This is a genomic window from Sulfurimonas sp. (assembly GCF_029027585.1).
GTDB lineage: Bacteria > Campylobacterota > Campylobacteria > Campylobacterales > Sulfurimonadaceae > Sulfurimonas.
This window is the reverse complement of sequence record NZ_CP093397.1, coordinates 1,672,476-1,903,161: the sequence shown is the minus strand read 5'-3', so window position 1 is coordinate 1,903,161 and position 230,686 is coordinate 1,672,476. Positions and strand designations below refer to the sequence as shown.

Annotated in this window: 208 protein-coding genes, 1 tRNA gene and 4 pseudogenes (2 of these 213 only partly in view); 73 read left to right on the top strand and 140 right to left on the bottom strand. The window is 31.6% G+C overall.

Features of this window, described 5'->3' with window-relative positions; genetic code table 11:
- From MOV50_RS09830 to MOV50_RS09655, 36 genes are all read right to left on the bottom strand, one after another.
- Positions 1 to 12: the 5' portion of a GNAT family protein gene (locus tag MOV50_RS09830; protein WP_321777734.1), read on the bottom strand. It extends 510 nt beyond the left edge of the window; 12 of the gene's 522 nt are visible here — the first part of the coding sequence; the start codon lies at positions 10 to 12; its stop codon lies off the left edge, out of view.
- Positions 13 to 14: 2 nt separating this feature from the next.
- Positions 15 to 1,709, bottom strand: coding sequence for an ABC transporter ATP-binding protein (locus MOV50_RS09825; RefSeq protein WP_321777733.1), 1,695 nt, complete (start codon positions 1,707 to 1,709; stop codon positions 15 to 17).
- A gap of 56 nt (positions 1,710 to 1,765) precedes the next feature.
- Complete coding sequence (locus MOV50_RS09820; RefSeq protein WP_321777732.1) at positions 1,766 to 2,611, bottom strand: glycosyltransferase family 2 protein; 846 nt, start codon at positions 2,609 to 2,611, stop codon at positions 1,766 to 1,768.
- Between the two features lie 3 nt (positions 2,612 to 2,614).
- Positions 2,615 to 3,586 carry a GDP-mannose 4,6-dehydratase gene (locus tag MOV50_RS09815; protein ID WP_321779659.1) on the bottom strand — a complete coding sequence of 324 codons (972 nt, stop codon included), beginning with the start codon at positions 3,584 to 3,586 and terminating at the stop codon, positions 2,615 to 2,617.
- Between the two features lie 23 nt (positions 3,587 to 3,609).
- Positions 3,610 to 4,839, bottom strand: a complete 1,230-nt coding sequence (locus MOV50_RS09810) for a class I SAM-dependent methyltransferase (protein ID WP_321777731.1) — start codon at positions 4,837 to 4,839, stop codon at positions 3,610 to 3,612.
- A 364-nt stretch (positions 4,840 to 5,203) separates the two neighbouring features.
- Positions 5,204 to 6,148 (bottom strand): hypothetical protein, encoded by a 945-nt coding sequence (locus MOV50_RS09805; RefSeq protein ID WP_321777730.1) that lies wholly within the window; start codon positions 6,146 to 6,148, stop codon positions 5,204 to 5,206.
- Positions 6,135 to 7,421 (bottom strand): DegT/DnrJ/EryC1/StrS family aminotransferase, encoded by a 1,287-nt coding sequence (locus MOV50_RS09800; protein WP_321777729.1) that lies wholly within the window; start codon positions 7,419 to 7,421, stop codon positions 6,135 to 6,137. Before MOV50_RS09800 ends, MOV50_RS09805 begins: the two co-directional genes overlap by 14 nt.
- Entirely contained in the window at positions 7,409 to 8,386 is a 978-nt protein-coding gene (locus MOV50_RS09795; RefSeq protein ID WP_321777728.1) for a Gfo/Idh/MocA family protein, read from the bottom strand. The genes MOV50_RS09800 and MOV50_RS09795 overlap by 13 nt, the downstream gene beginning before the upstream one ends.
- Positions 8,383 to 9,111, bottom strand: a complete 729-nt coding sequence (locus tag MOV50_RS09790) for a glycosyltransferase family protein (RefSeq protein ID WP_321777727.1) — start codon at positions 9,109 to 9,111, stop codon at positions 8,383 to 8,385. The genes MOV50_RS09795 and MOV50_RS09790 overlap by 4 nt, the downstream gene beginning before the upstream one ends.
- 10 nt (positions 9,112 to 9,121) lie before the next feature.
- The gene (locus MOV50_RS09785) at positions 9,122 to 10,432 is read right to left on the bottom strand and encodes an aminotransferase class III-fold pyridoxal phosphate-dependent enzyme (protein WP_321777726.1); all 1,311 of its coding nucleotides are present in this window, start codon (positions 10,430 to 10,432) and stop codon (positions 9,122 to 9,124) included.
- The gene (locus MOV50_RS09780; RefSeq protein ID WP_321777725.1) at positions 10,433 to 11,119 is read right to left on the bottom strand and encodes a class I SAM-dependent methyltransferase; all 687 of its coding nucleotides are present in this window, start codon (positions 11,117 to 11,119) and stop codon (positions 10,433 to 10,435) included. It abuts the gene before it with no gap.
- Entirely contained in the window at positions 11,119 to 11,889 is a 771-nt protein-coding gene (locus tag MOV50_RS09775) for a glycosyltransferase family protein (RefSeq protein WP_321777724.1), read from the bottom strand. Before MOV50_RS09775 ends, MOV50_RS09780 begins: the two co-directional genes overlap by 1 nt.
- Positions 11,889 to 12,809 carry an aldo/keto reductase gene (locus MOV50_RS09770; RefSeq protein WP_321777723.1) on the bottom strand — a complete coding sequence of 307 codons (921 nt, stop codon included), beginning with the start codon at positions 12,807 to 12,809 and terminating at the stop codon, positions 11,889 to 11,891. Before MOV50_RS09770 ends, MOV50_RS09775 begins: the two co-directional genes overlap by 1 nt.
- The gene (locus tag MOV50_RS09765; RefSeq protein WP_321777722.1) at positions 12,796 to 13,326 is read right to left on the bottom strand and encodes a GNAT family protein; all 531 of its coding nucleotides are present in this window, start codon (positions 13,324 to 13,326) and stop codon (positions 12,796 to 12,798) included. The genes MOV50_RS09770 and MOV50_RS09765 overlap by 14 nt, the downstream gene beginning before the upstream one ends.
- Positions 13,319 to 14,398 (bottom strand): N-acetylneuraminate synthase family protein, encoded by a 1,080-nt coding sequence (locus tag MOV50_RS09760; RefSeq protein WP_321777721.1) that lies wholly within the window; start codon positions 14,396 to 14,398, stop codon positions 13,319 to 13,321. The genes MOV50_RS09765 and MOV50_RS09760 overlap by 8 nt, the downstream gene beginning before the upstream one ends.
- A complete protein-coding gene (locus MOV50_RS09755; protein ID WP_321777720.1) occupies positions 14,398 to 15,291 on the bottom strand; it encodes an SDR family oxidoreductase in 894 nt (297 codons plus the stop codon). The genes MOV50_RS09760 and MOV50_RS09755 overlap by 1 nt, the downstream gene beginning before the upstream one ends.
- Positions 15,281 to 16,285, bottom strand: a complete 1,005-nt coding sequence (gene pseB / locus MOV50_RS09750; protein ID WP_321777719.1) for a UDP-N-acetylglucosamine 4,6-dehydratase (inverting) — start codon at positions 16,283 to 16,285, stop codon at positions 15,281 to 15,283. Before pseB ends, MOV50_RS09755 begins: the two co-directional genes overlap by 11 nt.
- Positions 16,286 to 16,332: 47 nt before the next feature.
- On the bottom strand, positions 16,333 to 17,280 hold the full coding sequence (locus tag MOV50_RS09745) for a GDP-L-fucose synthase (RefSeq protein ID WP_321779658.1): 948 nt from the start codon (positions 17,278 to 17,280) through the stop codon (positions 16,333 to 16,335).
- A gap of 29 nt (positions 17,281 to 17,309) precedes the next feature.
- On the bottom strand, positions 17,310 to 18,428 hold the full coding sequence (gene gmd, locus MOV50_RS09740) for a GDP-mannose 4,6-dehydratase (RefSeq protein WP_321777718.1): 1,119 nt from the start codon (positions 18,426 to 18,428) through the stop codon (positions 17,310 to 17,312).
- A gap of 4 nt (positions 18,429 to 18,432) precedes the next feature.
- Positions 18,433 to 19,872: a mannose-1-phosphate guanylyltransferase/mannose-6-phosphate isomerase gene (locus MOV50_RS09735; RefSeq protein WP_321777717.1), complete on the bottom strand. Its 1,440-nt coding sequence runs from the start codon at positions 19,870 to 19,872 to the stop codon at positions 18,433 to 18,435.
- A gap of 3 nt (positions 19,873 to 19,875) precedes the next feature.
- Positions 19,876 to 21,123, bottom strand: coding sequence for a nucleotide sugar dehydrogenase (locus MOV50_RS09730; RefSeq protein WP_321777716.1), 1,248 nt, complete (start codon positions 21,121 to 21,123; stop codon positions 19,876 to 19,878).
- The gene (locus MOV50_RS09725; protein WP_321777715.1) at positions 21,123 to 22,205 is read right to left on the bottom strand and encodes an NAD-dependent epimerase; all 1,083 of its coding nucleotides are present in this window, start codon (positions 22,203 to 22,205) and stop codon (positions 21,123 to 21,125) included. The genes MOV50_RS09730 and MOV50_RS09725 overlap by 1 nt, the downstream gene beginning before the upstream one ends.
- A 122-nt stretch (positions 22,206 to 22,327) precedes the next feature.
- Entirely contained in the window at positions 22,328 to 22,573 is a 246-nt protein-coding gene (locus tag MOV50_RS09720; protein WP_321777714.1) for a helix-hairpin-helix domain-containing protein, read from the bottom strand.
- Positions 22,574 to 22,636: 63 nt separating this feature from the next.
- Complete coding sequence (locus tag MOV50_RS09715) at positions 22,637 to 23,839, bottom strand: glucose-6-phosphate isomerase (RefSeq protein WP_321777713.1); 1,203 nt, start codon at positions 23,837 to 23,839, stop codon at positions 22,637 to 22,639.
- An 11-nt stretch (positions 23,840 to 23,850) separates the two neighbouring features.
- Entirely contained in the window at positions 23,851 to 24,645 is a 795-nt protein-coding gene (locus MOV50_RS09710) for a DNA ligase (RefSeq protein WP_321777712.1), read from the bottom strand.
- Between the two features lie 6 nt (positions 24,646 to 24,651).
- The gene (locus MOV50_RS09705; RefSeq protein ID WP_321777711.1) at positions 24,652 to 26,781 is read right to left on the bottom strand and encodes an STT3 domain-containing protein; all 2,130 of its coding nucleotides are present in this window, start codon (positions 26,779 to 26,781) and stop codon (positions 24,652 to 24,654) included.
- On the bottom strand, positions 26,778 to 27,587 hold the full coding sequence (locus MOV50_RS09700; RefSeq protein WP_321777710.1) for a glycosyltransferase family A protein: 810 nt from the start codon (positions 27,585 to 27,587) through the stop codon (positions 26,778 to 26,780). Before MOV50_RS09700 ends, MOV50_RS09705 begins: the two co-directional genes overlap by 4 nt.
- Positions 27,588 to 28,622, bottom strand: coding sequence for an aminofutalosine synthase MqnE (gene mqnE, locus MOV50_RS09695; RefSeq protein ID WP_321777709.1), 1,035 nt, complete (start codon positions 28,620 to 28,622; stop codon positions 27,588 to 27,590).
- Positions 28,622 to 30,583, bottom strand: a complete 1,962-nt coding sequence (locus tag MOV50_RS09690) for a bifunctional aldolase/short-chain dehydrogenase (protein WP_321777708.1) — start codon at positions 30,581 to 30,583, stop codon at positions 28,622 to 28,624. The genes mqnE and MOV50_RS09690 overlap by 1 nt, the downstream gene beginning before the upstream one ends.
- 20 nt (positions 30,584 to 30,603) lie before the next feature.
- Positions 30,604 to 31,137 (bottom strand): DUF3226 domain-containing protein, encoded by a 534-nt coding sequence (locus tag MOV50_RS09685; protein WP_321777707.1) that lies wholly within the window; start codon positions 31,135 to 31,137, stop codon positions 30,604 to 30,606.
- Positions 31,131 to 32,087, bottom strand: a complete 957-nt coding sequence (locus tag MOV50_RS09680; RefSeq protein WP_321777706.1) for an AAA family ATPase — start codon at positions 32,085 to 32,087, stop codon at positions 31,131 to 31,133. The genes MOV50_RS09685 and MOV50_RS09680 overlap by 7 nt, the downstream gene beginning before the upstream one ends.
- A 21-nt stretch (positions 32,088 to 32,108) precedes the next feature.
- Positions 32,109 to 33,176, bottom strand: a complete 1,068-nt coding sequence (mtnA, locus tag MOV50_RS09675; protein WP_321777705.1) for an S-methyl-5-thioribose-1-phosphate isomerase — start codon at positions 33,174 to 33,176, stop codon at positions 32,109 to 32,111.
- Positions 33,166 to 34,389: an S-methyl-5-thioribose kinase gene (gene mtnK / locus MOV50_RS09670; RefSeq protein ID WP_321777704.1), complete on the bottom strand. Its 1,224-nt coding sequence runs from the start codon at positions 34,387 to 34,389 to the stop codon at positions 33,166 to 33,168. Before mtnK ends, mtnA begins: the two co-directional genes overlap by 11 nt.
- Before the next feature lie 16 nt (positions 34,390 to 34,405).
- A complete protein-coding gene (gene metK / locus MOV50_RS09665) occupies positions 34,406 to 35,605 on the bottom strand; it encodes a methionine adenosyltransferase (protein WP_321777703.1) in 1,200 nt (399 codons plus the stop codon).
- 96 nt (positions 35,606 to 35,701) lie between these two features.
- Positions 35,702 to 37,264: an autoinducer-2 kinase gene (lsrK, locus tag MOV50_RS09660; RefSeq protein ID WP_321777702.1), complete on the bottom strand. Its 1,563-nt coding sequence runs from the start codon at positions 37,262 to 37,264 to the stop codon at positions 35,702 to 35,704.
- A 3-nt stretch (positions 37,265 to 37,267) separates the two neighbouring features.
- Positions 37,268 to 37,555, bottom strand: coding sequence for a putative quinol monooxygenase (locus tag MOV50_RS09655; protein ID WP_321777701.1), 288 nt, complete (start codon positions 37,553 to 37,555; stop codon positions 37,268 to 37,270).
- Between the two features lie 69 nt (positions 37,556 to 37,624).
- Here MOV50_RS09655 and MOV50_RS09650 point away from each other — a divergent pair, with 69 nt between their 5' ends.
- The 4 genes from MOV50_RS09650 (at position 37,625) to MOV50_RS09635 (ending at position 43,889) form a co-directional block, all read left to right on the top strand.
- Complete coding sequence (locus MOV50_RS09650) at positions 37,625 to 38,926, top strand: DUF294 nucleotidyltransferase-like domain-containing protein (protein ID WP_321777700.1); 1,302 nt, start codon at positions 37,625 to 37,627, stop codon at positions 38,924 to 38,926.
- Positions 38,927 to 39,005: 79 nt separating this feature from the next.
- Complete coding sequence (locus MOV50_RS09645) at positions 39,006 to 40,139, top strand: HD domain-containing protein (protein ID WP_321777699.1); 1,134 nt, start codon at positions 39,006 to 39,008, stop codon at positions 40,137 to 40,139.
- Complete coding sequence (gene glmS, locus MOV50_RS09640) at positions 40,139 to 41,953, top strand: glutamine--fructose-6-phosphate transaminase (isomerizing) (RefSeq protein WP_321777698.1); 1,815 nt, start codon at positions 40,139 to 40,141, stop codon at positions 41,951 to 41,953. The genes MOV50_RS09645 and glmS overlap by 1 nt, the downstream gene beginning before the upstream one ends.
- Positions 41,954 to 42,038: 85 nt before the next feature.
- On the top strand, positions 42,039 to 43,889 hold the full coding sequence (locus MOV50_RS09635) for a GGDEF domain-containing protein (RefSeq protein ID WP_321777697.1): 1,851 nt from the start codon (positions 42,039 to 42,041) through the stop codon (positions 43,887 to 43,889).
- A gap of 34 nt (positions 43,890 to 43,923) precedes the next feature.
- Here the strand turns inward: MOV50_RS09635 and MOV50_RS09630 are convergent, their stop codons facing one another.
- Positions 43,924 to 45,033, bottom strand: coding sequence for an Mrp/NBP35 family ATP-binding protein (locus tag MOV50_RS09630; RefSeq protein ID WP_321777696.1), 1,110 nt, complete (start codon positions 45,031 to 45,033; stop codon positions 43,924 to 43,926).
- 78 nt (positions 45,034 to 45,111) lie between these two features.
- Positions 45,112 to 46,488 carry a phosphomethylpyrimidine synthase ThiC gene (gene thiC, locus MOV50_RS09625; protein WP_321777695.1) on the bottom strand — a complete coding sequence of 459 codons (1,377 nt, stop codon included), beginning with the start codon at positions 46,486 to 46,488 and terminating at the stop codon, positions 45,112 to 45,114.
- Positions 46,489 to 46,659: 171 nt separating this feature from the next.
- Between thiC and MOV50_RS09620 the strand changes: the two genes are divergently transcribed.
- From MOV50_RS09620 to MOV50_RS09590, 7 genes are all read left to right on the top strand, one after another.
- Positions 46,660 to 47,781: a bifunctional 2-C-methyl-D-erythritol 4-phosphate cytidylyltransferase/2-C-methyl-D-erythritol 2,4-cyclodiphosphate synthase gene (locus MOV50_RS09620; protein WP_321777694.1), complete on the top strand. Its 1,122-nt coding sequence runs from the start codon at positions 46,660 to 46,662 to the stop codon at positions 47,779 to 47,781.
- Entirely contained in the window at positions 47,778 to 48,665 is an 888-nt protein-coding gene (locus MOV50_RS09615) for a response regulator (protein WP_321777693.1), read from the top strand. The genes MOV50_RS09620 and MOV50_RS09615 overlap by 4 nt, the downstream gene beginning before the upstream one ends.
- Positions 48,643 to 49,833 (top strand): sulfate adenylyltransferase, encoded by a 1,191-nt coding sequence (locus MOV50_RS09610; protein WP_321777692.1) that lies wholly within the window; start codon positions 48,643 to 48,645, stop codon positions 49,831 to 49,833. Before MOV50_RS09615 ends, MOV50_RS09610 begins: the two co-directional genes overlap by 23 nt.
- Before the next feature lie 8 nt (positions 49,834 to 49,841).
- Entirely contained in the window at positions 49,842 to 50,348 is a 507-nt protein-coding gene (locus tag MOV50_RS09605) for a phosphatidylglycerophosphatase A (protein WP_321777691.1), read from the top strand.
- 8 nt (positions 50,349 to 50,356) lie between these two features.
- Positions 50,357 to 51,751 (top strand): phospholipase D-like domain-containing protein, encoded by a 1,395-nt coding sequence (locus MOV50_RS09600; RefSeq protein WP_321777690.1) that lies wholly within the window; start codon positions 50,357 to 50,359, stop codon positions 51,749 to 51,751.
- An 8-nt stretch (positions 51,752 to 51,759) separates the two neighbouring features.
- A complete protein-coding gene (locus MOV50_RS09595) occupies positions 51,760 to 52,491 on the top strand; it encodes an endonuclease/exonuclease/phosphatase family protein (protein WP_321777689.1) in 732 nt (243 codons plus the stop codon).
- 385 nt (positions 52,492 to 52,876) lie between these two features.
- The gene (locus tag MOV50_RS09590) at positions 52,877 to 58,294 is read left to right on the top strand and encodes a hypothetical protein (protein ID WP_321777688.1); all 5,418 of its coding nucleotides are present in this window, start codon (positions 52,877 to 52,879) and stop codon (positions 58,292 to 58,294) included.
- A 12-nt stretch (positions 58,295 to 58,306) separates the two neighbouring features.
- Here the strand turns inward: MOV50_RS09590 and MOV50_RS09585 are convergent, their stop codons facing one another.
- From MOV50_RS09585 to MOV50_RS09555, 7 genes are all read right to left on the bottom strand, one after another.
- On the bottom strand, positions 58,307 to 58,813 hold the full coding sequence (locus MOV50_RS09585; RefSeq protein WP_321777687.1) for a hypothetical protein: 507 nt from the start codon (positions 58,811 to 58,813) through the stop codon (positions 58,307 to 58,309).
- Positions 58,814 to 59,575: a hypothetical protein gene (locus MOV50_RS09580; RefSeq protein WP_321777686.1), complete on the bottom strand. Its 762-nt coding sequence runs from the start codon at positions 59,573 to 59,575 to the stop codon at positions 58,814 to 58,816.
- Positions 59,568 to 60,668, bottom strand: a complete 1,101-nt coding sequence (locus MOV50_RS09575; RefSeq protein ID WP_321777685.1) for a 4Fe-4S binding protein — start codon at positions 60,666 to 60,668, stop codon at positions 59,568 to 59,570. The genes MOV50_RS09580 and MOV50_RS09575 overlap by 8 nt, the downstream gene beginning before the upstream one ends.
- Before the next feature lie 3 nt (positions 60,669 to 60,671).
- Positions 60,672 to 61,286, bottom strand: coding sequence for a molecular chaperone TorD family protein (locus MOV50_RS09570; protein ID WP_321777684.1), 615 nt, complete (start codon positions 61,284 to 61,286; stop codon positions 60,672 to 60,674).
- Positions 61,287 to 61,358: 72 nt separating this feature from the next.
- Entirely contained in the window at positions 61,359 to 63,185 is a 1,827-nt protein-coding gene (locus tag MOV50_RS09565) for a mechanosensitive ion channel family protein (protein WP_321777683.1), read from the bottom strand.
- A gap of 2 nt (positions 63,186 to 63,187) precedes the next feature.
- Positions 63,188 to 64,543, bottom strand: a complete 1,356-nt coding sequence (gene gdhA / locus MOV50_RS09560) for an NADP-specific glutamate dehydrogenase (protein ID WP_321777682.1) — start codon at positions 64,541 to 64,543, stop codon at positions 63,188 to 63,190.
- A gap of 75 nt (positions 64,544 to 64,618) precedes the next feature.
- Complete coding sequence (locus MOV50_RS09555; RefSeq protein WP_321777681.1) at positions 64,619 to 66,100, bottom strand: NAD(P)/FAD-dependent oxidoreductase; 1,482 nt, start codon at positions 66,098 to 66,100, stop codon at positions 64,619 to 64,621.
- Between the two features lie 155 nt (positions 66,101 to 66,255).
- Between MOV50_RS09555 and MOV50_RS09550 the strand changes: the two genes are divergently transcribed.
- Together MOV50_RS09550 and MOV50_RS09545 are read left to right on the top strand one after the other, a co-directional pair.
- On the top strand, positions 66,256 to 66,633 hold the full coding sequence (locus MOV50_RS09550) for a hypothetical protein (RefSeq protein ID WP_321777680.1): 378 nt from the start codon (positions 66,256 to 66,258) through the stop codon (positions 66,631 to 66,633).
- Positions 66,634 to 66,645: 12 nt separating this feature from the next.
- Positions 66,646 to 67,671 (top strand): NAD(P)-binding domain-containing protein, encoded by a 1,026-nt coding sequence (locus MOV50_RS09545; protein ID WP_321777679.1) that lies wholly within the window; start codon positions 66,646 to 66,648, stop codon positions 67,669 to 67,671.
- Here MOV50_RS09545 and MOV50_RS09540 read toward each other — a convergent pair whose 3' ends face one another.
- Positions 67,672 to 68,043, bottom strand: coding sequence for a hypothetical protein (locus tag MOV50_RS09540; protein WP_321777678.1), 372 nt, complete (start codon positions 68,041 to 68,043; stop codon positions 67,672 to 67,674). It abuts the gene before it with no gap.
- A gap of 63 nt (positions 68,044 to 68,106) precedes the next feature.
- Here MOV50_RS09540 and MOV50_RS09535 point away from each other — a divergent pair, with 63 nt between their 5' ends.
- The gene (locus MOV50_RS09535) at positions 68,107 to 68,502 is read left to right on the top strand and encodes a rhodanese-like domain-containing protein (RefSeq protein ID WP_321777677.1); all 396 of its coding nucleotides are present in this window, start codon (positions 68,107 to 68,109) and stop codon (positions 68,500 to 68,502) included.
- Between the two features lie 104 nt (positions 68,503 to 68,606).
- Here MOV50_RS09535 and MOV50_RS09530 read toward each other — a convergent pair whose 3' ends face one another.
- From MOV50_RS09530 to MOV50_RS09515, 4 genes are read right to left on the bottom strand one after another with little or no spacing between them, the layout of a single operon-like run.
- Positions 68,607 to 71,699 (bottom strand): efflux RND transporter permease subunit, encoded by a 3,093-nt coding sequence (locus MOV50_RS09530; protein ID WP_321777676.1) that lies wholly within the window; start codon positions 71,697 to 71,699, stop codon positions 68,607 to 68,609.
- A 30-nt stretch (positions 71,700 to 71,729) separates the two neighbouring features.
- Positions 71,730 to 72,149, bottom strand: a complete 420-nt coding sequence (locus MOV50_RS09525; protein ID WP_321777675.1) for a hypothetical protein — start codon at positions 72,147 to 72,149, stop codon at positions 71,730 to 71,732.
- Positions 72,146 to 72,649 (bottom strand): hypothetical protein, encoded by a 504-nt coding sequence (locus tag MOV50_RS09520; RefSeq protein WP_321777674.1) that lies wholly within the window; start codon positions 72,647 to 72,649, stop codon positions 72,146 to 72,148. Before MOV50_RS09520 ends, MOV50_RS09525 begins: the two co-directional genes overlap by 4 nt.
- The gene (locus tag MOV50_RS09515) at positions 72,646 to 73,434 is read right to left on the bottom strand and encodes a replication initiation protein (protein WP_321777673.1); all 789 of its coding nucleotides are present in this window, start codon (positions 73,432 to 73,434) and stop codon (positions 72,646 to 72,648) included. The genes MOV50_RS09520 and MOV50_RS09515 overlap by 4 nt, the downstream gene beginning before the upstream one ends.
- A 65-nt stretch (positions 73,435 to 73,499) precedes the next feature.
- Here MOV50_RS09515 and MOV50_RS09510 point away from each other — a divergent pair, with 65 nt between their 5' ends.
- Positions 73,500 to 74,210, top strand: coding sequence for a DUF445 domain-containing protein (locus MOV50_RS09510; protein ID WP_321777672.1), 711 nt, complete (start codon positions 73,500 to 73,502; stop codon positions 74,208 to 74,210).
- On the opposite strand, the gene MOV50_RS09505 is transcribed toward MOV50_RS09510, so the two are convergent.
- Together MOV50_RS09505 and MOV50_RS09500 are read right to left on the bottom strand one after the other, a co-directional pair.
- Positions 74,148 to 74,474, bottom strand: a complete 327-nt coding sequence (locus tag MOV50_RS09505; protein WP_321777671.1) for a hypothetical protein — start codon at positions 74,472 to 74,474, stop codon at positions 74,148 to 74,150. The genes MOV50_RS09510 and MOV50_RS09505 overlap by 63 nt on opposite strands.
- A 1-nt stretch (position 74,475) precedes the next feature.
- Positions 74,476 to 74,679, bottom strand: coding sequence for an RNA-binding S4 domain-containing protein (locus tag MOV50_RS09500; RefSeq protein WP_321777670.1), 204 nt, complete (start codon positions 74,677 to 74,679; stop codon positions 74,476 to 74,478).
- Between the two features lie 69 nt (positions 74,680 to 74,748).
- Here MOV50_RS09500 and MOV50_RS09495 point away from each other — a divergent pair, with 69 nt between their 5' ends.
- Positions 74,749 to 75,333, top strand: coding sequence for a putative metalloprotease CJM1_0395 family protein (locus MOV50_RS09495; protein WP_321777669.1), 585 nt, complete (start codon positions 74,749 to 74,751; stop codon positions 75,331 to 75,333).
- Between the two features lie 6 nt (positions 75,334 to 75,339).
- Here MOV50_RS09495 and thiI read toward each other — a convergent pair whose 3' ends face one another.
- Positions 75,340 to 76,806, bottom strand: coding sequence for a tRNA uracil 4-sulfurtransferase ThiI (gene thiI, locus MOV50_RS09490; RefSeq protein WP_321777668.1), 1,467 nt, complete (start codon positions 76,804 to 76,806; stop codon positions 75,340 to 75,342).
- Positions 76,807 to 76,983: 177 nt separating this feature from the next.
- Positions 76,984 to 77,526, bottom strand: a complete 543-nt coding sequence (locus tag MOV50_RS09485) for a hypothetical protein (RefSeq protein ID WP_321777667.1) — start codon at positions 77,524 to 77,526, stop codon at positions 76,984 to 76,986.
- Between the two features lie 237 nt (positions 77,527 to 77,763).
- Here MOV50_RS09485 and MOV50_RS09480 point away from each other — a divergent pair, with 237 nt between their 5' ends.
- A complete protein-coding gene (locus tag MOV50_RS09480) occupies positions 77,764 to 77,982 on the top strand; it encodes a cold-shock protein (protein ID WP_321777666.1) in 219 nt (72 codons plus the stop codon).
- A gap of 109 nt (positions 77,983 to 78,091) precedes the next feature.
- Positions 78,092 to 78,535, top strand: coding sequence for a hypothetical protein (locus MOV50_RS09475; RefSeq protein ID WP_321777665.1), 444 nt, complete (start codon positions 78,092 to 78,094; stop codon positions 78,533 to 78,535).
- Here the strand turns inward: MOV50_RS09475 and MOV50_RS09470 are convergent.
- From MOV50_RS09470 to pta, 3 genes are read right to left on the bottom strand one after another with little or no spacing between them, the layout of a single operon-like run.
- A complete protein-coding gene (locus tag MOV50_RS09470; RefSeq protein ID WP_321777664.1) occupies positions 78,532 to 79,557 on the bottom strand; it encodes an acetate kinase in 1,026 nt (341 codons plus the stop codon). The genes MOV50_RS09475 and MOV50_RS09470 overlap by 4 nt on opposite strands.
- Positions 79,554 to 80,069 carry a phosphate acyltransferase gene (locus tag MOV50_RS09465; protein ID WP_321777663.1) on the bottom strand — a complete coding sequence of 172 codons (516 nt, stop codon included), beginning with the start codon at positions 80,067 to 80,069 and terminating at the stop codon, positions 79,554 to 79,556. The genes MOV50_RS09470 and MOV50_RS09465 overlap by 4 nt, the downstream gene beginning before the upstream one ends.
- A complete protein-coding gene (gene pta / locus MOV50_RS09460) occupies positions 80,059 to 81,636 on the bottom strand; it encodes a phosphate acetyltransferase (RefSeq protein ID WP_321777662.1) in 1,578 nt (525 codons plus the stop codon). Before pta ends, MOV50_RS09465 begins: the two co-directional genes overlap by 11 nt.
- A gap of 40 nt (positions 81,637 to 81,676) precedes the next feature.
- On the opposite strand from pta, the gene MOV50_RS09455 reads away from it, so the two are divergent.
- Positions 81,677 to 82,036 (top strand): YchJ family protein, encoded by a 360-nt coding sequence (locus MOV50_RS09455; protein WP_321777661.1) that lies wholly within the window; start codon positions 81,677 to 81,679, stop codon positions 82,034 to 82,036.
- Here the strand turns inward: MOV50_RS09455 and MOV50_RS09450 are convergent.
- The gene (locus tag MOV50_RS09450; RefSeq protein ID WP_321777660.1) at positions 82,033 to 82,449 is read right to left on the bottom strand and encodes a GNAT family N-acetyltransferase; all 417 of its coding nucleotides are present in this window, start codon (positions 82,447 to 82,449) and stop codon (positions 82,033 to 82,035) included. The genes MOV50_RS09455 and MOV50_RS09450 overlap by 4 nt on opposite strands.
- A gap of 11 nt (positions 82,450 to 82,460) precedes the next feature.
- The gene (locus MOV50_RS09445; RefSeq protein ID WP_321777659.1) at positions 82,461 to 83,828 is read right to left on the bottom strand and encodes a diguanylate cyclase domain-containing protein; all 1,368 of its coding nucleotides are present in this window, start codon (positions 83,826 to 83,828) and stop codon (positions 82,461 to 82,463) included.
- A 117-nt stretch (positions 83,829 to 83,945) separates the two neighbouring features.
- On the opposite strand from MOV50_RS09445, the gene MOV50_RS09440 reads away from it, so the two are divergent.
- Genes MOV50_RS09440 through MOV50_RS09430 form a run of 3 tightly spaced genes read left to right on the top strand, consistent with a single transcriptional unit; the run spans position 83,946 to position 86,726 of the window.
- Positions 83,946 to 85,550: an ABC-F family ATP-binding cassette domain-containing protein gene (locus tag MOV50_RS09440; protein ID WP_321777658.1), complete on the top strand. Its 1,605-nt coding sequence runs from the start codon at positions 83,946 to 83,948 to the stop codon at positions 85,548 to 85,550.
- Complete coding sequence (locus tag MOV50_RS09435; protein WP_321777657.1) at positions 85,551 to 86,378, top strand: DUF5718 family protein; 828 nt, start codon at positions 85,551 to 85,553, stop codon at positions 86,376 to 86,378. It begins immediately after the preceding gene.
- Between the two features lie 3 nt (positions 86,379 to 86,381).
- Complete coding sequence (locus MOV50_RS09430; protein WP_321777656.1) at positions 86,382 to 86,726, top strand: translation initiation factor; 345 nt, start codon at positions 86,382 to 86,384, stop codon at positions 86,724 to 86,726.
- Here MOV50_RS09430 and MOV50_RS09425 read toward each other — a convergent pair.
- The gene (locus tag MOV50_RS09425; RefSeq protein WP_321777655.1) at positions 86,723 to 87,979 is read right to left on the bottom strand and encodes a diguanylate cyclase; all 1,257 of its coding nucleotides are present in this window, start codon (positions 87,977 to 87,979) and stop codon (positions 86,723 to 86,725) included. The two genes, MOV50_RS09430 and MOV50_RS09425, sit on opposite strands and share 4 nt — an antisense overlap.
- Positions 87,980 to 88,047: 68 nt before the next feature.
- Between MOV50_RS09425 and MOV50_RS09420 the strand changes: the two genes are divergently transcribed.
- The 11 genes from MOV50_RS09420 (at position 88,048) to MOV50_RS09370 (ending at position 97,622) form a co-directional block, all read left to right on the top strand.
- Positions 88,048 to 88,719, top strand: coding sequence for a Crp/Fnr family transcriptional regulator (locus MOV50_RS09420; protein WP_321777654.1), 672 nt, complete (start codon positions 88,048 to 88,050; stop codon positions 88,717 to 88,719).
- Positions 88,716 to 89,726: a type IV pili methyl-accepting chemotaxis transducer N-terminal domain-containing protein gene (locus MOV50_RS09415; RefSeq protein ID WP_321777653.1), complete on the top strand. Its 1,011-nt coding sequence runs from the start codon at positions 88,716 to 88,718 to the stop codon at positions 89,724 to 89,726. Before MOV50_RS09420 ends, MOV50_RS09415 begins: the two co-directional genes overlap by 4 nt.
- 164 nt (positions 89,727 to 89,890) lie before the next feature.
- On the top strand, positions 89,891 to 92,710 hold the full coding sequence (napA, locus tag MOV50_RS09410) for a nitrate reductase catalytic subunit NapA (RefSeq protein ID WP_321777652.1): 2,820 nt from the start codon (positions 89,891 to 89,893) through the stop codon (positions 92,708 to 92,710).
- Between the two features lie 33 nt (positions 92,711 to 92,743).
- Positions 92,744 to 93,556 carry a ferredoxin-type protein NapG gene (napG, locus tag MOV50_RS09405; protein WP_321777651.1) on the top strand — a complete coding sequence of 271 codons (813 nt, stop codon included), beginning with the start codon at positions 92,744 to 92,746 and terminating at the stop codon, positions 93,554 to 93,556.
- Complete coding sequence (gene napH, locus MOV50_RS09400; protein ID WP_321777650.1) at positions 93,556 to 94,401, top strand: quinol dehydrogenase ferredoxin subunit NapH; 846 nt, start codon at positions 93,556 to 93,558, stop codon at positions 94,399 to 94,401. Before napG ends, napH begins: the two co-directional genes overlap by 1 nt.
- The gene (locus MOV50_RS09395) at positions 94,385 to 95,041 is read left to right on the top strand and encodes a nitrate reductase cytochrome c-type subunit (protein WP_321777649.1); all 657 of its coding nucleotides are present in this window, start codon (positions 94,385 to 94,387) and stop codon (positions 95,039 to 95,041) included. Before napH ends, MOV50_RS09395 begins: the two co-directional genes overlap by 17 nt.
- On the top strand, positions 95,041 to 95,541 hold the full coding sequence (locus tag MOV50_RS09390) for a ferredoxin-type protein NapF (protein ID WP_321777648.1): 501 nt from the start codon (positions 95,041 to 95,043) through the stop codon (positions 95,539 to 95,541). Before MOV50_RS09395 ends, MOV50_RS09390 begins: the two co-directional genes overlap by 1 nt.
- Positions 95,534 to 96,484, top strand: a complete 951-nt coding sequence (locus MOV50_RS09385; RefSeq protein ID WP_321777647.1) for a WD40 repeat domain-containing protein — start codon at positions 95,534 to 95,536, stop codon at positions 96,482 to 96,484. The genes MOV50_RS09390 and MOV50_RS09385 overlap by 8 nt, the downstream gene beginning before the upstream one ends.
- 24 nt (positions 96,485 to 96,508) lie before the next feature.
- Entirely contained in the window at positions 96,509 to 96,898 is a 390-nt protein-coding gene (locus MOV50_RS09380; RefSeq protein ID WP_321777646.1) for a chaperone NapD, read from the top strand.
- Positions 96,899 to 96,900: 2 nt separating this feature from the next.
- Positions 96,901 to 97,191, top strand: a complete 291-nt coding sequence (locus MOV50_RS09375; protein WP_321777645.1) for a hypothetical protein — start codon at positions 96,901 to 96,903, stop codon at positions 97,189 to 97,191.
- Positions 97,191 to 97,622: a hypothetical protein gene (locus MOV50_RS09370; RefSeq protein WP_321777644.1), complete on the top strand. Its 432-nt coding sequence runs from the start codon at positions 97,191 to 97,193 to the stop codon at positions 97,620 to 97,622. Before MOV50_RS09375 ends, MOV50_RS09370 begins: the two co-directional genes overlap by 1 nt.
- On the opposite strand, the gene MOV50_RS09365 is transcribed toward MOV50_RS09370, so the two are convergent.
- The 16 genes from MOV50_RS09365 to surE are packed head-to-tail and all read right to left on the bottom strand — an operon-like array spanning position 97,591 to position 111,251.
- Positions 97,591 to 98,814: an aminopeptidase P N-terminal domain-containing protein gene (locus MOV50_RS09365; RefSeq protein WP_321777643.1), complete on the bottom strand. Its 1,224-nt coding sequence runs from the start codon at positions 98,812 to 98,814 to the stop codon at positions 97,591 to 97,593. The genes MOV50_RS09370 and MOV50_RS09365 overlap by 32 nt on opposite strands.
- Entirely contained in the window at positions 98,811 to 99,413 is a 603-nt protein-coding gene (locus MOV50_RS09360; RefSeq protein WP_321777642.1) for an ABC-type transport auxiliary lipoprotein family protein, read from the bottom strand. The genes MOV50_RS09365 and MOV50_RS09360 overlap by 4 nt, the downstream gene beginning before the upstream one ends.
- Positions 99,413 to 100,375, bottom strand: coding sequence for an MlaD family protein (locus MOV50_RS09355; RefSeq protein ID WP_321777641.1), 963 nt, complete (start codon positions 100,373 to 100,375; stop codon positions 99,413 to 99,415). Before MOV50_RS09355 ends, MOV50_RS09360 begins: the two co-directional genes overlap by 1 nt.
- On the bottom strand, positions 100,372 to 101,115 hold the full coding sequence (locus MOV50_RS09350) for an ABC transporter ATP-binding protein (RefSeq protein ID WP_321777640.1): 744 nt from the start codon (positions 101,113 to 101,115) through the stop codon (positions 100,372 to 100,374). Before MOV50_RS09350 ends, MOV50_RS09355 begins: the two co-directional genes overlap by 4 nt.
- A complete protein-coding gene (locus MOV50_RS09345; protein WP_415846382.1) occupies positions 101,115 to 102,209 on the bottom strand; it encodes an MlaE family lipid ABC transporter permease subunit in 1,095 nt (364 codons plus the stop codon). The genes MOV50_RS09350 and MOV50_RS09345 overlap by 1 nt, the downstream gene beginning before the upstream one ends.
- An 11-nt stretch (positions 102,210 to 102,220) precedes the next feature.
- Positions 102,221 to 102,715: a chemotaxis protein CheW gene (locus MOV50_RS09340; protein ID WP_321777638.1), complete on the bottom strand. Its 495-nt coding sequence runs from the start codon at positions 102,713 to 102,715 to the stop codon at positions 102,221 to 102,223.
- Positions 102,712 to 105,078 carry a chemotaxis protein CheW gene (locus tag MOV50_RS09335; RefSeq protein WP_321777637.1) on the bottom strand — a complete coding sequence of 789 codons (2,367 nt, stop codon included), beginning with the start codon at positions 105,076 to 105,078 and terminating at the stop codon, positions 102,712 to 102,714. The genes MOV50_RS09340 and MOV50_RS09335 overlap by 4 nt, the downstream gene beginning before the upstream one ends.
- Positions 105,079 to 105,080: 2 nt before the next feature.
- On the bottom strand, positions 105,081 to 106,025 hold the full coding sequence (locus MOV50_RS09330) for a chemotaxis protein CheV (protein WP_321777636.1): 945 nt from the start codon (positions 106,023 to 106,025) through the stop codon (positions 105,081 to 105,083).
- A gap of 12 nt (positions 106,026 to 106,037) precedes the next feature.
- On the bottom strand, positions 106,038 to 106,769 hold the full coding sequence (locus MOV50_RS09325; protein WP_321777635.1) for a UDP-2,3-diacylglucosamine diphosphatase: 732 nt from the start codon (positions 106,767 to 106,769) through the stop codon (positions 106,038 to 106,040).
- Positions 106,759 to 107,763 carry an N-acetyl-gamma-glutamyl-phosphate reductase gene (gene argC / locus MOV50_RS09320; RefSeq protein WP_321777634.1) on the bottom strand — a complete coding sequence of 335 codons (1,005 nt, stop codon included), beginning with the start codon at positions 107,761 to 107,763 and terminating at the stop codon, positions 106,759 to 106,761. The genes MOV50_RS09325 and argC overlap by 11 nt, the downstream gene beginning before the upstream one ends.
- On the bottom strand, positions 107,750 to 108,247 hold the full coding sequence (gene greA / locus MOV50_RS09315; protein WP_321777633.1) for a transcription elongation factor GreA: 498 nt from the start codon (positions 108,245 to 108,247) through the stop codon (positions 107,750 to 107,752). Before greA ends, argC begins: the two co-directional genes overlap by 14 nt.
- A gap of 59 nt (positions 108,248 to 108,306) precedes the next feature.
- On the bottom strand, positions 108,307 to 108,546 hold the full coding sequence (locus MOV50_RS09310) for a thiamine biosynthesis protein ThiF (protein WP_321777632.1): 240 nt from the start codon (positions 108,544 to 108,546) through the stop codon (positions 108,307 to 108,309).
- Complete coding sequence (locus tag MOV50_RS09305) at positions 108,530 to 108,910, bottom strand: hypothetical protein (protein ID WP_321777631.1); 381 nt, start codon at positions 108,908 to 108,910, stop codon at positions 108,530 to 108,532. The genes MOV50_RS09310 and MOV50_RS09305 overlap by 17 nt, the downstream gene beginning before the upstream one ends.
- A 9-nt stretch (positions 108,911 to 108,919) precedes the next feature.
- On the bottom strand, positions 108,920 to 109,819 hold the full coding sequence (locus MOV50_RS09300; protein WP_321777630.1) for a hypothetical protein: 900 nt from the start codon (positions 109,817 to 109,819) through the stop codon (positions 108,920 to 108,922).
- A gap of 3 nt (positions 109,820 to 109,822) precedes the next feature.
- Entirely contained in the window at positions 109,823 to 110,464 is a 642-nt protein-coding gene (locus tag MOV50_RS09295; RefSeq protein ID WP_321777629.1) for a ThiF family adenylyltransferase, read from the bottom strand.
- Between the two features lies 1 nt (position 110,465).
- Positions 110,466 to 111,251 carry a 5'/3'-nucleotidase SurE gene (gene surE, locus MOV50_RS09290; protein WP_321777628.1) on the bottom strand — a complete coding sequence of 262 codons (786 nt, stop codon included), beginning with the start codon at positions 111,249 to 111,251 and terminating at the stop codon, positions 110,466 to 110,468.
- A 92-nt stretch (positions 111,252 to 111,343) separates the two neighbouring features.
- Here surE and MOV50_RS09285 point away from each other — a divergent pair, with 92 nt between their 5' ends.
- A complete protein-coding gene (locus MOV50_RS09285; RefSeq protein ID WP_321777627.1) occupies positions 111,344 to 111,892 on the top strand; it encodes a hypothetical protein in 549 nt (182 codons plus the stop codon).
- 24 nt (positions 111,893 to 111,916) lie between these two features.
- A pseudogene (locus MOV50_RS09280) lies at positions 111,917 to 112,946 on the top strand (methyl-accepting chemotaxis protein); the annotation flags it as partial.
- 72 nt (positions 112,947 to 113,018) lie between these two features.
- Here MOV50_RS09280 and MOV50_RS09275 read toward each other — a convergent pair.
- Genes MOV50_RS09275 through MOV50_RS09265 form a run of 3 tightly spaced genes read right to left on the bottom strand, consistent with a single transcriptional unit; the run spans position 113,019 to position 118,446 of the window.
- Positions 113,019 to 114,260, bottom strand: a complete 1,242-nt coding sequence (locus tag MOV50_RS09275) for a TolC family protein (protein ID WP_321777625.1) — start codon at positions 114,258 to 114,260, stop codon at positions 113,019 to 113,021.
- Complete coding sequence (locus MOV50_RS09270) at positions 114,257 to 117,403, bottom strand: efflux RND transporter permease subunit (protein ID WP_321777624.1); 3,147 nt, start codon at positions 117,401 to 117,403, stop codon at positions 114,257 to 114,259. The genes MOV50_RS09275 and MOV50_RS09270 overlap by 4 nt, the downstream gene beginning before the upstream one ends.
- Complete coding sequence (locus MOV50_RS09265; protein WP_321777623.1) at positions 117,403 to 118,446, bottom strand: efflux RND transporter periplasmic adaptor subunit; 1,044 nt, start codon at positions 118,444 to 118,446, stop codon at positions 117,403 to 117,405. Before MOV50_RS09265 ends, MOV50_RS09270 begins: the two co-directional genes overlap by 1 nt.
- Positions 118,447 to 118,558: 112 nt before the next feature.
- Here MOV50_RS09265 and MOV50_RS09260 point away from each other — a divergent pair, with 112 nt between their 5' ends.
- The 4 genes from MOV50_RS09260 to MOV50_RS09245 all read left to right on the top strand — a co-directional run bounded on the left by MOV50_RS09260 (position 118,559) and on the right by MOV50_RS09245 (position 122,929).
- The gene (locus MOV50_RS09260) at positions 118,559 to 119,053 is read left to right on the top strand and encodes a MarR family transcriptional regulator (protein WP_321777622.1); all 495 of its coding nucleotides are present in this window, start codon (positions 118,559 to 118,561) and stop codon (positions 119,051 to 119,053) included.
- 111 nt (positions 119,054 to 119,164) lie between these two features.
- The gene (gene rho / locus MOV50_RS09255; RefSeq protein ID WP_321777621.1) at positions 119,165 to 120,523 is read left to right on the top strand and encodes a transcription termination factor Rho; all 1,359 of its coding nucleotides are present in this window, start codon (positions 119,165 to 119,167) and stop codon (positions 120,521 to 120,523) included.
- Positions 120,520 to 121,263 carry a glutamate racemase gene (gene murI / locus MOV50_RS09250; RefSeq protein WP_321777620.1) on the top strand — a complete coding sequence of 248 codons (744 nt, stop codon included), beginning with the start codon at positions 120,520 to 120,522 and terminating at the stop codon, positions 121,261 to 121,263. The genes rho and murI overlap by 4 nt, the downstream gene beginning before the upstream one ends.
- Positions 121,264 to 121,315: 52 nt before the next feature.
- On the top strand, positions 121,316 to 122,929 hold the full coding sequence (locus MOV50_RS09245; RefSeq protein ID WP_321777619.1) for a DNA polymerase III subunit gamma/tau: 1,614 nt from the start codon (positions 121,316 to 121,318) through the stop codon (positions 122,927 to 122,929).
- A 12-nt stretch (positions 122,930 to 122,941) separates the two neighbouring features.
- Here MOV50_RS09245 and MOV50_RS09240 read toward each other — a convergent pair whose 3' ends face one another.
- From MOV50_RS09240 to MOV50_RS09210, 7 genes are all read right to left on the bottom strand, one after another.
- A complete protein-coding gene (locus tag MOV50_RS09240; protein WP_321777618.1) occupies positions 122,942 to 129,751 on the bottom strand; it encodes an immunoglobulin-like domain-containing protein in 6,810 nt (2,269 codons plus the stop codon).
- A gap of 86 nt (positions 129,752 to 129,837) precedes the next feature.
- A complete protein-coding gene (locus MOV50_RS09235; protein WP_321777617.1) occupies positions 129,838 to 130,056 on the bottom strand; it encodes a hypothetical protein in 219 nt (72 codons plus the stop codon).
- Between the two features lie 71 nt (positions 130,057 to 130,127).
- On the bottom strand, positions 130,128 to 131,522 hold the full coding sequence (locus MOV50_RS09230) for a HAMP domain-containing sensor histidine kinase (protein ID WP_321777616.1): 1,395 nt from the start codon (positions 131,520 to 131,522) through the stop codon (positions 130,128 to 130,130).
- On the bottom strand, positions 131,516 to 132,190 hold the full coding sequence (locus MOV50_RS09225; protein WP_321777615.1) for a response regulator transcription factor: 675 nt from the start codon (positions 132,188 to 132,190) through the stop codon (positions 131,516 to 131,518). Before MOV50_RS09225 ends, MOV50_RS09230 begins: the two co-directional genes overlap by 7 nt.
- Positions 132,191 to 132,253: 63 nt before the next feature.
- The gene (locus MOV50_RS09220; protein ID WP_321777614.1) at positions 132,254 to 147,610 is read right to left on the bottom strand and encodes a hypothetical protein; all 15,357 of its coding nucleotides are present in this window, start codon (positions 147,608 to 147,610) and stop codon (positions 132,254 to 132,256) included.
- A 130-nt stretch (positions 147,611 to 147,740) separates the two neighbouring features.
- Complete coding sequence (locus MOV50_RS09215; RefSeq protein ID WP_321777613.1) at positions 147,741 to 148,784, bottom strand: phosphagen kinase; 1,044 nt, start codon at positions 148,782 to 148,784, stop codon at positions 147,741 to 147,743.
- A 39-nt stretch (positions 148,785 to 148,823) separates the two neighbouring features.
- The gene (locus MOV50_RS09210) at positions 148,824 to 149,267 is read right to left on the bottom strand and encodes a CZB domain-containing protein (protein ID WP_321777612.1); all 444 of its coding nucleotides are present in this window, start codon (positions 149,265 to 149,267) and stop codon (positions 148,824 to 148,826) included.
- A 92-nt stretch (positions 149,268 to 149,359) separates the two neighbouring features.
- On the opposite strand from MOV50_RS09210, the gene MOV50_RS09205 reads away from it, so the two are divergent.
- Complete coding sequence (locus MOV50_RS09205; protein WP_321777611.1) at positions 149,360 to 149,923, top strand: PAS domain-containing protein; 564 nt, start codon at positions 149,360 to 149,362, stop codon at positions 149,921 to 149,923.
- On the opposite strand, the gene MOV50_RS09200 is transcribed toward MOV50_RS09205, so the two are convergent.
- The gene (locus MOV50_RS09200) at positions 149,918 to 152,017 is read right to left on the bottom strand and encodes a helix-hairpin-helix domain-containing protein (RefSeq protein ID WP_321777610.1); all 2,100 of its coding nucleotides are present in this window, start codon (positions 152,015 to 152,017) and stop codon (positions 149,918 to 149,920) included. The two genes, MOV50_RS09205 and MOV50_RS09200, sit on opposite strands and share 6 nt — an antisense overlap.
- A gap of 225 nt (positions 152,018 to 152,242) precedes the next feature.
- On the opposite strand from MOV50_RS09200, the pseudogene MOV50_RS09195 reads away from it, so the two are divergent.
- The 5 genes and pseudogenes from MOV50_RS09195 to MOV50_RS09175 form a co-directional block, all read left to right on the top strand.
- Positions 152,243 to 152,554: pseudogene (locus tag MOV50_RS09195) on the top strand (DEAD/DEAH box helicase family protein); the annotation flags it as partial.
- 101 nt (positions 152,555 to 152,655) lie between these two features.
- Positions 152,656 to 152,889: a hypothetical protein gene (locus tag MOV50_RS09190; RefSeq protein WP_321777609.1), complete on the top strand. Its 234-nt coding sequence runs from the start codon at positions 152,656 to 152,658 to the stop codon at positions 152,887 to 152,889.
- 1 nt (position 152,890) lies between these two features.
- Entirely contained in the window at positions 152,891 to 153,163 is a 273-nt protein-coding gene (locus tag MOV50_RS09185; protein WP_321777608.1) for a type II toxin-antitoxin system RelE/ParE family toxin, read from the top strand.
- Positions 153,164 to 153,437: 274 nt separating this feature from the next.
- Positions 153,438 to 155,420: an excinuclease ABC subunit UvrB gene (gene uvrB, locus MOV50_RS09180; RefSeq protein ID WP_321777607.1), complete on the top strand. Its 1,983-nt coding sequence runs from the start codon at positions 153,438 to 153,440 to the stop codon at positions 155,418 to 155,420.
- A 15-nt stretch (positions 155,421 to 155,435) separates the two neighbouring features.
- Positions 155,436 to 155,999 carry a DedA family protein gene (locus tag MOV50_RS09175; protein ID WP_321777606.1) on the top strand — a complete coding sequence of 188 codons (564 nt, stop codon included), beginning with the start codon at positions 155,436 to 155,438 and terminating at the stop codon, positions 155,997 to 155,999.
- A gap of 124 nt (positions 156,000 to 156,123) precedes the next feature.
- Here the strand turns inward: MOV50_RS09175 and pckA are convergent, their stop codons facing one another.
- On the bottom strand, positions 156,124 to 157,707 hold the full coding sequence (gene pckA, locus MOV50_RS09170; protein WP_321777605.1) for a phosphoenolpyruvate carboxykinase (ATP): 1,584 nt from the start codon (positions 157,705 to 157,707) through the stop codon (positions 156,124 to 156,126).
- Positions 157,708 to 157,850: 143 nt separating this feature from the next.
- Here pckA and MOV50_RS09165 point away from each other — a divergent pair.
- Positions 157,851 to 157,925 (top strand) — tRNA-Val (locus MOV50_RS09165).
- A gap of 309 nt (positions 157,926 to 158,234) precedes the next feature.
- Positions 158,235 to 158,666: a hypothetical protein gene (locus tag MOV50_RS09160; protein WP_321777604.1), complete on the top strand. Its 432-nt coding sequence runs from the start codon at positions 158,235 to 158,237 to the stop codon at positions 158,664 to 158,666.
- Positions 158,667 to 158,799: 133 nt separating this feature from the next.
- On the opposite strand, the gene MOV50_RS09155 is transcribed toward MOV50_RS09160, so the two are convergent.
- On the bottom strand, positions 158,800 to 159,132 hold the full coding sequence (locus MOV50_RS09155; RefSeq protein ID WP_321777603.1) for a hypothetical protein: 333 nt from the start codon (positions 159,130 to 159,132) through the stop codon (positions 158,800 to 158,802).
- 231 nt (positions 159,133 to 159,363) lie between these two features.
- Between MOV50_RS09155 and MOV50_RS09150 the strand changes: the two genes are divergently transcribed.
- On the top strand, positions 159,364 to 160,557 hold the full coding sequence (locus tag MOV50_RS09150) for a Fic family protein (RefSeq protein ID WP_321777602.1): 1,194 nt from the start codon (positions 159,364 to 159,366) through the stop codon (positions 160,555 to 160,557).
- 199 nt (positions 160,558 to 160,756) lie between these two features.
- On the opposite strand, the gene MOV50_RS09145 is transcribed toward MOV50_RS09150, so the two are convergent.
- The 7 genes from MOV50_RS09145 to MOV50_RS09115 all read right to left on the bottom strand — a co-directional run bounded on the left by MOV50_RS09145 (position 160,757) and on the right by MOV50_RS09115 (position 164,777).
- Positions 160,757 to 161,290 carry a hypothetical protein gene (locus tag MOV50_RS09145; RefSeq protein WP_321777601.1) on the bottom strand — a complete coding sequence of 178 codons (534 nt, stop codon included), beginning with the start codon at positions 161,288 to 161,290 and terminating at the stop codon, positions 160,757 to 160,759.
- Entirely contained in the window at positions 161,287 to 161,616 is a 330-nt protein-coding gene (locus tag MOV50_RS09140) for a winged helix-turn-helix domain-containing protein (protein WP_321777600.1), read from the bottom strand. The genes MOV50_RS09145 and MOV50_RS09140 overlap by 4 nt, the downstream gene beginning before the upstream one ends.
- A gap of 108 nt (positions 161,617 to 161,724) precedes the next feature.
- A complete protein-coding gene (locus MOV50_RS09135; RefSeq protein ID WP_321777599.1) occupies positions 161,725 to 161,994 on the bottom strand; it encodes a helix-turn-helix transcriptional regulator in 270 nt (89 codons plus the stop codon).
- Positions 161,991 to 162,239, bottom strand: coding sequence for an Arm DNA-binding domain-containing protein (locus MOV50_RS09130; protein WP_321777598.1), 249 nt, complete (start codon positions 162,237 to 162,239; stop codon positions 161,991 to 161,993). Before MOV50_RS09130 ends, MOV50_RS09135 begins: the two co-directional genes overlap by 4 nt.
- 427 nt (positions 162,240 to 162,666) lie before the next feature.
- Positions 162,667 to 162,999 carry a hypothetical protein gene (locus tag MOV50_RS09125; RefSeq protein ID WP_321777597.1) on the bottom strand — a complete coding sequence of 111 codons (333 nt, stop codon included), beginning with the start codon at positions 162,997 to 162,999 and terminating at the stop codon, positions 162,667 to 162,669.
- Between the two features lie 3 nt (positions 163,000 to 163,002).
- Positions 163,003 to 163,605 carry an outer membrane beta-barrel protein gene (locus tag MOV50_RS09120; protein WP_321777596.1) on the bottom strand — a complete coding sequence of 201 codons (603 nt, stop codon included), beginning with the start codon at positions 163,603 to 163,605 and terminating at the stop codon, positions 163,003 to 163,005.
- Positions 163,606 to 163,631: 26 nt separating this feature from the next.
- The gene (locus MOV50_RS09115) at positions 163,632 to 164,777 is read right to left on the bottom strand and encodes an aminoacetone oxidase family FAD-binding enzyme (RefSeq protein ID WP_321777595.1); all 1,146 of its coding nucleotides are present in this window, start codon (positions 164,775 to 164,777) and stop codon (positions 163,632 to 163,634) included.
- Between the two features lie 45 nt (positions 164,778 to 164,822).
- Between MOV50_RS09115 and rimO the strand changes: the two genes are divergently transcribed.
- The 3 genes from rimO to MOV50_RS09100 all read left to right on the top strand — a co-directional run bounded on the left by rimO (position 164,823) and on the right by MOV50_RS09100 (position 167,092).
- Positions 164,823 to 166,136 carry a 30S ribosomal protein S12 methylthiotransferase RimO gene (gene rimO, locus MOV50_RS09110; RefSeq protein WP_321777594.1) on the top strand — a complete coding sequence of 438 codons (1,314 nt, stop codon included), beginning with the start codon at positions 164,823 to 164,825 and terminating at the stop codon, positions 166,134 to 166,136.
- A complete protein-coding gene (tilS, locus tag MOV50_RS09105; protein WP_321777593.1) occupies positions 166,129 to 166,803 on the top strand; it encodes a tRNA lysidine(34) synthetase TilS in 675 nt (224 codons plus the stop codon). Before rimO ends, tilS begins: the two co-directional genes overlap by 8 nt.
- Before the next feature lie 82 nt (positions 166,804 to 166,885).
- The gene (locus MOV50_RS09100) at positions 166,886 to 167,092 is read left to right on the top strand and encodes a hypothetical protein (protein ID WP_321777592.1); all 207 of its coding nucleotides are present in this window, start codon (positions 166,886 to 166,888) and stop codon (positions 167,090 to 167,092) included.
- Between the two features lie 20 nt (positions 167,093 to 167,112).
- Here the strand turns inward: MOV50_RS09100 and MOV50_RS09095 are convergent, their stop codons facing one another.
- From MOV50_RS09095 to MOV50_RS09060, 8 genes are read right to left on the bottom strand one after another with little or no spacing between them, the layout of a single operon-like run.
- Positions 167,113 to 167,661 carry a hypothetical protein gene (locus MOV50_RS09095; RefSeq protein WP_321777591.1) on the bottom strand — a complete coding sequence of 183 codons (549 nt, stop codon included), beginning with the start codon at positions 167,659 to 167,661 and terminating at the stop codon, positions 167,113 to 167,115.
- The gene (locus MOV50_RS09090) at positions 167,651 to 168,190 is read right to left on the bottom strand and encodes a hypothetical protein (RefSeq protein WP_321777590.1); all 540 of its coding nucleotides are present in this window, start codon (positions 168,188 to 168,190) and stop codon (positions 167,651 to 167,653) included. Before MOV50_RS09090 ends, MOV50_RS09095 begins: the two co-directional genes overlap by 11 nt.
- Positions 168,187 to 169,206 carry a hypothetical protein gene (locus tag MOV50_RS09085; RefSeq protein ID WP_321777589.1) on the bottom strand — a complete coding sequence of 340 codons (1,020 nt, stop codon included), beginning with the start codon at positions 169,204 to 169,206 and terminating at the stop codon, positions 168,187 to 168,189. The genes MOV50_RS09090 and MOV50_RS09085 overlap by 4 nt, the downstream gene beginning before the upstream one ends.
- Positions 169,200 to 170,039, bottom strand: coding sequence for a tyrosine-type recombinase/integrase (locus MOV50_RS09080; RefSeq protein WP_321777588.1), 840 nt, complete (start codon positions 170,037 to 170,039; stop codon positions 169,200 to 169,202). Before MOV50_RS09080 ends, MOV50_RS09085 begins: the two co-directional genes overlap by 7 nt.
- Positions 170,020 to 170,475 (bottom strand): hypothetical protein, encoded by a 456-nt coding sequence (locus MOV50_RS09075; RefSeq protein WP_321777587.1) that lies wholly within the window; start codon positions 170,473 to 170,475, stop codon positions 170,020 to 170,022. Before MOV50_RS09075 ends, MOV50_RS09080 begins: the two co-directional genes overlap by 20 nt.
- A complete protein-coding gene (locus MOV50_RS09070) occupies positions 170,465 to 171,088 on the bottom strand; it encodes a lysophospholipid acyltransferase family protein (RefSeq protein ID WP_321777586.1) in 624 nt (207 codons plus the stop codon). Before MOV50_RS09070 ends, MOV50_RS09075 begins: the two co-directional genes overlap by 11 nt.
- Positions 171,081 to 172,382 (bottom strand): tRNA (N6-isopentenyl adenosine(37)-C2)-methylthiotransferase MiaB, encoded by a 1,302-nt coding sequence (gene miaB, locus MOV50_RS09065; RefSeq protein WP_321779657.1) that lies wholly within the window; start codon positions 172,380 to 172,382, stop codon positions 171,081 to 171,083. The genes MOV50_RS09070 and miaB overlap by 8 nt, the downstream gene beginning before the upstream one ends.
- A gap of 9 nt (positions 172,383 to 172,391) precedes the next feature.
- Entirely contained in the window at positions 172,392 to 172,637 is a 246-nt protein-coding gene (locus MOV50_RS09060; protein ID WP_321777585.1) for an HP0268 family nuclease, read from the bottom strand.
- Between the two features lie 159 nt (positions 172,638 to 172,796).
- Here MOV50_RS09060 and nusA point away from each other — a divergent pair, with 159 nt between their 5' ends.
- The gene (gene nusA / locus MOV50_RS09055) at positions 172,797 to 173,930 is read left to right on the top strand and encodes a transcription termination factor NusA (protein ID WP_321777584.1); all 1,134 of its coding nucleotides are present in this window, start codon (positions 172,797 to 172,799) and stop codon (positions 173,928 to 173,930) included.
- A 17-nt stretch (positions 173,931 to 173,947) separates the two neighbouring features.
- Here the strand turns inward: nusA and MOV50_RS09050 are convergent, their stop codons facing one another.
- Entirely contained in the window at positions 173,948 to 174,907 is a 960-nt protein-coding gene (locus tag MOV50_RS09050) for an ABC transporter permease (RefSeq protein WP_321777583.1), read from the bottom strand.
- Between the two features lie 83 nt (positions 174,908 to 174,990).
- Positions 174,991 to 176,253 carry a hypothetical protein gene (locus MOV50_RS09045; RefSeq protein ID WP_321777582.1) on the bottom strand — a complete coding sequence of 421 codons (1,263 nt, stop codon included), beginning with the start codon at positions 176,251 to 176,253 and terminating at the stop codon, positions 174,991 to 174,993.
- Between the two features lie 112 nt (positions 176,254 to 176,365).
- Here MOV50_RS09045 and MOV50_RS09040 point away from each other — a divergent pair, with 112 nt between their 5' ends.
- Positions 176,366 to 176,731 (top strand): hypothetical protein, encoded by a 366-nt coding sequence (locus MOV50_RS09040; RefSeq protein WP_321777581.1) that lies wholly within the window; start codon positions 176,366 to 176,368, stop codon positions 176,729 to 176,731.
- A 6-nt stretch (positions 176,732 to 176,737) separates the two neighbouring features.
- Here MOV50_RS09040 and fabI read toward each other — a convergent pair whose 3' ends face one another.
- The 4 genes from fabI to gap all read right to left on the bottom strand — a co-directional run bounded on the left by fabI (position 176,738) and on the right by gap (position 180,490).
- A complete protein-coding gene (gene fabI / locus MOV50_RS09035) occupies positions 176,738 to 177,559 on the bottom strand; it encodes an enoyl-ACP reductase FabI (protein ID WP_321777580.1) in 822 nt (273 codons plus the stop codon).
- Positions 177,560 to 177,565: 6 nt separating this feature from the next.
- The gene (locus tag MOV50_RS09030) at positions 177,566 to 178,186 is read right to left on the bottom strand and encodes a triose-phosphate isomerase (protein WP_321779656.1); all 621 of its coding nucleotides are present in this window, start codon (positions 178,184 to 178,186) and stop codon (positions 177,566 to 177,568) included.
- 98 nt (positions 178,187 to 178,284) lie between these two features.
- A complete protein-coding gene (locus MOV50_RS09025; protein ID WP_321777579.1) occupies positions 178,285 to 179,484 on the bottom strand; it encodes a phosphoglycerate kinase in 1,200 nt (399 codons plus the stop codon).
- A gap of 4 nt (positions 179,485 to 179,488) precedes the next feature.
- A complete protein-coding gene (gene gap, locus MOV50_RS09020) occupies positions 179,489 to 180,490 on the bottom strand; it encodes a type I glyceraldehyde-3-phosphate dehydrogenase (RefSeq protein ID WP_321777578.1) in 1,002 nt (333 codons plus the stop codon).
- 78 nt (positions 180,491 to 180,568) lie between these two features.
- On the opposite strand from gap, the gene nadD reads away from it, so the two are divergent.
- Complete coding sequence (gene nadD, locus MOV50_RS09015) at positions 180,569 to 181,387, top strand: nicotinate (nicotinamide) nucleotide adenylyltransferase (protein ID WP_321777577.1); 819 nt, start codon at positions 180,569 to 180,571, stop codon at positions 181,385 to 181,387.
- Here the strand turns inward: nadD and mltF are convergent.
- The 7 genes and pseudogenes from mltF to MOV50_RS08980 all read right to left on the bottom strand — a co-directional run bounded on the left by mltF (position 181,384) and on the right by MOV50_RS08980 (position 189,929).
- Positions 181,384 to 182,802 carry a membrane-bound lytic murein transglycosylase MltF gene (gene mltF, locus MOV50_RS09010; RefSeq protein ID WP_321777576.1) on the bottom strand — a complete coding sequence of 473 codons (1,419 nt, stop codon included), beginning with the start codon at positions 182,800 to 182,802 and terminating at the stop codon, positions 181,384 to 181,386. The genes nadD and mltF overlap by 4 nt on opposite strands.
- Positions 182,803 to 182,826: 24 nt before the next feature.
- Positions 182,827 to 184,101 (bottom strand): ArsS family sensor histidine kinase, encoded by a 1,275-nt coding sequence (locus MOV50_RS09005; protein ID WP_321777575.1) that lies wholly within the window; start codon positions 184,099 to 184,101, stop codon positions 182,827 to 182,829.
- Between the two features lie 21 nt (positions 184,102 to 184,122).
- Positions 184,123 to 184,785, bottom strand: coding sequence for a response regulator transcription factor (locus MOV50_RS09000; protein ID WP_321777574.1), 663 nt, complete (start codon positions 184,783 to 184,785; stop codon positions 184,123 to 184,125).
- 41 nt (positions 184,786 to 184,826) lie between these two features.
- Positions 184,827 to 186,212, bottom strand: a complete 1,386-nt coding sequence (locus MOV50_RS08995) for a response regulator (protein ID WP_321777573.1) — start codon at positions 186,210 to 186,212, stop codon at positions 184,827 to 184,829.
- A gap of 60 nt (positions 186,213 to 186,272) precedes the next feature.
- A pseudogene (gene feoB / locus MOV50_RS08990) lies at positions 186,273 to 188,412 on the bottom strand (ferrous iron transport protein B).
- A complete protein-coding gene (locus MOV50_RS08985; RefSeq protein ID WP_321777572.1) occupies positions 188,409 to 188,636 on the bottom strand; it encodes a FeoA family protein in 228 nt (75 codons plus the stop codon). Before MOV50_RS08985 ends, feoB begins: the two are co-directional and overlap by 4 nt.
- Positions 188,637 to 188,645: 9 nt before the next feature.
- On the bottom strand, positions 188,646 to 189,929 hold the full coding sequence (locus MOV50_RS08980) for a hypothetical protein (protein ID WP_321777571.1): 1,284 nt from the start codon (positions 189,927 to 189,929) through the stop codon (positions 188,646 to 188,648).
- Between the two features lie 162 nt (positions 189,930 to 190,091).
- On the opposite strand from MOV50_RS08980, the gene MOV50_RS08975 reads away from it, so the two are divergent.
- On the top strand, positions 190,092 to 190,649 hold the full coding sequence (locus MOV50_RS08975; RefSeq protein WP_321777570.1) for a CDP-alcohol phosphatidyltransferase family protein: 558 nt from the start codon (positions 190,092 to 190,094) through the stop codon (positions 190,647 to 190,649).
- 8 nt (positions 190,650 to 190,657) lie between these two features.
- Here the strand turns inward: MOV50_RS08975 and MOV50_RS08970 are convergent, their stop codons facing one another.
- Together MOV50_RS08970 and MOV50_RS08965 are read right to left on the bottom strand one after the other, a co-directional pair.
- Complete coding sequence (locus MOV50_RS08970; protein WP_321777569.1) at positions 190,658 to 191,041, bottom strand: DoxX family protein; 384 nt, start codon at positions 191,039 to 191,041, stop codon at positions 190,658 to 190,660.
- A gap of 9 nt (positions 191,042 to 191,050) precedes the next feature.
- The gene (locus MOV50_RS08965) at positions 191,051 to 191,239 is read right to left on the bottom strand and encodes a hypothetical protein (protein ID WP_321777568.1); all 189 of its coding nucleotides are present in this window, start codon (positions 191,237 to 191,239) and stop codon (positions 191,051 to 191,053) included.
- 32 nt (positions 191,240 to 191,271) lie between these two features.
- Between MOV50_RS08965 and MOV50_RS08960 the strand changes: the two genes are divergently transcribed.
- A complete protein-coding gene (locus MOV50_RS08960; RefSeq protein ID WP_321777567.1) occupies positions 191,272 to 191,952 on the top strand; it encodes a response regulator transcription factor in 681 nt (226 codons plus the stop codon).
- Here MOV50_RS08960 and MOV50_RS08955 read toward each other — a convergent pair.
- Together MOV50_RS08955 and MOV50_RS08950 are read right to left on the bottom strand one after the other, a co-directional pair.
- Positions 191,947 to 193,794, bottom strand: coding sequence for a cache domain-containing protein (locus MOV50_RS08955; protein WP_321777566.1), 1,848 nt, complete (start codon positions 193,792 to 193,794; stop codon positions 191,947 to 191,949). The two genes, MOV50_RS08960 and MOV50_RS08955, sit on opposite strands and share 6 nt — an antisense overlap.
- A complete protein-coding gene (locus tag MOV50_RS08950) occupies positions 193,784 to 194,983 on the bottom strand; it encodes a DNA recombination protein RmuC (protein WP_321777565.1) in 1,200 nt (399 codons plus the stop codon). The genes MOV50_RS08955 and MOV50_RS08950 overlap by 11 nt, the downstream gene beginning before the upstream one ends.
- Before the next feature lie 279 nt (positions 194,984 to 195,262).
- Here MOV50_RS08950 and MOV50_RS08945 point away from each other — a divergent pair, with 279 nt between their 5' ends.
- From MOV50_RS08945 to MOV50_RS08915, 7 genes are all read left to right on the top strand, one after another.
- Positions 195,263 to 196,855: a DEAD/DEAH box helicase gene (locus MOV50_RS08945; protein ID WP_321777564.1), complete on the top strand. Its 1,593-nt coding sequence runs from the start codon at positions 195,263 to 195,265 to the stop codon at positions 196,853 to 196,855.
- A gap of 34 nt (positions 196,856 to 196,889) precedes the next feature.
- On the top strand, positions 196,890 to 197,945 hold the full coding sequence (locus MOV50_RS08940; protein ID WP_321777563.1) for an ABC transporter substrate-binding protein: 1,056 nt from the start codon (positions 196,890 to 196,892) through the stop codon (positions 197,943 to 197,945).
- Entirely contained in the window at positions 197,918 to 199,084 is a 1,167-nt protein-coding gene (locus MOV50_RS08935; protein ID WP_321777562.1) for an ATP-binding protein, read from the top strand. Before MOV50_RS08940 ends, MOV50_RS08935 begins: the two co-directional genes overlap by 28 nt.
- A complete protein-coding gene (locus tag MOV50_RS08930) occupies positions 199,081 to 199,728 on the top strand; it encodes a response regulator transcription factor (protein WP_321777561.1) in 648 nt (215 codons plus the stop codon). Before MOV50_RS08935 ends, MOV50_RS08930 begins: the two co-directional genes overlap by 4 nt.
- Positions 199,729 to 199,800: 72 nt before the next feature.
- Positions 199,801 to 200,865 (top strand): TRAP transporter substrate-binding protein, encoded by a 1,065-nt coding sequence (locus MOV50_RS08925; protein ID WP_321777560.1) that lies wholly within the window; start codon positions 199,801 to 199,803, stop codon positions 200,863 to 200,865.
- An 8-nt stretch (positions 200,866 to 200,873) separates the two neighbouring features.
- On the top strand, positions 200,874 to 201,380 hold the full coding sequence (locus MOV50_RS08920) for a TRAP transporter small permease subunit (protein WP_321777559.1): 507 nt from the start codon (positions 200,874 to 200,876) through the stop codon (positions 201,378 to 201,380).
- The gene (locus MOV50_RS08915; protein WP_321777558.1) at positions 201,377 to 202,726 is read left to right on the top strand and encodes a TRAP transporter large permease subunit; all 1,350 of its coding nucleotides are present in this window, start codon (positions 201,377 to 201,379) and stop codon (positions 202,724 to 202,726) included. Before MOV50_RS08920 ends, MOV50_RS08915 begins: the two co-directional genes overlap by 4 nt.
- Positions 202,727 to 202,762: 36 nt before the next feature.
- On the opposite strand, the gene MOV50_RS08910 is transcribed toward MOV50_RS08915, so the two are convergent.
- Positions 202,763 to 203,572: a hypothetical protein gene (locus MOV50_RS08910; protein WP_321777557.1), complete on the bottom strand. Its 810-nt coding sequence runs from the start codon at positions 203,570 to 203,572 to the stop codon at positions 202,763 to 202,765.
- Between the two features lie 78 nt (positions 203,573 to 203,650).
- Here MOV50_RS08910 and MOV50_RS08905 point away from each other — a divergent pair, with 78 nt between their 5' ends.
- The gene (locus tag MOV50_RS08905) at positions 203,651 to 204,031 is read left to right on the top strand and encodes an HIT family protein (protein WP_321779655.1); all 381 of its coding nucleotides are present in this window, start codon (positions 203,651 to 203,653) and stop codon (positions 204,029 to 204,031) included.
- A gap of 88 nt (positions 204,032 to 204,119) precedes the next feature.
- Here MOV50_RS08905 and MOV50_RS08900 read toward each other — a convergent pair whose 3' ends face one another.
- The 8 genes from MOV50_RS08900 to MOV50_RS08865 form a co-directional block, all read right to left on the bottom strand.
- Entirely contained in the window at positions 204,120 to 205,115 is a 996-nt protein-coding gene (locus MOV50_RS08900) for a beta-ketoacyl-ACP synthase III (protein ID WP_321777556.1), read from the bottom strand.
- Positions 205,115 to 206,113 (bottom strand): phosphate acyltransferase PlsX, encoded by a 999-nt coding sequence (gene plsX / locus MOV50_RS08895; RefSeq protein ID WP_321777555.1) that lies wholly within the window; start codon positions 206,111 to 206,113, stop codon positions 205,115 to 205,117. Before plsX ends, MOV50_RS08900 begins: the two co-directional genes overlap by 1 nt.
- A 3-nt stretch (positions 206,114 to 206,116) precedes the next feature.
- Positions 206,117 to 206,266: a 50S ribosomal protein L32 gene (gene rpmF / locus MOV50_RS08890; protein ID WP_294963024.1), complete on the bottom strand. Its 150-nt coding sequence runs from the start codon at positions 206,264 to 206,266 to the stop codon at positions 206,117 to 206,119.
- A gap of 27 nt (positions 206,267 to 206,293) precedes the next feature.
- Entirely contained in the window at positions 206,294 to 206,644 is a 351-nt protein-coding gene (locus MOV50_RS08885) for a hypothetical protein (RefSeq protein WP_321777554.1), read from the bottom strand.
- Between the two features lie 6 nt (positions 206,645 to 206,650).
- A complete protein-coding gene (gene ndk, locus MOV50_RS08880; RefSeq protein ID WP_321777553.1) occupies positions 206,651 to 207,064 on the bottom strand; it encodes a nucleoside-diphosphate kinase in 414 nt (137 codons plus the stop codon).
- 138 nt (positions 207,065 to 207,202) lie between these two features.
- Complete coding sequence (locus tag MOV50_RS08875; RefSeq protein WP_321777552.1) at positions 207,203 to 207,487, bottom strand: 4Fe-4S dicluster domain-containing protein; 285 nt, start codon at positions 207,485 to 207,487, stop codon at positions 207,203 to 207,205.
- 104 nt (positions 207,488 to 207,591) lie between these two features.
- Positions 207,592 to 208,764, bottom strand: a complete 1,173-nt coding sequence (metK, locus tag MOV50_RS08870; protein ID WP_321777551.1) for a methionine adenosyltransferase — start codon at positions 208,762 to 208,764, stop codon at positions 207,592 to 207,594.
- A 30-nt stretch (positions 208,765 to 208,794) separates the two neighbouring features.
- Positions 208,795 to 209,664 (bottom strand): DUF4105 domain-containing protein, encoded by an 870-nt coding sequence (locus MOV50_RS08865; RefSeq protein WP_321777550.1) that lies wholly within the window; start codon positions 209,662 to 209,664, stop codon positions 208,795 to 208,797.
- Positions 209,665 to 209,935: 271 nt separating this feature from the next.
- Between MOV50_RS08865 and MOV50_RS08860 the strand changes: the two genes are divergently transcribed.
- Positions 209,936 to 210,532, top strand: a complete 597-nt coding sequence (locus tag MOV50_RS08860; RefSeq protein WP_321777549.1) for a peroxiredoxin — start codon at positions 209,936 to 209,938, stop codon at positions 210,530 to 210,532.
- 43 nt (positions 210,533 to 210,575) lie between these two features.
- Here MOV50_RS08860 and MOV50_RS08855 read toward each other — a convergent pair whose 3' ends face one another.
- The 3 genes from MOV50_RS08855 to MOV50_RS08845 are packed head-to-tail and all read right to left on the bottom strand — an operon-like array spanning position 210,576 to position 212,466.
- Positions 210,576 to 210,914, bottom strand: coding sequence for a type II toxin-antitoxin system PemK/MazF family toxin (locus MOV50_RS08855; protein ID WP_321777548.1), 339 nt, complete (start codon positions 210,912 to 210,914; stop codon positions 210,576 to 210,578).
- On the bottom strand, positions 210,908 to 211,153 hold the full coding sequence (locus MOV50_RS08850; protein WP_321777547.1) for an AbrB/MazE/SpoVT family DNA-binding domain-containing protein: 246 nt from the start codon (positions 211,151 to 211,153) through the stop codon (positions 210,908 to 210,910). Before MOV50_RS08850 ends, MOV50_RS08855 begins: the two co-directional genes overlap by 7 nt.
- A 50-nt stretch (positions 211,154 to 211,203) precedes the next feature.
- Positions 211,204 to 212,466: an ATP-dependent DNA helicase gene (locus tag MOV50_RS08845; RefSeq protein ID WP_321777546.1), complete on the bottom strand. Its 1,263-nt coding sequence runs from the start codon at positions 212,464 to 212,466 to the stop codon at positions 211,204 to 211,206.
- Between the two features lie 25 nt (positions 212,467 to 212,491).
- Here MOV50_RS08845 and MOV50_RS08840 point away from each other — a divergent pair, with 25 nt between their 5' ends.
- The gene (locus MOV50_RS08840) at positions 212,492 to 213,736 is read left to right on the top strand and encodes a diguanylate cyclase (RefSeq protein ID WP_321777545.1); all 1,245 of its coding nucleotides are present in this window, start codon (positions 212,492 to 212,494) and stop codon (positions 213,734 to 213,736) included.
- Here MOV50_RS08840 and MOV50_RS08835 read toward each other — a convergent pair.
- Genes MOV50_RS08835 through MOV50_RS08820 form a run of 4 tightly spaced genes read right to left on the bottom strand, consistent with a single transcriptional unit; the run spans position 213,733 to position 218,062 of the window.
- Entirely contained in the window at positions 213,733 to 214,818 is a 1,086-nt protein-coding gene (locus MOV50_RS08835) for a DUF2201 family putative metallopeptidase (RefSeq protein ID WP_321777544.1), read from the bottom strand. The two genes, MOV50_RS08840 and MOV50_RS08835, sit on opposite strands and share 4 nt — an antisense overlap.
- On the bottom strand, positions 214,815 to 215,840 hold the full coding sequence (locus MOV50_RS08830) for a virulence RhuM family protein (protein WP_321777543.1): 1,026 nt from the start codon (positions 215,838 to 215,840) through the stop codon (positions 214,815 to 214,817). The genes MOV50_RS08835 and MOV50_RS08830 overlap by 4 nt, the downstream gene beginning before the upstream one ends.
- 60 nt (positions 215,841 to 215,900) lie before the next feature.
- The gene (locus MOV50_RS08825) at positions 215,901 to 216,896 is read right to left on the bottom strand and encodes a MoxR family ATPase (RefSeq protein WP_321777542.1); all 996 of its coding nucleotides are present in this window, start codon (positions 216,894 to 216,896) and stop codon (positions 215,901 to 215,903) included.
- A complete protein-coding gene (locus tag MOV50_RS08820; RefSeq protein ID WP_321777541.1) occupies positions 216,896 to 218,062 on the bottom strand; it encodes a hypothetical protein in 1,167 nt (388 codons plus the stop codon). The genes MOV50_RS08825 and MOV50_RS08820 overlap by 1 nt, the downstream gene beginning before the upstream one ends.
- Before the next feature lie 72 nt (positions 218,063 to 218,134).
- Between MOV50_RS08820 and nhaA the strand changes: the two genes are divergently transcribed.
- Both nhaA and MOV50_RS08810 read left to right on the top strand, forming a co-directional pair.
- The gene (gene nhaA, locus MOV50_RS08815; RefSeq protein ID WP_321777540.1) at positions 218,135 to 219,469 is read left to right on the top strand and encodes a Na+/H+ antiporter NhaA; all 1,335 of its coding nucleotides are present in this window, start codon (positions 218,135 to 218,137) and stop codon (positions 219,467 to 219,469) included.
- Positions 219,470 to 219,510: 41 nt separating this feature from the next.
- Entirely contained in the window at positions 219,511 to 221,871 is a 2,361-nt protein-coding gene (locus MOV50_RS08810) for an HD domain-containing phosphohydrolase (RefSeq protein WP_321777539.1), read from the top strand.
- A gap of 1 nt (position 221,872) precedes the next feature.
- On the opposite strand, the gene MOV50_RS08805 is transcribed toward MOV50_RS08810, so the two are convergent.
- Together MOV50_RS08805 and MOV50_RS08800 are read right to left on the bottom strand one after the other, a co-directional pair.
- A complete protein-coding gene (locus MOV50_RS08805; RefSeq protein WP_321777538.1) occupies positions 221,873 to 222,754 on the bottom strand; it encodes a diguanylate cyclase in 882 nt (293 codons plus the stop codon).
- Positions 222,741 to 225,689, bottom strand: a complete 2,949-nt coding sequence (locus tag MOV50_RS08800) for a hybrid sensor histidine kinase/response regulator (RefSeq protein ID WP_321777537.1) — start codon at positions 225,687 to 225,689, stop codon at positions 222,741 to 222,743. The genes MOV50_RS08805 and MOV50_RS08800 overlap by 14 nt, the downstream gene beginning before the upstream one ends.
- Before the next feature lie 87 nt (positions 225,690 to 225,776).
- Between MOV50_RS08800 and MOV50_RS08795 the strand changes: the two genes are divergently transcribed.
- The 5 genes and pseudogenes from MOV50_RS08795 (at position 225,777) to MOV50_RS08780 (ending at position 230,298) form a co-directional block, all read left to right on the top strand.
- Positions 225,777 to 226,373, top strand: a complete 597-nt coding sequence (locus MOV50_RS08795; RefSeq protein ID WP_321777536.1) for an ABC transporter substrate-binding protein — start codon at positions 225,777 to 225,779, stop codon at positions 226,371 to 226,373.
- Positions 226,336 to 226,416, top strand: a pseudogene (locus tag MOV50_RS13520) (hypothetical protein); the annotation flags it as partial. The gene MOV50_RS08795 and the pseudogene MOV50_RS13520, both read left to right, overlap by 38 nt.
- A 78-nt stretch (positions 226,417 to 226,494) precedes the next feature.
- Positions 226,495 to 228,531: an ATP-binding protein gene (locus MOV50_RS08790; protein WP_321777535.1), complete on the top strand. Its 2,037-nt coding sequence runs from the start codon at positions 226,495 to 226,497 to the stop codon at positions 228,529 to 228,531.
- The gene (locus tag MOV50_RS08785) at positions 228,521 to 229,636 is read left to right on the top strand and encodes a hybrid sensor histidine kinase/response regulator (protein ID WP_321777534.1); all 1,116 of its coding nucleotides are present in this window, start codon (positions 228,521 to 228,523) and stop codon (positions 229,634 to 229,636) included. The genes MOV50_RS08790 and MOV50_RS08785 overlap by 11 nt, the downstream gene beginning before the upstream one ends.
- Positions 229,624 to 230,298: a response regulator transcription factor gene (locus MOV50_RS08780; RefSeq protein WP_321777533.1), complete on the top strand. Its 675-nt coding sequence runs from the start codon at positions 229,624 to 229,626 to the stop codon at positions 230,296 to 230,298. The genes MOV50_RS08785 and MOV50_RS08780 overlap by 13 nt, the downstream gene beginning before the upstream one ends.
- On the opposite strand, the gene MOV50_RS08775 is transcribed toward MOV50_RS08780, so the two are convergent.
- On the bottom strand, positions 230,261 to 230,686 hold the final stretch of the coding sequence (locus tag MOV50_RS08775) for a dipeptide epimerase (RefSeq protein WP_321777532.1). The gene runs 573 nt beyond the window's last position; the window shows 426 of its 999 coding nt (coding positions 574-999); its start codon lies off the right edge, out of view; the stop codon is at positions 230,261 to 230,263. The genes MOV50_RS08780 and MOV50_RS08775 overlap by 38 nt on opposite strands.

Below are 230,686 nucleotides of genomic sequence, written 5' to 3'. Positions count from 1 at the left end.
CTCTAGTTTCATGCTTAATTCTCTCTATCTAATTTTTCTAGATCTATCACCCTTTCACAGCCTTCTATAGTAGAAAGTCTATGTGCAATAATCAGTAATGTTTTATCTGAACTTAATTTATATATTTCTTTCATAATTTTTTCTTCCGTATCAATATCTAAAGCCGAAGTTGCTTCATCTAAAACAAGAATATCTGGCTCATTATATAAAGCTCTTGCTATTCCTATACGCTGTTTCTGACCACCACTTAACTTAATACCACCTTCCCCAACTTTTGTTTCTATGCCTTCAGCCTGTTGTTCTAAATAGTCATAAATATTAGCTTTCTTTAATGCATCAATAACTTTTGACTGATCTAGTTTATCACCAAATGATATATTTTCAGATACTGTTCCATCAAAGAGATATATTGATTGGGGGATATATCCAACTTTCTTTCTCCATGATCGAATGTTGTCTGGAGTTAGAATCATACCATCAATCAACACTTCACCTAATCGTGGTTTATATATACCGATAAGAACATCTACCAATGTACTTTTTCCACTACCACTTGCTCCAATAAAAGCTACTTTTTCACCTTTGTTAATTGTTAAATTCAAATTTTTAAGAATATCATTTTCATCATCATAAGAAAAACAAATGTTTCTGGCTTCAATCTTCTCATTAAAATTCAACTGGGTATTGCCCTCTGTATCAACAGGAACAACTAAATCATCATAAACTATATCTAAAGCAGTTGAAAGATACATCATTTGGTTATAACTATTTAATATTTTTGTTAATGCTGGCAACATTCTATAAAGAGCTAATGCATATATAGAAACAATTGGTATTATTTGTGTGGCATCTTTAGTAGTTACTAATACATACATCACAATTGAAATCAACATCCCAAAACCTATTACTTCTAAAATTATTCGTGGCATAACTTGTAAAGTACTATTTAATACATTTGTTTTAGAGAAACCTTCACTTTTATTGGAAAATTCTCTTAAAATTGTTGCTTCATTTCCTCTCAACTTTGTAAACTTAAAATTACCAAATGCTTTTCCTAGTATCCTGTAAAAACCATCTTGAAACTCACTTCTTCTAAGACCTTCTTTTTTAATTTTTTTAGAAATAGTTTTCATAATAAATAAAACTTTAATAACAAGTATTAATGTCAAGATTAGTGTCATTTTATAATCAACAAAAAGTAAGATTATATATAGAAAAGAAATTGTAAATATTTCTGAAAACAGTATCAAAAGATTTTGAAGATAATATGTAATATTCATAGCTTCATTAACAATTGTTTTGGTTAATGTGGAACTATTCTTATTTATAAATTCCTTATAAGAAATACTGGTATAACCCTGAAGAAGTTCGAATGCAAATTTATGATATCTACCGAAAGCAAATCTATTCAAAGTATATGTGTAAAAAATAGTGTATATACCTCTTAATATATAGAAAACTATTAATAAGGCTCCAAACCATATAACAAACTGCATTGTGCTGTTAAAATCAAAGAAATCATAAATTAATTTATAATATTCATTTTCTAAAATTATATTTGGATTTGAGGCTGTTGTTATGAATGGCATAATAGCTGTAATACCAACCGTTTCTATTATAGATAATATAATACTCATAAAAATAAGTATTATTAAAAACCACTTATCTTTTTTACTAATTATAGCTTTAACTTTATTTAACTGTGTCATATTTCTTTTTCTTTTTCTTTTTCTTTAGGCAATTATAAATCATAAAAAGATATTTTTTACTTTTTAAATAATATTTGCATATAATTTTTTATAATAGTAGATAATGCAAAATACAATCTAACATTACCTTGTAAAATGAAAAAAGGTATTGTTAAGAATTTAAATTTTATTGCCGATTTAACTGAGTAAACAACTGGATATCTTATCGCTAAATGAAAAATCATCGAGAACATTCTTCTAGGGTTTTTAATACAAAATTCCCCATCTCCTATACCATACCATTTGAACTTTTTCATATAACTTTTTAAAGAAGGATCATGTAATTGAGAAACCTTCGTATCTAAAATTCCATATTTGAATTCTGGATGCAAAGATAAACGATAACTAAAGTCAGTATCGTCTATTGTTTTAGTAATATAATCATCAAACTTAACTTTATCAAAAATACTTTTTTTGTATATTGCTGGTGCAACACCAATCATTTTTCTTGTTTCTGAAATATTATGTGTTAAATTCCATTGTTCTTCTTCTGCTCTATTTAACCAACTCAAATTTTCATATGATTTAAGTTGAGACTGTCCAATATCAAAAGAATATTTATTTAATTCATTTAATAAACTTTCAAGCGTATTTTTTTCTAGGCGATGATCTGCATCGATCATAGCAATATATTGATTTTTTGCTGCATTTATACCTTTTTGTCTATCGCGTGTTAAATTGGAGTTTTTGCTTTCAATTATATTATTAGTATACTTTTTTGCTATTTCTACACTTTTATCTGACGAACCACCATCAACTACTATTATTTCATCTGGTTTATTCTTTAAAAGTAAAAGCAAACAATCTTCGAGTCTCTTTTCTTCATTTAATATACAAACAACAGCAGAAATTTTTTCTTTCATTTATTACTCCAAATTTTCATTGAGTTCATTTTTAATCATTAATTCAATTAATTTTTCTAACTTTAGCATACTTTTCCATTTAAGTTCACTGCTCGCAAGTGATGAATCACCTTTAAGTTCTGTACTGAACTTTCTTGTTAGGAACTTTCTATCAATTTCTATATGTTTTTCCCAATTTTTAATCTCTAATATTTTTGCAGCTATTTCAATAAAATTTCTTATGCTACGACTAGTTCCTGACGCTAAAATATAATCCTTTGGACTACTACTTTGGCACATTAGAAACATACCATATGTATAATCCCTAGCATAGCCCCAATCTTTAGTTATGTTAATATTTCCCAAACTAAATTTTTCAATTTCTCCATTTTGAACAGCAACTAAATTTTTTATTATTTTTTTTGTTACAAAATTATCTTTTCTTCTTGATGATTCATGATTATATAAAATTGCAGTTGATGCATGGAGCCCTTTATCTCTATAATATTTAACCAAATTTGCTTCTGTAATTTTAGCCAATCCATATAAACTTGATGAAGAAAAAGGTGTTTTCTCATTCTGTTTAATTGTCTTACTACTATCAAACATTAAACATGATCCAGCAGTTACAATCCTAGTATTTTTTAAATACTCACTGCAAATACTAAGTATATTTAATGTTGAGGCTACATTATGTTCAAATAATAACTTCTCATGGTAGTCATTATTTAATGAACTCTCTGAACTATAATGATAAGCTGAAAGATGGTAAATCTCATCAGGGCATAGCTCTAACAATAAATTTTTTAAATCATTGTAGTTACATAAATCAACATTAAATACTATTGGCACCACACCTATACTCGTCAAATATGCTTTTATACTCTCAGAATTAGATGATAATGTTTTTTTTACTATTCCATAAACTACATAGTCTTTATCTTTTAAAATCTCAGCCATGTAACTTCCATCTTGTCCATAAATACCAGTTATCAATGCTTTTTTATGCAAGTAAAACTCTAAACAATTTCGATTTCAGGTAAAGGGAAAATAAATTTACCTCCATCAGATATAAATTGTTTTTCTTTAGATAAGATTGAATCTCTAAAATGCCAAGGTAATACTAAGAAGTAATCAGGTTTCAGCTTTCTAGCTTCTTCTTCTGAAATAATTGGTATTTTAGTTCCAGGTGTATATTTACCAAATTTTTCAGGATTAACTTCAGCTATATATGGTATTTCTTTAGAAGTAAGATTACAAAATTGCAAAAGTACATTGCCTTTTGTACTAGCACCATATCCTAATACTGTTTTACCATCCTCAACTAAAGATAAAATAAGATCTCTTAAATTATTTCTATGTCTAAAAACTCTTTCTTCAAAATCTCTATAAGGCTTTGGAGTATCAAGTCTTAAATCATCCTCTTGTTTTAACATCCAATTTATAACAGGTGTATTTGATTTAAAACTTGCATCTTTTTTAGATGCAGTTATTGAAAAACTCCCACCATTAATAGAATTTAGCTGAACATCAACAACCTTCATACCTTTTTCTTCTAGCATGTTTTTAACAACTCTAAATGAGTAAAATTCAAGGTGTTCATGACAAATAGTATCATAAGCATTAGTACGTAACATAGATGGCATATAACTTTGTTCAAAATGCCATACTCCATCAATTGTCAATATTTTTTCGATATCAAAAATAAAATCTAAAGGACTTTCCAAATCATAAAACATTGCTATTGAAGTAATAATTTTGGCTTTTTTCTCACCAAAAATTTTTATAAATTTATCAGCTGTAAAAAAATCTGGTATCAACTCAATATCATCCGTATAATACTGCTTAAACTTGTTTCCAGTTGGATCAATACCAACTTTTTTACAAGATGCTTTATAAGACTTTAATGATGTCGCGTCATTACTACCAATGTCAATAACAATATCACTGCTTGTAAGGCCTACAAATTTTTCAAGCGTATTTATTTTATGTGATAAATGATCAACCATAGATTGATTTAACCCCGAACGATAACCATAGTTATCACCATACATTTCACTTGAGTCGTATGATTGTTTTAATTGTAACAATCCACTATCAGGACACCATACTAAGTCTAAAGGTCCTTTTGTAATTTCCTGATCTTTAGTTTCAGGAAAAACACCAGTTAAATGCTGCTCTCCTAATGATAAAACATTTATTAAATTTTTACTACCACTAATACGACATTTATCTATCTCTGTGTACATTATGTTCCTTTATATTTTCTTACTTTATTTTTACATATCAATTAAATTATCTTTTTCTGATAGACTACAATTTCTAATTTTATGTTTAGTAATAGTTTTTTACTCTAGTAAATATTTTTACTAAAGTAAGCTTATCAACTTTAAAGATTTTATAAAACTCTCTTGTAGCCTCTAAGTTCCATAAAATATAGTCGGTATTTATTAATAACTTAACTAATCCAACATGTTATTATATAATATTTTTTTATCTGTTATCAAATTTAAAATACTCATTATTAACATCGTATTCCTACATATGCTGTTTATCTAGATAATAATACCCTTTTTTAGCTAAAATTATCTTTTATATACATGGTAAATATTTTCATTGTAAACATTCAGTCAATTGTTTTTTCGTTTCAACTCTAGTTATTTTATTTTCTAATGTTAATTCAAAAATATCTTTTTTATAATTTAATTGCAAACTAAAACATTGTTTATGTAATAACAATGCCTCATAAAACACTGATGTCATACATCCAAATACAACTTTTGCATAATATAATATTTCCTGTGTTGATATTTCATCTTTAATTACATATATCTTACTATCATTAGGAATATATTTATCATATTTATTTTTTTCTTCACTAGGATGTAGTTTTATATAAATAGAAATATTTGTATTTCTAAACACATCAATAAAATCACTCATAATTGTGAATTCATCATAGCCTAAAGTATCGCCAAATTGTTCTTTTATATACTCTGTAAAAAAAACTATATAATTTCCTATACTCTTTTGTATTAAGTCATTTGTAATTGGTGGTGGTATTTTGTAATACTTTTCGTAAACATACTTCCAATAAGGGTTTTCATACTCTTCCAGAAGATTATTTATCTTTTTATCTTTTGATACCTGCAGATTATCAGTTGGGATTAAAATCCTATAAGGTAAAAATTCTTCTATATTCTCTATATTTAATAAAAATCTATCATCAATACTTCTTGCAACATCTAATAAAGAAATTATTTGAGAGACTTTATTTTTTTTAGCTATTCTAATAACTTCCAACTCATAATTACTTGATATCCCTGATAGTCCAGTAATAACAATATCGTCCATCTTAAAAGCATAGTGATCATCATCTTTAATTTTAGCTGTATTTATCATCTCTTTTTGCAATATGTTTACAGCTGGCCCTTTGGGATAGGCCGTAACATTATAATTTTCGTTATTAAAATTAAAATAGACAAATGCCAGCACAACATTTGCAGATGCAGCATCATAAGCGAATACTTTAACCTCTTGTATACTATTTGAGTTCATTAATATTATCACATACTTTTTGATAGGCTTTAACTAAATCGAAAACATCTTCTTCTTTGAGTGATGATTTTACAAAATCATGAGTCCATAATTTTTTATCATGCATATCTTCTACTACTGGACAAATACCTCGATCATAACTTACATTTTTATTAAATGGAAAACTACCATTTGAATATACTTTTCTTTTTTGAAACATAGGAATTAAATGTAGTGGCTTTACATAGCCTCCATATACTGGTACACCTTCATCTTCTCTTGTCCTAACGGGCTGTAGCTCCGCACGTACTGCAGCAAGAAATATTTCACGACTAACCCCCACTTTTTCTTCATGAAATTGAAAAGCTTGCACATAATACGAATGAGTTCTATCCTCTAGCTTCGTTATATCAATAAATTCATACTTATTTAATGCCTTATTAAATATTTCTGCATATTGCTGTCTTATTTTTACCTCGGATCTTAATTTCTTAATTTGTACTCTTCCAATGGCTGCTTGAATTTCTGTTAGTCTAAAATTAAACCCTAACATGTTTACTAAATCTATTTCACCTTTTGCTTCTACAATTGATTCTGCATGATTTCTGATCATTTGCATTTTTTCAAAGAGTACTTTATTATTTGTTACACACATACCACCTTCTCCTGTGTGTATATGTTTATGGTAATTTAAACTATAAACCCCTATATCACCAATAGTTCCAGCTCTCTGGTCCTTATACATAGAATAAGGTGCTTGTGCAGCATCTTCAATTACAAATAAATTATATGTTTTAGCTATTTTCATGATTTCATCCATATCAGCAGGACATCCCATAATATGAACAACAATGATGGCTTTTGTTTTTTCCGTGATATTTTTTTTAATTGAGTCAATATCAATATTATAATGATTTGGACTAATATCAGCAAATACTGGTGTAGCATTCCAAACTAAAGGAGCAGTAGCAGAGACAGACATACTATAAGGAGAGACAATAACTTCATCACCATAGCCAATACCACATGCCCCTAAAGCTACATGTAGCCCTGATGAATTCGAGTTAACTGAAACTGTATGTTTAATACCAAACTCTTCGCTCCACTCTCTTTCAAAAGCTTGAATTTCTGAACCACCATAAAAATCATCTTCCCAAGCTCCTATGAATTTTGACAAAACCCCAGTATCCATAACTTTATTCACTGCATCTTTTTCTTCTTGTCCCATTAAATTGTATGGTTCAAACAACTCCGTTCTTACTTTTTCACCACCATTTATCGCTAATACTGACATTTAATTTCCTTATATATTTCATTTAAAAAACTACTTGTTTTATTTTCATCATTAAAAGATGATATATTTTTTAGATTATCTTGATGCATTTGTGCAATATAATTATAAAGATTTAACATAGAAAATTTATAATTAGTTTCTATGCTATTGTTCTTATTATCAAGCATTTTATACCCATCATAATCAGGGTCATTAATAACATAAGAAATATTTAATAGTCTTCCAAAATCATCTATTTTAATCCTTGTATTTTCAAAAATTAATTCAATTTCAAATATACTATACTTTGTTTCATCTCCACCTATAAAAAAAATACTAAATTCATTTTCTTGACTTTCTACTTTTATAAATAAATCGTATGTGTTATCTTCAGAACTATAATCATTTATTTTATCTAAGATCTTCACATTTTGTATTTGTAAATCTTTGAAAAAATAATTCATTAAATCAATATTATGCGAACCATTATGTTTCAAACCTTTTGCATATTTATTAAGGACTTTTATTGGCTTTCCATAAATACCTTTTGATATATTATTTTTAATATCAATTAATAATGGCTCAAATCTTCTAAAATAATTTACAATGATTTTATCTTCTATCTCTTTTGGCAAATCGATATTTTCAGAATTGTCAAATAATGGTTTTTCTACAATAAAATACTTTATATCTTTTTTCTTAAAGTCATTTAAACAGCTATAGTGTAAATGAGTTGGTAAGGCAATGACAAGAATATCAATATTTTTATCTAATATATCTTTCCAATTATTGTAAAAATTAGCTTTAGGAAACATATCAATAATTTTGTCTTTATATGAATCTTGCATATCTACAATATATTTTAATTCAAAGTCATCATGCAAATAAATAGCTTTAGCATGAGATAATGCTGATTTTTTATCAACAGACATATCATATGTATAACCAATATTTCCAATACCTATCAAAGCAACACTAAGTATCAATTTAATCCCTTTCTCTTAATATGTGCATTAATCTCCAATAAGTCCATGTTATTCTTTAAATACTCTATATAGTCTAAAGTAGTAAAATCAATGTTATCAAAATAATTAAAGATATCTTTTAGCAACTCATAGTCTTCTTTTTCATCTAATGTTACAGCTAAAGTTGGCCAATAATAGCTATCTATTGCTTCAATTGTATATATTGAATATCTGGCATTTTCATATATATATTTTGATACATGTTCTCTATCTAAAGGATTTTTAGTATTTAAATTTGCTTCTTGTAATACATCTAATGAAAAAACTTGCACATCACTTCCATCAGGAAAAGTTCTTTTATAGTTATTTGATACATAATCATAGTTGTTATCTAAATATACTTTTACACATTGATCAATTAATGCTGGATCAATTAATGGACAATCTCCAGTTAACTCTACAATAACATCACTTTTTACACTTTCATGCGATTGTACAACTCTACTAAGAACATCATCTTCACTGCCCCTAAAGTAATCAACATTTAGTTTTTTTGCTAGTTCAACTATAACATCATCATCTTTATTAATTGTGGTGGCTAAAATAATCCCATCAATAAGTTTTGAGTGTTTAACTCTTTTAACCATGACTTCCAGCATACTCATATTATCTAAGGCATTCATTAATACTTTACCGGGAAGTCTACTAGAGGTCATTCTACATTCTATACTTGCAATTATTTTCACAACAAATTCCTTAAGTTAATCTTTTAAATCCTCCGTGACAAACTTCACTATCTAAAAGTTCTTTGACATTATTATCTTTGATAGCTTTTTTTATAAGTTTAAAAACATGATCAACAGATTTTAAATAATCATTTATATCATCACTTTTATGTGCGAAAGATGCATAATAACCAGTAGTGGCTAAAAAGCCATTTTTCAACATTTCTTGTATAAAAAGAGTTTTTATCTCTTTATCATTTTCATAATTAAAAGAAAAATAGCTTAATGGTTTAATACCCATGATTGATATATTTAAATTATTTTTATGTGCTAATTTTTCCCAACCATTTTGTATCATAGTACCATTTTTATCAAGTACTTTTTCTACCTTGTTTTTTTTATATTTTTTTATAGTTTCAAGTGCTGCGACCAATCCAATTTTATCTGTCCAGTAGGTGCTACTGATAAAAGATTCCTGCGCGGCTTCCATTATTGATCTTCTACCTATTACTGCCGCCATTGGATAGCCATTAGAGAATGCTTTTCCAAATAATGCAATATCTGGTTCTACTTTAAATATTAGGTGACTACCGCCAAGACAAAGTCTAAATCCAGCACTTATCTCATCAAAAATAAGTACAATATTTTTTTGCTTAGTTACTTTTCTTATATGCTCTAAAAATCCAGCATCTGGATAAGTATTTCTAAGTGGTTCCATAATAACAGTCGCAATCTTTCCATCATATTTTTTTATCAAATCATCAAATGCTTTTTTATCATTATAAGCAAATGGAAAAGATGTACCCTTCAACCCTTTTGGAACTCCTAATGGACTAAGCCCGGGTAGAAGATGCCCTTCAAGATTTTTATCATCACCTAAGTTACTTGCAAGGTACCAATCATGCCAACCATGATAACCACAAAAAAGTACTATATCTTTTTTTGTACTAGCTCTTGCAATTCTTATAGCAATAGTTGCGCTTTCACCTCCACTTTTAGCATACCGTACCATATCAGCCCAAGGGTGAATTTCACAAAGTTTATCAGCCAATTCAACTTCTTCAGGAGCATTAAGAGTACACATACTGCTATCATCTATCGCTTTTTTAACGGCTTTATTTACATGTTTATCTGCATATCCAAGTATATTAGCCCCAATACCCATATAACTAAAATCTTGATACTTTCTACCATCAAGATCCCATACTTTACAACCTTTTGCTTTACTATAATAACTTGGCCATAAGTTTGGAAGAAACATTTCTGGTCTTTTTGATAAAAGTTGTGTACCACCTGGTATTAAAGTTTTTGCTTTTTTATATAGTTCTTGTGATTTACCCATTTATACTTTCTCCATTGCAGCTTGCTTTAGTGTATACACATCTTCAATATTATATTTTTTGACAATACTAATATTTCTTTGTTGGTCTTCACCATCTTCAGTTTTTTTAAGATCTCTATAAACTTCTTTATACCAAGGATATGAAGTAAAAAAAGATGCATAGTCATCCTTAAATATATAAATTTCTTCATCATGTCTAGACTGTGAAGTTACAGGTTTATTTGCTAGAAACTCTTGTATACACACTATTCCTCCGACTTTTAGAACTCTATCAACTTCTGAAATGGTTCTAATTAATTTTTTTCTAGGTATCCATTGTAAAACCATTGAAAATATAATAATATCAAATTTATCATCTTCATAAGGCAACTCATGACTAAATCCATTTATGCATGATATATTGTCATTTGATAAGTTTTTACTTGCTATTTGAATAGATTCTTTACCAGGGTCAATGCCAAAAAAAGAAGCCTCTTTAAATCTATCTTTTAAAGCTTCTATACTAGCACCAAAGGCACAACCAACATCTAGTATAGATTTAGGTTTTTTTATAAATTTACTTATATTATCAAATACATCTTTTGAAGACTCAAGCCTATCAGAAGTGTTATATAATTCTTCTCCATGAACTTCAATAGCTCTTCTTGTATAATTATCACTTTCTTCTGTCCATATTTTTGTATCCATTATTTTCTCCCATCTTCTTTTAGTGATTTATCTAAGCCTTCATCTCTCTGTATATTAGAGTTTACAAAAAATAAATTTGGATTCTTCGTCATGTATGATATAACATCAAGATATGTAAAATCATGATTAACTGGATATAAGTTTTCTAAAATATTTTTTATCAAATCAAAGTCATTTTGTTCGTCTACAGTTAATCGTAAATTAGAAAAATCATTTTTAGCTTCATAATTAAATTTTTTAAACTTATCACTATTTTTTATATATAGCGTTACATGCTCCCTATCTGACTTAAAAGTTGCATTTTTATATGTATATTCTAGAGCAGAAAATGTACAAATTTCTATATCCATACCATCTGGATATGTTGGGGTTAGTGTATTTGAAGTATATTCACAATCATTCTCTTCAAAAGATTTAATAACTTCATCAATAACTTCAGTGTCTATAATTGGACAATCTCCAGTAACTCTTATAATATTTAAATCATCAATATTTTCTTTATCTCTAAACTCTTTTGCACATTCATAATATCTTGATAATACATCATCTAATGAACCTCTAAACACCTTTATATTATTCTCAGTTCCAAAATTTTCTATTGCGTCATCACTTTTATCATTTGATGTTGCAATAATTAGCTTATCAATTTTTTTAGATTTTAAAAGTCTTTCACATTCATAGGCTAAAAGCTCTTTACCATTTACTTTCTTTAATACTTTATTAGGTAATCTAGTCGAACTCATGCGAGCCTGTAGTATTGCTAAATTCATTAATTATTCCACTTCGTTGGATTATAAATATCTTCTTCAGTAGCAGATAAACTATCAGTTAAATAATCTAATGTTTCATCATTTAATTCTGGTAAGTTACTGTAATTAAGAGTATTTTCAATAGCTTGTTCTAAATTATCGCAACCAAATAAAAGAATAGCTTCTTTTGCCATTTGATCAACAAAAGACAATGCTAACTCATTCTTTGTTATATTTAATTCACTAGAAACTTCTTCTATGATTTCTATATATTTTTTTGCTTTTCTCAAATTATCTGGTATATTATTAGAATCCATTAATATAAGACCTTGTAAATAAACACTTCTTATAAAAATCAATTTATTTTTTTCTTTTGCCTTCACAAGCCAATTTTTTGATATTGCTCTTTGATCAAGTAGGTTAAACGGAATTTGGATTACATCAACATTTTTGTTTTTTAATGCTAAATTAAACTCTTTATCTGTATATATTGAGATACCAAAGTAACTTATCAATCCTTGTTCTTTAAGAACTGAAATCAACTTATCATTATTGGAAGTCCAATTTTTAAGTGCGTCACAATTATGTAAGAGTAATGCGAAGAGTGAAGGGATGTCCAAGTAGTTTAATGATTTACTAATATTTTTTACGGCTTCGTCCACGTCTAATATAAAAAAATCTGATTTTATTTTTGAAATAATATTTATATTTAGTTTATTCTGATTTTTAAAAAAATGACCTATTTTCTCTTCACTATTTCCATACATAGAACCGGTATCAAAACTATTTACTTCATTAGCAACTACATATTTAAGTATCATATTTACACTACTTTGAGATATTTCTCCAGACTTATTTGCTATGCCATAATCTAAGCCAAATTGAACTGTGCCCAAACAAAGTTTAGATAGTTCGTACTCATTCCATTTAATTGTTTTCATCTGTGCTCAACAATGAATAAAATAAGGAATTATGCCATTGACCATCATACCAATATGTCTCTCTGAAATCTCCGTCCAATGAAAATCCCAATGTATTAAAAAAGATCTTTTTAGGTTCATCAATGCTATATATCTCAGCCCATAGTCTATGTAAATTCAATACATTAAATCCATAATCCTTCATTAATTCTGCTGCTTCTACAGCATATTTATCATCTATATAAAGATTATCGTAACCTATATATATAGAAAAATCTGAACTTCTATTAACACTATCAATATAACAAAGTCCACACGCACCCATTAGTTCATCTGTGTCCAATTTAACTATTGAGAACATCTTGTGGATAGAGTTCTTAGCAATTACAGTTTCAAACCACTTTTCCTGATTTACAATATTAATCTCATCGGTTTCTCGAAAATACTTTCTTAATTCTGGATTATTTCTCCATTGCCTTAATTGCGGTAAATCATCTTTTTCAATAGCTCTTAATCCAATATTTGTACCACTAATCATTTTTAATATCACTCCATTTAATATCTGCTCCAGATACAACATTATTGTTAAGTTTCTTACCAATTATCTCATTTATTTCGTAAGGTAAAATTGCACCTTTTGGTGCTGGTCTTAAAACTTCCAACATGTCACTTGTGATAATATCACCTTGTTTCAAGTCCATTACCGCTCTTAAACAACGTCTTTGTAATATACAAGTTTCTTTTTCATTATCTTCAACTTTTTTTATAGATCTTCCAAGTGCATATTCCAGCTCTCTAGTTCTATCAACCATTTCTCTCCAAGTCTTTGGATTCATTGAAAATTTATGGTCAGGTCCCTCTAAATCATTATTGTCAGTAAAATGTTTTTCAATAACTTTAGCCCCAAGTGCAACTGCTCCTAAAACTGTAGTATGTCCCAGCGTATGATCAGATAAACCTAATATTGCATTTGGAAATAGTTGTGCATACGATTTTAATACATTAAGTTGTATATATTTAAAGTTTTCATCGTTAGCAGTATAGTTTGTATTACACTGCATTAAAACAATATCATTATTAACTTTTTTTACTTTTTGCATTAAATCTATAACTTCATCTAATTTTGACGCGCCTGTAGCAATTAAAATAGGTTTTTCATAATTTGCCATTTTCATTACAATATCATGAAATGTAATATCTCCAGAACCAACTTTATAAGCAGGTATATATTTATCAATAAAATCTATTTCATTTATATCATAAGGAGATGTAAAAAAATCTATATTAGCTTTTTTACATGTTTCAAAAAGTGTTTCTGTCCAGTTTAAAGGTACTTCAGCATCTTCATAAACCTCATAAATGGACTTTGTCCAAGCTTTTTGATGACTTGCTTTAGAACCAAGTGTTTTAAAACCATAATCACTTACAATGGTCTTTGCCTTAAAATGTTGAAATTTTGCAGCATTAGCACCAGCCTCTTTAGCCATATAAATCAACTCTTTTGCTTTTTCTAAATCACCACCATGATTTGCTGCTATATCAGCTATAAAATATGTTTTTGAGTCTGCATTTATTTCACTATTGCCTATTTTAAAACTATTATTATTCATTATTTTCCCTTATATTCATAATATAGACTATCTACAGTTTCACTAATTGTAGGCATTTTAAAATCTAGTGCACTTTCTATTTTAGAAACATCTAGACCCAAAGTCAATGATCTTTTTAAATTACTAGCACTATTCTGTTTTATTTCTAATTTGTTTATATTAGCGATTGTAAATTCAAATCTATTTGCTATTTTTATACCAAAATTATACTTATCCATTACTTCTGAAGATGATATGTTATATATACCTTCTAACTTTTTTTCAAAACATTTAAGTAATATACTACCAAACTCTCTAACACTTATAGGTGATGTATAAAAATTTGAAAATAAATTTATACTATCTTGCTTTATCATTGATTTTAACAACCATTCAAAGAAAGAGTCTACATTGTTATTTCTAAAACCAATTATATTTGTTCTAACCACTAATGCCTTTTTATGATTTTTTAAAACTTCAATTTCTGCTTCATATTTTGTTTTGGAATAATAATTTAAAAATAAAACTTCATCTTTTTCATTATGTTTTATTTTTAAATCATTATAGTAATGGTCAGTTGAAATATGTATAAAATATGTATCAAGTTTACTAGATATTAAAGCTAACTCTTTCGCTATTCTAACATTCACATCATAGGCTAAAGAAAAATTTTCTTCACACAATTGCAGGTTAATTAACCCTACCGCATTAATTATAATATCTGGTTTCCAAGATACAAAATATTTTGTCAAATCTCTATCTAAAAAACTAAAATTAATAATTACGTTTTTTAAATTATCAATATTCATGGCATTCATTCTTGAAAAAGAAATTACATCATGACTTGAATATAACTTTAACAAATTAGAACCAAGTAATCCGGTGCCACCAATAATTGCTATTTTATATTTCACTACCGTTTTCCATAAGTACTTTTAAGAAAGATTGCTTAGTAAACCAATCATTATTATTTCCAGAATTATACTCAAACCCAGTTTTAACTACATTACCTTTTTCGTTAAGCTTATTAACTAAATAGTCTGATTTAACAAGTATTTGAATACTAGGTTTAATAACAAAATGATCATCAAATTCTAATGTAATATGGCTATCATCAGACGGACACATAACTTCATGTAGTTTTTCCCCAGGTCTAATACCTACGATTTTATGAGGCAATTCAGGAGCTAAAAATAATGCTAAATCTGTTATTTTAATTGAAGAAGTTTTAGGAACAAATATTTCTCCACCGTGCATTCTTTTAAAACTTTTAACTACAAACTCTACACCATCAGAAAGTGTTATTAGAAATCTTGTCATTCCAGTATCCGTTATTGGTAGTGATTCTGTTCCTTCTTTAATTAAATTTTTAAAAAATGGAATAACAGAACCACGACTCCCTATAACATTTCCATATCGAACTACTGAAAATTTAGTTCTATGATTTCCTACCATATTATTTGCTGCGACAAAAAGTTTATCTGAAGTTAATTTTGTAGCACCATAAAGATTAATTGGACTTGCTGCTTTACCTGTTGACAAAGATATTACTTTTTCAACATTATTTTTTATTGCAGCTTTTATTACATTTTCACTTCCTGTTACATTTGTTTTTATACACTCTACAGGATTATATTCAGTAATTAGAGTATTTTTCAACACAGCTGTATGAATAACAAAATCTACTTCATACATTGCTTCATTCAATCTCTCTGCGTCTCTAATATCACCTATAAAGTATCTCATACAATCATTATTAAAAACTTGAGACATTCCATGTTGTTTTACTTCATCCCTACTAAATATAATTATTTTGTTAGGTCTATATTTAGATAAAATCATTTCTACACACTTTTTACCAAAACTTCCCGTTCCACCTGTAATTAATAAATTCTTATTATTAAACATTTTTAGTGCTCTCCTCTCATATAAAGATCTAAATTTAGAATACTCATTCAGTTTTTATTATCTACGTACCATGAATACATCAATTTAATACCTTCTTCCAAATCAACTTTATATTTCCAGCCAAGTTCATTAAGTTTTGATGGATTTGTTAATTTTATCATTGTTCCATCTGGTTTATCAGTATTAAAGTGGAATACACCTTTAAAGCCAACTATCTTTTTTATAATATTAGCCAATTCTTTAATTGATATATCTTCACCAGTTCCTATATTTATGTGTGTATTCCTTATTTCTTTATCATTTTTATTATATAAATCTTTAAAATTTACATTTTCCATAATAAAAATACAAGCGTCAGCCATATCTTCACTATACATAAATTCTCTTCTTGGAGCTCCACTACCCCATATTTCAACACTATCTTGATTTGTATTTTTAGCATCATCTATTTTTCTAAGTAACGCAGGAAGGACATGTGAGGTTTCAAGATTAAAATTATCATTTGTGCCATAAAGATTGGTTGGCATTACACTTATAAAATTTGTACTATACTGCAAATTATAACTTTCACACATCTTTATTCCTGCGATTTTTGCTATTGCATATGGTTCATTTGTATATTCTAACGGAGACGTCAGCAATGAGTCTTCCTTCATAGGCTGAGAAGCATTTTTAGGGTAGATACATGTAGAGCCCAGAAATAGTAATTTTTTTATATTATGTATATAACTTTGATGAATTACATTATTTTGAACCTGTAAATTTTCATATATAAAGTCTGCTCTATAAGTATTATTTGCTACTATCCCGCCAACTTTTGCTGCAGCCATAATTACATATTCTGGCTTTTCAAGTTCGAAAAATTTTTCTACTTCACTTTGGTTTAGTAAATCCAACTCTTTATGTGTGCGACAAACTAAATTTGTATAACCTTTTACTTGTAAATTTTTAAAAATGGCAGAGCCTACTAATCCATTATGACCAGCTATATATATTTAGAGTTTTTATTCATTACAAAATAGTCCTACTCAAAATAACTCAAAGTTTTATATCCACCCTCTTGAAGGTAAACGTCTTTTGTCATTAGTTTTAGGTCTGATTTCATCATATCATTTACTAACTCTTCTAGTTTATATTCTCTCGTCCAGCCTAGTTTTTTCTCTGCTTTTGAAGGGTCACCTAAGAGTAAATCAACTTCTGTAGGACGAAAGTATTTAGGATCAACACACACTATTTCTTTTCCTATTTCAACTTGATAATTAGAATTTGAACAAGATACTACAAATGCTTTTTCATCAACACCTTCACCTTTGAATTCTAACTCAATTCCTGCATAAGCAAAAGACATCTTTACAAAGTCTCTAACAGTGGTAGTTTCTCCTGTAGCGATTACCCAGTCTTCAGGTTTATCTGCTTGCAAAATCATCCACATCATTTTTATGTAGTCTTTTGCATGTCCCCAGTCTCTTTTTGCGTCTAGATTACCGAGATAAAGTTTATCTTGTAGACCTAATGCAATTTTAGATGCTGCTCTAGTTATTTTTCTTGTTACAAATGTTTCACCCCTTACAGGTGACTCATGATTAAAAAGTATCCCATTACAGGCAAACATTCCATAAGCTTCTCTGTAGTTTACTGTTATCCAGTACGCATACATTTTAGCAACAGCATATGGACTTCTTGGATAAAAAGGTGTTGTTTCACTTTGTGGTGTTTCCTGTACTTTTCCATATAGCTCAGATGTAGATGCTTGATATATTTTTGTTTTATTTGATAAGCCTAATAGTTTCACAGCTTCCAGTATTCTAAGTGTTCCTGTACCATCTGCATTTGCTACATATTCAGGTGTTTCAAAAGATACTGCTACATGACTCATGGCAGCAAGATTATAAATTTCATCTGGTTGAACTTCTTGGATGATACGAGTAAGATTCATACTATCCGTCATATCACCATAATGTAATATCAAGTTTCTATTTTCAACATGTGGGTCTTGATAAAGGTGGTCTATTCTATCTGTATTAAAAAGAGAGCTTCTTCTTTTTATGCCATGAACTATATAACCTTTTTTTAGTAAGAATTCTGCAAGGTACGAACCATCTTGTCCTGTTATACCTGTAATAAGTGCTACTTTATTTTCCATCTATCTAATCCCTTTTATAATCATCTTCAATTCTCTCTATATCATCTTCACCAGTATAACTACCTACTTGTGCTTCTATTATAACTAATGGTTCATTTGTATCATTTAAAAGTCTATGAATATTACCTGCTTTTATATATGTAGATTCATTTTGATTTAGTACAAATGTATCTTCATTTATGGTAATTGTTGCTACTCCACTAACAATTATCCAGTGTTCATTTCTATATTTATGTCTTTGTAGACTTAATCTTTTGCCAGGGTTTACTTCTATCCGTTTTATTTTATAACCTTGGGAATCTTCAAGTACAGTATATGTTCCCCATGGTCTATGACCTGTTAAATGGATATTATGCAAGTCAGTTGTTTTTTTAATCTCTGCTACAACTTTTTTTACTTTTTGAGAGCTCCCCTTCTTACTTATTAGTATAGCATCTCCAGTATCAACAATAATCATGTCTTCAATATCTACTGTTGCTATTTTTCTTTCTTTCCCATAAATTAGGTTATTTTTTGAATTTATTGAAATGTGATTTTCATTTATTGTATTATTATTTTCATCTTTTGGTAGTTCTTCAAACAGAGAATCAAAACTTCCAACATCAGACCATTTTATATCTGAAGCTATAACTTTAACAATACTAGATTTTTCCATAACGGCATAGTCTATGCTGTCTTCCGGAATAGCTAGCATTTCTTCATGTTTAATTCTAATAAGATTCGAAAGTGAGGTTTCACCCTTGCCTTTTGCCGAAGCTAAAGCATCGGTTCCAATAGCTTTTTCACATGCCTCATAAATCTTTGGAGAATATTTTTTAAGCTCTTCCAAAAATACACCTGCTTTAAAACAAAACATGCCACTGTTCCAATAATAGTTCCCAGCTTCTAAATATTGCTCGGCAGTTTTAGCATCTGGTTTTTCATGAAAAGCTTTTACATCTAAACCTTCACTCTCTATATAACCAAATCCTGTCTCAGCAAATGTTGGTTCAATACCAAATGTTACAAGAAAACCATCATTTGCTAACTCTTCTGCTCTATTTAAGACTTTCTTATATTCTGATTCATTTTTTATGAGATGATCAGATGGAGTAACTAATACTATCTCATCTTTTTCTAAGGCCATACAAGATAAAGCAATAGCAGGTGCAGTATTTCTTCCAATTGGTTCTAGTAAATATTTATTTTTAGTTTTATTTAATTCTTCAAGTTGATCCACTGCTAAAAAGTATTGTTCTGTATTTGACACTATAAACTGACTATCACATACTTTAGAGTTTCTCTCAACTGTTAATTGAAATAGTGATTTATCAGAAGGTGAATTGCCCTTCAAGAGAGGCTGCCCTGGGGTATCAAATAGTTTTACAAACTGTTTCGGCATAAGTGTTCTACTTATTGGCCACAACCTTGTTCCATTACCACCACATAAAATTATATTTGTCATATATTATAGTCTTCCATCACTATTCTCTAATATAGATTTTATATCAAATACAACTTGCTTTTCATTATTAAATTTCAAACTTTTATATTTATCATGAGCTACTGCTACAACTACTGCTTGATAAGCATTTATATCCATATCATTATGTAATTTAAGTTTGTATTCATTCATCACTTCAGTTTCATCAGCCCAATAATCGCTTATGTCAATATCACATCCATAATCTTTAAGTTCATCAATAATATCTATAACTCTAGTATTTCTAATGTCTGGACAATTTTCTTTAAATGTAATTCCAAGTATTAGTACTTTAGAATTTTTTATATTGATTCCCTTTTGTATCATCAACTTTATAGTTCTCTCTGCTACATATTTTCCCATGCCATTATTTATCTGTCTTGCACCTAGTATCAAGTTTGGTACATATCCTAATGATTGTGCTTTATGTGTCAGGTAATAAGGATCTACCCCAATACAATGTCCACCAACTAAACCTGGAGTAAGTTTTATAAAGTTCCACTTTGTTGCAGCAGCATCTATTACCGCATTTGTATCGATATCCATAATATCAAATATCATAGCAAGTTCATTAATAAGTGCTATATTTACATCTCTTTGTGTGTTTTCTATAACTTTAGCAGCTTCTGCAACTTTAATAGAAGGAGCTAAATGAGTTCCAGCTGTTATGATTGATTTATATAATTCATCTACTTTTTTTGCAATATAAGGAGTTGAACCTGAAGTGATTTTAAGTATCTTCGTAACTGTATGTTCTTTATCACCTGGATTAATTCTCTCAGGAGAGTATCCACAAAAGAAATCCTCATTAAATTTCAGTCCACTTATCTTCTCTAATATTGGAACACACACTTCTTCTGTTACACCTGGATATACAGTAGACTCGTATATAACGATATCATTTTTATTAATTACAGGGGCTATAGCTTCAGTTGATTTTATTATAGGAGTTAAATCTGGTTCATTTTGTTCATCTATTGGAGTTGGTACTGTTACAATATATATATTGCACTCTTTTATATCTTCTAAGTTAGTAGAAAAACGAATACCATTTGAAAGAGCTTTTTTAACTTGCTCTTCAGTTAGTTCTAGGGTTGCATCTATCCCACTATTTAACTCATTAACTCTTTTATTATTTATATCATAGCCAACAACATCATACTTTTCACTAAAAGCATGAGCCAATGGTAAACCTACATAACCTAAGCCTATTACACATATCTTATTTTTCACTATTTTTGCTCCAAGTCTATTTTAAAAAATTCAACATACCAATCAACAAAATGATTAATACCTTCTTCAATAGTAGTTTCTGGTTTATAATCCAAATCTGTTATCAAATCACTAACATCAGCATATGTACTTGCTACATCTCCAGCTTGAATAGGTAGCATATTTTTTTTAGCAATTTTTCCTATTTTTTTCTCTAAAGCTTCTATAAAGTCCATAAGTTTTACAGGATTATTATTTCCAATATTATATATTTTATATGGAGCGGGGGAACTTGATGGATCTGGGTTCATTCCATCCCATTCTTTATTACCTTTTGGAGGATTGTCATTTACTCTTAAGATACATTCAACTATATCATCTACATATGTAAAATCTCTTTGCATCTCTGCATAGTTAAAAACATCAATAGGTTTATCTTCAATAATTGCTTTTGTAAAAAGATATGGTGCCATATCTGGTCTACCCCATGGTCCATAAACTGTAAAAAGGCGTAAACCTGTTGTGGGAATGTTGTACAGATGCGAATATGTATGTGCCATAAGTTCATTTGATTTTTTACTAGCAGCATAAAGGCTCATAGGGTGATCAACATTTGAACTTGTTGAAAATGGTTGAGCTTCATTTAGTCCATAAACAGAGGAACTACTTGCATAAGCTAGACCTTTTATGTCGTTATATCTGCAAGCTTCAAGTATATTCATAAACCCTTCAATATTACTGCTAATATATGCAGATGGATTTGTCAGACTATATCTAACTCCAGCTTGAGCGGCTAAATTTATCACTTTATCAAATTTTTCTTCTTTAAAAAGTTTATCAATATTTTCTTTATCTTGCAAATCTAGTTTTATAAATTTATAATTTTGGTACGAAGAAGAGGTTAAAAATTCATTATATTTTATATTTTCACCATCTTCAATATTGCTAATAATCCCGCCTCGTTGAAGTCTTCCATACTTGACATTTTGGTCATAATAGTCATTAATATTATCAAGTCCAACAACTTCATCACCTCTTTGAAGTAACTTTATTGCTAAATGACTACCGATAAAACCTGCTGTACCAGTCACTAATATTTTCATTTTCACCGATTGTTTTTTTAGTATGTATTGTATCTGAAGTTTCTTTTTATATGATAAATATATCATCGGAAGTGAGTCTAAAGCCACACATATGTAATTTGTGTGGCTATTTTATGAGTTACTTACTTACAAGAACTAGCAGATAAAATTTTTCTATTTTTCTCAACAGTTTTACTACCAATGCCTTTTACTTTTTCAAGTTCTTTTACATTTTTAAAACAGTTGCTTTTTCTATAAGCAATAATCGCTTCTGCTTTAACAGCGCCAATACCATTTAAACTACTCAATTCTTTTTTAGACGCTGTATTAATATCAACTGCACCAAACAACAAACTAAATCCTAAAACAATCATCACAAATAACTTCATATAACAACCTTTATTTTAATTTTGGTCAGTATATCTAAAAAGCCTATAAAAAGACAAATATTCTTATTTTTTCAACTTCTGTTTAAGTATTATTTTACCACTCTCAACACCTGGTTGATCATAAGCATTTATATACATAAACTTTGCACAGATAGAAGTTAGAAGTTCATACTCATACATCAAACCAGCTATCGCTTCTTCATTAACAGCATCTATTGTTATTTCGTCACAGGGTATATCATTTAAGTTATTTATGGACTCTATGGTTGCATCTGCTTGAGAATTTATAAGAGAAGAAAATTCTAAGCCATCTATATAGTCTAACTCTTCTAAACCTTCAAGTTTTATGTGTGGGATTTTCAAATTACTATAAAAATCATCTACTTTTATCACAGTCACTGTTTTATCTCTTTTACCTTCCACTATAAGTTGTAAAAAAGAATGTTGGTCTATTGGTCCAATAATTCCAATGGGTGTAAGACCTTGTGGTGTGTTATTTATGTCTATTTTACCTAAACTCTCTCCCCAGAGTTGAATATACCACTTGTTAAAACCTTCAAGTCTTGAAGAGTAAGAAAAAACTACATTTATATTAAATCTATTTTTATACTCTGTAAAAAATCTTGCTTTTTTTAAGAGTCTATGAAAAACATCTTTTTTATCAAAAAATGAATCATGTGTATTTTTAACACCACTTAAAAGTTCATCTATATCTAAACCTACAATAGCTAAAGGAAGTAATCCTACTGCACTAAAAACAGAAAATCTTCCACCAACATTTTTTGGAATATCAAAAGTTTTTATACTATTTTTATCTGCGTATGATTTAAGTTTAGAGTCATTTTCTGTAATAATTAAAGTATTATTTTTATCACATTTAACAAGTGAATTGATATACTTAAATATAGAAATAGTTTCTATTGTTGTTCCAGACTTTGAAATAACTACAAACAGTGTATCTTTTAAATCAACTGCTTCTATTTTTGAGCGTATATCTATAGGGTCTGTTGTCTCTAAAAAGTAAAGTTTTTTACTAAGTGTCTTAGAATGTTTTAAAAACTTGTAAATGGCATAAGTTCCAAGTGTACTTCCACCGATGCCAATAACCATAATATTTTTTTGCTTTACAGATGAGGCATACTCTTTAAACAATGAAGTATCTTGATATACAAGGTTATAATAACCTATATCTTTTTTTTCTTTTTCTATCTCGTTAAACAGTTTTGTATCTGAAATGGTTGGATTAAAATTATTCGTATATTTCATATCTCTTCTTTTTAGTTTCTCTCATGCAAAAAGACTGGAAACCTAGGATTTCCTTTTGAGGTTAAACCATAATATTTAAAAGTAATTATAGCACCAATTTTGGGAGGATTTTTTCTTTGAGGATTTTTCAAGCCACTTCCTATCTTTATGACTTGTTTATTATCCATTTTACAAGAGAGTGAACCTACTAAGCCTTTATATTTTCCATGTCCTTCGTTATATCCTACTACTTCACATTCTTCATCTATATAACTCTTTACTTTTAGTGCATTATTATTTCGTTTTGCATAGTAGTTTAAACTTCCATCACGAACGACAACACCTTCTCCACCATTTTCTTCTACACTTTTTAAAAAAGAGTCTAGATGCTTCTTATCTTTTACTTTTATTTGTTTTATTACTTTAATGTATTTATTAGTTCTAACTATTTTTAGTCGTTCTAAAAGATTGCCTTTAGCATCTGGGACTTCAAAAATATTGTAAGTTAAATTTTTCCAAGCCTCATGAGGATTTTTTCTATTTACTATCGAAGATACATTTGAGAAGTCATCCCTTTGACTCCAAAGCTCTCCATCTAATTTATGTTTAGGAAAATCTTTTATAAAAAAATTAGGAGTAGCAAAAACTTTTCCATTTCGAGATATTAGTTTCTTTCCATTCCAATAAGCTCTAACGCCATCAAGTTTTTCACTCATATACCAAGAAGTTACATCTATATTTGTGCTATATTTATTTAAAAGAAATAATTCTGGCTTTTGCCCCAATAGAGAACAAACTAGCAAAAGTATAGATACTAAATATTTCATAAATATTTATATCTTAAGCTTATAAACTTTTACATGTAAATTTGTAAGAACTTGCTCAAAAAGGTTTCTGTCATACTCTTCTAAAACCATAAGCTGAATGTAAAGAGAATTATATGTTTGTTCATCTACAACTAAAAAAGTTTTATATGCTGACATATAAATTAAAGTTACTGGTGAATTGTAATTTATCATTCTTATATTTTTTTGTAACTGTGCATTTTTATCATAGTAAGTTGTTACAATTCTTTTAACTCCAACTTTTTCTCCCCCAATATTTATTATACCTTGTGCTTTATTTAACGAAATTCCATTTCCAAGTTCTATAGTATTTTGAGTCTCTTTAAAATTTCTACTCATAAAGAAAAATGGTTCTCTCTTTTGTTCTCCATTCATCAGATTTAAATTTGAGAACACCTTTACAGTTGGGTAGATGCTAAGCATCCTAAAAGGTAAATACAAGTAAATATCTCTTGTTTTACTTGGTAACTTTATATCAGTTGATAAAGAGTCTAAAAAGTCATTTGTATCTTTAAAGCCATAGCTTTTTGTCATCTCTTCGATATTTGTTTTTAGTATTACTCGTTTGGACTCTTCTAAATCTATATTTCTATCTCTAATTTCAAAAGCTTTCTCTGTGTATTCTACATCTAGTCTAGCCATTTTCGCAGCTTCATGCGGAGGATTAGTTAAAACATAACTAACAGGGAAATTCACACTTCCACTATGCTTTCCACCATCAACTAATGTTTTAACATCTCCGTAATAACGGATAGGATAACCATAATCCCACCATGAAATAACATAGTCTTCTCTACCAGCTATGGTTTTTAACTTATCTAAAACTTTCACCTCATCAACATCAAAAACTGTTGGAACTTTATATGAATCTATATGCTTATAATTTGGATACAAAATTGCTAAAGTAAAAGCAATAATACTTAAGTATTTTAATTTTTTAGTTGGCATCTCTAATGAAAGTTCTGTGATTAAAAAAGCTATTCCAAATGCCATTAAAGGAACAGCATATATAGTAAACCTAAGTCCTCCTGCTAAAGCTAAAAAACCAAGCCCAATCATAGGAAGCCCTAAAATCATGATTCTATGTTTATAAACTAAATATATATACCCTACAATAGATAAAATAAGTGTAATTGTATGTCCACTTATACGATTGGCAAAAGTTTCAAATGGAATCTGTCCTGCTTCTCTAATGGTTTGCATAACTGAATAAAAATGAAGACTTAGTCCATCTTTTGTAACCATTAAAGTATCTTTAAATACATAAATTTTCAATCTATACCAAATCGGATCAAAACCACCAGTGACAAAAAATGCAACTACTGCAATAGCAAAAACAGTATAAATATATTTTTGAAATTTCTCTTGCTTAAAAGCATAATATAACCCAATAACAATAGGAAAACGAATAAATCCATCAATATTTAACATAGCAAACATCATAATTGCCAATAGTTTATAATTATAAAGATTTTTTCTATCCCATATCAAAGTGTAAAGCAATATCAAACCAAAAAATGAAAATTCTAAAGCATAACTTTGTGGGTACCACCATCTATATACTAAAATATCTAATGCTGTAATAAGAAGATATTTATCTTCATTTGTTTGAATTGCCCAAATGATAGACCAAAGTAAAAACATAGGTAAAACTATGTTTAACATATCCGTATCATAGTAACCAACCATAGTACGGTTATAATAACTCCAAGCTACAGATGCCAAAAGAGCAGCAATAAAACCTAACTCTAAATTATCAATGCTTTTTGCAATTAAAACAATTGGCACAACAACTAATGAACTTAAAACAGCCGGCATGTAAAATATAATACTCTCAAAAGAAAATGGCAAAATATAAACAAAAAATGCAGTTAGATTGGAAGTAGCTGTAGTAATTGAAGAGTAATCATTTTTTTGAGAAACTCCACTAAGTATATCTCTAGCACCCTCTGCCCAATAGTAACCATCATTTGTATTTATCATAAACTGACCATTAAACATATATGGCTCAAATCCACTAAAGTGATAAACCCAAATCATGCGCATCGCTACTGAAAATGCAAATGCAATAACTATATAACCTACTGTTAATTTTGTTTGTGATGATATATTATTCAACCTAAATCCTCTAATCTTTTTTCATAAATATTAATTTCTTGTATTTTATCATGTTTTTTTGCACCTTTAAGAAGTAAACTATATTTTTTAATTAATTCATTCTTTATAAGAGTTTCAAACTTACTAGAGGCTTGTATCAAAAGTTTTTCCAATGCTTTAACTCTAAATCTATCCATACCCCAATACTTCATACTAAGTTGGTCTTCATCTCCACCATATTTTGTAATGAGTTTTTTATCAATAAGACCTATTTCATATTTAATAGAAACTCGTAACCATAAATCATAATCTTCACAAACTTCTAAATCCTCATCAAACACTCCAATATCATTTAATAAATCTTTATGAATCAGTGTAGCAGAAGGAGCGATGATACAATGAGAGAGACACTCTTTAAAAATTTCTCCTCCATGTTTATGATATTTTATTGGGATTTTTACTTCTTTATTATTTCTTATCCATTTTTCATCTGTATAACTCATAAAAATATTTTGATTATTTGTATGAAAGTCTAGATGCTCTTGTAGTTTATCTTCATGCCACTCATCATCAGAATCTAAAAATGCTATCCACTCATATTTTGCATTTTTAACACCTAAGTTTCTAGCACTTGAAACTCCTGCATTTTTTTGATAGATATATTTTATATTTGGAAAATCTTTTGTTATTTGTGGGGTTTCATCAGTTGAGCCATCATCAATAACTATGACTTCTTTTGGCTGGTAAGTTTGCAAATATATAGATGCTAATGCTCTTTTTAAAACTTTGTATCGATTGTATGTTGGAACTACAACCGTTACATTCATTTACCACTCTTTAATTTCATTATATAAACTATCTCTTTCAACAGGTATAAAAGCACTGTTTTTTATCTGTGCTACAAAATCTTCTAAGTTTACACCTTTCGCACTAGCAGCTCCAGCAGCAGAATTTATCGACTCTTTTTCTATCGTTCCATCTAAGTCATTTGCTCCAAACTCTTGTGCTAAAAGAGCAAGGTTTACAGTACTTGTAACCCAATAAGCTTTTAGATTAGGTACATTATCTAAAACTAAACGGCTCACTGCCATTGTTTTTAAGATTTCATTTGCAGTCATAAAATCTTTAACTTTTAAATAGTTGTTTTCTCTTTGATAAACAAGAGGTATAAAAGCATTAAAACCACCAGTTTTATCTTGAAGTTCTCGTATTCTCATCATATGGTCTATACGATTTTCTCGACTTTCAACATGACCAAAAAGCATAGTTACATTTGACATTTTGCCTCTTGCATGCCACTTTTCATGTATCTCAAGCCACTGATCAGAAGTAACTTTACCCTTACATATAAAATCACGCACTTTTTCATCAAAGATTTCAGCACCACCACCAGGCATAGAGTCAACACCGTTTTCTACCATAAGGTCTAGTATTTCATCATAACTTTTGTTATATTCTCTTGCTAAAAAATCGACTTCAGCAGCTGTAAGTGCTTTTATATGCAGATGCGGATAAGCAGTTTTTATTTTTTTAAAAATTTCTAAGTACCACTCAAGTCCAGTATTTGGATTATGTGCTGAAACTATATGAACTTCTTTCGCACCTCGACTCGCAACATCTTTTACAATTTCCATAATCTCATCATGCGTCATCGTATACTGGTTTGGGTTTTTTCTAGTTGCCGAATAAGCACAAAATTTACAAACATCAGCACAGATATTTGTAGGATTTATATGCCGATTTATATTAAAGTATGTTTTTTTTCCATGAAGTTCTTTTCGTCTTTCATCTGCCATAACTCCAAGAGTAAAAAAGTCCATTTCATAAAGCCCAAGCGCTTCTTCAAAGTTTAAGCGTTTCATTATATAATCCTATCACTTCCACCATCTATGGCAACTTGCGCACCTGTTGTTTTAGCAAATGACTTTCCAGCCATTGCACAGACTAACTCTGCTACATCATTAGAACATATTTCAGTCTTAAGAACATTATTTGTTTTATATTCTTCAACACTCATTCCATAAGCTTTTGCACGATTGGCTAAAACTTCATCTGTCCAAATTGCAGTATCAAAAACAGCATGAGGATGCAGAGTATTTACTCTAACACCATATTCACCAAGTTCAAGTGCCGCAATTCTTGCTAATTGAGTTTGACCTGCTTTTGCAACAGAGTAAGCAGCCGCTCCTTTTCCTGGTGCTGGAAAGTTCTTAGATGCTACCATCACAATAGAAGCGTCTATACCTAATTTTAAAAATGGTGCTGTTTGTTTTATAAGTTTTTGATGAGAAGTTAAATTTATACTCATACTTTTATCCCAATTTTCATCACTTAAGGTATCAAGGTTTTCACTTGGAGTAAAAATACCTGCATTACTTACAACTATATCTATCCCACCAAAACTCTTCACAGCTATTTCAATAGCACTTTTTATATCAGAACTTGAAGTTAAATCGCACTTCACACCTTTAGCATCAGCCTTATTAAATATCTGCTCTACCTCAGGGTTTATATCAAGAACAACTACTGCTGCACCTTTAGCATTTAGCATCTGTGCTATAGAGTGACCGATGCCACTTGCTCCACCCGTTACAAGTGCAACTTTTCCAGCAAATTCAAGAGAATTTCCACTCTTTTTTAGTTTTGCTTGCTCTAGCGACCAATACTCAACTTCAAATATTTTTGCTGCACTTAAAGCTTTATAACCTCCAAGTTTTTCAGCTTTTAAAATCGCTTCAAACGAATGCTCATTTATATCCTTGATGATGTTAGCTTCTTTTGCATTTTTACCAAAAGAGAGGCTTCCATTATTTTTTAGTATTGCAAAGTTTGGAGCTGGATTTAAAAGTGTTTCATCAGTTTTATTTTCTTCAAAATACTTTTTATAATCCTCAACGAAATAAGCTAAATCCATCTTAGCACCATCTCTTAATATTACTGGAACTCTTTTTGTTCTTATAACATGATCAGGAGTTAAAGGACCCTGAATTGCTATCTTTTGAATATCTTGTTTTGAAAAGTTTATAGCTTCATTTGAATCATTTAGTATTGAAATAGTTGCATGTTTTTTAAGTTTTGATACTTCTCGTCTTATATTTGCTAATTCTAAAATCCCAATAGTAGTTTTATCATCAGTTACATCTATAACTGCACCATTATTAGTTAAATATTTTTCAGCCTTATCAACTAACTCTATAGTTTTTTCATAAGACTTTTGTGCATTGTCATTAAAAGTGAAAAGACCATGATTCATCAAAACCATACCTTCTAATTTAGACCAATCAACATCTCTAGTCATATCAAAAATTAGTTTTGCAAGAACAAATCCTGGCATGATATAAGGAATAATTAAAACCTTTTCTCCATAAAGCTCTTTAATTCTATCTTCGCCATTTTTTGTATTTGTAATAGTCACAACAGCATCTGTGTGTGTATGATCAACAAATTTAAAAGGGATAATAGCATGAAGAATAGCTTCAACAGAAGGGTTTGGAGCAGATGGATTTGTCATAGCAAGGCGTTGATATTTAACCATATCTGGATCGTTCAACTTTTCTAACTTCGCCATTTTAAGAAGCATACCCATCTTTACAGGAGCAAAACCTTCAGCTTCAATAGTTGCTAAGTCCCAACCACTTCCCTTTACATAAAGTATCTCTTCTTCATCACCGAAAAGATTTGTAGCGCTCGATTTTACAGAAGTATTTCCACCACCATGCAAAACTAAAGAGCTTTCTTGTCCTAAAAGTCTTGAGGTATAAACTCTTAAGTCTAAATCTGTTTTATATTTTTTTGCCTCGTTATTATTCCATAAACTTTTCATTTTCTCTCTTTTTTTGTAATTTAGTTAAATAAATTTTGTAATTTTTTCTTTAATTCATTGAAATTTTCATGTGAAAAATCGAAAGGGTGTTTCTTTTGTTTGTAAAAAGTATTATATGCCCATTTATCCGTTAATTCATATTTATAGCACTCTTTAAAAGTTTTTATACATTCTTGTTGTGTATCATCAAGAACAGAGAGTAAAAAAGATTCCAAATTTCCTTCTTTATTACAATCACACATTATGTGATATTCTATATCAATATTGAAATCCAAGTCTTTTATTAAATTTTTTAATGCTTCCTCTGAAGCTTCATATCCTCTATTTGGATTAGGGTCTTTCTCATTATCAGCATCTACAACAATCAATATTTTATTTATTTTATCAATATACTTTTTCTCAATCTCATTATAATATGAATGAGCGCCATTTAGTATGTTATCTTTGCCTTTAAAATTAAAATAAGTGACTTCATTTTGCGGTAACTGATAAGTACTTAAAAGAGAATTTAAAAACTCTTTATCAGTTTTGCCCTCATAAGCAATAATTACCATCCTCTAACCTCATTACCCATATCAATGTGTCTTAAAAACATCTCACTATCCATAACGATAGAGTCTAACTCATTATTTTTATTTTTACCAAGTTCTATAAAAGCAATATCTTTATCATATAATTTTTTAGCAACTCTAGCATAAGATTCTATACACTCTTTTGAATGAGTTGTTGCAAATACTTGAACATTTAATTTTTTAGAGGTTTCTAATATACTTGTCCAAATTTCATCAAGTTTAGAATAATGGATTCCATTATCAATTTCATCTATAAATAGATACCCATTTTCACAACTATAAAGTGCAGTAACTATTGAAATAAGATGTCTTGTACCATCCCCAAATTCAGTGATTTCAAAATAATTCTTTCCAATTTGACATTGAGGTGTTTCATTAATTACCTTGAAAGCTGTAATTCTTTCATCAAATTTATTAAGAATATTATTTAAAAAATTCTCTTCATCCTTCTTTTGTATTGCTGAATATTTACTAACAATATCATTATTTGATAATCCAAAATTATCAATAAAATCAATATTCTCAAAATCACTTGTCTCATATGAAAAATCATTAATATTCACTTTTATATATTGTTTATTAAAATCAAAGATATATTGTTTAACTCCTTCCATATCTTCTATTTCGAAGAAAGCTAAATTAACATTAGATTTTGTAAATATTTTATTGCTTTGTTCAATATATTTTTTCGAATTAGCATTTTCTCCGGCAAGTATATTCAAATTTTCTCGCATAAATTTAATGCCATGTAGAGCACCAATAAAACTTTTTATATTTAAAGCTCTCACATTAACATAACAAGCCTCCATAAAAGCAGTCTTCCCAACATTATTTTTCCCACCAATTAGATTAACTCTCTTAAACCCATCAGCCTTAAAATCTTTGAAGCATTTAAAATCTTTTATCTCTATCTCTGTTAAATGATTATCCATAATTATTACTCCTAAAATCTTTTAAGTATTAAACTTTTCACTTATTTTATCAAAATCTGCTTCACATAAACCTTTGTCTGTAATCAACCCAGTGATAAGTCTGGCAGGGGTAACATCAAAACCATAATTTATTGCAGGTGAATCTTTTGGAGTGATTAAAACTTCTCTTACAACTCCAGAAGCATCTATACCTTTCATATACTTAACTTCATCTTCACTTCTTAGCTCTATAGGAATCTCTTTCATTCCATCTCTTATATCCAAGTCAAAGGTAGATGCTGGGATAGCTACATAAAAAGGAACGCCATTATCTTTTGCAGCAAGCGCCTTTAAATATGTTCCTATTTTATTTGCCACATCGCCATTTGCACTTACTCTATCAGCACCTGTGATAACCATATCAACTTCGCCTATTTGCATAAGATGACCGCCTGTATTATCTGCAATAATTGTATGATTTACTTTGCTTTGAGTTAGCTCCCAAGCAGTTAAAGATGCACCTTGGTTTCTAGGTCTTGTTTCATCTACCCAAACATGAACATCTATCCCTCTTTTTTGTGCTTCATAGATTGGAGCTAAAGCAGTTCCTTCATCTATGACTGCCAGCCAACCAGCATTACAGTGAGTTAAAATATTTATCTTAGTTTTACTTTTTTTCTTTAAAATTTCTTCAATTATGTCAGCACCATGTTTTGCGATATTTTGGCTTTCTTTTGCTTCCTCATCATTTAGTTCTATGGCATATTTTTTAGCATCTAATACTAAGTTAGTTGAATTTTTTAAATGCTCCATCATCTTATCAACTGCCCACATAAGGTTTACTGCAGTTGGACGAGAATCTCTAATAAATTTTGATTTTTCTTTTAACTCATCGTAACTTTTAACTTCCATAGATGCAATGTAGATGCCAAAAGCTGCAACACTTCCTATAACCCCAGCTCCACGAACTGTCATATCTTTTATCGCTTCAACAATTTCATCAGTAGTTTTTAAAACTTTTGTTACATACTCAAAGGGAAGTTTTCTCTGGTCGATAACTTCTAAAAAATTCTCTTCATTTAGCCATAAGGCTCTATATTTACCCTGCAATTATTATCTCCAATATATCTTCAATACTATCTATTTTTTCATATTTCATAACAAATTCTCTAGCTATTTTTAAAACTAAAGCCTCAGCATCTAAGCGTAATTTTTCATTTTCTATACCTCGAATCTCAGCAACACCAGCAACACCAAAAACTCGTCTTGCCATCTTACAACCTGCAAAGCCTACGCTATCTCTTAGTATCTCTTTTAAAAACTTTTCTCTATATTTTGAGGCTGTATTAGCATCTATGTATCCATCTATAAGTAAAGCAGAATCACTCTGAACTTCCCATAGTTTCAAAAATTTCTTATTAAAAAGTTCTAAAACTTCTTTTATCATTTGAAGAAGGTATTTTTTAAAATCCTCATCTTTTGTTACAACACTATGATGAATATAGTTATTTACAAGATTTGCCAAAAGTGCGCCAATATCAAAACCAAAAGGTCCAACAAAAGCAAACTCTGGGTCTATAACAAATGTTTCTTTGTCATTTAACATCACCGAACCAGTATGTAAATCTCCATGAATCAAAGCATCTGAAGCTGTCATAAATTTATATTTTAAATCTAATACTTTTGCCTTAAACTCCATGTCTGAGAAAAGCTTTTTTGCTAGTGGATTGTTTTTTACATTCTCTTCATCATTAGTTTCATTTTGCATAAAAGCAAAAGTAAATACAAAGTCTTCCGTAAGTTTACAAAGCTCACTATTTGCATTAAACTCATCTACAAGTTCTCTTTTTTGCGTTGAGTCTAAACAAAGAGATGAAGTTTTAAAAAGTGTGTTTGCTAAGTAGGTAGAAATATGCTCACTAAAATTCAGATATTTAAGCTTTGCCATAAGTCCATCTCTTAAAATAATATGAGAATCAAGATACTCCATCACTACTATGGACATATCTTCACTAGAATGATAGATTTTAGGAATAAAACTAGTTACAATATTTTTAAATTTTAAAAGTGCTCTTATTTCAAAAGTCATTCTTTGGCGTGAAAGAGCAAACTCTTCACCTACGCATCTAAGGTAAGGAACAGCCTGTTTAACTATAAGTGCTTTTTTTGGGTTTGAGATTGAGCTAACTAGATAGACATAATTTAAATTACCATCGCCTATCTCTATTGCTTCTAAGTCATCACTACCAAAGTAGTCCATAACCTCATCAACATTTTTTAGATACGATATAACACTTTTTACATCTAACTCTTTATACTCCATCTCTACCTCCCAAGGATTATTTTAACTTTTTAAATAGCTCCAAAGAATCTAGTTTTTCCCAAGGATAATCACTTTGACCAACTTGACCACGAGCAGCTACATCTGCATATAGGAAAGTTTCTTTACTTGGTTTATCAAGAGCAAATTTTGCAGTAATCCAGTTTGGAGTTAATGAAAAGTTTTCACTTACAAAAGTTGATAATTTATCATCATCTAAACCTTCACAAACTGTTCCATAAGTATCAACAGAAACAGAAGTAGGTTTTGCAACACCTATTGCATAAGAGAGTTGAACTGAACATTTTTTAGCAAATCCAGCAGCAACAATATGTTTTGCAACCCATCTAGCTGCATAAAGTCCACTTCTATCAACTTTTGTATAGTCTTTTGAAGATTGTGCTCCTCCGCCTATCGGAGAGTAACCACCAAAACTATCAACGATTAATTTTCGTCCTGTTAAACCACTGTCGTGAAGTGGAGAGTGATTTACATATCTTCCAGTTGGATTCAAGTGAACAATTGTTTTTTTAGGGTCATAAAGTTCTGTTGGAAGTCCAGAGTCATCTATTAGACCTTGAAGAAGCTCTCTAACTTCTGTTATATCCATATTTTCATTTGAAGGAGCAGAAACAACAATAGTATGAATAGACTCTGGTTTACAATTTTCAAAATTTTCTTTATTCCCATAATCAAGTGTAACTTGTGTTTTTATATCAACTCCAAGTTTATGATTGTGCTTTAGTGCGTAGTGGTAAACTTTGTCAGATAAAATTCTTGCATAAGTAATAGCTGCTGGCATATAATCAGCCGTTTCATTTGAAGCATAACCAAACATGATTCCTTGATCACCTGCACCAGTTTCACCATCTTCTTGATCAACACCTTGGTTAATATCTGGAGATTGGGAATTAAGTAAGATTTGAACTTTAACATCCTCAGGAAATAGACATTGCTCTCTTGTAAAAGCACTTTTTCCATCATAACCAATGTTTATAAGAGCGTCTTTAACAATTTGCTCATAATCCCCATCACTAAAGTTAGCTTTTGAAGTAACTTCTCCACCAACTATTACATGTTTTCCAGCTACAAAAACTTCACTGGCAACTCTTGATTTAGAATCTTTTATGATTAATGCATCAACGATGCTATCAGATATAATATCTGCACATTTATCAGGATGACCTGGGGCTACTACTTCACTTGTGAATAAATACATTTTTTTCCCTAAATTGTTATCAGTTAAAAGAGATGTCTCTCTTAAAACTAGTTTGAAAAACTACCTTTAATTTTGGTAAAAGTTACAGAGCGTAACTTATAAGCCTGGTGCTTTCCACATTGAAGTCGTGATATTATCATCAACTAACTTTAGTTGTGCTTCATAAGCTTTACTAAACCTATATTTAATCTCATCATAGAGTTTTTTGTTTTCTAGATTTGGTTCATAAGTTTTATCCCAAACAACCAATTTTTTTGCAGCTTTTTCTATTGACTCATATATACCTGCACCAACTCCTGCCGCCATTGCAGCACCTAGAGCAGTTGCTTCTGTGACTTTAGGTATTTGCACTCTACATCCTGTTACATCTGCTAAAATCTGTGACCATAATGCACCCTTAGATGCACCACCAGCAAAAACTATTTTCTCTATTTTTATATTTGTAAATTCTTCTATTTTTTCTAAATTTATTGCACTCACGATAGCTGCATTTTCTTGTAAACTTCTAAACATTGAAGCACGGTTACAAATGTTAGCATCTATACTAAGATTTAAAAAACTAGGAGCTGCGTGATACCATTTTCTATACTTCATAGCATCTGAGAATATCGGTAAAATCCCGTGTGAACCAACAGGAACTTTTGCTGCTTTTTCTTCTAAAACGGCATAGGTATCTATGCCCCGTTTTTTAGCTTCTTCTTTTTCTATCTCACAAAAAGCATCTCTAAACCATCTCATTACCAAACCACTAAAAAAAGTTATGCCTTCAGCTTGTGATTGATTTGAAATCACATGAGGATTTACTCTTATGCTCATATCAGAAGGAGGCAGTGTGTCACTAGGTATATTTACAACTTGTTGCCAAAACGAACCACCTAAAACTGCAACTTGACCTAACTCAACCACGCCAAGCCCTGCACTTCCAAGTTGCACATCTCCACCACCCATGACTACTTTAGTTTTGCATGTTAGTCCTGTGAGTTTAGAAGCTTCTTCACTAACATTTCCCATCAAAGTTCCAACTTCTAAAACTTTAGGAAATATATCACTTTTTATGCCAACTTTATCAGCCATTCCACTAACCCAATCACGATTCTTTAAAGAAAAAATTCCAGTCGTTCCACCGTTACTAGGGTCTGTTGCTATAACTCCACTTAACTTTGCTAAAATCCAATCTCCTATCATAGAGATATTGGCTACTTTTTCATAGACTTTGGGTTTATTATTTTTAAGCCACATGATTCTAGGTAAAGTTCCTAAAGCAAAAGTTTGTCCAGACAAGTTGTAAAACTCTTGCTCAATACCAGAAAAATTTTCTTTTAAATATTTTACTTCCTTATCCGCTCTTGCATCGACATTTGCAACTGCCCAAAGTTCCTCACCATTTTCATCATAAAGAACTATTCCCTCACGCATACTCGTAGCACTTAGAGCGATTATATCTTCAGCCTTTAAGTTGGCATCTAAGATTGCATTTTTTATGCACCAAACTACTAGTTCAAAGTTTTTTTTAAAATCAAAACTCATAGAGTTTGGTACTCCATCTTCTTCTAAATGAGTCCACTCTTTTTGAGCTACGCCTATTTGATTTCCTTCTGTATCAAAGATAACTGCTCGAACGCTTCCTGTTCCAGCGTCAATTGCCATTAAGTAGTTCAAAACTTATCCTAAAATTTCTAGTTCATCACTATATTTTTTATCACAGTATGGTTCAAAAGAAGATTTATAAGTTGCATAATGCTCTGTTGATTTATGTCCATCAAGTGCTGCATCATCTCTCCAAGATTCTACTGCCATGAATTTTCTTGGGTTATTTTCATATACAAAAATATCATAAAAAATACATCCATCTTCTACTTTACTCGGGAGCACCATTGCAGTTAAAAGCTCTTTCATTTTTGCTTCACTACCCTCTTTTGCTATAAATGTTACTCTTTTTGTTATTGACATTCTTTATCCTTAATTATGTTTTGAGAAATTATATCTTATAATCATAAAAACATTATTAGGCATAAACTTTTGGATATATTATTACAAATAGAAGACATCATAGAAAAAAATGGTTCAGATTTTGAGCTTTCAAAACTTTTCAAGACCTACATAGAGAGCTATAAAGACTCTCTTCCTGAGCTTTTTGAAAACTCTCAGGGTAAAGACTTTTTAGTTAAACATACAAAAAAACTGGACTCTATCATATCTTTAATGTATAAAACTATCTTAAGGCGAGTTTTTGGAAACTATTTGCCTATGAGAAGTTCTATTCCTATAGCGATTGTCGCACTTGGGAGTTATGGAAGAGAGCAACTTTGTGTTCACAGTGATATTGACCTTCTCATAGTTTATGAAGATGTTGAAGGCTTTAATACTCAACTCATCATAGAAAAACTTTTTTATCTTGCTCTTGATTCTGGTTTAAAACTAGGGCATAGAGTCCACGAAACAAGTGATTTATTTAAAGCATCTACTGAAGATATAACTATAAAAACCTCTCTAATGGAATCTCGCCTAATAACAGGCTCACCATTTACTTGGCACTCTACGCAAAAAGAACTAAACAAAATCAGACTCTTTGAACAAAAAGAGTTTATCTTGGCAAAAGTTGAAGAAGCGCAAATTAGACGCAAAAAATACCCAACTTCTATGCAACCAAACATAAAAGAGAGTGTTGGTGGTCTTAGAGATACACAATTACTTATCTGGGTAGCTCAAACTATTTATGGCGTTGATAACTTACGAGATTTAAGTCAAACACTTTTTTCTGATGAAGAGTATAAAGAGTATCGAATAGCATTAGAACTCTTATATCGAGTTAGAAGTGCGCTTCACCTAATTGCACATAAACAAGAAGATAAACTTATATTGGAACTCATGCCTCAAGTTTCTAAGATGCTAGGCTTTAAAACTGAACTTAAAATGCTCACAAAAGTCCTTCAAGCACAATGGCGTATAAACAACTTCACACAAATCTTTGTTAAAAAAATGGTTAAGCCATATATTACCAATATGAGTTATGTAAAAAAGTTTAAAAACAATAGACTAAGTAAAGGCATCTATCTTTTAGATGATAGACTATACGCTTCATTCAATCTAAAAATTCAACCGATCAACGATGTTTTAGAAATATTAATTTCAATACCTGATAAGTCTTACCATTTTGATGCAGGATTTTTAAATCAGTTAACCTATACAAAGATACCATACCCACTGTCAAATAAAACATATATGCTATTAAAAGACCTTTTGAAAAAAGACAATATTTACTGCTTTTTAAAACTTTTTTGGGACGCTGGTATCTTGCATCTACTCTTTTTCAAGTTTTAGAAAAGTTCTTCATCTTCCTCAGTTTGATGGTTATCATCATTATCCTGTTGATATTCATTCTATTAAATCAATTCAAGCGTTGGAAAACATAAAAGAGCCTTTTATTCAAGAGTTACACAATGAACTATCTATTGATGAAAAACTTTTACTAAAAATAGTTGTACTGCTTCATGACACAGGAAAAGGCAGAAAACAAGACCATAGCGAAGTTGGAGCAAAACTTATACTTCCTTTTGCGACTAAACTTCATCTAAGTCAAGCATTGATTGAGCGTGCAATTTTATTGGTTAAGTATCATGTTTTGATGAGTAATGTTGCATTTAAAGAAAATATTTATAACGAAAAAACTCTTTATAAATTTATGTCAAGTGTTAAAGATATAAAAAATTTAAGACTACTTTATATTTTAACTTATGCCGATATAAACGGTGTTAGTGAAACTACATATAACTCATTTAATTCTAAATTACTTCATGATTTATATACAAGTGCTTTAGAAGTTTCACAAAATAGTGACCGAATCACAGATGCTTCTAAGAGAATTGCCATAGAAAAAAGAGTGAAAAATTCTAAAGAATTTAAAGAACTTCCAAAAGATCTTCAAGCAAAACTTCTTCGTGTAGAATCAAATCTCTTTTTCTTTAAACACACGATACTTGACCTTGTAAGAATTGCAAAAAAAGCAAAAAACACCTCAGATTATTCTTACCTTATTCATAGAGAAAACTCTTTAAGTATTGAAATATATAGAAGAGTTCCTCTGAATGTTGGTTATCTTTTAGCAACACTCCGTCATCTTGATGTTGCATCTATGGAGATATTTACACTTTTTGATGATTTAAAATATTTTAAGATAGAGTTTATTAAAAATGTAGATGGAGATGAACTGAAAGAAGTTCAAGAGTTAGTTAAAAAAGCTTTTGACATGAAAAGGATAGTTAAACTAAAAGAGATAACTATCAAAAGAGAAGAAATTATTATTGATTGTGAACATTCACTTACACATGCAGAGGTAAAGGTAAATACTAAAAATCAAATCGGTCTTTTAGCATACATAATGGACATATTTGAGAAACTTGACATAAATATTGTAACAGCAAAAATCCACTCAACTAAACATAAAGTTCGCGATAGCTTCTTAATGGAAAAACAAAATGATATATGCAATAATGTCGATAAAATTTATGAACTACTAACTAAGGACTCAAAATAATGTGTGGAATTGTTGGATACATAGGCGAAAAAAATACTAAAGAAATTTTACTTGATGGACTCAAAGAGTTAGAGTATAGAGGTTATGACTCTGCAGGTATCGCAGTTTTACAAAATGGGGAATTTTCAAACTACAAGGCCATTGGAAAACTTATAAACCTTGAAGAAAAAACAAAAGATTTTACAACAGAGGGTTTTGCTGTTGGGATTGGTCATACTAGATGGGCAACACATGGAAAACCAACTGAACTAAATGCACATCCCCATCTTGGCGAGAGTTCTTATGTTGTTCATAATGGCATTATAGAAAATTATGCAGAGTTAAAAAAAGAACTTATATATAGTGGAGTAAAATTTTTAAGCCAAACTGACACAGAAGTCATAGTTCATCAGTTTGAAAAAAACTTAAAATCTAGCGCAGATGCTTTTGAAGCTTTTAGTAAAACCATAAATGAGTTAGATGGTGCCTATGCTATTTTACTTACTACAAAGTCCGAACCTAAAACTATCTTTTTTGCAAAACATGGTTCACCTATGCTTTTTGGTATTAATGAAGAAGGTGAAAAATATTTTGCATCTTCTGATACTCCTCTTATTGGTAAAGCAAAAGAAGTAAACTATTTTGAAGATGGTGATTATGGTTATGTTAGACCTGATGAAATTGTAATTTTAGATAAAGATGCAAAACAAAAAGAGGCTATTTTCAGCAAACTTTCTCAAAACAAACTCTCTGCCCAAAAAGATGGATTTAGATTTTTTATGGAAAAAGAGATATATGAACAAGGTGATGTTATCTCAGATACTTTGATGGGACGACTTAACGATGATGAGATTATTTTTGATGAACTTGATAAAGATTTTTTTGCTAGTATTAATGAGATAAAACTTTGCGCTTGTGGAACTTCTTACCATTCAGCATTAACTGCTTCATACCTTTTTGAAAGATACGCAAAAATCAGAACTTCTGTTGAGATAGCAAGTGAATTCAGATACAGAGAGCCCATAATGGCAAAAGATACTCTTTTTGTTGTGATATCACAAAGTGGAGAAACAGCAGACACTTTAGAAACATTGAAAATGGCAAAAAATGCTGGTTTAAGAACTTTAGTTATTTGTAATGTTGACAATTCTTCAATGGTAAGACTAGCAGATGCAACTATTTTAACCCGCGCTGGGATTGAGAAAGGTGTGGCATCTACAAAAGCATTTGCAACTCAAGTTACAATATTTTGGATGATGAGTCTTTATATTGCTAAGATCAAAAACACTCTTGCATCTAGTGAAATTTCAAGACAAATCTCCCTCTTAAGAGAAGTTCCAGCATCTGTTAAAGTAACTGATGAGATGCATGAAAAACTAAAAAGACTCTCAAAACGATACCTTCACGGGCATGGTTTTTTCTTTATTGGCCGAGATATATTCTATCCACTAGCACTTGAAGGAGCATTAAAACTAAAAGAAATTTCATACCTTCATGCTGAAGGTTATCCTTCTGGAGAGATGAAACATGGTCCTATCGCACTTGCGGACCCTGAACTTTTTACTATTGCTCTACTTCCAGAACACTTGCATTATGAAAAATCAAAAAGTAATGTAGAAGAGTTAAGTGCTAGAGATTCTACTATCTGTGCTATTAGTTCAAAAGAGTTTGATAAAGCTGATGATTTTATAGCTATCTCAAAATGTAAAGATTATATGTTAGAGTTTTTTGAGATGATGGTTGTTGTTCAACTGCTTTCTTTAGAGATTTCTGTAAGACTGGGAAATGATGTAGATATGCCACGAAATTTAGCTAAAAGTGTTACGGTAGAGTGACATTTTAAACACTTTATACAAACTTAACATATTCTTTGTTATGATGATTAATTAATTTCAAAAATCTCAACACAAGTGATTTTATATGCAAACAAAGTCAAAACTTCTTCTGATTGTAGCTCTAATGCTACTTGCTCTAACAACTGCAACAATTATCAATATATCTTTAAACTTTCGTGATTACAGCATCAAAAGTGCTATGGAAAAGTCAAAACTTGCCGCTACTATTGTAAAAGATGGACTAACTGCTCATATGATAAATGGCATGATGGACAATAGGTCATACTTTTTAAATCAAATCTCAAGAGGTGATGTAGTAAAATCTTTATGGCTTGTAAGAAGTGAAAATGTCATAAAACAATATGGCGAAGGTATGAACTTTGAAACAGTTAGAGATGCTATAGATAAAGAAGTTCTCAGAAGTGGAAGCAGTGTAAAAAAGATTATAGAAGATGCAAATGAAATTTTACTTAGAGTTTCTATACCTTACAAAGCAACTGTAAATCATGCTAATACAAACTGTTTGAGTTGCCATGATGTCAAGATTGGAGATACTCTAGGTGTTATAAGTATGGAGTTTGATATTAGTGAGATGCGAACAAGTGGTATGTTTACAATACTGAAAATTCTTGGAATAAATATAGTCTTTTTGTTTATTGTTTTATTTCTTTTAAACTACTATATTTCACCGTATATAAAACTTTTTTCAAACCTTCAAGATGGAATACAAAAAGCTTATGGTGGAGATTTTACACATAGATTTGAAACTAGTGTAGATGGAGAAGCTAAAGATATTGTCAGTCATATGAACACGCTATTTTCAAAGATGCAAGATGCTTTTGGAAATATCAAGCAAAATCTAGGAACTATAATCCCTCAAATGAATATGTCAAATGACAACCCGCTAGAACAATCAAAAATTATCATAAATGAGCTATCAGATGTGTATAAATTCAAAAAAACGATAGAACTAGATGCAACAAAATTTGATGTTTATATGCGTTTAGTAAATATTATTAAAAGTAAATACAACATTGTAAATTTTGCACTTTATGAGGTAAACAATACTACAAATACAAGAAAACTTCACTATAACACAAATGATGATATTTTAATTTGTAAAGAAGGAGTGAAAGAAGATGCTTCTTTATGTAGAGCTTATAGAACAAAAAGTATAACTCTCTCTAGTGAGTTTCCTGACCTATGTCAATCATGCAAAAAGGAAAAAGAAAACTATCTATGTTTTTCATTTGCAATCAATGGTGAGATTTCTTTAATCATATCAATTATTGGAAAAGATAAAGAAGAAATCAACGATAAAAATACTTATATCTCAAGAATAAGACACTATCTTGAAGCTGCAAAACCTGTGATTAGTTCTCATATTCTTATGGGAAAATTAAAAGACACATCTCGAAGAGATTCAATGACAGGGCTTAACAATAGAAGATTTTTAGAAGAAGTCATTGAACGAATTATGAGTCAGGTTGGTAGAAAAAAAGAAATTTACTCCATAATGATGATAGATATAGACTTCTTTAAAAAAGTAAATGATACTTATGGACATGATGTTGGCGATATGGTAATTGTTGAAATTGCTAAGGTTCTTAAAGAAAATATTCGTGAATCTGACTTAGCTATACGATATGGTGGAGAAGAGTTTGTTATTATTTTAGATAATGCAACTGTCGAAGGAACTTTAGAGGTTGCAAGAAAAATTCATCGTGCTTTTGGTGATTTGAGTTTTGATGTTGGAGCAGGTGACGCGATGCAAAAAACTATAAGTATTGGTATCTCTATGTTTAATGAAGATGCAGATACTATTTGGAAGTGTATCAAGTTAGCAGATACTGCTCTTTATGTTGCAAAAACAACTGGTAGAAATAAAATAGTTAAGTATAAAAAAGAAATGTCAGAAGGTAAGGATGTTCGTTAGATAGAAGTAACCCCAAAACGGGGTTACAAAAAGTTTATACGCTACAAGCACTTACACCTGGTGGTGTGGTTGGTTGAACACTTTCATTTGTAGCACCACCATCAGCATTTACCGCTTCAATAGTAGCCCAAATAGACTCAGCAGCTTTAGCATATCTTTTTGAGGTCTCACTAGACGGAGAAACAAAAGTGATAGGCTGACCTGTATCTCCACCCTCACGAATAGAAGGCTCTATTGGAATCTCTGCAATTATTTCTGTGTCAAACTCCGCAGCCATTGGACCTGAAGTTCCTTTACCAAAGATATCATACTCAACACCAGTATCTGGAGCAATAAAACCACTCATATTTTCAACGATTCCAGCGATAGGAATATTAAGTTTTTTGAACATATCTAATGAACGACGAGAATCATCAATAGAAACTGCTTGAGGAGTTGTAACAACAAGACCAGCAGTTACAGGAACACTTTGAGCTAAAGTAAGCTGAGCGTCACCTGTTCCAGGAGGCATATCTATCACTAAAACATCTAACTCACTCCAAAGAATATCTCTTAAGAACTGCTCGATTGCCTTCATAATCATAGCACCACGCCACATAAGTGACTGACCTTCTTCCATAAGTGAACCCATAGACATAACTTCAAGACCATAAGCTTTTAGAGGAAGAACTTTATTTCCATTTACTTCAGGACGAATACCATCAAGACCCATCATACGAGGGATATTTGGACCATAGATATCTGCATCTAATAGACCAACTTTTTTACCTTGCGCAGCAAGAGCAATGGCAACATTTACAGAAGTTGTTGATTTACCAACTCCACCTTTACCAGAACTAACCATTAAAAAGTTTTTAACTTGTGGAGCAATATTTTTACTTTTTGGTGCTGGAGCGGCATCTGGCATTTTTGGAGCATTTATATTACAGGTGACATTTGAAGCACCAACAGCTTTAAGTTCTTTTGTAGATTCATCAATGATTTGTTGTGCAACTTCTGGAGCACTTGATGTGATTGCTACATTAAAGCTAACATCATTACCATCTATTTTTATACTATTTACAAAACCAAAAGTTACAATATCTTTAGTAAAACCTGGATACATAACCTTTGAAAGTGCTGAATTTACTATTTCATTAGTCATTCATTCTTCCTTATTTTTATTTATTTTCGCATACTATCATAAATAAGACAATTTTTGTCTTATTTAAAACAAGTTTATTTATGCTAATTCTTTTTCTTTAGCTTCTCTAGCAATTTTTTCTATTGCCTCTGGATTATCCATAATATCTTGACTGATTTTATACGAACAAAATTTAGGTCCACACATAGAACAAAATTCTGCTTCTTTAAAAACATCTTGAGGAAGAGTTTCATCATGATACTCTCTTGCTCTCTCTCCATCTAATGCTAATTCAAACTGTTTTTCCCAGTCAAAGCCATATCGTGCATCACTCATAGCATCATCAATATCTCTAGCACCTTTTCTACCACGAGCTATATCTGCTGCATGAGCTGCGATTTTATATGCAATGATACCTTCACGAACATCATCAGCGTTAGGAAGTCCTAGATGCTCTTTAGGAGTCACATAACATAACATACTCGCTCCATGCCAACCACCAACAGCAGCACCAATAGCAGAACTTATATGGTCATATCCAGCAGCAATATCAGTAACTAATGGTCCTAGTATATAAAAAGGTGCTTCGTGACATAGTTCTCGTTGAAGTTTCATGTTTCGCTCAACCTGATTAAGAGGGACATGTCCTGGTCCTTCTATCATAACTTGAACATTTTTTTCCCAAGCTCTAAGAGTTAAATCCCCAAGAATTTTAAGCTCTCCTAGTTGGGCATCATCTGAAGCATCAGCTAAACATCCTGGTCGAAGAGAATCTCCAAGTGAAAGAGCAACATCATACTTAGCACAGATATCTAAGATTTCATCATAAGCGGTAAAGAATGGATTTTCTTTATGATAGTGCATCATCCATGCAGCCATTAAAGAACCACCACGAGAAACTATTCCCATTTTTCTTTTAGCAATTTTTGGCATTGTTTGGAGTAAAAAACCGGCATGAATAGTAAAATAAGAAACACCTTGTTGTGCTTGACGCTCTAAAACTTCAAGCATTACTTCTATACTTAAGTCTTCTATTTTATTTCCTACATCATGAAGAATTTGATAGATAGGAACAGTACCGATTGGGATTTTTGAAGCACCAATTACCGCTTTACGAATTTCATCTAAATCTCCACCAGTTGAAAGGTCCATAGCAGTATCAGCCTTGTAGTGTTGAGATACTTGCATCTTCTCAACTTCACCCATAACATCAGATGCGATTGCAGAAGAACCAATATTTGCATTGATTTTACATTTTGATGCAATTCCTATTGCCATTGGCTCTAATGAAGTGTGGTTTACATTGGCAGGAATAATCATTCTACCTCTAGCTATCTCGCTTCTTATAAGCTCTGGAGATAAATCTTCTATTTTTGCAACATATTCCATCTCTTCAGTAATTATGCCTTGTTTCGCATAGTACATTTGAGTTCTTACAGCATCATTTTCTCTTTTTTTAACCCAAGAAGTTCTCATGGTTTCTCCTAAAATTTCATATATTTATATAAATTGTATAGTGGAAATATAATCAAATAAAGTTAAAGTAGCATTAAGGTCTTAGAGTAGTGTTTTATTTTTTACTAAAAAGATAAAAAAAAGCTTTTAAAGTGTATAATTTCGTAACACTTTTTAAAAAGAGGTATATGCTTGAATGATTTAACGCTTGTATTGTTAGCTGCTGGTAGTTCAAGTCGTTTTAAGTGCTGTTCTAAGAAACAATGGCTTCGTATAGGGCATAAACCTTTATGGCAAGAAGTAGCACAAAAGTGTGTAGAAACTAAACTTTTTGATAAAATCATTATAACTTCTGCAAAAGAAGATATAGAATTTATGAAAAACTATGATTCTTTCACTTTTGTTCAAGGTTCATCAACTAGACAAAAATCTTTACTTAATGCTTTAAAAGAAGTACAAAGTGATTTTGTCATAGTTAGTGATATTGCAAGAGCTTGCATAAATGAAGAATTTTTAAAAAAAATAATCTCAAAAAAAGGAAAAGCTGACTGCATAGTTCCATACTTAAAAGTTAGTGACACCATAGTTTATGAAAATGAAACTATAAATAGAGATAAAGTAAAAAGAATTCAAACACCACAACTATCGCGTACTAATATCTTGAAATCTGCTCTAGATACAGATAAAGAGTTTACAGATGAGAGTAGTGCGATAGTTGCAAATGGTGGCTCAAGAGAGTTTATTTTAGGTGAAAGCGAAGCAAATAAGATTACTTTTGTAAAAGATTTGAATTTGCTCTCATGTTTAGAGAAACCATCAAATGACATCTTAAGTGGTACTGGTTTTGATGTTCATGCTTTTGATGAAACGACACAGATGTACCTTTGCGGTGTCAAAATCGACTCTGACTTTGGTTTTAAAGCTCATAGTGATGGAGATGTAGCTATCCATGCTTTAATAGATGCTCTCTTAGGTGCAGCAGGAATGGGTGATATTGGTATGATGTTTCCTGATAGTAGTGATGAGTTTAAAGATATTGACTCAAAGATTCTACTACAAAGAGTGGTTAAAAAGATATATGACTTTGGTTTTATCATAGTAAATATTGACTTAACCATAGCGGCACAAACGCCAAAGATTGGCAATTATAAACTAGAGATGCGAAGAACTATTGCTAAGATACTTAGATGTGATAGTTCTCGTGTAAACATAAAGGCTACAACAACTGAAAAACTCGGCTTTATTGGTCGAAGTGAAGGGGTTGGAGTTATTGCAAATGCAAATTTAAAATACTTTGATTGGACAAAAATTTGAAAATACTAATTATAGAAAATGAAGTTTATTTAGCACAAAGTATAGCTACTAAACTAGGTGAGTTAGGGCATATTTGTGATATGTGTACTTCAACAAGAGATGCAATTAAAAATAAGGACTATGATGTTGTTTTACTTTCTACAAACATCAATGGGCAAGATTTCAACCCAGTAATAGAAACATTTAAAAAAGCCATAATAATTTTAATGGTTTCATATATTTCAAACGATACAGTTTCAAAACCACTTAGTGCTGGAGCAAAAGACTATATTTTAAAGCCTTTTATGATTGAAGAACTCATCAGAAAGATAAACCATTACCAAGATTATGAAAAACTAAAAAAGAGAGATGAAGCTTACAAAAAATACTTAACACACTCTTTTTCATCAGTAACGCATAAACATGACCATAACACGATAGACCTTCCTATATTTATATCATCATCATTTCAAAAATACTCAGATGCTTTTGCGTTTGAGCATGCATATGAAAAAGATTTACCTATTCACTTCATAACTTTGACTGACCAAAAAGCTTTAAATGAGTTAGAATCGTTAAACCAAGATGCTATTATCTACATAACTGACTATCAAACTCTTAAAAAAGGGGAAAGAAAGAACTTCTGTTCCCTTATTTCTAACAAAAAAGTTATTGTTTCAAGTACAGATAAGATAGAGAATGTAGAATATAGAGTTTTGGAAATTAAAAGTGAAAATAATATTTTTGACCAAGGTGATATACTTCCGATTGAAGATTATGTTAAATATATCGTTTTAAATTACCAATATAAATTTCCTGATATTGAACTATCTAAAAGATTAGGAATAAGTAGAAAAAGTTTATGGGAAAAACGAAAAAAATATGATATCGTCAAGAAAAAATAAAACTCTTCTTATAGACAGTGAAGCAGCTTCTGCTCTGGAACTTTTAAAGAATGGCTTACTTGCCCCTGCAACATCCTTGATGAATGCACAGAGAAGTAAAAAGGTTCTTAAAAGTGGTCTAATTAATGGAAAAACTTTTCCATTTCCTTTCATACTTGCTCCTTCAGGTAAGATGAATGCCCAAGTCTTAAAATCTTTAAAAACTGGAGATGAGCTTGAAATACTTTTTAACCAAGAACCATTTGCAACTTTAATAGTTGAAGAGGTTTTTAAGATAGATAAAAGTGAAAGAATCAAACAGATATATGGTACAGATGATACAAGTCATCCAGGTGTTATGACTACTTTAAACAGACTCGGTTCTTTAGCTGTAAGTGGTGAGTATATACTTTTAAATAAACCTTTAAATACTAATCAAGAAATTATAAATAATGCTAAACATCGCATAGATGCCAAACATACAACAGCCATCGTTATGGCAGCAAATCCTTTACATCGTGCACATGAAAGATTAATCAGACAAGCTCTTGAAAACACTGACCTTTTAGTCATATTTTTACTACGCTCATATACTGAATCAAATCTATCTTACGATATACGAAAAGAATCTTTAGATTATTTTATTAGTAACTTTTTAACAAAAAATCATGTCGTTATTGTTCCCTTAGAAAATAGTTATATTTTTGCAGGTTATAATGAAATAATTATAGATGCAATAGTTGCAAAAAACTATGGTTGTGATAGACTTACGATAGGTATAAACCATGCCGGACTTGGTATGTTTTATGATTGTAACTCAAACAAATCTATCATTGACAGAGTAATAGGGATAGAAATAGAGATAACCATAGCAAGCGAATATGTCTATTGTGACAAATGTACAACTCTTGTAAGTAAAAATATTTGTCCCCATGGTCAACATCATCAAATATCTTACCATTCTGATTCAATCTTAGAACTCTTAGAGTTAGGTATTTTACCACCAACTATGCTTATGAGAAAAGAAATTTCAGCACGAATATTATCTCATATTTTTCCAAATAGATTTAAAAATCTTGAAAAGTTATACTATGATATTTTACCTGTTGAAGGGCTTTTAAAAGAGCATACTGAAGCAGATTTCTATCTTGAACTTATGAAACTTTACCAAACAACATCTCTTACTTAGGCAAATAAATGAATTGGTTTTTTATAACACTTGGATATAGTGGATTATTTCCAAAAGTTCCTGGGACAGTTGGAACACTTGTCTCATTACCTCTTGGTATGCTAATCCTTATCTATTTTGATTCACAAACACTTTTTTTAGCGACTGCTCTGCTTAGTATTATCGCGATAAAATCTATAAATAAATACGAAGAAATATCTGGCATCCATGATGATAAACGCATTGTCATAGATGAGTTAGCAGGAATGTGGTTTGCCCTTAGCGTTGCGCCTGCTATAAGTGTAAGTTTGGGTGAAGTCAGTTCATTTGAAAATGGTTTTTTAATTCAGTCTATACTTTCTTTTGCACTATTTAGATACTTCGACATAGCAAAACCATCTATCATCGGTAGAATCGATAGAGAAACGAAAGGTGGAATAGGTGTAATGGGTGATGATATCATCGCTGGTTTTGCAGCTGGAATTGTCAGTTCACTTATCTGGCAGGGTTGGCTACAACTTCAAAATTTCATATAACGATAATTATGCAAAATAGCTTTTTAAACTTCTTGGTACTTCATGGTGTTTTTATTATTGGAGAACTTTTGATTCTTTTTACAATGCTTCATATGCTTTATCAAAGACGCACTCCTACTAGTATGATTTCTTGGCTACTTTTTATTATCGTTGTACCTTATTTTTCAGTTTTATTGTATTTTTTGATTGGTGTACGCAAACAGTCAACTAAAAATGGTATGTCATCTCTTAGTCTTAAAAGTAGTGAAAACATATCAAATATAGAAGTAAATGTAATGGATGGTATTTTACGCTTTAATGGGATTCCAGGAGCAAGCCAACATAATAGTTTTGAGCTTATAACACAAGCCAATGTAGCTTATACTAATATGATGGATGAGATTAAAAAGACTAAAAAAAGTATTAGTATGAGCACTTATGTATTTAAAAATGATGTGTTAACTCAAGAAATCATTAAAGAATTAACTATAAAAGCCAAAGAAGGTGTTAGAGTTCGTCTGCTTATAGATTCACTTGGTTCATATAAAATTTATTTTTTTCAAAATATTTTTAAAGAGTTACGACAAGCAGGTGGAAAAGTCTCTTTTTTTATGCCTTTATTGCGTTTACCTTATAGAAATTATATCAATCTTAGAAATCACAGAAAAATATATCTTTTTGATGAAGAAACTTTATTATCTGGTGGAATGAATCTCTCTTGTGAATATATGGGAGCAAATAAAACTAAAGATCAATGGGAAGATATACTCTTCAAAACACAAGGGGAAGCAACTTATCAATATTCCCAAGTTTTTGAAGATGACTGGGCTTATGCAAATCACTCTCCTATTCGTAAAGCGACTATACCAAATAAAAAAAATTATGGTGATGCCTCAATCCAAGTAGTGCCATCTGGACCAGATATTAAGGGTGATGCCTTATATAAATCACTATTAAGTGCTATATATTCTGCAAAACAAAGGGTATGGATAGTAACACCTTATTTTATTCCTGATGAAAATTTAATGTATGCTTTAAAAATTGCTAAACACAAGGGTGTCGATGTTAAGCTAATAACACCAAAAAAATCAAATCAGTTTTTTGCTGATTTAGCTCGAACCTCTTATATGCGAGAACTTGATGAAGCCAATATAAATCTTGTTCTTTATAATGGTAATATGCTTCATGCAAAAGTTATCCTTTTTGATGATGCTGCGTCAATGATTGGTTCAGTTAATATAGATAATCGTTCATTACTACTTAATTATGAAATAGTAAGTTTTATTTATGATAAGGATACCCTATCTAAAGTAGATGTGTGGATGCAGAACTTGATGAATAATTCTCAAAAACAAATAGCTAAAGCATCTAAATCTCGCCGTATATTTGAAAACTTTATGCGTATAATAGCCCCACAACTTTAAGAAATATAATGTTAAAACCACAATCTTATCCACAAAAACTAAAACATCAAAATAATTTTCTAAAAGAATCATTTTCTATTCTTGTTTGGAATATACATAAAGAAAATCAAAATATTTTATTTAAAAATAAACTTAAAGAACTTTTACTAGCAAAGCCTAGCGATTTTCTCTTATTTCAAGAAGTACAATATCCAAAACGAGAACCTTATGAATTACAAGACTATTCATATGCAATTGCCAGTAATATGGAAACAAAAAAAAATATTTATGGTGTTCTTACTGCGGCTAAAGTTGCTTTTAAAAATATTGCTTGTAAATTGACTAAAAACAAAGAAGCTGGAATTACCACTCATAAAAGTTTTATTGTTTCGCAGCACTTATTAACGAATGGTAAGCTACTTTGTTTGGTTAATATACATGCTATTAATTTTGTTCCTATAAAAAGTTTTAAACAAGAAGTTCAAGAAATCAAATCTATGCTTATAAAACATAAGGGTCCAATGATTGTTGTTGGTGATTTTAATAGTTGGAATGATAAAAGGATAGAAGAGTTGAAAAAATTTCAAAATGAACTTGGATTAACCAAGGTAGAGGTTAAAATGTCACATAATATAAAACATGTCTTTTTGAAACCACTTGATCATATTTTTTATAGAGAGCTTGACCTAATTAACGCAGAGGCTATAGACACGGAAAATGTGTCCGATCATAACCCAATTTATGCAAATTTTCAGACATAACAGCCGTTAAAAGTACACACTAAATATAATATTAGTTAGAAAAAAAAATCATAAAAGTGCATTTTAAATATAGATTAAAAAAGGTTGAAAATAATGTGTTGTTAACTGACTAGATAAGTGTCTCTTAAATAGGGGATAGTCCTGTCTGCCTTTTTTTTTATACTCATAATTTATCTCAATAATTATTATTTTAGCTTCTTTGAAAATAAATCTTACTAAACTGATATCTTAGATTTTAGGGGCATTATAATAAATGATTATTTAATGTTGTAAATGGTATAACCATGTAATATATCATTTTATTATGATAGGTTGATTTTGAAAAAAACCTTTTTTAAGTGATATATCTAAGATTACTTGTATATTTACATATAAAGGATATTTCATGGAACAAAGAAGTGTTAATGGTAGGTTAGTACCTACAACAAACTGGATTAAAAATAATAAAGAGCAAGAAATAGAGATAGCCTATTTGGGGCACTACTTGATAGTCAGTTATCTTCAAATTTTCAAAACAGGAAAAGACACTCAATCAAATATTTTTGGTAAAGATAGGATAGATATTGAAAAAAATGGTGAATTTCGATTTTTTCTTCCTAAGAAAGAGTTTATTTATGACAACAATGTAACCATAGAGGTCTTTGCACCTGATGGAGAACTCTTAGGTAAAGTTCAAACTTCCTATTACAATTTACATGATTCAAAGGCATCTCCAAGCCAGCAAGATACAACAGAAAAATACAGTATAGAAATAAACCCTAAAATAATTAAGCTTCAAAAACCTGATAAAAAAACAATATTTTATAAAAAAATCAGTGGAAAACTTATTGATTCGTCAGCACAACATGATCTTACAGGTTTACAAATCATTATCATGGCTAGGAGAGAGAATAATAATGAGTATGAAGCTCTTTTATCCGCTAAACTTAATAATTCTGGTTATTTTTATTCAGAATTAGAAAAGCATATAACATATGATGATGCCTATGTATTTATTGCCGGTTTAGAATCAGAACAAATTCCTATATCTCTAGAAGATGGTGAACTACCTAAAAATATTATCTTAGTGGCAGATTTATCAACTTTAGATGAAGAAGAAATTAAAAAAAGTGTAGCTAGTCTACCAAATAGTAATGATTTAGTAAACTCTTCTGCTTTTTCACAAGACCTTGGTGGTGGATGCGTTGATTTTACTGTTCCTAATAGATCGCTTGAAGAACATAATTTTTTTCATACAGTACGAACAACAGAACCTGAAATCAGAAGCTATACAATAGGTAAAGCAGAAAGTAAATATTTTAAACTAGAATTGTCTTCTTACACTTCAGATGCTTTTTCAATGTTTAAACAACTCATAGACTCTTGGAATTCTATAGGATTATACTACTATGAAAAAGAATCTACAGTATCTGAAAATAATAAAGTAACCTTAACCCCAGTTACTAAAAAGACCCCTTCTCTTGAAAAACATACATATACAAAAGAATTGAAATATATGTCTAATACTCTTGAAGCTATATCAACACCAGTTTATTTTGAAGTAGATAATAGTTATGTAAACAATATTATAGATTCAATAGCAACATATAGTGCAAATAAACACAAGCTAGAGCAATTACATAATAAAGTACAGCAAGCTTATTGTTCTACAAGTGTTGCAATAGATAATATGGGCTATTGTGAAACAATTAATTTAAACGCTCTTGAGGATAATACTAACTATAAAGCATTGCAAGTAGATATCAAAAATTTACAAGATAATATTCATAATAATCCATATACACCCTCTCTAGATAATGGTGCATTCAACTCTAAAATAGAAGACTTTTTAGAAAGATTTTTAAAAATAAAAAAAATAGATAATAGTCAAAGGAAAAGTCTTAATAAAAGGATTAATGCCTTTATTTCAATGCTAGATACTCAAATGGGTATGAGTGAAAAGTATAAATCTTATAAGGATGAAGTTAATAGTTATTTGATTAATATTAAAGATAATATTAATTATGGCATTGAAAATGATTTTTGTAGTGAAAATAAAAAAAGTGTTGCAGGTATTATCTGCTTAATGCAAGATTATGAATTTTTAAAGGATACTTTGTCCAATAAATCAATTTTCACTTTAGGTGAGATTATGAATATTGGAGCGTTTTATAATGAATTTGAACTTAGTATAAACTATTTTTCATCATTACTTGAAGACTTTCACACATTTTATAGAAAATGTAATTTGGAAATGCTTTTTGTTCAAGATGACTATTTTATTAAAAATTATAAGCATATTAAAGCGGAACTTAAACAGTTGAAATTATCAATAAATCTTGCAAAAAACAAAATTGAAAAAATTGAGTTGGATTATATTCATAACCACCCAGGACGTAAAAGCTTAAGCGTTGATAGCAGTATAGATTGGGATGAAACACCAACAATATATGAAAATACAACTATAGCTCATGGACATATTTTACAGTTTAAACAAGTCTGGAAAGCAGATGGTTACTCTTTGGGTGATTTACTATATAGTTTACCACTTGCACCCTGCCAAGAAAAACAAATTGCAATTGTTGATTGGGACAGAAGAGAACAAGCTGGGCGAACAGAAGAACAAGCTGTCTCAGAATCATTAAATGCTAATATCTCAAGGGAAAGAGATATAGACGAAATTATTAATTCAACCTTTAGTGAAAATGTAAATGCTCGTTCTAGTAATAAAACAAAGTCCACAAGTGCTGGAGCTAGTGGAGGCTTAGGTTTTAGTTACGGGGGCTTTGTAGCTGGTGCCTCAGGTGGAGTTTCTCACTCTGGTTCATCATCTATTTCAACAGCTTCTCAAGCTTCTTCTCGCAATATTGCAGGACATACCTTAAATAGATTGCAAGATAATGTTTCTCAATCCGCATCTTCTGTACGAAGTCAACGTAATACAGTTATTCAAACTGTAGGACAAAATGAATCTGTAACTGTGCAAACTGAGGTAATTAAAAATAATAATCATTGTCATTCTATGACAGTAGAATATTTTGAAGTACTAAAACATTATGCTGTAGAACAAGAGTTAGTGGATGCTCAAGAGTGCCTTTTTGTACCACTCCCTATGAGTGATTTTAATTATAAAAAAGTATTACGTTGGAAAAATACTTTACAAGGTTCCATGTATGGGAAAGAGCTATTAAAAGGTTTTGACGCTATTGAACGTATTGAAAGTAAACGTGATACAGGTCTTCCAGATGGGAGTTATGCTGATGATGTAATTGAAGAGTTGGGCGGATACTTTACAATCTCTTTTGACTTAGTGCGTCCTTATATTTCTAAAGTTGAAAAAGCAAATAAAATAGTTACTGAAAGTATTGAGTTGAAAAGTTTTTTCCCATGGACTACAAAAAATTTGATATTTACTTATCGTAAAAAATATCCACTTAGTGAAAAAGAAAAGAATGAAATTTTTGAAAAAGATTATGCTCCTGAAATAGTTAAAAAGTTTATAGAAAAAATAGGGATTTATGCAATAGATAAAGAGGGTAATGAAATTAACTTAAATACTGATGTAACATTAATGAGTCCATATATTAAGGGGACAGCATTAAAGGTCAATGTTGCATTAACTACAAACAGTAAAGTAACGCGTAGAGAGATTAAACATCTTTTATTTAGAGCGCATACTGAGGTAACACAATCATCAAAAATTATTATTAAATCTGCATATATTCATTATAAGACAGAATATATGAGTGAATTTCTTCTTCGAAATAAGAATATTAATAATGATATTATTAGCACTAAACAACTCTCTGGTGTTTCAATTAACCATTTTCATCTCGTACCTTCATATGATTATGTTACTGATGCGGCCCTAATATATACCCCGATGAGTGATAAAGAAAAAATAAATCCTAAAGATGAAGATATTCAAGATGCTCAAAGACTTTTAGGGTTTTTAAATGAACATTTAGAGATGGCACATAAATCAATTTGGTCTAATATGGATTCTAGTCGTCTTTTTGGACTCTTAGATGGTTATATCGCGCCCAATGCAAAAGGTAGGAGTGTAGCAAGTGTAGTTGAAAATAAAATAATGGGTATTGTAGGTAATAATCTAGTATTAAAAGTTGTTCCCGGAGAGAGACTTGATCCTATGTTAAGAGGAGCAGATTTATTAGAACATTATAAACCAGATACTAAACCAGATCCATTTAGAATAAGTGTTCCAACTAAAGGGGTATATGCAGAATCTGTAATGGGTAAATGTAATTCATGTGAAGAGGTTGATGAATCACGACATTGGAGATTTGAGGATGCTCCATGTGGAGTTAACCCTACAGCAATAGATAGTGTTTCTACTTCTAGTCGAAGAGAAGATGTAGGCAATCTTCAAGTAAAAGATTTGCCAACTAATATCATTAATATGCAAACACCTCAAACTGCCCCTGACCCATCTGGACTAATGGCTGCATATGGACTTCTTGGGAAAAGTGATGCCTTTAAAGACATGACAGGACTTGCCGGAACACAGGCTAATGCATTAACTGCTCTACAAACAACATCAAAAAGTGTGACAGATTTAGCAAGTATCTCAAAAGACTTTGCGAATCTTGCAGTAATGGCAAGCCAGAAAAAAGATGCTTCGAGACAGATATCTGAGATAAAAAAATTGAAAAAAGATGGAATTTTAACAGCAGAAGAAGAAAACGAAAAAGTCAAAACTGTCTTAGATACTTATCCAAATGCAGCAAAGAGTTTATCTCAAGATAATACTAAAGATATACCAACCATTGATAATGCTATTGCAGAGGGTGTCAAAAAAGGATATATTAATCCTGGTAGTAATATCTCTATTCAAGATAAAGATAAATCATTAACGGTAGATAATAATAATAATTCTATTGAAAATATTAGTGCGGTAAATGAAAAAGCGTATATGACTGGAGGACTTGGAGATAGTACAAATTATAATGTATTAAAGTTACCTAAAAACATTGATAAAGAAAAACCTAATGCACTTGTGCTATTAACATATGAAGATGATGAGATAATGAAACATGATGAGAGTTTTAGAGATGTTTCTGAAATAGAAAAGCAATATAATACTTATGTTGTTGCAATTAAAACGGTACAAGAATTTACTGATACTCATAAAAATGTATTAGATTATTTTCTTACTCAAACAGGTAAAAAAATAAGTTTCTTTTATATTCATGCTCATGGTAGTTCTAAATCTATAACTCTCTCAAAAAACAATACACTACTTGCTACATCTTTATTGAAAATAGATTTAAGTAAATATTATGAAGATAGTCCCAAAGGAGTAGTTAATTCATGTTTAACTGCTATTAATTATCATTCATATAAGTACAATAAGCTTACCAGCTTTGCTCAAGAGATGGCTAACAGTATGAAAGCTTCAATTCAAGCAGCTGTAACAGAGACTTATGGATCTTTAACAAGTGATTTACAATTGGTGCAAAAAGGTTCATATATTAAAAAAGGTTTTACAAATAATTATGGTTATTTTTTAACATCAGAAGGTTACTTGTTTTCAGTGGAAAGATTTAAAACTGATGATGAGGTAAAGGTAAGAAGAAGTAAGTTTTCAAATGCTTATAAAATTATTTTTGGAGAAGTTCCTTTAAAAAAAGATTCTCAATATGCATATCTTTTATATAGATATTTAGAAGTAGGAAATAAATATGTCAATAATATAACTTTAAATGTTGAAGAATTTAAGGCAAATAAAGTTTTTGATTTAATATCTGATAATACTAGAATGATTAGTGACAAGTATTTTATAACCTTAGAACCTAAAACGTAAATACTATCATTTTCAAACAAACATAGGGTCACTAGTTGGCTCTATCTCCTCAAAATCTTCTATAATAGTGTCAAACATTTTCATAGTTTTTTTTGCTTTTTTTGTATGCTCATCAAAGATTTCTTTAGATGCTGGAAAAGTTTCTCCTAGTTCTTTATAAATTAAAATGCGTCCATTTATATGTTTATCTATTTCTGTAAAAGCATCTTTAAGATACTCTTTTTTAGTAGTATGTCTAAACAATGACTTAACCATTTTAGCGCGCTCTTTTATAGGAATGGACTCATCAATTGCCTCAGCAATTCTTTTGATATCTAAACGAGAAATATATACTCCACTTTGAGCAGGAGCTAAAAGTTTAGAAGTAAGGGCATCTACAAACTGTGGAACAGGCTCTTCATCTTCTTTATCTCCAGAATCTCTATTTTGTGCCATTTCATCTTCTGGATTTAGTGAACACTTATCACTTACAAATTTTTTAAACTCTGCTTTTAAATCACTTAAATCATGTTGTTCCATCTACTGTCCTTTTATTATTTTTTTATATGCTACGGCACTTAAATTTTCTATCATATCATCATAACTCATATACCTAGCATCTAACTCTTTGGCTCTTTTTTTTAAACTAGAAAACTGTTTTGAGTTTTTCATATCAAAAGAAATTTTTGGTAATTTTTCTATCATATCAAAACTCTCAACATCTGAAAAATCTAAAACAGCATCAAATTTTGACATATCTACACTCATCGAGTCTGCTAAACGATTTATATCTGCATTTTTAAGTTGTACTTGTTTTGTAAACTCCATCAACTCTTCAAGATTGTCATGAAAGTAACTAACTTCAAATCCGCAGCTTAGAAGTGTAAATGCTTTTGTATATGGTTTAATTCCAATAACCGCTATCTTTGTAGCTACTATATCTTTTAAAGCCTCATTTAGCACTCTAATGCTAAATAAGTCACCAATCAGCTTATCATCCTTTTTAAAAACGATATCACACATTCCAGACTCTTTTACCATCGCACTTGATTCATCTAAAACATCTAGTATGGCATCTGTATATTCACTAGAAATTATTGCACCATCTACTTGTGATTTTTTCATATTTGAGAGAGTAAAGTACAAATCATCTTCTCTAATATTCATAGGAATCATCATCGCATCATCACCTTTTTTTTTAAAAGTTTTGTTTATTACTGCACTAAATCTACTAACTCCAGCATACTCCCCTATAAAACCAAAAAGTTTAGTCTGCGAAGAGATTTGATTTGATTCATTCATCTGTTATGCCCCATAATTCTCTTGCTTCTTCATCTTCTACCTTGCATCTATAACACATTTTATCATTTGAATTTGTACTAAAAATAATATTACACTCATCACATCGTTTTACTTTAAAAGATATAAGATTTTGTACCTCTGGAGCAAAAAATTCTTTCACATTATATGAAGAAGAAAGAGTTATAGCATCTACTTCACATACATCATGACAAATATGACATTTTATGCAAAGAAATGGGTCAAAATCAATCTTAGAATTTTTTATATCTGAAGTCAATGCACCACTAGGACAAACTCTATAACACATTTGACAAGCTATACAACTATCTTCATTCATAAGTTTTTGTGAAGTAAAACTCACTTCATTAGCATCTATGATATGAAACTGTGATGGTTTCTCTACTCTTTTTATTGCAGTAAAAAAAAGTTTTCTTCTATCGGTTAATCTTTTTTTCTTTAAAAGTGCAATATCTTCTTTTTGTAAAGTATGCTCAACCAACTCATCACTAGCTTTTTTAACTTCTAACTCAAAAGCATGTTTTGTTTTAGCAAAGTTATTTATATTTATTGAGTTAAAAAAACCTCTTCTGTCACTATTTTCTTCTTTATCTTCTTCATAACAAACATTTTGAAGTTTTATAACTGCATCACTTTGCATGGCTTCTAAAAGGTACAAAGCTTCTTCATGGCTTTTGATGATTTGAGTTTTACATTTATGAGCGATAGAACACTCATCGCAATGTCCCATATCAAAAATCATTTCTTTTTTCAAAACTGCTAAAGAGATTAGACTCTCAACACTAAGACTTGCAATACAAGGAACATTTTTTTTACAAGAGATTAGATTTTGTTCATCTTCTAAAAAGGAGAAGAAAAATTCGCTTGGTTTGAAATTTTCCAATACCAAAGCTTCACTTGGACATATTGCGTCACAAGCTCCACATCCAACACACGCAAAAAAATTTATAGCTGGAAGTGGATTATTTCCAACCACAATAGCATCTGTTGGACAAGCAAGCTCACATTTATTACACTGACTCTCTCTTGCAAGTGAGCGGACACAACGACTTGCTTCTAGTTTTATCAAAGACATAAATTATTTTATTTTTTCTACTAAATATTCATTATCACTAAGTAAAAATTCCATAGTCATCTCAGCAGCATCGTAGTATAGAGGTGTTCTTGCTTCATACTTCATATTTATAAGATAAAGCGGTGCCCATTTTAGTAGATGCTTATTCAAAAACTCTTTTTGAACGACTTGCACTTCTTTTACTGCACTTTCATTTTCATCTTCTAAAGCTTTTAATTCTGCTAAACATAAATGATGCATAAACTCTAGTTCAACACCTATGTGGTCTGAAGAAACAGTTCTAGATGCTTCATAGTCAACCATAAAGTTATATGCACTATACATATCTGTTACAGGGTTTGCTCCACCTGTTTCAATCATTTGGTCTTCTCTTACATAAAAAGATTCATAAGGTATAAGATGTAAAACAGATAAGTTTACAAAGTCTGGATTAAAATATTCTTGCAAAAGTTTATTTTCATCAACATCATGAAGTTGCTTCCACTCTTTTAAAGTTGGAAAAAAATCTAAAATATTTTCATCTTCTTTAATCATCTTTAGAGTTTTTTCATCTAACTCTTGAAGTAAGATTCTTGACATAAGCGCATAAATATTAACTCTAGACTTTATTTTTTGCATATAATTTATACCTTTTATTTAGTAGTTCTTTTATTTAAGTGATGATTTTATCACAAAAAGATAAAAATTTCTTTAGCTTATATTTTTAACTTCATTTTCATGATATATACTCATTGATGGAAATGCAAATTCAAGGTTATTTTTTTCTAAAATCTTCATCATTTGGTGCATTACATCTTCTTTTGTTACTAACCATTCTTCCCAATCAACAGTTTTTGAAAAACAATAAACAAGTATATTTATACTAGAACTACTAAACTCATCCAAGTAAACAAGTAGTGTCTTTTTTATCCCATGTGAATCTTCATAAGACAAAATTTTAGATGCACTATATTGGCTTCTATCTATTTCTGTTTTATCTGTTGCAATATCTGGATGCGTTTGAAGCATCTCTCTTATCTGTAATACAGCATTTCTTATATCATCTGCTTTAGAGTCATACTTTACACCTAAACTCATCTTGATTCTACGCCCTAGTCTTCTCTTATTCCAGTTTTTTATATCTGCATTTGCCAAGTTGGCATTTGGTATAGATATAAGAGCATTATCAAAAGTTCTAATTGTAGTAACACGAAGTCCAATCTCTACAACTGTTCCTTCTTGCTTATCTGCTACTATCCAATCTCCTTGAGAGAAAGTATCACTAAGTAAAATGGATAAAGTTCCAAAAAAGTTAGCAAGAGAATCTTTGGCAGCAAGAGCAACTGCAAAACCACCAATACCAAGACCAGAAAGTACAGCAGTAAGATTTACTCCTGCTGAGTATAAAATAAGTAAAAAACCTATTATCCATACAAGGAAATTAACTATTTTTATCCCTACATTGATGATTTCATTTTTTACACTTGAATTATTATCAATTTCTGAAATTTTTATAGAAACAATTGTATTTAAAGTTTTATATACTGCGTAAGTGAATAAAAAACTATACAAAATATTAAATGTTATGTTGATACTATTAACAGATATAAAGTCATTATATATATATACTACTATCTCTATATTTATAAGTAACATAATAAATTTTATAATTTTATGTAGCTTATTTACGATATCCTTTGAATACTTTTGAATATATTTAATTCTAAATAATAAACTTTGTGCCCAAGTATATACATATTTTTTTATACCATAAATTAAAAGTGTTACAAATATGATAACCAGTATTTTTATTATATTAAGACCAAGTGGTTCAAGCATAGAGTTGATGTTTTTTGTAAGTTGCATCTCATTTATCTGAATTATCGGGGCAACTAAGCCATACTTAGAATACTCATTTAAACTATACATTTTTTTATCGAAATATGAGAGGTACTTAACTACATCATAGTTAACTTCTATAACCATATAATATAACTTTACATATTCTTTAACTTTTATAAGAACTTTTGATTCACCTTGAATCTCTAAATATTTTTTATAATCAATATTATTTATCTCTTGAAGTCTTGTTTGGTTTCTCACAAACTCTTTATTTAAAAATTTCTCATATTCATCATAAGATTTTACATTATCTAAAGAAATCAAAATATTTTTTATCATATCTTTTTGTTCTTCTAATATTGTATATATTTTTACTAATATTTCATCTCTGGCAACAGCCAAAGCATTGCCATGTCGTTTATTTAAATTTATAACTTTATTTAGTGCAAAAACTTGTGCTTTATACTCATTAGATCGTTTGAGATAATCTTCTTTATCTTCTAAGAGTTGATTTATAGCCTTTGAGTACATAAACTCTTGTTTTTTAATTAATTTTACTATTCTTTCCTGAGTAGCTTCTTCACTATTCATTTCTTTTATAAGTTCTAATTGGTTCTCTACAAAAGGTATAAAGTCTATTTTTCCAAATATTAAAACTGGTAATAGTAAAAATAAAAGAAAAAATATCTTTTTCATTTCTAGATTCCTTCTGCTATCATAGCATCTGCAACTTTTTTAAATCCTGCGATATTTGCTCCATCTACATAATTGCCTTCAACTCCGTAATCTTTAGCAGTTAAAGCGACTCTTTTACAAATTTGTTGCATTACATTTTTAAGTTTTGTATCTACTTCTTCAAAAGTCCAATGACTCATAGAAGCATTTTGAGCCATTTCAAACTCACTAACAGCAACTCCACCAGCATTTGCTGCTTTTGCTGGTGCAAAACAAACTTTATGAGATAAAAAATTACTTATTGCTGTTGGAGTTGAAGGCATATTTGCTCCTTCGCTTACACTGACACATCCATTTACTATAAGATTTTGAGCATCTAATTCATTTAGTTCATTTTGAGTTGCACACGGGAAAGCCGCATAACAAGGTATATCCCAAACGGCATGAGCACCTTGAGGATAATCATTTACGGGTATATATTTAGCTTCAGGAAAAGTTTTTACATATTCTTCTAAAGAGCCTCTTTTTTCTAACTTTATCTCTTTTAAAAGTGCTAAATCAATTCCCCGAGTATCATATATCGTACCTCTTGAATCAGAACAACTTACAGGAATAGCACCAATATGTAAAAGTTTTTCTATTGCATGAATGGCAACATTACCTGCTCCACTCACCGTACAAATCTTACCTTCTAAACTCTCTTTGTTTTCCATTTCTAACATTGTTTGAGTAAAGTAAATTACTCCATATCCAGTTGCTTCTGGTCGCATTAAAGAACCACCAAACATAAAAGGCTTACCTGTAAGTACTCCTTCAAAAGATGATGTGATTTTTTTATACTCTCCAAAAAGGTAACCTATCTCTCTTGCCCCAACTCCGATATCTCCAGCAGGAACATCAATACGAGGACCAATATACTTATGAAGTTCTGTCATAAAAGATGAACAAAATTTCATAACTTCAAAATCACTTTTTCCTTTTGGGTCAAAGTCACTTCCGCCTTTTGCTCCACCTATTGGTAAGCCCGTCAGTGCATTTTTAAGTATTTGTTCAAAGCCTAAAAACTTCAAGATACCTTCATTTACACTTGGATGAAAACGCAAACCACCTTTATATGGTCCTAATGCATTGTTAAACTGAACTCTGTAACCTGTGTTTACCATGATTTCGTTTTGATCATTTAACCAAGTTACTTTAAATTTGAAGATTCTATCGGGAACTACTAATCTGTCTAAGATAGAGTTTTTTTTGTAGATATCACATGATTCTAAAAGGGGAGCGATGGAGTAGATGACCTCTTCCATCGCTTGAAAAAAGATTGCGTCTTGTTCAGAGCTAACGCTCTCAAATTTTTTAATTTTTTCTTCAGCTAAACTCATAATATTCCTAAAATTATATTTATCAAAATATTATCAAAAATATCGTAAGTAACAGATTAAAAAATACAAATTGTTTTACTCTTTATCTGGTTCCCAAGTTTTAAATCTTATATACTGAGGAAATGCTTCCGGTTTAAATATTGATTTACCTAAAAGTGTTCTTATAGATTCTTGAATACCCTCAGTCATATTTGGATGAGGATGTACAGTTTTCATAATATCACCAAGTCTAATGTTATGGTCCATTAAAGTTACAATATACATAATTGCTGCTGAAGATTGTGGTCCAGCTGCTCTCATACCAAGGATTCTAGGATTTTCTTCATTTGTAACAATCATCTTAAAGAAACCTTTCATACTTCTCATAGCTATCGCACGAGAGACTAAAGCGTGTGAGTAAAACACAACTTTATAGGCAATTTTTTCTTTCTGACAATCTTTTTCACTCATACCAACAGTTGAAATTTCAGGATTAAAAAACATAATTGCTGACATATTTTTATATCTTAATGGAAATTTAATTTTTTCTTCTATGGCTTTAGCAGCAAATCTACCTTCCATCTCTGCAATATGAACAAGCGCAGCATGACCTGAAATATCACCAGCAGCATAAATATTCCCACACACTCTACAACAATCATCAGTTTCTATAACTCTTTTTCCTTCTATTTCGATACCTATATTTTCAAGACCTAATCTTTTCATAGTTGGAACACGACCAATAGATACTAAAATAACATCAACACTGATAACTTGGGTATGCCCATCTGGGTAATCTAATGTTACATCAATATGTGATTCATACTTTTTAATACATCTAAGTTTAGCCTTATGAAAAATATTCACCCCATTTGCTTCAAGCATTTTTCCAGCATAATCACTTACATCATCATCTTCAAAAGGGATAACTCTCTCTTGCGAATCAAGAAGATAAACTCTTGTTTGTGCAAAATCTGCAAAAATTGTAGCAAACTCACAGCCAATAATACCAGCACCAACAATAAGAATTTTCTTTGGAAATTTTTTGAGTTGCAGAATATGATCAGATGAGATAATTCTCTCTCCATCAACTTCTAAAAGTGGATGTTTTCTTGGGTGAGAACCACTTGCAATTATAAAACTACTTGCTTCAATTTCAACATCTTCACCATCATGAGTAGTAACAACAAGTGTTCTATCTTTTGAAAATTTTCCCCAACCTTCAATCAAAGTAACACTTTTTGTACGACCCTCTTTTTTAGCAAATGTTTCAATCTGAGAACGAATTTGATACTCTTTTGTTCTTACTGCTGTAAAAACATTATCTCTAACTTTTTCATAATCTACTTGCAAACCAGAAGCACGATAACCACGGTCTATTCTATTTGCACTAGCAAAATCTTTTGAGAGTTCCCACATTGTTTTAGAACTAAGCGCACCATTTGCAATGCCAGCGCCACCTATATGTCCACCTTCTACGATTACAACATGATTACCAAAATCATAAGACCTCATTGCCGCAGCGAAACCTGCAGGACCACAACCTATAACACATACATCATATTTTATTTTTTTCATGTAGCAACCTTACTATAAGTTTTCTTTATCTTTACTGCTTCTTATTACATTTGACTTTAAACAATGAATTAGCTTGTAAATTATGCTAAAATTTTATCAAAAAACAAGGAAGTAATATCACTTATACTTTAATTCACACAATCCATATATTTTCAGTGTTTATCTACGGCGGTTTTCTATTTGTAGATATTTTATTTTTATCAAAAATGTCTCAAACATTAAATGAGGATGAACATACAAAAGCTAAAGAAGCTATCATGATTCATGTGAGAAAAGTTGTTCCTTATGCTCTCATGGTTGCCGTTGCTAGTGGGCTTTTCCTAATTTTTCAAATCTTTGGAGAAATAGGTCCAGATGGAATGAGTCGCTTTCAGATGCTTCTAAGTTTTAAAGCTTTTCTTGGACTTTGGCTTGGCTTTCGTGGGATAAATCAAAAATTGTTTGGTATAGCACCTTGGGTGTTTAAAAAACATATTTTCCCTTTTATTTTAGTAGTAATTATTATTTTACTATCTCAATTTATGTACTTATAGGAATTAACAAAAATGAACATTATTTATGATATTGTAATTATTGGCGGTGGTCCAGGTGGAATAGGAACAGCTATTGAAGCAGCGGTTCATGGAATAGAGAATATCTTACTTATTGATAAGGCAGATAATCACTCAAACACTATTAGAAAATTTTACAAAGACAACAAAAGAGTAGATAAAGACTGGAAAGGTCAAACTATGAACATAGAAGGAAATATCCCTTTTATGGATGGAACAAAAGAATCAACTTTAGACTTTTTTGACCAACTCTTAGACCAAGAAAAAATTGACACTGCTTTTAGAACTGAAGTTGAGAGTGTTGTTAGAAATGAAAAAGAAGATATATTTATAATCACTACTCCAACTCAAAGCTTTAGATCAAAAGCAGTAGTTGTGACCATCGGAAAAATGGGTAAACCAAATAAACCTTCTTACAAAGTCCCTCCATCTATCAAAAAATATGTAAATTATAATCTTGACAAATGTAGTAATGGTGAAAAGATTCTTGTAGTTGGTGGTGGAAACTCAGCATCTGAGTATGCTTATGAGTTGGCTGACCAAAAGAACAGTGTAACTTTAGTTTACAGAAAAGGTAGTTTTTCCCGTTTAAACCCTGAAAATGAAGAAACTCTAAAACGCTACGATGGACAAGAAAGATTACGCCTTAGAATGAATACTGATATAGAGAGTTTAGAAAACTACGAAGGTAGAATTAAAGTGAATTTTAATGATGGTTATTTTACTATTTATGACAGAATTATTTACGCAATAGGTGGAACTTCTCCCGTTGATTTCTTGAAAAAATGTGGCATAAATGTTGATGAAGATGGAAAACCTATATATAATGAACATTACAGAACAAGCGTATCATCTCTTTATGTTGCAGGAGATATAGCTTTTAACACTGGTGGCTCTATTGCAGCAGCCTTAAATCATGGTTACCATATAGTAAATTCAGTTATGGCAAGAAGTGGAAAAATATATGCTCATACAGATAAAATTGAAGAATTTTTCAAAAATAATCCAGATTTTAAATAATTAATCCCAATCATCATATTTAGAATTAGTGTGCTTGTCTTTTTTATATCGACGGGCATTTTTACTCTTATCTAGTTGATTTGAAGAATATAAAATTTCATCTTTTATATCTTCTATCTCTTTATCAGACTCTTTTAAAAATATTATTTTTTTAACAAGAGTTTGCAAATCTTGAAGTTCACCTTTATATACTGCAACTTCTTCTATTCTTCGCAAAACTTTTAAAGCATTGTTTATCTTTTTAACAAAACCTTGCATCTTCAGCTCAGGTGTATTTAAAAGATATGAAATGGTACTTTTATGAAACCTTTCAAGTGCTCTTATATATCGTAGTCTATTTGAATTTTCGATAGCCTTATTTGACGCCGCCATATTTTTCCTATTTTTACTAATATAATATTGATATAATTATACACTTAAAATATGGAGAACAACTTGACAAAAATATTTATATCTTTTATGCTTTTGGCTGTAACACTTTTAGCTGATTTAAAAAATGAGTATCCTACACAAAAATTTCTAAACTCTAAAATCCCAATAGTTGATATAAGAACACCCCCAGAATGGGTAGAAACAGGTATAGTTAAAGATGCAATAACCATTATGTTTTTTAATGAACAAGGCAGTTATGATATCAAAGTTTTTTTAGCTGAGTTAAATAAAAAAGTTGATACTACAAAACCTTTCGCTCTAATATGCAGAACAGGAAGTAGAACAAAGATACTTTCGCAGTTTTTATCTAAAGAAATCGGTTATGATGTTATAAATTTACAAGGTGGCATGATGTATGTTAAAGGTATGAACTTACCGATAGTTTCTTATAAAAAATGACACTACTTAGATTTTTTTTCTACTTTATTTCAAGAGTTATTGTCCTTTTTGGGGCAATTGCACTTATCGTTTTTCTTCTTTGGGGTATTTTATATCTTCTATTTTTAAGATGATTTAAGAGGTTTAATATCATTGACTAAAGCGTAAAGTGTTGGTAGATATAAAAGATTTAAAAAAGTTCCCCACATAAGACCAAAACCTAAAGAAACAGCGATAGGTTGTAAGATAACAGCTTGTCCTGTTGCGTAAAACATCAAAGTAAATAATCCTAAAAATGTTGTGATAGAAGTTATAACGATAGGTCTAAGTCTAAGTTTTGCTCGTTTAAAAAAGTCATCTGATTTATGAGTTCCATGTAAAAAATCAAGCATAATTATGCCATCGTTTATAACAACTCCAGCAAGTCCAAGTATTCCGATAACAGAAGGCATACTCAAGTTCATACCTAAAAGTTTATGTCCTAGTAATGCTCCTAAAACAGAAAGTGGTATAACGCTCATAACCATTAAAGCATATTTTATTTTTGAAAAAATCAGTAAAAGTGTTAAAAAGATTAAAAAGGTTGCTAAAACTAAAGCATTTTTCATATCATCTTTTAGTTGTTTTTTCTTTTCTTTTTCTCCAAGCAGTTTTACCTCTATCCCAGAATCAGAAATCTCTTCAAGTGTAGATGCTAGAGCTTCTAAAACCTCAGTTGGAGTAATGATGCGTTTATCTACACTTGCATAAACTGTTTTTACTATGCTTCCATTTAGTTTATCTATCTTTTCATAATCTCGCATCTGTGAGATTATTGCTATATCTGTAAGTTTTACAAAACGCCCATCTGCCAGTGCTACATTAAAATCAAGTAGTCTTTGAGTACTATTTTTTAAACTATCTCTTGTTTTTATCTCCATTACTCCGCGTTCGTTAAAAGTGGTTGATTGTTTTTTTTCTAAAAAGTATGAGCTTAAAACTCTAGCAACAGATGCTTCACTTAGACCTAGACTTTCTCCATAAGAGTTGATTTTTATCTTGTACTCCATCTTGCCATATCTTATATTGTCACTAAAATTTTTAATCCCCTTAAGTTTAGAAATCTCTACTTCTAGTTTTTTAACAGCTTTTTGTAAAGAGGCGTCATTACTTCCAGATAGATTTATCTGAATATCACTTTTTATAAGCCCTGGCTTATCTTCCATAACACCAAGTTCAACCATTTTATACTTCTGCTTAAAAGGAGCGACTAACTCTCTTACTCTTGGTGATAATTCAAAAGTTTGTTTTTGTCTGATTTTATCAGGATTATTAAAATCAAAACTAAAGTTTAGAACAGGACTTATATATTTGTTTATAAAATTAGTTTCTTCTCTTTCATATAACTCCATTGTGATAAAAAAGACGCTATTGTTTCTTTGAGTTTCACCTGATAAACTTCTTCTATATCCACTTGTAGCAGAGATGGACTTTAGTGAAAATTCCTCCGAATACTTCATCATTTCACGCTCTATCTCACTCGCTATTTTATATGTATCTTCAAGTGGAGTATTTATATCTAATTTTCCAGATATATAAAGATTATTACCATCAAAGTTTGGAAAAAATTGAAACTTCATTGACTTTGCAGTTAGCATTGTTAAGAGTGGAATCAAAACGATGAAAAGAAGCAAAAATATCTTCTTATATTTTATAGAAAAAGAGAGTGTTCTTCCATATAAATCTCTAAAAGGATTCCAATCTATAAAATTGTTACTTTTTCTTAAAAACTCAGATGCATGAAGTGGTAGAAATATAAAACTTTCCAAAAGTGAACCTATCAAAATCATAACAACAACTATGGGGATTAAGATAAGAAAAAGTGCAATTTCTCCTGTTAGTAAAAACATGGGTAAAAAAGCTGCGACTGTCGAAACTGTAGCAAGTGTAACAGGCAATATCATCTCTTTTACTCCGAGTATTGCCGCCTCACGGTTTTGCATCCCTTCATCTATATGCCGTTGAATATTCTCACTTACAACAATAGCATCGTCAACTACTATACCAATTACTATCAAAGCCCCTAAAAGTGAAACGATGTTTATAGAGTAACCCATATAGTAAATAAATAATAAGCCAATAATAAATGAAAACGGGATACCTAAAGAAACAATTAAAGCAATTCTTAAGTTTATTAAGACGAACATAGATAGGAAAACTAGGATAAGTCCAAACATTAAATTTGAAAGAACAGTATTAAGTCTATTTTCAACAGGTTTAGAGGTGTCTTGGTAAAAATTAAATGAAACTTTTGGATAGATTCTTTTAAGCTTTTTTGCATACTCTCTTAATTTTTTTGAGAGTTTTATGGAGTCACCCAACTCTCCTTTTGAGATAACTAAAGTAAGTGTTTGTTTAGCATTAAAAGACGCTAGAGTATCTGTTTGTGGGTACTCAATCTTAACCTTGGCTATATCTCCCAACTTTATATATTTACCATCTATATTTAAGATGCTATCTTCCCATTCTAAGGCATTTGACTTACCATTTGCTGTAGATATATAAACAAAATTTCCTCTTTGTTCTATATCTCCAACAGGAAAAATATATGATAAATCGGCTATAGCTTTTAAAACACTTGAATGTTTTAAGCCATAGGCTAAAACAGCCCCAGAATCAACTCGTATAGATATTTCTTCTTTTGAATCTCCACGAATTAAAATTTCACTAATATGTTTTATACGAGAAATCTTTGTCTTAATCTCTTTTGCAATAGCAGTCAATTTACCTTTACTCATCTTGTCTGAGGATAAGGATAATTTTATAAGAGATTTAGCTTTATCTAAAAGCCTTGCAACAGGCTCGTTCATATCAGAAGGAAGGTATTGTCTTGTTAGAGCAATTGAGTCTTTTACACGAGAGAGTGTATTTACCTTATCTACATTTTTATTTAAAGTTAAAATAATAGCAAATGCCCCAGGAGTGATGGTTGTTTCTGTTTTATCGATGCCATTTATGTTACTAAGTTCTTCTTCTATATCACGAACTGCCATCTTATCCATAACTGTCGCACTAGCACCACGATAAGCACCACGAACACTAATCTTATCAAGCTCAACATTAGGGAAAATTTCTTTTGGAATATTTATATAAGCGTTATAACCCATATATGCTAAAAAAATCAAAAGCATATAGTTTAAACGCTTATTATCTATAAAATATTTTATGATTTTAGTCAAATGAATAATCCTTTTTCATATTATACTAACTCATAAAAGCGATTTTATTACATTGCTAACACCCTGATGTAAGTTATAACTTGAAATTGGAAAATCTAAAGACTCATCTTCAAGATTTACATTAAAACGACCAAGATAATCTCCTAGAAGTTTTAAGTCTATCTCTTCATCAGATTTTTGAATCTTAAATGCAAGTGCTTTTAAACTTACAAAATCACTCCACTTTAAAAATAGTTCAGGGGTCAAAGCATCTACACTAACTCCCTCAGGGTCAAAAAGTTTACCAGCATCTCTAAGTGGAATCAACACACTAAGTATTGCCTCCGAAAAAGGAACTACTTTATCACCCCAAAACTCTTTTTCATTTCTCAACTTTAACTCTTGAGCTAAAACTTCTTTTATCTTTTGTATACTTGAACTTTTAAATAGTTCATAACTTTCTTGTTTCATAATTGTCCTATATTTTTAAGTTTATTTTCTATTACCAAATTTGGTGATTCTTCTAATCTTTCATATTTTTTTATAGAGTTTAAGATTTGTCTTCTTAATTGATTTGGCTCTTGATGTGTAATTTTTCCAATCATTTCTCGACCTCCTACATCATTTATAACCCATCTTTGCATCTGCGTTAGATGATGTACTTTTATTCTTGTTAAAAGAGAATTAAAATCTTCACCGTTAGACTCACTATCTTTAGATACTGTTTTATATATAGAGTGCATTAATATACTTATTTCTTCTGCTTCACCATCAAAAGTTTCTTTTTCATCTAACATAGCTAAAAGCTTAGATAGTCTTTTTAAGTATTTATACTCAGGTTTTAAACCTTCCATTAAAACTTTTCTAGCAGAACCAAACTTATTTATAACTTCTAAAACCACTTCAAAGGTGTCTTCATCTGTATTTAAATCATACTCACTAATTATCAACTTTGCTTCTTTTATGCTCATGATATATATCCAGCCTCTCTTAGTTTTTCTAGTATTTCATCTTCTGGCATACCTTGTTTTCTATATATATTTACCCAGATTTGTGTTTCTTCATTAAACTCAATCGCTTCTTTTGAGTACATTGCCTGATGTTCTAGCACATTAAAATGTTCTATCAATTTTCCTATATTCATAATATTTTGTCTATGAAATGAAGCCTTTGGATTATTTGAAAAAAGCCATCTTATAGCCTCGTTGAACATTTTTGGTGTTCTTCCAGTTTCTTTTAGATGCTTTCTGAGTAAATACTCTCCGTCAATATTTTTAAACTCTCTTCTAATATAATTTTTTTGAATTTTTTTTCTTTCTTGGTCAAAATAATTAACTACTCTTCTTGTATCTATTATTATATCTTCATTGTTATTTTGAAAAGTTAAATTTTTCTTATTAACTTGTGTAATTTTTTTAGATTTACCTTGAGATATAAGCTCTTTTAGTTCATTAATCTCGTAATTTTTCTTTAACTCTATCAAATACGGCATTAACTTTTGTGAAAGTGAAATTTTATAAAGTTCATTTACAAACTCTATACTTGTAAACCAATTTGTTATAAAAAAACTATCATTTTCTTCTATTTCTAAAGGTCTTGATAAAAAGTTTTTAAAATCTATTTTTTTTGCGAAATCTGATTTATAGACTATATATTGTTTAAATTTTTGGTCTAATTCACTAACTTGTGAGATGACTAAAACTAAAAACTCAATTTCATCTTCACTAAACTTATGCTGATTTACAAATTTATACATAAACTTCCATATTTGATATATTTCATATTTTGAGTATAATTCCACTTTTATTTTAGGAGATATGTTTGAAATTAAATAAAAGTTTTATTACCCACTTTATTGCTGTTATTTTAACAGCTTTATCATTTACAACACCTGATGAGTATAGTTCTCTACTTCTTTTTAGTGGTCTATTTGCTTTATCTGGGGCTTTTACAAACCAACTTGCTATTCATATGCTTTTTGAAAAAGTTCCATTTCTTTACGGCTCTGGCGTTATTCCTGCAAGGTTTGAAGCTTTTAAAGAGTCTATTAAAAACCTAATGATGACTGAATTTTTCACAAGAGAACAGCTAGATGATTTTTTCAAAAATGAAGAACAAAAGATAAATCTAAAACCTATCATAGAACAAACAGATTTTGCTCCTGCTTTTGACGCTTTAAGTAAAACTGTAATGGAGTCTTCATTTGGTGGAATGTTAGAAATGTTTGGTGGAGAGAGTGCTCTAGATGCTCTTCGTGAACCATTTTCTTTAAAGATGAAAGTAGCAGTTATCAAGATAGTAAACTCAGACGCATTTAATGCAACCTTACAAAATCACATGCAAAACTCAGAGCTTAGTGATGACATGTTAGCATCTATAGAAAATGTAATAGATGCAAGACTAAATGAACTCACACCACAACTTGTAAAAGAGATGGTTCAAAAACTCATTAAAGAGCATCTAGACTGGTTAGTCGTTTGGGGTGGAGTCTTTGGTGGACTTATAGGACTCATTAGCTCGCTTATTCTCTAGTTTTATATCTATCATCTTTAGTTTGTCATCAAGCGGGTATAGTTTTCTCGCTTCTTTTATCTCGTCTATAAACTTTTTTAAATCAAAATCTTTAGCATTTATATCTAGATTTAAAAATTTATCCTGCAATAATTTTAACGGTTTTATATCTATTTTTTTAACTGATTTCAATTCTTTGTCTAAACTTCCATCTTCTTTTGAAATATATAAAGAAGATATAAAAACAAAACTGATAAATATCAATAAAAGTAATAATACTCGCATCTTATCTCACTTCTATAATAACTTCAGCTATCTCTATAACATCACCGCCTATTATTTTAGCTCTTTTCCTAAGTTCTTCTTCGCCGTTTCTTTTAACATAACCATCAGCTATGAGCATCTTTGCGTGTGCACCACTATCTACTAAGTCTAAAACTTTTAAAAGTTTAAACAACTCTATATATTCATCTTTTAGTTCAAATTTCATATTTTTTACCTTACTTTTAGATGAGATTATACAGCAATTTTTAATTTATGGAGTTGTATAATAATTATTATGAATATTAACTCAAGCTCTCCATATAATATCAATTCAAGCTATACTATAAAACTAAATGAAAAGGAAGCGCTTGTTTTTGAGGAAAAAGAACTTAAAAAAGTTGATAATCCGCATCTACAAAAACTAAAAGAAGATGAAGAGAAAAAAGCAAATGAGAGTTCTAAAACAAATCCGAATAAACTTAGCCCTGATGAAGAACGATTAGTCCTAGACCTTCAATCAAGAGATTCTGAAGTAAAAGCCCATGAAGCAGCTCATCAAAGTGGAGGTGCATCTACGGGTGCTGCAACTTACACTTATCAGCAAGGACCTGATGGCAAGATGTACGCTATTGGTGGTGAAGTTTCAGTATCTTTTAAAACAGGCTCAACTCCACAAGAAACTGTTGCAAATGCCCAAGCTGTTATAGCATCTGCCACTGCACCAGCAAACCCAAGTGGACAAGATATGGCAGTAGCATCTTCAGCGATGGTTATGATGATGAAAGCAAAACAACAAATCTCTCAAGAAGCTCAAGAGAAAATTTCAGGTCAAGAAACTTACAAAAAAGATTCTATAGAACCATTTGAAATCTCTGCATAAACACCTTTAATTTGCTGGTCTGTAAACTCTTACATTTTCACACTTGTATTCATCTCTCAAGTACTGAGCATGAAGTTGACTCATAATACCTTTTTCACAATAAAGTAGATACTCTTTATCTTGTGGCAATTTTGGAAATTCTGATTTTAGCCTATGAAAAGGTATGTTGATAGTTTCACAATTTATCTCTATCGTTTCATCTTCTACGCGAATATCTATTACTGTATATTTTTGTGCGGTTAAATCTTGTATAACTTCTACTGCTGCTAATTTTGTTACATCATCTATAATATCATGAACATATATACTTTGAGCATTTTGGACAGCCTTATCTAGTACATCATAGTTAAACTGTTTGGCAACTTTCTCCATACGCTTAAAAGAACCGTGAGTGATAGGGTTTTGAGAAATAACACCACAATACTCAGGCATAGCTTCAGCAAAATGTCTAGTTCCTATGTCGTTTGCTATAGACATAATCTCTGGTTTGTTCATAGTTGAGAGAGGGCGAAGTATGAGCATATCACTTGCTTTGTCTATTAAAGCAAGGTTACGCAAAGTTTGACTAGAAACCTGAGCCACACTCTCTCCTGTTACAAGAGCATCTATCTCCATAGAGTCTGCTATCTTCTGTGAAGCTTTAAGCATTAAACGCTTAAGAGTAACTCCCATATATGATGGTGGTGTTGAGCGAAATATCTCTTCTAGAACATCATCAAAAGGTACAGAAATAAACTTCACTTTATGAGATGAACCAAACTTACTCCAAAGATAAAGTGCAACTTGTTTTACTCCTATCTCATGAGCATTACCACCAAGGTTGAAAAAAACAAAGTGAGTTTTTATACCGCGTTTCATAGTAAGATAAGATGCAACGGTCGAGTCAAATCCACCTGACATCAAAGATAAAATATCTCCTTGTGTACCAATAGGAAAACCACTAAGACCTTTGTACTTTGTAGTTATTATATTGAGTTGATTTTGTATAAGTTCCAAACGAACTGTAATCTCTGCATTTTTAAGATCTACGGCTTTTGCATTTGAATGAGCTAGTAGATAACCACCAACAGTCTGTTCTAGCTCTACTGAACTAAATTCATGCTTTCCACTGCGTTTAGCTCTCACTACAAAGGTTTTTCCTTTAAGAGAGTCTATAACAAGTTCTCCAACTTTTACTTTTATCTTCTCTAATGTGTCCATATCATCATACTGTAAGGCTTCAAGTATCTGTTCTATTCCCGATGTATCCAAAAGCCTTTGTCTAACTTCTTGCAGAACTTCAACAGGAGAAAGTACTTCTATCTTGTCAGAGAACTTTTTTACTTTTATGTTTGGTGATATTCTCTCTAAAAGACTTAGCAAATTATTATATAGTTGACCGACCATCTGGCGTTTGGCAGATGAACCTTTAATCATAATCTCTGGAAAAAGTTTTAAGATAAATTTTTGTGTTTTAAGGCTTATATTTGACACTTTTAAATCCTCTAAATATTTAAGGGGATTATACTGTTTTTTTAATAAGAACCTATTTCAGCCTGACTTTATCCTAGATACGGATTTATAAAGGATCCGCCAACTAAAAGAAGTGTAGATGCAAAAAAAAGTTGCACCTGCACTACATTTATAAATGTATTTATCATGCTTTTACTCTTAGACCTCTTCATTTAAAATAGAAAAACCTGCTTCATACATAGCTTTATCTACCATTTCTATGGCTGCTTGCATAGTTTTTTGTGAAATTTCTGGAAGTTTACCACCCCACATCTGCTCAGCTTGTTTAAATCCTAAAAGCATTCCTTCACGACCAGCACGAAATTTATCTTCATCTCCACCCGCTCCATTTATAACAAAGTTTGCAATACGCTCAGATGTTTGCTTTATTCCAAAGATTCCATCTTCGCTTACAAGTGCAGATGCTTCATCTTGAGAAAGTTCAGCTATTGGTTTACCTTCGTAACCTATATCGCCTAAAAAACTTTGAAAGTCTTTGTATAAAGATGCAAAGTCATCTTTTTTAGTAGCTAAATTACTTTGTATAGTAGTAGAATTAAGCATCATCGCATGAGCATTTTTAGTAATTGCCTCTCTTATTTCAGATGCTTCTTCTTTTGAAATCTTCTCCGTAAAATTACTTTTGATTACACCAGTATTTTGATTTGCATTGATATTTGGCATACTTGAACTAATATTCATGGCATCTCCTTTTATTATAGTTATACAACTAATATCGACAATTTGTAAATAAACTCAAATTTCAATATTTATTGTCATTTCTTGAAAAATTAAGCTATAATACTCTCGATGAAAAGATGAGGCTCGAGTTCATCTTTAGTGTGTGATTTTGTAATTTGCTCAATTGTGACCCTAAAGACTCTCCAATTTTTGACTCCACTTCGCAAGAAGTGATATTTTAATACAAGAGGTATTGCAATGGCAGAATTAGTAGACGGATCAGTTAAATGGTTCAATGAAGAAAAAGGTTATGGATTTATTCAACAAGATAATGGCGGGAAAGATGTATTTGTACATTTTCGTCAAGTAAACCACACAGGTGGTGGTCGTGTTTCTCTTGCTGAAGGGCAAAAAGTTACATTTGAAATCGGTGAAGGTCAAAAAGGACCTCAAGCTGAGAATGTAACTCCACTTTAGTAACACTTTTGCAGGCTTCTGCCTGCAACTTTTAAAAACTCTCACTCTAACACTTTTTTCACACTTTATTTATCAATAATCACTTTATCAATTTAAGAGGGATTTACAAATGAATAAAAATAAAACAATTTTATCTTCAGTATTACTAGCTTCAGCATTAACACTTACTCCATTTACTACAACACTTTTAACAGCAAGCACGCAAGTTCAAATAAATTCTATTATAAACTCTATTGCTGCTAACTTACACAGAAGAGGAATTGAGGAAGACGCATCTAAAAAAATTGCTCAAAGATTTTTTACTATAGATGAAGAACTTTTTTCTCTTATGCTTCAGAATTTAAAAAATAGTTCTCTTGAACTAAATAATGAAAAAATATTACATTACATATCTACCCAAGCATTAATGCAAAGAAATGTTAAACTTGATTCATATGCTTATCTTGTAAGTATGACTCAAAGTATCAAAGGAACTATCTTAAATAAAAAAGATTTAAAAAATCTAAATTCTATAGCTCAAAAAAATTCTTTTTACGCTAAGGGTTGGTTTTAAATACTTTTGCACTCTCTAACTATCTCTAACTCCTCATCTGTTTTTATAACTAAGATGGGGACACCGCAAGCTAAATTATTATCCATAACTTTTTCTCTAATATAGGTAGAATTTTCACCTATACCTCCACTAAATACTATGGCATCTATACTTTCTAAAAGAGTCATATATGCACCAACATATTTTTTAATTCTTCTTATCATCATACTTAATGCAAGTTTATCTTTCTCATTATCTGAATCTACAATATCCCGTACATCACTATGATCACAAATGCCTTTTAATCCTGACTTGGTATTTAAAATATTATCAACCTCATCAATACTAAAACCTAAACTTCTTTGTAAATGTAGAACTATAGATGAGTCAATATCTCCGCTTCTACTTCCCATAATTAAACCTTCTAATGGAGTAAAGCCCATAGAGGTATCTACACTTTTTCCATTTTTTATAGCACAGATGCTTGCACCATTGCCTAGATGCAAAGTTATAATATTAAGTTTTGACACCTCTTTATCTAATATCAAAGCACACTTTTTTAAAAGATAAGAATGAGATGTTCCATGAAAACCATATCGTCTTATCTTATATGTGTCATACATTTCATAAGGTAAGGCATAAAGAAAAGCTTCTTTTGGCATAGTTGCATGAAAAGCTGTATCAAACACAGCGATTTGCTTTATATGAGGAACTTTTTTTTGACAAACCAGTATGCCATCTAAGTTAGCCATATTATGCAAGGGTGCCAAGGGTACTAACTCTCTAATTTTGTCAATAACTAAAGATGTTATAACTACACTTTTACAAAATTCTTCTCCACCATGAACAACTCTATGCCCAATCATATCTAAAGAAGTAAAGTCTATATTTTGATACTCTAGTTCTGAGATTATATCTTCCAATGCTTTATGATGATTTGTTATCTCTTCGACCAAGATATCAACGATTACTTTTTCACTATCCATATCAAATATTTTAAATTTTATAGAAGAACTTCCAGAGTTTATAACAGCTACTTTCATTGTTGACCTGCTTGTATTGCTGTTATAGCAACTGTATTTACAATATCCCCAATGCTACAACCTCTACTTAAATCATTTATAGGTTTATTTAAACCTTGAAGTATTGGACCAATGGCAACAGCATTACTTGAACGCTCAACTGCTTTATATGTATTGTTCCCCGTATTTAAATCTGGAAAAATTAAAATATTAGCATAACCAGCAACTTTTGAATTTGGAAGTTTAGATAAAGCTACCTTTTTATTTACAGCAGCATCGTATTGAATAGGTCCTTCTACTAAAAAATCTTTATCTTTTTTTTGAAGAATTTTTGTAGCCTGTCTTACCTTATCTACATCTCTACCATGTCCACTTTCTCCTGTTGAGTAAGACAACATAGCCACTTTTGCGTCTAAGCCAAAAGCTTGGGCAGTTTTAACACTTGAAATTGCAATTTGAGCTAACTCTTTAGCATCTGGGTCTTGATTTACAGCACAATCTCCATAAACTAAAACTTTTGTTTTAAGACACATAAAAAAAAACACTTGATACTAAACTTACATTTGGCAAAGTTTTTATGATTTGAAGAGCTGGTCTTATCGTTTCTCCAGTTGAGTGAACTGCTCCACTAACCATACCATCTGCATATCCAAGTTCAACCATCATAGTTGCAAAATAATTCACATGAAGCATAGCATCTGATGCTGCTTTTTTACTCAAGCCCTTAGCTTTTCTTCGTTCATAAAACTCATCTGTAAAAACTTGCAATAATTCTGAATTTTTATAGTCTATAATTCTAGCTTGGCTTAAATCAACACCTACTCTTAAATAATTCTCTTTTAACTCTTTTTTATCTCCTAAAAGAATAATCTCAGCAATCCCCCTACGCAAAATAATCTCAGCTGCTCTTAAAATTCTCTCATCTGTACTCTCTGGTAAAACTATTGTTTTTTTATTTACTCGGGCTAGTTCAAAAAGTTTATACTCAAACATCATAGGAGTCATAGTATCACTAGAAGCTGTTGTTATATTTTTCTCAATTTGTTGTATATCTACATTGTGATGAAAAAGTCCTAAGGCTAAGGCTATTTTTCTCTCGCTTGTTACTCTTAGTCTTGCATTTATTTTTGAGATATTTTTTGCTGTTGTATAAGTGTCCGTTGAAACAGACAATATAGGAATATTAAAATCATCAAGCCCATCTATGAGTTTTTGAATATTATTATCTGCTTTAATCCCATAAGGTAAAACAATAGCACTAATATTTGGATAGTTTTTAGAATATAATGCTCCTATAAGTCCAAGTATGATGTCAGAGCGGTCAGCCGGAACAATTATTAAGTCATCTTCTTGAATATGCGCTAAAAAATTATTTACACTTAGTGCTGCAACTTTGATTTTTTTTATAACTCTTGTATGATCCCGTTTTCCAAAAACTATCCGCTTAGCATCTAAGCCTTCTAAAACATCTTGAACAGTTAAGCGGTCTAACTCTTGAATCTCTTTAAAAAAATATATATTTTGTAAATCTTTTTTTAGCTTTTTTTGTAACTTTTTGTATTTTTTTTCATCAAGTCTATTTACAAAAGTTGCAAAATTTAAACAACCCTCAGAGCTGATATTTTCACTTTCCATTAAGATATCTTCATAAACTTCTGTAACACTTCTATCTTTTGCACATATTATATTTATGAGAGAAGAACCAAGATTTTGAGCGATTTTTATATTTAAGTCATAGTTTATAGTTTTACTTAAAAAAGAGCGTCTTATACCTTCACATAAAACAAAATCATACTTTTTTTCTAACTTTTTAAACTTTGTAATAAGCTGATTCATTAGTTCATTATACTTGTTAGATGCCAACATAGCCTCAACATATTCTATATCAAAACCATATGTATCTTCATACTTCATGTCAATGTTGTATCTTTTTAGTATAAAGTCAATATCTCCATCTAGTTTTGATTTTGAAAAAATTATAGGTCTAAAAAAAGCAACTTTATGAAGGTTTCTTTTTAAAATTTCCATCATTCCCATAGAGATAAAAAGCGTGCCTGCTCCTTTTTCTTGAGCAGATATATAAAGTGATTTAATATTCATAGTTCAATTCTAGTATAATCTTTTTAAAAAAGAGATTTTAATGAGAAAGAAAGCATCTACGCCAAAAGAATTAATGATTAGCAGGTATGAAGCTTTTGTTGCAAATGATTGGAAATATTTAGCCAAAACCTCTCTTCATCAGAATGTTGAGGAGTTAAGTAGTATGGAACCTATAGAGTGGGTAAGTCTGGAAGTTATCAACTCTTATAATGATACTGTTGAGTTTAAAGCTTTTTATAAAGAAAATGAATCCATCAAAGTTTTACATGAAAAAAGCAACTTTGTAAAAGTAAATGAGGAGTGGAAATACCAAGATGGCAAACTTTTCAACTCTAGTGTCGAGCGTAATCATAGATGCCCATGTGGAAGCGGAAAAAAATTTAAAAAGTGCTGTGCTTAAACACTTTTCACAAAAACAAAACTCTTTTTACTAAAGCCATTTTTCTCATAAAATCTATGTGCATCTTCTTTTTCAAAACCAGAAGATAAAACAATATTTTCACACATACATGTTTTCGCATAATCATGTAAATACTCAAGTATTTCGTTTGCATAACCTTGGCATCTATGCTTTTCATCTGTAACTAAATCATAAACATATAGATGCCTTTTATGGTAAAGATTTGTTATAACTGAAACACCCGCAAATGTTATAAGCTCCTCTTTTTTCATAATACCAAACATTTTATACTCAATGTGCCTCATATCGTAGATAAGGTCTTCAAATTCTTGATAAGACAAGTCAATTCTAAGTTGTTTAACAACATCATAAACAGGATATAATTCTTTTAAATTCATTTCTCTAATTTGCATAAGATGGTAGCCTAATAAAATACAAAGTTATTTCCGCCATTATTTTTAGATCTGTACATTGCAATATCTGCATACTTTAGCAACTCATTCATATTTTTAGTATCTTTTGGATAAACACTAATACCAACACTGCATGAAATTTGAAATGTTATATCATTAATGAGCATCTGCTCACTTAAGATAAAAATTATTTTTTGTGCTAAAAGTGCTGCATTTTTTTCTTCTTTTATATTTTCCATAATTATAGTAAATTCATCACCACCTAAGCGTGCCAAAGTATCTTCTTCACGCAAAGTATTTTTTAGCCTCGTTGATACTTCTTTTAAAACATCATCTCCAACATCATGACCGTAAGAATCATTTATAGGTTTAAAATTATCTAAATCAATAAACAAGAGTGCGATTTTTTTTTGATTACGAATTGATTTTTTTATTGATTGGGATAACCTATCATAAAAAAGAACTCTATTTGGTAAACTTGTAAGTAGATCATGATGAGCTTTATGTTCTAAAATATTATTTTCTTCCAATAATTTTTCTTCATCTTTTTTTCGTTTACTGATATCGTGACTTACTCCGATTAAGCCTATGGTATTTCCATTTTTATCTTGAAGTGAAGATAAAGATATAGATACATAAATCAAATTTTGTGATTTTTTTACAAGATATGCTTCTACTTTAAATGATGATTCATTTAATAATCTGTTCGCATATTTTATATTTTTTTCTTTATCTTCAGGTCTATGAATAATTGACATAGGCTTTCCAATAACCTCATCAGCACGATAGCCAAGCATATCTTGTGAGCCTCTATTCCAGCTCAGTATATTGCCTTTTATATCTGTTGTTATGATACTGTCACTAACTTGGTCAAGTACTTGCGCTTGTTGCATATATTTTAATTTTAACTCTTTTTCTCTAATAATATCAGTATTTAGTTGTTTTTGTATATTTTTATAATCACTAACATCTAACATTATGCCTACTATCCCAAGTCCTTCGCCCAAATCAGATACAAAGGTAGATTTATAAAAATTATAATCTCGCTCGATATTATCAGAACACTTTACTTTAGATTCATAATATTGTGTTCCTAAACTATCTAATATCTCATTATCTTTTTTTTTGTAAAAATCTGCAAGTTCTTTTGGGATTTGTTCAGGAAACTCATATAGCGTTTTACCAATAATTTTTTCTTTTACTATGCCTAAAATAGTTTTTGAAAAAGCATTGTTACAATTTAGATAAACACCATCTTTATCTTTATAAAAAATAGGAATCGGAATAACATCAAACAATACCTCAAGAAAAGAACTATTTAATTTAATTTCATCTTTGAGTGCTTTTAAAGTTTTATATATTTTCTCTTCTTTATTCAAATAATACCCCATAATATTTACATTAAGTATATCACAATATCTAATCAAATAATCTAAATTAATTTTTAAACAACTATTGGGTATAATCGCGAAAAATTCCTCCTAAGAGAAACAATCATGGTATCAGTAAATAATCTAATAATGCGTTATGGAAATAGAGTTCTGTTTCAAGACATCAATCTAAAACTTGATAGACACAAAAGATATGGACTTATCGGTGCAAATGGCGCTGGTAAAACAACTTTTTTAAATATTTTAAGTGGTAAACTTGATGAGTTTGAAGGCGATATTAGCATCGAAAATGGGCTTAAAGTTGGTGTTTTAGGACAAAATCAATTTGCATATGAAGATTACACAATCCTAGATGCTGTACTTTTTGGAAACAAAAGACTTTATGACGCTATAAAAGAAAAAGAAGAGTTGTATGTTACTGGCGATTTTGAAGATGACGCTGTAAACAATCGTCTTGCCGATTTAGAAGTTATCTGCGTTGAAGAAGACCCAACATATGAGTATGATGTAAACATCGCTAAAGTTCTTGAAAATGTAGGAATTCCTGCAGATCAACATCAAAACTTAATGAGTACACTAGATAATGCCGATAAATTTAAAGTTTTACTAGCGCAAGTTCTTTATCCAAAACCTGATGTTTTATTTCTTGATGAGCCTACCAACAATCTTGACATTGAAACTATTAGTTGGTTAGAAAATGAACTAAAAAGACACGAAGGAACGATGGTGGTTATATCTCATGATAGACACTTTTTAAATGCTATTGTTACAAATATACTAGATGTTGATTATCTAAAGATTCGTGAATTTACAGGTACTTATGATGACTGGTACATCGCTGCTAATGTAATAGCAAAACAGATGGAACTTAACAATGCTAAAAAAGAAAAAGAAAAAGATGAACTAGAAGCTTTCGTTCGTAGATTTAGTGCCAATGCGTCTAAAGCAAAACAAGCGACTTCTAGACAGAAAAAACTAGATAAACTCGTTATAGAAGATATCAAACCATCTTCAAGAAGAGATCCAAGTATCGTTTTTAAAGCTAAAAGAGTTATGGGAGATGAAGCACTTAATCTTGTTAATATTAACCACTCTTATGGAGATAATGAAATACTAAAAGATATAAGTCTTAAGTTTGAACCAAATGAGAAAGTTGCACTTATTGGACCAAATGGTGTAGGTAAAACAACTCTACTTAAAATCATGATGGAAGAGATGAAACCTAGTTCTGGTGAGATTCACTGGGGTGCAACTATTGAAAGCTCATACTTTCCTCAAGATACTGCAGATACAATTAGTGGAGATGGCACGCTATATGATTGGCTCAGAGCATTTGATCCTAAGCGTGAAATAGCAGAGATAAGAAACTGTTTAGGTCGTATGCTTTTTAATGGAGAGCAACAAGAAAAGTCAGTTATTAGCATCTCTGGTGGAGAAAAACATAGAATGATGCTTAGTAAAATGATGCTTGAAGCTGGAAACTTTTTAATTCTGGATGAACCTTCAAATCATCTTGACCTTGAAGCTATTGTTGCTCTTGGTGAAGCACTTTTTAACTTCAAAGGCAATGTTATTTGTGTGTCTCATGACCGTGAACTTCTAGATGCTTTTGCTTCTCGTATTATAGAAATTCATGCAGATGGAAGTCTAACTGATTTTAAAGGCACTTATGAAGAATATGCAGATGCAAAAGAAAAGGGAAGAATATAATTGAAAAATTATGAAGATTTTTTAGGTCTAGGTATAGCTGGTAATTTTGCCTTGCATCTAGACCAAGCAGGTGAAGCAGAAGAGTTTAAAGATATTATCACCCAAGATGAAGCTGCTCCCAAAGGTATGTTTCCTTTTTATCTTCCTGCATCTTGCTCAGCAAAAGAAATTTTAACTACCTACCCTCTTTCTAACGATACTATAAAACTTCCTACATCTGATGTAAATGTTCAAGCCGAACCAGAAGTTGGACTTATTTGTGAGTTAAACTACAACAATGGTGTTTTATCTTCTATAAATCCAACTCACTTTGGAGCCTACAATGACTGTTCTATAAGAGTTGCGGGTGCCGCAAAAATAAGTGATAAAAAAAACTGGGGCGAAGCGTCTAAAGGCATAAGTAATACTCTCATAAAAATAGACAATTTTAGTGAGGGTGGAGTTATGGACAACTACTCTATTTGTAGCTTTTTAAAAAGAGATGGTGAGATTAAGGCTTATGGAGAAGATGTAGAACTGACTGGGTATAGTTATTTTTATAAAAAACTACTTACTTGGATGCTGCGTCAAATAAACACACAAAAAGATTTCGGTCCATTAGAGGAACTATCAAAATACATAAAAGAATGTGAAAATCCAAAACAAGCCATCATTAGCATCGGTGCTACAAGATATACAACTTATGGAGAAAAAACATTTTTAAAAAAAAATGATGAAATAATCATAGCCCTCTATAATAGAGATAATTTTTCAACCAAAGAAGTTAAAATAAATATTCAAAATAATTATTATGAAAACATGAGTGTTTTAGCTCAAAAAGTCATCTAATTTATGGGCAGAGGTAAGAAGTTAGACCTTTTTATTGGTGCTGAGATAGATGATAGTTGGGCGGAGATTCAAACACTTAGAAAGACTACTATCTCAAAAGAAATTTTAGAGCCTTCAAAACATTTTTTATACTTTTCTAAAGAGAAAAGAAGAGGCAAGACTGTTACTATTGTAGGAGAGTTTCTACTCTCAAAAAATGACAAAACAACTACACTTAAAATGCTAAAGAAAAAACTAGGTTGTGGTGGAGCAGTAAAAGAAAATTTTATGGAGTTTCAAGGCGAATTAAAAGAGAAGTTAAGACCATTACTCATAGATGCAAACTACAGGATTAAAAATGGACACTAAGCTCCTTTTTCTTCCTCTACCTTTGTAGTAGATTCACTAATATTAGTAGTGATTGTATATCCATCTCTGCCACCATCTTTAGCCTTGTATAGCATCTCATCTGCTCTACTTATAAGTATATCTTCATTTAATGCTTCATCTGCGATGCAACAAACTATACCGATAGAAATAGTAAGATAATCATTTACAGTACTTGTTTCATGCTTGATTTTTCTACCACGAATCGCATCACATATATCTCTTGCTAGTTTTGCACTGTTTGACTCATCTGTATCTATCAAGATGACACCAAACTCTTCTCCACCTAATCTAAATACATAGTCACTTGGTCGTTGAAGAGAATCTTTTAAAACTTTTGCAACACTCTTAAGCGCGAAATCCCCTTCTATATGCCCATAGGTATCATTATATTGTTTAAAAAAGTCAATATCTAACATCATAAAAGTTATATAAGACTTTGTTCTTTTTGCGCGTTTAAGTTCTCTATCATAGATAAAATTAAAATATCTTCTATTATGTAAAGAAGTAAGCACATCAGTATATGAAACATTTTCAAGTTTTTTATTTGCTCGTTGGAGTTTTTTTGTAGTTATTTCAAGTTTTGTATGGTCATCTTGAATACTTTTAAAAACATAAAAAGATATTATCAATATTCCTAATATGACTAAAAGAAGTATTATCCCTACATTTAGCATTACTGATTCGTAAATTTTTAAAAACTTTTTTCTTTCATATTTTGCGACTTCAACTTCATAATTTATAAGTTTCTTTATTGTTGAGTGGATATGTTCCATTTGTTTTTCAAAATTTACTATTGAGATATTTTTAAGCTCATTTCCATTTAAGATACCAAGTAGTATATTTTCAAAGTAAGCATTTGTATCTTTAATCTCAGATGCTGCGTACTCTACATATTGTAGTTCTCCATCTCTTTTAAAGTGAGATTCATAACTTCGCCATTGATACTTAACCTTCATCAAAGCATTTTGAATTTGGGAAGAAACTTGGGAGTTACTTATAGATGCGTTTTTTGCTTTATAAATCGTATTTGTTATATTTCCATGATATATTTGAAGAATTTTATTTAGCTCAACAACAGGAACAAGTGAGCCAAAATATAAAGAGTCTAAGTTTTTTTTCATCGAGTCTATATTTAAAGCACCAATAATACCAACTGAAAACAGACCTATTGTTACTAATAAAAAGAGAAATAATAGTTTACTTCTTAACTTAAGTGCTTCAATAAACTGCATTTAATCCCTTTATATTAATATATATATGATTTATAGCAAATCTTATGCCATTATGCTAAAATACATATATGCTTGATAAAAAACTAGACTCTATACAAAAACTAAACTTTTTCAAATCACTAGATGCCGAGCAAATAAACGAAGTAAAAGAGATTTCAAAAGTTGTTGAGTACCCAAAAAAATCTATTCTTTACTACGAAAATGATACCTACGACAAAATTTTCTTTCTTGTAAGTGGTGTATTAAAAATATATAAAATAGATAAATTTGAAAATGAGATTTTTTTATATCATATTCACAGTAACTCCCTTGTTTCAGAACTCACAAGCCTTGAAAATACTCATATTAACTGTTATTCAAATTCAGAGTTTATAGAAGACAGCTTAATCTTAGAAGTAAACTTCACAGAGTTAAAAAACAGATTTCTTAAAAAAAATATCCTTAATAATGAATTTATAAATGAAATTCTACTAAAAACTCAACAACTTCACTGTGTTGTAAACAGAGAATTAGTTTTTGATGCTACTGCAAAAGTAGCTTTTATGTTAAGTGAAGATTTGAATATGTTTAACTCACTAAAAAGACAAGAAGTTTCTTTTATGTTACATATTCAACCTGAAACACTATCACGAGTTCTAAAAAAACTAAAAAGAAGTGAAATTATTGAAATGGAAAGTTCAACTATATCTATCTTAGATGAAAAATTATTACAAACTATATTTAGAGGAGAAGCATTATGAAAAAAGTTACAAGTATTAGTAAAAAGATTAGAATTTTAGGTGCCTTACTTATAGTTCTTATGCTTAGTGTTATCGCTACAACTATCTACTTAAATCAACAAAATGCCAAAGATGCTCTTATCATTAACATAGCAGGAAAACAAAGAATGCTCACTCAAAAAATGAGTAAAAATATTTTTTATATTCATTATAGTTCTAATAAAGATTTTTATGAATTAAATGAGGCAGTTGATGAGTTTATCAATGGCTTAAATACTCTAAGACATGGTGATTCAGATAAAGGAATCTCCTCTGTTCCTACTTATAAAATTTCAACTCAACAAATCGTTATAAATAAACTTTGGGAAGAATTCCATGAAAATATACAAAATTTTAAGTTATTAACTTTATCTGATGAAAATAAAAATCCGGAATTAGATAGAATAATAACTTCTATATATAGAGAAAATACCATACTGCTTGATAATGTAGATAAGCTAGTAACTATGTACACAAACTTCAGTGAAGAAAAAACAAACTTTATAAAGCTTTTTCAATATGCATCTGGACTCACTCTTTTACTTTTGTTTTTTTACGCTCTTTTACAACTTCGTATGATTGAATCTCATGTAGATACTTTTATGCAATACTCCAAAATGCTTTTAAATAATGAAGATGTTTCAAAACTCACTCCCATTAAACTCCAAGCTGAAAGTGAAGTGGAAATCATTGAAGTTAGTGATACTATGAACTGCTTTATAAACAAAGTAAATTCTGCTATGGATTATTCAAATGAAGCTATTTTACAATCTGAAAGAGCATCATCTAAACTTGAGGAATTAACTGATGAATTTGATTTAATTATTGATGAGTTAAAAGATAAGTCTTTAGCTCATAAGCATCTCAACAATAGTGAGGATATTGTTATAGAATCCACCGAAGATTTAATCAACTCAACTAAAAAACTCTCTGATTTAAAAGCAGAACTTACAAAACTGACAAAAAGTTGCCAAGAAAACCTGTCTTAATCTTTAAGTTAAGTGCTACTTATATTCACTCTTTTCATAAATAAAACAAAACTTAAGATATTTTCCTAAATCTTTGACATAAGTCAAAGATTTTTAAAGCTGCAAAGTGCTACTATTGAATCGTTAATGGACACCTTAACAAAAATTATCAAACAGGAGAAAATATGTCACTTTCTAGAAGAGAATTTCTTAAAAGTTCAGCGGCGGCATCTGCAGCAGCGGCGATTGGTATGAGTGTACCAGCGGAGCTACAAGCACAAGCGAGTCAAGCTGAAGGTGGCTGGAGATGGGACAAGGCAGCTTGTCGTTTCTGTGGTACTGGTTGTGGTATCATGATGGCTACTAAAAACGGTAAAATTGTTGCTGTTAAAGGGGACCCAGCGGCTCCAGTAAACAGAGGTCTTAACTGTATTAAAGGTTATTTTAATGCTAAAATTATGTATGGTGCGGACAGACTTACAAAACCTTTACTAAGAGTAGATGCAAATGGTAACTTTGACAAAAAAGGTCAATTTGCTCCAGTATCTTGGGAAAGAGCTTTCGATATAATGGAAGAAAAAGCTAAAGCAGCTTTTAATGAAAAAGGTCCTGAAGGTGTAGCAGTATTTGCATCTGGTCAATATACTGTTATGGAAGGTTATGCAGCACAGAAGATGATGAAAGGTGGATTTCGTTCAAACGCAATCGATCCTAATGCTCGTCACTGTATGGCATCTGCTGTTGTTGGTTTTTATCAAACATTTGGTATTGATGAGCCATCTGGCTGTTATGACGATATTGAGCTTACTGATACAATCATATCTTGGGGTTCAAATATGGCAGAAATGCATCCGATCCTTTGGTCGCGTGTAACAGATAGAAAATTATCAGACCCTGAGAGAGTAAAAGTTATCAATATGTCAACTTATACTCATAGAACTTCAGATTTAGCTGATACTGAGATTATTTTCTCACCTCAAACTGATACTGCTTTATGGAACTATATTGCTAGAGAAATCGTGTTTAATAACCCTGAGTCAATTGACTGGGATTTTGTTAATAAGCACATGGTTTTTGCAGCGGCAGCTCCAAACATCGGTTATGGTATGAGAAAATCTAATGAAAAATCTATCAAAGATGGTAAATATACTGCACTAGAGATGGAAACAATTTCTAAAGAAATGACTACTATTGTTTCTGAAAAAGAAGCTCCAGCACTTGCACCTTATGGTTATAAAGCTGGTGATAAAATGGTTCACAACCAACCAGGTCTTAAGCACTGGTTAATTGAGTTCGAAGAATATAAAAAATCTTTAGAACCATATACACTTGATTATGTAGCTAAAATTTCTAAAGGTGACCCAGATGAGTCAATGGAAAGTTTTAAAGCTAAACTTCAAGAATTAGCAGATCTTTATATTGAAAAGGGAAGAAAAGTTGTATCTTTTTGGACTATGGGTATGAATCAACATACGCGTGGTACTTGGACAAATACTCTTGCTTACAATGTTCACTTCTTACTAAACAAACAAGCTAAACCAGGTGATGGTGCATTCAGTTTAACTGGTCAGCCTTCTGCTTGTGGTACTGCTCGTGAAGTTGGTACATTTACACACAGACTTCCAGCTGATATGATGGTTAAAAATCCTAAACATAGAGCTATCGTTGAAAAAGCATGGAAAGTACCTGCTGGAACAATCAATGGTCAAATGGGACAACACATCATGCGTATCCACCGTGATATCGAAGATGGTCATGTTAAATTTGCATGGGTAAATGTTTGTAATCCTTACCAAGATACAGCTTCTGCTTCTCACTGGATTAAAGCAGCTCGTGAAATGGATAACTTTATTGTAACTTCTGATGGATACCCTGGTATCTCTGCAAAAGTTTCTGACCTTATCCTTCCAACAGCTATGATTTATGAAAAATGGGGTGCTTATGGTAATGCAGAGCGTCGTACTCAACACTGGCGTCAACAAGTTCTTCCAGTAGGTGATTCTATGAGTGATACTTGGCAATGGATTGAGTTCTCTAAGCGTTTTACTATTAAAGACCTCTGGATGAAAGATGTTAAAGTTAAATGGGGTAAAAAAGACCTAAAAGGCATCTCAGCAGCAGCAGTAAAAGCAGCTGGTTATACTCCCCAAACTACTATGTATGAAGTTTTATTTGCTAATGATAGAGCTAAAGCATTCAAAAAAGATATGAACGATCCTATCCAAGCTGGTTATGATGATACAGAATCTCTTGGTGACTCTCGTGGTGTTATCGGTTCAGATGGTAAAGAGTGGAAAGGTTATGGATTCTTTATTCATAAGTATCTTTTTGAAGAATATGCAGAGTTTACTCGTGGACATGGTCATGACCTTGCACCATTTGATGTTTACCATAAAGTGCGTGGACTTAAATGGCCAGTCGTTGATGGTAAAGAAACTCAGTGGAGATTTAATGCTAAGTATGACCCTTATGCAGCTAAAGCTACAAAAGAAAGCGGTAATTCACATGCATTCTATGGTGAATTCTTGAAAAAAAGACCTCAAGGTAACTTGAATGGTATCGTTAAAGAAAAAGGTAAATATTACCTTAAAAACAAAGCTAAAATCTTTGCTCGTCCATATATGGATCCTCCAGAAATGCCAGATGCAAATTATGACACTTGGTTATGTACTGGTCGTGTTTTAGAACACTGGCATTCAGGAACAATGACTATGCGTGTACCTGAGTTATATCGTGCTGTTCCAGAAGCTTTATGTTATATGCACCCTGAAGATGCTAAGAAATTTGGCGTTAAACAAGGTGGACTATGTTGGGTTGAATCTCGTCGTGGTAAAGTAAAAGCTAGAGTTGAAACTAGAGGTAGAAATAGAACTCCAAAAGGTCTAGTATTTGTACCATGGTTTGATGAAAAAGTATTTATAAACAAAGTTTGTCTAGATGCGACTTGTCCATTGTCAAAACAAACAGACTTTAAAAAATGTGCTGTAAAAGTTTACAAAGCATAATAAATTTAGATTTAAGTTAAGGAAAGATTCGTTTTGAGCGAAAACAGACCTAAAATAGAAAAGAAAGAACCATTGAGTGATAGAAGAAAGTTTATCCTTGATATGGCTAGAGGTGTAGGAATTGCATCACTTGGCGGGTTTATTTGGAGTGCTTATGTTGATGAAGTTACGGCTTCACAACTTCTCCTAAGACCGCCTGGGGCTATACAAGAGAAAGACTTTCTAAAAACATGTATCAAGTGTGGACTCTGCGTTGAAGCTTGTCCTTTTGATACACTATTACTCGCTAAACCAGGTGATAATAAGCCTCTAGGAACTCCTTATTTTATTCCTAGAGAGATCCCCTGTTATATGTGTCCAGATATTCCTTGTGTACCTGTTTGTCCAACAGGTGCACTTGATGAATCAAGCGTTACAACAGATAACAAACTCGATATAAATGTAGCAGACATGGGTCTGGCAGTTATCGATGATGAAAGTTGTATAGCTTTTTGGGGTATTCAATGTGATGCATGTTATAGAGCTTGTCCTTTATTGGGTGAAGCTATAACAGTTATTTATGAAAAAAATGAAAGAACGGGTAAACACGCTTATATGAAACCAATCGTTCACTCAAACATCTGTACTGGATGTGGATTATGTGAAAAAGCTTGTGTAACAGAAAAAGCAGCTATATTTGTGCTTCCAAGAGAAGTTGCAATGGGTAGAGCAGGAAACTACTATATCAAAGGTTGGGATAAAGAAGATGAGAAGCGTTTAGAAAATGCAACTGAAATCAAAACAACAACTGAGATAAGTAAAAGAAGTGCTTTAGACTCTTTAAATGATACGGGAGGTTTATACTAATGGCAACATTATGGAGTAACTACCGATATCTAATTTTAAGAAGAATAACTCAGATAGGTTTACTATTGATGTATTTTGGAGCGAATCATTGGGGTTGGACTATCCTTATGGGAAATCTTAGTTCATCAATTTTTTTAAATGTCATTCCATTAAGTGATCCTTATGCTGCCTTGCAAATGCTAGCAGCTGGTGCTATTTTAGCAACTGATTTACTTATAGGTGTTGGGATTATTACTATATTTTATCTACTAATTGGCGGTCGCGTCTTTTGTAGTTGGGTTTGTCCCGTAAATATAATAACAGATACAGCAGGATATTTAAGAAACTTATTAGAAATTGATCGTAACCAAAAAAGACAACCAGCATCTCGAAACATGAGGTATTGGGTTTTAGTCTTAAGTTTAATCATATCAGCAGCGATGGGCATCACTGCTTTTGAATTTATTAGTCCTATCTCTATGGTTCATAGAGGTATAGTATTTGGTTTAGGATTTGGATGGGCAGCGATGCTCATTATATTTCTTTTTGACCTATTTGTTCTTAAAAATGGCTGGTGTGGGCATATCTGTCCTCTTGGTGGTTTTTATTCACTTTTAGGTAAATTTAGTCTAATTAGAGTGCATCATAAAGCAGAAAATTGTACTGCTTGTATGAAGTGTATAACTGTTTGTCCAGAGAAGCAAGTTTTACATATGATAGATAAAGAAAGTATGCCCGTACTCTCGGGAGAGTGTACAAACTGTGCTAGATGTATCGATGTATGTGATGATGAAGCTTTAAACTTTTCAATCAGAGAACTAGTAACAACAAAAAAACGGGAGAGTAATAATGAAAACAATGAGTAAGATAACACTTGGTTTATTTACTGCATCACTTCTTTTTGTTGGCTGTGGCGATAACGCTGCACCAGCTACAGAAGATACAGTAAAGCCAACTATCAGTGAAGCGTCTTTAGGTTTAAGAAAGACCAATCTTTATACAGAAGCAGCTGAAACAATAGGTGATACGACACAGTACAGCACTAATGCTGCAGGAAGTGGGAAAACTCTTAAAAGAGCATTCCAAGATGCTCCGCCGATGATTCCACATGATGTAAATGGTATGTTACCAATAACATTATCAAATAATGCTTGTACAAGTTGTCACTCACCTGAAACAGCTCCAAGTATGGGTGCATTACCTTATCCACCATCACATATGACTGACTTTAGACCTGCTACAGGTATTGCAGCAGATGGTAAAATCACTAAAAACGGTACAGAAGTAGATAACACTTCAAGTCCAAAACTTGAATATGTATCTATCAAAAAACTAAACCACTTATCTGGTGCTAGGTATAGTTGTACTTTATGTCATGCTCCACAAAGTGCTGATGTAAATGTTCCAAAAAATAATTTTGAAGCAGTTTATTCAGAGATAAATGGTGCAGAAAAATCAAGTTGGAGTGGTACTAAACTTATGGAAGGTATAGACACTATAAAATAATGCAGAGAAGAGAGCTTTTTAGCTTTCTCTCTTCATCTATAAAAGGTGAAGGGATAAAAGCAAAACAAACTATTTTAAGACCACCATATTTTAGAGATGAATCTCTTTTTCAGAGTGAGTGTAACAAATGCGAAGCAAAATGTGCCGCTGTTTGTGAAGAAGAAATTATAAAAATAGCAGAAGATAAAACACCTTACTTAGATTTTTCTAAGAGTGGCTGTACCTTTTGTGATGAGTGTGCAAAGGTTTGTGAGTTTGATGTATTAAACCTAGAAGACAAAAAAAATATAGATGCGATAGTAACTATAAACAAAAATGAATGTTTGAGTTGGAAAGGGATCATGTGTTTTTCTTGTAAAGACCCCTGCTTAGACAATGCTATAAAATTTCAAGCAATGTTTATGCCTGAAATAGAACAAGATAAATGCACAGCGTGTGGATTTTGTTTAAGTAGATGCCCAGCTGCGGCGATAGACTTTAAGGAGATAAAAAATGACTAAAATACTATTACTTACCATATTTATTACTTCGCTCTTGATGGCTGAAATAAAAATGCCAAAAAAGATTTTTATCTCTAGTGGAGCAGTTACTGATATGCTTGTTAGTGGTTCTAAACTTTATAGTTCTACACATGCAGGTTGTATTGATATTTTCAATCTTAAAAGTAAAAAGATTATCAAAAAAATAAAAGTAAGTCAAATAGAAGATTTTATGGGGGACAAGGCTGATTCTAAAATTTATTCTGTTGATGTTTTAGATAATCAAGTGCTTATTTTATCTCAAGCAAAACGAGGCTTTAGAAGAGTTCATATTTACAAAAATGACAAACTTGAACTAATCATTCCATATACAAAAAGTCTTACAATTTCAAAAGCTAAGTTTATAGATGAAGACAATATTTTACTTGGCATGTTGAGTAATGAACTAATTTCATACAACATAAAAACTAAAACTAAAAACTGGTTAGTACAAGTTTCTGGTGCAAAGTTTTCTGATTTTGCTCTAAATGAAATTAGAAGTGAGGTAGTTGTGGCAGATGAGAGTGGAAGTTTAAAAATACACTCGGTTAAAGATGGAAGATTACTTAAGACTCTAGAAGGTCAAAACTTAGATAATGTCTTTCAAGTTGCCTATAAAAATGGTATTATTGCAACTGCAGGTCAAGATAGACGAGTTGTTATTTATGCTTATAAATTTAACTCTGCTTACTATAAATCATCAAGCTTTTTGATTTATAGTGTTGGGCTTTCAGCTAGTGGTAAATTAGTCGCATATTCAAGTGATGAGGACAATAACATTACAGTTTTTAACACCATAACAAAATCTATTTTAGGTAAATTTGGTGGAAATAAGATGACTATAAGTAAGATATTATTTTTAGATGAAAACAGACTTTTAGTTTCTAGTGATGATAAAAATATTAACTTATATAAGATAAAATAAATTAAATAAAGAAGGATTTTATAAATGAACATTTCAAGTATAGTAGTTAAGACATTACCAAAATTTTTAGATAAAGTTGTACAAAGCTTAAAAGATTGTGAAGCATGTGATTACCACATGCATGATGAAGAAGGTCGTATAATCATAACATTAGAAGGTTCAGGGGTAGAAGAAGAGTTGAAAAAACTCAGAGTTGTTGAAGCAATTCCTCATGTTATTACAGCAGATATGCAAATGGCATATAGTGAAGATGAGTTAAATGCGCACATGGAAGTTTTAGCAAATGCTGATGTTGTTCCTAAGATGCTAAATGATGAAGACTTAGATCCAAAAGACATTGTATATAATGGTGACTTAAAGAAAAAAGATTTAGAAGGTTTTGCTAGACGCTTTGATGAAACAGGTAAAAAATAAATATGAGCCTAATATTTGAATCAAAAATAAAAGTAGATGAAAGTAAAAATTGGTTCATAGAACTCACTGATACTTCAGATGGAAGAGTTGAAATCTGTAAAAATATGGATGAATATAAAGAAAAGTTTGAAAAACTAGGTGAGGATTATGGCGGAAATGTTGATGAAGTAAAATGGAGTCAAGATGAAAATGTTCCTCCGCATCATATAGACGAGATAAGACAAGAGATGGCAAAACTTCAAATGGAAGTCGAAGAAAAAACAGGCAGACCACTAATAGAAGAAGATAAATAGTGGAAGCAAAAGCAATAGTAACAGACACTTATCTAGACCCCATAGAAATATCTTCTCATCTTAAAAATGTAGATTATATTATCATGGCAGCAGATGCACCTTCGCACTTTAAAGATACCCCTATTCACTTTACTATATTTTTAAATACCTCTGAGAAATTTCCAAAAGATGTTCAAGAAGCTATTTTAGATAAATTTTTAGATGAACAAGGTATAGATAAACCAGCTGAACTTATGAGCCAGTTAATGCCAGTAGGTTTTGGTAAAAGTTCTCAAGATACTCCTATGCCACTACTTTTAGTAAGACCACAAGACCAACAAAGCATACCTTATGAAGTTATGTTTGTTATGGATTTTTTAGCAGATTCAGATAATTTTTTTGAAGCAAAAAATGAAAATCTTACGGGCTGGTCTTATACTTATACCCCATAGACTCAATCTCATAAATACTTTTGACAATTTTAGAAGATAGATTTTTATAACTTTTTTTAGTTACTAAAATATCATCTTCTATTCTGATACCTATACCACGGAATCTTTTGGGAACCGTTTTATCATCTTTTGAGATGTAGATACCTGGTTCTATTGTCAAAACCATACCTTTTTGCAGTTTTATTTCTTTATCATTTTCATCTTTATATGGAGCATCATCATGAACATCTAAACCCATCCAATGTCCTATTCCATGAGGATAATACTTTTTATGTTGTTTGTTTTTTATAAGTTTTTTGTAGTTTCCATTTAATATACCAAGTTTCACAAGACCTTTTGTCAAATAAATTTCTGCTTTTTGTTGAAGCTTTGTTCTTTTTATATTTGGTTTAATCATCTTAATTATTTTTTTATTTACTTGCAGAACTAAATTGTATAACTCTTTTTGTGCTTGAGTAAACTTGCCATTTACAGGGATAACTCTTGTTATATCACTTGCATAATATTCATATTCGCATCCAGCATCTATAAGTATTAAATCTCCATCTATTAAAATATCTTTATTATCTATATAATGAAGAATATTTGCATTATCCCCAGATGCTACAATTGAAGTATAAGCATCACTATATGAGCCATATTTTTTAAATATATATTCTATCTCTGATTGAAGCTCATATTCATATTTAGAAGTTTTGTCAAAACTAATAACTCCATGATGAGCTTTTTTAGTTATGTTTATCGCTTTTTTTATTAAGTTGATTTCTGCTTTTGATTTTATCAATCTCATTTGTGCAACTACTTTAAAAGCATTTTTATCTATTTTATATTTTTTCTTTAACTCTTTTTTTAATTTTTTAAACTTACCGCTTAGTATTACTTTATCAACTGAAAATCTTTTTTTAGCCTCTTTTTTTCCAAGTCTTTTTCCATGCCAAAGTTCATCTTGAGATTCCTTCTTTTTAACAAAAAGAAAAGACTTTGTTTTATAATTTTTTTTAACAAATATCAAATAACTATTATCTTCTTTAAAACCTGTTAGATAATAAAAATTACTATCTTGTCTATATGGATACTGGGTATCATTTGAACGAGTTTTTGCTTTAGCACTTGAAAAAATAGCTATTGTGTTATTTTTTAATTTTTTTAAAAATCTATTTCTTCGTTTTTTATACTCATGTTCTTGTATCACTCACAAACCTTATTTAAGAAGTTTATACTTTTAGTTAGTACCTCTCTAAGTACAATCTCAAATGCTTTTACCCCACCTTTGGCATCTAAAGAATCAACTTTATTTTTAGATTTAAAACTAGAAGTAGCTAGTACCTCACTTGTTTTTGAATCTATAACTGTTATGCTTATCGCAACATTAACATAAGATTTAGTAGAATCATTTGTAAAATACTGCATAAAATCTTCTATATTTATCTCTAATATCAAGTCACTTTTACTTCTTGATTTTGAAGTTTGAGTGTTTTTAAATAGATTTGATTCCCGTAAAACTTTCACTACTTGAGAGGTAATTTCTTGATTTACAGAGTTATTCCACTGTGCCTGAGAGTATGAATATATTTTATGTTTATTTTGAACATAATTCATTTTAAGCGACATCAAAGAACTTGAACTAAAAGCCTGTGATACTTTTAAAGATTTTTCTTTACAACCGTTACTTAAATCATCTATTTGTTCTAGTGATTTAACAGACAACTTATACTCAGCAACAGGTGGTTCTATAGTCGTACAACCTGTTAAAACAGCTAAACCTAATGCTATTAAAAATATTTTTATCATCAGTTTTCTCCTGGACCTTTTTTAATTTTTTCTTGTTTAAACAATATATCTCCGGGGCTTCTTTCATACTGATTTAATGCATTTTCTATACTTATCATTAAATGTTGCATCTCTATAAGAGTATTGTTCATTGTTGGGATTACATCACCTGCAATTTCCTTAATGTTAAACTCTCCACTTGCAATAGCTCTTTTTATCTCATCCATCGATAAGGTTATGCCAATATAACTAATCATTATAGAACTAAGAGATTTTGAAATACTATCTTCCCATGCAACACTCTGGTCTATAAATTTATCTATTTTAGGCATCATTTCGTCAAACTTTTTTGTTAGCTTATTAAAGTTATGTATAGATGCGTGCATATCTTTTATAGCTTTATCATCTAAAAGTTTTTCCATCTGCTTCATAAAAGTGGCAGATGACTTTAAAATAATAGATATTTGATGTTGATTTTCTTCATTTAAAAGTTCAGAAGTTCTGGAGAGGGTTTTTGATAGTTTTGTGCTTACTGTACCCAATGATTTTTCAAAACGCTCAAAAAAGGAAGCTTCTGTTTTAATAATTGGATATTCATCTCCCTCTTTAACTTTTAATGCTGGACCTCCATTTACCCCTAAACTAAGATTTATATAACTAAGTCCTGTAATCCCTTGAGATGTAAGTTTTGCAACTGTCGTTTCTTTAATCGGTGTTGTTTTAAGTATACTTATTAAAACTTCTACTTGTTCTGAGTTTTTAGGATTTATTCTAAGTCTACTAACTTTGCCAACATTTATACCTCTATATTTTACAGCAGCATCTACATTTAAGCCTAGTACGGACTCATTAAAATGTATATTATATTTTGTAGTTTCATGTTCTGGCGATGGTTTTAAAAGCCAATAAGTAAAAGCTAACATCAAAGCAACTCCAGATAAAACCATAAAACCTACAAGCGTATAATTTACTCTATTGTTCATGTTAAATTTACTCCCTTAAAAAATGTTTGTATAAATTCACTTTTAGTATTTTTTATATTATTTAAAGTCCCCTCATAAACAATCTTTTTTTCATCAATAATTGCAACGCGGTCAAGTGTATCATAAATTGATTGTAAATCATGTGAAACCATTACTATTGTCAAGCCTAATAACTCTCTAAGTTTTAAAATCAAACTATCAAAATCTCTTGCTGAAATAGGGTCTAATCCACTTGTAGGCTCATCTAAAAAAAGAAGTTTTGGATCCATTGACAAAGCTCTTGCAAGAGCAGCTTTTTTTTTCATACCACCACTTATTTGAGATGGAAATAACACAGCATCTGCTGATTTCAATCCAACAAGATTTATCTTAAACTCTACTATTTCATCTATCATCTTTTGTGAAAGGTCAGTATATTCCACTAATGGTAGTGCGATGTTATCTTTTAAAGATAAAGAAGAAAAAAGAGCACCAGCTTGAAATAAAACACCCCACTTTCGTCTTAATTCTTGCGCCTCATTATGCCTAATAGATTCTATATCGTGTCCAAGAATACTTATAGAACCACCATGAAAATTTTGTAACATTACCATCTCTCTAAGAAGTGTAGTCTTACCACAACCTGATGGTCCTAAAAGTCCATAAATTTCACCTTCATTTATCTCTAAATTTACTCCATCATGCACTACTCTTTCATCAAAAATAGTTTTTACATCTCTCACTTTTATAAGCGTAGCCATTATATTCCCATATTTGTAAACATTATTGAAAAAATTGCGTCACATACTATAACTGCAAAGATAGACTCAACAACACTTTTTGTTGTGTTAAAACCTATACTTTGAGTATCATCTTTTACCATTAAACCTCTATATACACCAATAGATGCTATAAGAAAAGCGAAAAATGGACCTTTAAATATACCGATAAAAAAGTGCTTAGCTGCAACAACCTCGTTAAATCTTTCCACAAAAAGTGTAGGAGCTATGTCTAGATCTATATATGCAACAAGTACTCCACCAAATACACCCATAATATCCGCAACAAAAATTAAAATAGGCATAGTTATCATCAAAGCTATTATACGAGGCATAACGAGAAATATATAAGGGTCAAAACCCATTGTTTTCATAGCATCTAATTCTTGGGTAATCTTCATTGCTCCTATTTGAGCTGTAAACGCTGAACCACTTCTTCCTGCAATTACAATAGCAGTCATTAACGGTGCTAACTCACGAAGGATTGAGATGCCAAGCATATCCACTATAAATATATTTGCTCCATATATCTTTAGTTGAAATGCAGATTGATAGGCCACAACCAAACCTATTAAAAAACTTGTTAAAGCAATAATTCCCAACGCTCTTATAGCACTTTCATTCATCTCAAAAGCTATCTCTTTATATCTAATATTTTTTACAGATTTAAGGTAATAAACTTTAGTTGCAAATAATTTGCCAAGAAAAGTCATAAAGGCTAAAAAACCTATATAATAATCATGTGTTGTTTTTCCAATTGCATATATGAGTGTTTTTTCTTTTTCGTAAGGAAGTTTTTGTGAAGTTTTTTGTGAAGTTTTTACTAACTCTAAAGTATCTAAGATATCTTTATTTTGAGTGAGTATATTACTAGAAATATCTCTGTAATTGAAATCTTTTATAAGTGAATTTATAAATATACTTGCTGCTGTATCAAAGTATGTTACATCTTCTAAGTCAAATTCAACCTTGTCAACATTTAAAAAGTCTAGTTTTGCTATTTCTTCTTTATAAGTATTTACACTATAAAGAGTAAACTCTCCTGAGAATTTCAAGGAGAGTTTATTGTCTTTTATAAAAGAGTTAATTAAAAATCTCTCTCTAAGAGTTTTTTAACTTTTAATATAGTTATGATTTTATCTTCTTGCTTACCAACACCATCAATCATAGTATCATTACCATTGAGAGTATCAGGAGCAGGACTAATATCTGTCTTTTTAAGTCTTATAGCCATTGTTAATCTATCTATAACAAATCCTGCAACATCATCTCCATCTTTCATGACCATAAATCTAGTTTCATCATTATGTTTTTGTTCAGTTAAACCAAACTTCAAACGAAGGTCAATCAAAGGAATAACTGCGCCCCGAAGGTTAAAGACACCCATGACATATTTTGGAACTTGAGGAACTCTTGTCCATGAAAAAGGTTTTATAATTTCTTGAATTGAAAGAATTGGAATCGCGTATTCTTCCTCACCAATAATAAATCCAACTAGTTGAACTATGTCATCTGATTGATCAAGCGACACATTTTGTTGTTCAGCTTGTTTACTAATAATTTCTTTTAATTTATCACTCATGATAAGAACTCCGATTTAAAGTTAACATTTCTTTGAACTACACTAGATAAGTAGTCAGCAGAGTATGGTTTAGTAATATACTCAACCATACCAGACTCAACGCCTCTCATACGATCAGATTTTCCTGTACGAGAAGTAACTGCAATTAGAGGTAAGTTTTTGTATCTATTGTATTTCTTAATCTCTGTTGCTAGTGTATAACCGTCCATTCTTGGCATCTCTATATCCACAAGCATTCCGTCAAAGTTATAATCACCTTGCTTTAAAATATTTAAGGCTTCTTGACCATCAGAAGCTTCAACTATTGTCATACCTGTTGCTTCAAGTGATTTTTTCATAATCATTCTGTCAGTTTTTGAATCATCAACTATCATGATTGTATAATCACTCGCTTTAGTTTTTTCTGTATTAGCTTGCGCGACACTTGATGAAGATTCAACCATCGCAGTTGCTTTTACATTTTTTGCCATATCCATCAACGCTACAACATCAACGATTAGCGTCACACCACCATCTCCACGGATCGTAGCTCCAGCAACACCTTCGATGCCTTTTAAATACTCTCCAAGAGATTTGATAACTATCTCTTCTTGACCAACAAGAGAGTCAACGATAAGTCCAAGTTTTTGAGCACCAAGACCTAAAACAACTACATATGCATGTTCATTTGGGTCTAAGATTCTCTCAACTTCAAAAATATCACCAATATGAACTAAAGATAGAACTTCTTCTCTCAGTCGCATAACTGAACGACCTTCAACAGTATAAATCTCTTCTTTTGAAATTCTAACAGTTTCTAAAACAGAAGATAATGGAATCGCATAATACTCTTCTTGAACGGCAACTAAAAGTGCTTGAATAATTGCAAGAGTTAGAGGAATTTTTAGTTTTATAGAACTTCCCTGCCCTTTTTCACTTTCAATATCGATAATACCATTTACTTTTTCTATGTTTGTTTTTACAACATCCATACCAACGCCACGACCTGAAACATTTGTTACAGATGCAGCAGTAGAAAAACCAGCTCTCATTATAAGACCAAAAGCCTCTTTATCGCTCATGCTATCAGCTTCTTTCTCACTGATAACACCATTTTCTAAAGCTTTATTTTTCAGAATTTCTACATCAAGACCTTTTCCATCATCATCTATTTGAATAACGATTTGATTACCTTCATTGTAAGCTTTTAAAGAGATGATACCTACTTCTGGTTTTCCAGCAGCAACACGAACCTCTGGTATTTCTATACCATGGTCACAAGAGTTTCTAATAATGTGAACTAATGGATCGCCAATCTCTTCGACGATTGATTTATCTAACTCTGTTTCTTCGCCATCTATCTCTAGTTCTATTTTCTTATTTAACTCTCTTGTTAAATCACGAATCATTCTTGGGAACTTGTTAAACACTTTTCCAATAGGTAACATTCTTGTTTTCATAACCGCAATTTGAAGGTCTGTTGTAACAAGAGAAACAATCGATACTACTTGATTTAATTCTTCTAAAAATTCTTCACCCTCATAGCGTTCTTCAACATCATCATTTATCTTAATAAGTCTATTTTTAGCAAGAACAAGTTCACCAATAAGATTCATAAGATGATCAAGTCTTTTTACATCAACACGAATAGTCTGCTCAACTGCGGCTGGTGTTCTTTTTGCAGGAGCAGCCGCTTTTACCTCTTTAGGTTCTTCTTTTTTTGGTGCTGGGGCAACAGGTGGTGGTGGCGGTGGTGGCGGTGTCGCTGCCTTCTCTGCATCTGGTTCAGGTGGAGCTTCAGGAACACTCTCTCCTGCTGCTATTTTAGCTGCTCTTTTTGCCTTATCTGCATCTTGTCTTTCGTTAAGAAGTCTTTGTATTTCAGCCTCTACATCATCATCTGACATATTGTCGTAGTCTAACTCATCTTCTTCTTGCTCAACTTCTTTTACCTCTTCTTCAACTGGAACAGAAGCTTCTGGAGTTTCTATTTCTTCGCTTCCACTAGAAATTTTATCAAGTCTAGCAACACAGGCAGAAACATCAACCCCAGCATCTCCACTAGTATCACGAATGATATTTAAAAGTGCTTTCATTAAGTCAATGGACTCTAAGACAACATCCATAATATCTGGCGTTATTATCAAATCACCATGTCTTGCTTGATTTAGTACATCTTCCATATGATGTGTAAGGTGAGTTAAAACATCAAAATTTAAAAATGATGAAGCTCCCTTTACTGTATGTGCAACGCGAAAGATTCCATTTAAAAGTTCTAAGTCTTCTGGTGTGTTTTCTAACTCAACCAAATCTTCATCTAATTTTTCGACAAGTTCAAATGACTCAATTAAAAAATCCTGCAGTATCTCTTGAAATTCATCCATATTTATACTCCTTGCTTTGTATGTGCACGAACAACTCGTGCAACTTCATCATAAAATGAGCTTGCTTCAAACTTAACTAAGTATGCTTCAGCCCCTGCTTCTTTACCTCTAATCTCACTAAAATGATCACTAATAGATGAGTTAAAAACTATTGGAATTTTCTCAAATCTTTCATCTTCTTTTACATTTGCAGCAAAATGAAAACCATCCATTCTTGGCATCTCAACATCAGAGATTATGATTTTTAACTGATTAGAAATTGCATCGCCATAAGTTTTATATAGGTCATTTAATTTTTCTAAACCTTCTTCTCCATCTCCAGCTTCAATGACATTAAAGCCCATTTTTCCTAAAGCTTCTTTGACAATTTTTCTAGCTGTAACACTGTCATCTAAAACAAGTGCTAAACCAGAAAAATCTTCCATACTATCTGGAATATTTTCAACATCTGGCTCATATAGTCCAAGCTCTTGAACTATACTTTCTAAGTCTAGTATAAGAAGTACATTATCGCCTTCTATTTTAGTAACACCAGTGATTTTACTTCCATCTATTGAAGCACTAACAAAAGTAGCTGGTTCTATATCACCCCAGTTAATTCTTCTTATTCTTTTTGCTTCATGAACAACAAAACCAATAAGAACATTGTTAAACTCTGTAATAATAACTCTGACTTTTTTCTTTTTGATTTCAGGTTCTTTAATTCCCATCCATTTAGCAAGGTTTACAACAGGTATAACGACATCTCTTAAATCAAATATACCTTCTATATATTCAGGCGTACTTGGGAGTTCCGTTAGTTTTGGTAGTCTAATGATTTCGCGTACTTTTGAAACATTTATACCATATATACCCTCATAAATTTCGCCATCTTCATCTTTCATTATGCGAAAGTCAACAAGCTCCATTTCATTAGAGCCAACTTTGAGCGAATCATTTATATGCATATCTCAAATCTCCTATTTTTTATATGAAATTTCTTCTAATAATTTAACATCTTTGAATGATTTTACAATAAAATATCTTTGATTGCAAGCAAAAGCAGCTAAGTTTATATATGTGAAATTTTCAAATTCTAAAGTTTTGTTTTGATGAAAATGCCCTTCGATAAAATAGTTACAAGAATATTTAGATGCAAGTCTATTTTGTATAAATTTTCTAAAACCAATAAACTCTTTGCAATCCTCTTTTTCTCCCAAATAATCATCTAACTTTTTTATGATTTTATGTCCTGATATTAAATCTAAAATATTTAAAAAAGAAGTAACAAAAGAGTTTCTAACCACAGAAGTATAAACTTTGTAAAGTAAAGGACTCTGTATATCTCCATGAGCAAGTAATACTTTTTTATCTTCAAAGAACATAGATATTGGTTGAGCATCTATACTAAATACTTTAGCATCTGGAAATATTTTACTTAGATTAAAATCATGGTTACCCTCTATATAAACTAATTCTATCTTTTTTGAGATTTGATTTATAATATCTATGACTTGGGCGTTTATTTTATGTGTATATGGAATATTGTCAAAAAGAGTATCAAATATATCACCCATAAAAATGAGCTGTGAAGGAGAAAAGTTATCTGTGTTAATATCTTGTAAAAAGTTTAAAAGTTCTGGACGACGATGAGAGTAGTGTGCATCTGAAATGATAAAGGCACCCTCTTTTAACTCTAGGTTATGGGACATAAGCTATATTTGGTATCCCATCTTTTTGACATAAGCCCATCATGATATTAGCATTTACAACCGCTTGAGAAGATGCTCCTCTCATAAGGTTATCAATTGCACTAGATATAAAAAGAATATTACCTTTTTGCTTTACATAAAGGTCACAAAAGTTAGTTCCAGCAACATTTTTAACATCAACTGGTTTTTGGCTCACTCTCACAAAAGGTTCTTTTTCGTAATACTCTTTTAAAACTTCAAAAGCATCAAAATTTTCACTCACTTGAATATATATAGAAGAGAGCATCCCGCGAGTTAATGGAATAAGATGAGGAACAAAATTTACCTCATCAAATGAAACTCCAAGTTTAACAGCAATTTCAGGAGCATGTCTATGCATAAGAGGATTGTATGCAAAAAGGTTATCATTTACATTTACAAAGTGAGTGATTTCGCTTAATTTTTTTCCTGCACCGCTTACCCCTGTTTTAGCATCTATGATGATAGGAGTATTTGGAACTCTTTTATCCATAAACGGAAGCAAAGCTAAAAGTGCTGATGTTGGAAAACACCCTGGATTTGCCACAAGTTTAGCAGACTTTAACTCATCTCTAAACATCTCTGGAAGTCCATAAACAACATGCTCTAAGTTCTTAGCATCTGTATGAGGTGTATAAAATTCTTCATAAAGCTCTTGAGGAAGTCTATAATCAGCCGACAAATCAACCACTTTCACATCTTTAGCCATCAATTCTTTTACATATTCCATCGCTGTTTTATGTGGAAGTGCTAAAAATACTAACTCACAACACAAAGCACATTCATCAACATTAGCTTTTTGCACTTCCATCTCACATACACCATTTAAAGATGGATGTAGTTTGTTTATAGTTGTGTTACCTTCTGAATTTGCTACATAATTTAACTTAAAAGTTGGATGATTTATAAGCATCTTAACAAGTTCTAATCCTGTGTAACCACTTGCCCCGATTACTCCTACATTAATTGCACTCAAAAACTATCTCCTGATATTTCACTTCTTCTATCTCATACTCTTTTTCGCCACCAGGAAGTTTAACTTTTACCTCATCACCTTCTTCTCTGCCTAGAAGTTGTTTTGCTAAGGGTGAACCAAAAGAGATAAGTCCATTATCTGGATTAGACTCGCAACCACCAACTATTGTATAAGTCAAGGTTTCATCTGTATCCATATCTGTCATAACAATAGTAGATCCAAAGCTAATTTTTGCATGTTCTAACTCACTTGGATCAACTATTTTTGCACAACCAATAATCCCTGCAAGATCTGCTAAACGCCCATCTGTAATTCGCTGTTGTTCTTTAGCTGCATGATACTCAGCATTTTCTTTTAAATCACCATGTTCTAGTGCAACTTCTATATCTTTAACTGTTTGTGGTCTAACAACTTCTTTTAAATTCTTCACTTCTGCTTGTAGTTTTTCATAACCAAAAAGTGTCATCGGCTCTATTCTTTGCATAATTTATTCTCTTGTAATATTTATTTTTATAATTATAGCGAAATCTAAGCTTTGCCTAGTTAAACCCTACTCATCAAAGACAAATCAAACTCTATAACTTCATCTTCGCATTTTATGATAACTATACATGCTTTTTTACTTATGCTTATTGGTTTTTTTATGCCTTGTAAAAGTATGCGTGACTCTTCACTTTGTGGGTCGTATGCGGTTAAAACTCCATTTTGTACTATGAACTCTCGTCCGCCTCCACAACCATCACCTATGATACCCATGCAAAAAAGTTTAAAACCAGCCATCATCTTCACACTCCTCTTTTGCCTCTTTTAAAAACTCTAGATGCTCAGTTGAGTTTTTATCAAGAATTTTATACTCATCAAATACATAGTTTTTAAATATTTTCTCATCTAAACATTTGCAAAGTTTAGTGTCATTTGAGTCTTTACATGTTGAAATCATCTCTTGTTTCTGTGAATCTTCCCAACCATAGTAACTTTTATAGTACGGGTAAAGTACCCAAATAGCAAAACCAATAGTTAGTACAATATTTACTATATATTCTCTCTTTTTTGTTTCAAAATATTTTTTTACATCATAAGATATAAGAATAAGAAACACTATCTCTAAACCTATATTGAACCAGTCACTATCTAAAAAATCAAACAAATGCTTCCTTTACCACTTTAAATTTGGACGAAACATTATTTGATGATTGTCTATACCTTCATCTACTAACTTGCCTTTATATTTTGCACCGCTATTATATAGATAACCAAGTCCCAAACCAAAACTAACCTTTTTTCCCCAACTCAGAGGCCATTTTTTCTCTAACATGAGTTCTGCTTCTGTAAGGTTAAAAGTATCTGCACTCACAGCTATCATAGTTGAAAAGGCACTGTTATATATAAAAGACCAAACACTTTTTTTATAGTCTATACTACTTCGTCTTGCACCTATATAGATATTATTTACAAAGTTTTTATTTTCATGGATTCTTGTTCCTACTCTAAAACTCCAGTCTAAATCTTTGTCTTTTTTATCTCTTGTACCTTTTAGTTTAAACTCAATGTTATACCATCTGTCATAATGAGCAACATTATCTTTTATACTATAATCACCAATACTTACAAGTGTCCCCATATAAGCTCTGTTTTTCCCAATATTATCATCTTTATTATTTTTAAAAACCATCATTCTTCCCACAAAAAATGACAAAGCATAAGGCTCTTCAAAGCCAGCCGTTAGTGCTTTAGCCCAGTTAAACTCTTGGATTTTTGATCTGTTATACATATCTTCATGGTTTTGTCTAAAGTAAAGTCCACCGATGCCCATTGGATGCAGGGATGCTTCAAGTAAAAATATGTTTGGCTTAAAAGTGTTTTTTAGTAAATTTGTATAAATTTGTGTTTCACTGTAAGAAGTAGCATCTGTAATGTTAGCATCTCTATCTAAGTCTATAAAAGCTGAAACATTTGAATAGTAAATATCAGTTTCATAATCATACTCAACTGCGTCATCTCCAAGCAAAGAAGAGTAGATGCCACATAGCAAGAATAGACCTAAAAAACTTTTCATTACCTACCCCTTTAACAACTTTTTCACTGCTTCACTACACATCATAAGACCAAAGGTAGCAGTCACACCCATAAAACTACCTTTTTCTTTTACTCTTGCTTCCTCAGAAGAAAAAATAACTTTAAACTTTTTCTTAAAACCTCTTTTTCTAAGTTCATATCGGATTTTAGAACCAAATCTATCTCCGTAAGTTTTCCAAATATCATCAACTTTAACTTGCGCGGCATCTATGCGTTTTGCACCACCAAAAGAAGAGATTAGTTTTTTATGGCACTTTTGAGCGATGGCAAGTTTAGCCCTTGTATCATCTATGGCATCTAGAACTAAGTCATACTCATCAAAGTCAAAATCCCATACCCACTCTTCATCTATGCGTTTGTTTATGATTTTAACTTGTGGGTAATGTTTTTTTAAAGCCTCAACTTTAAGCTCATCTTCATGAAGTTCTGACCACATTTGGCGGTTTTGATTTGAGTCATCATAAGTATCAAAATCAACGATAGTAACATCAGTGATTCCGCTTCGCATTAAACAATCAAGACAAAAACTCCCTACTCCACCAACTCCTAAGAGTATGATTTTTGCATTTTGAAGTTTTGAAAAATCATCTTCAAAAAGAAGTTTTAGTCTATCTTCTTTAGCCATTTTACTCTATCCAACTTTTAAGATTTTTTATACTTTTATACGCACTCAAATCAAGCTGAATAGGAGTTATAGATATTTTACCTGCTTGAACAGCCTCATAATCACTAACTTCTTCAACACCATCTCTTGGAGCAAAATCAAGTGGATGTAATCCTAACCAGTAATATTCTTCGCCTCTTGGATTTCTATGAACATGAGAATCATTTGCGTAAAATCTATAACCTGCATAAGTTACTTGCATCTGTGCTTCTTCAATATCTGCTGGTATATTTACATTTAAAAACTCTCTTTTTGGTAAAGGAAAAGAACCATTTTTAATCTTTAAAACAAGTTTTTTTATAGTTTTCATTGCAAGAGTAAAATCTCCATCAGGATTTGTAAAGTCCATCACTTGAGAGATGGCGATAGAAGGAACATCATGTAAAACACCCTCCATCGCCCCTGCTGCAGTTCCACTATAAGTTATATCTTCTCCCATATTTGAGCCACGATTTATACCACTTACGAGAAGGTCAGGCTTTTCATGTTCAAAAAGTGTACTTAGCGATAGATAGACACAATCACTAGGAGTTCCATCATCGAGTTTATAAAAATCATCATCAACACTCACAAAACGAAGTGGTCGAACTAAAGTAAGAGAATGTCCACAAGCAGACTTCTCATTTGCAGGGGCAACAACAGTAACTTCAACGCCATCTAGCTCTTTTAAAGCCTGCACTAAACAAAGCAAACCTTTTGCCTCGTAACCATCATCATTTGTCACTAAAATTTTATATTTTTTTTTCATAAGAGTATTTTATACAAAAAGCTCTTTAAACTTTATAATTTACTTTTTTTTCCGATATATAAGTTACATAACACAGATACAAAGGATAAATTATGACTGCTTATGGACTAGATGCATATCGCTCACACGACTTAAATATACAAATGAGAACTTCTAGCGGAGATATTATTAAAATGGATTTTGCAAATGAGCAGTCTATGTCTTATAAAAACCAAAAAGATGAAAATGGTTCAAGTACTTCAATGAGTTTTTCATCTATGCAATCATTTCAATTTTCAATCGAAACTAATGGCATAGATGCACAAGATAAAAAAGAGATAGAAGCTTTTATGAAGATTGCTCAACCTTTTATAGACTCATTTTTAAAAGAACTCAAAGATGTTGCTCCTAAGTCACCTGTGACAGAACTAGCGCATACAATAGCTGCTATTTTTGAACCAAATAAAGAAAGAAGTGAAGAAGTAAAAAATCATATAAAAACAAACATAGTTGAAATGTTTGATAATTCTATGAAAAAACTAACTATCCCAGAGAGTTCTGAAAAAATAAATATCATGGATAAAATCTTTGAAGATGCTAAAAAATTACTAGAAAAAACTTTAGAAGAGTTTGATGAATTTAACAAAAGATTATATGCTTAGGAACAAAATATGCTTTAATATAATATGAAAATTATTATATTTATAGCTATATTTGTTGTCTCGATTTTTGCTTCATCAATCGAGCAAAATTATAAACAACTAAATGATGAAATAGATAAAATCTCTTTAAACCTTTCTGCTGAAGAAAAAGTATCACTCTACTTTCTTGTTCTCTCAACACATGAAAATATTACAACTGCCCTTTCTCTTGATGAAACAAAAATCTTATCTTTAGAATCTTTAAAAGATAAAACACTAGAAACCTTTACACTTTTACATCAAAGTAACTCAAACATAGATGCTTCGCAGATTCAAAAGATGAAAAAGTTATATACTAAAATGACAAAAGCTGGAAAGCTACTCATACAACAAAACGCTAAACCTATAAAAAAAGAAATTATCTACAAAGAAAAAATCATCTATAAAGATAAAGTTGTTGAAAAATCATCTGTGATAAAAAGTGTAATTTTTACAGTTGTAGGTGTAGTTTTAGGACTACTTTTAGGTTTTATATTTTTTAGAAAAACTGCTGTAAAAGAACTCCAAAAAATTGAAGTTAAAAATATTCCAGAGGTTAAAGAAAAAGAAGTGAAAGTTGAAAAAGAGAAAGAACCTATAATCATAAAAAAATTACAAATTCATAACAAAACACTTGAGATGAAAACTAAATCATTTAGTGATGAAAATAATATTTTAATCAACAAATACAAAGAGTTACAAAGTTCTCATGATGTTACAATAGTTGAATTAAATGAAAAAATAAAATATGTTAAAGAAGAAAAAGATACCTTAATTACTCAGATGCAAGAATATCAAAACACACAAGATTCTAAAAACGAAAAAAAAGAGAAACTTGACGATAAACTAGATACTTTAAGTTACCAAAGTCAAGATATTTATAAAGTTCTTGATACCATAGCAGATATAGCCGATTTAACAAATCTACTCGCTCTAAATGCCGCCATAGAAGCAGCGAGGGCAGGAGAACATGGAAGGGGTTTTGCAGTAGTAGCAGATGAAGTTAGAAAATTAGCAGAGAGAACTCAAAAAGCACTCTCTCTTGCTAAAGTAGATATTTCTACTCTAGTTGATTCTATCTCTAATTTAAAATCAGATGAGCAGTAACCTACTCCGAAATTATTCTTTGTAAAGTTTTATACGCTACAAATAAGTCATAGTAGGCATCGTTATTTGCATTTACTGCCTGTGTTAAGTTTGACTGAGATACCAATAGAGTAAGTGTATCTACATCTCCTTGAGAATACCTATCTGCTGTAATACGGTAGTTCTCTTTTGCACTCTCTTTTGCACGAGATGCAACATTCTTGGCACTCTTAGCAACTTTAAAACCTTCATATGCTTGTCTTAGTTGATTTTTCAAATCTAACTTTAGTTGATGAAGTTGTAAATTTTGTTGATTATGTTTTTCTAACAAAGCTTTTTTCATAGCTAAATTTCTCATTCCTGAGTATAAGCTCCAAGTTACATTCACACCATAAGTTGTCTGCTCTTTTGGTTGAAAAATAGTTGTTCCTGAGATTCTCTCTTGATCATTTATTTGGTGGGAAGCTTCTAAATTTACTTTTGGAAGATAATTTCCTGTTATCGCATCTCTTTGAAAAACAAGTGATTTACTTTTAAAAGTCATAGCTTTTATCTCACTACGGTTTTGCATCATTTGAGATTCTAAATCAACTATCTCTTGAATTTCATTTACACTAGCATCAAAGTCATCAATGGTTTCATTTTTATCTAGAGTTACCGCTATAATATTTTCAAGATTACTCTTAGCAACGATAAGGTCACTTTTAGCTTTTATAAACGCTTGTTCTGCTTTTAATTTTTCAACATCGATTAAAAGCAAATCATTTTTAGCAACTATACCCTGCTCATATCTTACATTTGTATCATCGTATTGTTTAGTTAAAGATGCTAACTGCTCTTCTTGAGATTTAATGAGTTTTCTTGCTTTTAGGTAAGAAGTATATGCTAGAGTAACGGCTAACTTTAAATCTGAAATAATAGCCTTACTTTCAAGCTTTGCAGATTTTAGTTCAGAGTCTTTAGAGCTAACAGTAGAGTAATCAGAAAAACCATTAAAAAGGTTGTACTTTAAACTCAGGTTATAGTTATGACTCGGACTAAATGTAAATGCCGTAGGGTTCTCAAGTTCCTGCCAAGCAAATCCTGCTTCAAGCGTTGGATGGTAAGCACCTGTCGCTTCATCTTTTATATACTGGCTATACTTTACATTACTTTTAGAAATTAAAATTTTAGGAGAATTGCTTAAAGCCAACTCAATTGATTGGGATAGAGTCAATCCAAACAGTGCCATATATGATGATACAAAAATTAAAATGATTCTCATTTTATCTCCTTCTCTTTTTTACTTGTCAAACTTATCATCAAGTACATAAGTGCTGGTGTTACTAAAATAGTAAATAACATTGAAAGTGCAAGTCCCCCTGTGATTACTGAACCTAAACCTCTATAAAATTCAGAACCTGGACCAGGGACTAAAACAAGTGGTAACATACCAAATACAGAAGTCAAAGAACTCATAAAGATGGGTCTAAGTCGTGAACGAGTAGCTTCAATAATCGCTTCTTTTGGTTCCATTGCGTTATGACGCATATTATTTAAGGCTTGATGCACTATCAAAATAGCGTTATTTACAACAATCCCAATAAGAATAATAAATCCTAACATAGTCAGTACATCAAGCGGTTGTGGTGCTACAAACATATTTGTAAGTTTAAGACCTACAAAGCCACCAGCAGTTGCCATTGGCACTGTAAAAAGAATCACTAAGGGATAAATGAAATTCCCAAACAAGGCACTCATCAATAGATATATAATTACCAGTGCAAATACCAAGTTCCACTTCATAGACTCTATGGTTTGAGCAAGTTTATCCGCTTTTCCTGCTAGTTTTACCTTAGTTGAATCCTCAAGCATATTTGGAGGGATAGCATTTTTTATAATTACTTCCAACTTTTCCACACTCTCTTGAAGAGTCATTGTACTTGGTGGTGTAACTTGAAGTGTAATAGTTCTTTTACCATCAACATGACGAATCTTTGTAATACTAGTCGTATGTTTCATTTGAGAGAGTTCAGACATAGGAACAAGACCAGCTTTTGGCGTTGTAACCTGAGTTAAATAGAGTGCTTCAGGTGAGTTAATCATACTATCGTGTGATTTTAAAATCATATCTATAGATTTCTCTCCATCTTGAGTATACTCACTGATTTTTCGTCCATCAAGAAGTACATCTGCTGCAAACCCAAAACTTCTACTACTCATACCAACATTTGCTAAAGCATTACGATCTGGAATTATTAAAGCTTCTGGAAATAGAAGTTCAATAGATGGAACAGGACGAATTTGAGCACCTTTTATTCCTCCAGAGATTGCACCAAAAAGCATTCCACCTATTTGAGTTAGTTTAGACATATTTTGACCACTAATATCGATGTCGATATTTCTGCCCTCACCTATCCCTTGCTCAAATACGCCACTTTGAAGCGAAATACCAAATACCCCTGGGAAGCTGTTTACAACGGGCATCATAAATGGAATATATTCTGTTGCACGACTCTCTTCATCTGAAATCATACCTTGAATAATTAGATCCCCATATGAGACATAGAAACTATTTTTTATAGGAGGAATACTATCTACCTCTTCTTCATAGTGAGGCTTCATATGTTCATATATCTTAACCCCTATCTCTTTTTTCTCATTTTCTGAGAGTCCCGGAGGCGGAATTAAAATATTCATTATTAGATTTTGATTTCCTTGTGGAAGGTACTCCATCTTTGGAAAAAGTAGAACTATTGTTGCAACAGAGATGCTACCCATAAAAATAATAGTTATAAACTGATTTATTCTTCTTTCTAGACTCCATGTGACTCCAGACATAAATAGTGCAGCTACTTTTTTAGCAATGCGAATTAAAAATGAATCTGGTTTTTTAGTAACTTCATGCTCTTTTTCATGGTCAGTTGAACTCATCTTTATAAGCTGTGTCCAAAACATCGGAATAACTGATACAGATACAAAAAGAGAAAATGTAATAGCTGCTGTTACTGCAATAGCAATATCTTTAAAGAGCTGTCCAGCTTCTGATTCTAAAAATATTACAGGCAAGAAAACCGCAATAGTTGTTAATGCAGATGCTACAAGAGCACCCCAAACTTCAACTGTACCATCATGCGCTGCATCAAATGGTTTTTTACCCATCTTAAGATGTCTATCAATGTTTTCTAAAACAACAATAGCACTATCAAGTAACATACCAACAGCAAATGAAATACCTGCTAATGAGATAGTATTTAAACTTCTATCCATTACATTTAAAACAATAAATGTAGCAACAATACTAATAGGAATAGATGCTGATACAACTGCAGTTGGTAAAAATGAGCGTAAAAATAGTAATAAAATTATAATTGCTAACACTGCTCCAACTGCAATATTTTGCTGAACTAAATCTATTGCACCCTGAATATATCCTCTTTGATCATAATACCACTCTAAGTGAATATTATGCTCTGGGAGTACATTTGCATTTAGATTTTCCATCACTTTTTCAACTCTGTTTGTAGTAGCTACAACATTAGCAGATGGCTCCATTCTAACACCATATATTAGTGCTTTACTTAATTTATCTCCATTTGATACTAAAATATTTGCTACAACTTTTTCATAACCTTTTGATATTTCAGCCACATCGCCAAGGCGGATACTTTTCTGTCCATCATTAAATAGAACCATTTGCTCCAAATCTTGAATTGAGGTAAATCTAGCTGATACTCTTACACGATATGTACGCCTATCAATATCTACCGTTCCAGCGGCAGTATCTACATTTTCATTTTGAATAGCTAAGGCAACAGAGTCGATTGTAAGTCCATGAGCAGCTAGTCTTTGTGGAAAAAGTTTTATATGAAGTTGGTCTTTTGTACCACCTGGTATAAATATGCTAGCTACTCCATTTACTCGCTCAAACTTCTCTTTTACTTCATTGTCTAAGTAGGTAAGATATGTATCAACATCTCTATCATTACCTTCATTTACAACAAATCCCATCCAAATTGTAGGAGATGCGTTTGATCCGGCAGACTGGATAATTGGCTTTTGGACATTCTCAGGATAGCTATCAACTTGGTTTAGTTTATTAGATACCTCAAGAAGAGCCTTATTCATATCAGTTCCAACTTCAAAAGTCAGAGTTATTTCTGAAAGATTATCAGATGCTGTGGCTTCATAGTTGACAAGCCCAGGAGTAGATTTTAACTGTTCTTCTTGTTTTTCAACTATATCACGCTCTATTTCACTCGGAGTAGCTCCCGGCCAAATGGTTACAACACCTATCTCAGGCTCGATTACATTTGGAGTAAGCTTATAAGGTAATTGGCTTAAAGCCACCATACCAAACATAAGAATCAATATTATACCAACAAAAACACTAACTGGTTTTTTTATAGATATATCAATGAAGTTCATTAATTTGCCTTCTCAACAACGGGCATATTTGGAAAAATTCTTTCATTTCCTTTTATAACTACGCTCATTCCTACTTTTAAACCTTGTGCTGAAATAGCAGCTTCATTGTTAGTATAGTTAATTACACTTACTGGAATCATCGTAGCTTTAGAATCTACAACGACAAATACTACAAAATTTCCAAAACGCTTGATTACAGCATCGCGGGGGACAAGAAGAACTTTTTCTTTTTTTAGAGTAGGTACTTTTACATCTATTCTCATTCCCTCTATAAGATTTTTTTGAGAGTTAAATGAAAGTTTTACAGGAAAACTACGACTAGATTTATCAGCTAAGGGGACTATACTTTTAACACTTACTTCTAACTCTTTTTTCTCTATTTTAGCTTGCAGTTTTTGTCCTTTTGATAGGGTCTTTAAAAATCTACTAGGAACATTTATTCTTGCTTCTATACTTTTTGGGTCTATTATATTAAATACACTACTTCCAACAGCAACCCATTCACCTATATCCACCTCTCTTTTTACAACTATCCCATTAAAAGGTGCTCTTATACTCTTTTTTTGAAGTTCTATTTTCATAGCAAGAAGTTCTGCTTTATGTGACTCAATCTCTGCGTTTAGTGCTTCTAATGTATAGTAAGTATTATCGTAACTACTCTGTGCGATACTCTTTTTATTTATAAGGACTTCTGCCCGCTTTAAATCTTTTTGTTGTTTGGTTTGTTGTGCTAAAAAAGAGTTTAAAATTGCTTGTTTTGCTTTTAGCTTAGCTTCTAAAATAGAACTCTCTAGTTTTAAAAGAATATTTCCTCTTTTTACTCTTTGTCCTTCTTTTGCATAAAGTTTACTCACTACACCTGAACTCTCAGAAGCAAGCTCTGAATTTCTATCGTAGTAAAGAGTTCCTACATAATTTTGAAGAGAGTTTGCGTAACCCTCTTTAACTTTTACAGTTTTTACTAAAGATGGTGGTTGAGCACCTTTAGTTTCACTTGCTTGCATATTTAAAAACAGTACGATTGCCAACAGCATATATTTCATAATTTCTACCCTTCCCATTTGTCTTGCTGGAAAGATAACATACTTTTTCTTAAATATGTCTTTCTAATATGCTATATTTACTTATAAGCAGAATATGATTATACTTCTATTTATGAATGCTAACGAATTAAAATTACATCTTGACAACAAAAAAGATGGTCATATATGTTCTAATAGCGATATAGGATATGTGACTCTTCCTTTATTTATGCTCTCTCAAAAGCTTTTTGCAAAAATTGGAAACTTATTGGACAAAAAATACAATCTATCTAATAGTCAAATAGATGTTCTTGCATCTCTTTATTCTGCTCATGATGAAAAATATACACTTACTCCGACAAAACTATATGAAAGATTACTTTTCTCTTCAGGAGGAATGACTAAGGTATTAAAAAAATTAGAAAAAAAAGGGTTCATTAAAAGACTGGATAATGAAGAAGATAAAAGGAGTAAGCTTGTTCAGTTAACTCCAAGTGGTAACGATATTTTAGAAAAATCTTTAGCTGATGTAATAGAGCTTGAAGAAGCAATATTTGCTCATATAAAGAGCGATGAGAGGAAAAGCATGTCAGATTTACTCTTTAAAGCACTTGATGACATTGAATAATAAATCACAAACTTGACTTTATCTAGTCTATTATTGTAAAATTACACCATTAAAACTTACAATAGAAAATCTTGCATAGAAAATCTCAATTAAAACTAAGGTACCTACTACATGAGTGAAAACAATTCACAACAACCCCGCAGAAACAACAACTCAAAAAGCCCAAATAACAGAAACAACTCAAAAACAAGAACTCATAAACCTGTAAAAGGTGCTAGTGTTGAAGACCTTCGTACTAAAAGTACTGAAGAGCTAACAGTTATCGCAGTTGATCTAAAAGTTGAACACCCAAATGAGTTAAAAAGACAAGATATAATTTTTGAAATTCTAAAAGCTCAGACAGAACAAGGTGGGTTTATACTCTTTAGTGGAATCTTAGAAATCATGCAAGATGGGTATGGATTTATCCGTTCGATTGATAAAAGTTTTAATGAAAGTATCAATGATGCTTATGTGTCAAATACACAAATAAAAAGATTTGCACTTAGAAATGGTGATGTTGTAACTGGACAAGTTCGCCCTCCAAAAGACCAAGAGCGTTACTACGCACTTATCAAGATAGAAGCAGTAAATAGCCTTCCTCCAGAAGAGAGTAAAAAAAGACCTCTTTTTGAAAACTTAACACCACTTTATCCAGAAGACCAAATAAAACTAGAGTATAGAGAAAAAGGTTTGACAGGTCGTATGTTAGACCTATTTTCTCCTATCGGAAAAGGACAACGGGGTTTAATTGTTGCACCTCCAAGAAGTGGTAAAACTGAACTTTTAAAAGAAATCGCTCATGGAATTAGTAAAAATCATCCAGACATAGACATGATGGTTTTACTTGTTGATGAACGACCTGAAGAGGTTACAGATATGGAGAGAAGTGTTAAAGGTGAAGTTTATAGTTCTACTTTTGATATGCCTGCAAAAAACCATGTGAAAGTAGCCGAGATGGTTATAGAAAAAGCAAAAAGACGCGTTGAACTTGGAAAAGATGTAGTAATACTTCTTGACTCTATAACTCGTCTAGCTCGTGCTTACAATACAGTAACTCCATCAAGTGGTAAAGTTCTTTCAGGTGGTGTAGATGCAAATGCTCTTCATAAACCAAAACGCTTTTTTGGTGCTGCTAGAAACATAGAAAATGGAGGAAGTTTAACTATTATCGCTACTGCTCTTATAGATACAGGAAGTAGAATGGATGAAGTTATCTTTGAAGAGTTCAAAGGTACAGGAAATATGGAAGTTGTTCTTGATAGAAAAATCGCAGACAGAAGAATCTTTCCAGCTATCGACATTCTTAAATCTGGAACTCGTAAAGATGAGCTTCTTCTTGGTAAAGAAAATTTACAAAAAGTATTTATCCTTCGTCAGATGCTACATAAGCAAGATAATGAAGTTGAAGCTTTAAAATTTATCTATACAACTATGGGTAAAAAAGAAACTAATGAAGAATTTTTAGAAAGTATGAATACAAACTCGTGAAAGTTGGTGTCTTTGATAGTGGAATTGGTGGATTAACTGTTGTTAAATCACTTTTAAAACATGAACTCTTTGAGGAAATAATCTACTTCGGAGATACTGCTCGTGTTCCTTATGGCATTAAAGATAAAAGCACCATAATTCGTTACGCTATTGAAGCAGTTGAATTTTTCAAAGATTTTGAGATAGACCTTATCATAGTCGCTTGTAACTCTGTAAGTGCTCACGCATTAGATGAGATGAGAGAGCATTCTAGCTGTCCTGTTATCGGTGTGGTTGAAGCTGGCATCTTAGCCACAGCAAATGCACTTGATGACAAAAATGCAAATATTTTAGTTTTAGGAACAAACGCAACTATAAACTCAAAAGCTTATGAAATAGGTTTAACAAATAAAGAATTTAAAAATATAGAGTCAAAAGCGACAGGACTATTTGTTCCACTTGTTGAAGAAGAAATTTATGAGGGTGAAGTTTTAGATGCTACTTTAAAACACTACTTCAAAAACCTTAAAAAACCAGATGCCATCATCTTAGGTTGTACTCATTTTCCTCTTATATCAAAAGCAATCAAAAATTATTTTGATGATGATAGCATACTTATTCATTCTGGAGATGCAATCGTTGAATATCTTGAAGATAAATTTGAGTTTTCTAAAAAATATAAAAAGACAAAAGTAAATTTTTTCTCTTCTGAAAATACAGATGCTTTAAAAAACATTGCAAAGAAATGGCTCAATAAATAAAATCTTAACTCTTTAAATGATAGAATATTTTTAATTTAATTTGGAGTTATTAGTGAAAGCATCTTCAGAAGTATTAGCAAGAAAATATCGTCCATCTACCTTTGATGAACTAATCGGTCAAGAAACAATATCGCAGACCTTATCTTTAGCACTTGATTCAAACAGACTCTCTCACGCTTACCTTTTTTCAGGTCTAAGAGGAAGTGGAAAAACATCAACTGCTCGTATCTTTGCTAAGGCTCTTATTTGTGAAGAAGGTATAAGTCATCAACCATGCGGGAAATGTTCAAACTGCATCTCTGCACTACAAAACCGTCACATTGATATCATAGAAATGGATGCGGCTTCAAATCGTGGAATAGATGATATAAAAAGTCTTGTTGAACAAACAAAATACAAACCAAATAGTGCAAGATTTAAAGTAATCATTATCGATGAAGTTCATATGTTAAGTACTCCTGCTTTTAATGCTCTTTTAAAAACGCTTGAAGAACCCCCAGAATATGTAAAGTTCATCTTAGCAACAACAGACCCTTTAAAACTCCCAGCAACCATACTTAGTCGTACTCAACACTTTAGATTTAAACGCATCGCAACAAATAAGGTTATAGACCATTTAGCTCACATACTAAACCTTGAAGAGATTGGTTATGAAACAGATGCTTTAGAGATTTTAGCAAGAAGTGGAAGTGGAAGTCTTAGAGATACTCTAACACTTTTAGACCAAGCCATCATCTACTCAAAAAATCATGTTGATGTTAATACAGTTACGGATATGTTAGGTCTTGTTGACCCTAAATTTATCGCTGATTTATTTAGCGCTGTCTTTGCAAAAGACTACGGGCAACTTGTAACTTATACAAAAGTACTTGAAGACTATGAAGCTGAGATGGTTGTAGATGAACTAATTGCTTATCTAAAAGAGCGTATGTATAACCAAGATGCACTTTTTTCTACTCTTGTTTTAGATAGATTTTTCAGAATTTTAAGCGATTCAAAATATCTATTTTCCATAAATGCTGACGGTTCTTTTGTACTTTCTATGATATTTTTTAAGATGATTGAAGCTCTTCGTATAAAAGAAGTGGACCAAATGATAGAGTCTTTACAAAAAGAGATTCAAAGACCTCAAGAGATTGTCAAACCACAAGAAACAGCCAAAATAATTACAGAAATACCAAAAGTTGAAAAAGAAATACAAGCAGAAGTAATCACACCTCAAGCAAATCAAAAATTTGATGAACTAATCGCAAATATAAAAGATAGAAATAATGACTTAGGTATCTGTTTTGAGAAAGCTATCACATTTATATCTTATGAAAATGAATTACTCACTTGGGAAAGTTGCCCTGATGAAGAGGGGAAAAAAGCACTAAAACATGGTTGGGGTGCTATACAGCATCTAGTAAAAGAAGTTTATGGTTTTGATACAAAAATCAAAGGTAATAAATGCACTAAAGAAACTGTTAGTGAACCTGAACCTCAAACCTCTTCCATGATAGAAGAAGCCGAGATTGGGGGAAGTGGAAGTTGTGTAACGAACTGTTCATCTACTGATGAATCTAGCAAAGAAGTAGATTCAAACGATATCAAAGATGAACCTATGGTTCAAAAAGCTATTGAGATGTTTGAAGCTACTAAAATCACCATTCAGTCTAAGATTTAGGTAGTCTAGACACTACATACCATTTGTATCTATTTGATCATCAACTGTTAAAGTGATACTACTATTGCCAACTGTACTAGTATATTCAAAAGAATGAGTACCGTTATTATTGTCCGTAATTGTTGCATCGTTCCAATTATCATTAGCATCGTTAATAACTACACTATCACCATCATCAGCAATAGCTGTAATATCTAAATGGTTACTTCCTCCTGTAATATCTAAAACATCATCTAAAGATATTGTTATATCGTGACTTCCTGATTCTAAATTTATAGTTTCAATATTTGTCACAGTATTGTTTAAATTACTAAAGTCAATATCTTCATTACCACTAATTGTTAAAGTATCATGCCCAGCTAAGCCATCTATGTCACTGTTTGCTAGAGTAAATACTTCATCTTCTTGCGCATTTACTGTTATCGCCTGTGTAGCTTGTGTTTGAACTCCACCATCTGTAACTGCTTTAACGCTTATATCAAAATCAGCACTCACATCACTATTTGGAGTGATTGTTAGTCCGTTTAACTGAGCTTGGGTAAGTGTCCATTGACCATTTCCATTATCTACTCCTGTACTTAAAGTACCATTAACATTATTTAAAACAATACTTAAAGACTGATTATCTGGTGCATCTGCTGTAATGTTTAAAGCAAATGTATTTGTATCAGCTATCCTATCTGAAAAAGTGGCATCTACACTTATCGTAGCAGCATCTGTAACAGCATCTACAACTATATTAAATGTATCGCTTACTCCTGTTGCAAGTATGCTTGTTCCATCAACTGTTTGAACACTCACTCTTACATCATTCATATTCCCGTTATAATCTTTTGGAGGTATTATAGATAAAGACTCTGCTTGTGCTGGTGTTAAAGCATTTATAACATAGTCACTACCAACGAGTCCACCAATTACAGTTGTGCCATCGATTGTAAATGTAGAACCAGCTACAAAATCACTAAATGTTACATTAACTGTCTCAGCAGCAGAGTAAACATCTGTATCTTCAAGAACTAAATCAAGTTTTATAGATATCGCTGTATCTTCATCACCACCATGTCCATTAGCATTTACACTTAAGCCACTTGCAACAGGAGTAATTGAAAATGCTTTACTTTCTAATGTTGACTCACTTGTTTCACCTGATTTTATATCATAACTATATGCTTTTGCAGTTAATGTAAAATCTCCTGAGAAATGCTCATCAGCTACTATTTTAGCGTTAGCAACTTCTGAAGCTTTTAAGATAAATTCATGATGAGACTGTCCATTTCCATCATCAACTATTTTCATAGTACCAACATTTAGTTTTACACCATCTGGTAAACCACTGATAACAACAGAAGCAGCTTCACTTCCATCACTATCTGTCTGAGTAAAGCTAAGACCTAAAGGAATATCTGTACCCTCTGCTTCTGTTGTACTTGTAGGGTTAATAGCTACACTTACCGTATCTACATGAGAATCTAAAGTTATACTAAATGATTGGTTTCTAGTTGCATTTTCTACAACACCATTATCATTTGTATCAGCATCGTTCCATGTATAAGATATGTCAAAATCAAAAGTACCCTGCTTATATGCAGGTGGAGTATATGCTAAATTTGATAGCTCTGCTTGAGTAGTTACAGTAATTGTATCAGTCCCATTACTAAACAATCCTCCATCTTTAGCAGTTATTATGATATTACCAGAGAAACTCTCGCTTCCATCTGTATCGGATGAACCAATAGACAGATTAAGGATTACAACTCCACCTGCATCCGTTTCGTTATTATCAATTAAAACAGCCTTAACACTAGACGCATCTAAAACAGGAGCTACATCAATAGTAATAGTATGATTTTCACTAGCTTCTTCACCTGTTGCGGTGTTTACTGCTATAACTTCTACGCTTACAATAACATCTCCATTATAATTTGCATCTGGAGTTATATCATCTAATGCAGCTTTGTTTGTTGTTATATATTGTCCACCACCGATTGAGTAAAAGTCTGGATTATCGCTCAACTTTCCATTTGCAACATCAGTTACAATATAAGAAAGAGCATGTGCAGGATTAACTGTTGTTGCATCAAAATCTGAACTAGTTATATCTGTATCTTCAGTACCTACACCGATACCATCATTAGCATTTATAACTGGAATATCAGAGCCTCCACCATTACCAGCATTGCCAATTTGATAATTAAGTGTAAATGTTTCTGGAGCACCAATATTTACATCACCATCATTTTCTCTTACAGCAGGAGAGATTTGTAACTGTGCGGTACCATCATCGTTAGAACCACCGTGATTATATACTTTGATATTAGCATTGTTTAAATTAGCTTCTGTAACTAACCATCTGCCTCCACCAAGATTAACACCATTCTCAATACTCCAATTTGGATTGTCAGTAACTCCTGTTTGATTTTCAACTATGTAATATTTAGTCTCTGAACCATCAGTATCTATATTATTATTTGTTTGAATCACATTTGTTAATAGTGTTGTATTTCCTGCAGAAGTTACATCTTGAACTTCAAATCCATCATCAGTCCAACCATCAGCAACTCCTACTAAATCTAAAGAGATAGATTGAACTACTGATGAACTAGCTACTTCATCATCTCCATCATGTTGAGAATCTTTAACAGATTCATCTAAAATATCTCTTGTAAACTTAAGACCACTTACATCAACATTTGAATTCTCTGGAGCTAAAATTGTTACCAATGAAGCCTCTGCATTTGTTAATGATAATGATCCACTACTTGTGTCTTGAAGCACTCCATCAACTTTTATAGAAAATCCTGTTGGTATCCCTGAAAGTACTGCTGTTCCTTCAACAACACTCTCGCTATTACTATCATTTGTTCCCATAGGTAAATCTAAGTGAGTCCAAGTGTCTTCAGTGACTTCTTGTGTATTTGAACCATCAGCCGTATCTACTACAGGTGCAATATTTAAAATAAAGTCTTTTTGTACACTTGTAGTATCTCCATCATTTTCAGTAGCAGTTACATCTAAGCCTATTTTTATTTCACCACTAAAATCAGCTTTTAGTTTAATTTGGAAATCTTTAGTACCATTATTTAATGCAGCCAATACATCGTTATCAATTCTCCAATCAGTTGAACCATCAGCATAAACACCTGCTAAAGTCAAGTTATCAGTTAAAGGTAACTCAACACCATTTGCATCTACAATTCTAATCTCACTACCTTTTGGGACACCTTTAAGTGTTGCATAAATACTTTCAGAAGTGTCACTAGCAACATCCTCACCAGAAGATGCCTTAAGTCCAAAACTTACCCAACTATCTTCAGCTCCACCTATATTATTTACTTCTACATCTAGTGCATCGATAACACCAGTAAGAGCAATTGTTAAAGTTTTAGGAGCACTTAGGTTTGTTTGAAGTCCACCAATATTAGTATCCCAATTACCTTCAGTAGATTTTCCAACAACTGTTAAATCAAAATCAACATTGCTATCATGCGGAGGAACTACTGTAAGTCCTGAAGCATCTGCTAAAGCTACCGTAATAGTACCAACATAATTCCCATTAACCATAGGATTTAAAAGAGTGCCATTTGCGTCATAAATAAATGCATCATCAGGAATATCTGAGATTATAAACTCGATGCTCTCTGTTCCACCATCAGTAAAAGCTCCAAGTTCGATAGCAATTCCGCCAACACCATTTGCTGAAATCACTCCAGTATCTGGATTTCTACCTGCATCTTCAAGTCCTGCTCCACCAGATACATTGATAATAGGGGCATCTGCACTACCTGAAACTGTTACAGTTAAAGTATCTAATTCTGTAGCTGTATCAATATTTGTTTCACCATTATTTAATTCATCATTATCTGTAGCTACTGTTGTCATTTTAAATGTTAAAGTTCCATTCCAATCATCATTTTTAGTTTGAACTTCTACTGTATCTAAATATTTTTGAGGAATTTCGACAGCACCTTTTGTATTATTAGAAGTATGAATAACTCCATTGTCATCAGTCCATCTATATTGAACTTTTATGTTGTTTTGTACATCAATTTTAGTAACTAAATTTTCATTATCATGATTATTACTTGTATTTGTTTCACCTATCGCTGCGCTAAGCCCACTAAGTGAAATCCAATCACCCTCTAAAGCACCATAAGATTTATCACCTTGAGTAATCGGCTGATCAGCATCTGGTATGATTCTAACTGTTTGATCAAAAGTATCTGTAAAAGTCTGAGTAGCTCCATCATTTGAAGTCACGGTATAACTTAAATATATATTTTCACTACTGTCAGTTGCAGGAGTTATTGTAAAAGCTCTTATCTCCCCAAGAGTATTTGTAAGAATAACTGTACCATTAACAACTGCTACTTGATTTCCATTGTGGTCTTTTAGAATTGCATCTGAAGGAATTCCTGAAATTGTAATACTTTCATAAACTGAACCATTATTTTCATCACTTATGAAGATAGCGTCTGTGGCATCAAAAAGTGCTACATTGAATATCCCATCTCCATCAGCGTCATTACTATCATCTTCAACTACTAATCTATCATAGTCAATAATTGTTCCATCAGCTTCACCCTGTGTTACAACTTTTTCAAAAGGGCTTTGAGTAACTGCACCTAAAGTTATTGTATAACTCTCATCAAGCTCATCGATATTATCGTGTAAAGAAACATTTGTAATAACTGCACTACTATTTCCACCACTAATAGTTACTGTTGGTTGTTTAGTCGATAAGTCCGTGTTTTCTAGGGCATCTTGATTATTATTTGCATAGTTTAAAGAAATTGTCACACTCTCATTAGCTGGAACTTCTACTGCAACTTCTTGACCATTTACAATTGTATATAATTCTACTGTATGAGTTAAGCTATCCCCCTCTGCCGATGTATCACTATGAGAAATTCTTGCATATACTGTATCTATAGAATCTTTAATAGTTGCCGTTGCAGTCTGACCGACTGTTTCTGCTTCAAAGTTTCCACCTGTTACACCTGTCACTTTCGCACTAACCGTAGTATCTGCTTCTTTTAAAACATCTGAATCTGGGGTAACGGCAAAATTCAATACTCCACTCCCATTAGCATCTACCTCTACATTGTAAGTAGTTCCATTTATTTCGACTTGAACAGTTGGTTTATTAGCATTGTCATAAGTAGTTGGGTCTGGGGCAGCTGACAACTGAACATTATATGTAATACTGTTGTCATCTTCTGTAATATTACTTGTTGTAATAGATACACTTATAGCATCAGCATCATCTACAATAGTTGTAACCGCTGGAGTACCATCAATAGCTAATTCTTCTAAGCTTGTAACACTTCCTGCATTATCTTCTACTGCAGATACAATTTTTGCAGATACAGAGTCTGTTTCTTGATACTTATCTTCGCCACTTCCATCATCGTTATCTCTACTTACTGTGGCATTAGTACTAGCTGTTAGTTGACCAGCAGGAATTGTGATAACTAATGCTGGATTATTTGCAGAAGCTACTTCACCATTCGCACCAACGCTTAGTGTAACATCTACATTATTATTGGCTTTATTATCGATTGAAACTGTATAAATTATGATTCCAGCATCTTCGCTTGTTGATTGTGTTGCGATGAGAGAAACTGTTGTAGTATCAACTGTATCTTCTAATGTAGAAGTAGCACTTTGACCAACTACAACTTTTTCGTAATCTCCACCAGTAACACCTGTAACTGTTGCTGTCATATCAACATCTGATTCTTTGTAAACATCACTATCTTTAGTGCTTATTTGTAAGCTACCTTTACCATCAGCGTCTACTACTACATTGTGAGTTGTATTTCCTATTTGAACTTGGACTGTTGTAGGTACACCTGTCTTTGGTGGGTTTGAAAGTTCAATATTAAATGTTGTAAAATTATCATCTTCATTTACATCTGCTGTTGTAATGGCTACTGTTGTAGTATCTTCTGGATCAGGATTTCCAGTTGAAGTTTCATCTATGATTGTTGTAGTTACACTATCTTTACCAATAGTAAGAACATCATATCCACCACCCTCGGTAGAAATAATTGTAACACTATAATCTTCATCTGCTTCTTCAAAATTATTATCAAAATTATCTATTGTAAATGTTCCTATTTTAGAATTAGCAGGTATTGTAACAATAATAGTTTCTTCAACAATATCACCATTATCAGTATCTATGTGTGAAACTCTTACACTTACAAGCATATCTGACACAGGCGCATCTGTAACACTCAATGTATAAGTAGCAGAATCTCCCTCATGAACTAATGTCATCCCATCTATGCTCAACTCAGCATTTAATGGTATTTTTTGCTCACCATCTGGTTTTTCACCATCATCAGTTCCACCAAAACTAGCATCACGAAGTCCAGCAACGATGTCAGTTTGTCCAGCATCTCTTGCTTCAAACTGACCTTCTCCACCTTCATTTTGTTTTGCTTGTTCTTCACCAGCTGCTGTTTCATCCAAGATACCTAAATCTTCTTCTTTTGTATCTGTCTTATCTTCTTGAGCATACAATTCTTTTATCAGTGCTTTTTCTATGCTTTCTTTAGATAAACCACTTTCATGGCTTGGTTCATCATTTAAAGAACTATCAAAAGCTTGTTCTTGAGTTCCAGTTAAAACAATTTCATTAGCACCATCATTCATAACAAATTTAATATTTGCAGATGCAGGATTATTTTTATCTCCAAAAACAGTCATATCTTTAGAAATTGTATCGCCATTTTTTAGCTCTACTACATTTCCATCTTTATCTTTTGCAAAAAATTTACCTTCTAAACTGCTTACAGTCGCGATTTTGGTTGCCATGATATTTCTCCAAAAATAATTTAATATTGTAATAGTAGGAGAATAAATAAATTATTACTATTGTCCATAGGGACAGTAGCCATAATTTAACTACCTTGAAAAAATATCTCATTACAAGAGATGTTTTCTTTTTCACAAAACTCTAGGATATTTCTATATGGGGTAACATTTCTTCTTTTTAGAGTCGCAAAATTTGACTGAGATAGTTTTAGAGCATCTGCAACTTCTTTATCTAAAACTTTTTTACTTTTTTGTTCTAAAATATGATGTTTTAATTTTACTATGATTGCTTCAAAGTTTCGCATATAAATTCCTACTTATTAATAGTAGAAATATACACTAAGAAAAAACAAAAACGCAAAAATATTGCATTTTGCTATTTTTTTAGCATCTCTTTTAAAGAAAAGCTAAAAATAGAGCCTTTTGAAAAGATAGATTGTATCTCTAGTTTTGAATTATGCATATTTAAAATATAGCTAACCATTGCCAAGCCGATGCCCATAGAGTTATCCCAAGAATTTTTCTTAACTCTGTAAAATTTACCTGTAATCTTGTCTAGATGCTCTTCTTGTATGCCGATGCCTTTATCTTGTACTGATATTTGTTCATCTTGTAACAAAACATTTACTTCTAACTCCGAATATTTTAACGCATTATCAACAATGTTTATAAGAGCTAACTCTATCATAGTTTTATCTGCTTGAATTATTGTTTTTTCTGCTTTTAGATTTATCTCTCTGTCTTTATATTTTGAACCTAAATTTAAAACAACCTCTTCGCATAAAACTTTCATATCAAACTCACTTAAACTTATGTCTAAATCTTTGTTTTCAAGTTTTACTGACAAAGCAAGTCTATCTAACATTTTTGAGATTTTTTCTCCATTTGAGTTGATTTTATCTAAAAATTTTTGGCGAATTTTTGGAGAAATTTCTGGGTCATCTTGCAAAGTTTGAGCATAACCCATGATGGAAGCGACAGGATTTTTAAACTCATGAGAAATGGCAGAAAGTATATCATTTCTTTGTTTATTCATCAGTCTAAGTTTTGCTGTATATTTTCTTTTTTGTTTTTCTCTAGAACTTAATTTTTTCACAAGATTTTTAAGCATTAAAGATATTTGTAAAAATTCATAAAAGTATTTTGTTTTTATGATTGCTTTATAATTTTTGTTACTTATCTCATCTAAAAAGTTTGTGATTTGCTTTATATCATAAACTATTTTTTCACTCATCCTTTTTGAGATATAAAAAGCCATCAAACTCACGATAAAAAAGACAACTGCCAACTTTGATGAAAGTGAATAAAAATCTTTCATAACCTGAGCTAAACTCATAGAAAGTCTAATATAAATCTTTTTTTCTTTATAATCAAACTTTTTTGCTACATACAAAAAATCAACTTTTAAAGTTTTAGAGTATCTTATGACATGTGAAAAGTCATCTGTATTTGCTTGCATGATTTCATATCTTGAAGCATGATTGTCCATATCTTTTTTATCTAGGTTTGATTCGGCAATTACCTTACCTTCTTGGTTTATCATAGTTACTCTAAGTTGTGTTTTTTTATTGACCAAAGCTGAGTATTTATCTAGGTTATTTATATCTTGTAGTTCCATACCCATCAAAGTTATGGCATTTTGAAGATGTGTTTTGTTATGCCCGATGATGATAGATTTTAATGCTACATAACTTATGAGTGAAGTTATAAAAAGTGTTCCAACAAAAAGAAGAAGAAACTTTAAGATAAATAATTGATGAATTTTTAGCACAGGCGGTATCCAACTCCTCTAACAGTTTGTATATACTCTTTTGTTTTTAGCGGGTCTATTTTTTCTTTGAGTCTATTTATGGCTACATTTACAGTTTTATACTGATAAAGTTCCCCATCTCCCCATACATTTTCAAGTAGATAATCACGGTCAAGAACGCTATTTTTATTTAAAATAAACTCATATAAAAGGTCAAACTCAAGTTTTGTAATTTCAACATTTTGTCCATCTACACTTAACTCTCTTGTGCTTTTGTTTAGAAGTAAATCTCTATGAGAGATTTTACCTTCATTGTATTTTTTAGTAGTTCTACGAAGCAGTGCTTTAACTCTCATAATCAACTCTTTCATATTAAAAGGTTTTGTTAAGTAGTCATCTCCACCACTTAAAAAACCCTCTTCTATATCAGAATCTCTATTTTTTGCACTAAGATAAATAACTGGAGTCAATATTCCATTTTCACGCAAAGATGCAACAAACTCACTACCCTCAACACCAGGTAAATTTCTATCCATAATGAGTAAGTCAATCTCTTCTTCTTCAAGGATTTGAGAAACAGTTTTTGTATTTAAAAAACCGATAACTTCAAAACCCTCTTTATCAAAATTGTATTCTAGTAACTCTAGTAAATCTTCTTCATCTTCAACAACAACAATTTTTGCACTCATAAAACTACCTAATTATTTTTTACTATTGTAGCAAAATGTTGTTTTAGTTTTATTACAATCAGGTTACATACCTGTTGTATCTATTTGCTCATCTATTGTTAATGTTATGCTATCTGATGAACCATCAGCATTTGCGCGACTATACTCAAATACATTATCCGTTGTATCTCCTGTTTCAGTCCAACCAGCAGTATCTAAGTCTTCTATTTTATCGTCACTATCACCTATAATTTCTAAACTGTTTCCAGGTTCTGTCATATCCAAAATATCATCTAATGATAAGTTACTTATAGTGTGCGCTCCATTATCAGTCATATCAATTTTTTCTACATTAATAATACTTGCGATGTTAGTATCTGAGAAATCTAAATCAACACCATTTTCTAAAATGAGTGTATCAAGACCAGCCGCACCATCAACTGCAATATCATTGCCACCAAGAACTATCCTGTCATCATTTGCACTACCGATAAGAGTTTCTGCTTTATCAGTCCCACTTAGAGTAGTTCCAGTTTCGTAACTTACTTCTACTTTTGCTGTGTCACTACTACCTGGATTTGAAACTGTATATTCAAAAGCATTTGCATTGTTACTTAGAGTTACTTCATTATTTGCAAAAGTAACATTAGTTCCATCAACTGAATCAATACTGTTTGTTCCAGAGTCATTATGTGTTAATAGGCTTGCATCTATAACTAAGTCATCAGTTGTATTTGTAACTACATAATCACGATTAGCGTCTAACTCTGCCACATAATCAAGCGTAATTACTAAATCAACTGTTTTGGTATCTCCATCTCCATCTGTCGCTGTAACTGAGAATGTATCTTTTTCGCCGCTTATACTTTCGTTAGAGTTTATAGTATAAATATACTTCCCTGTTGAAAAGTTAATATCTAAAATACCACCATGCGTAGTTGTAATGCTTACTGTATCTCCACTTGTACTACTATATGTAACTCCATTGTAAACAACACTTGTAATCGAACCACCATCAGCACCAAGAACTATACCATCTGACCCATTTCCAATAAGAGCAGATGCATCTCCTTGAACAACTCCTTCAGAAACACTATCAAGTAGAGTTTGTTTTAAATCAAATGCATTTAAGACTTTGATAGCATAAGGTTCAGTGTTACCATCTGTACTAGAATATGCAACAGGCTCTAAACTACTTAGGCTAACACCATTTGTAATCCCTATACCATAAGATATATCTACACCATTGTCATCTAAAAAATTTTCCCAAGCAGCCTTACCAGTTAAACCACCGTAAACAACTGTATCATCTACTGCATGACCACTATTTGGCTCACCATCTGAGATAAAGTAAACTAAGGTTTTATCTGCAACTGGTTGAGTATGCCCATCGATGACACCATTTAAAGCCGAATCATATCTAGTTCCACCACCTGCATCTATACCATCAAGGTAAGTATTTGCAGAATTAACATCATCGTTGTACCAAGCAGATTCATTAACATCACTTGAAAAATCAACAAATTTGATATTTACATTACCTAAGTTATCATAAGAACCAAACATACTTTTTAGTGCATCTTTTGCAATATCCATACGAACTTGGTCTGCATCAAAATCAGAATTATCTGATTTATTACCATCAATATCCCAACCCATGCTTCCTGATCTATCTAAAACTATAATAAGGTTAGTTGTTAAAGAATCCCCTGATGTATCATGCAATGCTTCATTTATATTTGTTCCTATCGGTGCATCATCTACAATACTTACATTTAAAGTTGCTGTTGATTGTGTACCATCTCCATCATCAGTTCTATAAGTTATACTATCTACAATATTATCACCACTTGATGCATCTGTTAACTCATACTCGTAATCACCAGCTCTATGACTATTTGAATCTTTCGTATAAACTGTAATAGAACCATGCTCAGTATCTATTGTTAAAATGCCATTCCCTTGAGTACTATTATCACTATCAACACTACTAGATATTTCTGTTATTGAAGAGTTTGCACCTACTCCATTATCGTTATCAAGTAAATTTCCTGTGACTATCTCTGTTGGTGCGCCTGCATTTGTTCCATCAGATAATCCTGACTCATTAACAATTGCTGTGTCATTTACTGGAGTCAAGTCTTTGTCGTGATTAATAGTCAATATTGCACTACTACTGTCACCATCTGAATCAATAATAGTATAAGAAAATCCTTCTGAAACGCCATCTATAGGGTTGCTCTGCGTTGATTCGTAACTATAACTACCATCTTTGTTAATAATAAGCTCTCCATATGCTCCATTAATAGTAATAGTATTATTACCATTAAATAAATAAGTAGTTCCTCCATAAGTTATTGATGAAAGTTCTACTGAATCTTCTCCAAGTATATCAGCATTTAAACCACCATCACCTGTTATAACATTACCATGTGCTTCACCACCAAAACCAACACTGTCATTATCAGCTACTGCTGTTGGTTTAGTATCAGTAACTGTTACTTGAATAACTTTAGTTGTAGTAGCCACATCTCCGTTTGAAGACTCTGTGCTAGTTGAGACTACCTTTAATGTGTAAGTAGTTGTATCAGATACATTTGTAGTCATCAAGGTAAGAGTACTTTTATCCCAGTTTGTAATATCTACACTGGTTGTTGAAGCAGTTGCTGTAAACGAATTTGTATCATCTGATATAGTAAATCCAATAGGAATATCTGTTAACTCAACTTTCAGAGACTCTGAACCATCTACATCAGTAAGAACAGAAGCTATACTAAATGCTACAGAATCTTCTTCCTCTACAATTAACGGACTTGACACAGTTTCAGTTTTGTCATAGCTTATAGAGTGAATAAGATAATCATCCCCTGAATTAGGAGCACTAAATACAACCTTATCAAATTTTGCACCATTATCAGGTTTAAATGTAACAGGAGCATCTACACCATTACTACCACCTTTATGAGTAGCGGTACCAACTACTACACCATCTTTGTAAAATGTAATCCTAGCTGTTTCGCTACTATGCTTCCATGAAAAAGAAACATCAATAGACGATACATCTGTATCAAATTTTACAACAAGTGATTCTTCATGCCCTAACTCACTATCTGCACCAGAAGCTGAACCTTTAACACCAAATCCATCTTGTTGTTGGTTAATGCTTATAGTTGAGTCTGAACCATCTGCTTTTTTAGCACTAATCTCAAATCCGTTATTTGTAGTATTTACATTTCCCATTGTTATTAACTGATTAGTAGTTGTAGCACTCGTAATATCTAGTGTCGGAGCATCTGCCACGGCAGTAACATCAACTGTCATAACAGATACTGAATTACTCCATGTATCTCCATCATTTACACTAAAATTAAAGTTTGCATAATCACTCTGTTGTTCCCCAACACCTTGAGTAGAATAATCATCAGAACCTGAATCATTCTCATATGGTTTATATGTAAGTAACCCTATATTTGAGGCATCTATTTCTAAGCCAGGAGAACTAACAAGTATTCCATTATAGTAAAGGTCACCTAAAGTAGGTAAAGATTCTATTCTAATTATACTAATAGCATCACCATCTACATCATTGTGATTAAAATCAGATAACTTGTATGTATATGTTGTGTCTTCGTTTAAAGTAATATTACTGTCTTGAGCTTCTGGAGAACAATTTCTTGTAACACTATCAGAACTAGAAGTTGAAGTATTTCCAGCTTGGTCAGTAATTGTTGCACTTACATTTAGAGTTACACCTTCTGCAGGAGTTGTTACACTTGTTGTATAAACCTTTGCAGTTATCATTGCATCTGTAATTGTAACTGTAGTAGTTACTCCATCTATAGTTACATTTAGAGTATCACCTGCTAATGCTCCAGCTGGTAAAGCAATACTTATATCTGTATCACCTGAGATTTCTGAGTTAACTAAACTTCCATCATTGTTTGTATCTTCAGTGATTGTTACTGTTGGAGCTCCAGTTGCTGTTTGGTCTGCTCTTGTTGCTGAGTCACTTGAAGAAGTTGAAGTATTTCCAGCTTGGTCAGTAATTGTTGCACTTACATTTAGAGTTACACCTTCTGCAGGAGTTGTTACACTTGTTGTATAAACCTTTGCAGTTATCATTGCATCTGTAATTGTAACTGTAGTAGTTACTCCATCTATAGTTACATTTAGAGTATCACCTGCTAATGCTCCAGCTGGTAAAGCAATACTTATATCTGTATCACCTGAGATTTCTGAGTTAACTAAACTTCCATCATTGTTTGTATCTTCAGTGATTGTTACTGTTGGAGCTCCAGTTGCTGTTTGGTCTGCTCTTGTTGCTGAGTCACTTGAAGAAGTTGAAGTATTTCCAGCTTGGTCAGTAATTGTTGCACTTACATTTAGAGTTACACCTTCTGCAGGAGTTGTTACACTTGTTGTATAAACCTTTGCAGTTATCATTGCATCTGTAATTGTAACTGTAGTAGTTACTCCATCTATAGTTACATTTAGAGTATCACCTGCTAATGCTCCAGCTGGTAAAGCAATACTTATATCTGTATCACCTGAGATTTCTGAGTTAACTAAACTTCCATCATTGTTTGTATCTTCAGTGATTGTTACTGTTGGAGCTCCAGTTGCTGTTTGGTCTGCTCTTGTTGCTGAGTCACTTGAAGAAGTTGAAGTATTTCCAGCTTGGTCAGTAATTGTTGCACTTACATTTAGAGTTACACCTTCTGCAGGAGTTGTTACACTTGTTGTATAAACCTTTGCAGTTATCATTGCATCTGTAATTGTAACTGTAGTAGTTACTCCATCTATAGTTACATTTAGAGTATCACCTGCTAATGCTCCAGCTGGTAAAGCAATACTTATATCTGTATCACCTGAGATTTCTGAGTTAACTAAACTTCCATCATTGTTTGTATCTTCAGTGATTGTTACTGTTGGAGCTCCAGTTGCTGTTTGGTCTGCTCTTGTTGCTGAGTCACTTGAAGAAGTTGAAGTATTTCCAGCTTGGTCAGTAATTGTTGCACTTACATTTAGAGTTACACCTTCTGCAGGAGTTGTTACACTTGTTGTATAAACCTTTGCAGTTATCATTGCATCTGTAATTGTAACTGTAGTAGTTACTCCATCTATAGTTACATTTAGAGTATCACCTGCTAATGCTCCAGCTGGTAAAGCAATACTTATATCTGTATCACCTGAGATTTCTGAGTTAACTAAACTTCCATCATTGTTTGTATCTTCAGTGATTGTTACTGTTGGAGCTCCAGTTGCTGTTTGGTCTGCTCTTGTTGCTGAGTCACTTGAAGAAGTTGAAGTATTTCCAGCTTGGTCAGTAATTGTTGCACTTACATTTAGAGTTACACCTTCTGCAGGAGTTGTTACACTTGTTGTATAAACCTTTGCAGTTATCATTGCATCTGTAATTGTAACTGTAGTAGTTACTCCATCTATAGTTACATTTAGAGTATCACCTGCTAATGCTCCAGCTGGTAAAGCAATACTTATATCTGTATCACCTGAGATTTCTGAGTTAACTAAACTTCCATCATTGTTTGTATCTTCAGTGATTGTTACTGTTGGAGCTCCAGTTGCTGTTTGGTCTGCTCTTGTTGCTGAGTCACTTGAAGAAGTTGAAGTATTTCCAGCTTGGTCAGTAATTGTTGCACTTACATTTAGAGTTACACCTTCTGCAGGAGTTGTTACACTTGTTGTATAAACCTTTGCAGTTATCATTGCATCTGTAATTGTAACTGTAGTAGTTACTCCATCTATAGTTACATTTAGAGTATCACCTGCTAATGCTCCAGCTGGTAAAGCAATACTTATATCTGTATCACCTGAGATTTCTGAGTTAACTAAACTTCCATCATTGTTTGTATCTTCAGTGATTGTTACTGTTGGAGCTCCAGTTGCTGTTTGGTCTGCTCTTGTTGCTGAGTCACTTGAAGAAGTTGAAGTATTTCCAGCTTGGTCAGTAATTGTTGCACTTACATTTAGAGTTACACCTTCTGCAGGAGTTGTTACACTTGTTGTATAAACCTTTGCAGTTATCATTGCATCTGTAATTGTAACTGTAGTAGTTACTCCATCTATAGTTACATTTAGAGTATCACCTGCTAATGCTCCAGCTGGTAAAGCAATACTTATATCTGTATCACCTGAGATTTCTGAGTTAACTAAACTTCCATCATTGTTTGTATCTTCAGTGATTGTTACTGTTGGAGCTCCAGTTGCTGTTTGGTCTGCTCTTGTTGCTGAGTCACTTGAAGAAGTTGAAGTATTTCCAGCTTGGTCAGTAATTGTTGCACTTACATTTAGAGTTACACCTTCTGCAGGAGTTGTTACACTTGTTGTATAAACCTTTGCAGTTATCATTGCATCTGTAATTGTAACTGTAGTAGTTACTCCATCTATAGTTACATTTAGAGTATCACCTGCTAATGCTCCAGCTGGTAAAGCAATACTTATATCTGTATCACCTGAGATTTCTGAGTTAACTAAACTTCCATCATTGTTTGTATCTTCAGTGATTGTTACTGTTGGAGCTCCAGTTGCTGTTTGGTCTGCTCTTGTTGCTGAGTCACTTGAAGAAGTTGAAGTATTTCCAGCTTGGTCAGTAATTGTTGCACTTACATTTAGAGTTACACCTTCTGCAGGAGTTGTTACACTTGTTGTATAAACCTTTGCAGTTATCATTGCATCTGTAATTGTAACTGTAGTAGTTACTCCATCTATAGTTACATTTAGAGTATCACCTGCTAATGCTCCAGCTGGTAAAGCAATACTTATATCTGTATCACCTGAGATTTCTGAGTTAACTAAACTTCCATCATTGTTTGTATCTTCAGTGATTGTTACTGTTGGAGCTCCAGTTGCTGTTTGGTCTGCTCTTGTTGCTGAGTCACTTGAAGAAGTTGAAGTATTTCCAGCTTGGTCAGTAATTGTTGCACTTACATTTAGAGTTACACCTTCTGCAGGAGTTGTTACACTTGTTGTATAAACCTTTGCAGTTATCATTGCATCTGTAATTGTAACTGTAGTAGTTACTCCATCTATAGTTACATTTAGAGTATCACCTGCTAATGCTCCAGCTGGTAAAGCAATACTTATATCTGTATCACCTGAGATTTCTGAGTTAACTAAACTTCCATCATTGTTTGTATCTTCAGTGATTGTTACTGTTGGAGCTCCAGTTGCTGTTTGGTCTGCTCTTGTTGCTGAGTCACTTGAAGAAGTTGAAGTATTTCCAGCTTGGTCAGTAATTGTTGCACTTACATTTAGAGTTACACCTTCTGCAGGAGTTGTTACACTTGTTGTATAAACCTTTGCAGTTATCATTGCATCTGTAATTGTAACTGTAGTAGTTACTCCATCTATAGTTACATTTAGAGTATCACCTGCTAATGCTCCAGCTGGTAAAGCAATACTTATATCTGTATCACCTGAGATTTCTGAGTTAACTAAACTTCCATCATTGTTTGTATCTTCAGTGATTGTTACTGTTGGAGCTCCAGTTGCTGTTTGGTCTGCTCTTGTTGCTGAGTCACTTGAAGAAGTTGAAGTATTTCCAGCTTGGTCAGTAATTGTTGCACTTACATTTAGAGTTACACCTTCTGCAGGAGTTGTTACACTTGTTGTATAAACCTTTGCAGTTATCATTGCATCTGTAATTGTAACTGTAGTAGTTACTCCATCTATAGTTACATTTAGAGTATCACCTGCTAATGCTCCAGCTGGTAAAGCAATACTTATATCTGTATCACCTGAGATTTCTGAGTTAACTAAACTTCCATCATTGTTTGTATCTTCAGTGATTGTTACTGTTGGAGCTCCAGTTGCTGTTTGGTCTGCTCTTGTTGCTGAGTCACTTGAAGAAGTTGAAGTATTTCCAGCTTGGTCAGTAATTGTTGCACTTACATTTAGAGTTACACCTTCTGCAGGAGTTGTTACACTTGTTGTATAAACCTTTGCAGTTATCATTGCATCTGTAATTGTAACTGTAGTAGTTACTCCATCTATAGTTACATTTAGAGTATCACCTGCTAATGCTCCAGCTGGTAAAGCAATACTTATATCTGTATCACCTGAGATTTCTGAGTTAACTAAACTTCCATCATTGTTTGTATCTTCAGTGATTGTTACTGTTGGAGCTCCAGTTGCTGTTTGGTCTGCTCTTGTTGCTGAGTCACTTGAAGAAGTTGAAGTATTTCCAGCTTGGTCAGTAATTGTTGCACTTACATTTAGAGTTACACCTTCTGCAGGAGTTGTTACACTTGTTGTATAAACCTTTGCAGTTATCATTGCATCTGTAATTGTAACTGTAGTAGTTACTCCATCTATAGTTACATTTAGAGTATCACCTGCTAATGCTCCAGCTGGTAAAGCAATACTTATATCTGTATCACCTGAGATTTCTGAGTTAACTAAACTTCCATCATTGTTTGTATCTTCAGTGATTGTTACTGTTGGAGCTCCAGTTGCTGTTTGGTCTGCTCTTGTTGCTGAGTCACTTGAAGAAGTTGAAGTATTTCCAGCTTGGTCAGTAATTGTTGCACTTACATTTAGAGTTACACCTTCTGCAGGAGTTGTTACACTTGTTGTATAAACCTTTGCAGTTATCATTGCATCTGTAATTGTAACTGTAGTAGTTACTCCATCTATAGTTACATTTAGAGTATCACCTGCTAATGCTCCAGCTGGTAAAGCAATACTTATATCTGTATCACCTGAGATTTCTGAGTTAACTAAACTTCCATCATTGTTTGTATCTTCAGTGATTGTTACTGTTGGAGCTCCAGTTGCTGTTTGGTCTGCTCTTGTTGCTGAGTCACTTGAAGAAGTTGAAGTATTTCCAGCTTGGTCAGTAATTGTTGCACTTACATTTAGAGTTACACCTTCTGCAGGAGTTGTTACACTTGTTGTATAAACCTTTGCAGTTATCATTGCATCTGTAATTGTAACTGTAGTAGTTACTCCATCTATAGTTACATTTAGAGTATCACCTGCTAATGCTCCAGCTGGTAAAGCAATACTTATATCTGTATCACCTGAGATTTCTGAGTTAACTAAACTTCCATCATTGTTTGTATCTTCAGTGATTGTTACTGTTGGAGCTCCAGTTGCTGTTTGGTCTGCTCTTGTTGCTGAGTCACTTGAAGAAGTTGAAGTATTTCCAGCTTGGTCAGTAATTGTTGCACTTACATTTAGAGTTACACCTTCTGCAGGAGTTGTTACACTTGTTGTATAAACCTTTGCAGTTATCATTGCATCTGTAATTGTAACTGTAGTAGTTACTCCATCTATAGTTACATTTAGAGTATCACCTGCTAATGCTCCAGCTGGTAAAGCAATACTTATATCTGTATCACCTGAGATTTCTGAGTTAACTAAACTTCCATCATTGTTTGTATCTTCAGTGATTGTTACTGTTGGAGCTCCAGTTGCTGTTTGGTCTGCTCTTGTTGCTGAGTCACTTGAAGAAGTTGAAGTATTTCCAGCTTGGTCAGTAATTGTTGCACTTACATTTAGAGTTACACCTTCTGCAGGAGTTGTTACACTTGTTGTATAAACCTTTGCAGTTATCATTGCATCTGTAATTGTAACTGTAGTAGTTACTCCATCTATAGTTACATTTAGAGTATCACCTGCTAATGCTCCAGCTGGTAAAGCAATACTTATATCTGTATCACCTGAGATTTCTGAGTTAACTAAACTTCCATCATTGTTTGTATCTTCAGTGATTGTTACTGTTGGAGCTCCAGTTGCTGTTTGGTCTGCTCTTGTTGCTGAGTCACTTGAAGAAGTTGAAGTATTTCCAGCTTGGTCAGTAATTGTTGCACTTACATTTAGAGTTACACCTTCTGCAGGAGTTGTTACACTTGTTGTATAAACCTTTGCAGTTATCATTGCATCTGTAATTGTAACTGTAGTAGTTACTCCATCTATAGTTACATTTAGAGTATCACCTGCTAATGCTCCAGCTGGTAAAGCAATACTTATATCTGTATCACCTGAGATTTCTGAGTTAACTAAACTTCCATCATTGTTTGTATCTTCAGTGATTGTTACTGTTGGAGCTCCAGTTGCTGTTTGGTCTGCTCTTGTTGCTGAGTCACTTGAAGAAGTTGAAGTATTTCCAGCTTGGTCAGTAATTGTTGCACTTACATTTAGAGTTACACCTTCTGCAGGAGTTGTTACACTTGTTGTATAAACCTTTGCAGTTATCATTGCATCTGTAATTGTAACTGTAGTAGTTACTCCATCTATAGTTACATTTAGAGTATCACCTGCTAATGCTCCAGCTGGTAAAGCAATACTTATATCTGTATCACCTGAGATTTCTGAGTTAACTAAACTTCCATCATTGTTTGTATCTTCAGTGATTGTTACTGTTGGAGCTCCAGTTGCTGTTTGGTCTGCTCTTGTTGCTGAGTCACTTGAAGAAGTTGAAGTATTTCCAGCTTGGTCAGTAATTGTTGCACTTACATTTAGAGTTACACCTTCTGCAGGAGTTGTTACACTTGTTGTATAAACCTTTGCAGTTATCATTGCATCTGTAATTGTAACTGTAGTAGTTACTCCATCTATAGTTACATTTAGAGTATCACCTGCTAATGCTCCAGCTGGTAAAGCAATACTTATATCTGTATCACCTGAGATTTCTGAGTTAACTAAACTTCCATCATTGTTTGTATCTTCAGTGATTGTTACTGTTGGAGCTCCAGTTGCTGTTTGGTCTGCTCTTGTTGCTGAGTCACTTGAAGAAGTTGAAGTATTTCCAGCTTGGTCAGTAATTGTTGCACTTACATTTAGAGTTACACCTTCTGCAGGAGTTGTTACACTTGTTGTATAAACCTTTGCAGTTATCATTGCATCTGTAATTGTAACTGTAGTAGTTACTCCATCTATAGTTACATTTAGAGTATCACCTGCTAATGCTCCAGCTGGTAAAGCAATACTTATATCTGTATCACCTGAGATTTCTGAGTTAACTAAACTTCCATCATTGTTTGTATCTTCAGTGATTGTTACTGTTGGAGCTCCAGTTGCTGTTTGGTCTGCTCTTGTTGCTGAGTCACTTGAAGAAGTTGAAGTATTTCCAGCTTGGTCAGTAATTGTTGCACTTACATTTAGAGTTACACCTTCTGCAGGAGTTGTTACACTTGTTGTATAAACCTTTGCAGTTATCATTGCATCTGTAATTGTAACTGTAGTAGTTACTCCATCTATAGTTACATTTAGAGTATCACCTGCTAATGCTCCAGCTGGTAAAGCAATACTTATATCTGTATCACCTGAGATTTCTGAGTTAACTAAACTTCCATCATTGTTTGTATCTTCAGTGATTGTTACTGTTGGAGCTCCAGTTGCTGTTTGGTCTGCTCTTGTTGCTGAGTCACTTGAAGAAGTTGAAGTATTTCCAGCTTGGTCAGTAATTGTTGCACTTACATTTAGAGTTACACCTTCTGCAGGAGTTGTTACACTTGTTGTATAAACCTTTGCAGTTATCATTGCATCTGTAATTGTAACTGTAGTAGTTACTCCATCTATAGTTACATTTAGAGTATCACCTGCTAATGCTCCAGCTGGTAAAGCAATACTTATATCTGTATCACCTGAGATTTCTGAGTTAACTAAACTTCCATCATTGTTTGTATCTTCAGTGATTGTTACTGTTGGAGCTCCAGTTGCTGTTTGGTCTGCTCTTGTTGCTGAGTCACTTGAAGAAGTTGAAGTATTTCCAGCTTGGTCAGTAATTGTTGCACTTACATTTAGAGTTACACCTTCTGCAGGAGTTGTTACACTTGTTGTATAAACCTTTGCAGTTATCATTGCATCTGTAATTGTAACTGTAGTAGTTACTCCATCTATAGTTACATTTAGAGTATCACCTGCTAATGCTCCAGCTGGTAAAGCAATACTTATATCTGTATCACCTGAGATTTCTGAGTTAACTAAACTTCCATCATTGTTTGTATCTTCAGTGATTGTTACTGTTGGAGCTCCAGTTGCTGTTTGGTCTGCTCTTGTTGCTGAGTCACTTGAAGAAGTTGAAGTATTTCCAGCTTGGTCAGTAATTGTTGCACTTACATTTAGAGTTACACCTTCTGCAGGAGTTGTTACACTTGTTGTATAAACCTTTGCAGTTATCATTGCATCTGTAATTGTAACTGTAGTAGTTACTCCATCTATAGTTACATTTAGAGTATCACCTGCTAATGCTCCAGCTGGTAAAGCAATACTTATATCTGTATCACCTGAGATTTCTGAGTTAACTAAACTTCCATCATTGTTTGTATCTTCAGTGATTGTTACTGTTGGAGCTCCAGTTGCTGTTTGGTCTGCTCTTGTTGCTGAGTCACTTGAAGAAGTTGAAGTATTTCCAGCTTGGTCAGTAATTGTTGCACTTACATTTAGAGTTACACCTTCTGCAGGAGTTGTTACACTTGTTGTATAAACCTTTGCAGTTATCATTGCATCTGTAATTGTAACTGTAGTAGTTACTCCATCTATAGTTACATTTAGAGTATCACCTGCTAATGCTCCAGCTGGTAAAGCAATACTTATATCTGTATCACCTGAGATTTCTGAGTTAACTAAACTTCCATCATTGTTTGTATCTTCAGTGATTGTTACTGTTGGAGCTCCAGTTGCTGTTTGGTCTGCTCTTGTTGCTGAGTCACTTGAAGAAGTTGAAGTATTTCCAGCTTGGTCAGTAATTGTTGCACTTACATTTAGAGTTACACCTTCTGCAGGAGTTGTTACACTTGTTGTATAAACCTTTGCAGTTATCATTGCATCTGTAATTGTAACTGTAGTAGTTACTCCATCTATAGTTACATTTAGAGTATCACCTGCTAATGCTCCAGCTGGTAAAGCAATACTTATATCTGTATCACCTGAGATTTCTGAGTTAACTAAACTTCCATCATTGTTTGTATCTTCAGTGATTGTTACTGTTGGAGCTCCAGTTGCTGTTTGGTCTGCTCTTGTTGCTGAGTCACTTGAAGAAGTTGAAGTATTTCCAGCTTGGTCAGTAATTGTTGCACTTACATTTAGAGTTACACCTTCTGCAGGAGTTGTTACACTTGTTGTATAAACCTTTGCAGTTATCATTGCATCTGTAATTGTAACTGTAGTAGTTACTCCATCTATAGTTACATTTAGAGTATCACCTGCTAATGCTCCAGCTGGTAAAGCAATACTTATATCTGTATCACCTGAGATTTCTGAGTTAACTAAACTTCCATCATTGTTTGTATCTTCAGTGATTGTTACTGTTGGAGCTCCAGTTGCTGTTTGGTCTGCTCTTGTTGCTGAGTCACTTGAAGAAGTTGAAGTATTTCCAGCTTGGTCAGTAATTGTTGCACTTACATTTAGAGTTACACCTTCTGCAGGAGTTGTTACACTTGTTGTATAAACCTTTGCAGTTATCATTGCATCTGTAATTGTAACTGTAGTAGTTACTCCATCTATAGTTACATTTAGAGTATCACCTGCTAATGCTCCAGCTGGTAAAGCAATACTTATATCTGTATCACCTGAGATTTCTGAGTTAACTAAACTTCCATCATTGTTTGTATCTTCAGTGATTGTTACTGTTGGAGCTCCAGTTGCTGTTTGGTCTGCTCTTGTTGCTGAGTCACTTGAAGAAGTTGAAGTATTTCCAGCTTGGTCAGTAATTGTTGCACTTACATTTAGAGTTACACCTTCTGCAGGAGTTGTTACACTTGTTGTATAAACCTTTGCAGTTATCATTGCATCTGTAATTGTAACTGTAGTAGTTACTCCATCTATAGTTACATTTAGAGTATCACCTGCTAATGCTCCAGCTGGTAAAGCAATACTTATATCTGTATCACCTGAGATTTCTGAGTTAACTAAACTTCCATCATTGTTTGTATCTTCAGTGATTGTTACTGTTGGAGCTCCAGTTGCTGTTTGGTCTGCTCTTGTTGCTGAGTCACTTGAAGAAGTTGAAGTATTTCCAGCTTGGTCAGTAATTGTTGCACTTACATTTAGAGTTACACCTTCTGCAGGAGTTGTTACACTTGTTGTATAAACCTTTGCAGTTATCATTGCATCTGTAATTGTAACTGTAGTAGTTACTCCATCTATAGTTACATTTAGAGTATCACCTGCTAATGCTCCAGCTGGTAAAGCAATACTTATATCTGTATCACCTGAGATTTCTGAGTTAACTAAACTTCCATCATTGTTTGTATCTTCAGTGATTGTTACTGTTGGAGCTCCAGTTGCTGTTTGGTCTGCTCTTGTTGCTGAGTCACTTGAAGAAGTTGAAGTATTTCCAGCTTGGTCAGTAATTGTTGCACTTACATTTAGAGTTACACCTTCTGCAGGAGTTGTTACACTTGTTGTATAAACCTTTGCAGTTATCATTGCATCTGTAATTGTAACTGTAGTAGTTACTCCATCTATAGTTACATTTAGAGTATCACCTGCTAATGCTCCAGCTGGTAAAGCAATACTTATATCTGTATCACCTGAGATTTCTGAGTTAACTAAACTTCCATCATTGTTTGTATCTTCAGTGATTGTTACTGTTGGAGCTCCAGTTGCTGTTTGGTCTGCTCTTGTTGCTGAGTCACTTGAAGAAGTTGAAGTATTTCCAGCTTGGTCAGTAATTGTTGCACTTACATTTAGAGTTACACCTTCTGCAGGAGTTGTTACACTTGTTGTATAAACCTTTGCAGTTATCATTGCATCTGTAATTGTAACTGTAGTAGTTACTCCATCTATAGTTACATTTAGAGTATCACCTGCTAATGCTCCAGCTGGTAAAGCAATACTTATATCTGTATCACCTGAGATTTCTGAGTTAACTAAACTTCCATCATTGTTTGTATCTTCAGTGATTGTTACTGTTGGAGCTCCAGTTGCTGTTGTATCTACTACTTTACCATCTTCTTCTTGCTCTACAATTAGTTTTCTTTCAACTTCTTGTGGTTTTTCATCTAACTCAAATTTATTACTTCTAAGTTTTGTAGTTACATCTGTTTGTATAGCATCTCTATCTACAAACTGCCCTTCTCCACCTTCATTTTGTTTTGCTTGTTCTTCACCAGCTGCTGTTTCATCCAAGATACCTAAATCTTCTTCTTTTGTATCTGTCTTATCTTCTTGAGCATACAATTCTTTTATCAGTGCTTTTTCTATGCTTTCTTTAGATAAACCACTTTCATGGCTTGGTTCATCATTTAAAGAACTATCAAAAGCTTGTTCTTGAGTTCCAGTTAAAACAATTTCATTAGCACCATCATTCATAACAAATTTAATATTTGCAGATGCAGGATTATTTTTATCTCCAAAAACAGTCATATCTTTAGAAATTGTATCGCCATTCTTCAGCTCTACTACATTTCCATCTTGATCTTTTGCAAAAAATTTACCTTCTAAACTGCTTACTATTGCTACATCTGTTGCCATGATATCTCTCCAAAAATAATTTAATATTGTAATAATAGGAGAATAAATAAATTATTACTATTGTCCATAGGGACAATACACTTCTATTTCTTTAGCTTTAATTAAAATATAATAATTTAATTCATAAAATCTAAGACAACTCTTTTTCTCTTTTTATCAGCGCGACTACACCATCATACATATCTTGTACACATTCAACCTCGCTAACACCTAATCTTCTTTTATTTGATATATCATAAACACCACCTTCACTCTGGGAATGCTCACCATGAATACCTCTTATTTGAACATGATATTTATCTGCAATAGTTTTAAATTCATCCATTTTATCTCCCAAATTTGGAAGCTTAATATGAACACTAGCTCTCATTGCAGTTCCAAGATTTGTTGGACAACTGGTGATATAACCTAAGTGGTCGTTATAAGCAAATTCAAATTTTTCAGACAAGGCATCTATAGCAGTTACAAGTCTGACAAATACCTCTTTTATATTTCCACCTTGTTGCATTGAGATAATACGAAGTTCATCTTCTTCATTTATCCAGACTAAAAATGTTTTTTCATTGTTGTGAAAAATGCCTCTTCCATTTGGCCAGTTTCTATTTAAGCCTGCCGTTTCAAGAAACCTATCTCCTGCTTTAAATAAAAAGTGATCTTGAATCAGTGATTTGCTATCCTCTTCACTCATATTATTTAAAGGATAGTATTTACCCCCTAAACTATTATCAAAACCACTTAAAACTTCAGATACATCTTTTTCTATTGCATCTCTTTGTTCATTACTTATGGCAGGTCCAAGAGGTATGTTTTTTATATTTCTACCAACACGGATTCTTGTAGATAATATATATTCATCAGTTGGATCTGCATTTGGAGCATTTAAATCATCTGGATTTAAGTTACTTTGATGTTTATCTTCTTTCTTAAATCCATGATATTCTTCTATAATAGGATCAAATAGTGCCGCAAATACTTCATAAGATTCCTCATCTCCAACATAAGCACCAATCCCACTATCAGGGTTTTGTACACCTGAGTTAATTGCTTGAATCAATGTAAAACCATTAGATGTTACTTTATCTTTTAACTCTTCGAAGACTTCTTTGCTTAGGTATTTTGCTAACAGTGACTTTGAGCCTTCTAAAGATTTTGGATATTCTTGTAAGTCTTGCATTTTTTCCTTTTATCTTCAGAGGCCTTGTAATATCTGATTTTAATGAAATTTAGACTCCGGCAAAGCACTAATTCTTCGTTCAGAAGAGCCTAAAACTTTTAAAAGTTTTTGTGTAGTTTCTTCAAGTTCTGAGTAGTAAAGCTTCGCCTTATCTAACTCCATCTCGCTAACATTAGAAGAGCCAATTATTTTCGAGAAAAAACTTTTTTTCTCTTCCTTAAAAAATATATTAAATAATTTAAAATACTCATTATGCCATTTGGCATGTAATTCTTCCATCTTATCATAGAACAGTGAGCCTAAAATATTTCGCAAATGATTTTCATCATCATATAGCCACATACCAAAAGCACATTTGGTCTTCGCAACTGCGGTTGGATCATCTACTTTATCCCCGTCTATTGCTGTTTTAATTTTACTCATTTGAGCTTCATGAGATCTTCTTGCATTTTGTATTGATTCTAATGTTTTTATTTTATCCATTTATTAATACTTTAATCAAATTTGTCACATTATGACATAAACTTAATAAAAATAGTATATAATTGTTTTAATATTTTTTTAAGGAGATTTAAGTGCAACACCCTGAACCAAATAATAATGAAATAAAACTAAGTTCAAAAAGGTATATAGTCTCTAAAACAGATCCAAAAGGGATTATAGTGTACGGTAATGACTATTTTGTCGAGATTTCAGGTTATTCAGAAGCTGAACTTTTAGGTAAAGCACACTCAATTGTAAGACATCCAGACATGCCAAAAATTGCCTTTAAACTAATGTGGGACAGGATTAAACAAGCTAAAAATTTCATTGCAGTTGTTAAGAACTTAGCCAAGGATGGAAGTTACTACTGGGTTGTGACAGATTTTGAGCCAAAAGTAGATCCTATCACAAATGAGATAATCTCACACACTGCCTTTAGAAAAGCTGCACCTAGAAAAGCTATAGATACTATGATTCCTATCTATGCCAAACTTTTAGAAATAGAACAAGATGAAGGTATGGAAGCCAGTGAAAAATATCTGCGAGAATTTTTAGAAGAAAACAATACAACTTATGATGATTTTGTAAATAACCTAGTTGGAAATAAAGGTTTATTTAAACTATTTTTTACAGCCATGAAAAAGTTATTTTCATAATATTAAACTTAACCCAACTTTTCCTTTTTCAAATTCAATAGATACAACTTTAACCTGAGGAAGATATTGATTTAAAGAAAGTACTTCTAAAGGATGCTTAATTCTTTTTTCACTCATTTTAGATATATGAATCATTCCATCATTTTTCAGTCCTATATCTACAAATGCTCCAAAATCAGTAATATTACGAACAATACCACTTACTAAACTTCCTTCTTGAAGCATTTTAATATCTGTAAGACCCTCTTTAAAAGGTATAGTTGGTAAACCTTCTCGTGGATCAAATCCTGGTTTTTTAAGCTCTTGGATTATATCTTTGAGTGTTTGTTCTCCTATTCCTAATTCTTTTGCTTTATTTTCGAGATTAATCTCATGAAAATCTATATCTATTATTTTTTTAGCAATCTCATAACTTTCAGGATGAATACCGCTATTATCAAATATATTTTTAGAATTTTTTATTCTTATAAAACCAACTGCTTGTTCATACGCTTTTTTACCTAAACCCTTAACACAAAGGAGTTGATTTTTTGTTGTGAAATTTCCATTGGCATCTCTATACTCAATAATATTTTTAGCAATCCTCTTTCCAATCCCTGCAACATGAGAGAGTAAAGCAGCAGATGCTGAGTTGATATCTACCCCTACTCTATTTACCATATCACAAGTAACATCATCAAGTCTTTTTTTTAGAAGCTTTTGATCTACATCATGTTGATATTGACCTATTCCTAATGATTTAGGATCAATTTTTACTAATGTTGCCATTGGGTCACGAAGTCTTTGAGCGATTGAAATAGCACCTCGAATGGTTACATCAAGAGTAGGATACTCATCTTGAGCAAGTTTAGAAGCACTATATACAGATGCCCCCGCTTCAGAAACTACCGTATAGTTTAAGTTTGCATTTTCATCACGATTGAGTCGTGCAAAAAACTCTTGAGTTTCTCTAGATGCTGTTCCATTACCTATTGCTACACCTGTTATATTGTATTTTTTTGAAAGTTGAAGAACTTTTGTTTTTGAAGAGTTATAATCTTCTTTTGGCTTAGTCGGGTATATAACACTAGACTCTAAATAGTTCCCATTTTCATCTATTACAGCCAATTTACATCCACTTACAAACGCAGGGTCAACACCTAAAATAACCCTATTAGCTACTGGTCTGCTAATTAATAATTGACTTAGATTCTTACCAAAGATATTAATAGATGCTAAGTCTGCTTTTTCTTTTAACTCTGAAAAAATCTCTCTCTCAAGAGAGGGGAAAAGTAATCGTTTAAAACCATCTTTATATGCCTCAAACAGTATCGAAGAAGAGGAAGCAGCATGTTGCGGAATTTTATACTGCTTTATATTTTCAAATATTTTATCTGTGTCAATACTTATCTTAACTCTTAACTCTTTTTCTTTAACAGCTCTCATAATTGCCAAATATCTATGTGATGGGATATATGCAACTTTTTCACTTTTATTTGCTAAGTTTTTATATGTACCATTTTCTTGAAAAGTCTTTGTAGCTTTAGTTATAAGACTACCAAATCTCAACATACTGTTTCTGATAGCTTCTCGCTCTCTTGGTTTATCCGCATATCTCTCAGCTAAAATATCTTTAGCACCTTGGGTAGCTTCATCCGCAGTTTTAATATTTTTACTTATAAATTTTTTTGCTTGAGAATTAAATTCTACCAAAGAGAGTCTTGCACTTTGAAGAGTATTTGCTAAGGGGGTTAAACCATTTGAAATAGCCGAGATTGCTCTTGTGTTCTTTTTTTCTTTATATGGTCTATAAATATTTTCAAGTTCTCTAAGAGTTTCAGCCTTGTCTATACTTTGCTTTATAATTTCACTAAGAGTAGCTCTCTCTTGGATGAGTCTTGATACTTCACTTTTTCTCTCAAGAAGCTTTTTATTACTAAGATAGATAGTCTCAAACTCACGAAGTGTTTCATCACTGGCATCTCCAGTCATTTCTTTTCTGTATCTTGCTATGAAAGGGATAGTAGAACCATCATCTAGTAGTTTTAAAATATTTTCAATATGTTCTTGTTTGAGGGAAGTTTTTTTTGTAAGTAGTAAAATAAGTGTTTGCATAAATACTATTGCTTATGTTGTTGGTTATCAACATCTCCGATACCTGTCTCAAAATATTCTTTCCACTGAAATGATTTCATCAAATATACCTTGTTTATTTAATCTAAGTATATCTAAATATTATCTAAGAAAGAGGAGAGTATATCGACAAAATTTTCACAGTAAAATCTCTTAAAAACAAGTAAAAAACACTCCTATTCACACAAATCAGCTATAATTCCACCAATGAAAAAAGAGATAAACTTTAAAGCACATACTCCATATGAACCAGCTGGTGACCAGCCTACTGCTATAAAAGAGTTAAGTGCATCTATACTAAAAGGTAATCGCTACCAAACCCTAGAAGGGGTTACAGGGAGTGGTAAAACATACACTATGGCTAAGGTTATAGAGAATGTTAAGATGCCTACTATCATTATGACTCATAATAAAACTTTAGCTGCTCAACTTTACTCAGAGTTTCGTAGTTTCTTTCCTGATGCTCATGTTGAATACTTTGTATCTTACTATGATTATTATCAGCCTGAGGCTTATATACACTCTCGGTTAGTTGCAAAATTTAAACAGATTAGTTCAAAAGTATATTTATATCTTTTAGCTATAATGACTTAATAAAATTTATTTATAAAGGTAATATTATGCATACTATGAAACTACAAGTCAATGAATCCATGTACTCACAAGTTTTATCATTTATAAATCAATTTCAGACTAATGAAGTTAATCTAGTTGAAGACACAAAACAAGAAGACTATATTGTATCATCTGTTGAAGAAGTACAAAGAAGAGTTCTTCATGCAGAAGCTAATGGTAATTATATTTCAGCAGATGAATTTTTCTCAGGTATGGATAAAAAAATAGAAGCTTTATAATTTGAAAATTATAATCGAGATAGGTTTCTCTGACCCACTATTTAAAATATTAACAACTATTGCAAAAGATAAAAAATCAGCTTCTAAAAAATTCAATAAAGATTTAAAAGAAAAAATCAAACTACTACTGGAATCTCCTTTTATGTGTAGATCATCTATTTATTTTCAAGATACAAAATACAGAGATTTAATTTTTAAAGGTTATACCATTATTTATAAAGTTGAAGATGATGAGATAAAAGTTTTAGATATTTTCAAATGGCAAGATAGATAATAAGTAAGATAGCCAAGCTTTTAGTTTACTTTGTGAAATTTGCTCTTAGTACAAGAACTAGAGCCATTAGTATAATCAATATAAAACGCAATAACATCGATTTAAAGACTCAGACCGTAAAATCTTCGATACGAAGAGATATTGTAGCGTTTAAAAATTTATAAACTAACTTTTAAATATAAACTTAACTTTCTCGGCAGCATATAGACATCCATATCTCTAAAAAATACTTAAATATCACTCATATTCACACTAATCAGCTATAATTCCACCAATGAAAAAAGAGATAAACTTTAAAGCACATACTCCATATGAACCAGCTGGTGACCAGCCTACTGCTATAAAAGAGTTAAGTGCATCTATACTAAAAGGTAATCGCTACCAAACCCTAGAAGGGGTCACAGGTAGTGGTAAAACATACACTATGGCTAAGGTTATAGAGAATGTTAAGATGCCTACTATCATTATGACTCATAACAAAACTTTAGCTGCTCAACTTTACTCAGAGTTTCGTGGTTTCTTTCCTGATGCTCATGTTGAATACTTTGTATCTTACTATGATTATTATCAGCCTGAGGCTTATATACCTCGTCAAGATTTGTTTATAGAAAAAGATAGTGCTATTAATGATGAGCTAGAGCGTATGAGGCTATCTTCAACTGCAAATCTTCTTTCTTATGATAATGTTATTGTCATAGCATCTGTATCTGCCAACTATGGTCTTGGTGACCCAGAAGAATACTTAAATATGGTTCAAGCTTTAGAGGTGGGCGATGAAATAAACCAAAAAAAACTTCTACTTCGTTTAGTTGAAATGGGTTATGCTAGAAACGATACTTATTTTGACAGTGGGCACATACGCGTAAATGGTGAGAGTCTTGATATTTATCCACCCTACTTTGAACAAGAAGCCATTCGCATAGAGTTTTTTGGTGATGAAATAGAAGCTATTTATACCTTTGATATTATTGACAACAAAAGACTAGAAGAACACAAAAAATTTACTATATATGCATGCTCACAATTTAGCGTTTCACAAGAGAAAATGGCAGTTGCTATTAAACGCATTGAAGAAGAACTTGATGAAAGATTAGCTTATTTTACAAAAGAGGGAAAACTTTTAGAACATCAAAGGCTTAAACAAAGAGTTGAGTTTGACTTAGAGATGCTACAAACTACGGGCATGTGTAAGGGAGTTGAAAATTACTCAAGATTACTTACAAACAAAAAAATGGGAGAAGCCCCTTTTACTTTACTTGATTATTTTACTCAAAGAAACCAAGATTATCTTATTATAGTTGATGAATCTCATGTTTCACTTCCTCAATATCGAGGAATGTACGCAGGAGATAGAGCTAGAAAAGAAGTATTAGTTGATTATGGTTTTAGACTTCCTTCCGCCCTTGACAACCGTCCTTTAATGGCAGCAGAATACATAAACAAAGCACCTCATTATCTTTTTGTTTCAGCTACACCTGCTGAGTACGAACTAGAAATGTCAAGTGTAATAGCTCATCAAATAATCCGTCCAACTGGACTTCTTGACCCAATACTAGAGATAAGAACATCAGATAATCAAGTAGAAGATATACATGATGAAATCATAGGGATAGCTGCTAAAAATGAAAGAATCTTGATTACAGTTCTTACTAAAAAAATGGCTGAGGCTCTTACAAAATACTTAGCCGATTTAGGTGTAAAAGCTCAGTATATGCACTCTGATATTGATACAATCGAGCGAAATCAAATCATACGCTCACTAAGACTTGGTGAATTTGATGTACTCATCGGGATAAATTTACTTCGAGAGGGTTTAGACTTACCAGAGGTTAGTTTAGTTGCTATACTAGATGCTGATAAAGAAGGGTTTTTAAGAAGTGAAACTGCACTCATTCAGACCATAGGTCGTGGTGCAAGGAACTCTAATGGTAGAGTTATTTTATATGCCAATAAAATCACAAAATCAATGCAAAAAGCAATAGATACAACAAGCTCAAGAAGAAAAATTCAAGAAGCACATAATTTAAAGCATGGGATCACTCCAACAACAACTATTCGTAAACTAGATGAAAATTTAAAAGTTGAAGATTATAGTGGTATTTACCAAAAGCATAAAAAAATGGATAAAATGCCAGCAAGAGAAAGAAAAGAGATAACAAAAGAGTTACAACTTAAAATGAAAAAAGCAGCAAAAGAATTAAACTTTGAAGAAGCGGCTAGACTGCGTGATGAAATAGTAAAAATAAAAAAACTCTAAAGGAATACTATATATATGGAAGATACATTTAGCAATTTAGAAACTTATGGCTACATAGGACTTTTTATCTACTCTCTTGGCGGAGGTTTTATAGCACTGATTGGAGCTGGTGTTCTTTCATATATGGGAAAAATGGACATCAGTACAGCAATAGCCATAGCATTTATAGCGAATGCTTTAGGAGATGTTTTACTCTTTTATATGGCACGATATCAAAAAACTATGATGATGGAAGGCTTACGAAAACATAGAAGAAAACTAGCCCTTGCCCATGTTATGATGAAAAAAAATGGCTCGTGGATTATACTGATTCAAAAGTTTGTTTATGGCATAAAAACTCTTATACCAATAGCAATAGGACTTACAAAATACGACTTTAAAAAGTTTGCTATTTTAAATGTTGCTAGTTCTGCTGTTTGGGCATTAGCATTTGGTCTTGGAAGTTATTTTTCTGGCAGTTTATTAGTTAAATTTGCACAAACCATAAGTGATAAACCATGGATAGCACCTATAATATTAGTAGTTTTTGGTGGTGCTTTATGGCTTTATATGGAACAAGCAACGAAAAAGAAAAAATAAATATTTATAAGGTTAAATTTAAAAAGTTTTAGATTTGCTGTAATTCGTATAAAATATCCAACTAAGGTAAGGCTAAAAGCCTACCGTGTTGGATTTTTATGCGAAGTGCAGTAAAGATGAAGCTTTATGAGCCTACTATTGGACCATATGGTGCGAAGTCCATATGCTCTTGAGTTTGGTATTTTTTATAGTTTTCTATAAACATCTCAGCAAGATCATCTCTAGTTTTATCAAATAACTCTTTATCTTCCCAAGCATTACGAGGGTTTAATATTTCAGGATCTATATCTCCTAAAGTTGTGGGGACTTGAAGTCTAAATGTTTTAGTTGTATCAAACTCACTTTTTTGAATACTTCCATCTAAGATAGCAGTTATACAAGCACGAGTATTTTTGATACTCATTCTCTTACCAACTCCGTAACCTCCACCAGTCCAACCAGTGTTTACAAGATAAACATTAACATCATGTCCATCTATTTTCTCACCTAAAAGTTTAGCATATACAGTTGGGTGTAGTGGTAAAAATGCTTCACCAAAACAAGCACTAAAAGTTGCAACAGGTTCTGTAATACCACGCTCTGTTCCAGCAACCTTTGCAGTATAACCACTTAAAAAGTAGTACATCGCTTGGTCACGAGTCAGTTTAGATACAGGAGGGAGAACACCAAAAGCATCAGCAGTTAAAAAGATGATGTTTTCAGGGTGTCCTGCACTTAAAGTTGGTTCATGATTTTCTATATGCTCTATTGGGTAAGAAACACGAGTATTTTCTGTCTTACTACCATCTTCATAATCAACTTCACCTTCACCATACATAACTACATTTTCTAAAAGTGCATTTTTTCTAATCGCATTATAGATTTCAGGTTCACTTTTTCCATCTAAATTAATCGTTTTTGCATAACATCCACCTTCAAAGTTGAAAACACCATGATTATCCCAACCATGTTCGTCATCTCCTATAAGCTTTCTGCGTGGGTCAGTGGAGAGTGTAGTTTTGCCTGTTCCACTTAGTCCGAAGAAAAGAGCTGTATCACCATCTACTCCAACATTTGCAGAACAATGCATAGCAAGTTTACCTTCTAATGGTAACCAGTAGTTCATCATTGAAAAAATTCCTTTTTTCATCTCACCACCATACCAAGTACCACCAATAATGGCTATATTGTTCTCAACATCAAAAAGAACAAAAACTTCAGAGTTCATTCCATGTTCTTTCCATTTATCATTTACAGCTTTACAAGCGTTTAAAACAACAAAGTCTGATTTAAAAACTTCTAATTCTGGTTCAGTTGGACGAATAAACATATTTTTAACAAAGTGAGATTGCCAAGCAATTTCAGAAATAAAACGAACTGATCTTTTTGAAGCGATACTAGAACCACAAAAAACATCTGTTACATATACATCTTTATTTGATAGTTGCTCTTGTGCAACTACTAAAAGTTCTGCAAAAATTTCAGCAGAAATCTTTTTATTTACAGGACCCCAAGCTATATTTTTGTTAGATGGATCACAATCTACAAAGTATTTATCTTTAGGACTACGCCCTGTGAAAATACCTGTGTCAACAGCAGTCGCACCTGTTTTAGTTTGTTGAACTTCACCATTGTCAAGCTCATGTTGAATTAATTCATCATAACCTAAATTATGATAAACCTTACCAATATTTTTTAATCCTATATCTTGTAACTCAGCTAAATTCATAACTAACCTTCTGGCATATTTTTGTTGCTAGAATTATACACTCAATAAACATAAATTAAATATAAATATTATGTATAAATGTAAAAAAAATAATTTAAGGATTTTTTGGTAGAATTATACTTTCAATCATGAAAAAAGATTATGCTCGATTAACTCAGTGGTAGAGTGCTTCCATGACATGGAAGAAGTCACTGGTTCAAACCCAGTATTGAGCACCACTTACATCCACAGCACCTATGGTATTTCAAGAGTTTTCAACTATTTTTCATCAACTATACTTTCTTCAAAGTAACCCTAATCATTAAATATATCAATCGAACAATTTATTTCGCAGTAAGGGTAATACCTGATTAAACTACTACATAATATGAAGTAATTGTATCGAAAAATACTTCTGCAGGTATTTTATAGTTTAGTATCTTTCTTAATCTACTATTTAATCTATTTTGAACTTCAAAAATTGCACTTATTTTTTAGAATTGACACTTTTTTTGCTATACTTTCTTTATATTATAAAGGATACATAGATGAATATTAAAATAATTATTACTGCCCTATTTACTATATTATTAATTGCAGGATGTGCTATTAGAGTCAAATACACACCTAGTCTAAATATTGACAAAGAGACAGCTAAGCAGAATATTAAAGAGTTACTTATGTTACAACATAGAGACTATAGAGTATCAAATATTAAAATAAACAATAAACAATTAATATTTATTCTTAACGATAAAAAAAATATTTTCATATCCTTTAAAGATATATGGTCTATACAGTTTCTTGGTAAAAGAGGTACTTATATAATTAATATTCAAGATAAAGCTTCTCGTACTAGATTAGTATATATGGATATAGAAAAGGCTAAGGCTATGGTCAATGCTCTTTCTGTCATGGAATATAATGCTAAAAAAATGATAAATACAAAAACAGGTAGAGTAAAAAAGTATGCATACTAAAAGTTTATAAAAGGATTGTTAAGAATATGTGTTGTGCTTGATAAAAGAATCATAAACCAGTTCTCCATTTTAGTTGTGGAAGTTAAGTTGTCATGAGCGGAGTTAAAATAGGTAACCCAGTATCGAGCGCCATCTAAAATCTAAATGTGCTCTTTTTTCCTTCTTGCTCAATCTGTATCGATGATTTAATAATATATAAGTAAACACCTGTTCTCTGATAAATAATCTTTTGGTAAATTTCTTTTGAGTTTAAAGGGTCATATCCAATAGCTTCAACATCATCTCTTTTACTAACTATCACACAATTATTTGAAATAGCATACATACTAAAGTTTAGATAATTGTCTGCTGTATCCATAGGTACTTTTTGAAGTTGTAAAACAGTAGGACAAGCCAATGTTTTTTTCTTCATTTTATCCGCACTAGAGATACTAAAAAGAAGTAGAAGTGCTAAAATAAACTTCACTAATTAGTCCATTTTATATTTAAAAATTATATCTGTTTTTGAAGCATTTAAACTCATAACTCTTGATTTTTAGTGGCATTATATAAAATCTGCAAATATATCAGCAATATAGTGATTACTATAGCTATTATATTACATTAATATATCTTAATATAGGTATATATTTAATATTTGTTATCTGCATAATAATCCGCAATTTATGTTATACTTTCTTTTACAAAGGATAATAATATGTACTTTACTCCTGTTTTACCAGTAGACATTAAGAATAATATTGATGAAGAACTTCTTGCTTTAGCAGAAGAGGTCTGTATTAAAAGTGCTACACTTGGTGGTAATCATAATGAAGTTATACTAAACAGCATAAAAGAACTTTTGAGAAAAACAAATAGTTACTACTCCAATCAAATAGAATCAGAAGGAACTCATCCACTAGATATAGAAAAAGCAATGAGACAAGAGTTTTTCAAAGATGATAAAAGAAAAAAACTTCAGTTACTTTCACTAGCATATATCGATACTCAAAAAGAATTGGAGCGATTAGCTTCACAAGAGAAAAACATATTTACAAAAAAGTTCTTCCTAGGGATTCACAATAGGTTTTATTCCAAAGAGGGAATGGAGAATTTTTTAAAAGTTCATAACGATGAAAAAATTATTAAAATGATAGCTGGTGAGTTTAGAGAAGATGATGTTTATGTTGGCAAGCATATAGCTCCAAAATATAAAGAGCTTGAAGCAATGTTTAATGAGTTTGAAAATCAGTATAAAAGTATCTATACCACTTCCACAAAAGCGATGAAACTTTTGTATCTCTTATCATCTCATCATAGATTGACATGGATACACCCATTTTTAGATGGCAATGGAAGAGTTTCAAGACTGTTTCTTGATACAGTGTTTTTAAATATAGATATTGATGGTTATGGCTTATGGAATATATCAAGAGGGTTAGCTCGTTCTAATGAAGAGTATAAAAAGAATTTAGCATTTGGAGATATGCCATTGCAAGGTGCAACAGATGGAAAGGGACCATTATCTTTAAGAGGGTTAAAATACTACTTAAGGTTTATGCTAGAAACAGCACTTGATCAAATAGAGTTTATGCATAAGAATTTACAGCTTAACTCTTTGACTGAAAGGATAGATAAGTTTGTTGTTTTAGCTAATAATAAAATATTAGATATAGAGCCATTACCACAATATTCAGCAATGTTACTCAAAGAGTTATTAGTAAAGGGTGAAGTAAGTCGTGGTGAAGTGAAAAATATAATTAATAAGAGTGATAGAACAGCTACAACTTTAATTAAAACTCTTATACAAAGAGAGTATATAGAATCAGATACACCCAAGAGTGCAGTTAGATTAAGATTTAATAGTGTGTTTGCTTCTTATGTAATGCCTAATTTAATTCCAAGTCATTAATTCTGTAAAGATTGGTAATTTGAATAGTGGTTACCAATGTATAATTATATGAAAGCTTAAAGTTGCTTGTGATGTCGTTGTTTAGGGTGTTATAAAGGATAAAGAAGTGGTGGACCCTCAGGGAATTGAACACACCATGTTTATAGGTACTGGAATGAAATATAATTTTTTAAGCCCCTAAAAATCAAAGTGACTTATTTTATAACAGAGCATCTTTAAATATTTTAAACTTTTCTAAAGATTTTTCTTTCTTTGACCACTCTTGAACTGATTTCAAATCAAATTCATTCTTCTTGGCAACCCAAATAGCTTGTTGAAGACATTGCTCATCATCCCAATGATAATATGCAGCGAGTCTATCTTTTATACAGTCTGTAGGAGTAAGTAGTCTTAAAACACCTGCTTCTGTATCTATTTCAGCTATATCTTCAACGGGAGCATCACCAACACCTAATGGACCAGATGGAAACTCAATAAATAGCTTTGTGTCTTTATGCACAAAATATCTATCATGCTCTGTAAATCCAAGTTCATCCATAGTTGCATGGATTTTTTTAAACTGTTCATTATATTGGTTGATTAAATCTAAATCCCAAGAAGTGTATTCGCCTCTGCTGTAAATTTCAACACAAGAACCACCTGAAAGAACTACATGTATATCTTTTGCTATCAGGCTATCACAAATATAACCACCCAACTCTTTCATGTTCATATCTTTAATCTGTTTTTTCATAGTGGTTTCTCCGGTCTTCTTGGTCTTTTTCTTTGCATCTCAAATTTATTTTTTAACTCAGGCTTGTAGTATTGTTTTGCTTTGTTAAGTAAAGCTGTGAGTTCATCTAAAAAAGCATATCTTGGATTTATAAAGTATATCTTTGTCCTTCCTTGCATTTTGCTAAGAGTCAGCCCACCCTCTTCAAAATTTTTGAGTTGGTTTTGAATGGAAGGAAGTGACATTTCAAAATATTTTGCTATCTCTCTTGCATACCCCTCCTTAAATGTAAGAAGATATTGCAAAGTTAATTCACGAGATTTTGTTCCAAGTATTACTTCTAACATGCAAACATCCTTTATGATATAAATATTATTTCATTTGATATAGAAATTATATCATAAAATATTCTATTTTTTAGGTAGTACTTATTTTATGGAACCTTGATTAACCTACTATTCAGGCTTTATGTCGATTTCTTGAAAAAAATCCATCAAATCAACTTCTAGTATATATGCAATTTTTACTAGATGCTCTATATTAAAATGCTGTTTTTTATAACATATCTCTGCTCTGGAAATAATTGTAACAGATTTATGTCCTATAGCTTGTGATAATTCTAATTGTGTTAAACCTTTTTCTTCTCTAGATTTTTTTACATTCTTACCTATTTGTATATGTAAATCATCTATAAAATTTTCAGGTAATTGCTCAATATCTTTCATTTTGCAATTTCTGTTTTATATTTTTCTCTTAGTTCTCTAGCTTTTGATAATGATACACTTGGATAAGCCCCTAAAGATAATTTTTGTTCTTTATTATCAAAGCGATATTTTAGTTTCCAATGCTTACCACCTGCTTTTGTTACTAAGAGATATAAACCACCACCATCAGACAGCTTGTAGTCTTTTTCTTTAGGTTTTGTTGTTTTGATTTTTGTGTCAGTTAGTGGTGTTATAGTTCGTGCCATAAAAACTTCCTTTTGCAAATTAAAGGGGCTTATTTCATTTATTAGAGGGCTTTAAAATATTAAGCCCTTAAATTAGCCCCTAAAAAGTTGAGATTACTATAACATACATTGAATTAAGTTAGACTAATAAAAATAGAGAAGCTCGTGTTTAAGGGGTTTATTTAGATGTTATTGGGTTGTATTAGATTAAGAAGTGGTGGACCCTTAGAGATTCGAACTCTAGGAGGTATAACCCTCGCTGGTTTTCAAGACCACCATAAAGATTAAGCATCTGAAAACTACTCTTAAAAGTAACCTAAAATGTAACCCGCTATCGTCCACTATCTACTAAAAGTGGGTGACTTAATGTCTAAATCCCTATAATAGGAGGCTAGTTTTACTATGACATGGAAGAAGTCACTGGTTCAAACCCAGTATCGAGTACCATCTAAAATCTAAATGTGCTCTTTTTTCCTTCTTGCTCAATCTGTATCGATGATTTAATAATATATAAGTAAACACCAATTTTTTTATATAGAATTTTTTGATAAATATCTTTTGAGTTTAAAGAGTCATATCCAATAGCCTCAACATCATCTCTTTTACTAACTATCACACAATCATTTGCAATAGCATACATGCTAAGATTAAGATAATTATCTGCCGTATTCATAGGTGCCTTTTGCAGTTGCAAAACACTTGGACAAGCTAGTGTTTTTTTCTTTATTTTATCCGCACTAGAGATACTAAAAAGAAGTAAAAGTGCTAAAATAAACTTCACTAATTAGTCCATTTTATATTTAAAAATTATACTTGTGTAACCAGTTACAAGATTATCGAAATTATAAGTTGCACCAGCATCTGTTTTTGAAGTATTTAAACTCATAACTCTAGCACCGATTTCCCAATCAACATGTTTACCTAAATGAACATTAAAACCTACATCTCCACCTAAATAAGTGTCATCAATCATTACAGTGTTATCGTGCCCATTTTTAGTATCTACAAATCTCATATCTGCTTTACCAAAATTTACACCTATGTACATGTTAGCAAATTTAGAAAAATTAAACTTATACTGTAACTCTACCCCATAAGTTCTAGCATAGTCAAACTCACCTGCGTCATATACTCTTGCTGCTAAAAAAAATCTATAATTTTGTGATTCTGCACCAATTTTTAATCCACCACCATTTAATGACACTTTCTCTCTCTCAGTCAGCACACCTGCTTCAGTACGCTCATAGTCAAAATTACTATATGTACCTTCAAAACCTATTAATGAATTTATATTAAACTTATATTTTGAGTTATCAGCATCTGCTGCACTTAATGATGATGCTACCAATATAGTTGCTACTATTATTTTACTTAATGTTTTTATCATTTTTCTTCCCTTATGATTTGAGTTTATTATACCTTAATTTCTCTTGCACAAATAACACCACTGCTAAATGCCCACTGAAAATTGTACCCGCCTAACTCTCCTGTTACATCGACAACTTCACCTACAAAGTGTAGATTTTTCACACTCTTAGATTCTAAAGAGTGATTTTGTAACTCATTTACACAAACACCGCCTCTACTTACTTCTGCTTTTGTAAAACCAAAGTTACCTGCAGGAGCAAACTCATAATTATGGATATTTAAAAGTTTTTCTCTGTCTTTTTCACTTAACTTCTTACCTTGCATATCTTTAACATCTATCGCTTTAAGTATTGCTACACTAAGTCTTTTTGGCAAAGGTATGGCAGAACTTACAAGTTTTTTACTTCCCTTAATTAACTTACATATATCTTGGTTAGGCAAAAAATCAATAGCCATTTTAGCCTTTTTCCAATAAAGTGACGCACTCAAAACTGCGGGTCCACTTATGCCTTTATGTGCAAAAAGTAAATCTTCTTTTAAGATTTTTCCATCTACTTTAATATGCACAAAACAACTAAGTCCACTAAGTTCTTTCATCCAAAACTGCTCTTTTTGAAGAGTCATACCAACCAAAGCAGGAGTAAATTCTTTCACACTAATGTCAAAACTTTTTGCAATTTCTAAACCTATCTCACTCGCACCAAGTGTTTTAAAACTTTTTCCACCTGTTGCCACAATGACTTTTTTAGCCCTTAAAATATTTTTGTCAGTTTTAATTTCAAAAATATCATCTATTTTTTTAACTTCAATTATTTTTGTATTTAAAATTAGTTCATGTTTTTTACTTAATTTTTTTAGTATATTTATTATCTCATCAGAAGAGTTTTTGCAAAAATAGTAACGATTTTTTCGTATAACAGGAAGGAGGCTGTTAATTTTTAAAAATTCTAGTAAATCTTCTTTTGAATATGCGTTTAAAATATTTGAAACAAATTTTTCATCACCATCAAAATTATTTGAACTTACACTTGTACTTGTGATATTACATTTTCCACCGCCAGATATTTTAAGCTTTTGTGCCACTTTAGTATTAGCATCTATAATAACTACATTTAACTTTTCACTTAGATGCGAAGCACACATCAATCCACTTGCTCCAGCACCTAAAATAATCACATCATATATTTTCATAACGACATTATAGTATAATGTCAAAAAAAAATATAAGTAGTAAAAATGGCAAATAAACTTCACATAGTTTCTCTTGGATGTACTAAAAATCTTGTTGATACAGAAGTAATGATGGGAAAACTTCAAAACTTTGAACTAACAGATGCGCAAGATGAAGCAGATGTAATAATCGTAAATACTTGTGGATTTATAGATGCTGCAAAAGAAGAGTCTATAAATACTGTTCTTTCTTTACACGATGCTAGAAAAGAAGACTCAGTTTTAGTAATGGCTGGATGCTTAAGTGAAAGATATAAAGAAGACTTGGCTACTCAGATGCCAGAAGTTGATATCTTTACAGGAGTTGGTGACTATGACCGTATAGATGAACTTCTTAAAGAGAAAAAAAGTCGTTTTTCTGATGAAGTATTTCTTATAGATGGAAGTGAAAGAGTTGTTACAGGTTCTTCATATCATGCTTATATAAAACTCTCAGAAGGCTGTAACCAAACTTGTAGTTTTTGTGCCATTCCATCTTTTAAAGGTAAATTAAACTCTCGTAACTTAGCCTCTATTGCTAAAGAGGTGGAAGGTTTAGTAAAAAAAGGCTACTATGATTTTTCTTTTGTTTCACAAGACAGTTCTTCATTTCTTCGTGACCAAAATATCAAAGATGGACTAAGTCTTCTTATGCAAAGAATAGAACTTATTGATGGAGTGAAAAGTGCAAGGATTCTTTATCTTTACCCATCAACAACTACAATCTCACTTCTTAAAAACATAGCGAAAAGTAAAATCTTCCACAACTACTTCGATATGCCTATTCAACATATTAATGACGAGATGCTTCGTATGATGAAAAGAGGTTTTGGTAAAGAAAAAACTATCCAGCTTTTAGACTTTATGAGAAGTTTACCAAACTCTTTTGTTCGTACAAGCTTTATAGTTGGGCATCCAAATGAAACACAAGAAATGTTTGAAGAAATGTGTGAGTTTGCCTCTTCTTTTGGTTTTGACCGTATTAATGTTTTTTCATACTCTGATGAAGAAACAACTCCTGCTTATGACATGAAAGACAAAATAGCTGACGAGCTTATAGCATCTCGTGCTCAAATACTTGGTGATATTGCTTCTGAGTGTACAAAAAAATCACTTGAAAGTGAAATAGGTCAAAATATTGAACTGATTATTGATGGTGAGAGTGATGAACATGAGTATCTTTTAAGTGCAAGAAAAAGTATCTGGGCACCTGAGATAGATGGAGAGATTTATGTTAATGATAGAGCAAAAGATGAAGATTTAGAATTTGGAAAAATTTACAAAGCAAAAGTCACAGAACTTGTTGGTAATATATTAACTGCAACAGTAGATAATGCTTGAAATTTCATCACTAAAAACACTTAAAGATAAAAAAAATCTCCTTGCATTTTCTGCAGGTGTAGATTCAACCGCCCTATTCTTTTTACTTTTAAAACATAATATAAAGTTTGATATTGCCATTGTAAACTATGGACAAAGAACTCAAGCAAAAGAAGAGATAGACTATGCAAAAAAGTTAGCATCTACAAATAGATTAACATGCCATACCCTAGATGCTTTGAGAATAGATACAAATTTTGAGCACAAAGCAAGAGAGATTAGATATGACTTTTTTGAAGAACTAATAACTACATATCATTACGATAATCTTCTAACCGCTCATCATTTAGGAGATAGGTTTGAGTGGATGCTAATGCAGTTTTGTAAAGGCGCTGGATGTGCTGAACTTGCAGGAATGAGAAGTGAAGAAAATAGAAAGTTTTACACTCTAGTTCGTCCACTTTTAAAGTTTGAAAAAAAAGAACTATATAACTACTTAAACATAAATAATATCAAATATTTTGAGGATAAAAGTAACTTAGATGAGGATATAAAAAGAAACTCTTTTAGGCATAACTTTGCATCTCCACTTTTGAACAAATACCGAGATGGAATCAAAAAAAGTTTTGAGTATTTAGATGAAGACAGGGATATACTTACTCCTGAAGTTACTATAAAAAAATATTGATGATTTTTCATATTTTACAAAACAAAAAACTAAAAGAGCCGATATTTTCACAATAGACAAACTTTTAAAATCTAAAAACTATATGTTGAGTTTTAAAGAAAGAGAACTGCTGAAAAGTAAAGACACTCTTATAGTTGGGAGAAAATTTATCATAAATATAAATGAAAAATTTGTTTTTATAGTTCCGTATCTAGATGCAGATTTAAAAATGCTTCATAAATTTAAAGAAGAGTGTAGAGTTTTAAAAATAGAGCCTAAACTTCGCCATTTTTTTATGCACATGAAGTAGTATTTGAAAAAGTCAAAGAATTACTCAGCTTCTAGCATAGCCTTTTGTACTTTTTGAGTGTTGTAAACTTTCATAGTAAAAGATGATTTTATCATCTTTGTATCTCTTTTAAAGTTTATAGGAAAATTTATCCCTATTATCCAATCACTTTTATTTACGGCATCTAAGAACTCATAAAAACTTTGAGGAGAGTCAATAGAAGATGTTGTATTTACTTCATAAACTACAAATTCATCTTCATTTTCTACTTTCATCTGTTTTGATAATTCAAGAGATGAGAAATATGCCAAATGCTGTTTTTGAAATCTTTGTGGATTAAAAGATGTATCAAAAGCTGTAATTGTATGAGCATTGTCTGATTGAAGCTGTTTTAATTTTTCTAAAATAACTTCATTAAAATTTTTATACTTTCTAAGTTCTAGTTTTGCTTTATTTAAACTTCCTCGTTGTTTTCTATACTCTTTCCCCTCAGGGATTAAAACAAGAAATGAAAAAAGAAGAACAAATATAAGTAAAAATATACTAAGTGCTAGTAAATATAGACTTTGTCTTGAAATATTAATCTTCATTACCAAACTCCTTGTCTTCATTTTCTTCATCATCTATATAGTTAGTTGATACAAATCTCAGCCAACCATTTGGTAGCGGGTAGAAGTTACTATATGTTCTATGAAATATAGAACGAAGTGGTGCTTGAAGCATAAAGTTATATATATCTTTATTTGGAGTCACTCCATAAAGTATGAGTCCATTTTCAAGTAAAGAGGCTTGTGAAAGTGTAATTCTTTGTGGAACTAAGTCAAATAAGTTTGCAATAGAATCTTTTAAAACAGTATTTTTAGTATTAATTCTCTCACAAAGTAAAACTTCTTTTTCAATAAAAGTAATTTGAGCTTGCATATCTTCTATATTTACTCTTAACTCAACTTGGCTTGTAGCTATCTCTTGTAAGTTTTGCTTAAATCTGTAATCTTTAAATAACAAAAACAGGAATGTAACAAAAAGCATAAAAATCGTAATGCTAAAAAAACTAAAAAGTAGTTGCAGTTCAGCAGAGAAAAATCTTTTTTTTCTAGGACTTATATAGCTATATCTCATTTAAGCTCTGCCTTTGCTAACTCAGATATTTCAGAACATAAGTCTAGATGTCTAACAAATACATTTAAAAACATCTCTTCTTCTAAGTAACGCTTTAAATCTCCACTAACGCCAACACCATCGGCAATATATATATCTTGTACAAATTCACTTTTATATCTTTCATCTTTATAAAAACGATTTATTGCACTTTGTATAAGAGAATAACGCTGATAATCTTCGTTAAATCCTGCCGCATCTTCTTCAATAGAAGTAATGACTTCTTCTTGTATTTCTTCTTCTTGCTCTTCTTCTTCTGCAAACTCATCAATATCATCAAAACTATCTAAATCTTCAATATCTCCAAAATCATCGACTCCTTCCACATCATCAAGAGCATCTATTTCCTCTAAGTTTATAGCTGTATCTAACTCTAAATCTATTTCTGCCTCATTACGATCTTCTTCCATAACAAGTTGCTCATGCTCATCTGTATGTTCCATATTTATATGTTGAGCATAAAGTAACTCTGAATTATTAAATACTGCTACACTTAAGTAGTTGTTTTCTACTAACAAAAATATTGCTAATGATGAGTTTATTTTATCTTTAAAAAAGTTTGCTAACAAAACAAAAGGGGAAAAAATAAAGTCCACCCCAACTTCTTGATAATTTTTTTCTAGTTCATTCAAATCAGGTTTAGAAGTATAATATGCCCAAGAGTTTTTATAACACATATATTTTGATGATTCTAAATCACAAAATTTAGACATATCTCTTGAAACACAAGTAGGTAAAGCACCTTGATCTTCAGAAGTATCTAAAATCGAAATATAAAAGAAAGGAGATTCAGAAGTAAAAGAGTCTATAAATTCATGCATTTTAGAGTTTATTGTAGTCGTATCAAAAGTTTGCGACTCACTAACTATTGAGCCTTTATTTGCACATTCTTGAATATATACACTAGTCTGCGCCCTACCAACAACAATATTGACAAATACTTTATGATACAAAAGTTCAAAAAGCTTACTTAACACTGCTCATCTCCACAAAGTGGATGTGCTTTGTTATAATTTTGTTGTTTCAATGCACTACCTAATTTTGTATATATTTGTGTCGTTGCCATAGTTGAATGACCAAGTAACTCACTTACATCTGCAATAGGAGCACCTTTATTTAAAAGTGCTGTTGCGTAAGAATGACGCAACTGATGCGGAGTAACTTTTAACCCAACTTTTTTAAAGACTTTATTAACTATATATCTTAGACTGTTTTCGCTTAATCTTTCATCATTTAACTCAAAAAGAAATATTTTTGGATAATTATTTAACAAATATTCATCTATCAACTCTTTAGTAGAGTGTAAGAGTGGTATATCTCTATGTTTATTGCCCTTTCCTAAAACTCTAATCCATTCATCTGAAATATCTTCAAGCTTCAAAAATGAGAGTTCAGAAATTCTCAAACCTAAAGAATAAAGCATAGTGACTATAAGTTTTTCTTTCATCTGAGCACAATCTAAAGCTTCAACTATATGATTATGAGAGATTGGTTTAGGAAGTGTTTTAGCAACTTTTATGCTGTCATCAGATTTAAGTATAACATTCATTTTATTGTCATTAAGATAAGAAACAAAACTTCTAATCGCACTGAGTTTTTTACTGATTGTTTTTGCATTTAAGTGAGCTATTTTTATACGATATGGCATTAAATTTATAGTAGTTATCTTAGCATCTACACTTATATCAACATATCTTAGTGCTTCTTGTAAAACTTCATCATAACTCTTTATAGTCAAATCAGAATAACCTCTAAAATTTTCTAAAAATTCTAAAAAATTAACTCTTTTTTTATCTAGTAACTTTTTCAAGAAGTTTCTCAAAGTTATCATAATACGAAGCAGCATCCTCGACTAAATCACTATCTGTAACAACACTTGGAGCTAGTTTTATATACGAATCTATCATAATATTACATATCGTTCTTATCTTTGCTTTATCAGCATCTGAGATAACATCATGCAAGGCAATTTTATTAATAATATACATATATCTTTTTGCATCATTATTATATGTAACATATTTTAAAGAAGTTATTGACTGAGCCACAACAGTAGATGCCATTCTGTTGTAAACATCCATACTAAAAGCTTCTTTTGCTAAAACTAAAGCTTCTTTATAATCTCCAGTTTCAAAATAATACTTTGCTTTTAAAGATTTTTCATAAGAAGGATTTACTAAAAAATAAACACCCATAATAAAAAGCAATAAAAAAGCTACACTTGGAATCAATACTTTAGACTTCATGCTTCTCCAATTCTTCTTTTATCAAAGTTCTTGCTTTTTCTAACTCCATCGACTCTATCTCGATGGGTAAAGTTGCGTAATAATTTAAAACACCAAAAGGTTTTGGAATAATAAACTTGTCCCAACTATTTAACTGCCAAAACTTTGTAGGTACCATTTTAACTAAAACTACTTTTGTTTTAGTTTTTTGTGCCATGATTATTATGCCATCTGCTACTTCGTGTCTAGGTCCTTTTGGTCCATCTGGTGTTATCCCTATGTCAAAACCAGCTTTTAAACTTTTCATAGCTTGTATAAGAACTCTAGCAGCATTTCTATTTGAAGACCCTGCAATAGTATCAAGCCCAAAATATTTTATAGTTTTTGAGATGAGTTTTCCATCAAAATGAGGAGAAATTAAAACTTTTGCATGAGGTTTTTTTCTATAATAAAGGTATATATATGGTAACATCAAAAGTTCACCATGCCAACAAGCAAAAATAGTCGGTTCATCGCCTATTGATTCTGGTACATGATATTTTTTTTTATTTGTTAGATAGATAAGCCTAATGAGTAAAGAGGCTATAAAAGGTAAAATAAGAAGTGCTAAAGCACGACTTAGTTTTTTAAGCAACAACTTCCCCTGTTAAAATTGTTCTTCCAATGGAAGTTATCTTAACATCTCTAAACTCTCCTAAAAGTTCATCTGAACCTTTTACTTTTATGACAATATTTTCATCACTTCTACCACTTACAAAGTAGTCTTGTATAAGGTCTTCAAAGTAAACACGATAAGTTTTACCTAAAGAAGTAGCGTTTATCTCATCTAAAATATCTGTATGAATATTTTGTAATTTTGTTAGTCTTGCAGATGCAATATCTGCATCTATTGTATTTGTAAAATGCTCTGCTTCAGTCTGAGGTCTAGCAGAGTACTTAAAAGAAAAGATTTGGTTAAATCTAACTTGATTCATAACATCTAGTGTATCTTTAAAATCCTCATCACTCTCTCCAGGAAAAGCAACGATAATATCAGTAGAGATGCTTACCTCTGGACACTCTTGTCTAAGTTTAGCAACACGATTTAAAAACCACTCTTTTGAGTAGCCTCTTTTCATATCTTTTAAAACTTTTGTACTTCCACTTTGAAGTGGCATATGCATTGATTTGCATATCTTAGGGTTAGATGCAAACTCTTCTATAAACTCATCATCCATATGAAAAGGATGTGGAGATGTAAAACGGATTCTTTGTAAATCATTAATTTTACTAAGCTCTTGAAGAAGTTTTGTAAAGTTTACTTTTTCAATATTTGCTGAAAAACGGCGACCATAATTGTTAACATTTTGACCTAAAAGAAAAATCTCTTTTGCGCCATTATCTATTGCTCTCCCAGCTTCATTAATGATTAAATTCATAGGAATAGAAATCTCATCACCACGAGTTTTTGGAACGATGCAGTAAGTACAAGACTTATCACAACCCATAGAAATATTTATAAAAGCTTTGTATGGAGATGTTCTAAAATCATCAAAAGCAAATTCACTTTCATCATAGTTTATATCTATCTCTACGGCTTTATCTTTATGTAAAACTTCACTTATTTTAGAAACATTTCTAGCACCTAAAACAAAGTTTACATAAGGGGCTCTTTTGATTATCTCTTCACCAAGATGAGATGCTGTGCAACCACAAACACCTATCTTTGCATCTGCTTTTTTCTTTTTGTTAAATATCCCTAATTCTGAGAAAAGCTTAGAAACAGGTTTTTCTCTAACTGAACAAGTATTTATCAAAATAAGGTCAGCTTCTTTAAAGTCCCTTGTTGTTTCATAACCATCTTTTTCTCGTAGTTGAGCAATCATATGCTCACTATCACGAGAGTTCATAGCACACCCTAGCGTTTCAATGAAGAGTTTTTTCACTATGGAATATTCCTAACTAATAATGTGTACTTGGTACATATATTCGTTATCTGAAAGTCCAAATTTAACTTCATTCATATAAAAGCTTTTACCTTTTTCTTCAAAATGGTCTTGAAGTGAAAGTAAATCTTTGTGAGAGTTATCTCTATCAAAGTAAAATATCATACTTCCTTCTTTTTCTACACTTGCTTCTATCTTTTCTAAATCTGCTTTTTTTGGCTTTGATTCAATATCTGTTCTTGCGAATTTTAAATCCATCTTTGGTTATCCTTGTTTATATTATAAAAGTTTTGCATTATATACAAAATCTACTAAAAGTCTGATTAAGACAAGTTTTGATATAATTTCGTACTTCATAAAAATCCCAAATAATTATCACTGTTTTTTATGAGATTACCTTAAAAAGGACACTAAATAATGGAAAAAATATTAGATATTGTAGATGCTATTGCACATGAAAAAGGTCTTCAACCTGAAAAAGTTATAGAGGCTTTAAAAACTGCATTTGTACAAACTGCAAAAAGAGTTATAGATAGAAATTTTGCTTTTGTAGCTGAAATAAATGATGAAACTAAAAGTATAGATATTATTCAAACTATTACAGTAGTTGCTGATGATGATGAAAAACTACAAGATGAAGAACTTGCTCCAGCATACATCTCTATCACAGAGGCTAGAGAGTATGATGACCAAGTAGAACTAGAAGATCAACTTCAAGTTCCTCACGCACTTGAAGAGTATGGAAGAACTGGTGCTTCTCAACTTCATCGTGAGATTGAGTTTCATATACAAAGACTTGTAGAAGATGAACTTTATAACAAATACAAGTCAAAAATAGGCACTCTAGTAACAGGTAGAGTTACAAGCGTTGACTCAAATAATGCTACCTATATAGAAGTAGATGAAGTGCGTGCTGTTTTACCTATGAAAAGCCGTATTAAAGGTGAAATCTTTGTAAAAGGTGATCACTTAAAAGCTGTTGTTCGTCGTGTAAACATGGACAAAGAAAATGGTATCCAAATCGAGCTTTCTCGTACAAGTCCAAAGTTTTTAGAAGAGCTTTTGGCACTTGAAGTTCCTGAGATTTCAGATGGTACAGTTATCGTAGAAAGATCTGCTCGTATCCCAGGCGAAAGAGCTAAAATAGCCCTTTTAAGCACACACCCTCAAGTAGATGCTGTTGGAGCAACAGTTGGTGTAAAAGGTGTTCGTATTAATGCTGTTTCTCAAGAGTTAATAGGTGAAAATATTGACTGCGTGGAGTACACAAGTATCCCTGAACTTTTCATCTCAAGAGTTATGAGTCCTGCAATCATCTCTCATGTTGAAATTGTTAAAAATGAAGAAGGTGAAGCCCAAAAAGCAATCATAACTTTACCAATTGACCAAAAATCAAAAGCAATCGGTAAAAGTGGTATAAATATCCGTTTAGCATCTATGTTAACAGGGTTAAACATCGAGCTTGTTGAAAATGACCAAGTAACAAATGAAGATGGAGAACTCCAAGAAGCTAAAGATGGTGTGGATGCACTAGAAGCATTGTTTAATTAATACATATTTTAAGTTTTTCATCCTCTTTTCATATACGGATTTAATTTGAGTAAAATTAAATCCGCCATCATATTTCCTAGAAGTGTTAAAAATGATGTTATCATCAAAGTTCCCATAATGATAGGATAGTCACGACTTAGAGCGGACATGAAAAAAAGTTGTCCCATCCCCTCAATACCAAAAATAGATTCTAAGATAACACTTCCGCCTATTAATCCAGGTAAAGACAATCCCAAAAGTGTAATGATTGGCGGTAATAGATTTGGTAGTATATAAAATTTTAGTAACTTTTTTTTACTAATTCCACGAGAAAGAGCAAAATAATAATAATCACTTTTTAATATCTCTAAAGTTAAAGAACGAACATAAATTATCATACTTCCTAAACCTACAAATATCATAACTCCAACAGGAAGCACTAGATGCCAAGCCATATCTGTATAGTAAGATAAGCCTGTTTTTTCTTCTATGGAGTGAAGCCCTGCTATTGGAAAAAGCTCTAAGTTTAAAGATAAGAAAATTATAAAAAGCAACGCTAAATAAAACGAAGGCATAGAAAAAGAGATAAGAGAGATTTGTCTGATAATATAATCTGCTTTTTTTTCATACTCAAGAGCTGCTTTTACTCCTAAATACAAAGAAAGTGCAAAAACTACAACAAGAGCAGTAATATTCATAATAAGTGTAATAGGAAGGCGTTTTAATATTTCAGCACTTACATCTTGCCCACTCACAAAAGAGATACCAAAGTTAAGTGTAGCTATATTTTTCACCCAATCAACATACTGCATAAAAAGTGATTTATCTAAGCCATAAACTGCTTTTAACTGTTCTATAGCTTCTTTTGTCATGTTTGGGTTAAGTTCTCCTGCTGCAAAAAAACTATTTGGTGCAGAGTGAATCGCTAAAAAAGATATGATTGAAATGAGCAGTAACATAAAGAGTAGATAAAAAAGTTTTTTGATTAGTTCTAACATGATGAAATTATATCTAAATGTATAAATATATTCATTTTCCTAAAACAGGAAAGGAAAATGAATATTAAAGGAATGAAAGAATATTAAAAATTATATGTTAAGTAAACTTGCACAGTATTATATGCTTCACCTTTTTCTGTCGCTGATTTTTGATTGTCATTGTCAGATTTTATATATATATAGTAAAGACCTGTATCAAGTGGACCAAAAGATTTTGCTACTTCAAAAGTTACTTCAACAAATGTTGCATCTGCAGCACCTGAGTTAAAACCATCTTTAGTTATTGCTTGAGTATAGTAAAGACCTAAATTATATCCAGCTAATGGAGCAGTTACAGTTACATTAAAAGCACTCGTATCATTTTGAGTGATTTTTCCATAGTACCACCATACTTCAGTATAAAGTTTAGACTGACTACCAGCTAAGTTGGCTCCAGCACCTTTAGAGTTTACACTATCTTTTCCAATTTGAGAATAAGAACCTTTTACAGTAACTACATCTTTTTTATCGTAACCTAACATAACTGCAAAAGCATTATTGTCAGACTTATTTGTATGGTCATAGTTAGTTGATGTATATTGAACACCTGCTAGAATACCTTTCATACTCAAATCAGCTTGAAGCCAATATGATTGAAGTCCAGATATATTTTGAGTTGCAGTTGCAGTTGAATCTGTATTTACACTATAGTACCAAGCTTGAACTTCAAGAGGTTTCCATGAATTATTTTGAATACCTACAGTGTAAGCACCCTTATAAAAACTTTGAAAAACATTGTTTCTAGCATCTGTACCATTATCACCATAACCACCACCTAAAACAGCATCACTATTTGATTTACCAACAAAAGCAGCTACGATAGTAGTATCTGGAATATCTTGATTAATTAAAACAGCCGCTTCAAAAGTAGATGGAAGAACAGACCAAGTTTCACTAAATACTAAAGGAGTATCTAGTTGCATACGACCAACTTTAGCAGTTGTTTTTCCTGTTGTTCCAGCAAGCCACGCTTCATTAAACCATGCATTTGACTGAAGGTTACCTGTAAATGTGCCACCAACTAAATTGTTTTGTAAACCTAAAGTAGTGATACCAGAAAGAGTTGCCCCTGCACTTACACCTTTAGTTAAATCAGCAGTCACTCCAACACTAAGAGATGCTTCCCCTATTGAAGTTGACTGATCAAATAGACCTGCTCTCTCATTTTTAGTATATGAACTGTCATATGTATTGTCTTGTGTGCTATAAAAAAACTTAGTATCTCCACTAACTTTTATATTTTCAATTGCGAATGCACTTGAACCTATTAGTAGCATTGCTACTAAACTTAATTTTGTAAATTTCATAAATTCTCCTTGATATATTACAAATATATAAGAGAATTTTATCATAAAGAATTTTGAGCTAAGCAGAAATACTGCTTAATTTTTAATCACTATTTTATACTATAATTTCATCATGAAAAATTTAAACATAACAATAATCACAACTTTTATTATTTTAACTTTTAATGCTTGTAGCCCTAAAACAGATGTTGCTCCATCTCAAAATGAAGCATTAAATAGTATTACTAGCTCAACAGTTCAAAAAAAGAATGATGGTGCAATGCAAAAATCACTTGATAAATGGTTAAATGATGAATGGACACCAAAAACTCAAAAAGATAAAAATATAAAAGCTAAAGATGCAGATAAAACAAGAGATTTCACACTACAAGAATATGTAGATAAAAGTGAAGTTTATATGAAAGAGTCTAAATCAAATACAAAAGACACTGAGTCACATTCTAAAAAGATGGAATCTATACCTGTTATAGGGAAATAGTAAAACTTACTTTCGCATATCCCATGCAAGAACAGTTTTACCTTCTTCATTTATATCAGCAGCTGCCATACCCATGACATTATAACCACTATCTACATAGTGGACTTCACCAGTAACTCCAGATGCTAAATCACTGAGAAGGTACATAGCAGAATTTCCAACTTGTGTAGTTGTTACATTTTTCTTTAGTGGAGAGTTGATTTCATTCCAGTTTAAAATCTGTTTAAAATCACCAATTCCCGCTGCAGCAAGTGTTCTAATAGGTCCAGCAGAGATAGCATTTACTCTTTGACCTTTTTTACCTAAATCAACAGCCATATACCGTACAGTTGATTCAAGTGCTGCTTTTGCAACTCCCATTACATTATAATTTACAATATATTTTGGCCCACCTAAATATGAAAGAGTAAGAATAGATGCATCATCAGTTAAAACCGATTCTAAACGATTTGTTAAGTCTATAAGTGAAAAAACTGAAATATCCATAGCAATTTGGAAGGCTTCTTTAGTAGTTTTGAGAAAAGGTTGTGAAAGTGCTTCTTTTGGAGCAAAAGCAACAGAGTGAACTAAAAAATCAATCTTGCCAAAATCTTTTTCTATCAAACTTGCAATTCTTGACATATGTTCTTCATTTGATACATCAAGTTCATAAACCTTATCACTTCCAAACTCTTTAGCTATCGGCTCAACTCTTTTTTTAAGTGCATCGTTTAAGTATGTAAATGCCATCTCTGCACCTTGTTCTGCACAAGATTTTGCGATTCCATAAGCTATTGATTTATTATTTGCAAGACCTACGATTAGACCTCTTTTACCTTTCATTATCATTCTTTTTTATTCCTTATCTGCTATATCTTGTGCTATGTCACACATTTTTGCAAAGTCTTTTGCTATTAGTGAGGCTCCACCAACGAGTACACCATCAACATTTTCTATGCTAAGAACTTCTTCAACATTTGATACTTTTACACTACCACCATAAAGAAGAGGTGCTTTACTTTTTTGCTTTAGTGCTAGATGAAGAAGTTCTATATCTCTAAGAGTTGGTGTTAAACCTGTACCTATCGCCCAAACTGGTTCATAAGCTATAACAAGATTATCATACTCAGCATCTATACCTTCATATTGAGCAGAGATATATTCCATCATTTCTTCATTGCTAGATTCTCGTATCTCTAATGGCTCACCAACACAATAAACAATTCTAAAACCTAACTCTTTATAAAAGTTAAATTTTTCAACAAGCTCTTCTTGTGTTTCGCCTAAAACATGACGGCGTTCACTATGTCCGATAAGAATAGTTTTTATCCCAAATTCTTCTAACTGCTCTAAACCTATTTCCCCTGTAAAAGCTCCATTTATAGTTGCGTAAGCATTTTGAGCACCTAAAGTAACTTTACCTTCATGGCTATCAAGAGAAGATATAGCAGGAAATACTAAAACTTCTTGAGAAATATTTTTTTCATTTAAAATACTCTCTAATACCTCTAGATGCTGCTTTGTTTTTTTTACGAGTTAAATTTGCTTTAAAATTTGCTGCTATTATCATCTGTTTAACCTTCTTTAACGATTAATGGTGCTACACCTGGTAAAATTTTGCCCTCTAATAATTCTAAAGAAGCTCCTCCACCCGTTGAGATAAAACTTATCTCATCATCAACACCTATGCGTTGAACAAGGTCAGCAGTATCTCCACCACCAACAACAGTTGTTGCATAACTATCAGCTACAAAATGTGCTATTTTTGATGAGCCTCTTGCAAATTTATCCATTTCATAAACACCCATAGGTCCATTCCAAAGAACAGTTTGAACATCATTTAAACCCTCACGATAAAGTCTAACTGTTGCAGGTCCAATATCTAAACCCATCCATCCTTTTGGAATTTCTTGTGCTGTAACTATCTTACTTATGGCATCTTCAGCAAACTTATCAGCAGCTATAACATCAACTGGCAAGTAAAACTTAACCCCTAATTTTTTAGCTTCATCCATAACATGCCCAGCATCTTGGAGTAAATCATCTTCAACTAAAGAGGCTCCTATATCATAACCCATCTGTTTTAAAAATGTAAAAGCCATTCCTCCACCAATAAATACCTTATCAACTTTTGGAAGAAGATTTATAAGTGCTTCTAGTTTTCCTGAAACCTTACTACCACCAATTATAGCAGCAAAAGGACGAACAGGATTTGAGATAAGTTTACCAAAAAATTCGATTTCTCTTTGAAGTAAAAAACCTGCCGCCTTGTGATTTTCATCAAAAAACTTTGTAATTCCTTCAACTGAAGAGTGAGCACGATGACAAACACCAAAAGCATCATTTACATAAAAATCTGCCATAGATGCTAACTTTTTAGATAACTCTTCATCATTTTTAGTTTCACCATCTTCAAAACGAAGATTTTCTAAAAGAAGAACATCTCCCTTTTTAAGATTAGACACTTTTTCCATAGCGTCTTTGCCAACAACATCAGTAGCTATAACTACATCTCTTTTTAAAAGATGCTGTATTCTTCTAGCTACTGGAATAAGTGAATATTTTTCAACCACTGCACCTTTTGGACGACCAAGATGTGAAGCTAAAATAACTGAACAGTTTTGATCTAAGCAAAAATTAATAGTTGAGATAGCTGAACGAATTCTTCTATCATCAGAGATATTTCCAAACTCATCCATTGGTACATTAAAATCACATCTGATAAAAACTTTTTTACCTGCTAAATCGAGTTTTTTTATATTTAATAATTCCATTTAATTACTTAGAAATATGTAGAGCCATGTCTATTAAACGCATTGAGTAACCCCACTCATTATCGTACCAAGCCATAACTTTAATCATATCTCCGCCAATTACTTGAGTTAAATCTTCAGCAACTATTGAGCTATAAGGTGAACCAACGAAATCTTGAGAAACTCTCATTTCTTTATCTATAAGTAACAGACCTTTTAATTTTGTATCTGCCATTTGGTTAAACACAGCTGTAACTTCTTCAAGTGAAGTTTGTTTTTTAACTACAACATTTAAATCAACCATAGAAACATTTGGAGTTGGAACACGAACACTTTGCCCATGAAGTCTTCCTGTTAGTTGTGGCATAACTAAAGAGATGGCTTTTGCAGCACCTGTTGTAGTTGGAATCATATTTAATGCACCAGCTCTCGCTCTTCTTTTATCTTTTGAATGTTTTACATCCAATATATTTTGATCATTTGTATATGAATGAATGGTTGTCATTAAACCTTTCTCAATACCAAAAGCATCATCTAAAACTTTTGCAACAGGAGCTAAACAGTTTGTTGTACAAGAAGCATTTGAAACTATCGCTTGTCCATCATATAAACCTTCATTTACCCCCAAAACAAATGTAGCTGTATTTTTATCTTTAGCAGGGGCAGAAAATAAAACTTTAGAAACACCATTGTCTATATGAACTTGAGCAGATTCTTGAGTTAAAAATGCACCTGTACACTCTAAAACAATATCTGCGCCACAATCTGCAAATTTTAACTTTTTAGGATCACGGTCATTAAAAATTTCAATGCTTTGTCCATCAATGCTAATGTGATCAGCATCTACATCTGCTATATCACTAGCAAAAGTTCCATGAACAGAATCATTTTTTAGTAGATACAAAAGCATCTCTCTACTTGCCATGTCATTTATCGCCACTATCTCAACATCATCTCTTGTTGCTGCTATGCGTGCTACACAACGACCAATTCTACCAAAACCGTTAATTGCTATCTTTAATGCCATTATATTTCCTATATATTAAATAAATTGATAGATTTTATCTAAAATTAGCTATAATTCGCTTTAAATTCTGGAAACGCTATGAAAACAATCGCTCTTTTTGGAGGTTCTTTTGACCCTCCGCATATTGGACATATTGCTATTGTCAAAGCCTTGAGTAATCTTGATGAGATTGATAAGGTTGTTGTTTTGCCTACATTTTTAAACCCATTTAAAGAAAAATCTTTTCTAAAAGCTTCTAAGAGATTTGAGTTATTAAAAGAGCTTTTTTTAAATGATAAAGATGTAGAAATTTCAGACTATGAAGTAAAACAGGAACAAAAAGTTACCTCTATAAAAAGTGTAAAACATTTTTTAAAAAAGTACAAAAAGATTTACTTTGTTATTGGTGCAGACAATCTTAAAACTTTAAAAAAATGGCAAAACTATGAAGAACTTAAAGAGTTAGTTACTTTCATAATTGCCTCAAGAGATGCCATTGTAATACCAAGAAAATATATAACTCTAAATATTGATGAAAATATTTCATCATCAGAATTAAGAATACAAAACAAAAGGAATAACTTGAACAATAGAATAGAACAAATCACAAATTCACTAGATAAACACAAAGCCGAAGGCATCGAAGTTTTTGACTTAAGAGATAAAAACTACTTTGTAGATTATGCAATCATAGCTTCATCACTTGGTACAAGACATACACCAGCACTTCTGAACCACCTAAAAGATGATATCAAACCTGCTGAAAAATTTAACAATGTTGATGAAAGTGGAGATTGGATAGTTATTGATTTAGGAGATATTCTTATTCACATTATGACACCAGAGTATAGAGTAAAGTACGATATGGAGAGTTTTTTAAGCTCACTTAAAGAAGGAAAAGAAGGCGCGGAGCTTTAATTTTTTTTAGTTGTATCATTTATATTTTGTAAAATATTTCTAAAGTCATAAATAGAATCAACATACTTTACAGGTTCACTTCCTCTTGCATATCCATGTTTCAATGTTTTATAGTAACTTTTTTGCGAGAGAAGTGGCAGAGCCTTTTTTAAGTCACTCCATACATTTTGATTCAGTCCCATTTTTTTAGTTAGTCGCTGGGCGTCTTTGATGTGCCCAAAACCAATATTATAAGATGCTAAAGCAAACTTTAAACGGTCATCACCAACAACTTCTTTTGGTACTTTATCTATCATAAACTTAAGATGCCTTGTTCCACCTTTTATACTTTGATCAGGATTTAAACGATTTTTGACCCCTAAAATTTTTGCAGTTCTACGAGTTAGCATCATCAAACCTCTCACTCCTGTAAAACTTTTTGCTCTTGGATTCCAATGAGATTCTTGATAAGATTGTGCAGCTAAAAGCGTCCAAGGAATATTATATTTTTTACTATATTTTACAAAATACTTTTTATATTTTGGCAGTCTTGATTTTACCCTCTTGTAAAACATTTTCGTATTATAGTAGTTAAAAAACAGTACATAACTGTAATAATGGTCTTTTAATCTAGCTAATTTTCCACTTTGGTTATAACTGTTAAACCACGAGTACATGTCAGCCTCTAACTCTGTTGAACCTTTGGCTAAAACCCAGGCTAGTTGTTCTCTCTCACTTATCACAAAGGCTAAGGCAATTTTAGGAAAATACCTCTGGTTGAGTGCATAAATATTTGAATCTGCCACCGTACAATCTATCTCATGAGATGCAACTTGTTCTAGTAGTTCCTCAGTTGAGAGGTCTGAGTCGAGTGTTGCATTTATATCATAACCATCTTTTTGTAAAGCTGTGATTCTTTCACTATAACTTGTACCTTCTCCAACTGTGATACTAAGTCCTGCTAAGTCTTCTATATCTCTAGGGAACTTACCACTTCCCAACATTCCTCTGTTACAAATCACCTGTTCTTGAACTTCAAAATAAGAAGGTCCGAAGTTAAAAGTTTTTTGTCGTTGTATTGTTTTTGTTAAAGATGCTGAAGTTATATGTATATGCTCTAGTTTACTCAATTCTATAGCATCTTTAATTGTGTTTGCCTTGGTAATGCTTAACTCAACTCCGAGATGCTCAGCATAAGCGTTTAGTAAATCATACTCAAAACCTCTAACTCCATCGGATCCTATATAGTAAGTTGAAGGAGCATTTAGTAAAACAACATTTAAAATTTTTGATTTTTTGATTTTATCTAAAATAGATAATTTTTTTATTCTATTACCTGGAGTATATGCCGAATGACTGAGCCAACCAAAGGAAAAGATAGAAAATGCAAGAAGCATTGAAAAAAGAATTTTAAAATTTTTACTAATATTATTCATATCTATTAGTTTACAACTTAAAACTTATGCAAAAATAAAACGATTTTGTCCATTTACATATTCATGTGCCAATACTTTGTCATGTGCCTTTAAAATGGAATCAACAAGATATAAACCTAAACCGAAACTATTTTTAGATGGATTATCTTTTGTAAAAGGCTCTATGTAGTAATGTAGTGGTTCTGATAAACACTCTCCCTTACTCTCAAAACACAACTCATCATCTATACTCATAATTTTAACATGTGCATCTGGGGAGTATTTAATACCATTATCTATCATGTTTTTTATAGCTGTTGTATATAACCTATAATTTACTACTAACTTAGCGCTCGCATCTATATCAATAGTTATTCCACTTTTATCTAACATCGCCATATCGATAGCTTCATCAACAATATCTACAAGTCTATACTCTTTAAAATCATCTTTATTGCTAATACTTGTAACCTCTTCTATAAGAGCAAATTCTGCAACTAACGACTCTAGTCTTCCAAAAATAGAACAAAACCTATCTCTTTGTTTGGTAGTTTTTAGCATCTGTGTGGCTATTGTTCCTTTAGCTATTGGCGTTTTTAACTCATGCATTATATTTCTCAAGAAAAGTGTTCTTGATTCTAAAATAGTGTTAATTTTCTCTCTTGCATTTTCAAGTTCATTTGATACAAGTGCTATCTCATCACTACCTGATGTTTTAAAAGAGATTTTTAAATCTCCATCTCCAAAACGGGCTATTTTTCTTCTTAAACGAATAAGAGGTCTAAGTCTTTGAAGTATCAATAAAAAAGAGATAGAAATAATAAGCATTATTGTTGAATAAGTATATGCTAAAGAGAAGTAACTATAAGGTTTTAAAGCCTCATCTTCAATCAATACCGAACCAATAGGAGATTTTATATAAAAGTATATTTTTTTACGCCATTCAAGCATCGATATTCTAAAATCACGAACAACTTTTTGAGTATAAAGTCCTTTTTTATCAAGGATTATAGATTCATCAACTCTTTGAAAATCTTTTTGTTTTAATACTTTAGCTTTTTTTAAAATAACCTGTTGATAATTTTTTTCTTTTTCTATAATAAACTTATAAACTGCCAAGTTTGCTTCTAGTAAAATATTTGAAGTTTTTTTCTGTTGATGTTCACGATAAAGTTGCGTTATTGTTTCGTGTTTTGAGAAAATATTCTCTATATATCTATGTTTATTAAGTCTATAAAATTCCCAAAAAACTGCACTTACACTTACTATTGTTACTACATAAGCAAAAAGTACAGTTAAAAAAACAGCATGTTTACGCAATAATTTTCTCCTTAACAAAGACTATTTTAATAGTTTATATCCAACGCCACGAACTGATTCTATAAGAGTTTTATCCCCTAGCTTATTTCTAATTCTACCAACCATAACATCTATGCTTTTGTTTGAAGAATCTTCATTTATAGCATTTACATTATGAATCAAATCTTCTCTTGAAACTACAAGACCTTGTTTTGAAATCATATATGCCAAGATTCCAAACTCTGCATTTGTTAAGTCTATATTTCTACTTTTATAAGTGATAATCATAGATGCCATATCTGCTTTAAAGTCACTTTTTGACTCTTGTTTAGCTTCACTTTTTGCTTCATATCTTCTTAAAACCGAATGGATTCTAGCTTCAAGTTCTCGTGGGTCATATGGTTTAGGCATATAATCATCAGCACCTAGTTCAAATGCTTTTACCTTATCAGTAACATCACTTCTAGCCGAAGAGATAATAATAGGAATATCTTGTCGTTCACGAATAGCTTCACAAACTTCTAATCCGTCCATACCAGGAAGTGTTAAATCTAAAATAACCAAATCAAAAGGTTTTAATTTTAATATACTTACTGCTTTAAAAGGGTCGTCTTCTGTTACGACCTCAAACTCAAACTGCTCAAGATATTCTGTTAATATCTCTGCTAATTCTAAGTCATCTTCAATCATTAATATTTTTATCATAATCCAAGTTTAACAAATATGAACTAATAAGAAGTTAATATTTAGGTATTTATCTTACAATAAGGTAATTTATCATCATTGTACCTATTTATTACATTTGTAAAACAGTTAATATTTAAAAGAAATAGTTTAACCAACTTAGGTTCAAAATGCTTACCTGATTCATCTTCTATATATTTTAAAACCTCATCTAAGTCCCAAGCATCTTTATAGACTCTTTTAGTAACTAAAGCATCAAAAACATCTACTAAACCTACTATACGCGCATGTATTGGAATATCTAAACCCTCCAAAGCATCTGGATAACCAGAACCATCCCATTTTTCATGATGCCAAAGAGCAATCTCTCTGGCTATTTTTGCTACACTTTTATCACTATGAAAGGCATTATCAAGAATTTGAGCACCATTTCGAGAGTGGTGTTTCATATCTTCATATTCATCAGCTGTAAGTTTACCTGATTTACATAAGACATCATCAGCAATGGTAATTTTCCCAATATCATGTAAAATAGACATCTTTGCCATCATCTGTGCTTCTTCTTCAAACATTCCGTATAGTTTTGATAAAAGATAAGTATATTCTTTAATTCTTTTTACATGAGAAGATATTTCAGCACTTTTGAACTCTGTAATTTCTGAGAGTAAACTTATAATATCTTCATCAAAACTAGACTGCATTGACTCAAAAAGATTCACCGTTTCGATATTTTGATAAATCCTTGCATAAAATTCATCTCTTGAAAATGGTTTTGTTATGTAGTCATTTGCTCCATCTTTTAAGAAACGACTTGTAGTGTAAGAGTTTGTATCTGAGGTTAAAATCAAAATACTCAACTCTCTTCTACCTCTTTTTTTGCGAATTTTCCTTAAAAATTCTAAACCATCCATAACAGGCATATGATAATCTGTAATAACCAACTCTATCTCTGGATGAAGCTCTAACTTTTCAAGAGCCTCTTTTCCATTAGATGCTGTTATAACTTTAAAATGATGAAGCATAAAATTTTGCTTTAAAAAACTAGTATATAGAACAGAATCATCAACTATTAAAACTGTTTTTTTCTTATTTGCTTCTAATTGTTTTAGTTTTTCTACAACATATAGTATATTTTCATATCTCTCTTTTAAGACATAGTCAACTATTTGCGCACTCTCAAAGCCATCTCTAAAGTCTTCATCAAAGATACCGGTAAAGACTATGGGAGCGATATTGTGTTCATTTAAAAGAGAGATGATTTCACCACTGTTCGCATCTGGAAGATTCATATCAGCAACAGCAAATTCATATCGTGTTTTAGATAAAAGTTTTTTAGCCTCTGCATAAGTTTGAGCTATTTCATAATCAAAGTTTGTATATTTAGTTAAAAGTTCATCAAAAATTTTACAAAGCATCTTAGAGTCTTCCACGATTAAAAGTTTTGCCATACTAATACACCTTATTTATTTATGCATTAGTATATCGAAAATTCGTCATTACAAACGAAGTTAAGTAATCATCAAAGTAATGTTATATGCTAAAAATCCTAAACTATACGCTACGATAGAAGTAAATACAAACAGATAAACAAAATACTTAATACCTCCAGCCTCACGAGTAAAGACGATAGATGCCGCCAAACATGGAAGGTAAATCATGATAACAACTATAAAAGCGATAGCAGATGCAAAAGGTATATTTTTACTTATGGCATCTATAAGTGAGTTACTCTCTTCATCGACCTCAGCTCCAACTGCATATAAAACACCAAGAGTAGAAACAACGACTTCTTTAGCAGCCAAGCCTGTTTGAAGTGCTACGCTCATCTTCCAGTCAAATCCTAAAGGAGCAAACATTGGCTCTGAAAACTTTCCAATACTTCCCAAATAACTCTGTTCTAAATGCTCAGATGCCAACTCATTTGAAAGCTTCATTTTTTCATCTTGACTTACAGCTACCTCTATCTTAGAAGCATATTTTTGTTCAAGTATTAAATTATGAGGATAATTACTCAAAAACCAAATAAGCATAGATGCCGCGGCAATAAAAGTACCAGCCTTTTTCAAATACATCATAGTTTTTGTTAAAACTGTATGCCAGATAAGTTTTACAGATGGAAGTCTATACTTTGGCATCTCCATAACAAATGGTTCATCCGCTCCTTGAAATGCTGTCATCTTAAGAACTTTAGCCGCTACAAGACCTATCATTACACCACCTATATAGATGATAAACAAAATATTTCCTGCCATTTCAGGGGAGAAAAAAGCCCCTGCAAAAAGTACATAAACAGGAAGTCTAGCTCCACAACTCATAAAACCAATGATAAAAAGAGTTAAAAGTCTATCTCTGTCATTTTTTAAGATTCTAGCACTCATATAAGCAGGTATAGAGCAACCAAAGCCCGTTACAAGAGGTATGAAAGACTGTCCATGCATACCAAATTTATGAAAAAATCCATCTAGTAAAAAAGCAACTCTTGACATATAACCAGTACTCTCTAAAAGTGCAATACCGATAAATAAAATCACAATATTTGGAACAAATAAAATAACAGCCCCAACCCCTGCTATTATCCCATCTACTATAAGTGAACGGACATCATCATTGGGAATTGTCGCACCTACTGTATCTCCAAGCCAACCAAAAAATGCATCTATCCAGTCCATAGGGATAGAACCTATCTCAAAAGTAAGTTGAAAAAGTCCCCACATAAAAAATAAAAATATAGGTATTCCTAAAATTGGATGAATTAAAACAGAATCTATCTTTTCAGTTACAGTTTTTTTCTCTTCAAAAGCATCTTGCACTACAACCTCAGCGATTATCCCTCTGTTAAAAGAAGCATACTCTCCAGCAAAAGCCTCTTTTATATCATCTGTATCATGGTGAAGTTCTATATGCTTAGATGCATCTATTAAAAGTGGTTGTAGCTCTGTCCATATAGGCTCAGCATGTAAAAGTTCATAAGTTCTTTTATTGTTTTTTAGTAGATTAATTGCAACATTTCTATAAGAATTTACTGCTTTGTATTTATGTTTTTCTAAATACTCAACAATATTTGCTATCTCCTCTTCAACTGGTTCGCTGAAGATTAATTTTGAGTTTTGACTTGACGCTTTTCTAACTGATACAACAGCATCTAAGAGTTCTTCTATCCCCTCTTTTGTGACGGCAGAAACTTTAATACAAGGGATACCAAGAAGTTCAGACATATATGAAGCATCTATGTCAATTCCTTCTTTTTGTGCTTCATCACTCATATTTAGTGCAATTACTATATCTTTGCTCATACTCATAAGTTCAGAAGTAAGTTGAAGATTTTTCTCTAAGTTTGTAGAGTCCATTACATTTATGATTAAGTCATAACCTTTAGCACATAAGTACTCATGAGTTACTCTTTCTTCAATCGTATAATCAGTAAAAGCATAAGTCCCTGGTAAATCAACAACTGTAAAATGATAGTTTTTTATAATCAAATAAAACCTCTGTTTTATCAACTGTAACACCAGAGAAGTTTCCAACATGAAGATGCGCATTTGATACTGAGTTGATAAGCATACTTTTACCAACATTTGGCTGACCAACTAAAGCTATTTTTATATGATTAGCTATTACAGGACAAGCTTTCTCTTCTTCTATCTTCATATTTCTTCAACCTCTATAAGCTCTGCTTCTTGCGCTCTAAGTGCTATTCGCATCTTGCCTACTTTTACTTCTATCGTACTCTTTGCAGGAGCATGTTCTAAAACTTCTATAATCGACTCTCTCATAATTCCAAAAGAAATAAGTCTTTGCTTTAAATCTCTAGGAGCATTTAATTTAACAACTTTTACCTTGCATGTTTTTTTACAATCTATTAATGTTTTCACTCTTTTACCTTAAAAATTATACGCAAGCATCACTTGCATTCTTGTCCAATCATCATCACTGCTTAAAGAATTTTCTTTATCCTCTTGCATAACAAAGATAGCCCCTATAAAAAACTCTTTGCTCATTTGATACTCAAAACCTATATCTTGCTCAATTATATGAGCTTTTTGTCCTGCACCATCAGCTTCTCCACTAAACGAACCATAAGCATATAAAAACTTCCAATTTTTCACATCATAACTGATACCACAAACAACAGCACTAGCATCTCTGTCTTTTGTAATATTATCTAGTATCATAATATCCATACTCGTAAAAATTGTTCCACCACCTGTTCCTGAATAACTATGTTTATCTGTTTTTTTGTTTGATTTATTATAAGCTAGATTAAAACCGATGCCATAAGTAACTAATTCAACTAAAGCACCATAAATCTCTGCTTCATATCCACTGTTATTTAATTCACTTTCATTTAAATACTGAAGTGTTGCATGTAAATTCATATCTTTATTTATCACATAGTTTATACCAGCATCTACATAAAAAGCGTTAGTTATATTTGAAAAATTATAATACCAAGCATTAAACTCTAATGTTTTTTGATAAGTCATACCTCCAAATACTGTTCCATCTTTAGTTGTTCTATGCCATGGATCATCTAAATCAGCATCAACTCCTTGCCAAGAAACTATGTTTCCCGCTATAAACTCAATATCTACATAGTTATACTTTGCCACATACGCTTCAAAAGTATTTTTTATCATTCTTATATCATCACTATCCGCAAGTGGTGTTTCTAAAATTTGACGACCTGCAATAAGCGTCAAATCTTTGTAATTGTAACTGATATATGCTTCACTTAGTTGTGTATATTGCCCTGATGATGAAGATAGTTCATTGTTATTTTTACCCTCAGTTCTATTTCCTGTTAAACCACTTACATCATTTGAAGTTATAAAAGCAACACCACCTCCAAAACCATTGTACGAAGCTAGTTCAAACTTAAGTTCACCACCAACTGCAGTTGCATATGTATCATTATTAGAATTCTTTTTTTGTTGATACCCTGCATAAACAGACCTAAGTTGTCCGCTTACGCTCCCTTTAGTAAACATATCTTTAAAATTATTTGTTTTTAATATCTCTTTTTCTTCACTTTGAGCAAACGAACCTACAGCCGCTTTTACTGACTTTACTCTATGTCTTGGCTCAAGTTCATTTTTTTGTTGTGCTATTAGCGATGTGTTTATTAACAACAACCCCATAATACATGCTTTTAATACAATTTTCACAATTTTCCCTTTTCTTTGAAACTGTTTTATATAGAAATGATAACAGCTATCAACTTAGACCTATCTTAATATTGATAATATTTATCATTTTCATTTATAGTTTTATTTTTTTCTATCTTTGCTTAGATATAATTATACAATTTATTCAATTCAAGGTAGTTTATGAAATTTCTTTTTACACCCTCTTCTCACTTTAACTTAGCCAACCTTTTTACATTTGTAAATATTGCTGCTGGACTTAGTGCTATGTACTTCATCACTCAAAACAACTTTTTTGTAGCTATCATCTTAGCTTGGATTGGTGGTGCTTTTGATATTTTTGATGGTAAAATTGCTAGAAAGTATGCACTTTCAAATGAATTTGGAGTTCAACTTGATAGTTTTGCAGACTTTTTAAGTTTTGTTCTTGTGCCTGTATTTCTAATTTTTCAAGCTGTTTATGCACCAAGTCTAACAGGCTTTATGCTTTTTGTCGTAGCAGTTATTAGCATCTACTATGTTATTTCAGGTTTAAGAAGACTGATTCATTTTAATATTAACACAGATGCTGGAGAAGTTGATAAATATTTTATAGGTGTTCCAACTCCACTTGGAGCAATTTTACTCTGGTTAATTTATCTTGGAAGTGCTTATAATCTTTTTTCTGTTTCTATGGTTATAGTCTTAATGCTTTTTATAGGATGGAGTCTTAACTCAAAGTTAAAAGTACCACATCCTTAAAAAAGTGCCTATTTAGAATTAACCCCATACCTTCCGCTTCCAAGCAAAAATATAACAATGGAAGTTATTAAATAAAAAAATGGCAACTCAAACACTGGTGCACCATATTTATTCAACTCAAAAAGTGAGTTCCCATAAGCTAAAAATATTGCCATTAGCATATTAAAAGCAATACCTAAAGATGCAACTCTGGCATAAAGTCCTAAAATTATCAAAATTGGAAAAACAACTTCACCAACATAAACTCCATAAGCTAAAAACTCTGGTAAACCTGCGTTTGTTACTAAATATTTTACTCCACTGATGCCATTTATGATTTTTTCTACTCCATGAAAAAGCATCATAATTCCAAGAGTTAATCTAAGCAGTAGTTTTGCGATATCTGTATTCATTGATTCTCCCTATTTTACTTGTCTAAATTTACAAGTTCCAACACTAATGACCTTACCTTTTTTTATAGCTTCTTTTATATAAATAAGCGTACCCTTAACATCTGCATCCCCTATCTCTTCTTCTATTATTTTTAAAAGTTCATCTTCGCTAGCATCTGTAAATGTTTTTTCATAATTATATTGTATTTGTATTTTCATAAGAGTATAATACCCTAAATGAGGTAGAAATTATGAAAGATATGTTAAAAAATTTTACGATTTTGTATGTAGAAGATGAAGAAATGGTTAGAAAAAGCGCTGTTGAGTACCTTAGTAGAGTGTGTAAAAATGTACTAGAAGCAAAAGATGGCAAAGAGGCTATCAATGTATGGAAAGAACATAAACCAGATATAATTATCACAGATATTAGTATGCCAAAACTAAATGGCATCGATATGGCAAGTTACATCAGAGCGCATGATAAAGATGTTCAAATCATCATCGCTACTGCTCACTCTGATACTGACTACTTAATCCAAGCAGTTGAACTTCAACTTGTTAAGTACATCATAAAACCAATCACAAAAGACAAACTTATCGGTGCTTTAGAGAAGTCAATGGAACTCATAGAAGATAAAAGTAAATTTAACCTTTTACTTTCAAAAAACTGTGAATATAATGCTTTTGAAAAAGTGATATATACTGATAGCAAAGAGATAAAACTAACAAAAAATGAAACTCTATTTCTTGACTTGTTAGCTCATCACCACACAAGAGTTGTGAAGTATGAAGAGATTGAAAATGCTATTTGGGCTTATGAGGGAATGAGTCAAGATGCTATCCGCTCACTTGTTCGAGGTATTAGAAAAAAAGTTCCAGAAGGAGCCATAGAAAATGTTTCAGGCTCTGGATATAAACTTCATACTTTATAAAATTATCTTAAAACACGCTCCACCATCTGAGTTGTAAACATTTAGTTTTCCTTCTAAGTGTTCTTCGATTATCATTTTTGACATATAAAGTCCCAAACCTGTTCCGCTTTGCTCATCTTTAGTAGAAAAATATGGCTCAAAAATTTTATCTATTATATCTTCATGAACACCACCACCATTATCGCAAACATCCACAACAAGTTTTTGACCTTCACATTTTGTAGTAATTATTATCTTTGGATTTTGGATTTTTTTATCTATGAGTATATCTTTTGCATTTTTGATTAGGTTTAACATCACTTGGATAAATTCGTTTTTATATATATGAGTGAGTTCTCTTCCAAAAGACTCGACTTCTATCTCAACTCCACCTAATTCCAAAGATCTTTGCATAAGTTTTACACTTGTATTTACTACATCACTAACTAAAACAAACTCTTTTTCTTTATCTGGTCGAAAATAATTTCTAAAATCATCAATAGTCATAGACATAAACTCTAAAAGTTCATTTCCCTCTTTTAGCTTTTCATCAAGATACTCTTTTGTTAATTCTTTGTATTCATAAGCAGACTCAACATTCATAAAAAGATATGCCATTTGATTTAAAGGTTGCCTCCATTGATGAGCAATCATACTAAGCATATCTCCCATTTCTGCCATTTTTGACTGCTGTATCAGCATCTTGTCTTTTTGCCTATGTGCATTTAACTCATCTGATACTCTTTGCTCTAGTGACTCATTTAGTTTTACTAACTCATCTTCTCTTTTGTGCACTTCTTCTTGATACTGAGAAAATATTTGGTTAATTTTTCTTGATAAAAGAAGAGATAAAATAACAACAAAAATAACAATAGATGAAGATGCTTTTAAAATAAGTTCTAACTCATTATCAAGTATTATCTCTAACTCTCGCTGTTTTGTAAACTCTTGTTTACTCATTCTTGATATTTCAAAACCATAAACTAAGTACCAATCAAGAGGTTTATAGTATTTAGAGTAGTAGTAATATCCATCTAATTTATATTTATACCAAGTTGATTTTTGAGAAAGATTTTTACTAATGATATTTAAAGACTCGTCCCCTAAAAAAATTCTCATTTTTTTAGACAAGTAGATTGCTTTTTTATTATCATAAAGCCCCATAAAATCTGAGCTATCTAGGGGAATACTTTGAACCATACCCAAAAGAGTTGATTTTAAGACTTCCTTTTCTTGCATAATATTGATAGCTGAGCCAATATACCAACCATACATTTCTAAATCTTTAACAAAAACAACCTGTTTACCGACTCCTTGATAAAACTTACCTTCCAAAAAACCTTCAGATTTTTTTTTGACCATCTGAATCTCTTCAAGAACTAGTGATCTTTGATGTATCTTATGTAGGTTTTCCTTTCTGAAGAGGATATTGTTACCCTTAAAATTAGATATATAAAGAGCTTCTTTGTTTGAACTATAACCCATCTGATTGAACGAGTCTAAGATTCTCTCCTTTATCTCAATATTAGTCTTTTTACCTTTATATTTTTCATATATAAACCTAGCATTTGCATAAGCTACATCTACCCTTTTTTGCAGTCTTGTTTTTATATCTGCATCTACTCTATTGTTTTTATAATCAAACAAAAGGTTAAGTTGCTGAACCCAAATCTCACTTTTATCTTTTTTAGAATCTACATAATCTTTTATAGAACGCTCTTTTATTTTTTGAAAATATAGATTTACTTTCTCCATATAAAAAGTAGTTATGAAAAAACTTGCCGTTAAAACTAAAGCAAGAGGAACAACAACGATAAGGTATGGAATGACTTTTTTCTCATTCACTCTCATTTTAATCTTCACTAGAAATACTCAATAATTTTTTTGGTTTTAATCCTAGTTCTATCATGTTTTGCGCCCGTTTTATGATGTTGCCTTTACCTGTTTTTAGTCTGTTCATAGAAGTGTCGTAAGAATCTTGTGCTTTTTGTAGATGCGAGCCAACTTTAATCATTTCATCTACAAAAAGAACAAGTTTATCATACATCGCCTCTGCTTCATCAGCGATTTTTTTGGCATGGTCTTGTTGTTTTTGAGTTCGCCAAATATGCTCTATTGTTTTTAGTGTAACTAAAAGGGTCGATGGAGAAACTACTAAAATATTACTTTCATAAGCTTTTTTAAAAAACTCTCCATCTTGTTCAAGAGCCAACAAAAAAGCACCCTCTATTGGCATAAATAAAAGAACATAATCAAGTGTATTTACACCCTCTAGTTTGTCATATTGTTTCGAGCTTAGAGCTTTTATGTGCGTTTTTATTGAAAATATATGCTCTTTTAAAGCTATTGCTCTTTGCTGATCATCATCTTCACTCATAAATCTCTCATAAGCAACTAAAGAAACTTTTGAATCTATGATAATATCTCTGTCTTGGGGCATATGAATAACTACATCAGGTCTATAAGTTTTACCTTCACTTGATTTTAAAGTTGCCTGTGTTTCATACTCCATCCCCTCTCTTAAACCTGACTCTTCTAAGATGCGTTCTAAAATTATTTCTCCCCAATTTCCTTGAGTTTTATTTTCACCTTTTAGAGCATTTGTTAAGTTTATAGCATCTTGGGATAGTTGCATATTCATCTCTTTTAGTCTTAACAACTCACTTTTGAGCAGATGCCCATCTTTTAGTTGAGTGGTAAACTGCTCTCTGGATTGCGTTGAAAAGTTTGAGATTTGTTCGCGAAATGGTTTTAGTAAAATTTCAAACTGTTCTTTATGTGCATGGTCAAACTTTTTTGTTTTATCTTCAAAAATTTGGTTTGCTATGTTTTTAAACTCTAAACTTAATTCTTCTTTTGCATCTTGAAGAACTTCTAACTTTTCTTGTGAAGATTTAACCTCATCATCATACCGAGAGTTTAAAACCGCAAACTCCAAATTTAAATCATTTTTTTCTTGTAAAGTTTTTAAATATAGATAAATCAAAACTAAGATAATGATGCCACTAAAAGCAAAAAGCATCAAATAAATATCTAAATTTTGTATATCCATCTAAGTTAAATCCTCTTGTATTTATAAATTGCATTGCTATTATACTATGATTAATAAAATGATGGTTTAAGTCTTGTCATAGGTACTTTAAATCATGACATTGAAAAAGAATCTGAAAGAAACAGTGTTGTTATTTACACAAATTAAGCTTAAAGTATTTTAAATTTTATTTATTCAAGCTTTATTTTGTTTAACTTGGGTATAATTCGCCTAATATTTTAGGAGAAGGTGCTTTGCAATTGGCAAACTTGTATCATCTCCTTAATTACAAGGATTATGATGCAAGAAGAAAATGCACAAACACAAGAAGAAACAAAACAGGAAGAGCCTCAAATTACTTTTGATGATTTAGGTTTAAATAAAGACATGCTAAGAAGTGTAAAACAAGCAGGTTTTACTATACCAAGCCCTATTCAAGCGGCTGCAATCCCATTTATACTTCAAGGTAGAGATATTGTAGGTCAAGCACACACAGGTACAGGAAAAACTGCAGCTTTCGGTCTTCCAGCACTAAATAATATCGATATAAAAAGTGGTGTAGAGATTTTAGTAATCACTCCAACTCGTGAACTTGCTACTCAAGTAAGTGATGAGTTATATAAGTATGGAAGAGGCATAAATGCTAGAACAGTTACTGTTTATGGTGGTAGCTCATATAAGCGTCAGATAGACCTTATTGATCGTGGAGCAACTGTTGTTGTAGCAACTCCTGGTAGACTTTTAGATATCTTAAAAAGAGATATGCTTAAAGATTTTTCTCCAAGCGTTGTTGTTTTAGATGAAGCTGATGAGATGCTAGATATGGGATTTTTAGATGATATAAATGAAATTTTTTCATATATCCCTACAAATCGTCAAACACTACTTTTCTCAGCAACTATGCCAAAACCTATTAAGCTTTTAGCAGAACGAATTTTAAATAACCCTGAGTTTATCTCTATAACAAAAGGTGAAACTACAAATGCTGATATTGACCAAGAATATTATGTAATTGAAGAAAGTGAAAGAGATGATGCGGTTATTCGTCTTATGGACTCTGAGGGAACTAAAAAAGCGATTGTATTTTGTAGAACAAAAAGTGAAGTTGATAGACTAAGTAATGTTTTATCAAATGCTGGATATTTAGCAAATGGTCTTCATGGAGATATGGAACAACGCCAAAGAGAAGCTGTAATCAAAGGTTTTAAAAGCGATTCTATAAAAGTTCTTGTTGCGACTGATGTAGCTGCTCGCGGTATTCATGTAAACAATATTTCTCATGTTTTTAACTACCATATTCCTTTTGACCCTGAGTCTTATGTTCACCGTATCGGTAGAACAGGTCGCGCTGGAACAAAAGGTAAAGCTATAACACTTTTAACTCCACTAGAGTTTAAAGAACTTCAACGCATCAAGTCTAAAGTTGGAACAACTATGACTCATGCTTTTGTTCCAAGTAAAAAGGACTTAAGAAGTTCAACTATCGACAAACTAGTTAGTAATGTTGAAAATCAACACATCTATGATGAAGCTCATAAAGTTTTAGACAAACTTAGAGAAGATATTGATGAAGAACAAATGGCTTACAAACTTATCTCTATGCTACTTGACCAACAAGATATAAAAGGTCCAAATCAAATCGGAATCCCTGCTGATAGATTAGAAGCTATTTTAGAGCGTGCTGGAAGAAGAAGAGATACTGGTGGCGGTCGTGGTCGTAGTCGTGGTAGAAGTGGCGGCGGTGGTTACCGTGGCAATAAGCCTCGCTCAGGTGGCGGGGGAAATAGAAGCCGTGAGGGTGGAGGAAGTCGTGAAGGCGGCGGAAATCGTGAAAGTGGTGGTTACAGAGGTAATCGCGATAGAAACAGAAACTCTAACAGACATAGAGATTAGGAAAAAATTACACATCTTTTGATATAATCAAAAAATGTATTTCTTTAAAAAGAGTTTTTTTCTACTAAGCATATTTTTTCTTTTTGAGTTGTCAGCATCTGTGACTCAAAAAGACATTTTACTTATACACTCTTACCATAGAGGTTATAAGTGGAGTGATGACATCTCAAAAGTCATCGATAAAAACTTTGACAACAGAGATGATGTATCTCTAACTACTGTCTATATGGACACAAAAAAAGTTGCAACTCCCCTTTACTTTGACAGACTATTTGAGCTTTATGATGAACGCTTTAGAAACAGAGGTTTTGATCTCATCATCGCTGCTGACAACAATGCTTTAGAGTTTGTTCTCAGATATCATGAGCATCTATTTAAAGACTTACCCGTTGTATTTTTAGGTATCAACAACTTTGATGAAGCCATGATTTACGAGAATAATATGCGTTCATACACTACGGGAGTAGTTGAAGCGGTTGATATTAAAAAAAATATAGACCTCATCTTAAACCTTCATCCAAAACTAAAAAAAATTCTCATTATAAATGACCACTCAAGAACAGGTTTTGCCATTAAAAGAGATATATTTAAAGTTCTACCTATTTATAAAAACAGAGTTAAATTTGAATATGTTGATAATATAGAAATATCTAACTTAAAGAACAAGGTAATAAATCTTCCTAAGAATACAGCCATACTTTGGGTTTTACTTTTTCAAGATAAGGCAGGAAAATACTTTAGCTATAAAGAAAGCTTAAAAGAAATAAGAGAAATAGCCAACACACCTATTTATGGACTCTGGGACTTTTATCTAGGAGAAGGAATAGTTGGAGGAGTCTTAACAAGTGCTACTGCTCAAGCAGAATCGGCATCTATTATGGTTGAAGATTTACTAAAAGGAATAAATCCAAGAAAAGTGCCAATTTTAACTAAAAGTCCAAATAAATATATGTTTGATTATTATGAGCTTCAAAAATATAAAATACAAATTCCATCTTCTATACAAAATTATGAAATTATAAATAAACCATTCTCTTTTTATGAAACTTATAAAAAGTTGGTTTGGGTAACTATTGGCACTCTTTCATAATCACAATAATTTTAATCTTACTAACCATAAATGTAAGACGAAGAAAAAAAACTGAACTTGCACTCACGAACCAGCTAAAATTTATCGGTGTTTTGATGGACACTATCCCAAATCCACTAAATTACAAAGATTTAGATGGAGTTTATATAGGTTGTAATAAAGCCTTTGCAGATTTTTTTAACAAAAATAAAGAAGAGATAATAGGAAAGACTGTTTTTGACTTTTTTCAAAAAGATTCTGCTTTAAAGCATCTACAAAAAGATGAAATGCTACTTGACACTCATGGAACAGCAAACTTTGAAGAAACATTTCACTTTTCAGATGGTCGTTCAAGAGTTGTAAGCTATAACAAAACAGTTTATGAAAATATAGATGGTTCTATTGGTGGGATAGTAAGTGTTATGGATGATATTACTCAAAGGATTCAGCAAGAGCAGTTTATGATTCAACAATCTAAACTAGCAGAAATGGGAGAGATGGTTGAAGCTATCGCACACCAATGGAACGAGCCACTTGTAGAACTTTCCGCCATACTTCAAGATATGGAATTTTCTTATGTTCAAAATGAGATGAATGAAAAAGATATGAAAGAGTTTGTAAATGAATCAATGGTTCAGATTCAATATATGTCACATACTTTAAAAGATTTTAGAAATTTTTTAAAACCTTCTACAAAAAAAGCTATATTTTGTGCTAAAAAGGCTTTAGATGATGTTTTGGAGATTTTAGGAAAACAAATTTTTTACTCTCATATCAAACTAACTGTTTCTTGTAGCAATAAGTCTATAAATGCTTATGGTTATGAGAGTGAATTTAAACAAGTTCTTTTAAATATCATAAACAATGCAAAGAAAAAAATACTATCCGCTAAAAAAGGTAACAATATCAACATAATCATTAAATCAGAAAAAGATTATGCGCAAATAAGAATCAGTGATAATGGTGGAGCAATTCCTGGGGATATAATAGGTTTGATTTTTGATGCCTACTTTACTACAAATAAAGATGGAACAGGTCTAGGTCTTTATATGGCAAAGGTAATTATAGAAGATAAAATGAATGGCAAAATTCAAGTTTATAATGATAAAGAAGTTGTTACCTTTGATATAATTGTACCAAGCAAGGAAGTAAAAACATGAAAATTCTTCTTCTTGAAGACAACAAACGACTAAACTCAACCATAACAAAAAGACTAAAAGCAAAAGGGTTTAAAGTAAATAATTTTTTAGATGGTCTAGAGGCTTATGAGGCAATCGATGAAGGCTATATTTGTTTTGTTTTAGATATAAATACACCATCATTAAATGGCATAGAATTATTAAAAAAAATTCGAGAATATAATAAAGACACACCCGTAATTATAATAAGTTCGACCGTTGAGCTTGATGTTATAAAAGACTCTTACAACTATGGCTGTAATGACTACTTAAAAAAACCTTTTTTTATAGATGAGCTTGAAATTAAAATAGAAAAACTTTGTCATATAGATAAAGAAGTTATACAAATCAGCAAAAATTGTAAGTTTTACTTCAAAGATAGTTTCATAGAAGTAGATGCAAACAGAGAGCATCTATCCACGAAAGAGCGAAATCTTATAAATCTTCTTTTATCTCAAAGAGGAAAAGTTGTTTCATTTGAGTGCATTCAAACTATCGTATGGGAAGGTAAAATCGCTTCTCTAGAATCCATTCGCTCACTTGTTAAACGACTAAGAAAGAAACTGCAACTTGACTATATAGAAACTGTTCTTGATGTTGGTTACCTTTTTAAAAACAATAATTAATAAAACAAAAATGTCATACCTTTGTCATATAGCATCGATACAATGCTTCTAACTTAAAATAAGGAAAGTACGATGAAATTGACAAAACTTCTAGGAACACTAGGTTTAGTTTCTGTTTTAGCTGTATCAGCGATAGCTGGTGAGAAAAAAGTAAGATGGAAAATAGCAACAACATGGGGACCAACTGCGGTACCATTCTCAACTGCTGTAACAAATATGGCAGATATGGTAAACAAGATGAGTGGTGGTAACTTCACTATTCGTGTAGATGCTTCAAACAAACACAAATCTCCATTTGGTGTTTTAGATATGGTTAAACTTGGACAATATGATATGGCACACTCGGCTTCATACTATTGGAAAGGTAAAGACATAAATCTTCTTCCATTTACAAGTATGCCTTTTGGTATGACTGCAGCTGAACAAAACTCTTGGTTTTACTTTGCTGGTGGTATGGAACTAATGGAAAAAGCTTATAAAAAACATAATGTTTTATCTTTTCCAGGTGGTAACACAGGAAATCAAATGGGTGGTTGGTTTAGAAAAGAAATCAAAAGTGTTGAAGATTTAAAAGGTCTTAAGATGCGTATTCCAGGTTTTGCTGGAGAAGTTATGGCTGAGCTAGGTCTTACTGTTACAAATATCGCTCCAGGTGAGCTTTATACTTCTTTAGAGCGTGGAACTATCGATGCACTAGAATGGGTTGGACCTGGTATGGATATCAACATGGGATTTTACAAAATTGCTCCTTATTACTACACAGGATGGCATGAGCCAGCAACTGAGTTACAATTTTTAGTAAATACTAAAAAATTTAACAAACTTAGTGCTAAAAATAAAGAGATTTTAAGAGTTGCGATGAGATTGGCTGCGTATGATATGTACACAGAAAACTTTTATATGAGTGCTGAAGCTTGGGCAAAAATTGAGAAAGAATATCCAAATATCAAAATCAAAACTTTCCCAAAATCAGTTTTTAATGCTATGAAAGCAGCAAACAAAAAACTACTTGGGGAGAAAACTAAAAACAACCCTCTGTTAAAAGAGATTTTAGACTCTCAAAATGCTTACATGAAAAAAGCTAGAGTTTGGAGTGAAATGTCAGATTACACTTACTTAAAAGATAATTTAGAATAAGGCTTTAAATGTTAGTAAAATTAGAAAAAGCTTTTAACAAGTTTGCTGATTTTATAGGAAATATTACTTCAATTTTGATGTTGCTAATGATGTTGAATGTATTTTATGATGTAATCATGAGATACTTCTTCAACTCTGGCTCCATCGGAATGCAGGAAATGGAATGGCATCTGTTTTCTGTTGTAATTTTACTAGGAATTTCATACGCATTAAAAGAAGATGGACATGTTAGAGTTGATATTATATATGATAATCTAAGTCCACAAAAACAAGCAATCATAAATATAGTTGGAACATTTATATTTTTAATTCCATTTGCCCTACTTATAGGTTTTGGTTCATTGGAGTTTGTTTATGAAGCTTTTGCTTCAAATGAAATAAGTGGAGATCCAGGTGGACTACATTATAGATGGATAATGAAAGCATTTATCCCTTTTTCAATGCTACTACTTGTAATTACCTCTATTGGTTTTATAATTAAAAATATAAATGTTTATAAAGGAGAATCAGCATGATTGGAATAGTAATGTTTTTTACAGCACTTTTTATGCTCTTGTTTGGTTTTCCTGTTGCTTTTACTTTTGGTGCAGTTTCTGTCATCTTTGGTTTTACTGCTGGAATGTTTGAATCTTTCGCAGCAGATGAAGGTTTTATACAAGGTTTACAATACGGTGTAGATATGTTTGCTTTTATGCCTTATCGCATCTGGGCTATTATGAACAACACCATTTTAATGGCTATTCCTCTTTTTATTTTCATGGGAATTGTTTTACAAAAGAGTCAATTAGCTGAGAGACTCTTAGAATCAATGGGTTATCTTTTTGGTGAAGTTCGTGGCGGTTTAGCTATCAGTACTGTTTTAGTTGGCTCTTTACTTGCAGCATCTACTGGTGTTGTTGGGGCGAGTGTTGTTGCTATGGGAGTCATTTCACTTCCTGTTATGATGAAGTATAATTATGACAAAGGCTTAGCAACTGGAACTATCTGTGCATCTGGAACACTTGGTCAAATCATTCCACCTTCAATAGTTTTAATCATCTTAGGAGATGTTTTTCAAGTTCCTGTTGGTGACCTTTTTCAAGCTGCTATCTGGCCAGGCTTATTTTTGATTGGTGCTTACATTCTATATATAGTGATTTATTCATACATAAATAAAGAAGCGGCACCACCTATCGTTCTTGATGATAATGCTGGTTCAAAACCACAGCAAATCATTAAAGCACTAAAAGCGATTATTCCGCCTTTAGTTCTTATACTTCTTGTGTTAGGTTCTATCTTTATGGGCATCGCAACGCCTACTGAATCTGCTGCGGTTGGTGGCATCGGGGCAGTACTTCTTGCTCTTTTATATAAATCTTTCTCTTTTAAAATGGTTGATGAAGCTTCAAAAGAAACTGTTAAAATTACTGCTATGGTTTTTGGTATCTTGATTGGTGCTACTGCTTTTTCTATGGTCTTTACTTATACTGGTGGGGATATGATAGTTGAAGAGTTTATGATGTCACTACCAGGAGAGAAGTGGGGCTTTTTACTTCTGTCTATGTTTGCTATTATGATTTTAGGATTTTTTATTGATTTTATAGAGATTTCTTATATAATTGTACCGATTTTAGTACCGATTTCAGAAGCTATTGGCATAAACCCTGTTTGGTACGCGATTTTAATAGCGATGAATTTACAGACTTCATTTTTAACCCCACCTTTTGGTTTTAGTCTATTTTACTTAAAAGGAGTTGCCCCTCCTGAAATAAAAACAACAGACATCTATAAAGGGGTAGTTCCTTTTATCATCATTCAAGTAATCGTCCTAATAATGCTTACTTTTTATCCTGAAATCTTTGGAATATCTCAAATGCCGTAACCTCGATTAAAATCGAGGTTCCATCTTAAGAAATATTTAGTAGATGTAAGTTAAGTAAAGTATAACCCCAGATAAATCATTTTTAGCTTCAAAAACTTTATTTCCATCTTCAGCTTTTAAAAAAATCTTATTTGAGTTATAACCAACTCCAGTACCCACATGGTCCATAAATCTATATTCTAAATTAAAAGAACTACTAAGTAATGCGCCACTATAATTTTCATACTGCATAAAAAAATATTCTGTTTTATAGGTCACAAACAGTGTTTCATTTATGATAGTATATTCCCCTTTAAAACCAAAAACAGGCAGTGGAACTGTTGCACTTGCTCCTGATTCATATTTATCTGTATAAGCACCATCAACATTACCTTTGGCTCCTAGACCTAGATCTAAACTTGTTATATGAAATCCTGCTGTAAGCATAAGTTCAACTTTTTCATTATGAAAAAAAGAGTAACCATAAGATACTTTATATATATCCATATTAAAATGGCTATCTATAATAGCGCCTGCCGAGATAGTTTTTCCTTCCCATTGTATATCTTGAGATATTGTTTTATGTCCATCACTTCTTGTGCTAAAATATGAAAAATCTATACTATGTGTATCTGTAAAACGGTAGTATCCATCTAGGCGAAAAGCATGACTATCTGTTTGCATACCTAGTTGGTCTTTAGTATTTATTGTCGCACTAATAGGAAGGTTTTTAGGTTTAAGTTGCATCTCTGTTTCAAAATTTGTAACAAACATGGTTCCTAGGTTTATTTTCCATTTATCTTTAACCTCAGCAGACAGGGTCACTCCAACTAGAAGCAAAGAAAGTATTAAGATTTTTTTATACACAAATTGTCCTTAAATAATTTATAAAATACTACACTAATATTACTTATGATAGTATATACTCAATTTAAAGGGCTAAATATGCATCTACTCATATACGAAAACAATGAAATATATATAGAAAAACATGAAAGTGAAATACCTTGGCTGAAAATCTTCACAAAAGAGCCTTATAAAGAGTTAGGAGATGTTCCAAAAGAATTACGACTTAAACTCTGGGTAATTTATGATATATTAGAGCAAGAAATGAAAAACTATTATAAACCTGACAAAATAAATATGGCTTCTTTTTCAAATATGCTTCCTCGCGTTCATATTCATGTCATGGCAAGATTTAAAAAAGATTCTTACTTCCCAAATTCTATGTGGGGAGAAAAACTTAGAGATGCCAAACTAAACCTTCCAAATGAAGATGAATTTTTTAAACAAATTTTTAAAGTTTTAAATGAAAGATTATTTTAAAAAACAATGGATTGTATCTTAACTATGCTCAGTTGTATTTACAGCCTGAGCAAATTGATAAAGTAGATATAAGAGAATATATTTAGTTTTATTTTGGTGAAAAAGGAACTAAAGCTGAACCCCAAGTAAGTCCACCGCCAAAAGCGTCTAAAAGCATTAGATCACCTTTTTTAAGTTTACCTTGTTCATAAACATCATCCATTGCCATTGGAATTGAAGCACCAGAAGTATTACCATATTTTTCAACAGTTAAAACGACTTGTTCTTCTTTAAGTTTTAAAGCATCACCAACTGCTTTTATAATTCTATAGTTTGCTTGATGTGGAATAAAGTGCTTTATTGCTGAACTATCTATGGAGTTTTTCTCTAAGATATCTATGACATCTTTTGTTAAAGTTCTAACTGCAACTTTAAAAGTTTCATTACCTTTCATTTGCATAAAACAACCTGCTGCTTCTTGCTCTAGTGCATCATGGACTGAGCCAGTTCCACCATTTGGAGTCATAAGCAAATCAGCATAATTTCCATCTGATGCTGTATGCACATCTATAATTGCTTCTTGCTTTATTTGAGTTGCGCAAATCATTGCTGCACCTGCACCATCACCAAATAAAATACAAGTTCCTCTATCAGTATAATCCATAATTGCAGATATTTTCTCAGCACCTACAATAAGAATATTCTTTTTCATTCCTGATTCTATAAATGCTTTGGCAATAGAAATCAAATAAACAAATCCTGTACAAGCAGCAGAAATATCAAATGCTGTAATTTTTCCAAGACCAAGTTTTGTTGCGATAACAGTTGCAGTTGAAGGCATACAAAAATAATCAGGAGAGATAGTTGCACAGATAATCATATCTATTTCACTAGCATCTACACCACTTCTTTGTATAGCTTTTTTAGCAGCCTCAACACCCAAATCACTAGTATGTTCATCTTTTGCTGCGATACGACGCTCTTTGATACCTGTTCTTTTTGTTATCCATTCATCTGTTGTATCAACCATCTTTGAAAGTTCATCATTAGTTAATATTTTACTTGGAACATAAGAACCAATAGAGCGAAATGCAGCATAAGCCATTAAATATCCTTTTGATTGTACTCTTGAAGTTTTTCTAATATATGCTCATTTACACCTGTATCAACATAACCGATAGCTTGATAAATCGCATTTTCTATTGCTTTTGCATTACTCTTTCCATGACTAACAATAGCACAACCTTTTAGACCAATAAGCGGAGCACCACCAACTTCGGCATAATCTATCTCTTTTTTCAAAAGTCTAAAAACTTTTCTCATTAAAAGTGCACCTGTAATAGCAATAGGAGATTTTCTAATATAGTCTTTAATCAAACCACTAATAGTAGCAGCTACGCCTTCACTTGTTTTAAGAACTAAGTTTCCAATAAAACCATCGCAAGTTATAACATCACAAGTTCCATTGAAGATATCTCCACCTTCAACATTACCTACAAATCCTTTATAACCTTGAAGCATTTTAAAAGCAGTTTTTGTTACTTCATTTCCTTTTGAGTCTTCCTCGCCATTCGCTAAAAGACCAATTTTAGGATTTTGAATATTTAGTAAATCATGCGCATAGCATCCGCCCATAATAGCAAACTGAACAAGATGTTCAGGTTTTGAATCAACATTTGCTCCAACATCTAAAACAACTGAACGACGACCAGTTTTTGTTGGCATAAGAGTTACAAGTGCCGGACGAGAAACACCCTTAAGACGACCAAGTCTAAGAGTTGCCAATGTCATTGTGGCACCACTATGTCCAGCAGAAACTACACCATCAGCCATACCTGTTTTTACTAAATCAACAGCCTTATATATACTGCTTTGTTTTCTTTTAATTGCATCAGTTGCAGAGTCACTCATAGAAATTACATCATCCGCTTCAACTATAGAAATCTCAGATCTATAACATTTTGGTAACAGAGCTAAAATTTCTTCTTTATTTCCTACAAGTATAGGTTGAAATGATTTCTTTTTAAGTGCTTGGATACACCCTTTAACAATTGGCGAAGGACCGAAATCCCCGCCCATTGCGTCAATAGCAATTTTTACCATTGATTACTTATACTCACCCGTAGTTGGGTTGATATGGTGAGGTAGTTTATATGTTCCGTCTTTATCTTTAACTGGTTTAGCTAAAGTGATTTTATAGTGAGTTCTTCTTTTCGCTCCGCGAGAGTGTGAGACTCGTCTTTTAGGTACTGCCATAATCTATTTCCTTTATTTAATTTTTATTTATTTACAATCTTGGCAACTATGATAGTCGCTTTTGATTAGTTCTATTTCAGAATTTAAAAGTTCTTCTAGATCTACTTGTGAGTCAAAAGATTCAACAACATCTAACGCGATATTATCAGAATCATCATAAGCACCATCACAAAGATAAAACTTTATGTCTTCATTCAAAGACAATTTAAATTCATCTCCACACTGGCTACATTGAACACCAAGCGAACCATTTACCTTTGCATCTAGCAAAATCAATCTGTTCGCATGATACTCTAAATAACCTTTAAAAGTCATTTCATTAGATTTTATATCAAAATCCAATGGTGTTTTACCGACTTTTATTAACTTAATTTTCATCTTTATTTATGAAATTTCTCTCTCAGAGAAAAAGAATGCAATTTCGATAGCTGCATTTTCAACAGAGTCACTTCCGTGAACTGCATTAGCATCTATATTCTCAGCAAAGTCAGCACGGATAGTTCCAGCTTCAGCTTCTTTAGGGTTAGTAGCACCCATTAGATTACGGTTAATTTGCATAGCATTTTCACCTTCTAAAATTGTAACAACAACTGGTCCGCTAATCATAAAATCAACTAAGTCGTTGAAAAAAGGACGCTCTGCATGAACCGCATAAAATGCTTGTGCATCTTGGATTGAAAGTTGAATTTTTTTAGTAGATGCTATTCTAAGACCATTACTCTCAAAACGATCTAAAATTTTACCGATTACGCCTTTTGCAACTGCATCTGGCTTTATTATTGATAGTGTACGCTCCATCAAATCTCCTGTATATTATAAAATAAGTGTGGGATTATATCGAAAAAAAAGTCTGTTTTAGTTTAAATTGAAAGATTTGTAAAAGAAAAGTTAAGTATAAGGGGGAAATTACCGCCTTATACTTAAAAGTAAAAAGAATTAATCTACGATAGCTTCTTTATTTGAACGCTGCTCATCTGTAACATCTTCACGATGCTCTGGGCTTTCACCAATAGCATCCCAAGTAATACAGCCCTCAGTTGGACATGCAGTAGCACAAGCTGGTTCATCATGATGACCAACACATTCTACACATTTGTCACCATAAACATAATAAGTATCCTCATCATTCGGATTATCATCCTCATCAACGATTGCTTCTACTGGACATTCATCTATACATGCACCACAATTGATACAGGTATCATTAATTATTACTGCCATAAATTTCTCCTAAAATAAATTTGGGACAAGTTTATCACAAGACTTTTAAAGATAGCTAAAATATCTTTGCTAAATAAACAAATCTTATAAAAGTTACTTATTTCCTAGCCATTCTTAGAAAAGTATGCTTTTATATCATCAACTCTATCAGTATTTTCCCAAGTAAACTCTTTATCTTCTCTTCCAAAGTGACCATAAGAAGCAGTTTTTTTGTATATAGGGCGCAGTAAGTCTAAAGAATCTATGATACCTTTTGGAGATAGGTCAAAAAGTTCTCTTATACATTTTTCGATTTTTTCTTCTTTTTCTTTACTTGTCCCATGTGCATCTACCATTATAGAAACAGGTTGAACAACACCTATCGCATAAGCGATTTGTATAGTCACTTTCTCACATACATCACTTGCTACAAGATTTTTAGCTATCCATCTAGCTGCATAAGCCGCGCTTCTATCAACTTTAGTAGGGTCTTTTCCGCTAAAAGCACCTCCTCCATGAGGACAACTTCCACCATAAGTATCTACTATGATTTTTCTTCCTGTAAGCCCAGCATCTCCCTGTGGTCCACCAACAACAAATTTTCCAGTAGGATTTACATGTATAACTGTATTTTCATCCATCATCTCTTTAGGAATAACTGCTTTTATAACTTCATCAATTATATCTTGAGTGATTTGTTTATGAGAAACATCTGGTGAATGTTGTGCTGCTACTACAATAGTATCAATATAAACGGGCTTTTCATCTATATACTTAATACTTATTTGAGCTTTGCCATCTGGGCGAAGATATGGGATAATTCCCTCTTTTCTAACTTCTGCCAATCTTTGAGTTAAGCGATGTGCCAAATAAATAGGTAAAGGCATCAACACCTCTGTTTCACGACAGGCATATCCAAACATTAGTCCTTGATCACCCGCGCCAATGACACCATCTGCTTTATCAACACCTTGCATAATATCTGGTGATTGTTCACCTACTGTATTTAAAACTGCTGCTGAACGATAGTCAAAACCATAGTTTGCGTCTGTGTAACCAATCTCTTGAATAACCTTTCTTGCAATCTCTTGCATTGGGGCATAAGCCGTAGTCTTCAATTCGCCTGCGATTACACAAAAACCATTTGACACTAAAGTTTCACAAGCAACGCGTGCTAGCTCAGGTTTAGAATCATGCTCTATAATATAATCCAAAATTGCATCACTGATTTGATCTGCCATCTTATCAGGGTGCCCTTCTGTTACAGACTCTGAAGTAAATATATACTCTTTTGTCATCGATTTTTCCTTTTTTGTATTGTAGCTAAATTACTTTCTTATTTCATAAGAATAGTTAGGTTCTATGGACTTATAATCTACCAATGGGTTGATGTATGCTTTTTTTCTTAACTCTTTAAAACTAAGAGAATTCGTTATAAGTAAGTTGTTATTATATAAAAAGTTTGCAGTATATCCACTAAGTAAAATTTCCCAATTTAATCTCATATTTGAATAATTAACTAAAGAATTATCCCATATGCTTGTAGTGCAGTTTGTTATTAATGTATTATAAAATTCTGGTCTATTTTTTAATGAATTTATTTTTTTAATATAATTTAAAAAAACTTTTTGCTTGTCTTCAAGTTTTGCATCTATCTTGTACATATAAACTTGTTCTGGTGGATTTTTTCTTATGTTTGTTCTAAGTCCTATCAAATCTCGCTCATCAGCAACAACATAAATAAGCTCACTTTCTTTGAAAAAACCTCGTATTATAGAGAAGGACTCTCCTACTTTTTTTCGAGCTTCTATCGATATAGCTAAGTGCTTATTATCGCCAAAGGAAAAGCTTAAAAATGTATGCGCTATGTTTGGTCCCATCCAATAAGTTGTTATAAAATCTATGCCACGAAGTTTATTGATATCAAATATTTCATTATAGTAAGAGATTTCATATCTATTTTCTGTAATGTACTTAAAATTACGAATATTATGAACTGTTATAAGATTATTATCCTGAGTTGCATACGATAAAACTGCTACATCTTTTTGCCAATTTTTATCATTTGATGGCTGAATATTTTCATACCAAAGAAACCATGCACTAAACAAAATGATATAAACTACCCATGCGACAAAACGAAAGCGTTTTAACTTTAAAGAAATGATTGCAAATATTGAAGATAGTAAAAAAAACAATATATATATCGTAGAAAAAACAAGACTATCTACTCTATAATATAAAGATAAAATAACAAATATTGTTAAAAGAACTATACATAATGAGAGAAGAATATAAATTATTTTTTTGATAATCACTTATACCTCTATATATTTTTATAAAATTATAACTAAAACTAAAAGATAAAAATTATCCTTAAATAATTTCACTACTTTGCTTTAGCTAACAACTATTAATTATTTTTAGTTAAAATTCCGCCATAAATTAAAATACAAAGGACATATAAATATGTTAGTAACAAACAAAGCTCCAGATTTTACAGCAACAGCAGTTTTAGGTGACGGTTCAATCGTTGAAGATTTTAAACTTAGTGAAAATATGGGGAAAAAAGGTACTGTTATCTTTTTTTATCCACTAGATTTTACTTTCGTATGTCCATCTGAACTTATCGCTTTTGACCATAGACTCAAAGACTTTAACGAGCGTGGCGTAAATGTTATAGGTGTTTCTGTTGACAGTCAATTTTCTCACTTCGCATGGAGAGAAACTCCTGTAAATAATGGTGGTATCGGTAGAGTTGGGTACCCACTAGTAGCTGACCTTACAAAACAAATATCTAAAGATTATGATGTACTTTTTGGCGGGGCAGTAGCACTTCGTGGTTCATTTCTTATAGATGCACAAGGTGTAGTTCGTCACGCAGTTATCAATGACCTTCCACTTGGAAGAAATATCGATGAGATGCTTAGAATGGTAGATACTATGCAGTTTACTGATGAGTTTGGTGAAGTTTGTCCTGCTGGTTGGCAAAAAGGTGATGAAGGTATGAAAGCAACAACTGAAGGTGTAGCTGAGTATCTTGGTAAAAACGAAGACAAACTATAGTCTTTATTCACTTATTCAAATAACGCACTCTGTGCGTTGTCTGTTAGTCAAAAATAACACTCTCAACAATTCCTAAAACTTTAGCCATAACCTCATCGTTAACTTTTTCAACAAACTTAACTTTTCTAGCTGTATAATCTATTGACTTTATCTGCTCAGTCATTATAAAACCAGTTAATTTATCGCTATCTACATTTACATGAAAGGGAAAGTTTCTCTCAGTGTTTGTTATTGGACAAGCTATTGCTAAGCCTACATGCCTGTTAAAAACTTCATTTGAAATTATAAGTGCTGGTCTTCTGCCTTGTTGTTCATGTCCGGCTGATGGGTCAAATGTGAGTATGACTAAATCACCTTTTTGAGGAATGTACTGATTTACCATTCTTCTAGTCCAACTGATAAAGTCATCTCTTCTTTTGCTTTATAATCTTTTGGGATTTTTAAAACAAGTTCATTTATATCATATTTGATTTTTTCTTTTAAAACAGGTTCTATAATAGCTTTATTATTTTCAACAAATATATTTACCTTATCACCGATTGATAAGTGCAAATCTTTCATAATATTTTTTGGAAATCTAAGCCCTTGTGAATTTCCCCACTTTGATATAGTTGCAGTCATAACAAACTCCTAATGTATATCCAAAGTATATCATAAAAAATCAGACTACCCTATTGTGTAGTTTTCACAAACCCCAAAGCTTTACTATTTACAAAGACTATTTTGTGCCACTGACAAGTGGGTGCGATAAGATTTAACCTTTTAGGATTACAAGTTCTTGAGATTGCTACATAAAACTGAGATGGTGCAAATATTTCATTTGTCTCAATAATCAAATCTTCTATAGACATGCCTTGTGATTTATGAATAGTAATAGCAAAAGCGAGCTTGATTGGAAACTGATATACACTTAGTTGGGCAACTTCAAGCATCTCTTTTTGCCCATCCACACTTTTTTCACTCCACTTAGACTTACTTTGAGCAACTACTTCAAGCTTTACAACTTTAGTATCACTTTTGCGAACATGTACAAAATTTGGTTCTACATTTACTATTATTCCTCTCTCTCCGTTAAAATAGTTCCAAGAGTTTCTTGTAAAGAGAACAGGTGCTCCTATTTTCAACTCTAACTCTTTATCTATTCGCGAGTCACTCATAAACCTATCTACTTCTACATCTTTAACACTTTTAGTATGTTTTATAACCTGCGCAACTTTCACAAAAAGTTCATCATCTATATATGCAAGTTGCTTTTTATTATGTCTTGATGCTGAGATATTTTTACCAAAAAGAAAAGTGAACTCACCTAAATCCTCAGGCAAAGGTTTTATAAATTCATTTAGTTGATTGTGAATATCCTCATCAACGAAACCATCTCGAATACTTCCTAGGAGTTCTATAAATTTTTTATCATCAGTTCTGTATATATGTGTAAGCTCAATTTTTTTAAACTCAAACTCATTCCAAGATTCTGACTCAAAAGCAAACTTTACCTCACCACCTCCACGAACAACGGGAGGAAGTTGTAAAAAATCACCAACTACTAAAACACAGCCCTTAAAGTCGGCTTGATTTAAGCGAAGTTTTATCATTTGCATCAAAGTATCACTAACCATAGAAATCTCATCTATAACTATAAGACTCATACTAGAGATGAGTTTTTTTATCTTCTTCTTTATCAAAAATTTGCCAGATTTTTCTAACTCCTCAATACTAGATGCTATACCCAAATCTAAAAAACTATGAAGAGTTTGTCCGTTTATAAGCGTTGCTGCCATTCCCGTAGATGCTAGTTTTGCGACTTTTTTAGCCTCATTTTCAAAATGCTCTATAACTTCTCTAGTTATTGTAGTCTTACCAACACCAGCTCCCCCAGTTAAAAATATGTTTTGTTTTTTATCTAAATCTTGTAAAATATCTTCTAAATAATTCATAAAAAAATTATACTATAATACATCCATGAAAAGAATACTAATCGTCCAAGACAACCAAACACTTGCCAAACTTATTGCTAGAAAAATCTCTATTTCCTTAAAGTATGAAGTGGACATAGCTTACAAACTCTCAGAAGCAAAACTTTTTTTAAAAAAATACAAATACTTTTTAACTATACTTGATATAAATCTTCCAGACACTCAAGAAGCTCAAGTCGTAGATTATGTTTTAAAAACAGGACACAAAGTCATTGTACTTAGTGCAAATATCGACAAAGAGTTTCGAAAAAAGATTCTTAAAAAAAATATCATTGACTACATAAATAAAAGTGGCGTTAACGATATAAACTATGTCATACAAACCATACAACGCTTAGAAAAAAATCAAGAACACACGATTTTAGTAGTTGAAGACTCTATGATATTTCGCAAAATTTTAAAAGAAACACTAGAAAATCTTTTTTTTAAAGTAATAGCTGTAAATCATGGAGAAGAAGCACTTGGCATGCTAAATGAAAACCCAGATATATCTTTAGTGCTTACTGATTATAATATGCCCGTTATGAATGGACTTGAGCTAACTAAAGAGATACGAAAAAAATACAAAAAATCAGAACTTTGTGTCATGGTATTATCTTCAAGTGATGATGAAGAAACAAATGCAATATTTTTAAAACAAGGGGCAAACGACTATATTAAAAAGCCTTATTCTAAAGAAGAATTTTTCTGTCGTATTCATAACTCTATTGAAGCCTTAGAAAATATTCAATTTATAACCAACTATGCAAATAGAGATGTTCTCACAGGTCTTTACAATCATCGTTATTTTTATAAACACATGAAAGAGTATTCCCAAGACGCTAAAGTGAGTGGTGAACAGTTTGCTGTTGGAATTGTAAATATTGATAACTTTAAAGAGATAGAGAAAAAATTTGGTCAAGATATTAGTGATGAAGCCATCATTAATTTATCTGAAATTCTAAGAACTAAAACTAATTACAGAGATTTTGTAGCTAGATTTGAAGGCGAAGAATTTTGCATAATTTTAAAAAATATAAATAGATATAGTGCTACTGATATTTTTGAAAGATTACGCCAAGAAGTCGAAAAGTCTGGTTTTACTACTAAAAATAATGACTATATAAAATGTACAGTTTCCATAGGTGTTTCACTACATACTGAAGATAATCTTGAAGAAACAATATCTCAAGCTGATATGATGTTGCTTCAAGCTCAACAAAATGGAAAAAATCAAGTAGTTTTTGACTAATCTTTTAAAACTATAACTTCTCCAAATGGAACTTCTTTTTCATTTGGACTTATCCACTTTACCATGTAAGATGGTTCTTTTTTTGGAAAAGTTCCTTCTAAATCACTAAAGTAAAGAAGTAGCTGTGTATCTTGCAAGTTTTCTTGAACAAACTCAAACACAGGTCTAAAGTCTGTTGCTCCACCACCTTGTATATCTACTTCAAGTCTATCTCCACTATAAAAAATATTATGTGAATTTATCTTATCATCACATACAAGTAAGTTGATTTCATAAGATGGAATTGTATTCATCAAAAAATTTAGCTCATTTAAAAATTCACTTAAAAGAGTTTCATCAACTGAGCCTGAACTATCAACTGCTATAACAAGTTTGAACCTTTGACTTATATTTGAAGGTAGATAAAATCCTAAATGAAGAAACTTCTTATTTGGTGGCATCTGAGCATAGTCATCTTTATAAAATCTATCTATCGCAACTCTTAACTCATCTCTCCAATCAACCTTAGACTTCAGACCTAGTTTAAAAAATCTATGGAGTCCAGATGCTAAAGCCTCTTTTGCTTCTTCAGCATCTAAAGTAGATTTTACAAACTCATCAAAAAGTTGTTCCTCTTGAGAATTCTCGGCATCTTGATTTTGCACATCATCTTGTGTCTCTGCTTCATACTCCAACTCATCACGAAGAATATCGGCTTTTAACTCTTCATATATCTCTTCTGCATATAATCCACTAAATCTTTTTGAGTAGTGTGCTAGGTCTGGACGATGAAGTCCGTTTTCAACAAGCATATCATTTATTGCGTAGTCAGTGGAGAGTTGCCAAAGCCAACCACTTCTGTTGTTTTTACGATGCTCGTGAGCCAAAGACGCGTGCATCGCACCATTTGCAAAAACAAATTCCATCTCATTTATTGTTAATGACTCTAAATAATCACTATTATATTCAAGAAAAATACCATCACTTTTAAAAGCTTGAATATCATCATTTGAAATAAGCTTTAAGCGTGAAGCAATAGTTCCAAAAAATGGGTACTCAACTAAAAGTTTAGCTTTTGCTTGAGAGATTTTCTTTTGTATCACCGTACATCTTTGTCTAACTCTTGAAGTAACATATCAAAATCACTTTTGTATGATTTATCTTGAATAACTTTATATTTTTCAAATTCACTAATGGCAAATTCTTTTGCAATTACAGCTGTAACTTTTCCAGCATTTTGTAAAATATCTCGTTCATTAAATTGTAAAAAAGCATTTAATTTTTGACTCCAATCTTTCATGGTCATTGGTATATTTCTCTCAGCTTGGTCTTCTGCATAATCAAGATACATTGTTACGATTCTATTTAATGATTTTAATTCTTTTTCATATAGATAATTTTTAGCAACAATGACATCAGTTTTTCTTATTCTTCCTGTTGGTGCATTTTTCCAAGTGCTTAATCCCATATTGTTTTTTTCATGATTAGCTCTTGAATATATTATTTCAGATGCAGTTTGAGTTGCTATAGCCCAATGTAGTTTATTTTGAACTGTGGCAAAGAAGTTGTTTGTGTATTGTGAGTTTTTATCATAATCGATACTACATTCACTATAAATATCTGTTATTTGTTGATAAAATCTTCTTTCACTAGAACGGATATCTTTTATTCGTTCTAATTGCTCTTTAAAATAATCTTTTCCAAATTGTTGTTGGGGATTTTTAAGTCTTTCATCATCCATTGTGAAACCTTTGATGATGTACTCTTGTAACCTTTTAGTTGCCCACTGTCTAAATCTTATGCCTTGGATAGATTTTACTCTATACCCAACAGATATAATAGTATCAAGATTATAATAATTTGTTTGTTTTTTCTGAAATTCGGAATTTCCGAATTTTTGCATAACTTGCGATTCTATAAGCTCTTCATCTTTAAAAATATTTTTAATATGTTCATTGATAGTTGATTTTGCTTTACCAAACAACTGTGCCATTTGCTCTTGAGTAAGCCAAATGTTTTCATCATGTAAAAGTACATCTACTTTAACATCTTGATTGTCTGATTTGTAGATTAAAAATTCTGCTGTTGAGTTTCTTATTCTTAGGTTTATATTTGATTTGTTCATATTTTGTGCCTGATAATTTTATATTCTATTTTATCTAAAAATACAATAAGTACCTTTTCTTTAAGCCAAAAGATAAGCAAACTGCTTAACCCACTCTTTAAAAACTTTAGAGTGTTCCATTTTAACACCGTTTCTTTGCAAGTCTTGAACACACATAACCGCAAATTCACTTTTTAGTTTTAATGTGTAGTTTAGTAGATTATCTAGTTTTTCATCGCTATTTTCTTTAAAAACTCCACTAACTAAGCCAACACTTAGAGCGTAAAGAACATCAACCTCATCAGAGTATTCACCCTCACCTGTGTTTAAAATATCCTCTATATTTGGAAGTCTAGTCATAACTTTTACAAACTGTAAAAAGCCAACTGCAACATCTTTACCAACTGCACCACTAATAGCATCTAGAAGTAACTCAGCATCTATACTACTTTTAAGTATGGCATCTACATATTCCCAACTTCTTGGAGTTGCAAAACTTTTAGTATCACTTTTAGCATCAAAAGTAAAAAGATGCTCATTTTTGTAAGCGATGTAAGCAATTATTTTTGCATCTATACCTTTTTCATACGCCCAATCTCTCCAATCACAAGCGTCAACTTCCATCTCAAAATGAACAAATCTATTTGCTAAAGGAGCAGGCATTCTATATGTTACTCCTCTATCACTTTCACGATTTCCTGCAGCAATTATTGCCCAACCTGAAGGAAGACAATATTCACCAACTTTTCTATCTAAGATAAGTTGATATGCAGATGCTTGAACACTTGGAGCTGCTGTATTTAACTCATCTAAAAATAAAATACCCCTTCCCTCTTTTGGTAAAAAAGCTGGTGGCGCCCAAAGTGCAGTATGTGAGTCTTTGTCATAAAATGGGATGCCTTTAAGGTCAGTTGGATCCATAAGAGCGAGTCTTAAGTCTATAAATTCCATACCCTTTGATTGTGCTATTTGCTTAATTATTGAAGATTTACCAACTCCTGGCGCTCCCCATAAAAAACTTGGAACTTTTTGCTCTATGAGAGCGGAAATTGAACTTATTAACTTTGAGGCTTTCATTAGACTAACCATCCTAAATTTTCACTTTGTATATGTTTTCCATATCCAGCATTTGTTTTTACACTTCTTTCATACCTAGCATCAAGTTGAAGCTGATACAAAATATCTATGGGAGTGTTTTCATTTTTAGCTAAAGAAGCATGATTTTTTTCATCTTGATATGCAACTTGCAATATCTCTTTTGGTGTTGAAGTATTTTCATAAATAACACTATTTATATTTTCATCACCCTCTTGAAGGAGTATATTTATTATCGATATATCAAGTTCATTATTTTGTGCAAGGGAAAAATCAACATCATTTTCTTTTAAATTTAAAAGTTCTTTTTGCATCTCTAAACTTAGGCTTTCATTTTGTGATATTGAGGTTTTATACTTTTTTAGAGTTTCAAAAAGTCCTTTATTTAACGAGATTGTTAAAGCCATATTATTTGCCAAAACCTCATCATTTAAAAACTCTTTTACCAAAGTAGCATCTAGGCTTTTGTTAAAAGAAAGTGCTTCAAAAATTCTCTCATCACCACTTTTAAAAAACAGCTTTTGCATCTCTAAATCGCTAAAAACATTCATAGCGATTGCGCATTTAAGTCTTGGGTGAAAACTAAGTGGTTGAAGATTTACAATGTGTTGAAGTAGAGTTTTATTTTTAGCCTGAGCCACTAAATGAATAAAACCTGTTGTAGCGTACTGTACATTATGATTTCTTTCTATATTTTCATAAAAACGAGATATAAAAGCGGCACTTACATCTCTATTGTCATCATTATCAAAAAAGTCTTCTTTGTTCCAGTTGTACATCTTTAAAAGTTTAAAAAAAATTTCATCTGTTACCATCGAATTTGTTAAAAAATCTTTTAACCTATCTTTATCGTGAGAGAGTTTTAAACTCATCAAAAGAGTATCTCCATCTATGGTTTGTGCAAGTTCTCTCTCAAGGGCATCTATATCCATAAACTCATGTTTACTTTGCTTATAAAGTTCCTCACTAGCATTTTGCTCATAAGGTGTCATCATCTTGCCATCTACTACAAGTACCACATTTTCATCGATTTCATCTGTTATGTTTATCTTGTGAAAATGCATCTGTGCTTTAAACTCATCATTACTAAAAGCACGACTCTTTCCAAATAGTAAAACAGTTTTATTTTTATACTTTTGTAAATTCATATGCGGATTATACTCATATTTATTTAGTTCTCTTTGTTTAGTTATAATTAGATATATTTTTCAAGGAAGACAATGAAACTTTACGCACCATGGGAAAAAGCTTTTAATAAAATCTCGACTCCATTTGAACACTTTTTACACGCTCAAACTACCACAGGTTTGGTTTTAATGTTTATGACCATTATTGCCCTACTTTTAGCAAACTCTCCTCTTTATGAAATATACTCTCACTTTTTTCACATGAAGATAGACTTTAATGTTGGAGAATGGAAACTATCTCACACTATTCATCATTGGATAAATGATGGCTTAATGGCTATCTTTTTCTTTATGGTTGGTTTAGAGATAAAACGCGAAATTTTAATCGGTGAACTTTCAAACATAAAAGTAGCAATGCTTCCTATCTTAGCTGCTATTGGTGGAATGGTACTTCCTGCTTTAATCTACACTAGCATAAACTATGGGACAGAAAGTGCTGCTGGTTGGGGAATTCCAATGGCAACAGATATCGCTTTTGCCATTAGTGCTTTAGTTCTTTTGGGTAAAAGGGTTTCTCCTGCATTAGTGACATTTTTAGTCGCTCTTGCTATCGTTGATGACCTTGGAGCAGTTTTAGTTATCGCTATTTTTTATACAGACCAAATTAACTTTTTACCACTTATGTTAGCAGGTGGTTCTTTTGGAGTTATGGTTCTTTTTAACCGTTTTGGTATTCATACTATTTTACCTTATTTTTTAATTGGCTTATTTATGTGGTTTTTTATGCTTGAATCTGGGGTTCATGCAACTATCGCTGGGGTTATCGCTGCTTTTGCTATTCCTTCAAAAGCAAAACGAACTGCTGTTGATTTTTCAAACAGTGCAAGAAATTTACTTGATGAGTATGATAACTACCCAGTTGCAACAGACAACACAATGCATGAAAACCAAAAAGCAATACTTACAAATATGAAAGAGCGTATCTTAGCTGTTGAAGCACCTGCCGCGAGATTAGAACACAGTTTGCATCTGCCTGTGAGTTTAGTGGTTATTCCTCTTTTTGCACTTGCAAATGCTGGAATTGCTATTGATTTTTCATCTATTGGTACTACTGTTTTAGAGCCTGTATCTTTAGGAATCATCGCAGGTCTTATTTTAGGAAAAGTTTTAGGCATCGCTGGAGTTGCTTGGATTGCTATAAAGCTAGGTATTGCAAAACTGCCAGAAAGCTCAACAATGAGTCAGATTTTTGGTGTTGCTTTTTTAGGTGGGATTGGTTTTACTATGAGTATATTTGTTGCAGATTTAGCATTTTTAGGTCAAAATAATCTTATCTTTCAAGCAAAAGTCGGCATTTTAGCTGCTTCACTTTTTGCAGGACTTTTTGGTTTCTTTTGGCTAAGGTTTATTGCAAAAAGACCAGAGTAAAAAAAAGGATATCTTAATTTTAAAAGTGATAAACTTTAGTTATGCTAAAAATTAACCAAAAATTAATCTCGATTCTTACAGTTAGTTTATTTATAATCCTTATCACTTTTTTTATCATTTATGAAATCTTATCATCCTCTAAAAACACAAAACTTCTCTCCGAGCAACAAGTAGTTCAAGAGGCTAAAGCTCATTTTCAAGGCATGATCGATACTCGCTTTTGGTATGCTCAGTATGGCGGTGTTTATGTGAAAGCAAAAGATGGACTAAAGCCAAATTTTTATTTAAAAAACAACACTCTTCTTACAGATAAAAATGAAACACTTATAAAAATAAACCCTGCTTGGATGACAAGACAAATATCAGAAATTTCAAATAAAAGAGGTACTTACCATTACAAAACCACAAGCCTAAAACCTATAAACTCTTCAAACAAAGCAGACAAATTTGAAATACAAGCCTTAAAGTATTTTGAACTTCATAAAGATGAAAAATATTTCTACAACTTTAATGATAAAGAAAATAGTTTTGATTTTATGGGTGCCTTAGTAACAACAAAAACCTGTCTAAAATGTCATGAACACCAAGGTTATAAAGTTGGAGATATTAGAGGTGGCATTAGAGTTTCTATCCCCACTAAACTTCATACTAAACAGATGCTTATTTTAGAAGAAAAAACTTCTAACTCCATAGTATCTGTTTTGTTAGTATCTCTTGTGCTTACTTCTATTTTAATTTGGATTATAACTCTCTTTTACAGACGCCAATATGAGATAGAAAATGCAAAAGATATACTTGAAAAAACAGTTTCTCAAAGAACCCATGACTTAGAAGTTGTTATTTCACATGAGAAGCATCTAAAAGATGTTCTACAAGTCATCACAGAGGTAAATGAACTTCTCATAACTTCTTATTCGACTAAAACTATTTTAACAGATGCAACAACAAAACTTCACGAAAACAAAGTTTACTCTCTTGTAGTTTCTGGACTTATACGAAACGATATTTTGGACATAGTATCTCAATCATCAGAAAAAAAAGCTCTTATCCCCCAAAATATTATTTCCCTTAAAGAATTCGAAAAAGAGAACTATTTTATAAACGCCATCGTAAAAGCCACAAAACTCAAGCATCCTATTATAGAAAAAATTGAACAATGTTTACTTAGTGAAAATTTACATAGAAGAGAAGAAGATACTAACCTTAGATGGATGATAGTTTTACCTCTTCTTCATGGTTTTGAAAATGATATTTTTGGAGTGATAACCGTTTTTTCTTCAAAAGAAACAGGTTTTGAGATAGAAGAAATAAAAATCTTAGAAAATATGGCACATGATATTTCCATAGCACTTTACTCTCATAAACAAAGAGATTCTATACTCGCTATGGAGAAAGAAAAAACAGCTAACTATGAAGAAACTATACTTGCCTTTGTAAACATCATAGAACAACGCGATACTTACACAGCAGGACATACAATCAGAGTTGCTGAATACTGTGCGCTTATAGCCATAGAGTTAGGTTTAAATGAAAAAGAAATACATAGACTTGAAAAAGCTGCTATCTTACATGATATAGGTAAAGTTGCTACACCTGATACCATACTTTTAAAACCAGGTAAACTCTCTCAACTAGAGTATGAACTTATTAAACAACACTCAGAAGTTGGTGCGGATATGCTTGAAAAAATTAGCATCTATAAAGATTTGGCAACTATCATTCGCTTTCATCATTCAAGATATGATGGAAAAGGTTATCCTAGAACCTCATCACCTGAAGATATACCGATGCTCTCTCATATTATGATAGTCGCTGATGCCTTTGACGCTATGACAACAAACAGGATATATAGACCTAGAAAAAGCATAGAAGAAGCCATAGATGAACTTAAACATGCAAGTGGCACACAGTTTCACCCTTTTGTAGTAGATGCAGCTATAACTGCTTTAAAAGATGTAAATATTGACACAACTTCACAGATGCCAACCTCAGAATTAGAACAAAGAAGAATGTCATACTTTTTTCATGATGCTCTAACAGGACTTTATAATGAAGATTATTTACTTACTCTTTTAAATACAAATGAACATAAATATAAATGCTTAAATATTATAGACTTAAAAAAATTCACACTCTTTAATCAAGAAAATGGCTGGGAAAATGGCAATAAGTTTTTACAAGATTTTGCCGAACTTTTAACTACACTTTTTAAAACAGATATGATTATTCGTTATCATGGAGATGATTTTATAGTTCTAACTTCTAGTGCTAAATGTATAGATGCCCAAATAATTTTAGAACAAGACCTTATAAAAAACTCTAACATTGGAGTAAGTGTAAGTAACTACAAAATAGACAAATACTTTAACTTTGAAATGTTTACAAAGCTAGAAAACAAGTGATTTATCTAAAAACCACCTTATTGCGACCACAATCTTTAGCTTTATAAAGAGCAATATCTGCCTCTTTTAAAAGTTCATCTAAATTTTTAGTGTTTGCATCCGCTTGTGCGATGCCATTGCTTATGGTAAATTTTACACTTTTTTTAGAGTCACTAATAATTTCTAGTTTTTCTATACTTCTTCTTACACTCTCAATATTATTGACTAACTCATCTTTATAATTCTCACGGCAAAGTAGAGCAAACTCTTCTCCACCAATTCTACCAAATATACAATCTTTTAAAATATTTTCAGCAATCGTTGAAGTTATAAGTTTTATGACTTTATCGCCTAGAGGATGCCCATAGCTATCATTTATACTTTTAAAGTGGTCTATATCTATCATTACTGCAAACAAACCCTCTTTTGAATCTTCAAATTTTTTATTTGCTTCATAGAAGAACTTTCTTCTGTTATAGATGCCTGTCATCTCATCATGTGAAGCTATAAATTCAAGATGTTCTAAAAGTTCTTTTAGTTTTAGCTGTGTTTTTACTCGCGCTAAAAGTTCTCGCGGTTTAAACGGTTTTACAACATAGTCTATACCACCAACCTCGTAAGCTCTTTCTATGGAATCTTCATCTGTTTTTGCTGTTATAAATACAATAGGTATATCTTTTGTATCATCTTTTGATTTTAAAATTTCGCATACTTCAAAGCCATCCATCTCTGGCATCATAAGATCTAGCAAAATCAAGTCTGGACATTCTCCAGTAGCTATCTCTATGGCACTTTTTCCATCTATTGCAACTGCGACATCATAATCACTTAACAAATCTAGTAAGATGTCTATGTTTATTTTCGTATCATCGACTATAAGAATTGTTCTTTTACTCTTTTGCATCTATGTAATCTCCTAAAATATCTATACTCTCGTTAAATTTATAAGAATTTATCAATATAGTTACTCTTTTAAATATCTTTTCATCATTAGCATTTAAACTATACTTTTGTAACTCTTGGACTATTACCTTGCACCGCAAAGGTCGTTTTATTTTTGAACACTCTATAAGCTGTTTAAACATTTTTAAAACATTTTCTTCACTAATGCTCTTAAGTTCTTCATCATTTTTCAGTTTTTCTTCTTTAATCAAACTCAACTCATCTATAACCTTACTCAACTCAAAGTATAAAGGTACGAGAGTTTCACTTTCTTGATTTAACTCTTTTTCAAGTTCTTTATGCAAGTCTATTGCTCCGATGCTTCTACTTAAACCTTTAAGTGTATGCATAACTATTTCAAACTCTTTTATTTGTAGTTTTTCTAAGTTAAGTTCTCTATATTCATTATAAAAACTTTTTAATATTTTTGTGTATAAAACTTTATTGCCACCTACTTGTTTTAATCCTAAGTTTACATCTATCTTATTAAAATTTATTAACTCTAAGTTAGAATTATACTCAATAATTTTTAAAGATTTAGAGTTATTTTTAGGGATATATCTTAATAAAACCTCATAAAGTTTTTTTATATCAATAGGTTTTCTCAAATATCCATTTATTTGCGCTTGTTTTATAGTGTGTGCATCATTTTTTAAAGAGTCTGCACTCAGTGCAATTATAGGTATAGTTTCATTTTTTTCTCGTATGAGTTTTGTTGCCTCAAACCCATCAAGATTTGGCATCTTCAAGTCCATAAGTATAAGTTCATAGTTATTTTTTCTAAACTTAAAAACTGCTTCATTCCCATCATTTGCTATATCAACAGAGATGCCACTATGTTCTAAAATACCAATTAAAATCTCTTGATTTATGAGATTATCTTCTGCTAAAAGTATGGTTGAAGTATTGAAAATTTGTATATCTTGGATATCATAAACCTCTTTTTTTACTTTTTTAATTGCCTCTTTAGCTCTAAGAAGTTTAAGAGAAAAGCTAAAGGTAGAACCCACATCACTCTGAGAATCGACACTAATTTTTCCATCCATTAGTTCTACAAGTTCTTTTGATATGGATAAACCAAGACCTGTTCCACCATACTTTCTTGTAGTACTAGAATCAGCTTGAGAAAAAGACTTAAAAAGTTTTTTAAGTTCTTCTTTTTTTATGCCTATCCCACTATCACTTATGCTAAATCTATAATTGTCGCCTTCATTTCTTACATATATTTTTACATATCCAGCATCTGTAAATTTGATAGCGTTATTTATCAAGTTTATAAGAACTTGAGATATCCTAAGGCTATCTCCATTTACATATCGTAGTATTGATTTATCAAAATCTATCTCAAAACAAAGAGCCTTCTCTTTTGCCTTGTATTCTGTTATATTTTTCACATCATTAAGAAGCTCATATAAATCAAAATCTACCTTATCAATACAAAGTTTTTTTGATTCTAACTTTGAAAAATCTAAAATATCATTTATGATATTTAACAAAGAACTTGCAGATTTATCTATAGTTGTTAAATAATGAAGCTGCTTATCATTTAATGTCGTTTTTAATGCTAAGTTTGACATACCTATAATTCCATGAATAGGTGTTCTTATCTCATGTGACATATTTGCCAAAAAAGTTGACTTTTCTATGCTAGATTCTTCTGCCTTTATTTTTGCTGCTTGAAGTTCTTGTGTTCTTCCATATATCTTATCTTCGAGTTGTTCATTTACTTCTTGTGTTATTTGAAGTTGTGTATCTTGGGATATTTTCACCCTATATGCAAGAGCAATAGAAAACAGAACCATCTCTATAAATGAGCCTAAAATAATACCATGACGATTAAGGGCATTGTACTCTATATAACCTTGAGAGAGAAGTGAAAGAAGGATAGTAAAAAATAAAAAAGAGATTTGTGCAACTATAAAAAAGATTGCAGCTTTATTTCCAGCATTGTAACTTTTAAAACCCATAAATATCAAAAAAGGAAATGCTGGAGTAGATATGTTTGACATCATTGCATATGCTTCATCTAAGAAAAACAAGGATAAAGGTGCCAATGCAAAATAAGTCCAAGCTAAGAGTACAACAAACTTATCTATAACAGGAAACAATTTTTTTGTTTCTAAAATCTCTCTTGTGAAAAGCACCAAAAAACCAAGCAACATTGGAGTATAAAAACTTTGAGCATAAAAAACATCTGTTGAACTGTAGCTGTCAAATGGAAAAGCTTCACTCAAACGCATTTGCCAAAACAAAAAAGGAGTTACATATAAAACATAGTAAAGGTAAGGTTTTTCTCGTGTAAAGATAAAGATAGCAGTATTGTAAAAAATCAAAACTATTAAAGCCCCAAAAAAAGTAAAATAAAGTCTATCTTTAGTGAAATTGTACTCATTGAGTCCTTGAGCATCAAAAACATTAAAAGCGCCATAAACAGCGTAAAGGGAAGTCACTCTCAAATACACAGTCTTTATCTCAAAAGGCTTTAAATCAACTTCAAATTTCGCCTTTGAATGCTTGTTTATTTTTTTTGTATAACTAGCAACTCCTTGTTTTGACTCTGTATATATTCCATTACTAGAGAGTATATAAGCATCTACTTCATGTAAAAAGTTTTCTGTTTGTTGAACATAGTATGTTAAATTTGAAGAAGTGGCATTGTATATTTTAAACTTAAACCAAAAAGCTGATTTTAAGTAGCCATATGTAAAACTATTTTTTGTGCTTTTAAATTTTTTTACCTTTTGTATATCTAAAAAACTCATAGATGCCGAACTGTCTTCATAACTCTCAAGGTTAAATTCAGTAAAAGAATCACCACTATTTTTGATAACTAACTCCGCATCTGCGGATAAAAGGGTGATAAAAGCTAAGCATATAAATACGACTCGTTTAATCATAATATCATTATACACAAAAGATGTCTTAAATATATCTTACTTTTATTTAAAGACTTTTTTAAGACTTTACTCTGATATAATGGATTTATGAAAAAACTTCTTTTACTTTTACTCCCTTTTGTTTTGTTTGCATCTACGCAAAAAGTTTCTATTCAGCTTGAGTGGAAACATCAATTTGAGTTTGCTGGTATATATGCTGCTATTGAGCAAGGTTATTATGAAGATATCGGTTTAGAAGTTGAGGTAAAAGAGTTTAAAGATGGTATAAATATAAGTGATGATGTTGTCAATGGCAAATCAACCTTTGGATTTTCCTCTTCTTCACTAATTTTTAGTAAACTTCAAAACAAACCTATCGTTCTTTTAGCTTCTTACTTTAAACAAAATGCTCTAGCCTTAGTTGTAAGAGACGATATAAAAAGTGTAAAAGACTTAAAAAATAAAAAAATAATGGCTATGAAGTATGAAATAGAGCAAACAAGCATAGGGATTATGCTTCAGGATAATGGCTTAAAAAAAGGAGATTACACCTTAGTAAAACATGATTTTAGTATTGATAAGTTTATAAATGGTGAAGTAGATGCTATGAGTATTTTTATAACAAATCAGCCATTTTTACTAAAAAAAACAAAACATCCCTTACAATATTTTAAATCCATCGGAATATGGTTTTTATACTTATGATGGCGAGCTATTTACAAGTGAAGATTTTGCAAAAAAAAATAAAAAACTTACTCAACAATTCACAGATGCTACTAATAAAGGCTGGCAATATGCTTTTTTAAATAAAGCAGAGATAGTTGATGTGATTTATAAAAAATACTCAAAAAGAAAATCTATAGATGCTCTAATGTTTGAAGCAAATGAAGTAGAAAAACTCTTTAAAACAAATATTTTTACAATAGGTGCTATTGTTCCTGAACTTCTTGAATTAAATGCAAAAGTATTTGAAAAACTTGGACTTCTTAAAGATGATATCGATATACGAGAGATGCTAAAATCTTTTTTATTTACAACACTAAATGAAAAAGAAAAAGATTTTAAACTTACAGAAGAAGAAAAAAACTACCTTAAGAAAAAAAAGAAAATCATCTTATGTATTGACCCTCATTGGATGCCTTTTGAAAGTTTTAAAAATGGTAAGCATATTGGTTTAACGGCTGATTATTTTAAAGTATTTGAAAAAACAACAGATATAAACTTTATTGTAAAGAAAACTTCTTCTTGGAGTGAGTCCATCGCTCTGATGAAAGAAAAAAAGTGCGATATATTATCTTTAGTTATGCAAACTCCTTTGGGAAAAAGGTATATGAGCGTAACCTCCCCATATATAGAACTTCCTCTAGTAATAGCTACTAAACCTCATGTAAATTTCATATCAGATATTTCAACTTTAGAGGGGAAAAAACTTGGAATTACGAAAGACTACTCTTATGAAGAAATCTTAAGAACTAAATATCCAAAGCTTGAAATAATTGATGTTAAAAATGTAGAAGATGGACTAAAACAAGTAAGTGAAGGAAAACTCTTTGCTTATTTTGACTCTAGTGCAAGTATAGCTTATATGTTTCAAAAAAAGTTCAATGGTGAGCTAAAAATCAGCGGAAAACTAGATACAAAATGGGAACATGGTATAGGCGTTCGAAACGATGAAACACTACTTTTGAGTATCATGGAAAAAACTGTCCGAAGTCTAGATGCAAACAAAAAAAAAGAACTTCTAAACAAATGGGTAGCTATAAAGTATGATAAAGAGATAAACTACTCTCTCATTTTTCAAATGCTTTTTTTCTCTTTTCTTATCATACTAGCAGTACTTTTTTGGGTTAGAAAATTATCTATTTTAAATAAAAACCTTGTCTTTGCAAAAAATAAAGCAGAAGAAGCTAAAAAGACAAAAGCTACTTTTTTAGCAAATATGTCGCATGAAATAAAAACACCTATGAGCTCTATCTTGGGAATGAGTTATCTCATAAAAGAAACAAAACTAAATAAGATTCAATATGACTACATTCAAAAAATCGAAACTTCATCAAACAATCTACTTCAACTTATAAATGACATCTTAGATTTTTCTAAACTTGAAGCAAAAAAACTAAAGATAAAAAAAGTAGATTTTAACCTTATAGATGTTTTAAACAATGTTGAAAACACTGTCTTAGTAAATACTTATGAAAAAGGTTTAGAGTTTAAAACACACTATGATAAAACAGCTTCTACTAAGTTGTATGGTGATAGTTTACGCTTAACTCAAATACTCATAAATCTTACTTCAAATGCTGTAAAGTTCACACAAGAAGGCAAAGTTGAACTTTTCATTAAACAACTAAACAACAAAAGATTTAGATTTGAAGTTAAAGATACAGGCATCGGTCTAAGTGATAAGCAGATACAAAATATCTTTTCATCTTTTACCCAAGCAGATAGTAGCACTACAAGAAAGTACGGTGGAACAGGTCTAGGACTTACCATAACAAAAGAGCTTGTTGAACTTATGAATGGTGAGATTTGGGTTAAGTCTTTTATGGAAAAAGGAAGTAGCTTTATTTTTGAGATTGATTTAAAAATTAGTAAAAATACCAAAAATAATACTTCAAAAAACGAGCAAAAAAATTATGAAAAACAAAATAAGATAATACTAAATGAACTAATGGCAGATGAGTTGTTTTTAAAACTAAAAAAAGCAACCGCAAAAAGAAGACCTCAACTCTGTACTCCAATATTAGAAGAATTCAACAACTACGCACTCAGCCAAAAAACACAAAAGTTGTTTAATGAAGTAAATGAGTTAATCATAAAATATAAATTTGATGAAGCAAAGGAAAAACTAAATGAGAGATAAACAAAGTATCTTAATAGTAGATGATGCAAAAGAAAATGTAGATGTATTAGTTCAACTTTTAAAAGAGTACGATTTGATAACCACTCTTAATGGAAAAACAGCTTTAAATATTTTGCAAGAAGAAGATATAGACTTAATTTTGCTTGATATCATGATGCCAGAGATGGACGGTTTTGAAGTATGTTCTATAATAAAAAAAGATAAAAAAAATTCTCATATTCCTATTATTTTTTTAAGCGCGTTAAACAAAGATGAAGATATTCAAAAAGGTTTTGAGTTAGGCGCAGTTGATTATGTAACTAAACCTTTTAATCCAAGTGAACTTTTATCTCGCGCACATACGCATCTAAAGATTAGATGCTATGAGAAAGACTTAGAAAAAAAAGTAACACAAGAGATAAGTAAAAATGCTCTAAAACAACAGATAATTCATCAACAGTCAAAACAAGCTGCTCTTGGTGAACTTCTAATGCACATAGCCCACCAATGGAAACAACCACTTGCTGCTCTTGGCTCCATAAACCTTCTTCATCAAACAAAACTAGAAAAAGAGATAGAGATAAGCAAAGAAGAACTTTTAAAAAACACTAAAAAATCAGCCGACTTAATCAGCTTTATGTCTGAAACAGTAGATACTTTTAAAGACTTTTACACTCCTAGTTTTGAAGATAAATCTTTTTCCCTTACAAATGCGGTAAATGAAGTTATAGCCATCTCAGATGCGACTTTTGAGTATGACAATATAAAAGTAACTCTTCACTCATATGAGACTGAAGAAACTTTTGCAAATGAAAATGAATTTACGCAAGTTATATTTTCTATCTTTAACAATGCAAAAAATATATTTAAACTACGAAATATACAAAATCCAACCATAATTATAGAGATAGAAAATAAAAAACTCACTATTAGTGATAACGGAGAGGGAATCGATGTTAGAATCATAAACGATATATTTCAACCCTTTGTCAGCACAACCAATGGTACTGGAGTTGGTTTATACATAGCAAAAGAGATTATAGATAAAAATGGTGGTGTCATATCTGTTAAAAATTCAGATATTGGCTGTGTTTTTACAATAGAGTTTTTGACATGGTTAGATTAAAAAAACTAAATATCCTTTTTTTAGAGGATAATGAAGAGTTTGCTAAAAATACCACTTCTGTTCTAAACATATACTTTAAAAAAGTTTTTCATTCAAACAATATTATAGATGCCATGACTCTTTTTGATACCTATAAAATAGATGTAATCATCTCAGACATAAAAGTAAAAGGTGGTAATGGGTTAAACTTTATAAAAGAAGTTAGAGAGAAAAATGAAGATGTTCCCATCGTAATCTTAAGTGCTCACAAAGATGAAAACTTTTTATTTAAAGCCATAGGGTTAAACCTTCTCTCTTATGAACTAAAACCCTTAAGATACGAGCAATTATTATCAGTTTTAGAAAAAATATCCAAAAAACTAAACTCCGAAAAATTGATACAAATAGCACCACAACTTTCATACTCTTACAAGACAAAGTTACTTTATGAAAATGACAAAGAGATAAAACTAGCAAAAAGAGAGTTTTTACTTATTGAACTTCTTATAAAAAACAAAAACACATCAGTATCAATTGAGCTAATCCAAAAAGATGTCTGGCAAGAAAAGCCGATGAGTGAAGCCGCTATAAAAAATCTTATATTAAGACTACGAAAAAAAGTTTCGACTAAGTTTATCGTTACTGTTACAAATATGGGGTATAAATTATCACATTCTTATTAAACTCAAACTCTAGTTCATTAGATTCATATTTGTAAAGCAAGGGTGAGTCTAGGTCTAAATACTTTATGATGTCACTGTACTCTAAGGCTAGATGCAAGGCAGCATTTATAGAGATGGGACCTTCAAGCATTGAGCCTAACATGCACTTTACATCTTTACTTCGTGCATAGTCTAAAATCTCTCTTGCTTTTGTAACTCCACCACATTTCATAAGTTTTATATTTATCATATCAGCACTTTTTGACTCTATAACTTTTTTTGCATCTATGAGTGTAAAAACAGATTCATCTGCTAATATTGGAATACTTGAATAAGCTGTAATTGTTTTTAGGTCTTTTAACTGTGTGCTTTTTACTGGCTGTTCTATTAACTCGATGTCAATATCTTT

Bases quoted from the DNA above. Each gene is read 5' to 3' on its own strand.
- MOV50_RS09825 (WP_321777733.1), bottom strand. From the start codon at position 1,709: ATGACACAGTTAAATAAAGTTAAAGCTATAATTAGTAAAAAAGATAAG.
- MOV50_RS09820 (WP_321777732.1), bottom strand. From the start codon at position 2,611: ATGAAAGAAAAAATTTCTGCTGTTGTTTGTATATTAAATGAAGAAAAG.
- MOV50_RS09810 (WP_321777731.1), bottom strand. From the start codon at position 4,839: ATGTACACAGAGATAGATAAATGTCGTATTAGTGGTAGTAAAAATTTA.
- MOV50_RS09805 (WP_321777730.1), bottom strand. From the start codon at position 6,148: ATGAACTCAAATAGTATACAAGAGGTTAAAGTATTCGCTTATGATGCT.
- MOV50_RS09800 (WP_321777729.1), bottom strand. From the start codon at position 7,421: ATGTCAGTATTAGCGATAAATGGTGGTGAAAAAGTAAGAACGGAGTTG.
- MOV50_RS09785 (WP_321777726.1), bottom strand. From the start codon at position 10,432: ATGGGTAAATCACAAGAACTATATAAAAAAGCAAAAACTTTAATACCA.
- MOV50_RS09780 (WP_321777725.1), bottom strand. From the start codon at position 11,119: ATGGATACAAAAATATGGACAGAAGAAAGTGATAATTATACAAGAAGA.
- MOV50_RS09775 (WP_321777724.1), bottom strand. From the start codon at position 11,889: ATGAATTTAGCAATACTACAGGCTCGCATGAGTTCGACTAGATTACCT.
- MOV50_RS09770 (WP_321777723.1), bottom strand. From the start codon at position 12,809: ATGAAAACAATTAAATGGAATGAGTACGAACTATCTAAACTTTGTTTG.
- MOV50_RS09765 (WP_321777722.1), bottom strand. From the start codon at position 13,326: ATGATTAGTGGTACAAATATTGGATTAAGAGCTATTGAAAAAGATGAT.
- MOV50_RS09760 (WP_321777721.1), bottom strand. From the start codon at position 14,398: ATGAATAATAATAGTTTTAAAATAGGCAATAGTGAAATAAATGCAGAC.
- pseB (WP_321777719.1), bottom strand. From the start codon at position 16,285: ATGTTTAATAATAAGAATTTATTAATTACAGGTGGAACGGGAAGTTTT.
- gmd (WP_321777718.1), bottom strand. From the start codon at position 18,428: ATGGAAAATAAAGTAGCACTTATTACAGGTATAACAGGACAAGATGGT.
- MOV50_RS09735 (WP_321777717.1), bottom strand. From the start codon at position 19,872: ATGACAAATATAATTTTATGTGGTGGTAATGGAACAAGGTTGTGGCCA.
- MOV50_RS09725 (WP_321777715.1), bottom strand. From the start codon at position 22,205: ATGAAAATATTAGTGACTGGTACAGCAGGTTTTATCGGTAGTCATTTA.
- MOV50_RS09720 (WP_321777714.1), bottom strand. From the start codon at position 22,573: ATGAAGTTATTTGTGATGATTGTTTTAGGATTTAGTTTGTTGTTTGGT.
- MOV50_RS09715 (WP_321777713.1), bottom strand. From the start codon at position 23,839: ATGAAATATACGAATAATTTTAATCCAACCATTTCAGATACAAAACTG.
- MOV50_RS09710 (WP_321777712.1), bottom strand. From the start codon at position 24,645: ATGAAATATTTAGTATCTATACTTTTGCTAGTTTGTTCTCTATTGGGG.
- MOV50_RS09700 (WP_321777710.1), bottom strand. From the start codon at position 27,587: ATGAATGTAACGGTTGTAGTTCCAACATACAATCGATACAAAGTTTTA.
- mqnE (WP_321777709.1), bottom strand. From the start codon at position 28,622: ATGAAACGCTTAAACTTTGAAGAAGCGCTTGGGCTTTATGAAATGGAC.
- MOV50_RS09690 (WP_321777708.1), bottom strand. From the start codon at position 30,583: ATGAAAAGTTTATGGAATAATAACGAGGCAAAAAAATATAAAACAGAT.
- MOV50_RS09685 (WP_321777707.1), bottom strand. From the start codon at position 31,137: ATGGTAATTATTGCTTATGAGGGCAAAACTGATAAAGAGTTTTTAAAT.
- MOV50_RS09680 (WP_321777706.1), bottom strand. From the start codon at position 32,087: ATGGATAATCATTTAACAGAGATAGAGATAAAAGATTTTAAATGCTTC.
- mtnK (WP_321777704.1), bottom strand. From the start codon at position 34,389: ATGGAGTATAAAGAGTTAGATGTAAAAAGTGTTATATCGTATCTAAAA.
- metK (WP_321777703.1), bottom strand. From the start codon at position 35,605: ATGTATTTATTCACAAGTGAAGTAGTAGCCCCAGGTCATCCTGATAAA.
- MOV50_RS09655 (WP_321777701.1), bottom strand. From the start codon at position 37,555: ATGTCAATAACAAAAAGAGTAACATTTATAGCAAAAGAGGGTAGTGAA.
- glmS (WP_321777698.1), top strand. From the start codon at position 40,139: ATGTGTGGAATTGTTGGATACATAGGCGAAAAAAATACTAAAGAAATT.
- MOV50_RS09635 (WP_321777697.1), top strand. From the start codon at position 42,039: ATGCAAACAAAGTCAAAACTTCTTCTGATTGTAGCTCTAATGCTACTT.
- MOV50_RS09630 (WP_321777696.1), bottom strand. From the start codon at position 45,033: ATGACTAATGAAATAGTAAATTCAGCACTTTCAAAGGTTATGTATCCA.
- thiC (WP_321777695.1), bottom strand. From the start codon at position 46,488: ATGAGAACTTCTTGGGTTAAAAAAAGAGAAAATGATGCTGTAAGAACT.
- MOV50_RS09610 (WP_321777692.1), top strand. From the start codon at position 48,643: ATGATATCGTCAAGAAAAAATAAAACTCTTCTTATAGACAGTGAAGCA.
- MOV50_RS09605 (WP_321777691.1), top strand. From the start codon at position 49,842: ATGAATTGGTTTTTTATAACACTTGGATATAGTGGATTATTTCCAAAA.
- MOV50_RS09600 (WP_321777690.1), top strand. From the start codon at position 50,357: ATGCAAAATAGCTTTTTAAACTTCTTGGTACTTCATGGTGTTTTTATT.
- MOV50_RS09595 (WP_321777689.1), top strand. From the start codon at position 51,760: ATGTTAAAACCACAATCTTATCCACAAAAACTAAAACATCAAAATAAT.
- MOV50_RS09590 (WP_321777688.1), top strand. From the start codon at position 52,877: ATGGAACAAAGAAGTGTTAATGGTAGGTTAGTACCTACAACAAACTGG.
- MOV50_RS09585 (WP_321777687.1), bottom strand. From the start codon at position 58,813: ATGGAACAACATGATTTAAGTGATTTAAAAGCAGAGTTTAAAAAATTT.
- MOV50_RS09580 (WP_321777686.1), bottom strand. From the start codon at position 59,575: ATGAATGAATCAAATCAAATCTCTTCGCAGACTAAACTTTTTGGTTTT.
- MOV50_RS09575 (WP_321777685.1), bottom strand. From the start codon at position 60,668: ATGTCTTTGATAAAACTAGAAGCAAGTCGTTGTGTCCGCTCACTTGCA.
- MOV50_RS09570 (WP_321777684.1), bottom strand. From the start codon at position 61,286: ATGCAAAAAATAAAGTCTAGAGTTAATATTTATGCGCTTATGTCAAGA.
- MOV50_RS09565 (WP_321777683.1), bottom strand. From the start codon at position 63,185: ATGAAAAAGATATTTTTTCTTTTATTTTTACTATTACCAGTTTTAATA.
- gdhA (WP_321777682.1), bottom strand. From the start codon at position 64,543: ATGAGTTTAGCTGAAGAAAAAATTAAAAAATTTGAGAGCGTTAGCTCT.
- MOV50_RS09555 (WP_321777681.1), bottom strand. From the start codon at position 66,100: ATGAAAAAAATAAAATATGATGTATGTGTTATAGGTTGTGGTCCTGCA.
- MOV50_RS09545 (WP_321777679.1), top strand. From the start codon at position 66,646: ATGAACATTATTTATGATATTGTAATTATTGGCGGTGGTCCAGGTGGA.
- MOV50_RS09540 (WP_321777678.1), bottom strand. From the start codon at position 68,043: ATGGCGGCGTCAAATAAGGCTATCGAAAATTCAAATAGACTACGATAT.
- MOV50_RS09525 (WP_321777675.1), bottom strand. From the start codon at position 72,149: ATGAAACAAGAAAGTTATGAACTATTTAAAAGTTCAAGTATACAAAAG.
- MOV50_RS09520 (WP_321777674.1), bottom strand. From the start codon at position 72,649: ATGAGCATAAAAGAAGCAAAGTTGATAATTAGTGAGTATGATTTAAAT.
- MOV50_RS09515 (WP_321777673.1), bottom strand. From the start codon at position 73,434: ATGTATAAATTTGTAAATCAGCATAAGTTTAGTGAAGATGAAATTGAG.
- MOV50_RS09505 (WP_321777671.1), bottom strand. From the start codon at position 74,474: ATGCGAGTATTATTACTTTTATTGATATTTATCAGTTTTGTTTTTATA.
- MOV50_RS09500 (WP_321777670.1), bottom strand. From the start codon at position 74,679: ATGAAATTTGAACTAAAAGATGAATATATAGAGTTGTTTAAACTTTTA.
- MOV50_RS09495 (WP_321777669.1), top strand. From the start codon at position 74,749: ATGAATATTAACTCAAGCTCTCCATATAATATCAATTCAAGCTATACT.
- MOV50_RS09485 (WP_321777667.1), bottom strand. From the start codon at position 77,526: ATGAATATTAGTTCAAGTATGCCAAATATCAATGCAAATCAAAATACT.
- MOV50_RS09480 (WP_321777666.1), top strand. From the start codon at position 77,764: ATGGCAGAATTAGTAGACGGATCAGTTAAATGGTTCAATGAAGAAAAA.
- MOV50_RS09475 (WP_321777665.1), top strand. From the start codon at position 78,092: ATGAATAAAAATAAAACAATTTTATCTTCAGTATTACTAGCTTCAGCA.
- MOV50_RS09470 (WP_321777664.1), bottom strand. From the start codon at position 79,557: ATGAAAGTAGCTGTTATAAACTCTGGAAGTTCTTCTATAAAATTTAAA.
- MOV50_RS09465 (WP_321777663.1), bottom strand. From the start codon at position 80,069: ATGTGTCTTAAAACAAAAGTTTTAGTTTATGGAGATTGTGCTGTAAAT.
- pta (WP_321777662.1), bottom strand. From the start codon at position 81,636: ATGAATATTAAATCACTTTATATATCTGCTCAAGAAAAAGGAGCAGGC.
- MOV50_RS09455 (WP_321777661.1), top strand. From the start codon at position 81,677: ATGAGAAAGAAAGCATCTACGCCAAAAGAATTAATGATTAGCAGGTAT.
- MOV50_RS09450 (WP_321777660.1), bottom strand. From the start codon at position 82,449: ATGCAAATTAGAGAAATGAATTTAAAAGAATTATATCCTGTTTATGAT.
- MOV50_RS09440 (WP_321777658.1), top strand. From the start codon at position 83,946: ATGGTATCAGTAAATAATCTAATAATGCGTTATGGAAATAGAGTTCTG.
- MOV50_RS09430 (WP_321777656.1), top strand. From the start codon at position 86,382: ATGGGCAGAGGTAAGAAGTTAGACCTTTTTATTGGTGCTGAGATAGAT.
- MOV50_RS09425 (WP_321777655.1), bottom strand. From the start codon at position 87,979: ATGCAGTTTATTGAAGCACTTAAGTTAAGAAGTAAACTATTATTTCTC.
- MOV50_RS09420 (WP_321777654.1), top strand. From the start codon at position 88,048: ATGCTTGATAAAAAACTAGACTCTATACAAAAACTAAACTTTTTCAAA.
- MOV50_RS09415 (WP_321777653.1), top strand. From the start codon at position 88,716: ATGAAAAAAGTTACAAGTATTAGTAAAAAGATTAGAATTTTAGGTGCC.
- napA (WP_321777652.1), top strand. From the start codon at position 89,891: ATGTCACTTTCTAGAAGAGAATTTCTTAAAAGTTCAGCGGCGGCATCT.
- napH (WP_321777650.1), top strand. From the start codon at position 93,556: ATGGCAACATTATGGAGTAACTACCGATATCTAATTTTAAGAAGAATA.
- MOV50_RS09395 (WP_321777649.1), top strand. From the start codon at position 94,385: ATGAAAACAATGAGTAAGATAACACTTGGTTTATTTACTGCATCACTT.
- MOV50_RS09390 (WP_321777648.1), top strand. From the start codon at position 95,041: ATGCAGAGAAGAGAGCTTTTTAGCTTTCTCTCTTCATCTATAAAAGGT.
- MOV50_RS09385 (WP_321777647.1), top strand. From the start codon at position 95,534: ATGACTAAAATACTATTACTTACCATATTTATTACTTCGCTCTTGATG.
- MOV50_RS09380 (WP_321777646.1), top strand. From the start codon at position 96,509: ATGAACATTTCAAGTATAGTAGTTAAGACATTACCAAAATTTTTAGAT.
- MOV50_RS09375 (WP_321777645.1), top strand. From the start codon at position 96,901: ATGAGCCTAATATTTGAATCAAAAATAAAAGTAGATGAAAGTAAAAAT.
- MOV50_RS09360 (WP_321777642.1), bottom strand. From the start codon at position 99,413: ATGATAAAAATATTTTTAATAGCATTAGGTTTAGCTGTTTTAACAGGT.
- MOV50_RS09355 (WP_321777641.1), bottom strand. From the start codon at position 100,375: ATGAACAATAGAGTAAATTATACGCTTGTAGGTTTTATGGTTTTATCT.
- MOV50_RS09350 (WP_321777640.1), bottom strand. From the start codon at position 101,115: ATGGCTACGCTTATAAAAGTGAGAGATGTAAAAACTATTTTTGATGAA.
- MOV50_RS09340 (WP_321777638.1), bottom strand. From the start codon at position 102,715: ATGAGTGATAAATTAAAAGAAATTATTAGTAAACAAGCTGAACAACAA.
- MOV50_RS09335 (WP_321777637.1), bottom strand. From the start codon at position 105,078: ATGGATGAATTTCAAGAGATACTGCAGGATTTTTTAATTGAGTCATTT.
- MOV50_RS09330 (WP_321777636.1), bottom strand. From the start codon at position 106,025: ATGCATATAAATGATTCGCTCAAAGTTGGCTCTAATGAAATGGAGCTT.
- MOV50_RS09325 (WP_321777635.1), bottom strand. From the start codon at position 106,769: ATGTCCCATAACCTAGAGTTAAAAGAGGGTGCCTTTATCATTTCAGAT.
- greA (WP_321777633.1), bottom strand. From the start codon at position 108,247: ATGCAAAGAATAGAGCCGATGACACTTTTTGGTTATGAAAAACTACAA.
- MOV50_RS09310 (WP_321777632.1), bottom strand. From the start codon at position 108,546: ATGATGGCTGGTTTTAAACTTTTTTGCATGGGTATCATAGGTGATGGT.
- MOV50_RS09300 (WP_321777630.1), bottom strand. From the start codon at position 109,819: ATGAAAAGTTTTTTAGGTCTATTCTTGCTATGTGGCATCTACTCTTCT.
- MOV50_RS09295 (WP_321777629.1), bottom strand. From the start codon at position 110,464: ATGGCTAAAGAAGATAGACTAAAACTTCTTTTTGAAGATGATTTTTCA.
- surE (WP_321777628.1), bottom strand. From the start codon at position 111,251: ATGAAAAAAAAATATAAAATTTTAGTGACAAATGATGATGGTTACGAG.
- MOV50_RS09285 (WP_321777627.1), top strand. From the start codon at position 111,344: ATGACTGCTTATGGACTAGATGCATATCGCTCACACGACTTAAATATA.
- MOV50_RS09275 (WP_321777625.1), bottom strand. From the start codon at position 114,260: ATGAGAATCATTTTAATTTTTGTATCATCATATATGGCACTGTTTGGA.
- MOV50_RS09270 (WP_321777624.1), bottom strand. From the start codon at position 117,403: ATGAACTTCATTGATATATCTATAAAAAAACCAGTTAGTGTTTTTGTT.
- MOV50_RS09265 (WP_321777623.1), bottom strand. From the start codon at position 118,446: ATGAAATATATGCTGTTGGCAATCGTACTGTTTTTAAATATGCAAGCA.
- MOV50_RS09260 (WP_321777622.1), top strand. From the start codon at position 118,559: ATGAATGCTAACGAATTAAAATTACATCTTGACAACAAAAAAGATGGT.
- rho (WP_321777621.1), top strand. From the start codon at position 119,165: ATGAGTGAAAACAATTCACAACAACCCCGCAGAAACAACAACTCAAAA.
- MOV50_RS09240 (WP_321777618.1), bottom strand. From the start codon at position 129,751: ATGGCAACCAAAATCGCGACTGTAAGCAGTTTAGAAGGTAAATTTTTT.
- MOV50_RS09235 (WP_321777617.1), bottom strand. From the start codon at position 130,056: ATGCGAAACTTTGAAGCAATCATAGTAAAATTAAAACATCATATTTTA.
- MOV50_RS09225 (WP_321777615.1), bottom strand. From the start codon at position 132,190: ATGAGTGCAAAAATTGTTGTTGTTGAAGATGAAGAAGATTTACTAGAG.
- MOV50_RS09220 (WP_321777614.1), bottom strand. From the start codon at position 147,610: ATGGCAACAGATGTAGCAATAGTAAGCAGTTTAGAAGGTAAATTTTTT.
- MOV50_RS09215 (WP_321777613.1), bottom strand. From the start codon at position 148,784: ATGCAAGACTTACAAGAATATCCAAAATCTTTAGAAGGCTCAAAGTCA.
- MOV50_RS09210 (WP_321777612.1), bottom strand. From the start codon at position 149,267: ATGGATAAAATAAAAACATTAGAATCAATACAAAATGCAAGAAGATCT.
- MOV50_RS09200 (WP_321777610.1), bottom strand. From the start codon at position 152,017: ATGCAAACACTTATTTTACTACTTACAAAAAAAACTTCCCTCAAACAA.
- MOV50_RS09190 (WP_321777609.1), top strand. From the start codon at position 152,656: ATGCATACTATGAAACTACAAGTCAATGAATCCATGTACTCACAAGTT.
- uvrB (WP_321777607.1), top strand. From the start codon at position 153,438: ATGAAAAAAGAGATAAACTTTAAAGCACATACTCCATATGAACCAGCT.
- MOV50_RS09175 (WP_321777606.1), top strand. From the start codon at position 155,436: ATGGAAGATACATTTAGCAATTTAGAAACTTATGGCTACATAGGACTT.
- pckA (WP_321777605.1), bottom strand. From the start codon at position 157,707: ATGAATTTAGCTGAGTTACAAGATATAGGATTAAAAAATATTGGTAAG.
- MOV50_RS09160 (WP_321777604.1), top strand. From the start codon at position 158,235: ATGAATATTAAAATAATTATTACTGCCCTATTTACTATATTATTAATT.
- MOV50_RS09150 (WP_321777602.1), top strand. From the start codon at position 159,364: ATGTACTTTACTCCTGTTTTACCAGTAGACATTAAGAATAATATTGAT.
- MOV50_RS09145 (WP_321777601.1), bottom strand. From the start codon at position 161,290: ATGAAAAAACAGATTAAAGATATGAACATGAAAGAGTTGGGTGGTTAT.
- MOV50_RS09140 (WP_321777600.1), bottom strand. From the start codon at position 161,616: ATGTTAGAAGTAATACTTGGAACAAAATCTCGTGAATTAACTTTGCAA.
- MOV50_RS09135 (WP_321777599.1), bottom strand. From the start codon at position 161,994: ATGAAAGATATTGAGCAATTACCTGAAAATTTTATAGATGATTTACAT.
- MOV50_RS09130 (WP_321777598.1), bottom strand. From the start codon at position 162,239: ATGGCACGAACTATAACACCACTAACTGACACAAAAATCAAAACAACA.
- MOV50_RS09120 (WP_321777596.1), bottom strand. From the start codon at position 163,605: ATGATAAAAACATTAAGTAAAATAATAGTAGCAACTATATTGGTAGCA.
- MOV50_RS09115 (WP_321777595.1), bottom strand. From the start codon at position 164,777: ATGAAAATATATGATGTGATTATTTTAGGTGCTGGAGCAAGTGGATTG.
- rimO (WP_321777594.1), top strand. From the start codon at position 164,823: ATGGCAAATAAACTTCACATAGTTTCTCTTGGATGTACTAAAAATCTT.
- tilS (WP_321777593.1), top strand. From the start codon at position 166,129: ATGCTTGAAATTTCATCACTAAAAACACTTAAAGATAAAAAAAATCTC.
- MOV50_RS09100 (WP_321777592.1), top strand. From the start codon at position 166,886: ATGTTGAGTTTTAAAGAAAGAGAACTGCTGAAAAGTAAAGACACTCTT.
- MOV50_RS09095 (WP_321777591.1), bottom strand. From the start codon at position 167,661: ATGAAGATTAATATTTCAAGACAAAGTCTATATTTACTAGCACTTAGT.
- MOV50_RS09090 (WP_321777590.1), bottom strand. From the start codon at position 168,190: ATGAGATATAGCTATATAAGTCCTAGAAAAAAAAGATTTTTCTCTGCT.
- MOV50_RS09075 (WP_321777587.1), bottom strand. From the start codon at position 170,475: ATGAAGTCTAAAGTATTGATTCCAAGTGTAGCTTTTTTATTGCTTTTT.
- MOV50_RS09060 (WP_321777585.1), bottom strand. From the start codon at position 172,637: ATGGATTTAAAATTCGCAAGAACAGATATTGAATCAAAGCCAAAAAAA.
- nusA (WP_321777584.1), top strand. From the start codon at position 172,797: ATGGAAAAAATATTAGATATTGTAGATGCTATTGCACATGAAAAAGGT.
- MOV50_RS09050 (WP_321777583.1), bottom strand. From the start codon at position 174,907: ATGTTAGAACTAATCAAAAAACTTTTTTATCTACTCTTTATGTTACTG.
- MOV50_RS09045 (WP_321777582.1), bottom strand. From the start codon at position 176,253: ATGAAATTTACAAAATTAAGTTTAGTAGCAATGCTACTAATAGGTTCA.
- MOV50_RS09040 (WP_321777581.1), top strand. From the start codon at position 176,366: ATGAAAAATTTAAACATAACAATAATCACAACTTTTATTATTTTAACT.
- fabI (WP_321777580.1), bottom strand. From the start codon at position 177,559: ATGATAATGAAAGGTAAAAGAGGTCTAATCGTAGGTCTTGCAAATAAT.
- MOV50_RS09025 (WP_321777579.1), bottom strand. From the start codon at position 179,484: ATGGAATTATTAAATATAAAAAAACTCGATTTAGCAGGTAAAAAAGTT.
- gap (WP_321777578.1), bottom strand. From the start codon at position 180,490: ATGGCATTAAAGATAGCAATTAACGGTTTTGGTAGAATTGGTCGTTGT.
- nadD (WP_321777577.1), top strand. From the start codon at position 180,569: ATGAAAACAATCGCTCTTTTTGGAGGTTCTTTTGACCCTCCGCATATT.
- mltF (WP_321777576.1), bottom strand. From the start codon at position 182,802: ATGAATAATATTAGTAAAAATTTTAAAATTCTTTTTTCAATGCTTCTT.
- MOV50_RS09000 (WP_321777574.1), bottom strand. From the start codon at position 184,785: ATGATAAAAATATTAATGATTGAAGATGACTTAGAATTAGCAGAGATA.
- MOV50_RS08995 (WP_321777573.1), bottom strand. From the start codon at position 186,212: ATGGCAAAACTTTTAATCGTGGAAGACTCTAAGATGCTTTGTAAAATT.
- MOV50_RS08975 (WP_321777570.1), top strand. From the start codon at position 190,092: ATGAAATTTCTTTTTACACCCTCTTCTCACTTTAACTTAGCCAACCTT.
- MOV50_RS08970 (WP_321777569.1), bottom strand. From the start codon at position 191,041: ATGAATACAGATATCGCAAAACTACTGCTTAGATTAACTCTTGGAATT.
- MOV50_RS08965 (WP_321777568.1), bottom strand. From the start codon at position 191,239: ATGAAAATACAAATACAATATAATTATGAAAAAACATTTACAGATGCT.
- MOV50_RS08960 (WP_321777567.1), top strand. From the start codon at position 191,272: ATGAAAGATATGTTAAAAAATTTTACGATTTTGTATGTAGAAGATGAA.
- MOV50_RS08950 (WP_321777565.1), bottom strand. From the start codon at position 194,983: ATGGATATACAAAATTTAGATATTTATTTGATGCTTTTTGCTTTTAGT.
- MOV50_RS08945 (WP_321777564.1), top strand. From the start codon at position 195,263: ATGCAAGAAGAAAATGCACAAACACAAGAAGAAACAAAACAGGAAGAG.
- MOV50_RS08940 (WP_321777563.1), top strand. From the start codon at position 196,890: ATGTATTTCTTTAAAAAGAGTTTTTTTCTACTAAGCATATTTTTTCTT.
- MOV50_RS08930 (WP_321777561.1), top strand. From the start codon at position 199,081: ATGAAAATTCTTCTTCTTGAAGACAACAAACGACTAAACTCAACCATA.
- MOV50_RS08925 (WP_321777560.1), top strand. From the start codon at position 199,801: ATGAAATTGACAAAACTTCTAGGAACACTAGGTTTAGTTTCTGTTTTA.
- MOV50_RS08920 (WP_321777559.1), top strand. From the start codon at position 200,874: ATGTTAGTAAAATTAGAAAAAGCTTTTAACAAGTTTGCTGATTTTATA.
- MOV50_RS08915 (WP_321777558.1), top strand. From the start codon at position 201,377: ATGATTGGAATAGTAATGTTTTTTACAGCACTTTTTATGCTCTTGTTT.
- MOV50_RS08905 (WP_321779655.1), top strand. From the start codon at position 203,651: ATGCATCTACTCATATACGAAAACAATGAAATATATATAGAAAAACAT.
- MOV50_RS08900 (WP_321777556.1), bottom strand. From the start codon at position 205,115: ATGGCTTATGCTGCATTTCGCTCTATTGGTTCTTATGTTCCAAGTAAA.
- plsX (WP_321777555.1), bottom strand. From the start codon at position 206,113: ATGGTAAAAATTGCTATTGACGCAATGGGCGGGGATTTCGGTCCTTCG.
- rpmF (WP_294963024.1), bottom strand. From the start codon at position 206,266: ATGGCAGTACCTAAAAGACGAGTCTCACACTCTCGCGGAGCGAAAAGA.
- MOV50_RS08885 (WP_321777554.1), bottom strand. From the start codon at position 206,644: ATGAAAATTAAGTTAATAAAAGTCGGTAAAACACCATTGGATTTTGAT.
- ndk (WP_321777553.1), bottom strand. From the start codon at position 207,064: ATGGAGCGTACACTATCAATAATAAAGCCAGATGCAGTTGCAAAAGGC.
- MOV50_RS08875 (WP_321777552.1), bottom strand. From the start codon at position 207,487: ATGGCAGTAATAATTAATGATACCTGTATCAATTGTGGTGCATGTATA.
- metK (WP_321777551.1), bottom strand. From the start codon at position 208,764: ATGACAAAAGAGTATATATTTACTTCAGAGTCTGTAACAGAAGGGCAC.
- MOV50_RS08860 (WP_321777549.1), top strand. From the start codon at position 209,936: ATGTTAGTAACAAACAAAGCTCCAGATTTTACAGCAACAGCAGTTTTA.
- MOV50_RS08855 (WP_321777548.1), bottom strand. From the start codon at position 210,914: ATGGTAAATCAGTACATTCCTCAAAAAGGTGATTTAGTCATACTCACA.
- MOV50_RS08850 (WP_321777547.1), bottom strand. From the start codon at position 211,153: ATGACTGCAACTATATCAAAGTGGGGAAATTCACAAGGGCTTAGATTT.
- MOV50_RS08845 (WP_321777546.1), bottom strand. From the start codon at position 212,466: ATGAATTATTTAGAAGATATTTTACAAGATTTAGATAAAAAACAAAAC.
- MOV50_RS08840 (WP_321777545.1), top strand. From the start codon at position 212,492: ATGAAAAGAATACTAATCGTCCAAGACAACCAAACACTTGCCAAACTT.
- MOV50_RS08830 (WP_321777543.1), bottom strand. From the start codon at position 215,840: ATGAACAAATCAAATATAAACCTAAGAATAAGAAACTCAACAGCAGAA.
- MOV50_RS08825 (WP_321777542.1), bottom strand. From the start codon at position 216,896: ATGAAAGCCTCAAAGTTAATAAGTTCAATTTCCGCTCTCATAGAGCAA.
- MOV50_RS08820 (WP_321777541.1), bottom strand. From the start codon at position 218,062: ATGAATTTACAAAAGTATAAAAATAAAACTGTTTTACTATTTGGAAAG.
- nhaA (WP_321777540.1), top strand. From the start codon at position 218,135: ATGAAACTTTACGCACCATGGGAAAAAGCTTTTAATAAAATCTCGACT.
- MOV50_RS08810 (WP_321777539.1), top strand. From the start codon at position 219,511: ATGCTAAAAATTAACCAAAAATTAATCTCGATTCTTACAGTTAGTTTA.
- MOV50_RS08805 (WP_321777538.1), bottom strand. From the start codon at position 222,754: ATGCAAAAGAGTAAAAGAACAATTCTTATAGTCGATGATACGAAAATA.
- MOV50_RS08800 (WP_321777537.1), bottom strand. From the start codon at position 225,689: ATGATTAAACGAGTCGTATTTATATGCTTAGCTTTTATCACCCTTTTA.
- MOV50_RS08795 (WP_321777536.1), top strand. From the start codon at position 225,777: ATGAAAAAACTTCTTTTACTTTTACTCCCTTTTGTTTTGTTTGCATCT.
- MOV50_RS08785 (WP_321777534.1), top strand. From the start codon at position 228,521: ATGAGAGATAAACAAAGTATCTTAATAGTAGATGATGCAAAAGAAAAT.
- MOV50_RS08780 (WP_321777533.1), top strand. From the start codon at position 229,624: ATGGTTAGATTAAAAAAACTAAATATCCTTTTTTTAGAGGATAATGAA.